This is a genomic window from Pseudomonas sp. GW458-11-26-14-LB4, from assembly GCF_059423925.1.
On sequence record NZ_JBWKYU010000005.1, the window covers coordinates 1 to 230,686 of the forward strand.

A 230,686-nucleotide genomic window follows, 5' to 3' on the forward strand; every position below is an offset into this window, starting at 1 on the left:
ATTAATACCCCTCCCCCACTCAAGGACCCGAGCCCCACAATGAAATTCGACCTCGCCTACTGCCTCAGCCTCGACGACAAACTGTCGATCTATGACGTTCGCGATCTCAATTTCGATGAGACGGTGGCGTTCGATTCTGCGAAGGAACATTTCCAGTGCCCCAACGACGCCTGTCGTGCGGCGTTCGATGCTTCCAACGAGTTGGGCACGTTCAACGCAAAGAACGTGAATTACGTGCGCACGCCGCACTTCAAGAATCTGCCCGGTACGCAGCATGTGGCGGGTTGTCCGTATGTGAGTTTGAAGACGTCGGCGTCGGGGGTTGAGGCGGCCGATGGGGAATCGGATGACGGTCGGGAGGAGCATTTTCCGTCGGAGTTGTTGCTGACGCGTCGTGAGTATGTGCGCAAGCCTGCCGCGCCTGCGGGGGCGGCGGATGTGTTGCGGGATGATCCGGTGCGGGTGGCAACTGCCCCCTCAAAAGAGTCGCCGAGTCGTGAGACGGCGCCGGACAAGACCAGTGTCTTCGCTCACCCCGTGGAGTGTTTTGTGTCGAACTTCGCGGACAAGGATTTGCTCAAGCGCATGCCGTTGAAGATTGGCGAGCATACGGCGCCGTACAGTTCGTTCTTCAAGAAGATCGAGTACTTGATGGACAACAAGGGGCTGATTTACTGGGGCCGGATCAAGAAGATCGAGGACTTTCACAGCGCCAGTTTCCGGATCGATTTCGAGGACAAGGTCTGGTTCAAGAAGCCGGATGACAGCAAGAAGAAGCCTTATCCGGTCAGTGTCTATCTCAACAAGAAGCTGATCGACAACTACCGCAAGCGCAAGGCGTTTCTGGAAGAGATCAAGCACGCGATCGACAGCGACAAGGAGTTGTTCTGCTTCTTCTATGGTGTGACGCCGGAGTTGAAGCAGGTGCCGGGCAAGAAGAACCCCGAAAAGCCTTTCGAGGTCTTCAATGCCAATATCGAGAACCTGGATCACTTCATTATTCGTGAAGCGCCGGGTCTGGCGTGATGGTTAGCCCTGGGGCAGTTGCAGTTGGACGGCGCCGGGGTGTTGCTTGACGACTGAGTACGGCAGGATCGACCAGTCGGGTTCATCGCAACCACGTTGCACTCGCGGGAAGTACGGCCCCAGGTAAATGCCCTTGGCGGTGAAATACCAATCGAAAACGCCCCAGACGTTTTCATCGTTGTAGTCGCAGCTGTCTTCATCACCTTCGGCGGGCTTCTTCATTTCGTCGGGATACAGCGAGGTGAACTGCTTTATAAGCCACCGCGCAAACTCCTCCCTCTGTTCGCCTTCGCTTGTTCCAGTCGAAGTACCTTCACGACCACCCACTGCCAAAACGTCTTCCAGCTTTATCGCTTGCCCAGTATGAGCATTGAGATTGATCGGGGAGTTGCCGACATCCGGATGCGCGCCGCCACAGTCGTAACCGGTGTTGATGTTCAGGCTGACGATATCGGACGACAGAAACGTGGGGGCGACGCTTTGCCATTGCTCGGCATTCTCACCACCTTGCAGCATGCAGGCGTGATAACTGATGACCTCTTTCCAGAGCCGTCCCAACAATTGCTCGTTGATCCGCTGTTGCTCCTGTTTGGGATAACCGGACTCAATACTAAAGAAAGAGATTTTCGACTCCGGCTCCGCCCACCATTGCAGCTCGTAGCCCATGAAGTTGTCTTTCTTCCCCGGTTTGAGCTTGAGCCCCTGTAAGCGCAAATACTCGTAGGGATCGTCTTTCGGCAAAGTGGCAATGAAAGGCAACGTCGTTGCAGTTGGCGCTGGAAGTTTGGCCTCGACCAGTTGTACCGGCAGCTTTTTGCCCTTCGGGTTTTGCCATTCGCCCTGCCAACCGTTGGCGGTGGACTTCAGCTTGAGAGTTGGCAACGGCTTGTCGTCACCGTAATGATTGTTGCCCTCGACCAACGTCAGCGTGCTGTCCTGCAACGCGCCACTGAGGGGCAGATCGCGGTGGTACTTCTCGTAGAAGTAACGACCGGTCACTTCATCCGGCTGCTGGGTATTGAGCTCGACCACAATCGGCGTCTTGCCCAGCGTGCCGGTGAACACACGTCTGCCGTCGTCAGCCTGAGCAGTAGAAAGCAGTGAAAACAGCACGGCGGTGTATGGCGCCAGGCGCAACAGTCCCTTGAGCATGGATCGATCCCTGAGTGAGTCGGAGGTCGCGCCGGGACGTGAGTGCCGGCGCTGGTAAATGCGGGGCGGATTATGGCGGGGGTTGTTTAAGTAATCGAGTTTTGTCGGTTGTACTCTTCCAGCCAGGCTTCGCGCTCGACTGCTGCGATCTCCCGATACACTTGCATGCGGCGCGTCTTGGCCGCTTGAACTTCGCCCTCATCCAGAGCGCAATAACGACGAAGCCAATGAACGGTCATCTCCTCATCCGGGTAGTAGTAACCCTTGGCGCCCTTGCTGTTTCTCGGGGTGTCGTTCATCTGCGCGTCGAACACCATGGCTGCGACTTCATCAGGCGGTAAACAACCTGCCCCTGCGGCCTTGTCCTGGAAGACCCAGGCAATTTCATCGATGTGTTTCTGTGCGCTGCGATGGCTGCGGCGATAGAACTGCTGCGGTCGACACATCCACTGGAATCGCTCAATCAACGGTTCAATATCAATCCACTCGGAGAGCCCGTGATGGGTTGCATGAAGCATGACACCGTTGAACCAGCGATCAGCGAATTGCCCCACAAATGCATTCAGATCGGCCTTTTTCATGTCGGCGAAAACCATGCAATAGCGAGTCTTGATATGCATGGCGAACAGCACATGCTTTCGTTGCACGGTGATCGCATGCACCAGCCACTGTTCGACACCACTGTCCATCTCATCATCTTCGATGGTTGATGACGGCGGGGCGAAATCCACCGGGGTGATCTTTTTGCCTTGGTGGACACGACTGAAGAACTTGCTGGCAGCTTCGGTGCAATTGAAGATCAGCATCCTTGATCTCTGATAAATACTGGGGACGATGGATTATGGGTCTGTCGGTAGACGATTACTTCATCGACATTCCCAACATCACAATAACCAACAATCCAATATAAACCCAAGCATGCACCCGATCCGGTATCCGCCCGATCCACGGCGTGGCCAGTCGAATCCCCAGCAACGATCCGAGCGTCAGCACCGCAAACGCCAGCAGATCCACATACCCGACAAACCATGGCCCGAGGTCTGTCTCGCTAAATCCAGCCATCACCATGTAGGTCAGCGTCCCCGCCAATGCCACGGGCACGCTCAACGGATTGGCCATCGAAGTCGCCTGAGACATGCTCAACCCGCAACGCCGCAATAACGGCACGGTCATGACGCTTCCTCCTACACCGAGGAAGGTTGCGATGGCGCCGATGCCTACACCGCCGCCGGACGTTTCCACCGTTCCCAGTCGCCGTGGGATAACGCCTTCGGATTGCGTAAGAAAGCCGCGTCGCAGCAGGCAATCGATAATCGTCACGCCGAGGTAGGCGATGAAGGCATAACGAATGACTTCGCCGCTGACCCACACTGCTGCGATTGCGCCGACGACCGCGCCCAATCCGATGAATCCGCCCAAGGGCCACAGGTAATCACGGATGAGGTTGCCGGCGCGGCGATGTTTGTCGGTGGCGACCAGGGCGTTGACGATCATCACGCAGGTCGAGGTGGCGACGGCGATGTGCATGGCGGATTGGCTGATGGGGTCGTCGGCGCCGTGGCTCGCGGTGAGCATGCGGTACAGCAGCGGCACGACGACGAATCCGCCGCCGAAGCCGAAGAGCACGGCGGTAACGCCGGTCAGGCAGCCGAAGAGTGCCAGCAGGAGGTAGAACATGGCGCGTCGTCCGTTGTTGAGGAGCGGTCGACGATAGAGCGGCAGCGCTTGGCCTGCTTCAGCAACCGAGCCAATAATGTTTGCGTTTACGCCAATCGCTGGATGCCGCTCGATGCGCAATGTTTCGATCAATCTGCTGGATGACACACCGCGCCCGGTGGTGGCGATCGGTACGGATTATTCCCACGGCTATCTGTTGCCACGTCATACACATCGGCGGGCGCAATTGTTGTACGGCGCGACCGGGGTGATGCAGGTCAGCACGCATGATGGCAACTGGGTGGTGCCGCCGCAGCGAGCGGTGTGGATTCCGCCGGGTGTGGCGCATGAGGTGTTGATGCTGGGGGTCAGCACGCGCAGTTTGTATATCGAGCCGGGGGCGGTGGATCTGGGCGAGCGTTGTCAGGTGATCAGTGTGTCGCCGTTGATACGGCACTTGCTGATGGAGGCCGTGGAGTTGCCGCTGACCTATGACCTGACCGGGCGTGATGGCGTGCTGGTCGACTTGTTGTTGCATGAATTGCTGCGCAGTGCACCACTTCCGTTGCATATCCCTCTGCCGTCTGACGGACGACTGCTCGAGCTGTGTCAGACCTTTCTGCATCAGCCGAATGCCCACCAATCCCCCCAGCAATGGGCCGATCAGCTGCACGTAAGCTTACGTACCTTCAACAGGTTGTTTCGTCAGCAGACTGGCCTGAGCTTCAGTCAATGGCGCCAGCGCGCCTGCGTGGTACTGGCGCTGGCACGGCTGGCGGCGGGTGAAGCGGTGACGCGGATTGCCTTGGATTTCGGCTATGACAGCCCGGCGGCGTTCTCGACGATGTTCCGTCGCATCCTCGGTCAGGCACCGTCCGTCTGGTTAGAGGCGGCGAACTAGGGGAAATCAAAAAATGCGTTTGATCCCGGCCGAAAACAACTGTACAAAAACACAGTACATTTTCCATCAGCACTCTCGAGCCCGGAGCACACCATGGCCTCTTCAGCGATGAACCTCATCCTCGAACGTATCGCCCTTTTCCAGTTCACCCCGACCCATTGCGCCCAGGCCCGAGGGATGTTGGGCTGGAGCATTGAACAGTTGTCGCGGGAGGCCAAGGTTTCAGTAGAGGACATTCAGCGGTTCGAAGCGCAGCAGGAAGTGGCGGATTCGGCGCGGCTGGCGTTGACCTATCGGTTTGAGGCGCAGGGATTGGTGTTCTTTCCGGGGTTTGCGCCGGGGCGATCGACAAGCAATGGTTCGACAGCTGAATCAGTGCGTGGGGATTATGCGATGGCGGAGTGATTCGGTTCGCCTCATCGAGGCGAACCTGCACCGGTGAGTCAGGCTCCTTGCACCACCGCCTCACTCTCCCCTTCAACCGCCAACCACCACGCATTCCCTCTTTGCGGCTGTGCCAGGTTGAAAGCCTCGCCCATTTGTGGCGTGGTGATGGAAACACTGCGCTCCCAGGCCAGCGCAAGAATGCGGTCGAACGGTTCATGCCACGCATGCATCGCCAGGTCGAACGTGCCGTTGTGGATCGGGAACAGCCAGCGCCCCTTGAGATCGATGTGGGCCTGCAGGGTTTCCTCAGGTTGCATGTGCACGTGGGGCCATTCAACGTTATAGGCGCCAGTCTCCATCAGGGTCACGTCGAACGGGCCGTACTGTTCGCCGATGCGTTTGAAGCCATCGAAGTAGCCGCTGTCGCCGCTGAAGAAGATGCGTTTGTCGCCGTCGATGATGACCCACGAAGCCCACAGGGTCTGGTTGCCATCGAACAGGCCGCGCCCGGAAAAGTGCTGCGACGGTGTGGCGATGAAGCGGATGCCGGCGACTTCTGTGCCCTGCCACCAGTCGAACTGGCGGATTTTGCTGGCATCGATGCCCCACTTGATAAGGGTGTCGCCGACACCCAGCGGGGTCAGGAACACGTTGACCTTGTCCGCCAGTTTCAATACCGCTTCATAGTCGAGGTGGTCGTAGTGGTTATGCGACAGGATCACCGCTTTGATCGGCGGCAATTCATCGATGCTGATCGGCGGCTGATGGAAGCGTTTCGGCCCGGCCCATTGCACCGGCGACGCACGCTCGGCGAACACCGGGTCGGTGATCCAGAACTTGTCCTGCAGTTTGAGCAGCAAGGTCGAGTGACCGAGGCGATAGACGCTGTGGTTCGGCGCCGCGATCAGGTCGGCGCGGGTCAGTGGCTGCACTGGAATGGCCGCCGCCGGCCGGGTGTTGCGCGGTTTGTGGAAGATCATGTTCCACATGATCCGCAGCATTTTGCGCAAGCCTTCACGCTGCACCGGCGCGTGGTTGCGGAATACACCTTCGGCCTGACGCGAAGGTTCAGGTGATTGACTGCCCGCAGAAGCAATGGATTTGGCCATGACTGAATGACTCCGGAAACACCGCGCAATTCACGGCTTTCCACGGTGGGACGATAATGGCCAAAGCACGCACGCATCAGCCGGACATCTGTTTTTAGGTTGCACCGATTAACCCAGCATTACACTGAGCGGTGTAGTTTCTAGGTTGCAACAAACCGGATGACAAGTAAACTGCCGAGTGTAATTTCACCCTTTTTCTGCCGAATCGAATTTATGACAGCTCCAACGCGCCTCACCGACCGCAAACGCGAAGCCATCATCCTCGCGGCCATTTCCGAGTTCCGGGCCAACGGTTTCGAAGTCACCAGCATGGACAAGATTGCGGCCACTGCCGGGGTGTCGAAGCGCACGGTGTATAACCATTTTCCGAGCAAGGAAGAGCTGTTCGCCGAAATTCTCAACCAGTTGTGGGCACGGATCAGCACCGAGCAAGCCGTGTCATATCAGCCCGATCTGCCTTTGCGTGAGCAGTTGCGCCAAATGCTGTTGGCCAAACTGCAAATGATGGCGGACGACAATTTCATGAATCTGGCCCGTGTCGCCATCGCGGCCGCGATCCATTCGCCGGAGCGCGCGCAGAACATGGTGGCGCGTATGGGCGAACGTGAGGAAAGCGTGACGGTGTGGATTCGCGCCGCCCAGGCGGACGGTCGGCTGAAACCGGTCGATCCGGAGTTCGCCGCGCATCAAGTGCAGGGATTGCTAAAGACCTTTGCCTTCTGGCCGCAGATCTCCATGGGCCAGCCCTCGCTCGACAGCACAGCGCAAAATGCCGTGGTCGACTCTGCACTGGACATGTTCCTGGCTTGCTATCAGCTCTAGATTGGGCCTGCGCCACGGTAAATGGCTCACAAGGACACTGAATTTTCCCGCTGGAATAAATGACAATGTCTGTCATTGGCCGATGAACGGTCAGTCTGAAGAATTACACTGCAAAGTGTTTCAGAATGAATCTGGCGCAGAACACCATGGAAAACCAACGCGGCAAAGGCTTGTCATTCGCCAGACGCATTTACCTGCCACGCGCCATCGGGCTGGGCATCGGTTTCTTCAGTGTGGGCGCGGCGCTTTATCCGTTGAACATGCCGTCCTGGCTCTGGACCTTGTTGCTGTTTAACGGCTTTCTCTGGCCGCATGTGGCCTATCAATGGTCCACCCGCTCGGCCTTTCCCTATCGCGCCGAACGCCGCAACCTGCTCTATGACTCGGTGTTTGGCGGTTTCTGGACCGCGTGTTTTCAGTTCAATCCGCTGACTACCGTCACCATCCTGTCGATGATGACCATGAACAACGTGGCCGCCGGTGGCGTGCGCCTGTTCTGGCTCGGCGCCCTCGCCCAGGTGATCGGCGTGCTGCTGGGCTGGTCATTGTTCGGCGTCCATTTCACCCTGACGGCCACGCAGACTCAGGTCTGGGCCTGCCTGCCGATGCTGACCCTTTATCCGCTGGCGCTGGGCATGGTCTGTTACCGGTTAGCGATCAAACTCGCCGAGCACAAACGCAGCTTGAGCGCCCTGAGCCGCACCGACAGCCTGACCGGCCTGCTCAACCACGGCGCCTGGAAAGACCTGCTACACCTCAAGTTCCAGCAGTGCCGGCAACACAACTCACAAGCCATTCTGGCGTTGATCGACATCGATCATTTCAAGTCGATCAACGACAGTTACGGACACATCGTCGGCGATGCGGTGCTGCGGCAATTGAGTCACGAGCTGAAATTCGTACTCGACGAAAGCAAGCTGGCCGGGCGTTACGGTGGCGATGAATTCTGCGTGATCCTGCCCAACCTGCCCCTGAGCAAGGCTGAAGCGCTGATGGAGCAACTGCGTCAGGCACTGGATCGATACCGCCATCCCGACGTTTCCGAGCTGCGGGTCAGCCTGAGTATCGGGCTTGCTCGCTATCAAACCTCTTACGCCGATGCCCTTGAGTGGTTCGAAGAGTCCGACAAGGCGTTGTACACGGCCAAGCACATGGGACGTAACACAATCAGCGTAGCGTTGAGCCGAACACCCGCCTGAAAAACTTGTACAAAATTGAGAAAAATCGATTTCTTGTACAAGTTTATAAAGTTTTGTATAAGTTAATCCGCCAGCCGGGATGCTGGCACACTGCTTCCAGCCATTGATATATCTGGCTGGCTGACGCGGAAACAGGGACCCCACCTTCAGTCCTATTTCCAGAGTGCCATGAACATGATTTTCAACCGCCACAAGACTGCCCTCGTCGATCTCCAAAACACCATCAACCAACAAGCCGGCCTGCTGGAGGCGATCAACCGCTCCATGGCAGTGATCGAATTCGACGTCGACGGTGTGGTTCTGCGCGCCAACGACAACTTCCTGAAAACCATGGGTTACACCCGCGAACAGGTGATCGGGCAGCCCCATCGCCATTTCTGTTCTCCAGAGTTTGCCCGTGGCAATCAGTACACCGAGTTGTGGTCGCGATTGAAAAGTGGCCAGTTCCAGTCTGGCACCTTTGAACGCATCGACAGCCAGGGCCGTCCGATCTGGCTCGAGGCCAGCTATAACCCGATCAAGGATGACTCGGGCCGCGTGGTGAAAGTGGTCAAGTACGCCATGGATGTCACTGCCAAAGTGCAGCAGGAAAGCGAAGCCAATGCGAAATTGCAGGCGATCGACCGCGCCATGGCGGTGATCGAATTCGATCTCGACGGCAATATCCTCACCGCCAATCAGAATTTTCTGACGCGCATGGGTTACACCCTCGCCGAACTCAAAGGCAAACATCACCGCTTGTTCTGCCCCGCACAACTGGTCAACAGCAGCGCCTACCAGGATTTCTGGCGCCGGTTGAATCAGGGCGAACTGTTTCAGGGCCAATTCGAGCGCGTCGACAAACGCGGGCAGACCGTGTGGCTTGAAGCCAACTACAACCCGGTCTACGACGCCGCCGGCCGCTTGTGCAAAGTGGTGAAGTTCGCGTCGGACGTGACCGCCCGGGTCGAACAGCACGAGCAGGATGCGCGCAGTGCCAGCGCCGCCTATCACATCTCGGTGGCCACCCGAAAAGTCGCCGAGCAAGGTACGCAAGTGATTCAGCAAGCGGCCAGTGAAATGCGCGAAATTGCCGACGACATCGCCGAGTCTTCAACCTTGATCGCGCAGCTCGGCGAACGCTCCGAGCAAATCACCGCCATCGTCAACACCATCCGCGCGATTGCCGATCAGACCAATCTTTTGGCCCTGAACGCTGCAATCGAAGCCGCCCGAGCCGGCGAGCAGGGTCGCGGTTTTGCCGTGGTGGCCGATGAAGTGCGGCAGCTGGCAGCGCGCACCAGCGGCTCCACTGCGGAAATTTCCAACATGATCAGCCTGATCCAGACCGAAACCCGTCAGGCGATCAAGAGCATGGACGGCACCCGCGGGCGAGCAGCGCAAGGTGTTGAGTTGGCGGATCAGGCCGGCACGGTGATTTTGCAGATCCGTGACGGCGCCAGCGAAGCGGTGGAAGCCGTGAGCATGTTCGCCAATGACCGCGCGCCGGGTTAAACACGATCACGGCAATCGCAACGCCCGCCCCAGTTCATCGAACAGCGTGACCACCGAGCGCAACGCGCGGCAGTCCGGGCGGGTCAGCAGCCACAGCGCGGTGTCGTAACCGTGCAAGGGTTCGCTCAAGGCCTGCAGCCCTTCATTGATGAGAAAGTCCGGCAACGCCGCCACGCCCAGTCCGGCGCGGACCAGTTCGGTCACGGACAGCATGCTGTTGCAGCGATAGCTCGGCGTCACACCGGGCAACTGCTGACGGCGCCAGACGACGGTCGGGTGATCGGGCAGAAAGTCGTCCGGGGCGATCCAGGTCAACGCCGCAAGATCGGCCGCTTCAACATTTTGTAGATAACGCTGACTGGCGCAGACCCGGTAGGAAATCTTCGCCAGCTCCCGTCCGACCAGATGCTCCGGCGGTGTACGTGTCAGGCGCAGGGCGATGTCGGCATCGCGGCGGCTGAGGTTGGCGAAATCGTTGGAAGTGCTCAGCTCGATGGTCAGCGCCGGGTAGTTCGGCATGAACTGCGCCAGCGCCGGCAGCAGCAGACCTTGCAACACCGAGTCGGTACAGGTCAGGCGCACCGTGCCGCTGACTACTTCGCCGCCCTGCTCCACACCAATACGCGCAGCTTCGAGTGCCTGCTCGGCGCGTTCGGCCTGCTCGGCCAGGGTTTGCGCGAGGCTGGTGGGCAGGTAACCGGCGCGGCTTTTTTCGAACAGTTGCTGACCGAGTGACGCTTCCAGTCGGCGCACGGCGCGAAACACCGTCGACACATCAACCCTCAACAGCTGCGCGGCCCGGGCCAGAGAGCCGCCGCGTACTAAAGCGAGGATCAGGGCCAGATCCGGGAAGTCGAGTTGATATTGCGTGGCTGCATTGATCACTTGGGCAAACGCCAATTTAGAGTGCGTGAACGCCAATCTATAGTGAGGTTCATTCCTCAACAAGCACAGCGAGTACTCATGGAATCCAGAGCCCTGCGCATCGCCCTGATCGGTGATTTCGATCCGCAAGTCACCGCCCACCAGGCCATCCCGGTTGCCCTCGGACTGGCGGCGGAACACCTTCGCCATCCGGTCGAATTCGAATGGTTGGCCACCGACCGAATCCTGCCCGAGACGCCGCTGGAACAATTCGACGGTTTCTGGTGTGTCCCGGCCAGCCCCTACAAAAGCGAAGACGGTGCCCTGCGAGCCATCCGTTTTGCCCGCGAGCAACAGCGACCGTTCCTCGGCACCTGCGGAGGTTTTCAGCATGCGGTGCTGGAGTTTTCCCGCCACGTGCTGGGCTGGGCCGACGCCGAACATGGCGAAACCTCGCCTGACTCGAGCCGCGCAGTGCTCACACCGCTGACCTGCTCTCTAGTGGAAGCGGTGGACAGCATTCATCTGGTGCCCGGTTCGTTGATCGCCAGTGCGTACGAAATGTCGGAAATTCGTGAAGGCTATCGCTGCCGCTACGGTGTGAATCCGCAATTCGAACGGGAGTTGCTGACCCATGAACTACACGCCGTAGGTCACGATTCGTCAGGCGACTTGCGCGCCATTGAACTGAAAAACCATGTGTTCTTCGTCGCCACACTGTTCCAACCGGAACGCGCAGCGCTCAAGGGGCAATTGCCGCCGCTGGTGCGGGCATTTGTTGAAGCCTGCTCGGAGCAATGTCGATGAAACCGAACACTGAGTGTTTCGCCGTGATCTTCACTTCGACCCGTACCGAGGGTGACAACGGCTACACCGAAGCGTCCGAGCGCATGATGCAGTTGGTCGCCGAGCAACCGGGGTTTCTCGGCATCGATTCGATCCGGGGGGCAGACGGGGTGGGAATTACGGTTTCGTACTGGGAGAGTGAGGCGGCGATTCTCGCCTGGCGCGAGCATCCGGAGCATCGGGTGATTCAGGCGCGCGGGCGGGCTGAGTGGTATTCGGCGTTTCAGACGCGGGTGTGTCGTGTGGAGCGGGAATATCGGTTCGGCCAGTGAGTATTGAGGTGTACTCACTGGCCCTTTCGCGGGCTTGCCCCGGGCGGCGGTCCGACGAAGAGGCCGGAACAGTCGCTGCAGAACCTCAGCCCTTCACCAGACAACGCACCGCCTCAATCTCCGGCACTTCGCGTTTACTCATGTAAACCCGCAACGGCTCGGTGATGTTGATCCGGTCATCGATGTTCTGATCCAGCAGCAACTGGATCAGTTCGCGCTTGAGGGTCATGGTCTGTTCGGTGGTCGGTGCCCAGACGAATTCGCTGCACGGAATGATGCCGTCATCGGCCACGTCCATGCCGAACGAGTCCTCACTGAAGCGCACGATGTACTGTCCGGTCTTGCGGTTGAGGCCGACGAAGCCCTTGAGGTCGTCGGCGGCCTGGCAGATGAGTTGCGATGTGATGCGCATGGTAAACCTCACAAGAGTAATCGAAGGTTTACACGCAGGGCATTGAGGCGCGCCCTCTGCCGGGGCGGTTGCCGTGGCCAAGCGTACTGCAAACGAACGCACAAAAGTGCGCAAATTTTCGCTTTCAGTACGTTTATGTCGGTCTTGCGATAGCACGTTTTCGTTTGAGTTGCTAAAAGGGACATCTTCGAAAATACCTGCGAAAGGACCTCGACATGCCCGCCACCTTCACCAAAAGCGCACTGCTGCTGAGCCTGATACTCGGCCTCGGCCAGGCCCACGCCGCCAGCCAGCCAAACCCGGTTGCGCTCGCTGCCTCCGAGGGCATTCCGCACCCGGCGGTGATCGCCCACCGTGGCGCGTCCTTCGATGCCCCGGAATCCACCGCCGCCTCCTACAAACTGGCGCGCGACCTGGGTGCCGATTACCTGGAAATGGACTTGCAGCGCAGCAAGGACGGCGTGCTGTTCGCCCTGCACGACGACAATCTGCAGCGCACCACCGACGTCGCCAGCAAATTCCCGGAGCGCAAGGACAGCCCGGCCAATGCCTTCACCATGGCCGAACTGAAAACCCTCGACGCCGGCAGCTGGTACAACGCCAAGTACCCGGATCGCGCGCGCCCGTCCTACGTCGGTCTGAAGATTCTGACCCTCGACGAGATCATCGACATCGCCCAGGCCAACCCAAAGCACAAACCCGGCCTGTACATCGAAACCAAGGAGCCGAAGCTGTTCCCGGGGATCGAGCATGACCTGAAGGAAAAACTCCAGGCCCGCGGCTGGCTGGTTCCGGCCGGCGCCAAACCGGCTAAAAACGTCGCCAGCGTCGGCGAGAGCAACGGCAAGGTGATCCTGCAAACCTTCGAGAAGAGCAGCCTGGAAATGCTGCAAAAGGAAATGCCGCAGGTGCCGAAGATCCTGTTGCTGTGGGTGGGTGAAGGCAGCATCGAGCCGAAGTCCAAAGTGACCTTTGCCGAATCCGGCGAGAAGGACAAGAACGCGTTCTACGGCAAGCAAGAGCCGAAATCCGAAGCCGAGTTCAAGCAGTGGATCGACTACGCCAAGGCCCAGGGTGCAATCGGCACCGGCCCTTCGGCAAAGCTGACCCACGGCGGCGATCAGAGCTATTCGGATCTGGTGCAGCCATGGATGAACAAGTACACCCACGACAAGGGCCTGCTGGTGCACGTCTACACCGTGGATGAGCCAGTGGACTTCGAGAAAGTCATGGCCGCTGGCGTTGACGGCATCTTCACCAACCGCGCCAGCGAACTGCTGAAATTCTACAAACGCCCGGCCGCCGCCAGTGTGGATCAGGTGCTGAAGAACAACGGCTTCTGATCTGTAAATCAGGGCGTCAGTATCGCGAGCAGGCTCGCTCCCTCGGGGAGGTCGGCCTGCCCGCTGCGTTTTAAGGGTGAGTTAAGTTGCAGCGATTAACCTGAACTCACTTAAACGAATCACCCAAAGGAATAACCGATGAAAACCCTGACTGCCCTGTTTACTGCTGCCGCCCTGACCCTCACCGCTGGCCTGGCCCAGGCTGACGTTCGCGTTGACCAGATCCCTGAACTGGTCAAGTCCGGCAAGATCAAGTCGCTGGAATCGATGAACGCAGAAGCGCTGAAACTGCATCCGGGTGCGACCATTACCGACACGGATCTGGATAACCACTTCAATGGTTATGAGTATGAAGTTGAGTTGCGTACTGCTGATGGCAAGGAGTTTGATGTGGACTTCGATGCAACGACTGGCAAGGTGCTGAGCGACAAGCAAGATACTTGATTGACTGATAAGACAAAGCCGCACGACTTTTGGGTTGTGCGGCTTTTTTGTGTCTGGCGTTTGACGAAGCTCTTGCTGCGCCTGTGAGATTTACCCCCTCACCCCAGCCCTCTCCCCCAGGGGGGCGAGGGGGAAAGGGAGCCGATCTTCATGCTGTTCAAACCTGAGTTCGACTGAAGACTCTCAACTCGACGTAGCTCAAGTATTAACTCCGACCGAACCCTTCCGATGTAATGGGAAAGCCAGGGTGAAAGGAAAGGGAGCCGATCTCCATAGGTTTCAAAACCTGAGTTCGACACAAGATTTTCAGGTCGATGTATCTCGAACATTCAACTCGATCGGTCCCCTCTCCCTCCGGGAGAGGGCTAGGGTGAGGGGAAAAGGCTTCACGCGGTCGTACTGACCAACGAACCGGAAGTACCGCTATCCGAATCCTGCAACGCCGCCAACAACGCCGCCGTCGCCGTCTGCAATGAAGCCGACGTCGTCGCAATCTGCGACTGCGCCGCCGCAACATCCGCCGCCTTGGCATCCTGACTTTCCTGCTTCGCCTGAGCCGCTTGCAGCGCCTTTTGCTCTTCCTGCAACTGCTTCTGCAACTCGGCAATCTGCTTGCGCAGTTCTTTCACGGTATCCGATTCTTCGCTGCTGGAACTGCTGTCCCCCGCCGGCGCCGCACCGCCGCCCGCCGCCACTTTGCTGGTATCAGCTTTCACACCGGTGCTGGCCGCCGCAGTGGTCGAGGTGTCGTCACCGGTGTCGGCAATCGAGGTTTTGCTGGTGGGTGTGGTGACGGTCTGATTGATCGAAACAGACGTGATGCTGACCATGGGAAATCTCCAATGCCGGTTATAGATAACCGGGCATCGGCGGCGGTCTGCACGAATTGAGATCGACTGTGTACCGACTCGGTAACCGAACCGGTACACAGTCACTGGCCGGTCAGACGCTCAGGCGAGCGGTGACGTCGTTCAGTTGGCCGGACAGGCCGTGCAGGTTCTGGCTGGCGCTTTCGGTGCGCTGCACGTTGTCGAGGTTGGTGCTGGCGATCGAGGTGATCTCGGTCAGGTTGCGCGAGATGTCTTCGGCGACCGAGGTCTGTTCCTCGGCGGCGGTGGCGATCTGACGGTTCATGTCGCGAATCGCTTCCACCGCGTGGGTGATGCGCTCGAGCATGGCGCCGGCCTGGGTCACTTGCTCGACGCTTTCATCGCTGCGGGTCTGGCCACTGTCGATGGCCTGGGCCGCGTCCACCGCGCCGGTCTGCACGCTGTGGATGATCTGGTTGATCTCGATGATCGACTCCGCCGTACGCTGCGCGAGGTTGCGCACCTCATCGGCGACCACCGCAAAACCACGCCCGGCCTCACCCGCGCGTGCCGCTTCGATGGCGGCGTTGAGCGCCAGCAGGTTGGTCTGCTCGGCGATCCCGCGAATCACTTCCAGCACCTTGCCGATGCGCCCGCTGTCGGCTTCCAGACGACGGATCACGGTGGCGGTGTTGGCGATTTCGCCGCGCATCTGGGTGATGCTGTGAATGGTGCTCTGCATGACCTTCTCGCCCTGCTGCGCGGACTGGTCGGCATCGTCGGCCGCACGTGCAGCGTCAGCCGCATGACGGGCGACTTCCTGGGCGGTGGCGGACATTTCGTTCATCGCCGTGGCCACCTGATCGGTGCGGTTGAACTGCTCGTTGGTGCCGCCGGCCATCAGCGTGGCGATGGCGTTCAACTCGCCGCTGGCACTGTCCAGATCCTTGGCGCTGCGTTGCAGATGATTGAAGGTTTCGGCGAGGAAATCGCGCAACGTGTTGGCCGCTGCGGCCAGGTTACCCAGCTCGTCCTGACGGTCGCTGGACACACGCTCGACCAGACGCCCCTTGCTCAACTGGGTGACGTAGTCGATGAGTTTGCGGATCGGCTCGACCAGGTTGCGGTTGACCAGCCACAGGCTGAGCAGACCGATCAGCAAGCCTGACGCGAGCATCACCAACAGCCCCAGCCACACGGTGCGGTCAGCACTGGCGCTGATCTGCGCCGATTGCTCGGTGCCCTGCTTGCGCAACTCGGCCACCAGTTCGCTCATCTGGTCACTGGCGGCACGGTCGACGCCTTTGACAGCGGCGTCGCCCGCAGTCGGATCAGCACCGGCGGCGACGTAGGCATCACGGCCCTTCTGGTACGCAGCACCAAGCAGACGGTGTTCTTCGCGCAGGCGATCAATGCGGGTTTTCAGCGCAGGCTCGAGGCCTTTCTGGTTGGCCAGCTCACCGAGGATGCCCTGCACATCGCGCTGACGGTCTTCGAACTGGCCCCAGTACTTGGCCAGATCCGCCGGTTGCTTGCCGCGCAGCAGAACGTTTTTCCACTCCTGAACCTGCACCTTGAATTGCAGGTTGGCTTCATCGATCAGTTGCGAGGTGTGCAACGGACCTGCGATCAATTGGCTGTAGTTCTGCACGCCGTTGGACAGGAAATGAAAGCAGGCCAGCGCGATCAACAGCATCGCCAGCAGGCTGCCGCTCAGCAGGGCGAGAATTTGCGCTCTCAGGGATTTTTGCAGCATCACAGGTACTCAGGACAGGGATGAGGCACGCCCGGTAAGACGTGAATTGTTGCCGGACATCCGTGTCGGCGGACCTTGGCTCATGGCGAAGGCGCGCAACCTAACTCATGCGTGATCGGCGTTCCAGCGCCCTTCTTGAGAAAAATCCGACCGCCGGTAACGCATTGATTTGACGTCATTTTGCTGTCACACAAGCGTCATGTGACATTGCGATGATGCCGCTCAGGTGAATCTGCAAATCCCGCGACAGACGCCTCCTCGCAGCGAGCCTTCATGAACCACAGCCTCGATATCAGTCATCGTGATCCTGACCTGTTCGGCCTGCTTTACGGCTTTCGGTTTCGCCCCGGCGAACGCGGGCGCGAGGTGGATTCGGCGACCGCCCTGCGCTGCCTGCAAGACGATAGCGACAGCGATGAATTTCTCTGGCTGCACCTGAACCTGGCCCACGCCGCGTGCGAGCGCTGGATGAAAAGCCATCTGCAATTGCCGGAAGAGTTTTTCGAAGCGCTGCACGAAGGTTCGCGCTCGACCCGCATCGAGCATGTGGATTCGGCGTTGCTGGCGGTGGTCAACGATGTGGTGTTCAACCTCAGCAGCATGGTGTCATCAGACGTGTCGACGCTGTGGGTCTGCGTGCGCAGCAAACTGATCGTCAGTGCGCGCCTGCAACCGCTGCACTCGGTGGACAAGCTGCGTTCTTCGGTGAAGTCCGGCGAGTGCTTTCGTTCGCCGCTGGAACTGCTGGTGCACCTGCTGCGCGATCAGGGCGAAGTGCTGACCCAGATCGTGCGCAAGACCAGCATGAGCGTCGATCAGGTCGAGGACGAATTGCTGTCCTCGCGACTGTCGACCAACCGCGCCGAACTCGGCGCCAACCGGCGGGTGCTGGTGCGCCTGCAACGGCTGCTGGCGCTGGAACCGGGTTCGCTGCTGCGCCTGCTCAACCGGCCGCCGCCGTGGTTGCAGAAGGAAGACGTGAAGGAGTTGCGCAAGTCCACCGAGGAGTTCGCGCTGATCATCAACGACCTGACCGCCCTCGGTGAGCGGATCAAGCTGTTGCAGGAAGAGATCGCCGCCAACCTCAACGAACAGAGCAACCGCACGCTGTTCACCCTGACCGTGGTCACGGTGCTGGCGCTGCCGATCAACATCATTGCCGGTTTCTTCGGCATGAACGTCGGCGGCGTGCCGCTGGCTACCGATCCGGAAGGGTTCTGGATTCTGGTGGCGCTGGTGGCGACGTTCACCGTGATCGCCGGGCGCTGGGCGTTTCGCAAGCGGCGGGATTACTAAGCGCCGATCTCCTGTGGGAGCGAGCTTGCTCGCGAATGCGGACACCCGGATGACATCTCCTTTGCTGACACACCGCAATCGCGAGCAAGCTCGCTCCCACAGTGTTACTGGCTGAATTCGGATCAGTGGATCGGCTAATAGACCGAACACTGATCTGTCGCAGCCTCTCTGTAATATTTAGCAACGATCATGGGCGACACTCCTTCCCCCGCTCAGGATTGTCCTCCCATGGCTACTCCCTCCCTGACCGCCAGCCCGGCCCCCGCTGCCAGTGGCAGGCCGGCCCTCGACAAGAAAACCGGCCCGTTCACCTACGTAGTGTTTTTCGCGGTACTGGCGATGGGGATGCTGTTCACCGCCTACAGCCTGATGCACGACATGCACGAACTCGGCACGGTGGTCACCACCTGGACGCCGTTCCTGCTGCTCGGCGTGGCGTTGTTGATTGCGCTGGGCTTCGAGTTCGTCAACGGTTTCCACGACACCGCCAACGCCGTGGCCACGGTGATCTACACCCACTCGCTGCCGCCTAATGTGGCCGTGGTGTGGTCGGGTTTCTTTAACTTCCTCGGGGTGCTGCTGTCGAGCGGCGCGGTGGCGTTCGGCATCATTGCGTTGCTGCCGGTGGAGCTGATTCTGCAAGTCGGTTCGTCCGCCGGTTTCGCGATGATTTTCGCCCTGCTGATCGCGGCGATCCTGTGGAACCTCGGCACCTGGTGGCTGGGCCTGCCGGCCTCGTCGTCGCACACGCTGATCGGTTCGATCATCGGCGTCGGCGTGGCGAATGCCTTGATGCACGGCCGCGACGGCACCAGCGGTGTGGACTGGGCTCAGGCAACCAAGATCGGTTACGCGCTGCTGCTGTCGCCGCTGGTGGGCTTCGGTTGTGCGGCGCTGTTGCTGCTGGCGCTGCGCGCGTTCGTGAAGAACCGTTCGCTGTACAAGGCGCCGGAAGGCAACACCCCGCCACCGTGGTGGATTCGCGGTCTGCTGATCCTGACCTGCACCGGCGTGTCCTTCGCTCACGGTTCCAACGACGGCCAGAAAGGCATGGGCCTGATCATGTTGATTCTGGTCGGCACCCTGCCGATGGCTTATGCGCTGAACCGCACCATGCCGGAAGAACAGTCGCTGCAATTCGCCGCTGTCGCCCAAGTGACCCAGCAAGCGCTGGTGAAAAGTGCGCCACTGCCGGCACCGGCCGATCCGCGCGCTGTGCTCTCCGACTACGTGCGCAGCAAGGAAGCCACGCCGCAACTGATCCCCGCCCTCGCCTCCCTGACCGGACACATCGGTGAAGAAGTCAAAGGCTACGGCTCGCTGGCGAAAGTCCCGGCCGAGGCCATGGGCAACGTGCGCAACGACATGTACCTGGCCAGCGAAACCATTCGCCTGATGGACAAGAACAAGGTCGGTACCTTCGACGCCGACACCAGCGGCAAGCTGCAACTGTTCAAGCAACAGATCGACAACGCCACGCGGTTCATTCCGCTGTGGGTGAAAATCGCCGTGGCGATTGCCTTGGGGCTGGGCACCATGGTCGGCTGGAAGCGGATCGTGGTCACGGTCGGCGAGAAGATCGGCAAGACCCACCTGACCTACGCCCAGGGCGCTTCGGCTGAAACGGTAGCGATGCTGACCATCGGCGCCGCCGACATGTTCGGTCTGCCGGTGTCGACCACTCATGTGTTGTCCTCGGGCGTGGCCGGGACCATGGTCGCCAACGGTGGCGGCTTGCAGATGAAGACCATCCGCAATCTGCTGATGGCGTGGGTGCTGACCTTGCCGGCGGCGATTCTGCTGTCGGGCAGTCTGTATTGGCTTTTTACTCAGATTTTCTGATCGACCCGAATCCCTGTGAGAGCCGTTGCTCCCACAGGGATTTGCGGCAGGAATCAGAGCGTCGAGCGAATCAAATCCCCCAGCCAATCCATGAACACCCGCACCCGCAACGGCAGATGCCGCTGCCTCGCGTACAGCAGTGAAATGCCCATCGCCGGCGCGGTGTATTGCGGCAGCACGGTGACAATCTCGCCGGTATCCAGATAGGTGTTCATCCCGGTTCGCGGTACCTGGATCAGACCAAACCCGCCAAGGCATGCCGACTCGTAGGCATCGGTGCTGTTGACCGTCACACTGCCCGCCATTGGCACCCTGTGAACCTGCCCATCCTGCTCGTAGACAAACCCATCCGAACGCGAACCCAGCACACCGACGTAATGCACCAACCGATGCTGCGCAAGATCTTCCAGACTCTGCGGCACCCCGTAGCGTTCAAGATACGCGGGGCTGGCGCAGTTGATCATGCTGAAGTCCCCCAGATGCCGCGCCACCACCGACTGATCGGGTTGAGCGCCGATGCGCACCACGCAATCGAAACCTTCGGCGAGCAGGTCGACCCGGCGATCGGTGCTGCTGATTTCCAGCTCCAGATTCGGATGACGCGCCATGAATTCCGGCAGCTTCGGCATGATCAGCCGTCGCGACAGAATGTTCGGCATATCGACCCGGATCCGCCCGGTCAGCGACGCTTCGTCCTGGCGGAACAGGTTCTCGATTTCGTCCATGTGCGACAGCAGATCCTTGCTTCGCTCGTACAGCGCAAGGCCGTCCTGAGTCGCCTGGACCTTGCGCGTCGTGCGTTGCAGCAGCCGCGTGCCGAGCAGGGTTTCAAGCGCCTGTACCTGCTCGGACACCGTTGAACGCGGCAGCCCGAGACTCTCCCCCGCCATCGTGAAACTCGACAATTCGCTGACCCGGACGAAGGTGCGCAGCAGTTCCAGTTTGTTCATGGGCCACCCATTGATTGTTCGTAAAATCCGACCAGTGATTCCGGTTTCAGTCTGTTTATCACCTCACAGCGGATAAATAAACTGTGCCCCATCAACCGTCACTGCCATCGAGGAAGACCCATGAACCGCAAAATCGCATTGATCACCGGTGCCAGCCGTGGCCTCGGCAAGAACGCCGCCCTGCACCTCGCCGCGCAAGGCGTGGACATCATCGGCACCTACAACAGCCGCGCCGATGAAGCCCAGGCGCTGGTGCAGGAACTGGAAACCCTCGGCGCCCAAGCCGTGATGCTGCAACTGGATGTCGGGCGCAGCGAAGGCTTTGCCGATTTCGCCGTGCGGGTCGAGCAGGCGCTGCAACAACTTGAACGTCCGCGCTTCGATTTCCTGATCAACAACGCCGGGATTGGCGTGCATGCCTCCTTCGCCGACACCACGCCGGAGCAGTTCGACCTACTGATGAACGTGCAGTTGAAAGGGCCGTTCTTCCTCACTCAGCAACTGCTGCCGCTGATCAACGATGGCGGGCGGATCATCAACATCTCCAGCGGTCTGGCCCGCTTCACCCTGCCGGGTTACGCGGCTTACGCGGCGATGAAAGGCGCGATGGAAGTGCTGACCCGTTATCAGGCCAAGGAGCTGGGGGCGCGGCAGATCGCCGTGAATATCCTGGCACCGGGCGCCATCGAAACCGACTTCGGCGGCGGCGCGGTGCGCGACAATTCGGCGTTGAATGCGATGGTCGCCAGCAACACCGCGCTGGGCCGTGCCGGGCAGCCGGATGACATTGGCGGTGCGCTGGCGCTGTTGCTGTCGCCGGGGGCGCAGTGGATCAACGGTCAGCGGATTGAAGCGTCGGGCGGGATGTTTCTCTAAACCCTGCAAAAACCCAGGACAAAAAAATCGCAGCCCTCACAGGCTGCGATTTTTTTTCAGTTCTGGCAGACGCTGCGCATCACCAGCCGCTCGCGCACCACGTCATAACCCCAGTGGTAGATGTAGGTGTACGGCAGGAAGAACAGCAGCACGCCGATGTCGAGCAGGAACGCCTGCCACAGACTGACCGACAGCCACCAGGCAATCAGCGGCACGCCCATCACGATCAACCCGCCCTCGAACAGCAGCGCGTGCGCCACTCGCACCCAGGCATTGTGAGCGATGTTCCAGCGCTTGAGCATCCGGTCGAAGAAGCCGTTGAACACCACGTTCCAGCCCAGGGCCAGCAACGCGATTGCGATGGTGACGGCGCCCATTTCGACCAGCGGTTTGCCCATGATCCACGCCAGCAACGGGGTACAGATCAGGATCGCCAGCAGTTCGAAACCGATGGCCTGGAAGATACGCTCAGTGATGGATTTGTTGGCAGTCATGGCCGAAGTCCTCTGTGAAGATGGTTGCCATGATCCAGCACCGAACCGATACTTCATAACCAATAACCATCGATCAAGGCGATAGTTCATGGCATCTCAGGAAGTGTTGCTGGCGTTTGTCCAGGCGGCGACTCAAGGTTCGTTTTCGGCGGCGGCGCGCAAACTCGGGCGCAGTCAGTCGACGGTGAGTGCGGCGGTGGCCAGTCTTGAGATCGATCTGGATCTGGTGCTGTTCGACCGCAGCAGCCGCAAGCCGACGCTGACCCCGGCCGGCCACGTGATGCTACAACGGGCCGAGGCGATTCTGTCCGCCACCAGCCGACTGGAAATGACCGCCCGGCAATTGGCCCAAGGTGTTGAGCCGAAACTCACGGTGGCGATTTCCGACACTTATCAGTCCGACCGTTTCGAAGCCGCATTGGTGGGTTTCGAGCAGCGTTATCCGGATCTGGAACTGGAATGCCTGATCGCCGAGTGCGATGACCTGGTCGAACTGGTGCAGCGCGGTCGGGCGCACCTGGCGTTCGCCGAGATGCAGGACAACTACCCGCCGGATCTGGCGAGCGCGACCGTCGCCGAGCGCACTGAAATCGCCTTGTTTGTGGGTCGTGGGCATCCGTTGGCGACTCAGGAATCCATCGATCAAACGGTCCTTGAGCAGCATCGCGAACTGCGCCTGGCCACCATCGTCAATCCCTATGACAGTCGCGGCAAAGGCCGGGTGTGGTCGGCACCGAGTTACCTGATGCTGCTGGAAATGGCCGAGAAAGGTTTTGGCTGGGCCCCGCTGCCACGCTGGCTGGTGGAGCGTTTCGGCAATGATTTGCTGGTGGAACTGAAGGTGCGCGGCTGGCCGAAACCGGTGTTCGTCGATGCGCTGTGGTCGCGGCTGTACCCGCCGGGGCCGGCGGGGAGCTGGTTGCTGAGCAAGATGCTGGAATAGCTCAGGCCGCCTCGATGGCTAGCGGGCGGCTCACCTGAAAATACGCGTGCAACCCGCGCATCGTCGGCAACTCCAGCGCTTGCGCTGCATAGCACAATCCCACCCGCCGGGTCGGCGCCGGCAGGTGCAGCGCGCGCACGACGATGCGTTCATGCCTGCTGACAAGCGACTGCGGCAACATCGCCACGCCGACACCCGCCGCCACCATGTGCAACGCCTGTTGCAGTGAACCGGCATGCCCCGCCACCGCTTCCGGCGAGCGTCCGTACAGCGCCATCAACCGCTGATGTGAAGGATGCTGTGGGCAGGTGATCCAGTCCTCGATCGGCGCCCAGCCGGCCTGCGCGTTTGCCATCGGATGATCGAGAGGCAGCGCCATCACATAGGACTCTTCCCACAGCGGCAGGAACAGTTCGTCCTCGCAGCACATTTCCTCGACCGCCAATCGACCATCGCCGTGACAGCCCTCTTCCAGGGTCAGCAACAGATTGGGCAACGCCTGATGGGCCATCCGCACGAAGGCTTCGATGTGACTGGCGGCGATGTCGCCTTCGATGCCGAGGGTCAGCGGCGCACGGTTTTCGCGGCCGCGAAACATCCGGCTCAGTGCCTCGGACTCGGCCACCATCCGCCGTGCCTGCGGGTATAGAAGACGCGCTTCGTCGCTGACTTCCACACCACGGGGCTGACGCACGAACAGCGTCGCGCCGAGTTCTTCTTCCAGCTGTTTGATGGTCACCGACAACGTGGGCTGACTGATGAACAGCCGTTGCGCGGCGGCGGTGATGTTGCGTTCCTCGAACACCGCGAGGAAGGCTTTGAGATGGCGGATATCCATAGGAGATTCCGATAGCAGACAGAGGAATAAGGCATTTTTCAGCCTCCAGCGGACTAAATATACTGCGTCACGAATCTGGTTATTTGTTTTTCTTATCTCAGGAGTTCAACCATGAGCAAGCCATTGATCATCATCACCGGCGCCAGCTCGGGCATCGGCGAAGCCACCGCCCGCCGCTTGAGCGCTGCCGGCCATCCGCTGCTGTTGCTGGCCCGGCGCATCGAACGCCTCGAAGCACTGGCCCTGCCGAACACCCTCAGCCGCCGCGTCGACATCACCGACCGCGCCGCGTTGCTGGCCGCTGTGGCCGAGGCGGAAGCGCAGTTCGGCCCTGCCGATGCGCTGATCAACAACGCCGGGGTGATGCTGCTGGGCGAGATGAGCAAACAGGATCCGGCGCAGTGGGACCAGATGCTCGACGTCAACGTGAAGGGCCTGCTCAACGGCGTGCACGCGGTGGTCGCCGGGATGATCGAGCGCAAGCACGGCACGATCATCAACGTCAGCTCGGTGGCCGGACGCAAGACGTTCCCGAACCATGTGGCCTATGTCGGCACCAAGTTTGCGGTGCATGGATTGTCGGAAAACCTGCGTGAAGAGTTGTCGCCGCATAACGTGCGGGTGACCACTATTGCGCCGGGTGCGGTCGAGACCGAGTTGCTGAGCCACACCACGGATGAGGCGATCAAAACCGGGTATCAGGCGTGGAAGCAGGACATGGGCGGCACGGTGTTGAGCGCCGAGGATGTGGCGACAGCGATTGCCTATGCGTATGGGCAGCCGCAGGGGGTTTGTATTCGCGAGATTGTGATGGCTGCGACTCGGCAGCAGGCCTAAAAGCTAAAGGCGAAAGGCAAAATCAAAAGCGCCCTCACCCTAACCCTCTCCCGGAGGGAGAGGGGACTGACCGAGGTGTCTTACGTCATACATCGACTTGAAATATTGAGTCGATTATGGATTCACAGCAAATCTCTCACGTCGGCGCATATCTCCAATATCCCCGGATCGGTCCCCTCTCCCTCCGGGAGAGGGCTAGGGTGAGGGCAAGCGATCCAAAGCCGAAAGCCGCCCCTCGATAAACCGCCGCTCCGGCTCTTGCCGAGTCAATTCCAAGGCTCGCCGGTAAGCCGCCCTAGCCTCCTCAACCCGCCAAAGCTGCCGACAAAACTCCGCCCGCGCCGAATGCGCCAAGTGGTAATCCTGCAATTCTCCACGGTCCAGAATCCCTTCAACCAGGGTCAACCCTGCCAGCGCCCCATCACGTTTGGCCACCGCCACCGCCCGGTTCAACTCGATCACCGGCGACGGCACCGCCCGCAGCAACACGTCATACAGCCCGACGATCTGTTCCCAATCCGTCTCCCCTGCCGTGGGCGCCTCGGCGTGCACCGCCGCAATCGCCGCTTGCAGGCAGTACGGCCCGAAGCGCCCCGTGGTCAGCGCTTTTTCCACCAGATCGCAGCCTTCGGCAATCAGCTCGGCATTCCACAATCGGCGATCCTGATCATCCAGCAGAATCAATTCCCCATCCGGCGAAGAGCGCGCCGACCTCCGCGACTCATGCAACAACATCAACGCCAGCAGGCCCATAACTTCCGGGTCCGGCAATAACTCCAGCAACAACCGCCCAAGGCGGATCGCCTCACGAGTCAAATCCTCGCGGGTCACCTGGGCGCCGCCGGACGCCGAATAACCCTCGTTGAACACCAGATAAATCACCCGCAACACACTGTCGAGACGCTCGGGCAATTCGCTCAGGCTCGGCACTTGATAAGGGATTTTCGCGTCACGAATCTTCGCCTTGGCCCGCACAATGCGCTGGGCAATCGCCGCCGGGGCCGAGAGAAATGCGCGGGCGATTTCTTCAGTGGTGAGGTCGCAGACTTCACGCAGGGTAAGCGGCACTTGCGCGTCCGCCGCCAGCGCCGGGTGGCAGCAGGTGAAGATCAGGCGCAGGCGATCGTCTTCCACGTCTTCGGCGTCCCATTCGGACTGTTCCAGTTCTTCCAGTTGCGCCAGCAATAACGGCTGCGAGGCCTTGAACCGCGCCCGCCGACGCAACACGTCGATCGCCTTGAAGCGCCCGGTGGACACCAGCCAGGTTCGCGGATTGTCCGGCACGCCGTCGCGCTGCCAGCGTTCGACCGCGACGAAGAACGCCTCGTGCAAGGCTTCTTCGGCGAGGTCGAAATCGCCGAGCAGGCGGATCAGGGTCGCGAGGATCCGCCGCGAGTCTTCGCGATAGACCTGCTCGACCCGCGCCCTGACCTCAGACATTCAACTGGCGCACGGGACGCACTTCGACGCTGCCGACCCGGGCCGCCGGAATGTTGCTGGCGACCTGAATCGCTTCGTTGAGGTCCCGTGCGTCGATCAGGTAGAAACCGGCCAACTGCTCCTTGGTCTCGGCGAACGGGCCGTCGGTGATCGACAGCTTGCCGTTGCGCATGCGCACCGTGGTGGCGGTCTGCACCGACTCCAGCGCTTCGGCGGCGACCATCCGGCCGCTGCCCTGGATCGACTCGGCGTAGGCCCAGCACTCGGCATCTTCCGGGCTGTCGGGCGACGAATGCAGCAGGCGCTCATCGCTGTAGACCAGGCATAAATACTTCATGGCGTTCTCCTGAATCGGACGGATCAACTATGGCTGAAGATCAGGGTTTCACATCGAACAGGGTCGCGCCGCTCATCGGGTCGAACGGTGCTGACCAGTGTTCGTGGGCGATCTTCCACGCCCCGCCCACCTGCCGGTAGCACGCGGTGACGCGCATCCAGCAACTCTGGGTTTCGCCCTTTTCATTGGTCCCGCCGCAGTTGGCGACCCAGTGGGCGAAGGCGATGTTGTCGGCGGTCTCGATGGCGATTTCGTGGAATTCGAAAATGTGCGGGCCGGGGCACATTTCCATGCAATCCACCCAGTGCGCGCGGTAGGCCGGTTTGCCCTTGAATTGCAGGGCCTTGATCGCATCGAAGGAGACGATGTCGTCGGCGTACAGGGCCATGACTTTTTCCACGTCCTTGGTCATCACCGCCTCGCGGTAGGTGTCGATCAGGCTTTGAATCTGCGCTTGCGTACTCATGGGGTTTCTCCCTGGTTTTTGTTGTGAAGACACCCTTAGTCGTTCGGCGATTTGCCGGATCGACAGTTGAAACAAAAAAATTCCGGAGAAGACAAAATCGCTAGAATCCGAGGCTCATCTTTGTAGGAAAAAGGAAATTCCCGTGTCAGCCAAACTCGTACCGTACGAGAGCCTTAACGCCTTGCAGCGTCAGCAAGTCGAAGCGATTGAAATCCACGCCGAGCAGATCAAGTTCTCCGGCGATATCCACGGCGCCCTGCATACGCTGCTGTCGAAACCCGGTCCTGGCGTGAAGGGTTTTGCCCTGCTGGCAGAAGATGAGCCAGTGGCGTTCCTGCTGCTCAAGCGCCCGCCGGTTCTGCCGGAATGGGCCGATGAACACAGCGCCACCCTGCATGCATTGCAGGTCGATCACCGCGCACAAGGCAAGGGCTATGGCAAGGCCTGCCTGCTGGCGTTGCCAGAAGTTGCGCGCCAGGCCTGGCCTGAAATCAAAGGACTGGAACTGTCGGTGGACGCCGACAATGACGCCGCGATTGCGCTGTACGCCAAGTACGGCTTCGTCGACAGCGGCGAAGCGTACAAGGGCCGCATCGGTTACGAGCGGCGGATGGGGCTGTTCTTCTAATTGTCGGGGGAGCAACGATGATCGATTCAATCGAAGCGCTGGAAGCCATCTACGGCTTGCCCCACGAACGGGCGGTGCGCAAGCAGATCGGCTTTCTCAACGAGGACTATCAGGCGATGGTCCGGGTCTCGCCGCTGGTGATTGTCAGCTCAGTCGGAGCTGATGGCATCGACGGTTCCCCGCGCGGTGATGCGCCGGGGTTTGTGCGGATCATTGACGAGCGCACCCTGGCCCTGCCGGATCGCCCCGGCAACAACCGCATCGATACCTTGCGCAACGTATTGCACGATCCGCGAGTGTCGCTGCTGTTCATCATTCCGGGGATTGGCGAGACGTTGCGGGTCAACGGTACGGCGACCATCAGCGCTGATCCCGAGTTGCTGGAAAGCTTCGCGGTGAACGGCAAACCGGCGCGTACGGTGTTGCTGGTGACGGTGGAGGCGGCGTTCTTTCATTGCTCGAAAGCGTTCGTGCGTTCGGATGCGTGGAACCCTGAAACCCACTTGCCGCGCTCGGCGCTGCCGACGGCGGGCGCGTTTCACAAGCGTCTGAATGATGGGCAGTTTGATGCCGAGGCTTATGATCGCGAGGCCCCGACGCGGGTGCGGGACACCCTCTACTGACACCGCCCACCCTCGTTCCCACGCTCTGCGTGGGAACGCATACCGGGACGCTCCGCGTTCCTGCCGCACCGCTGATGCAACGCCTGGCACCGTCATGACGCAGAGCGTCGAAGGCTGCATTCCCACGCAGAGCGTGGGAACGATCAGGTCAGGGGTTCTTCTTCAGAGCGTCAGGATCATCTCGTGCCACGCCATCCCGCCGTGGTCGGATTCGGACGGTTTGATGTAGGCAAAACCGAATCCGGCGTACAGCGGGATGTGCCGTTCCTTGCACATCAGGTGAATCGTCGCCTTGCCCTGCTCGCGCATGCGTTCGATGAACTCGCCCAGCAGACGCTTGGCCAGACCCAGGCCCTGATAGTCCGGATGCACCACCACCGACATGATCACCACATTCGGCCCCGCTGGGTCGTGGCCGATCAGTTCCTTGAACGCCTCGTCGGACATCTGCACATCAAACGCTGCACCGGAGTTGATGAACCCTGCCACCTGCCCGTCCACCTCGGCGACGATGAAACCGTCCGGCCAGGTGGCGATGCGCGTGGCGATCTTCTCGCGGGTCGCGGCTTCGTCGCCCTCATAGGCGAGGGTTTCGATGGCGTAGCAGCGGTCCAGGTCGGCGGCGGTGACGTGGCGGATGACGGTGTTCATGGCGGCTCGAAATCAGTGGAAACAAGGTCGCCAAGGATAAAGGAATAAGGTGTTCATATCGATCCGCGCAGGGGGCGTAAAGCCTGCGTATAAGCGCTTTTCTTCGGATTCGGGACGGTCTATTTCTGACGCCTGTCTCTGATCACCCGAGGGGGGAACCGTTTATGAGCAGCGTTGAGATCGGTTTGTTGATGGTGTTGGGCATCAGCTTTTTTGGCTTCATTACCCTGGGCATCGACCTGTTGCGGGCACGACGGATCAAGGGCAAGTAAGACTCGACCGGCAGCGCGAAGCCGATTCGCGCTGCCAGTTGCCGATCAGGTTTTCTTTTCCACCGGGACGCAGATTTCCAGCTTGCCGGTATTGAGCTTCGGGTTGAAATCGGCGCTGTAGCGTTCCAGCTCCGGGGCGTTGAGCCCTTTGTAGTCAGACGCTGGCAGCCAGGTGTTGTAGATGTAATCAATGGTCTGCGGCAGTTGATCCAGCGAACCTTTGTGTTCGAACACCGCGTACTGGCGCGGGAGGATTTCGATCCACGGATACTTCTCCTGCGGGAAGTCATCCAGCTTGCGGATTTCGACCCCGGCCATGTAATCGAAACCGCCGTTGCCGTCGAAATTGCTGCAGACACCGTAGGTCACTTCACCCTTCTGCCCCGGAATATTTCCGATGTGCGGGATCAGTTTTTCCCACAGCGCAGGGATGTCCTGAACGGTCTCTTGAGTGAAGCGATCGCGAAATCCTGCAATCAGCAGGAAGTGTCCATGTTCGAAGCGAGGTTCAGCCACTTCGACGCGTTTTTGCTCATCCATGACTCGACTCCTTGAACGAAAAAAGTGGGTTCGGCTGGGAGTATAGAAGCCAAACCCGATTCGCACATTTACAGCGTATGCAGGGCCTCGGCGGCGCCGGAACCGACGAACTCGTTATAACCGGATACGATCACGTAGACCGCGAAATAGCAGAAGATCGCTGCAGATGCCATGTAGGAATAGCGCAGGAGTTTGTCGCCCAGCAACTTGCCGCCATGGCTCGCGGCGAAGCACAGGCCTGCCGACCACAACAGCCCGGCGCACAGGAAGCCGCCGAGGAACAGCGCCGAGCTCAAAGGACCGCCGCCGCCGGAACGGGCGATCAACGTGCCGCCCACTGCCGCGAACCAAAGGATGGCGCTCGGCGACGACATGGCGAGAAAAATCCCACGGAAGAATTCCTTGCGATGGGAGTTCTGGCCGACCTCGGCGATCGCCGCCAGTTGCGCCTCGTGGTGGATCGCCGAATAGATCATCTTCGCCGCGAAGTAGATCAACAGCGCTGAACCGCCGATCCACAGCACCCAGCGCACGGTTTCGTATTGCAGCAGAACGGTCATTCCGGCCAGTGCCAGCACCGCGTAAATCAGGTCGCCGACGCAGGTGCCGAGGCCCAGCGCGAAGCCTTGAAAATAGCCGCGCTGCATCGCCAGGGTGATCATCGCGATGTTGGCCACGCCGATATCAAGGCACAGTGAAAGGCTCAGCAAGAAGCCGCTGGTAAATTCCATCAACCGGTTTTCCTTGAGAAAAAATTGTTTACAAAGGCTCTGGACAGTATGCCATCGCTGACCTTATCGTCCGCCACAGGTCACCGCAGTGACCAGCGTCGCTCGGACGGTTCCGGGCGCTTACGTTATCCGAGGCAACAATGGCTGAACAAGGTTCGCCGCGCCGCTTTGCGCGCATAGATCGACTCCCCCCTTACGTTTTCAACATCACCGCCGAGCTGAAGATGGCCGCGCGACGTCGTGGCGAAGACATCATCGACTTGAGCATGGGCAACCCCGACGGCGCCACGCCGCCGCACATCGTTGAAAAACTGGTGCAGGTTGCACAACGCGAAGACACCCACGGTTACTCCACGTCCAAGGGCATTCCGCGTCTGCGTCGGGCGATTTCCAACTGGTACAAGGAACGCTACGAGGTCGAGATCGACCCGGAAAGCGAAGCCATCGTCACCATCGGTTCCAAGGAAGGCCTGGCGCACCTGATGCTGGCGACTCTGGATCAGGGCGACACCGTACTGGTGCCGAACCCGAGCTACCCGATTCACATCTACGGTGCCGTGATTGCCGGCGCCCAGGTGCGGTCGGTGCCGCTGGTGCCGGGCGTGGATTTCTTCGCCGAGCTGGAACGGGCGATTCGCGGCTCGATCCCGAAACCGAAGATGATGATCCTCGGCTTCCCGTCGAACCCGACCGCGCAGTGCGTGGAGCTGGATTTCTTCGAGCGGGTGATTGCTCTCGCCAAACAGTACGACGTGCTGGTGGTGCACGACCTGGCTTACGCCGACATCGTCTACGACGGCTGGAAAGCCCCGTCGATCATGCAGGTGCCGGGCGCCAAGGACATTGCGGTGGAGTTCTTCACCCTGTCCAAGAGCTACAACATGGCGGGCTGGCGCATCGGTTTCATGGTCGGCAACCCGGAACTGGTCAGCGCCCTCGCGCGGATCAAGAGCTACCACGATTACGGCACCTTCACCCCGCTGCAGGTGGCCGCGATTGCTGCGCTGGAAGGTGATCAGCAATGCGTGCGCGACATCGCCGAGCAATATCGCCAGCGCCGCAATGTGCTGGTCAAAGGCCTGCATGAACTGGGCTGGATGGTCGAAAACCCGAAAGCCTCGATGTACGTCTGGGCGAAGATTCCCGACGCCTACGCGCACCTCGGTTCGCTGGAGTTCGCCAAGAAGCTGCTGGCCGAGGCCAAGGTCTGCGTCTCGCCGGGTGTCGGTTTTGGTGAGTACGGCGACGACCATGTGCGCTTCGCGCTGATCGAAAACCAGGACCGGATTCGCCAGGCGGTACGCGGGATTCGCGGGATGTTCCGGGCGGATGGCCTGGTGACCAAATCCTGACGTCATGATCGTTCCCACGCTCTGCGTGGGAACGATCAAAGTCATCACCCACAAAAAAACCGCATCGCTGCGGTTTTTTTGTGTCTTGCGTTCGAGGTTAAACGAACAGCGACAACAACAGAATAAAGCCCAGACCCACCACCGACAGGATGGTTTCCATCGCCGTCCAGGTCTTGAAGGTCTCGGCCACGGTCATGTTGAAGTACTGCTTCACCAGCCAGAAACCGGCGTCGTTGACGTGGGACAGGATCAAGGAGCCCGCACCGGTGGCCAGCACCAGCAGCTCACGGTTCACGCCCGGAATCATCCCGACCACCGGCACCACAATGCCCGCGCCCGTGATGGTAGCCACGGTGGCCGAACCGGTCGCGATGCGGATCACCGCTGCCACCAGCCACGCCAGCAGGATCGGCGAGATCTGCGCGCTGACCGCCATGTGGCCAATCACGTCGCCCACACCGCTGGTCACCAGCATCTGCTTGAAGCCACCGCCGGCACCGATGATCAGGATGATTGCGGCAGTTGGCGCCAGGCTCGCGTCGAGCCATTTGAGCATCTGCTGAGAACCGATGCCCTGCTTGTAGCCGAAGGTATACAGCGACAACAGCAATGCCAGCAGCAGCGCCGAGATCGGGTGACCGATCATGTCCATCCAGGTGCGGAAGAAATGACCGTCCGGCAGCGCCACGTCGGCGAAGGTTTTCAGCAGCATCAGGAACACCGGCAGCAGCACGGTGACCAGGGTGATGCTGAAGCTCGGTAGATTGGCCGAATCGTTTTCACGCGCCAGTTGATCGACCAATTCCTGATTCGGATGACCTGGAATGTGTTTGGCGATGAAGGTACCGAAGATCGGGCCGGCGATGATTGCAGTCGGCAGTGCGACGATCAGACCGTACAGAATGGTCTTGCCGATGTCGGCACCGAACACGCCGATGGCCAGCAGCGGGCCCGGGTGCGGCGGCACCAGACCGTGCACGGCGGACAGGCCGGCGAGCAGCGGGATGCCGATCTTGATGATCGACACACCGGTGCGGCGAGCCACGATGAACACCAGCGGAATCAGCAACACGAAGCCGATTTCGAAGAACAGCGGAATGCCCACCAGGAAGGCGGCGAACATCATCGCCCACTGGACCTTGTCCTTGCCGAAGGCGCGGATCAGGGTCTGGGCGATCTGATCGGCACCGCCGGATTCGGCCATCATCTTGCCGAGCATCGTACCCAGCGCGAGGATGATGCCGACGAAACCGAGCACGCCACCGAAGCCGTCCTGGAACGCCTTGATGATGGTGCCGATCGGCATGCCGGAGGTCAGGCCGAGGAACGCGGCGGCGATGGTCAGGGCAATGAAGGGGTGAATCTTGAATTTGGTGATCAGGACGATGAGTCCGATCACCGTAACCACTGCATCGAGCAGCAGGTAGGCGTCATGGGACATGCCAAACATGAGGGGGTGTCTCCTGGTTTGTTGTTGTTATTAAAGCGGGTTAATCAGAAGTCGCATGGACAGCGCTATCTTCGCAATCACACTCATACCGCCTGTTTCAGGCCATGGGCCTGCCACCAGACGTGGGCTTGCGACGCCAGTTCTTCAACGCTGTGGATCGAAGCATTCAGGGCCAGGGTCAACGGCTCGCCCTTGGGCGATTCGAGGGTGGCGAACTGGCTTTCGATCAAAGTGGCTGGCATGAAATGGCCCGGACGGTGGGACACACGTTCGGCGGCCACTTCAGGCGTCAATTCGAGGAACACGAAGCCCAGGCCCGGCAAGGCGCTGCGCAGACGTTCGCGGTAAATGTGTTTGAGGGCCGAGCAGGTCAGCACCGGGCGTTCGCCCAGGGCATCGACGCGACGCAGTTCATCGCACAGGCTGTCGAGCCAGCCGGCACGGTCTTCGTCATTCAGGGGGATCCCCGCGCTCATCTTTTCGATGTTCGCGGCCGGATGGAAAGTATCGCCTTCAATGGCAGTGGCGCCGCTCAATTGGCACAGGGCCTCGCTGACGCACGTCTTGCCGCAACCGGCAACGCCCATGATGACCAGGGCGGTGATGGGATGATTCATGTAACACCTCAGCGCGCAGACAGCGCTACCTTTGCTAGCTATGACTCTAGTGCACAGGCAGAAGTTGCCGACGCCTTCTTGTCGTTTTTTTGGGTTGCAGCAGGTTTTGTCGGTACGCCAAAAAGCGAGGATCAGGCAGGACCTCGCTTACGCATTTGCAGCTGCATAAGGACAGCGCTACCTTAGTGCCTTGATTTTTGTTTGGCAAGCCGCCCGATGACCACCCCTAAAAACGATAAAAACACCCGCACCACCGGCCGTCCCACCCTCAATGAAGTCGCCCGTCTGGCCGGCGTCAGCCCGATTACCGCCTCGCGCGCCCTGCGTGGGGTCAGCACGGTTGCCACCGAACTGGTGGAGAAAGTCCAGAAAGCCGCGCTGGAACTCAACTATGTGGTCAACCCCGCCGCCCGCGCTCTGGCCTCGGCCCAGAGCCATTCGGTGGTGGTTCTGGTGCCTTCGCTGTCCAACCTGTTGTTCATCGACACCCTGGAAGCCATTCATCGGGTACTGACGCCCAAAGGTTTCGAGGTGCTGATCGGCAACTTCCACTATTCCCGCGATGAAGAAGAAAACCTGCTGCGCAACTACATGGCCTATCAGCCACGCGGTTTGCTGCTCACCGGCTTCGACCGCACTGAAAGCTCGCGGCGGATGATCGAGGCCAGCAACATTCCCTGCGTGTACATGATGGAGCTGGACAGCGCGGCCGGGGTGAACTGCGTCGGTTTCTCCCAGCTCAGCGCCGGGGAAACGGCTGCCGAACATTTGCTGTCCCGTGGCCGCAAGCGTCTGGCGTACATCGGCGCGCAGCTCGATCAGCGCACCCTGCTGCGTGGCGAAGGCTTTCGCAAAGCGCTACAGAAGGCCGGTCGCTACGACCCGGATCTGGAAGTGCTGACCCCGCGTTCATCGTCCGTGGGCCTGGGCGGCGAGTTGTTCCTGCAACTGCTGGCGGCGCATCCGGATGTCGATGCGATCTTCTTCGGTAACGACGACCTGGCTCAGGGCGCCCTGCTCGAAGCGCTGCGCAACGGGATCAGGGTCCCCGAGCAAGTGGCGATCCTCGGCTTCAACGACCTGCCGATGTCGGAACACATGGTGCCGCGCCTGAGCAGCATCAACACGCCCCGCGAAGCGATCGGCAAGCGAGCGGCGGAGCAGATGCTGACGCTGATGGCCGGCAATAGCGTGGCGCGGCCGGTCGAAGACATGGGGTTCGAGCTGAAGATTCGCGAGAGCACCTGACCCCGCACGGCAATAACCTGTTGATCGTTCCCACGTCGAAGCGTCGAACCGTCCGCGTGGGAACGATCACCGGCCGAGTATTTCAACAAGCGCCAGCGCCCCCTTCTGCAACGGCTGGCTCTTGAGCCACACCGCGTGCACCGGCAGCACCAGGCCGTTTTCGATATTGCGGAAGTTCAACCGTTTCAGCCGTCCGCTATCGAGCCACGGCTGCACCACCGACAGCGGAAAATTGCCCCAACCCAACCCTGCCTCGACCATCTCCAGTGCCGTTTCCAGGTTATCGGTGCGCCAGTGGGATTCGGCTACCAGCGACCGGGTTTCGCTGATCGGCAAGTCGCGGCTGCCGACGACGATCTGCCGCACATGCACCAGGTCCTCAAGAAACAGATCCTGCCCCTGCAACAACGGGCTGTCCGCCGCCAGCGTGGCGATCATCCGCTCACTGCCGACAAACTGAAAACGCTCCAGCACATTCACGCTCAACCCGGCGAACGCCAGACACACGCTGACCCGGCCACTATGGAGCATCGCCAGCACGTCATCTTGCGGCGCGGTCAGCACTTCGATGTCGAGCAGTGGATGGCGCTCGCTGAGGTCCTTGATCGCCGCCAGCAACCGCCGCCGGTCGATATCCGCCGCCACGCCGATCGACAACTTGCTCTCCAGTCCCAGCGACAACTGCACCGCGTGCACCTGCAATTGCTTGAGCTGATCGGCGATCAACCGCGCATGGGGCACCAGCGACAATGCCATCGCCGTGGGTTGCGGCTCGCGATGGCTGCGATCAAACAGCGAGTAACCGAGTTCCGCCTCCAGATTGCCGATCGCCATGCTCACCGCCGACGGGACTCTGCCCAATGCCCTCGCAGCGGCGGAAAACGAGCCGCGTTCGATCACGGCGAGAAACAGCTCGATGCTTTCACTGTTGAAATTCAATTCGCACACCTATCAATAAAACTGAAAGCTACTGACTTTTTCTGTCATCTATATTGAAGCTATCTTTCGTCGCCTTCGCCAGTCCCATTGGCCACAAGTCGCAAGAAAGAGGCAATTCCCCATGCAAGGCGTCAAACGCAAACTGGTCTATGTGTCGCTCTATGAAGTGATCGGCATGACCTTCTCGGCCCTCGGCCTCGCCCTGTTGTCCGGCACATCGCCCGGCAGCACCGGTCCGCTGGCGGTGATCATCACCACCATCGCCGTGACCTGGAACTTCATCTACACCTCGCTGTTCGAGCGCTGGGAAAGCCGCCAGGTGTCACGCACCCGCACGGTGAAACGGCGCATCGCCCACGCCGTCGGGTTCCAGCTGACGCTGATCGTATTCCTGATTCCGCTGATCGCGTGGTGGATGAACATCAGTCTGGTGCAAGCCTTCTTGCTGGACCTGGCGCTGATCGTGTTCATCCCTTGCTACACCTTCGCGTTCAACTGGCTGTTCGACCGGGTATTCGGCTTGCCAGCGTCTGCGCTGCCCGATCCGGCGCCCGCGACATAAATCGTTAATTGGTAAGCGGATATTGCAAGAAATCGGCGGTTTTACCGCGCCAACCACCGATATAAACAATCCTTGATTTCCGATAGCAGGCTAAGCTTTTCCATCAATAAAAAATGGATCAGCCCATGACTGCACACGCCCCCGCCGCGCAACGCGACGGTATCGACCCGATACGCGCCGCCGAGATTTCCGCCCGCATCGACCGCCTTCCGGCCGTCGCCACGATCTGGCGGCTGGTGGCGCTGTTGTCGATCGGTGGTTTCTTCGAACTCTACGACCTGTTCCAGACCGCCTACATCAGCCCCGGGCTGATCCACGACGGCATCTTCGCCACCGGCAATCAGGGCGTGTTCGGTTTCTCCGATCAGGCTGCGTTTGCCTCGGCGACGTTCCTCGGCCTGTTTCTCGGCGCCAGCCTGCTCAGCCCGATGGCGGATCGTTTCGGGCGACGGGCGATCTTCACCTTCGCGCTGGTCTGGTACACCGTGGCCACGGTGCTGATGGGCGTGCAGAGTTCGGCGCTGGGGATCATCTGCATGCGTTTTCTGGTGGGCATCGGCCTCGGCATCGAGCTGGTGACCATCGACGCCTATCTCTCGGAACTGGTGCCCAAGCGCATGCGTAGTTCGGCGTTTGCCTTCGCATTTTTCGTGCAGTTCCTGTCGGTACCGGCAGTGGCGTTGATGTCCTGGTGGCTGGTGCCGCAGGCGCCGTTCGGGGTGTCCGGCTGGCGTTGGGTGGTGCTGGCGAGCGCGGTGTTTGCGCTGTTCATCTGGTGGCTGCGCAAGCGTCTGCCGGAGTCGCCGCGCTGGCTGGCCCAGCATGGCCGTTTCGATGAGGCGAACCGGATTCTCGACGGCATCGAGGCGCGCTGCGAAAAGGACCACCACCAGCCACTGGATGCACCGGAAGCGGTAGCCGTCGACGTCGAAGGCAAGGGCCGTTTCGCCGATATCTGGCAGCCACCTTACCGGCGTCGCGCGCTGATGCTGATCGTCTTCCACATCTTCCAGGCCATCGGTTTCTTCGGCTTCGGCAACTGGCTGCCGGCGTTGCTCTCCGGTCAGGGTGTCAGCGTCACTCACAGCCTGATGTACGCGTTCATCATCACCCTCGCCTACCCGCTCGGGCCGCTGCTGTTCGTCAAATTCGCCAACCGCTTCGAGAACAAATGGCAGATCGTCGGCTCGGCCCTCGGCGCCATGACCTTCGGCACCTTGTTCGCACTGCAGACCAGCGCCTTCGGCCTGATCTTCTGCGGTGTGATGATCACCTTCTGCAACGCCTGGCTGAGCTTCAGTTACCACTCCTATCAGAGCGAACTGTTCCCCACCAACATCCGCGCCCGGGCGGTGGGGTTCTGCTATTCGTTCAGTCGTTTGTCGACGGTGTTCAGCAGCCTGTTGATCGGTTTGTTCCTCGACCACTTCGGCACACCGGGCGTGTTGGCGTTCATCGTCGCCAGCATGTTGATCGTGATGCTGACCATCGGCTATTTCGGCCCTCGCACCCGTAACCTGGCGCTGGAAAACATCGCCCATCGCTGACGGACAACGGTCATCCTCTGCCGCCCTCCGGCAAGGGATGACCGCTTTGCCGGTTCACAAAAAACCACAAGCCATTGAAATAAAAGAACTTATTAGATAGGCATGGTAATTGCTCCCTAGGGCTGACAGTCATTACCTACAGGTCCTTTCATCATGTTGGTCAGTGCAAAACAACAGCAAATCATTCACCTGCCCAAGCCGCTGAATGACGATGCAACCGCCACGGCCGCGGCCGGCCTGCAAGGCGGTCTGCATGGCGCGATGCTGCAAACCCTGCAAAACCAGGCCCAGGCGCAAACCGCCGAAGCCACCGCCAAAGTGCGGGAATCGGCCACCCAACTGGCGACCCAGCAAGTCAGCGAAGCCACGCGTATCAGCGACAACGTCGACGAAGCGTTCGCCAAGACCCGTGTCGCCCTGCAAACCTCCGATACTTCGCCGAGCAAATCCTCAGGCTCATCGGCCCTGGACGAGTTCAAGGACTACATGAGCAAAACGCCGGAACAGCGTCTGCGCGACAGTATCCTCAAGGAAATGGGTCTGACCGAAGACGACATCAAAGCCATGCCGCCGGAGAAACAACTGGCCATCGGCAAAGAAATCGCCGAGCGACTGCAGGACAAGATGAAGCTGGCCGAAGCCGAGAAGCAGAACAAGCAAGATGCCAACTCGGCGAAGATCAGCGACGAGTCGGCTGACAAGTTCCTCGCTTCGCTCTGAAAAGCGGTGCAATAAAAAAGGATCCCCACGGGGATCCTTTTTTCAGCCGTGAAACCGTCAGTTCAACTGCAACGTCTCGTTGAACTGACTGATCGCATCCACCACATGCCGCGAGCCCTGCTGAATCTCCCGGATCGCATCCCCCGCCTCGTTCGCCAGTTCCACCCCGAGCCCGGTGCGGCTCAGGCTCGACTGCATGCTCGACACTGCGCTTAATGACAACTCGTGGTTCTTGCGCACCACATCGACGATCTCCAGGGTCGCCTGACTGGTCCGTGCCGCGAGGCTGCGCACTTCGTCTGCCACCACCGCAAAACCGCGCCCGTGCTCACCCGCCCGCGCCGCTTCGATGGCCGCGTTGAGCGCCAGCAAGTTGGTCTGGTCGGCAATTCCGCGAATGGTCTGAACGATGGTGCCGATGATGTCCGACTGCTTGCTGACGGCATCGATGCTCAGCGCCGCTTCGTTGAGGTCGCGGGAAATGTCCTGAATGATCTGCACCGTTTGCTGCACGACCTGTGAGCCTTTTTGCGCGCAGGCATCGTTTTGTACCGAAGTGCTGTGGGCCGATTCCGCAGCAGTCTGCAAGGTGGTCATCTGGTGGGTGATGTCACTGGCGAACTTCACCACTTTGTACAGCCGGCCCTTGGCGTCGAACAGCGGGTTGTACGACGCTTCCAGGTAAACGGTCTGCCCGGACTTGTTCTTGCGCTCGAAGCGGTGCGAGTGATATTCGCCGCGATTGAGCGACGCCCAGAACGCCTTGTACTGCGCGGACTCGGCCTCGACCCGGTGACAGAAAAGACTGTGGTGATGGCCGACGATTTCGTTGAGCGAGTACTGCATGGTCTTGAGGAAGTTGTCGTTGGCCGTGATCACATTGCCTTCCGGAGTGAACTCGATCACTGCCATCGACCGGCCGATGGCAGCGAGCATGCTTTCTTCTTCCTTTTCCTTGTTCACGCGCGCCGTTATGTCCGACGCCACTTTGATCACACTGCGGACCTGTTTGTCCGGGCCATACACCGGCATGTAACTGGCTTCGAGCCAGATCTCCCGACCGCTTTTGTTCAAGCGCAGGAAAGTCCCGCTGATGGGTTCGCCACGGGCCAGGTCACGCCACAACTTGGCGTATTCCTCGCTGCGATAAAACTCCTCTTCACAAAAGATCCGGTGATGTTTGCCACGCACTTCATCGGCGCTGTAGCCCATGGTCTTGCAGAAGTTTTCATTGGCATCCAGAACGATGCCCTCGGGGGTGAATTCGATCATTGCCATCGAACGGCTGATCGCCGCCAGCTTGGCGTTGGCTTCGGTCAGGGCACAACTGAAACGTTCGATTTCCTGCAGATCAGCCTTGTGATGTAGGTTGAACATGTCTCGATCACCTTCCGCGCGTTCTTTTGATTTGATGAAAGTTCAGGTCTTTCAGAATCCACCACTACGTTCCACAGAACAGGCACACGCCTTCCTCCACGGGAGGAAGTTGTCAGGTGATAAACGATGATTAATCGGAGAGTCCATGCGACGACGCTCTAATCAAGACATCCTTCTCTTGATAGCCCGCGGGCGGGCCATTCCTAACATGCAGAAGAACTTCCATTTAAAAAACAGCTCCTTGTCGGTCAAGTGTCGGTGCCTTGGATTGCGCACTCTGGCAGCTTTGAGATCGGTAACCGCTAGCGGCCGTAGCGCATTGGATGGCGTTCGACATAGTTAGTTATGAATGAGCATAGACAGCACGAAGCCTTGCGCAAGGCCACTAGTCGGCCAGTACTGAGGGAATTCGGACAGGAAGCGGACGAGAAACGGTTCAGCGCAAAAAAGTTTTGTCTGGTCGAACGCCATCGCGGGCAAGCCACGCTCCCACAGGTACCACGCAGGCTTGAACATCGCGCAGAACCTTGTGGGAGCGGGATTGCCCGCGATGGTATCGGTGCAGCACTACAGAAATATCAGAAACGAACTACAGACTCCCGCTCACCTTGTTTGCCACATCACCCGGCACCCAAGGCTTCCACACTTGCGGCTGATCGCGCAGGAACGCCTCGGCCACCTGCCGTGGTTGCTGGCGTTTCTCGCTCATCCCGGCCAGGGTCTGGTTCAGCAGATCGATCGGCAAATCGACTTTCTCAAAGAACGTCACCAGCTCCGGATACTGCGCCTTGAACGGCGCCGACACGCCAATCGCCAGGCTCGCCGGCATCGAGCGGGTGCCTTTCGGGTTGGGGTTGTTGGCGTCGGCCAGGGTTTTCCAGGCTTCGGCGTCGAACGGCGGCTCTTCCAGCTTCACCAGTTTGAAGCGACCGAGCAGCGGCGTCGGCGACCAGTAGTAGAACAGCACCGGTTTGCCGCGCTTGATCGACGACGCCACCTCGGCATCCAGCGCCGCGCCGGAGCCGGTGCGGAAGTTGACGAAGGTGTCGTTCAGCGCATACGCCTTGAGCTTCTGGCTGTTGACGATTTCCGAGGTCCAGCCGGTCGGGCTGTTGAGGAAGCGCCCACGGCTCGGGTCTTCCGGGTCCTTGAACACATCCTTGTAGCGCGGCAGGTCGGCCACCGATTTCAGCTCCGGTGCCAGCGGTTTGATCCCGCGCTCGGGATCGCCCTTGATCACGTACTCCGGCACCCACCAACCCTCGGTGGCGCCCTTCACCGTGTCACCGAGGCCGAACACTTTGCCCTCGGCGGCAGCCTTGACCCACGCCGGACTGCGCCCGGCCCACTCTTCGCCGATCACTTGAATATCGTTTTTCGCCAGCGCCGCTTCCAGGCTGACGGTGCTGCCCGGCAGCGTGTCCGTCGGGTAGCCGTAGCCTTTTTCGACGATCAGGCGCAGCACTTCGGTGATGAAGCTGCCGCTTTCCCAGGTGATGTCGCCGAAGTGGATCGGCGCGGTTTTTTCCGCTGCCACGACGTGCCCGGCAGTCAGGGTCAGGGCCAGCAGCGAACTGCCGAGCAGGGTTTTGATCGATCTCATGCGGACCTCTTGTTCTGGGAGGAAATCAGGGTTTGGTTGGCGCTATGGCGGTTGCACAGGGCCTGGGAACGGGTCATGTACAGGCTCACCGAACGCTGGGAGATGCCCAGTTCGGCAGCGATTTGCGGGTAGGTCAGGCCGTCGATGCGCGCCAGCAGAAAGGTCGAGCGCACCTTGCCTGGCAGGCGCCGGAGTGTCCGGTCCAGGTGCTTGAGGCTCTGCGACAGGTCGGCGAGTTCTTCGGGAGACGGCGCGTGATCGAGGTCACCTTGTTGCAGTTGGTGCAGATGCCGACGCTCCAGATCGCCCCGCCGCCAGCGCTCATACAGCAGACGTTGGGCGATGGTGGTGAGCAAGGCGCGGGGTTCGCGAATGGCGGTCAGCCCCGGCGCTTCGAGCAGTTGCGCGAAGGTTTCGGCGGCGATGTCTTCGGCCGTGGCCGCATCATTCGATTGCCGACGCAGACGTGTGCACAACCACTGGTAATGGTCGCGAAACAACGTGTTCACATGATTGCGATGGGATGAGTCGGCGCCGGACATGGGGGCTCCTTGGTAAAGGGTCGCTGATGTCCGGTCGTCCGGTGGCGCGATCCTAGCAAGGTGCCTTATGCGTTAAAAATACTTAAAAAGAATTTTTATATTCCATTAGTGAATTACAAGAAGCCGCTAACGCAAGCGGCCATAACCCAGTTCTTCGGCCTCGCGCTGGTAATCCAGCAAGACGAGGTAATCGCTTTCGCTGGCGGGCAATACTTCGGGCAAACCGAGGGTGCGGGCCACATCGGGCAGGTCTTGAAGACTGCGGTTCATGGCCCGGCGCAGATGTTCAATCTGCTGGTCCGTCGTGCTGGCAGCGGTGATGAAGGGCAAGGTTGGGCTGAACGCACTGCGCGCCACCATTCGCAATCCGCTGACCTCTGCGGCGGCGTACTGCGCCAGATACGCAAAGGTCACGCTGTCGATGGCCGCCAGATCGACGTGGTCTTCGCGCAACAAGCGCAGGCTTTCGCGATGACCGCCACTGATGCCGACCGAGGCGAAAAACTGGCCGTCCCGGTGCAACGGCGCCAGACGCTGACGCAACAGATTCATGCCGCTGTTGGAGTCTTCGCTGTTGATCACCCCGCGACTGTCGTAGAACTCCGCCAGATTGCGACGCCGATCATCGGCGCGGGCGAGGATCAGGCTGCAATGGTTGCCGGCGCTGGCGTCCGGCAATTCGTAGCGCGGACGGCCAACAATCCTCACCTGCCCACGCAGCGCGGTCATCAGCGGATAGCCGCAGGTCTGGGTCAGCAACAACTCAGGCGAACGCCAGAGTTCGAGCAACGACTGACCGTCGGCATCAAGCCGCGAACGGCCGAGGTGTTCGAGGATCCGCGCCAGCCACTGCTCGTTCGCCGCGCGGATCGGCTCGGGTGCGATGTACATCAACAGCTCTGCGTAACCTGACGTCATGGTGGCCTCAAATAAACGGATGCTGCGGGCTGTCGATCGGCTTGATGCCGTGCCGGCGCCACAGTTGGCCATAACCTTGCACCAGAAATCCGCCGCTGCGCGCCACCCATTGTTCCCGGCGCATGCGGTAGGCCTCGGGCAAGTCGTACCACGAAAGCTTCGGCAAATCGTGGTGCACCAGATGGAAATTCAGGTTCAGGAACAGCCAGCGCCACGGCCATCCGGCTTCGTTGAGCACCGTGCGCTGCTCCGGTTGCGTGTGCGGCCGGTGTTCATAGTAGGAGCGAACCATCGCGATCGACAGCGCCGGCACGCTGATCAAAAACAGGTAATGCCAGACCGGCAACACACTGTAGCGGGCGATGAAAAACAGCATCAGTACGGTCAGGGCACCGTGGGTCAGCCACATCAGCCAGGCCTGGCGTTCACGGTTTTTCAGGCGTTGCAGTTCTTCGCCGGCCAGCGCCAGCAACGCCAGCGGCGCGCCAAGAATGAAGCGGCCCAATACGGTTTTGTTCAGCCAGTGCAGGCTGCGTTCGAACAGCGAACTGCCCTGCCAGCGTTCGGCGCTCAGATAACGGCTTTCGGGATCGACACCGGGGATCGTCAGGTCTTCGTCGCGATGGTGCTGCAAATGGCTGTCGCGATAGAGCGTGTACGGATACCACACCGCAAACGGCGCATAGCCGAGGATTTTGTTGACGAAGGTCCAGCGCGTCGGATGTCCGTGGAGCAATTCGTGCTGAGCCGACAGCCACAACACCAGCAACGGAATCAGCAGCAGCGTGCTCCACCAGAGGCCAAGCCATTCGCTGCCCAGCACAATCGCAAACCAGCCGCCGTACACGCCGACCAGCAGCAGCCAGGTCGGCCACTCGGTGCGGGCGGTGAAGCGCTGGCGCAGGGTTTCGATTTGCTGACGATGCTGATCGTCAAAGTAATGGGCCATGGCGTTGCTCGGAAGAGGAGTCCATTCCTTCTGTGCAACGACAACGGAAATTCTTGCAGATTATTTTTTCAGGCTGTTTTCTAGGACAAGACAGGAGCCCGTATCCGGGCTCCCGAACGGCGTGATCAATGGCCAAAGATGTCGACTTTCTTCGCCCTTTTCTCGTGGCGTTTTTCGATGGCGGTCTTGGCCGGTTTCTTCTTCGCGGCTTTCTTCGAATCCATACCTTTGGACATGATGCGTACTCCACTCAGAGGGGATGTGAGATCAGGTATACACCTATCCCGGCGGGCACGTTGTTTTATAATCCGCGGCTTTTGCACCGGCAGTCCGATTCATGACCGACATCCGTTACAGCCAGCTCGACGACCTGTCCTGGCCCTTGATGAACAAGTTCTACCGCCAGCATCAATCGTCGATGAAAGCGGTGCGCGAAGCGCGATTGTGGGTGGCGCGGCGGGAGGAAATCGTGGCGGCGCTGTGTCTGCGGCCGGTGTTCGGCGGGCATTGGCTGACCGGGTTGTTCGTCGATCCGGCCTGTCGCGAACAGGGCATTGCCGCGCAGTTGATTGCCGAAGCGGTGAAGGGCGTCGAGGCGCCGGTGTGGCTGTTCTGCCACCCGGACTTGCGCGGTTTCTACGAGCGACGCGCCTTCACCTTCGACCCCGCCCTGCCCCAGGCCATGGCCGAGCGCTTGAGCCGTTATGCGCGGAGCAAACCGATGATTGCCATGGAGCTGGCACCGCGCGCGGACTAGTCAGTCGTCGGCGTCGGGGTCGAGGTCCGGAAACATCACCTCGGTGAAACCGAACTTGCTGAAATCGGTAATGCGCGACGGGTACAGCCGCCCAATCAGGTGATCACACTCATGCTGCACCACCCGCGCATGGAATCCCGAAGCCACACGCACAATCGGCTCGCCCTTCGGATCGACGCCTTCGTAACGAATCTGCTGATAACGATCCACCGCGCCCCGCAGGCCAGGCACCGACAGGCAGCCCTCAAAACCCTCTTCCATCAACGGACTGAGCGGCGTGATCAGCGGGTTGATCAGGATCGTCTGCGGCACCGCTTCGGCGTCCGGGTAACGCTCGCTGTGCTCGAAACCGAAGATCACCAGTTGCAGGTCGACACCGATCTGCGGCGCGGCCAGGCCGACCCCGCCCACGCTTTCCATGGTCTGGAACATGTCGTCGATCAGTTGCCATAGTTCCGGGCTGTCGAGCATTTCGGCGGGCACTGGCGGGGCGATGCGCAGCAGGCGTTCGTCGCCCATCTTCAGGATTTCACGGATCATGATCAGGCTTCGTCAGTGTTCGGCTTGAGCGAGTGATCGCGCCCTAGGCCGGAAACGTGTTGTTTGGGATGTTCATCGAGTTCGCCGGGGACTTTCTCGCCCGAATCCTTGCCCTCGCTGGACATATGTTCGATTACCGCATTCATCTCCGCGCCGAGCAGCAACACGGCGGCGGAAATGTAGAAATACAGCAACAGCACGATGATCGCACCGATGCTGCCATACATGGCGTTGTAGTTGGCGAATGTCTTGACGTAGAACGCGAACCCCAGGGACGCGATGATCCACACCACCACCGCCAGCACCGAACCCGGGGTGATGAAGCGAAACTCCTGTTTGACGTCTGGCATCACGTAGTAGATCAGCGCCACGGCCACCATCATCAGGATCACGATCACCGGCCAGCGGGCGATCGTCCACAAGGTGACGATGACTTCTTCCAGCCCGACCTGCGCGGCGATCCAGCCCATCACCTGCGGACCGAGCACCATCAGCGCAGCGGCGACCAGCAACATGCCGGCGATGCCGACGGTGTAGATGATCGACAGCGGGAAGCGCTTCCACAGGGGCCGTCCTTCGACCACGTCGTAGGCGGCGTTCATCGCACTCATCATCAGGCGCACGCCGGCAGACGCGGTGTACAGGGCGATGACGATACCCACCGAAAGCAGGCCGCCCTTGGATTGCTGCAGTTGATCGATCACCGGATTGACCTGTTCCAGCGCCTGGGGCGGCAACACCAGCTCCGATTGCAGGCGCAGCCAGGAGAAGAAGTCCGGCAGGTGCAGGAAGCCGATCAGGGCAATCAGGAACAGAATGAACGGGAACAGCGAGAACAGCATCTGGTAGGCCAGTGCCGAGGCATAGGTCGACATCTCGTCGTCGACGAATTCAGTGACCGTGCGCACCATCACCCGGTGCAGGGGCAGACCTTTCATGTCCGGAAAAATCATTCGCGTCTCCTTTCGCCGCAAAACAGGTTGAAGTCGTGGCGACTCAGGGGCCGTTTTTCTCTCATCAAAGTAGCTTACTTGGCGACTTTGAAACACTGTGATCCGTGACCGCATATGAACGGGACACGAAAACGGCCATCCTTGGATGGCCGCTTCGTTGTTTCGTTCAAGGCTCTATCAAGCCTTGTCGACGCCTTTCTTGACCGCGTCCTTGGCTTTGCCCACCGCTTGCTGGGCCTCGCCTTTCTTCTCTTGCACTTTGCCTTCGGCCTGCAGTTTGGTGTTGTCGGTGGCTTTGCCGACACCTTGCTTGATGTTGCCGACGGCTTCGTTGGCCATGCCTTTCACTTTATCGCTCGTGCTACCCATGGTGATTCTCCTTGGAACATTAACGGGGAAAGTCAGTACGTAATGATTGACTGGCCCGGTTTGCGCCAAGTTTCATTTATTTTCACGGCTTCATTTCGTCGCGGCGTGCAGGTTGGGCTTTATGTTTGCGAGCGTACCCCCGAGAATGCCCACCATAAGGGCGCCATGCGCCACAGAACCGATCCCGCAGGAATGTTATGAAACTCGATAAAAAGCAGGCCATCGCCCGTCGCAACCAGGAACTGGGCGGTGCCGTGCTCGGCACCAACAACTGCCACTTCGCCGAACTGAACCGCAACCGCAACATCTGGTGGTTCGACTTGCCGGTGTCGCGCCTGGCCATCGGTCAGTACGAGTGGATTCACCTGTTGATGCACACCCCGGCCACCGACGAACTGCTGCACCTGAAAGTGCCAACCGTGTTCCTGCGCGAGAAACTCGAAGGCCTGGTGATCCGCAACGAAGGCAAGCGCAAGGCGGCCCTGAGCCTGGAACTGAGCGCCGACAAGGACTCGTACCTGCAGGACATGCGCCCGGCGGGCACCAATGTGAACTTCGCGCCGTTCCGCCAGTAAGATTTCGGGGGCCCCTCCCCCCTCACCCTAGCCCTCTCCCAGAGGGAGAGGGGACCGACCGAGGTGATTGGACAAGGTACGTCGACCTGAGATATCGAGCCGAACTCGGGTTTTGAACAGCCCCCCGATCGGCTCCCTCTCCCTCGGGAGAGGGCTGGGGTGAGGGGCAGGTTCACCGCATAATCCAGGCCCTGCTCTGCACCAACAAAAAGCCCCGCATCTGCGGGGCTTTTTGTTTTATGCGGCGCTCTTCGCCTTGATCTTCTTCAGCTCTTCGTCGCGCAACTCGCGACGCAGGATTTTGCCGACGTTGGTGGTCGGCAGCGCATCGCGGAATTCAACGGAACGCGGCACCTTGTAGCCGGTGACATTGGCGCGCATGTGCTCCATCACCTGTTCCTTGGTCAGCGTGACACCCGGTTTGGCGACGATGAAGATCTTGATCGCCTCGCCGGATTTCTCGTCCGGAACGCCGATGGCTGCGCACTGCAACACGCCCGGCAGGGCCGCCAGCACGTCTTCCAGTTCGTTCGGATACACGTTGAAACCGGACACCAGAATCATGTCTTTCTTGCGATCGACGATGCGCATGTAGCCGTCCGGCTGGATCAGCGCGATGTCACCGGTTTTCAGCCAGCCTTCGCTGTCGAGCATTTCATCGGTGGCTTCCTGACGCTGCCAGTAACCCTTCATCACTTGCGGGCCCTTGACGCACAGCTCGCCGATTTCGCCCAGCGGCTGCTCGACACCGGCATCGTCGATGACTTTGCACAGGGTCGACGGCACCGGAATGCCGATGGTGCCGATCTGGATGTTCTGGATCGGGTTGACCGTGGCCACCGGGCTGGTTTCGGTCATGCCGTAACCTTCGCAGATCGGGCAACCGGTGACCGCTTTCCAGCGCTCGGCCGCGGCCAGTTGCAGGGCCATGCCGCCGGACAGGGTGACTTTCAGCGCCGAGAAATCCAGCTTGCGGAAACCTTCGTTGTTGCACAGGGCCACGAACAGCGTGTTGAGGCCGACGAAACCGCTGAACTTCCACTTCGACAGCTCCTTGACCATCGCCGGCAGGTCGCGCGGGTTGCTGATCAGGATGTTGTGGTTGCCGATCAGCATCATCGCCATGCAATGAAAGGTGAACGCATAGATGTGGTACAGCGGCAGCGGGGTGATCAGGATCTCGCAACCTTCATTGAGGTTGGAGCCCATCAGCGCCTTGCACTGCAGCATGTTGGCGACGAGGTTGCGATGGGTGAGCATCGCGCCCTTGGCCACGCCGGTGGTGCCGCCGGTGTATTGCAGCACCGCGACGTCGCCGCTGTCCGGGTTGGCTTCGGCGACCGGCTGACCCTGGCCCTTGCTCAGCACGTCGTTGAACTTGACGGCTTTTGGCAGGTGATAGGCCGGAACCATTTTCTTCACGTACTTGATGACGCTGTTGATCAGCAGGCGCTTGATCGGCGGCAGCAGGTCGGCGACTTCGGTGACGATGACGTGCTTGACGCCGGTTTTCGGCACCACGGCTTCGGCCAGGTGCGCCATGTTCGCCAGGCACACCAGCGCCTTGGCACCGGAGTCGTTGAATTGGTGTTCCATTTCCCGCGCGGTATACAGCGGGTTGGTGTTGACCACGATCAGCCCGGCGCGAATGGCACCGAAGACGGCGACCGGGTACTGCAACACATTGGGCAGTTGCACGGCGATTCGATCACCGGGCTGCAAATCGGTATGCTGTTGCAGATAAGCGGCAAACGCACCGGACAACTCGTACAGTTCACCGTAGGTGATGGTCTTGCCCAGGTTGCTGAACGCCGGTTTGTCGGCGAAGCGTTGGCAGGATTGCTTCAACACTGCCTGAATATTCGGGTACTCGTCTGGATTGATGTCGGCAGCAATTCCAGCGGGGTACTTATCCTTCCAAAAGTCTTCGATCATGGAAGCCCACTCCTCAGCAACGCGAATTCAGCACCGCATTTGATGCGATTATTATTGGTGTTTGTTTATTGGTGAGTCTGGCTTTTTACAAGGCCGAGAAGTCACAAAGCGCGCCGAGAGTAGCAGCTTTGCCAAGGGTCGACTAGAGCCAAAAGCGGCCCCTACAGTCATTTTCATGACTCAAGAACTACTGGCAGTCATTTTAGAGCAAAAATCCTATAAGACCTTGAAAGGCCCGGTTTTCGGGGACAACGTCGCGGATAGAAAGCAAAAATCGCAGCCTCCCGCAGCTTGAGGTAGCCGCCAGAGACTGCGATCTTTCGTACTCAACGGGTACGCATCACCGATCAGGCGATATCGCGCAACTCTCTGCGCAGGATTTTCCCGACAGGCGTCATCGGCAACGACTCACGCAGCACGATGTGTTTCGGCACCTTGTACGCCGTGAAATTCTCTTTGCAGTAAGCCTTCAGCTCTTCCAGGCTCACCCCGGTTTCCCGCGCCACCACAAACAGCTTCACCGCCTCACCGGAACGCTCATCCGGCACGCCGATCACTGCGCAGTTGGCGACTTTCGGGTGAGCCATCACCACATCTTCGATTTCGTTCGGGTACACGTTGAAACCCGAGACGATGATCATGTCCTTCTTGCGGTCGACGATGCGCACGAAACCGTCCGGGTCGATTACCGCGATGTCGCCGGACTTGAACCAGCCCTCGGCATCCAGCACTTCGGCGGTGGCTTCGGGTTTCTGCCAATAACCCTTCATGATCTGCGGGCCCTTGATGCACAGCTCGCCGCGCTCGCCCAAAGGCTGCTCGACGCCGTCGTCATTGATGACTTTCAATCGGGTGCCCGGCACCGGCAGGCCGACCGTGCCGATCCGCGACAGCTCGCCGTACGGGTTGGTGCAGGCCACCGGCGAGGTTTCTGTCAGACCGTAGCCTTCGGTGATCCGGCAACCGGTGATCTGCTCCCAGCGCTCGGCGGTGGCCTTGACCAGCGCGGTGCCGCCGGAGTTGGTGAGCTTGAGGGTGGAGAAGTCCAGTGTCTTGAAGTCCGGATGATCCATCAGCGCGACAAACAGCGTGTTCAGCCCCAGCAGCGCCGAGAACTTCCAGTTCTTCAGCTCCTTGATGAAGCCGCCGATGTCACGCGGGTTGGTGATCAGTACGTTGTGATTGCCCGACACCATCATGCACATGCAATTCGCGGTGAACGCATAGATGTGGTACAGCGGCAGCGGCGCGATCATCACCTCCTGCCCTTCGCGCAACAACGGCTGGCCGTCGCTGCCGAACTGACCGAGACAGGCACGCACCTGCTGCATGTTCGCCACCAGATTGCCGTGGGTGAGCATCGCGCCCTTGGCCAGGCCGGTGGTGCCGCCGGTGTATTGCAGAACGGCGATGTCATCCAGGCCGACCTTCAACGGCTTGATGCCCAGGCCCCGGCCCATGCGCAACGCGCTCTTGAAGGAAATCGCCTGGGGCAGCGAATACGCCGGGACCATTTTCTTCACTTTGCTGACCACGGTGTTGACCAGCCAGCCCTTGGCGGTGGGCATCAGGTCGCCCATCTTCGCTTCGATCAGGTACTGAATGTCGGTGTCCGGCAGCACTTCCTGAACCTTCTGACCGAACATGTTCAGGTACACCAGCGCCCGGGCGCCGGAGTCCTTGAACTGGTGACGCATCTCCCGCGCGGTGTACAGCGGGTTGGTGTTGACGACGATCAGCCCGGCACGCAAGGCCCCGAACACGGCAATCGGATAATGCAGGACGTTGGGCATCTGCACCGCAATGCGATCCCCCGGCGCCAGGTCGGTGTGGGCTTGCAGATAACCGGCGAACGCGGCGCTCTGGCGCTCCAGCTCGGCATAGGTCAGGGTCACGCCCATGTTGCTGAACGCCGGGCGATCAGCGAATTTCTTGCAGGAACGCTCGAACACCTCGATCACCGACTTGAATTCACCCGCGTCGATGTCCAGGGGTACGCCCGCCGGGCGTTTGTCATTCCAGAAATCAGGTTGCATTGTTCTTGTCCTCTTTACCTGAGCCGATCCGGGGCCGCTTCGCTGTCATTTCTTTCTGTCCCTGAAAAAGTCGAGAGCAAAAAGCGGGGCTTCACGGACACTAGCAGCTATGGTCAATCAGGCAAATATGGGCAAGGTCGTCATTGATCGTGTGAATCTTCCTGCCGTGGCATGAGCTGATCGGACGCGCTATACAATGCAACCTCTGCACGACGCTTGAGCAAAAACAGGCCGCAAAAGGAATCGCCATGATCCACGACACCTTCTGGCTGGACGCGAGTGACCGCAGCCGCCTCTTCGTCAACCTGTGGCTGCCGAACGCGCCGCTGAAGGCGGTGATGCTGCTGGCCCACGGCATGGCAGAACACAGTGCCCGCTATGCAAGGCTGGCAGAAGCATTCTGTGCTGAAGGCTACGGCGTGTACGCGCCCGACCAGCGCGGCCATGGCAAAACCGCCGATCATGGGACGCTGGGGCATTTCGCCGATGACGATGGCTGGTGCAAGGTGGTCGGTGATCTGGCCAGCCTCAACCAGCACATCGGCCAGCGCCATCCGGGGGTGCCGATCGTGCTGCTCGGGCACAGCATGGGCAGCTACATCGCCCAGGCTTATCTGCTGCATCACAGCGCCAGCCTGCATGGCGCGATTCTCAGTGGCTCGAATTTCCAGCCGGTTGCGCTGTATCGCGCGGCCCGGCAGATCGCCCGGTTCGAAAAGCTGCGCCAGGGCGCCAAGGGTCGCAGCGCACTGATCGAGTGGCTGTCGTTCGGCTCGTTCAACAATAAATTCAAACCGGCGCGCACCGCGTTTGACTGGCTGAGTCGCGACCCGGCCGAGGTCGACAAGTACGCCACCGACCCGCTGTGTGGCTTTCGCTGCACCAATCAACTGTGGATCGACCTGCTCGGCGGGTTGCAGCAAATCAGCAAAGCGTCCAATCTCGCCCAGATCGATCCGGGCCTGCCGCTGCTGGTGATCGGCGGCGAATGTGATCCGGTGAGCGAAGGCAAGCGTCTGACTGATCTGGCCAACGCCTTGCGCGCGGCCGGCAGCCAGAACCTGCAACTCAAGATCTACCCGCAGGCGCGGCACGAATTGTTCAACGAGAGCAACCGCGACGAAGTGACCGCCGATGTGCTGGCCTGGATCGACCAGGCCCTGAGCCATCGCCGGCCGCACCGCAGCGAATAATTTTTTGTGGATTCATTTCATCCGTCACAGGAATTCAGACCCATGACCCAGGTTACCAATATCCCTTACGAAGCCCTCGAAGTGGGCCAGACCGCGAGCTACAGCAAGACTGTCGAGGAACGCGACATTCAGCTGTTCGCCGCGATGTCCGGCGACCACAACCCGGTGCACCTGGACGCCGAGTTCGCCGCCGCCAGCATGTTCAAGGAACGCATCGCCCACGGCATGTTCAGCGGCGCGCTGATCAGTGCCGCAGTAGCCTGCGAGCTGCCTGGGCCGGGCACCATTTATATCGGCCAGCAGATGAGCTTCCAGAAGCCGGTGAAGATCGGCGACACCCTGACCGTACGCCTGGAGATCCTCGAGAAACTGCCGAAGTTCCGCGTGCGCATCGCCACTCGCGTATTCAACCAGCGCGATGAGCTGGTAGTAGATGGCGAGGCCGAAATTCTGGCGCCGCGCAAGCAGCAGACTGTTACCCTGCCGACGTTGCCGGCCATCAGCATCGGCTGATCGTCCTCGGTTAAATCCGGACACAAAAAAACGCCAGACCAGCTGGCGTTTTTTGTGGGCTTCGAACGCTTACGAGCGTGCGCGAGCCTGGTTACGCAGCGCCTTCACCTGATCGTGATTGCGTTGCACACCGTGGTACTGGCGTTCGACCAGATCACGAATGCCGACCAGGTTGTGCTTGTTGATCTTCTCGATCGCTTCACGATAAGCCTTCAGGGCGTGATCTTCACCGCGCTCGGCTTCGTTGAGCACCGCTTCTTCGTCCTTGCCGGTGAACATCGCTTTGACGTCGACCCAGCGACGGTGCAAATCACCGCTGACACTGGTCGAGGTTTCCGGATCGCCACCCATCGAACGCACCGCGGCTTGCAGCTCGGCCGCAGCCGTTGCGCAATCGGCGGAGCGTTTCACGAACAGGGTTTTCAACTCTGGGTGCTTGATGTCTTCAGCGCAGGTCTTGAAGCCTTCCTGACCGTCCTTGCTGGTTTCGATCAGGTCGTTGAGGACGGAGATGGCTTCTTTATTCATGTCAGTCATTTTTCAATTCCTTGCGTGGGTGAAAGATGCAAGGAGTATTGCAGTGGTCATGCCAGCTTTTCGAAAAGAAATTAATCGTTATTTTTCAATAACTTATAAATAAAAGGAAAATCTGTATGCCTGTTATTTGCATGATCTGTCATTTGGCCTGCATGCAGAATGCCTGTATTTTCCGAAGTGTTTTCAAAGCCAGACGATTCCAACGATGAACCCTGAAAAGCTCGAACTGCTGATCACCCGCGAAATGCCCTTCGGCAAATACAAGGGCCGGATCATTGCCGACCTGCCGGGCCCCTACCTGAACTGGTTTGCCCGGGAAGGATTTCCCCATGGCGAACTGGGCGGGCTGTTGGCATTGATGCAGGAAATCGATCACAACGGCCTGTCGGAACTGCTCGAACCGCTGCGCGCCAAACACGGCAAACCTGCCCCACGCCACTAAGGCGTCACCCTGATCCGAGTCGAGTCGACCATGCCCGATAACACCCGCCGCGCCCGAGACGAAGCCTTCTGGCAAACCTTCGCCGACCGTTACGACCGCCACCCCGGCCCCGTGAATCTGGAGAATGGCTACTTCGGGCGCATGTCGCGCACGGTGGTCGAGGAGTACCAGCGCAACATCGAGCTGATCAACAACAGCAACTCGATCTACGTGCGACAGCGTTTCGAGCAGCACGACAGCCTCGACATCCGCGCGCAACTGGCAGAGCTGATCGGCGTCCGCGCGCAAAGCGTGGCGTTCACCCACAACGCCACTGCCGGCCTGCAATCGCTGATCCGCAACTACAACCGTCTGCAGTTTGGCGACCAGGTGCTGATCTGCGATCTGGAGTACGACACGGTCAAGGGCGCCATGCGCTGGCTGGCAAAGCATCGCGGGGTCGAGGTGATCGAGATCGAGCACGCCCACCCCGCCACCTTCGACAGCCTGCTGGCGACTTACCGCGAAGCCTTCATCCGCTATCCGAAGCTCAAGCTGATGGCGCTGACCCACGTCACCCACCGCACCGGGCTGGTGATGCCGGTGCAGGCCATTGCCGCGCTGGCCAAGGAATACGGCGTCGATATCATCCTCGATGGTGCCCATGCCCTTGGTCAGATCGAGTTCGACCTGGAAGCGCTGGGCATCGCCTTCGCCGGGTACAACCTGCACAAGTGGATCGGCTCGCCGCTGACCCTCGGCTTTATCTACATCGCTCCACAGCGCCTGGCCGACATTGATCCGGACATGGGCGAGATGCATTTTTCGGCTGGCGACATCCGTTCGCGCACGCCTTACAGCACGCCGAACATTCCGGCGCTGATGACCTTGCCACTGGTGCTCGAGGAACACCGCGCACTGGGTGGCGCGGCCGCCAAAGGCGCGCGGGTGAATTACCTGCGCAACCTGTGGGTGAGCGCCGTGCGCAATCTGCCGGGCATCGAAGTCACGACCCCGGACGATCCGCGCCTGTACTGCGGCATCACCTCTCTGCGCTTTACCCGTCATGCCGACCAGCAGGCGATGGTCGAACGCCTGCTCAACGACTACAACCTGTTCACCGTGGTGCGCAACGGCGCAGCCTGCGGGCCGTGCATCCGTGTCACGCCGTCGCTGACCACCACGGCGGCGGAGATTCAGTCGCTGATTCAGGCGCTGAACGAACTGCGTTAAACCGTGTACTTGTCGAAGTCCTCGGGCTTGATCTGCGACGACACCGCAAAGGTGTCGATGCCGATCGTGAGGTGGCCGAAGTAACCGTCCTCGTGTGAATCGCGGCTGATCGGCCACACCGTCAGGGTCGACTCTTCACCGCCCATGTTGGCGTAATAGGCATCGTCGGTGTTGCACACCGGCAGCGAGCTGCGCCCGCGATAGGCCTTGGCATTGAGCACGCCACGGGACACCATCTCCGGAAAATAAAGCTGCCCGACCCAGGCCACGTTGCGCTCCTCGAGGTACTCATTGCCGGCAACGATGCGTACCGCCACGTGAATGTGCAGCGCTCGCCCGGCATAGAAACCCGGATAGATCGTGGTGAAGCGCACCCTGCCCTTGTGGTCGCTGAACTGGCCGCCGCGCAGATAGGTGTCGTCGTCCGTTCGCGGGATCGCGCCAATGTCCTCGACGTCGACTTCCAGATCCGGGTTCACCCGACTCCAGCCGGAATACGCGCCGCGTGCGTTGCAGTGCCAGATATCCACCAGCGCACCGCTGACCGGCTCGGCGGTCATGGCATCGACGATGGTCAGGCGCAGCAACAGCGGCAGGCCTTCGGCGCCTTCACTGATGTTGCGGCGCAGCAATTTGGGATTGCGGAAATACGGCCCGGCGACTTGCTCGGGGGCCAGTTGATAAACCGATGGAGCTGAAGGCTGGTTATCCATGACGCGTTCTCTCTTCCTTAAGATGAACGCAGGTTAACGTCACACGCGAAGCCAGGTGCGGTAACTATGTATCTCCAAATAACGTATCTCCAGATAACGAAGTTTTTTACGGGCAAAAAAAAACGGTGCACCGACCAAGCGCACCGTAAAGCCGTAGAACACACAACGAAGTGTCGGGTGAAGCGATCAGTCCAGCAGCGCCAACGCCTCAGCGGTGCATTCCTGAATACGGGCCCAGTCGCCGTTCTTGATCCACTCAGGATCGAGCATCCAGCTACCGCCCACGCACATGACGTTTTTCAGCGCCATGTAGCTCTTGATGTTGGCAGGGCCGACGCCGCCGGTCGGGCAGAATTTCACTTCGCCGAACGGGCCGCCGAGTGCCTTGATCGCTGCCACGCCACCGCTGACTTCCGCCGGGAACAGCTTGAAGCGGCGATAACCCAGGCCATAACCTTCCATGATGCCGGAGGCATTGCTGATGCCCGGCAGCAGCGGGATCGGGCTTTCGACGCTGGCTTCCAGCAGGTCACGGGTGATGCCCGGGGTGACGATGAATTGCGAACCGGCGGCTTCGGCCGCGGCCAGCATGTTGCGGTCGAGGACGGTGCCGGCACCGGTCACCAGTTCCGGGCGCTGTTCGCGCAGGATCTGGATCGCCTTGAGGCCGAACTGCGAACGCAGGGTCACTTCCAGCGCGGTCAGACCACCGGCGGCCAGGGCGTCGGCCAGCGGCAGCACGTCCTGTTCACGGGCGATGGTAATCACCGGCAGGATCCGCGCCTTGGCGCAGAGGCTGTCGATCAGGGCAACTTTGTCCGCCATGGAAACGGTCGGGGATGGGGTTTTCATAGCGGCTGTTCCTTGGCTCATGGGCACCAGTAAATCTCTAACGTAGGTTGCAGAAACGCGCGAACCGGCATGGCGGCGACGTCGTTGGATGCCAGTGCGGCATTCAGGGTGGTCAGTTTCGACTGACCGGAAATCGACAGAATCTTGTGCCTCGCCGACGCCAGCAGTGCGCGGCTCATGGTCAGGCGCTGACGCGGCACGCTTGGCGCGAGCATCGGCCAGCAGCGACGGGTGCCGTCGGCTTGCAGGGCTTCGGCCAGGTTCGGGCTGTCCGGGAACAGCGACGCGGTGTGACCGTCATCGCCCATGCCCAACACCAGCACGTCGATGGGCGGCAACTCGGCGAGCAAACGATCGGCCTGCTCCGCAGCCTGCTCGACGTTGGCCGCCGCGCTGTAGAGGCTGAGGAACTGCGCCTTGGCCGCCGGGCCCTTGAGCAGATACTGCTTGAGCAGACCGGCATTGCTGTCGGCATGTTCGACCGGTACCCAGCGCTCGTCGGCCAGGGTCACGACGACCTTCGACCAGTCCAGTTCCTGCTTGGCCAGGTGCTGGAAAAACGCCACCGGGCTACGGCCGCCGGACACCACCAGCACGGCGTTGCCACGTGCAGCCAGCGCTTCGCTCAATTGCTTGGCGACATTCAGCGCCAGGCCTTCGGCGAGCAGCACCGGGCTCTTGAATTCGCGGGCATTCACGCCCTCGGGCAATTTCACATCAGATATCGCCATACCACGACCTCCCGTCCCGCGTGATCAATGCAATGGAGCTCATCGGCCCCCACGACCCGGCCGCATACGGCTTGGGCGCGTCACCGGATTTTTTCCACCCGGCGATCAGCTGGTCACACCATTTCCACGCGGCTTCGATTTCATCTTTACGGACAAACAGGTTCTGATTGCCGTTCATCACTTCCAGCAACAACCGCTCGTAGGCATCGGGGATCCGAGCGCTGCGCCAGGTGTCGGAAAAATTCAGTTGCAGCGGGCCGCTGCGCAGTTGCATGCCCTTGTCCAGGCCTTGCTCTTTGGTCATCACGCGCAAGGAAATGCCTTCGTCCGGTTGCAGGCGGATGATCAGTTTGTTGCTGATCTGCAGGCGCTGCTCGGGGGCGAAGATGTAGTGCGACGGTTCCTTGAAGTGGATGACGATCTGCGACAGTTTTTGCGGCATGCGCTTGCCGGTACGCAGGTAGAACGGCACGCCGGCCCAGCGCCAGTTGCGGATGTCGGCACGCAGGGCAACGAAGGTTTCGGTATCGCTCTGGGCGTTGGAATTCGGCTCTTCAAGGTAGCCCGGCACGGACTTGCCTTCGCTGTGCCCGGCGATGTACTGGCCGCGCACCACTTGCGTGGTCAGGCCTTCCGGACTGATCGGCGCCAGGGCTTTGAGCACTTTCACTTTTTCATCACGGATGCTGTCGGCGGACAGGTCGGCCGGCGGGTCCATGGCGATCAGGCAGAGCAGTTGCAGCAGGTGGTTCTGGATCATGTCCCGCAGCTGACCGGCCTTGTCGAAGTAACCCCAGCGGCCTTCGATGCCGACCTTCTCGGCCACGGTGATTTCCACGTGGGAGATGTAGTTCTGGTTCCACTGGGTTTCGAACAGGCTGTTGGCGAAACGCAGGGCGATCAGGTTCTGAACGGTTTCTTTGCCCAGGTAGTGGTCGATGCGGTAGGTGCGGTTCTCCGGGAAGAACTGCGCCACGGCGTCGTTGACCTTGCGCGAGGATTCCAGGTCGGAACCGATCGGCTTTTCCAGCACCACGCGGGTGTTTTCCGCCAGACCGACGTTCGCCAGGTTCTCGCAGATCGCGCCGTACACCGCCGCCGGGGTGGCGAAGTAGGCAATCATGCGTTGCGTGCTGCCGGCCAGTTCGGCCAGCGCCACATAATCTTCAGCCTTGAGGAAGTCGACGTGCAGGTAGGTCAGACGCGCCAGAAAGCGCTCGGCCACGGCCTCGTCCAGTTCCTTGCCCACGTAACGGCGCAACTCGGCGGCGATGAACGCCAGGTGCTGCTGCTCGGTGCCCGCCTCACGGGCCAGTGCGATAATGCGCGTGTCCTCGTGCAGCAGGCCGGCGCCATCAAGGTGATAAAGGGCAGGAAACAGCTTGCGCAGGGCCAGATCGCCCAAGGCGCCGAACAAGGCGAAGGTGCACGGTTCAACCGTAATCGAAGGCATGATGTTTGTTCTTTTATCAAGTTAAGCTACAAATACCTTTTTTCAAGGCATCACTCAAGGGAAAATGTAGTAATAACCACAACATTTTCGCAAAATACAGATTCCGAGTGGTGGTCGGTCGGAGCCATCAGTAGGATAGGCCACCGTCACGGGCCACATCAAAGGCCCAATTTGCATAGCCGCGCGCTTATCGGCGCCGGTGAATCTAGGAATTCTTATGGACCGCGTGCGAAATTTACTGGAACAGATCCAGAGTCGCCTTGAAGAGCTGAACAAGGCCGAACGCAAAGTCGCCGAAGTGATCCTGCTCAACCCACAGCAGGCCACCCGCTTCAGCATCGCCGCCCTCGCCCAGGCGGCGTCGGTCAGTGAACCGACGGTCAACCGTTTCTGCCGTTCGTTCGGCGTCAGCGGCTATCCCGAACTCAAGCTGCAACTGGCCCAGAGCCTGGCCAGCGGCGCGGCGTATGTCAGCCGTGCGGTAGAAGCCGACGACAATCCCGAGGCCTACACGCAGAAGATTTTCGGCAGTGCGATCGCGTCTTTGGACAGCGCTTGCCAGGCGCTGGACCCGAACCTGATCAGCCGCGCCGTCGACCTGTTGATCCAGGCCCGGCAGATCCACTTCTTCGGCTTGGGTGCTTCGGCTCCGGTGGCTTTGGATGCGCAGCACAAGTTCTTCCGTTTCAACCTCGCGGTCACCGCCCACGCCGATGTGCTGATGCAGCGGATGATTGCCTCGGTGGCGCACACCGGCGAGCTGTTCGTGATCATTTCCTACACCGGCCGCACCCGCGAACTGGTGGAAGTGGCGCGCATCGCCCGGGAGAACGGCGCTTCGGTGCTGGGCCTGACGGCAGAGAATTCGCCACTGGCCAAGGCCAGTACGCTGAGCCTGAATATTCCGCTGCCGGAAGACACCGACATCTACATGCCGATGACCTCGCGGATCATTCAGTTGACCGTGCTGGATGTACTGGCGACGGGGATGACGCTGCGTCGCGGGGTGGATTTCCAGCCGCATCTGCGCAAGATCAAAGAGAGCTTGAATGCGAGCCGGTATCCGGTGGGTGACGAGTTCAACTGAAGATCAAAAGCCCCTCACCCTTACCCTCTCCCGGAGGGAGAGGGGACTGACCGAAGTGTCTTGCGCTATACATCGACTTGAAAGATTGGGTCGATTATGGATTCAAAGACATTCGTTCAATTCGGTGAATCTCTTGAATATCCCCCAATCGGTCCCCTCTCCCCCTGGGAGAGGGTTAGGGTGAGGGCAGCGGTCGAATTGACACACTCAAGCCCCAGCCCAAGCCTGCAAACTCAAATGCGCCTTCTCCCCCGGCGCCAGATGCAGGCTGTCGGTCCCGCCCGCCGCCGCTTCAACACAGACAAATTCCGAGATCTCATCCCAAGTCACGCCGAGCAACGGCCGCGCGCCCGGATGCCACACCACGGTGTCCGCGCTGTCACCGGTATCGATGCACAATTCGCGCTGCCAGGCGTGATCCTTGAGCTGCAATTCGCCGTCGTGCTGAAACACTCGCTGACAGCCGCCATCAACCCGCAACTCGCCTTCCTGCTGGCAAACCTCACGGTTCAACTGGTCATAACCCTGCGCCCCTTCGAGCCCAGACAGCGCTATCTCACTCACGTCGCCAATACGCCAGTAAGCGTGCAAAGCCTGGCTCAACTGGCACGGCATGTCGTCCTGATGCTCAGTGCTCAGGCGCAATTCCATGCGTTCGCCCAGATGCGCGTGCAGGTCCACCTGCCAGTCGCACAGCTGCAATTGCCAATGCAGGCGCACGCCGTCATCACCGGTGCTGCTGTCGAGCAGTTTCCAGTCCAGAAGTCGCGCCCAGCCATGGGACGGCCACGCGTTTTCGCTCGGGTGACGGCCATACCATGGCCAGCAAACCGGCACGCCGCCGCGAATCGCGCCGACATGCGGCCATTTCGCCGCGCACCATAACCACGGCTTTTGCCCGCGCGGCTGAAAATGCAGCAATTGCGCGCCCTGGCGACTGAACACCGCCTGACACAGCGGATGATCGATCACCAGCACATCGCGCATCTGATAGCGCTCCCAGGCGAACACCGGACGTTCGCGCAAGGATTTGAAGAAGCGTTGCAGCGGATGCTCATGCATGGGCCACGGTTCCAGATTCAACTTTCATGGGCTGCGACACCCCTGTCCAAAAAAAAGCGGACAGCCTTGGCTGTCCGCAAATATGCGCACATAGAGAGGAGCTTATCGCAGACGCGTCAGAACGTAGACTGAATTTTCAGGCCAGCGACCAAAGCGTTATCCACTTCATCCACACCGCCCGGATGAGTGATGTATTGCAGGTTCGGGCGTACGGTCAGCCAGTTGGTCACGTGGAAGCCGTAGTTGATCTCGTAGTTGTATTCGGTTTCACGAATCGGCGAGAACACCGGATTGTCGTAGTCCGAAACACCGTTGGCGACGTTGAGCAGCTCGGCGTTTTTCTTCACGTCATTGTTCACGTGAATACGTGCCGCACCGATACCGACGTCATCTTTCGGACGTGCGTCGAACGGGCCTTTGTACACAAACATCAAGGACTGGTAGTTGTCGATGAAGTTGGTGTCCTTGTCATGGAACGTGGCGTTGGCAGCGATGTTCAGACCACGGCTCTTGTCACCGTTGTGGCTGGTGAGTTGTTGCTGTGCAACGAACCAGTAACCGTGCTTGCTGCTGTGGGTGCGGTAGGCGTCACCGGTGGTTGCCGCGTCGAAACCGTTGACGTCTTCGCGAACGTCGTCGGCATCGGCCGTGCTCTTGTAGTAACCGACACGGTATTCGCCCGGCAGGCCGTTCGGGTTAGGCAACCAGACCAGTTCCACTGGCAACACGGTGCCTTTGGTGCCGCTGCCGCTCAACTTGAAGCCGTTGCCGTGTTCCAGTTGCGACGGGTTCTGGTTGTACGCACCAATCTGCGCGTAGAGCTCGTCGTTGATGTTGTATTTGACGCGAATGGCCGCCTGGCTGACCGGCCAGTTGTACCAGATGTTGGTCGCCCAGTTACCCACTTGCGAACCGCAGAACGCCAGGTTCTGGAACTCGCACGGGAAGGTGTTGAAGTCTTCGCCTTCGCCGAAGTAACCGGCCTTGATGTCGAGTTTGTTGTCGAAGAACTGATGTTTGATCCACAACTGGGTCAGACGCACCATGTGGCCACGACCGTAGACTTCCTGCGAGGAACTCAGGGTGCCGGCACGCGGATCGCCAACGCGGTCGTTGGAAATGTTGTAGCCGTTACGGTTGGTGAACTGGATCTTGGCCTGGGTGTTGTCCCAGCCCCACAGTTTTTGCAGATCCAGCGCCACGCCCAGACCGAACTGGTCGGCGTAACGCGCTGTCTTGTCGTCGTTGAAACCGCCGTGAAGGTTGCCGCCCACTTCACCGACGTAGTCCATCTTGATGTCGATACCCTGCTCGATCAGCTTGGTACGTTCGCCACCCCAGTCCCCGGTCATCCACTCCGAATCGGAGCTGAACGCGTCAGCCGCGTGGACGCTACCGGCCAGCATCATTGCCGCAACTGCTGACAACTGGCCGATTCGCTGAGCGTTGTTGTTCTTCTTCATCCCTACATCCTCGTTTTATTGTTATTAACTGTTCTTCTTATTTAACGCGGTTTACATCTGATGCGGCGCGCGACAGGCCACGCACCGCGTGCTCCCTGCGGAAACGGGCGAGCCCGCTCCCGCATTTGTTGATCAGCGACCCTTGAACTGGGCCACGTTGGCGCTGTGCGACTCGGTTTTCGGCAGGCCCGCAACCCCCAGGCGCTCGCCGGACTTGGCATCGAACAGCAGCACTTTCGACGGATCGAATTGCAGGGTCAGGGTCTCACCCACCTGCGGCGCCACATCCGGCGCCAGACGGCAGCAGACCTTGGTGTCGTTGAGGTTGACGAACACCAGGGTGTCCGGACCGGTCGGCTCGGTGACCTGCACTTCAGCCTTGATGCTCGGCAAGCCATTGCCCTCGCCATTGGCCAGGACAATCTGCTCCGGGCGCAGGCCGAGGATCACTTCGCGGTCTTCGAGTCCGGCGTCCTGCATCGCCATCGGCAATTCGCAACGGGCCTGGCCGCTGTCGAGCAGCGCCACCAGACGGCCGTCCTTGCGTTGCAGACGCAGCGGGATGAAGTTCATCGGCGGCGAACCGATGAAGCTCGCGACGAACAGGTTGGCCGGGTCGTTGTAGATCTCTTTCGGCGTACCGAACTGCTGGATGATCCCGTCCTTCATCACCGCCACTTTGTCGCCCAACGTCATCGCTTCGATCTGGTCGTGGGTCACGTAGACCGTGGTGGTTTTCAGACGCTGGTGCATCAGTTTCATTTCGGTGCGCATCTCGACGCGCAGTTTGGCGTCGAGGTTGGACAGCGGTTCGTCGAACAGATAGATCTTCGGCCGACGCGCCAGGGCACGGCCCATCGCCACGCGCTGTTGCTGGCCGCCGGAGAGCTGACCCGGCTTGCGATTGAGCAGGTGCTCGATCTGCAGCAGCTTGGCCACGCGGGCGACTTCTTCGTCGATCGCCGACTGGCTCATCTTGCGGATCTTCAGACCGAACTCGATGTTCTCGCGCACGCTCATGGTCGGATACAGCGCGTAGGACTGGAACACCATGGCGATGTCGCGATCTTTCGGGCTCATGCCGCTGACATCCTGGTCACCGATCATGATCGCGCCGCCGGTGATGGTTTCCAGGCCGGCGATGCAGTTCATCAGGGTCGACTTGCCGCAGCCCGAGGGCCCGACGAGGATCAGGAACTCACCGTCCTTGATCGACAGTTCGATGTTCTTCAGGGTGTCCGGCAGGCCGGTACCGTAGGTCTTGTTTACATTGCGAAGTTCGAGCGTAGCCATGATTACCCCTTGACTGCGCCGGCCGTCAGCCCGCGCACGAAATACTTGCCTGCGACCACATAGACCAGCAGGGTCGGCAGCCCGGCGATCATCGCCGCCGCCATATCCACGTTGTATTCCTTGGCCCCGGTGCTGGTGTTGACCAGGTTGTTCAGCGCCACCGTGATCGGTTGCGAATCACCGCTGGAGAACACCACGCCGAACAGGAAGTCGTTCCAGATCTGGGTGAACTGCCAGATCAGGCAGACCATGATGATCGGAGTGGACATCGGCAGGATGATCTGGCGGAAGATCGTGAAGAACCCCGCGCCATCGAGACGCGCGGCCTTGATCAGCGCATCCGGAATGCTCACGTAGTAGTTACGGAAGAACAGCGTGGTGAACGCCAGACCGTAGACCACATGGATGAACACCAGGCCGGTAGTGGTGCTCGCCAGGCCCATCTTGCCGAGGGTGAACGACGCCGGCAGCAGCACGGTCTGGAACGGCAGGAAGCAGCCGAACAACAGCAGGCCGAAGAACAGCTGCGAACCGCGGAAGCGCCAGAACGACAGCACATAACCGTTCAACGCACCGATGGCGGTGGAGATGATCACGGCCGGAACGGTGATCTTGATCGAGTTCCAGAAGTAGCCGTCAACGGTGGCCCAGGCTTTCACCCAGCCGATGCCGCTGACCACGGTCGGCCAGCTCAGCAGGTTGCCGGTGGAGATGTCTTCCGGGGTCTTGAAGCTGGTCAGCAGCATGACCACCAGCGGTACCAGATACAGCAGGACCGCAAGGATCAGCACCGCGTAGATCGCGATGCGACTCAGGCTGATGGCCGGTTTGGAGGCGAGACTAGTCATGACGCTTGGTCCTCAGCTCGGAGTACAGGTAAGGCACGATGATCGCGAGGATCGCACCGAGCATCAGGATTGCACTGGCCGAGCCCATGCCCATCTGTCCACGGCTGAAGGTGAACGAGTACATGAACATCGCCGGCAAATCGGAGGAATAACCCGGGCCGCCGGCCGTCATGGCCGCCACCAGGTCGAAGCTCTTGATCGCGATGTGCGCCAGGATCATCACCGCACTGAAGAACACCGGACGCAGGCTTGGCAGCACAACCTTCCAGTAGATGCGCGGCATGCTCGCGCCGTCGATCTGGGCGGCACGAATGATCGATTGATCGACGCCACGCAGACCGGCGAGGAACATCGCCATGATGAAGCCCGAAGCCTGCCAGACCGCCGCGATCACCAGGCAATACACCACGCGATCCGGGTCGATCAGCCAGTCGAGACGGAAGCCTTCCCAGCCCCAGTCCCGCAGCAATTTGTCCAGGCCCATGCCCGGGTTGAGCAGCCATTTCCACGCAGTACCGGTGACGATCATCGAGAGCGCCATCGGGTACAGGTAAATGGTGCGGATAAAGCCTTCGCGACGGATTTTCTGGTCGAGGAAAATCGCCAGTGTCACGCCGATTACGAGGGTGATGCCGATGAACATGCCGCCGAACACGGCCAGGTTCTTGCTCGCCACCCACCAACGGTCGTTGTCGAACAGACGCTCGTATTGCGCCAGGCCTGCCCACTTGTAGTTCGGCAGGAAGGTCGACGTGGTGAACGACAGGACAAACGTCCAGAGGATATAGCCATAGAAGCCCACCAGAACGATGAACATGCTCGGCGCCAGCACCAGTTTCGGTAGCCAGCGCTGCAATGCGTCGAACGGCGAGGCCTTGCTGAACACAGCAACAGAACTCATGGGAAGATCCAATAAAAAAAGAGAAGAGCAGCTACGAGTTGAGAGCTGCAAGACCAGCAGAGCAGCGCTCTTGTCTCGCAGCTTGTAGCTCGCAGCTCGTCGCTACCGCTTACTTGGCAGCCTTGATGGCAGTGCCGAGTTTTTTGGCAGCGTCGGCCGGGTCGGCTTTCGGGTCGTTGATGTAGTTGGTCACGACATCAAAGAACGCGCCCTGAACTGCCAGCGTGGTCGCCATGTTGTGCGCCATGCTCGGTTGCAGGCCGCCGTTCTTGGCGTCTGCCAGGAAGTCCTTGGCAGCGGTCTGGGCGCAGGAGTCGAAACCGTACTTGCCCATGTCGGCGAGCATGTCGTTACGCACCGGGATCGAGCCCTTGTTGATGCTGAAGACTTTCTGGAAGTTTTCACCCAGCACGACTTTGGCGATGTCCTGCTGACCGGCCGCGGTGCCCGCGTCCTTCTGCTTGAACACGGCCAGCGAGTCGATGTTGTAGGTGAACGCCTTGTCGGTGCCCGGGAAGGCTACGCACTCGTAGTCCTTGCCGGCGACTTTCTTGGCGGCGGTCCATTCGGACTTGGCCCAGTCACCCATGATCTGCATGCCGGCCTTGCCGTTGATGACCTTGGCCGCTTCCAGGTTCCAGTCCTGGCCTTTGCCGTCCTGGTCCATGTAGGTCGCGACTTTCTTCAGCTCGGTCAGGGCCTTGACCATTTCCGGGCCGGTCAGGGCAGCGTTGTCCAGGTCGACCAGGGCTTTCTTGTAACCATCAACGCCCATCACCGACAGCACGACCGCTTCGAACACGGTGCTGTCCTGCCATGGCTGGCCGCCGTGAGCCAGCGGGATGAAGCCCGCCGCTTTCAGCTTGTCGCCGGCGGCGTAGAATTCTTCGAGGGTGGTCGGGGCTTTTTCGATACCGGCTTTCTTGAAGACTTCCGGGTTGATCCACAGCCAGTTCACGCGGTGAATGTTCACCGGGACGGCCACGTAATCACCTTCGAACTTCACGGTGTCGGAGACTTTCTTGTCGAGCAGGCTGTCCCACTTCTCGGACTTGGAAACGTCTTTCAGGACGTCAGTGTCGAGCAGACCGGTCGACGCCCATTCCTGGATGTCCGGGCCTTTGATCTGGGCAACGCCTGGCGGGTTGCCGGCTACCGCGCGGCTTTTCAGCACGGTCATGGCAGTCGCACCGCCACCACCGGCGACAGCGCCGTCTTTCCAGGTGAAACCGTCTTTCTCGACTTGTGCCTTGAGCACATCGACGGCAGCTTTTTCGCCACCGGACGTCCACCAATGCACGACTTCCACCGAACCTTTGGATTCGGCAGCGGAAACACTCAGGGGCAGCACAGCGAGCGGGAACAGGGAGGCGACAGAAATGACAGTAGCGAGGCGAGAAATCGCATTCATCTGAGATGTACCTTTCTTGTTGTTATGCATGCAAGTCTGGTGCTTGCGCTGCACACGAGTTTAAACAGAGCGTTTCCCCTCGCAGGTAACGAAGGGACGCGCGAATGTCACCACATGGTTACACAGGAACGCTTCGGGAAAGCTGTGCCAGAGCACTGGCCATGCTCGGCGCCAGCGGCAGACGCGGAATCAGCACGGCCTGCCAGGCGTGGTACAGATCCGGTTTGCCCGCCCAGATATCGGCACTTGGGCGGTTCTGCGGATCGAGTTCGTGGTGCCAGCTGCCGTCGCAGCGGTCGATGAAATACGTTTCGCAAAATTCCCAGAACAGGCGATACCAGGTTTCGTACTGCGCATCGCCGGTGCGTTTGAGCAAGGCACTGGCGGCAGCGCTGGCTTCGGCGTGAGTCCAGTGCAGGCGATGACGCACCACCGCTTTGTTGTTCCAGTCGAGGGTGTAGACGATGCCTGGCGCGCCATCGACGTCCCAGCCATGACGGCAGTTGTTCTCGAACAGCTTTTGCGCGTCAGTGGCCAGCCAGCCGGGCGTGAGCATGCCGGCCTGAACCCGCGCGGCTTCGAGGTGCAGCAACAGCCGCGCCCACTCGAAACCGTGGCCCGGTGTGGTGCCGTAGGGACGGAAACCGTCGGCGGGATTGTCATGGTTGTATTCACGCAGCGGCTGCCAGTCGCGGTCGAAATGCTCGATCACCAGGTAATCGTTGGCGGCAGCGTGACCGTGAATCACCCGCTCGACGATGCGTTGCGCACGCACCAGCCAGCGCGGGTCTTCGGTGACATCGGCCAGCGCAAGGAAGGCTTCGGTGGCGTGCATGTTGCTGTTGGCACCGCGGTAGGCTTCTTCTTCGCGCCAGTCGCGATTGAAGAATTCGCGCATGGCGCCCTCTTCTTCGCTCCAGAAATAGGTGTCGATGATGTCGACGGCGTCATCCAGCAATGCCTGCGCACCGGGGCGTTGCGCGACCACCGCGGAACTGGCCGCCAGCGCGACGAAGGCATGCAGATAAGCGTTCTTGCCGGTGTTGCCGTCACGGTGCTCGGCGACAGCGAACCAGCCGCCGTGCAGCGCATCGCGCAACGGGCCGCGCAGGGCCGCAATGCCGTGATCGACCAGTTCGGCGAATCCCGGCAGACCCTGAATGTGGGCCATGGCGAAGCTGTGGGTCATGCGTGCGGTGTTCATGGTTTCGGCTTGCGCGCCGGCCTGGAGCTGGCCGCGCTCATCGAGATTGCCGAAGCCTTCGGGCAATCGCGAAGCCTTGGCAAATGCCAGCAGGCGCAGGCCTTCGTCGGCGAGCCATTGCTGGTGGGCAGGGGCGTTCAGCCAACTGCTGAAGCCCGGATTGAAGTGATCCATGGGTGGCCTTTTTTGTTGTTATGACTGCGGGCAGTCTAAACAACGGGCCGGGAGGGGCTTGTAACGAAGGGGGCGGGTTTTGTCACCGAGTCGTGACAAAGAGCCAGCCCTCACCCCAGCCCTCTCCCGGAGGGAGAGGGGGCCGACCGAGGGATATTGCAGAGGTACGCCGACCTGAACGATTCGCTTTGAATCCATAATCGATAAGGTCTTTCAGGTCGATGTATGACGCCAGACACCTCGGTCGGTCCCCTCTCCCTCCGGGAGAGGGCTAGGGTGAGGGCAAGCTTTTGACTTAATCCGCCGAACGCGGCAATTGCAGGGTCACGCGCAATCCACCCTCACGCAGATTCTGCAACGTCACCTCACCGCCATGGCTATGGGCAATGTTGCGGGCGATCCCCAAACCGAGACCGTAACCCTGCTGCTGCCCCGCCAACCGGAAGTGCGGCTCGAACACCTGCTCCAACCGCTGCTCCGGCACGCCCGGGCCTTCGTCGTCGACATGCAGTACAAATGCGCTTTCGTCGTCATCGATGTGCAAGTGCGCGTTCTGGCCGTACTTCAACGCGTTGTCGATCAGGTTGCCGATGCAGCGCTTGAGCGCCAACGGCTTGCCCGGATACGCCGCCAGCGCCCGCCCCTGTTGGGTCACGCGGCCATTGCCGTTGGGTGCCAGATACGGCTCCACCAGACAGTCGAGCACATGGTTCAGGTCCACCGGCTCGATGTTTTCGTGGATGTCGGTGTCCTTCACGCATTGCAGCGCGCCTTTGACCAGCAGCTCCAATTCATCCAGATCGCGGCCGAACTTGGTTTGCAGTGTTTCGTCTTCCAGCAGTTCGACCCGCAGTCGCAAGCGGGTGATCGGCGTGCGCAGGTCATGGGAAATCGCGCTGAACAACTGGCTGCGCTCGGTCAGGTAACGGCTGATGCGCTCGCGCATGGTGTTGAAGGCGCGGCCCACTTCGACCACTTCACTGCCGCCGCCCTCGGCCACCGGCTCGACGTCGGCGCCCAGCGACAAATCCCGCGCGGCCCGTGCCAGACGCTTGAGCGGCCGGCTCTGCCAGTGCACCAGCAGGCCGATGAACAACAACAGGAAACCGCTGGTGAAGACGATGAACCACACCTGCTGAGTCGGCAGGCCCTGTTCTTCAAGACTGGTGTAGGGTTCGGGCAGCAGTGAGGCGATGTACAGCCATTCACCCGGCGCCAACTGAATCTGGGTCACCAGCACCGGCGGATTCACCGGTTCCAGCGTCAACGCGTAATGCGCCCACGAACGTGGCAACTCATCGAGTTTCAACCCGGCGTTGAAGATCCGCAGGTCATCAGGGCTGACGAAGGTCACCAGAATGTCGGTGTCCTGGCCCAGCGACTGACGCAGCACTTCATCCACCGCTTTCAACACCGCTGCCTTGCGCGGTGTCACCGGCAGTACTTCCATGCCCAGCGGCTTGTCGTTCAGCGTCACCACAAAACGCGTGCCGCCCATACTGCGCAACTGATCGAGCACCAGCGGCCGATAGGCCACCGGCAACGAGCGGAAGTAACTGACACTGGCGGTCATCGAATGGGCGAGGCTGCGAGCGCTGGTGACCAGGCCTTCGAGCTGGGTCGCGCGCAATTGGGACACCCAGATCACGCTGGACAGGGTCTGGGCGAACAACACCGCGAGCAACGTCAGCAGCAACATCCGGCCGAGCAACGAACGCGGCATCGGCACTTTGCGCGCGGTGGTGCGCAGGAACTCAGTGACCATTGCCGGCAACCACATTGGCTGCCAGCTGGTAGCCGCTGCCACGCACGGTGCGGATCAGCCGTGGCGGTTTTTCGGTGTCGCGCAGACGCTGGCGCAAACGGCTGACGGCCATGTCGACGATGCGATCGAGGGGCATCAGGTCGCGGCCACGGGTGGCGTTGCCGATGGTGTCGCGGTCGAGGATTTGCTGAGGGTGATCGAGGAACAGTTTCAGCAGGGCGAAGTCGGCGCCGGAAAGAATCACTTCCTCGCCGTCGGTGTGGAACAGCCGATGGCTGACCATGTCCAGTCGCCACTCATCGAACGCCAGCACTTCACTGCCGCCGCGTTCCTGACCGAATTGGGCGCGACGCAGCAGGGCCTTGATCCGGGCTTGCAGTTCGCGGGGGCTGAAAGGTTTGCCGAGGTAGTCGTCGGCGCCTAGCTCCAGACCGATGACACGATCGGCTTCGTCGGAACTGGCGGTAAGCATGATGATCGGCACCTGGGCCTGACGCGGATGCTGGCGCACCCAGCGGCACAGGCTGAAGCCGTCTTCATCGGGCAGCATCACATCGAGGATCACCAGATCGCTCGGCGCTTCGTTCAACGCCTGACGAAAACCGGCGCCATCCGCCGTGGCCCGAACCTGAAAGCCCGCGCGGGTCAGGTAGGTTTCCAGCAACTCGCGTATCTCCTGGTCGTCATCGACCAACAAAATCGACTTGTTGACTGAGCTCACTTCGAAGGCATCCTTGTTGTTGGAATTGGGCGGATTATGCCTGATGTGTCGAGGGTTCCCACGCTCGGCGTGGGAATGATCATTTACCGGATTGTTCGAGCGCCACTCCTGCACCGACGAGCCCGGAATACGGCGCCGTCACCAGCCACACCGGAATCCCCTTGAAGTAATCGCTCATGCAGCCCTTGTCGGCGAAGCTGCGGGCGAAACCGCTTTCGAGGAAGAAGTCGGCAAAGCGCGGAATCACGCCACCCACGATGTACACCCCACCACGGCCGCCGGTGGTCAGCACGTTATTGCCGGCCACGCGACCGAGCCAGCAGCAGAATTGCTCCAGTACTTCCAGGGCAATCGGGTCGCCTGCAAGTCCCGCCGCAGTGATGGCCTCCGGCGTATCGAGTTTCGGTTCATGACCATCCACCGCGCAGATCGCCCGGTACACCCGAGGCAAGCCGCCGCCGCTCAACGCGGTTTCCGCGCTGACGTGGCCGATTTCGTTGTGGATGTGCTGCCAGAGCTGGGTTTCACGCAGACTGCTCAGCGGCAGATCGACGTGACCGCCCTCTCCCGGCAACGCGGCAAATCGACCTTCACCGAGATCGAGCAACGTGCCGACGCCCAGACCAGTGCCCGGGCCGATCACCACTGCCGGGCGCAATGGCTCAGGCTCGCCCTCGCAGACCACGCGAAATTCGCCGGGCTGCAAACGGGTCATGCCCAGCGCCATCGCCGAGAAGTCGTTGATCAGCAACAACTGCTCGACCTGCAAGGTCTGGCAGAACGCCTTGCGGCTCAGGCGCCAGTGGTTGTTGGTGAACTTGAATTCATCGCCGCTCACCGGCCCCGCCACCGACAGGCACACCGAACCGATGGCGCCTGGCGCCAGACCGAGCCCGCTCAGGTAGAGGCTGATCGCCTCTTCCGGGCTGGCATGGTCGGCCGTGGCCAGCACCTGAACCGATTCGAGCTGCTGATCTTTCCACAACGCGAACCGCGCGTTGGTGCCTCCGATGTCACCGACCAAAGCCAGTTTCAATTAAGCGTCTCCAGGGCAGAAGTGAAGGCGCTGGCGCCCTGCTCCGCCGAGCTGAAGGCCAAACGCATGAAGCCAAACAGCTCGCGACCGCTGCCGATGTTGTTGCCCAACAGGCCTTTGGCGGGTTCGCGCGCTGCGAATTCGGCGGCGTCCACCTTGAGTTCCAAAGTGCCTTTGACGCCATCGACGCGGATGATATCGCCCTCTTGCACCCGCGCCAAAGCGCCGCCGACATAAGCTTCGGGGCTGACATGAATGGCCGCCGGAATTTTCCCGGATGCGCCGGACATACGTCCGTCAGTCACCAGCGCAACCTTGAAGCCGCGATCCTGCAGCACGCCGAGGAACGGCGTCATCTTGTGCAGCTCCGGCATGCCGTTGGAGCGCGGGCCCTGGAAGCGCATCACCGCGACGAAATCTTTTTCAAGCAAACCGGCCTTGAAGGCGTCCGCCAGATCCTGTTGATCTTGGAACACCATGGCCGGTGCTTCGACAATCTGGTTTTCCAGCGCCACGGCGGACACCTTCATCACGCCACGACCGAGGTTGCCTTCCATCACGCGCAAGCCGCCCTCTGCCGAGAACGCACGGGCCACCGGACGCAGGATGTTTTCGTCGAGGCTGTCGGTCGGGCCTTCGCGCCACACCAACTTGCCGTTATCGAGGAACGGCTCCTTGGTGTACTGGCTCAGGCCGTGGCCGAGCACGGTGTTGACGTCTTCGTGCAGCAGGCCGGCTTCGAGCAGTTCGCGGATCAGGAACGACATGCCGCCCGCTGCCTGGAAGTGGTTGATGTCAGCCTTGCCGTTCGGATAGACGTGGCTCAGGGTCGGCACGACTTCGGAGAGGTCGGCCATGTCCTGCCAGGTCAGTTGAATGCCTGCCGCCATGGCGATGGCCGGCATGTGCAGGGTGTGGTTGGTCGAGCCGCCGGTGGCGTGCAGCGCGACGATCGAGTTGACCAGCGCCTTCTCGTCAACGATTTCGCCGATCGGCATGAAGTTGCCGTTCTGTTTGGTCAGGCGGGTGACCTGATGCGCGGCTTCGCGGGTCAGGGCCTCACGCAGCGGCGTGTTCGGGTTGACGAAGGACGCGCCCGGCAAGTGCAGGCCCATGACTTCCATCAGCAACTGGTTGGTGTTGGCGGTGCCGTAGAAGGTGCAGGTGCCCGGGCTGTGGTAGGACTTCATCTCCGATTCCAGCAGCTCTTCGCGGGTCGCCTTGCCTTCGGCGTACTTCTGCCGCACGTCGGCTTTTTCCTTGTTTGAAATCCCCGAGACCATCGGCCCGCCCGGTACGAAAATCGTCGGCAGGTGACCGAAACGCAAGGAGCCCATCATCAGGCCCGGAACGATCTTGTCGCAGATGCCGAGCATCAGCGCGCCGTCGAACATGTTGTGCGACAGCGCCACCGCCGTCGACATCGCGATCACTTCGCGGCTCGGCAGGCTCAGCTCCATGCCCGGCTCGCCCTGGGTCACTCCATCGCACATGGCCGGCGTACCGCCGGCGAACTGGCCGACCGAGCCGATTTCGCGCAGGGCGTTCTTGATCTGTTCCGGGAAGACTTCGTACGGCTGATGCGCCGAGAGCATGTCGTTATATGACGAAACAATTGCGATGTTCGCCGAGTTCATCATCCGCAGGCTGTGCTTGTCTTCGCTGCCACACCCGGCCACGCCATGGGCGAAGTTGGCGCATTGCAGCTTGCCGCGCATCGGCCCGTCGGTGGCGGCGCCGCGAATCAGTGCAAGGTAAGCCTGACGCGTGGCGCGGCTGCGGGCGATAAGCCGTTCGGTGACCTCAAGAACGCGGGGATGCATGTGTAGAACTCCAGGCTAACGGATGTGGCGACCTGATTGTCTATGCTGATCAAAAGCCCGTTCGCGTGGGATGACGAACGGTTTTCTTGATCATTCGGACCAGTTGATTCAGGTCACTCGTTGTAGATAAAACAAAATATTGCCACTAAAAAGGCTTGTTTTCTATTTTTATGCGAATAATCTTGTAATTCCAACAACAAAACGACGGCGGCGCTGTTCAATGACTCTTCGAATCGCAATCAATGGTTTTGGCCGTATCGGCCGTAATGTCCTGCGCGCACTGTATACCCAAGGCTATCGTCAGGATTTGCAGATCGTCGCCATCAACGATCTGGGCGACAGCGCGATCAATGCGCATCTGCTCAAGTACGACACCGTTCATGGCACATTCGACGCCGAAGTGGCTCATGACAACGAGAGCCTGACCGTCAACGGCGACCGCATTTCGGTCAGCGCCATCCGCAACCCGGCCGACCTGCCATGGGCCGCGGAAAAGATTGATGTGGTATTCGAATGCACCGGTCTGTTCACCGACCGGGCCAAAGCCGCCGCGCATATTACCGCCGGCGCACGCAAAGTGATTATCTCGGCCCCGGCCAAAGGCGCCGATGCCACCGTCGTTTACGGTGTGAACCACGACATTCTGCGCCAGTCGCACCAGATCATTTCCAACGCGTCGTGCACCACCAACTGCCTGGCCCCCGTGGCTCAGGTGCTGCACCGCGAACTGGGCATCGAAAATGGTCTGATGACCACGATTCACGCCTACACCAACGACCAGAACCTGACCGACGTCTACCACACCGACCCGTACCGCGCCCGCTCCGCCACCCAGAACATGATCCCGAGCAAGACCGGCGCTGCCGAAGCCGTGGGCCTGGTGCTGCCGGAACTGGCGGGCAAGCTGACCGGCATGGCCGTGCGTGTGCCGGTGATCAATGTGTCGCTGGTGGACCTGACCGTGCAGCTGAAGCGCGAAGCCTCGGCCGATGAGGTCAATGCACTGATGAAAGCGGCGAGCCAGCATTCGAAGATCCTCGGCTACAACACCCTGCCGCTGGTATCGAGCGACTTCAACCACAACCCGCTGTCGTCGATCTTCGACGCCAACCACACCAAAGCCAGCGGCAAACTGCTGAAAGTACTGGCCTGGTACGACAACGAGTGGGGCTTCTCCAACCGTATGCTCGATAACTGCCTGGCCCTGTGCAACGCGGAATAAAACCGCTGGCGCCGTTTTGAGAGCGGGCAAAAGCTTTACCAACCTTTGACAAATCAACACTTGACCACTCGGGCGGATGATAAGCATTATCATTCGCTCGAAATGGATCAGGTCTTCCCGTGAGTCAATCACACTTCAACCACGTCTTCCTCGCCCAGCGCACCTCGCTGCTGCGGACGCTGGAACGGATGGTCAACAACCACAGCACCGCCGAAGACCTGTTGCAGGAAACTTACCTGCGCGTCACCCGGGCGCTGAGCGAACGGGCCATCGATCACCTTGAACCCTTTGTCTTCCAGACCGCGCGCAACCTGGCACTGGATCATTTGCGTGCGCGCAAGATTCATTCGCGGACCATGGTCGACGACGTGCCGCAGGACGTGGTGCACAGCGTCGCCGCCCCCGCCAGCAGCGCCGAAGACGCCGCCCACGCCGAACAATTGCTGGAGCGCCTGAACGTGAGCCTCGGTGAACTCAGCCCCCGCCAACAGCAAATCTTCATCCTCAGCCGCCTGCACGGGCACAGCTATCAGGAAATCGCCGAAGAACTGAGCGTATCCCTCAGCACGGTGCAGAAAGAACTCAAACTGATCATGACCATCTGCATCGGTGTCGCCGAGCGCCTGAACGGCGACTGATCTGCAAGCCTTGTCGGTATTCGACAGGATCGACTGCACTGATCATCGGGCTTTGTTACCCTTGCCCGACTTTTACGCTTCACTAAAAAAACAGCCGTGCACAGACACTGCCGAGGAAACACCGTGACGGACACCCACCGCTCCCCTTCGCCTTCATCGGCGCAGGACGCCGCCAGCGCAATGGACCAGGCTCTGGACTGGCTCATCGTGCTCGGCAGTCCGGACGAGGAGCAGACCCGGCAATTCCATGCCTGGCTGGCGGCCGATCCGTTGAATGCCGAGGCGTTCGCCAAGGCTCAGGCAATCTGGGACGGCCCGCAGATCGCTCAGTGCGCGCAAAACCTCGCGGCCAAACCGAAGAAAGTTACCGTCCTCACTCGCCTGCGTCCGCACTGGAAACCGCTGGCCACCGCCGCGGTGCTGCTGCTCGGGCTGTTCAGTTTCAGCAACCTGCCGATGCGTCTGCAGGCCGATCACCTGACCGTAGTCGGCGAGCGTCAGCGCCTGCAGCTTGAGGACGGCTCGAAAGTCCTGCTGAACACCAATTCCGCGTTCTCCAGCACGATCAACGATCAGCAGCGAGTCGCGCGGCTGTATCAGGGCGAAGCGTTTTTCGAGATCCCGGCCAGCCGCAGCCAGCCGCTGGAAATCGACGCCGGGCCGGTGAAGGCCAGCGTGCGCGACACCGCGTTCGCCGTGCGTTATCTGGACGGCGTGGCGCAGGTGCGGGTGCAGCGCGGCGATGTCGATCTGCGGGCGACCCGTGACGATGCCCGTGTGCGGCTGTCCGCCGGGGAAAGCATCCGCATCGGCCCGAACGGTTTCGACCGTCCGGCCAAGGTCGACGCCGCCACCGATCTGGCCTGGGTGCAGGGTCGGCTGATCTTCGAGAACTGCCCGCTGAACCAGGTGCTGGCCGAACTGCGCCGCTACTACCCGGGCTTCATCATCAACACCAACGATCAGTTGGCCGACGTCGCCGTCACCGGCAATTACCGTCTCGACCAGCCGCTGGACGTGGTGCGTTCGCTCGCTCATATCACCTCGGCCAAGCTTCGGGAATTCCCGGCGCTGGTGATCTTGAACTAAATGAGAATTATTTTTACTCGATAGTCGAAGCTCGTTCGTCTCGTTATAGCCAATGCAATTGATTCGCATCTCGCGAGATCAATCAGCACCTATAAAGATTCGTGCGACACGGAGCGCTATCGATGTCCTCTCGCCTTACCCGCCAGACTTCTTCCCCTTCCCGCGTGCTGTCGCTGCTGACCGCCGCCATTCTGATGGCCGGCACCGCGCCGCTGATGGCCGCCACCGAACAGCCGACGCGCAACATGGGCGACTACTCGTTCGCCATTGCCCAGCAGCCGCTGGTGTCGGCGCTCAATGCGTTCACCGCGGTCACCGGCTGGCAGGTCGGTTTGCCGGCGGAACTGGGGCAGGACGTGTCGTCGCCGGGCGTGCGCGGTTCGCTGCCACCGGAAAAAGCCCTGGAGCGTCTGTTGGTGGGGACCAACCTGAGCTTCCGCAAACTGAGCAACAACAACGTCGTGCTGGAAAAACGCGCCAGCAGCGGCGCGCTTAACCTCGACCAGGTGACCATCAGCGCCACCCGTCAGGAACAGTCGATCAACAGCGTGCCGGCCACTGTCACCGTGCAGACCCGTCAGGATCTGGACCGCAACAACGTCAACACCATCAAGGATCTGGTGCGCTACGAGCCGGGCGTATCCGTGGGCGGCGCCGGCCAGCGTGGCGGGATCAGCGGCTACAACATTCGCGGCATCGACGGCGACCGCATCCTGACTCAGGTCGACGGCGTCGAAGTGCCGGACGGTTTCTTCAACGGTCCGTACGCCAAGACCCAGCGCAATTACGTCGATCCGGAAATCGTCAAACGCGTCGAGATCCTCCGTGGCCCGGCCTCGGTGCTGTACGGTAGCAACGCCATCGGCGGCGCCGTCAGCTACTACACCCTCGACCCGGACGACATCATCAAGCCCGGCAAAGACGTCGGTGCCCGCCTGAAAACCGGCTACAGCTCCGCCGACGAGAGCTGGCTGAAATCCGCCACCGTCGCCGGTCGCGCCGACCAGTTCGACGGCTTGCTGCACTACAGCCAGCGCGACGGTCATGAAACCGATTCCTACGGCAGCAACAACGGCACCGGTCTTGAGCGCACAGCCGCCAACCCGGAAGACGTGAAAGCCACCAACGTGCTGGCCAAGATCGGCTGGAACTACAACGAAGGTTCGCGCCTGGGCCTGACCTACGAAAAGTACAAGGACGATCGCGACACCGATCAGAAAAGCGCCTACGGCGGCCCTTACTTCAACGGCGCCCCGACGATCCCGAACAGCGTGCTGCCCGGCGGCATGTACCAGTGGCGTACCGGCAACGACACCATTACCCGCGAACGTTTCGGCCTGGAGCACAGCTTCGGGCTCGACAGCCTGCTGGCGGACAACGTGAAGTGGAGCCTCAACCACCAGACCGCCAAGACCGACCAGAGCACCGACGAGTTCTATTACCCGATCACCCGCAAAGTGCTGCGTACCCGCGACACGATCTACGAAGAGAAACAGTGGGTCTTCGACGCGCAACTGGACAAGGCATACGCCATCGGTGACACCGATCACGTGCTGACTTACGGCACCACAATCAAGCAGCAGAAAGTTACCGGCTCGCGCAGCGGCGACGGCAAGTGCCTGGCGGTCGGTCGCGGCTGCACCGCCATCGGCGCCACCAGCGCAGCCGACGTGCTGAAAAAATCCAGTGACTTCCCGGACCCGACCATCAACACCTACAGCCTGTTCGCCCAGGATCAGATCAGCTGGAACAACTGGACCTTCCTGCCAGGCCTGCGCTACGACTACACCCAGCTCAAGCCGCACATCACCCAGGAATTCCTCAACACCGTGGCAGCCGACGGCAACGGCACGGTCAGCGACGAGAAGAAGACCTGGCATAAAGTTTCGCCGAAATTCGGCCTGACCTACGCACTGACCGACAACTACACCTGGTACGGCCAATACGCCGAAGGCTTCCGCACACCGACTGCGAAAGCGCTGTACGGCCGCTTCGAGAACAGCACCACCGGCTACAACGTGGCGCCGAACCCGGATCTGGAACCGGAAAAGAGCAAAAGCTATGAAACCGGTCTGCGCGGCAACTTCGAGCAAGGCTCATTCGACGTGGCGGTGTTCTATAACAAGTACCGCGACTTCATCAACGAAGACGCTGTCACCCCGGGCTACAGCGAGCTGACGTTCCAGTCCAGCAACATCAAGCACGCCACCATCAAGGGTGCCGAAGTCAAAGGTCGCCTGAATCTGGATTCCTTCGGTGCGCCGCAAGGCCTGTACACCCAGGGTTCGATCTCCTACGCCTACGGACGCAACAACGACAACGGCGAGCCGTTGAACAGCGTCAACCCGCTGACCGGCGTGTTCGGCCTCGGTTACGACCAAGATAACTACGGCGGCCTGCTGAGCTGGACCGTGGTCAAGAAGAAGGATCGCGTCGACGACAGCAACTTCAAGTCGCCGGACGGCGTCAGCAGCCAGTTCAAGTCGCCGGGCTTCGGCATTCTCGATCTGGCCGGTTATTACAAGGTCACCGACGACGTCACCGTCAGCGGCGGCATCTACAACCTGACCGACAAGAAATACTGGCTGTGGGATGACGTGCGCGGTTACGACAGCGTCGGCGAAGCTTCGGTGACACAACCGGCCAACCTCGATCGCCTGACCCAGCCGGGTCGCAACTTCGCGATCAACCTGGTCTGGGATATCTGATCCGGATGACCTCACGGCGCGCACGCCTTGCCGCGTCGTGAGGTTTTTTTACTGTCCGGCGCTTGCCCGTACGTCTCGTTATCAAGCGCCTCTTCTTTTCAAGGACATCTCATGAGCACCCCGGAAAAAGCCCTGCGTTCGCAACGCCTGAACCAGATCACCCACGAGCCGCACAGCAAGCTCGATGCACTGGTCAAGGCCCACGCACCGTTCGAGACTCGCGCCAATTTCGCCCGCTTCGTGGTCGCGCAGTACCTGTTCCAGTCGGAGCTGGTGTCGCTGTACAACGATGCCGAACTGACCGCCATCGTCCCTGACCTGCCGGCCCGCTGCCGCGCCGAAGCGGCAAAAGCCGACCTCGCCGACCTGGACACCGAAGTGCCTGCGCCAGTCGCCGGCGCGGTGAAAAACCCGAGCAAGGCCCGCGCCCTGGGTTGGATCTTCGTCTCTGAAGGTTCCAAGCTCGGCGCTGCGTTCCTGATCAAACGTGCGGTGGCGCTGGAGCTGAGCGAAACCTTTGGCGCCCGTCACCTGGGCGAGCCTGAAGGCGGTCGCGCTGAAGGCTGGAAGAGCTTTGTGCGCACCCTCGATTCGCTGCAATTCAGCGCTGAAGAGGAAGCCGAAGTGGAGCAAGGCGCGATTGATGCATTCAACCGCTTCACGGTGCTGCTGGAACAGGCTTACGCCACAGAAGCCGAACCGGCCTGAAGCGACACCGACTGCCCATTGTGGGAGCTAGCCTGCTAGCGATTGCGGCCTGACATTCAATTCAGATATCGACTGATATACCGCCATCGCGAGCAGGCTCGCTCCCACATGGGAACCGAGCAAGTCTGTAGAATCCCCGTTTCGCCTCACGCACTTCGAGCCCATGCCCCAACCCGCCTCCTCCCGACTCGCCCGCCTGCTGTTCGGTCTGCTCGCCTATGTCAGTCTCGGCATCGGCCTGATCGCCATCGTCGTGCCCGGCCTGCCGACCACCGAGTTCATCCTGCTCGCCGCCTGGGCCGCGACCCGCAGTTCGCCGCGCCTGAGTGCCTGGCTGGAAAACCATCGGCTGTTCGGCCCGATCCTGAGCAACTGGCGCAACGGCAAGATCATCGCCCGCAAGGCCAAGGTCAGCGCCACGGTCAGCATGTTGCTGTGCGCCACGCTGATGCTGGTGATGCTCGATCACGGCTGGCCGATTTATCTGGCGATTGCAGGCATGACCCTGGGCAACCTGTGGATCTGGTCACGACCGGAAGCGTTGCCGAAGATTTCCTGATTTTTCCCTTGTTTTCAGGGCTTTTACCCGCGCAAACGTTTAGCCATGACCGTTCGTCGGCATGCCGCTCATGCGCCCTCGCCCCGCGCCGATGAGCATTGAATGGCGCTGAATGGATTTGGCGAATCGGGCACCTCCCTGCCCCGCAGCCAACAGTTCATTCATTCGCGAGAACGCCCCATGTTCGACTCTCTGTCCATTCGCCTGAAAATCGTCCTGCTGTCCGGCCTGTGCCTGCTCGGCGTGGTTGCGCTGATCGTCGGCATCAACATCTACCAGACCAACCAGAACGACGAACTGGTCAGCCAGTCGAGCAGCAAGATGCTCACCGCCAGCGTGCAGGACCTGCTGCAGGCCAAGGCTGCCGAACAGGCCGTGCAAGTGCAGAAAACCTTCGGCGAAAGCCTGCTGGTGATCACCGCACTGGCCGATCAGATCAAGGACATGCGCGTCATGGCCGCCAAGCGTTCGCTGGACGCCGGCGCCTTGCGTGAAGAGTTGAACCTGAGCCTGAAGACTGCGTTCGAGCGCAACAGCAAGGTGCTCGGCATCTGGCTGGCCTTCGAACCGAACGGGCTGGACGGCAAGGACAGCGAGTTCGTCAACGACGCCGCGCGCCAGTCCAACGAAGCCGGGCGCTTCGCCACCTACTGGAGCCGCGCCGCCGGTTCTGCGCTGAACACGATCATGGTCGAAGAAGACATGACCAAGACCACCCTCAGCCTCAGCGGCACGCCCTATAACAGCTGGTACACCTGCCCTCGCGACAACAAGCGCACCTGCCTGCTCGACCCTTACGCCGACACCGTGGGCGGCAAGGAAATGCTCATGACCACCATTTCCGTGCCCCTGCTGGTGGACGGCAAGGCCATCGGCGTGGTCGGTGTCGACATCGCCCTCGACGCCCTGCAAGCGGCGGCCGTGGACTCTCAGCGTGACCTGTTCAACAGCGCCGGGCACATGCTGATCGTCTCCGGCAGCGGCGTGCTCGGTGCTTACAGCGCTGATGCCGGCAAGGTCGGCAAGAGCATCGGCGACACCCTCGGCGCCGAGGGCAAGGACGTGCTGCAACTGCTGAGTGCCGGCACACCGAAGATTCTCGAGCGGGGCGACCTGATCCGCGCCGTGTATCCGGTCAACCCGATTGCCGACTCCAAGGCCTGGGGCGTGGTCATCGACCTGCCGAAACAAGTGCTGCTGGCCGACTCGGTCAAGCTCCAGGCAGTGCTCGACGACGCGCAGCAAACCGGCACGATTACCGCATTGGCGGTGGCCGTGATCGCAGGCCTGATCGGTCTGCTGCTGATCTGGCTCACCGCCTCCGGTGTGACCCGTCCGATCAACAGCGTTGCCGAGATGCTGAAGAACATCGCCAGCGGTGAAGGCGACCTGACCCAGCGCCTGAACTACACCAAGAAAGATGAACTGGGCGAGCTGGTGAACTGGTTCAACCGCTTCCTCGACAAGCTGCAACCGACCATCGCCCAGATCAAACAGAGCATCACCGAAGCCCGTGGCACCGCCGATCAGTCGTCGGAAATCGCCCGCCAGACCAGCGAAGGCATGCAGGTGCAGTTCCGCGAGATCGATCAGGTGGCGACCGCGTCCAACGAAATGAGCGCCACCGCCCACGACGTCGCCAACAGCGCCTCGAATGCGGCCAACGCCGCGAAGGGTGCCGACCAGTCGGCCAAGGACGGGATGTCGATCATCGAGCGCAGCACCCGCGACATCAACCAACTGGCCGATGAAGTCAGCAAAGCCGTGACCGAAGTCGAAGAGCTGGCAGTCAACAGCGAGCAGATCGGTTCGGTGCTGGAAGTGATCCGCAGCATTGCCGAGCAGACCAACCTGCTGGCGCTGAACGCCGCGATCGAAGCGGCCCGTGCCGGTGAAAGCGGTCGTGGTTTTGCGGTGGTGGCAGATGAAGTCCGTAACCTCGCCAAGCGCACCCAGGATTCGGTCGAAGAAATCCGCGTGGTGATCGAGCGCATCCAGACCGGCACCCGTGGCGTGGTCGCGACCATGCATTCGAGCCAGACCCAGGCCCACAACAACGCCGGGCAGATCCGCCAGGCCGTGGACGCCCTCGGCAAGATCAGCGACGCGGTCACCGTGATCAGCGACATGAACCTGCAAATCGCCAGCGCCGCCGAACAGCAAAGCGCCGTGGCCGAAGAGGTCAACCGCAACGTCTCGGCGATCCGCACCGTCACCGAAACCCTGACCGAACAGGCCACCGAATCGGCGGCGATCAGCAGCCAACTCAACGCCCTGGCCAGCCAGCAGATGAAATTGATGGATCAGTTCCGCGTCTGATTTGATCTATGATCAGGCCCTCTTCCGGAGGGCCTTCGATGACTGATCTGCTCACGTCCATTCAAGCCGCGCTCGGCTTGTCCCCCACACCGATTCCGTTCACCGCCGAGGGCGCCCTGCCCTCAGCGTTTGCCGTCACCGACCTTGCCTGCGCGAGCATTGCCGTTGCCGGGCAAGCTGTCGCCGAACTCCTTCAGCAGCAAACCGGCGACTTGCCCACTGTAGAAGTCGACCGCCGCCTCGCCTCGTTCTGGTTCGCCACCTCGCTGCGACCGATCGGCTGGGAAGTGCCGCCGCTGTGGGATCCGGTGGCCGGCGACTACGCAACCCGAGACGGCTGGATCCGCCTGCACACCAACGCCCCGCATCACCGCGCCGCCGCTGAACGCGTGCTCGGTGCCTGTGCCGACCGCGCGGCAATGGCGGCGAAAGTCGCGCAGTGGGCCAGTGCCGATCTGGAGCGAGCGGTGGTCGAGGCCAAGGGCTGTGCGGCTGAAATGCGCAGCTGGGAACAGTGGCAGAAGCATCCCCAAGGGCTGGCGGTGAATGCCGAACCCTTGGTGCATTTCAGTGATGAGAAAGACGTAAGTCATCAACCCTGGCAAGGCTCGGTGGAGCGGCCATTGGCCGGGTTCAAGGTGCTCGATCTGACTCGCGTACTGGCCGGCCCGACCGCCAGCCGCTTTCTTGCAGGGCTGGGCGCCAACGTGCTGCGCATCGACCCGCCGACCTGGAATGAACCCGGCGTGGTGCCGGAAGTGACCCTCGGCAAACGTTGTGCGCGACTGGATCTGCATGAGCCGGCGGATCGCGCAGTGTTTGAAGGTTTGCTCAAGGATGCCGACATTCTGCTGCACGGCTATCGCGCCGACGCCCTTGAACATCTCGGCTTCGGCGTCGAACGCCGCCGGCAACTGGCGCCGGGGCTGATCGATGTCTGCCTCAACGCCTACGGCTGGAGCGGCCCGTGGCAGAACCGTCGGGGCTTCGACAGTCTGGTGCAGATGAGCAGCGGGATTGCCGAGGCCGGACAGCGCTGGAAGCAAGCGGACAAAGCGGCACCGCTGCCGGTACAGGCGCTGGATCATGCGACGGGGTATCTGATGGCGGCGAGTGTGATTCGGTTGCTGACTGAACGGTTACGCAGTGGTCGAGGTGGATCGGCACGGTTGTCGCTGGCGCGGACGGCGAAGTTGTTGGTTGAGCGTGGGGCTGGGACGGACGAAACGTTGCGTCCGGAAAATCCACAGGATCAAAGCTCGCTGGTGGAGCAGACACCGTGGGGGCCGGCGCATCGGCTTCAAGCCCCGCTGAAGATTAGCGGGACGCCTCTGCAGTGGGTTTTGCCGGCAACTGAGTTGGGGTCGCATCGTCCGCAGTGGATTTAAGGTTTGTGCATGGTTTGAGACTGCTGCCCTCACCCCAGCCCTCTCCCGGGGGGAGAGGGAGCCGACCGAGTTGCCTGGCGCCATGCATCGACCTGAGAGATCGAGTCGATTTTGGATTCGATGCAGAACGTTCAAGTCGGTGTACTTCTCAAATATCCCCCAATCGGCTCCCTCTCCCTCCGGGAGAGGGCTGGGGTGAGGGCATGGGTTTCAAGTCGAAAACGAAAAACTCAGTCAAAGCGACTCAAAGACGCCCACAACACCTGCGCCGCATACCCCCGAAACGGCTGCCAGGCCTCTGCCCGAACAGACAACTCCCGCGCCGTCATCCGCTCCCCTTCCAACACCTCCAACGCCCGCAGCAATCCCACATCCCCGGTCGGAAACCCGTCCATATCCCGCAACTGGCGCAGGGCAATGTACTGCGCCGTCCAGTCGCCAATCCCGTGCAGCGCCAGCAACCGCGCCGTCCCGGAGGCAAACAGCAGCGGATCGTCCAATGACGCCTGCGCCACCCCGGACAAGGTCCGCCCGCGGCTTTTCGGCATGCCCAGCGCCGCCAGATCAGCGTTCGCCAAAACCTTTGCCTGAGGAAAGACGTGAGTCAGGCCCGGCACTGAAGAACGCAGAGGCTCGCCATACTGCGCCACCAGTTTCCCCGCCAGCCGAATCGCCGCGACCACCGTAATCTGCTGCCCCAGCACCGCGCGAAACGCCAGTTCCAGACCATCCCACGCCCCCGGCACCCGCAACCCCGGCCGTTCGGCGATCAGCCGCGCCAGCAGCGGATCTACCGCCAGATGCCGCTGCATCGTGGGTAGATCCGCATCCAGATCAAACATCCGTCGCAAACGCGCAACAATCTCGGGAACCGCCGACGGATCCGGGAAATCCAGCTCCACCTCCAGCGCATCACCGTCACCGGGCCGGACCGAAACCGTACCGTGAAACCCGTTCAACCCGATGCTGCGCGAATACACGCCATCGACCACCGTCTCCATTCCCGCCACCGCCCGGGCCGCGAGAAACCCGAGCATCGCCGGCCAGTCGCAGGATCCCTGATAGTCGAGCCGCAATCTCACAGGGACAACACGCCGCTGTACAACCCATACGCCGCGAGCCCGGCCCCGGCGATCACGCAGGTGAAAATCCCCTTCTCGAGCGTGGTGAACAGCGGCTCGCCCTGCTCATGTTTGGCCTTGGCGAACAGAATCACCCCCGGCGCATACAGCAGCGCCGACAGCAGCAGGTATTTCACCCCGCCGGCATACAACAGCCACACCGCGTAACACAGCGCGATGCCGCCGATCAGCAGATCCTTGGTGCGTTCGGCGGAGGCATGTTCATAGGTTTCACCCCGTCCGCTGAGCAACACCGCATAGGCTGCCGACCACAGATACGGCACCAGAATCATCGAGGAGGCGAGGTAAATCAGGCTGGTGTAAGTGCCGGCGGAAAACAGCGTGATCAGGAGGAAAATCTGGATCATCACGTTGGTCAGCCACAACGCATTGACCGGCACATGGTTGGCGTTTTCCTTCTTCAGGAACGCCGGCATCGTGTTGTCCTTGGCGGTGGCGAACAGGATCTCCGCGCACAACAGCGCCCACGACAGCAACGCACCGAGCAACGAAATGGCCAGGCCCACGCTGATCAGCAGTGCGCCCCATGGCCCGACGATGTGTTCCAGTACGGCGGCCAGCGACGGGTTCTGCAAGGTCGCCAGTTCCGGCTGGCTCATGATCCCCAGCGACAACACATTGACCAGCACGAGCAGCGCCAGCACACCGATGAAACCGATCACCGTGGCCCGGCCCACATCCGAGCGCTTCTCCGCCCGTGCCGAGTAAACACTGGCGCCTTCGATACCGATGAACACGAACACGGTGACCAGCATCATGTTGCGCACCTGATCCATCACGCCGCCGAAATTCGGGTTGCTGCGGCCCCAGATGTCGCGGGTAAACACGTCCGCCTTGAAGGCCACGGCGGCGATGACCACGAACATGATCAACGGAATGATCTTGGCCACGGTGGTCAACTGATTGATCAGCGCCGCCTCCTTGATTCCGCGCATCACCAGAAAGTGCACGGCCCACAAAAGCACCGAGGCGCAGCCGATGGCAATCGGCGTGTTGCCCTGGCCGAACACCGGAAAGAAGTAGCCGAGGGTGCTGAACAGCAACACGAAATACCCGACGTTGCCCAGCCAGGCGCTGATCCAGTAACCCCACGCGGACGAAAACCCCATGTAGTCGCCAAACCCGGCCTTGGCGTAGGCATACACGCCGGAGTCCAGTTCCGGTTTGCGGTTGGCCAGGGTCTGGAACACGAAGGCCAGGGTGAGCATGCCGATCGCCGTGATGCCCCAACCGATCAGGATGGCGCCGGCATCGGCCCGGGCCGCCATGTTCTGCGGCAGGGAAAAAATCCCCCCGCCAATCATCGAACCCACCACCAGGGCGATCAATGCGCCAAGGCGCAGCTTTTGCGTCGGTTGCGACATTCCAGCGTCTCCAAGTTCCAGAGCGGCGAATGCCGCGAAACCGTTATGCAACCGGCTTTTAACTAAATGGATAAAGCGTAATGACGTTTATTGAATAACGCCAACTTGCGCCCTTTATATATAGCCATTGGCGCTAACGCCCTAGCACGCTCAGACAGTTTTGTGCGCGAATCCTAATAAATCAATTCTGTACTGAAAACAGCGGTGAAAAATTTGCCAAAACCTGAAAAGGAACTAGCGTGATAATTCGAAAGTAATAGGATCCATTCTTAACCACTTCGGACAAAAGGCCTCTAGGACGGGCTTTCCAGACAATAGCTTTATGCCTCCAGACGTTTCATAAGTCATTCATTAACAATGGAATGTGACCATGCACTGATCTAAGTCAGCTGTTTGAATAGCCAACAGAACTACGCTGTGAACTCTTCTCTCCTGCAATGGAGTCATGCAATGTCTGAAGCTCCCGGAAAACTACGACTAGGTGCACTGGTTGCATTGGTAGTCGGCTCAATGATCGGTGGCGGGATATTCTCTTTGCCACAAAACATGGCGGCCAGTGCCGACGTCGGCGCGGTTCTGATTGGCTGGGCCATCACCGCTGTCGGCATGCTCACCCTCGCTTTCGTCTTTCAAACCCTCGCCAATCGCAAGCCTGACCTGGACGGCGGTGTCTACGCCTACGCCAAGGCCGGTTTCGGCGATTACATGGGTTTCTCCTCGGCCTGGGGTTACTGGATCAGTGCCTGGCTGGGCAACGTCGGTTACTTCGTTCTGCTGTTCAGCACCCTCGGGTATTTCTTTCCGGTTTTTGGGGAAGGCAACACCGTTGCTGCAGTGATCGGCGCCTCTGTCCTGTTGTGGGGCGTGCACTTTCTGGTGCTGCGCGGGATCAAGGAGGCGGCGTTCATCAACCTGGTGACCACCGTCGCCAAGGTCGTGCCGCTGCTGCTGTTCGTATTGATCGCGATCTTCGCCTTCAAACTGGACATCTTCACCGCTGACATCTGGGGCGTGAAAAACCCGGATCTGGGCAGCGTGATGAACCAGGTGCGCAACATGATGCTGGTCACCGTGTGGGTGTTCATCGGCATCGAAGGCGCGAGCATCTTCTCGGCCCGGGCGGAAAAACGTTCGGACGTCGGCAAGGCCACCGTGATCGGTTTCATCACCGTGCTGCTGTTCCTGGTGCTGGTGAACGTGCTGTCGCTGGGCGTCATGACCCAGCCGGAACTGGCCAAACTGCAGAACCCGTCGATGGCCGCCGTGCTGGAACACGTGGTCGGTCACTGGGGCGCGGTGCTGATCAGCGTCGGTCTGATCATCTCGCTGCTGGGGGCGCTGTTGTCGTGGGTGCTGCTGTGCGCGGAGATCATGTTCGCCGCTGCCAAGGACCACACCATGCCGGAGTTCCTGCGCAAGGAGAACGCCAACCACGTGCCGGTCAACGCCCTGTGGCTGACCAACGCGATGGTGCAGCTGTTCCTGATCATCACCCTGTTCTCGGCCAGCACTTACCTGTCGCTGATCTACCTCGCCACTTCGATGATTCTGGTGCCGTACCTGTGGTCGGCGGCCTACGCCCTGCTGCTGGCGGTGCGCGGCGAAAGCTACGAAGGCTTCGCGGCCGAACGGCGCAAGGACCTGATCATCGGCGCCATCGCCCTGATCTATGCGGTGTGGCTGCTCTACGCCGGCGGCGTGAAGTACCTGCTGCTGTCGGCCCTGCTCTATGCCCCCGGCGCGATCCTGTTCGCCAAGGCCAAGCTCGAACTCAAACAACCGGTTTTCACCAACGTCGAGAAGCTGATTTTCGCCGCAGTGGTCGTGGGCGCCCTGGTGGCAGCCTACGGACTGTATGACGGCTTCCTGACTCTGTAATTGCCCAACGTTTTCTCTCTGGAGGATCACTGAAATGACCACGGAAAAAGTTAAGTACGGCGTCCATTCCGAAGCCGGCAAACTGCGCAAAGTCATGGTTTGCTCCCCAGGTCTGGCCCATCAGCGGCTGACCCCGAACAACTGCGATGAACTGCTGTTCGACGACGTGCTGTGGGTCGCTCAGGCCAAGCGCGACCACTTCGACTTCGTGACCAAGATGCGTGAGCGCGGGATCGACGTGCTGGAAATGCACAACCTGCTGACCGACATCGTCGCCAACCCCGAAGCGCTGGACTGGATCCTCGAGCGCAAGGTCACCGCCGATTCGGTGGGCCTGGGCCTGATCAACGAAGTCAAATCCTGGCTGAAAAGCCTGGAGCCGCGACACATCGCCGAATTCCTGATTGGCGGCGTGTCCGCCGACGACTTGCCGGACAGCTTCGGTGGCAAGACCATCCAGATGTTCCGCGACTTCCTCGGCCACTCCAGCTTCATTCTGCCGCCGCTGCCGAACACCCAGTTCACCCGCGACACCACCTGCTGGATTTACGGTGGCGTGACGCTGAACCCGATGTACTGGCCGGCGCGTCGTCAGGAAACCCTGCTGACCACCGCCATCTACAAATTCCATCCGCAGTTCACCAACGCCGAGTTCGAGATCTGGTACGGCGATCCGGACAAGGATCACGGCAGCTCGACCCTCGAAGGCGGCGACGTCATGCCAATCGGCAACGGCGTGGTGCTGATCGGTATGGGCGAGCGCTCGTCGCGTCAGGCCATCGGCCAACTGGCGCTGAACCTGTTCAAGAACAAGGCCGTGGAAAAAGTCATCGTCGCCGGCCTGCCGAAGTCTCGCGCGGCGATGCACCTCGATACCGTGTTCAGCTTCTGCGACCGCGACCTCGTCACGATCTTCCCGGAAGTGGTGAACCAGATCGTCGCCTTCACCCTGCGCCCTGACGAAAGCAAACAGGGCGGCATCGACATCCGTCGCGAAGAAGGCACGTTCCTCGACGTCGTGGCCCAAGCCCTCAATCTGCCGAAACTGCGCGTCGTCGAAACCGGCGGCAACAGCTTCGCCGCCGAACGCGAGCAATGGGATGACGGCAACAACGTGGTGGCCGTGGAGCCGGGCGTGGTCATCGGCTACGACCGCAACACCTACACCAACACTCTGCTGCGCAAGGCCGGGGTCGAGGTCATCACCATCAGCGCCGGCGAACTGGGCCGTGGCCGTGGCGGCGGCCACTGCATGACCTGCCCGATCATCCGCGACCCAATCGACTACTAAACGACCATCTTCCCGGCCGCACCTATCCCGTAGCGGCCGGGCCGATTACCGAATCCAAGGAGAATCATCATGGCGTTCAACATTCACAACCGTAACCTGCTCAGCCTGGAACACCACACCCCACGTGAGCTGCGTTACCTGCTCGACCTGTCCCGCGACCTCAAGCGCGCCAAGTACACCGGTACCGAGCAACAACACCTGAAGGGCAACAACATCGCCCTGATCTTCGAAAAAACCTCGACCCGCACCCGCTGCGCGTTCGAAGTCGCCGCTTATGACCAGGGCGCCAACGTCACCTACATCGACCCGAATTCCTCGCAGATCGGCCACAAGGAAAGCATGAAGGACACAGCCCGCGTGCTGGGTCGCATGTACGACGCCATCGAGTACCGTGGCTTCAAGCAGGAAATCGTCGAAGAACTGGCCAAGTTCGCTGGCGTGCCGGTGTTCAACGGCCTGACCGATGAATATCACCCGACCCAGATGATTGCCGACGTGCTGACCATGCGTGAGCACGCCGACAAGCCGATCCACGAGATCAGCTACGCCTACCTGGGCGACGCGCGCAACAATATGGGCAACTCGCTGCTGCTGATCGGCGCCAAACTCGGCATGGACGTGCGCATCTGCGCGCCGAAAGCCCTGTGGCCGCACGACGATCTGGTCGATCGCTGCAAAAAATACGCAGAGGAAAGCGGCGCCCGCATCACCCTGACCGAAGACCCGAAAGCGGCGGTCAAAGGCGTGGACTTCATCCACACCGACGTCTGGGTATCGATGGGCGAGCCGGTGGAAGCCTGGGCCGAGCGAATCCAGCAACTGCTGCCGTATCAGGTCAACGCTGAGCTGATGAAAGCCACCGGCAACCCGCGCACCAAGTTCATGCACTGCCTGCCGGCGTTTCACAACAGCGATACCAAGGTCGGCAAACAGATCGCCGAACAGTATCCACACCTGAAAAACGGCATCGAAGTGACCGACGACGTGTTCGAGTCGCCTGCCTGCATCGCCTTCGAGCAAGCGGAAAACCGCATGCACACCATCAAGGCGATTCTGGTGTCGACTTTGGCAGACCTGTAACTGGCTGAAGATGATCGTTCCCACGCTCCCGCGTGGGAATGCATCCGGTGACGCTCTGCGTCACAGCGGACGCGGAGCGTCCGTGGCGGCATTCCCACGCGGACGGTTCGACGCCTCGACGTGGGAACGATCAGCGATCAACACGAAAAAAGGACATGCACCATGCGTATCGTCGTAGCTCTGGGCGGTAACGCCCTGCTCCGCCGTGGTGAGCCGATGACCGCTGACAACCAGCGCGCCAACATCCGCATCGCCACCGAGCAAATCGCCAAGATCCATCCCGGCAACCAACTGGTCATCGCCCACGGCAATGGTCCGCAAGTCGGCCTGCTGTCGTTGCAGGCGGCGGCCTACACTTCCGTCACCCCTTACCCGCTGGACGTGCTCGGTGCCGAAACCGAAGGCATGATCGGCTATATCATCGAACAGGAACTGGGCAACCTGCTGGACTTCGAAGTCCCGTTCGCCACCCTGCTCACCCAGGTCGAAGTCGATGCCAACGACCCGGCTTTCAAGAATCCGACCAAACCGATCGGCCCGGTCTACGAGAAGGCCGAAGCAGAAAAACTCGCCGCTGAAAAAGGCTGGGCCATCGCCCCGGACGGCGACAAGTTCCGCCGTGTGGTGGCCAGCCCGCGGCCGAAACGCATCTTTGAAATCCGCCCGATCAAGTGGCTGTTGGACAAGGGCAGCATCGTGATCTGCGCCGGTGGTGGCGGCATCCCGACCATGTATGGCGCTCACGGCAAGCTGCAAGGCATCGAAGCGGTGATCGACAAGGACCTGTGCTCGGCGCTGCTGGCCGAACAGCTGGAGGCGGACTTGCTGGTGATCGCCACCGACGTCAACGCGGCGTACATCGACTTCAAGAAACCCACCGAGAAAGCCATCGCCCAGGCCCACCCGGACGAACTCGAACGCCTGGGCTTCGCCGCCGGCTCCATGGGGCCGAAGGTGCAGGCAGCCTGTGAATTTGCACGCCATACTGGCAAGGTCGCGGTGATCGGTTCGCTCTCGGACATCGAAGCCATCGTCCAGGGCACCGCCGGTACGCGGGTCAGCACGGCAGCGCCGGGCATCACCTACCGATAAAAAGAAACTCCGGGGGCAGACTTCATGTCTGCCCTTCTCCCATGCCTTGAAAGGAGAAACCCATGGCCCAGTTCGAACCCGGTCATTTGCATATTGAGCGGCATGCGTTGACTGACGACGACGTCAATTACAACGTGCACCTCGACTATGAAGTGTTCACCGATCCCCAGAAAGGCAAAGGGATACAGTTCACCCTGCATGGCAGCATGCAGGGCAAAGAGGTCAACGAACCGTTCTTTCTGCCCAAGGAGGAAGCTTATAACTTCGCTCGTAACGTGACGCAGATCGCCGAAAAGTACGGGATCCCCAAGAGCCACAGCCAGATCGGCTCGGTGCACAAGCATTACGACCTGATGTTTGAAGACATCCGCATGAAGTTGAATATGAAATCCGGGGATCCGGTCAATCCCGAGCATTTCGAGTAACCCCCAAAAGCCCCTCACCCTAACCCTCTCCCGGAGGGAGAGGGGACTGATCCGGGGATATTTCAGAGTTACGCCGACCTGAACCTGCTTTACCGAATCCATAATCGACTGGTTCTTTCAGGTCGATGTCAAACCTCAGACACCTCGGTCAGCTCCCTCTCCCTCCGGGCGGTCCGACGCTTCGGGAGGGCTGGGGTGAGGGTGCTTTTGATTTAAGGCATACTTGCCCCCCTCGCACTCCAGAACCCAGAACCGCCCCATGCGTATCCACGTCAGCTTCATCGACCGCGTCGGCATCACCCAGGAAGTCCTGGCTATCCTCGGTGGGCGCAATCTCAATCTGGATGCGGTGGAGATGATCCCGCCCAACGTCTACATCGACGCCCCGACCTTGAGCCCGCAAGTGCTCGAAGAACTGAAAGATGCGCTGTTTCGCGTGCGTGGTGTAGAAGCAGTAACCGTGGTCGACATCCTCCCCGGCCAGCGTCGGCACTTGCAGCTCGACGCGTTGCTCGCGGCAATGACCGACCCGGTACTAGCGCTGGACAGCGCCGGCAAGGTACTGCTGGCCAACCCGGCACTGATCGCCCTGTACGGCCGTGAGCCAGCGGGTGAAAGCGTTTCGGAACTGTTCAACGATCCGGGCCTGCTCGAAACCCTGCTCGAACAAGGCTTCCGCCTGCCGCTGCGAGAAATCACCGTCAACGGCCAGACCCTGTTGCTCGACGCCACGCCGATCACCGACGCCGGCGCGCTGCTGACCCTGTATCAGCCGAACCGCATCGGCGAACAACTCTCGGCGCTGCATCACGATCACGCCGAAGGTTTCGATGCGCTGCTCGGTGAATCGCCGCCAATCCGCACCCTCAAGGCCCGCGCCCAGCGCGTCGCGGCCCTCGATGCGCCGCTGCTGATCCAGGGCGAAACCGGCACCGGCAAAGAACTGGTGGCCCGCGCCTGCCACGCCATCAGCGCCCGGCACAGCGCGCCATTCCTCGCACTGAACTGCGCGGCCCTGCCGGAGAACCTCGCCGAGAGCGAACTGTTCGGCTACGCCCCCGGCGCCTTTACCGGCGCACAACGCGGCGGCAAACCGGGGCTGATGGAACTGGCCAACCAGGGCACGGTGTTCCTCGACGAGATCGGCGAGATGTCGCCGTACTTGCAGGCCAAACTGCTGCGTTTTCTCAATGACGGCAGCTTCCGTCGGGTCGGCGGCGATCGTGAGGTAAAGGTCAACGTGCGGATCCTCAGCGCGACCCACCGCGACCTGGAAAAAATGGTCAGCGAAGGCCTGTTCCGCGAAGACCTGTTCTACCGCCTCAACGTGCTCAACGTTGAAGTGCCGCCGTTGCGCGAACGCGGTCAGGACATTCTGTTGCTGGCGCGCTATTTCATGCAGCAGGCCTGCGCGCAGATCCAGCGCCCGGTCTGCCGCCTCGCACCGGGCACCTACCCGGCGCTGCTCGGCAACCGCTGGCCGGGCAACGTGCGGCAATTGCAGAACGTGATCTTCCGCGCCGCCGCCATCTGCGAAAGCAGCCTGGTGGACATCGGCGACCTCGATATCGCCGGCACCTCCGTGGCACGCCAGACCGACACCGACGTCGACAGCCTCGAAGAAGCCGTCGAAGCCTTCGAGAAATCGCTGCTGGAAAAACTCTACGTCAGCTATCCCTCGACCCGCCAACTGGCCAGCCGCCTGCAAACCTCGCACACCGCAATTGCCCATCGGCTGCGCAAGTACGGGATTCCGGACAAAGCCTGAGACCGCGCCAAAAACGACCTCCATCTGTACTGAAAGCGCTACAGCGGAACGATATCGCTACACCCTACTCCGATCACCGCTGTGCAAGGCTTTGATCCGGTTCAGCTTTTTTCTTCGCCTCACGCTGTAGCGATTTCGCTACAGTCAACGTGATGGCGCCTGTCCACAAATCAATCAAGCCATTGATTTATAAAGATATTTTTACGTTGGCCGCGTTCTTGCTAAGTAACCGCTCATAAAATCAGGGCATTGCCGCCCGAGTATTCCACCGCGTCCACCAGACGAGTCTGGCCCCTAGGAGATTCCATGAGCGAGTTGCGTTTTACTGAAGATCACGAATGGCTGCGCGCCGAAGCCGATGGTTCTGTCACCGTTGGCATCACCGCTTTTGCGCAGAACGCCCTGGGCGACGTGGTGTTCGTGCAACTGCCTGAATTGCAGGCGTACGAGAAAGGCGCCGAAGCCGCCACCGTGGAATCGGTAAAAGCCGCCAGCGGCGTTTACATGCCACTGGACGGTGAAGTCCTGGCCACCAACCCGGCCCTGGAAGACAGCCCTGAGCTGGTCAACGAAGATCCGCTGGGCGAAGGCTGGTTCTTCCGCTTCAAGCCAGCCGACGCTTCCGCCGTCTCCAAGCTGCTGGATCAGGACGCCTACGACCGCCTGATCAAAGCCCAAGCCGAAGCCTGAGGAACCTGACATGACCCAAGTAAATCTCGGCACTGCCAACGAATTCATCGCCCGTCACATCGGCCCGCGCGCCGGTGACGAGCAAGCCATGCTCAACAGCCTCGGCTTCGATTCGCTCGAAGCCCTGAGCGCCAGCGTCATCCCGGAAAGCATCAAGGGCACCAGCGTGCTCGGCCTCGACGACGGCCTGAGCGAAGCCGATGCCCTGGCGATGATCAAAGGCATCGCCGGCAAGAACCAACTGTTCAAGACCTACATCGGCCAGGGCTACTACAACTGCCATACGCCATCGCCGATCCTGCGCAACCTGCTGGAAAACCCGGCCTGGTACACCGCTTACACCCCGTACCAGCCGGAGATTTCCCAGGGCCGTCTCGAAGCGCTGCTGAACTTCCAGACCCTGATCAGCGACCTCACCGGCTTGCCGATCGCCAACGCCTCCCTGCTCGACGAAGCCACCGCCGCTGCCGAAGCCATGACCTTCTGCAAACGCCTGAGCAAGAACAAGGGCAGCCACCAATTCTTCGCCTCGATCCACAGCCACCCGCAAACCCTCGACGTACTGCGCACCCGTGCCGAGCCACTGGGCATCGACGTGGTCGTGGGCGATGAACGCGAACTGACCGACGTGACGCCGTTCTTCGGCGCGCTGCTGCAATACCCGGCCAGCAACGGTGATGTGTTCGACTACCGCGAACTGACCGAACGCTTCCACGCCGCCAACGCACTGGTGGCCGTGGCCGCTGACCTGCTGGCGCTGACCCTGCTGACCCCGCCGGGCGAGTTCGGCGCGGACGTGGCGATCGGCAGCGCCCAGCGTTTCGGCGTTCCGCTGGGCTTCGGTGGCCCGCACGCGGCTTATTTCTCCACCAAAGATGCGTTCAAGCGCGACATGCCGGGCCGTCTGGTCGGTGTTTCGGTTGACCGCTTCGGCAAACCGGCCCTGCGTCTGGCGATGCAGACCCGCGAGCAACACATCCGCCGCGAGAAAGCCACGTCGAACATCTGCACCGCGCAAGTGCTGCTGGCCAACATTGCCAGCATGTACGCCGTGTATCACGGCCCGAAAGGCCTGACCCAGATCGCCAACCGCGTGCATCACCTGACCGCGATCCTGGCCAAGGGCCTGAGCGCACTGGGCGTGACCGTCGAGCAAGCCAGCTTCTTCGACACCCTGACCCTGGCCACCGGTGCGCAAACTGCCGCGCTGCACGACAAGGCTCGCGCCCAACAGATCAACCTGCGGGTGATCGATGCCCAGCGCCTGGGCCTGTCGGTCGACGAAACCACCACCCAGGCCGACATCGAAACCCTGTGGGGCCTGTTCGCCGACGGCAAGACCCTGCCGGATTTCGCTGCGCTGGCCGCTGCCGCGCAAAGCACGATTCCAGCCGCGCTGGTGCGTCAGTCGCCAATCCTCAGCCACCCGGTGTTCAATCGTTATCACTCGGAAACCGAGCTGATGCGCTACCTGCGCAAACTGGCGGACAAGGACCTGGCACTGGACCGCACCATGATCCCGCTGGGTTCGTGCACCATGAAACTCAACGCTGCCAGCGAAATGATCCCGGTGACCTGGGCCGAATTCGGCGCCCTGCACCCGTTCGCCCCGGCCGAGCAAAGCGCCGGTTACCAGCAACTGACCGACGAGCTGGAAGCGATGCTTTGTGCCGCCACCGGTTACGACTCGATCTCGCTGCAACCGAACGCCGGTTCCCAAGGTGAGTACGCAGGTCTCCTGGCGATCCGCGCCTATCACCAGAGCCGTGGCGAAGACCGTCGCGACATCTGCCTGATCCCGTCGTCCGCCCACGGCACCAACCCGGCGACCGCCAACATGGCCGGTATGCGCGTGGTCGTGACCGCGTGCGACGCCCGTGGCAACGTGGACATCGAAGACCTGCGCGCCAAGGCCATCGAGCACCGCGAACACCTCGCGGCGCTGATGATCACCTACCCGTCGACCCACGGCGTGTTCGAAGAAGGCATCCGCGAAATCTGCGGCATCATTCATGACAACGGCGGCCAGGTGTACATCGACGGCGCCAACATGAACGCGATGGTCGGCCTCTGCGCACCGGGCAAGTTCGGCGGCGACGTGTCGCACCTGAACCTGCACAAGACTTTCTGCATTCCGCATGGCGGTGGCGGCCCGGGCGTCGGCCCGATCGGCGTCAAGTCGCACCTGACCCCGTTCCTGCCGGGCCACGGCCACATGGAACGCAAGGAAGGCGCGGTCTGTGCAGCACCGTTCGGCAGCGCGAGCATTCTGCCGATCACCTGGATGTACATTCGCATGATGGGTGGCGCAGGTCTCAAACGCGCTTCGCAACTGGCGATCCTCAATGCCAACTACATTTCCCGTCGCCTGGAAGAGCACTACCCGGTGCTGTACACCGGCAGCAACGGTCTGGTGGCGCACGAGTGCATTCTGGATCTGCGTCCGTTGAAAGACAGCAGCGGCATCAGCGTCGATGACGTCGCCAAGCGTCTGATCGACTTCGGCTTCCACGCCCCGACCATGTCGTTCCCGGTGGCCGGCACGCTGATGATCGAGCCGACCGAAAGCGAATCCAAGGAAGAACTGGATCGCTTCTGCGACGCCATGATCCGCATCCGCGAAGAAATCCGCGCAGTGGAAAACGGCACCCTGGACAAGGACGACAACCCGCTGAAGAACGCTCCGCACACCGCAGCGGAACTGGTTGGCGAGTGGACTCACCCGTACAGCCGCGAACAGGCGGTGTACCCGGTGGCGTCGTTGATCGAAGGCAAATACTGGCCGCCGGTCGGTCGCGTCGACAACGTGTTCGGCGACCGCAACCTGGTCTGCGCCTGCCCGTCGATCGAAAGCTACGCTTGACCTGTAAAGGGGCGGGTTAGCCCGCCCCTTTCATGCGTGCCTGATGTGCCTATAACAAGAAACCGGAGAACAACCATGTCGTTAAGCGTGTTCGACCTGTTCAAGATTGGCATCGGCCCCTCCAGCTCCCACACCGTCGGCCCGATGCGCGCAGCTGCGCGCTTCGTCGAAGGCCTGCGTCGGGAAAACCTGTTGTCGGCCACCACCAGCGTCAGGGTCGAGTTGTACGGATCCCTCGGCGCCACTGGCAAGGGTCACGGCAGCGACAAGGCCGTGCTGCTGGGCCTGGAAGGTGAACACCCGGACACCGTGGATACCGAAACCGTCGCCGCCCGTCTCGCGGAGATTCGTGGCAACGGGCGTTTGAACCTGCTCGGTGAACACAGCATTGCGTTCAACGAGAAAGAACACCTGGCAATGATCCGCAAGCCGTTGGCCTATCACCCCAACGGCATGATCTTCCGCGCCTTCGATGCGGCGGGATTGCAGATCCGCAGCCGCGAGTACTACTCGGTCGGCGGTGGGTTTGTGGTCGACGAAGACGCGGCCGGCGCCGACCGGATCGTCGAAGACGCCACCCCGCTGACCTTCCCGTTCAAAAGTGCCAAGGACTTGCTCGGTCACTGCGCCACCTACGGGCTGTCGATCAGCCAGGTGATGCTGACCAACGAAAGCGCCTGGCGCCCGGAAGCGGAAACCCGCGCCGGCCTGCTGAAAATCTGGCAAGTGATGCAGGACTGCGTGGCCGCCGGCTGTCGCAACGAAGGCATCCTGCCGGGTGGGCTCAAGGTCAAGCGGCGGGCGGCGGCGTTGCACCGGCAACTGTGCAAGAACCCGGAATCGTCGCTGCGCGATCCGCTGTCGGTGCTGGACTGGGTCAACCTCTACGCCCTCGCCGTCAACGAAGAAAACGCCAACGGCGGGCGCGTGGTCACGGCACCAACCAATGGCGCAGCGGGGATCATCCCTGCGGTGCTGCATTACTACATGCGCTTCATTCCCGGTGCGAACGATGACGGCGTGGTGCGCTTCCTGCTCACCGCCGCGGCCATCGGCATTCTGTACAAGGAAAACGCCTCGATCTCCGGTGCCGAAGTCGGTTGTCAGGGCGAGGTCGGCGTGGCCTGTTCGATGGCGGCCGGCGCGTTGTGCGAAGTCCTTGGCGGCAGCGTGCAACAAGTCGAAAACGCCGCTGAAATCGGCATGGAACACAACCTCGGCCTGACCTGTGACCCGATTGGCGGGCTGGTGCAGGTGCCGTGCATCGAGCGCAACGCCATGGGTTCGGTCAAGGCGATCAACGCCGTGCGCATGGCCATGCGCGGAGACGGGCAGCACTTCGTCTCCCTCGACAAGGTCATCCGCACCATGCGCCAGACCGGCGCCGACATGAAAAGCAAATACAAGGAGACCGCCCGTGGCGGTCTGGCGGTCAACATTATCGAGTGCTGATCGCGCCATAAACTCGCTCTCCCTTTGGGAGAGAACACAAAACTGGCCCCCTCTCCCTCCGGGAGAGGGTTGGTGTGAATCAAGGAGTCACGCATGTCCACCGAACAACTGTCGAAAACCCCGCTGCACGCTCTGCACATCGAACTCGGCGCCCGCATGGTGCCGTTCGCCGGCTACGACATGCCGGTGCAATACCCGCTGGGCGTGATGAAAGAACACCAGCACACCCGTGAGCAGGCCGGGCTGTTCGATGTCTCGCACATGGGCCAGATCCGCCTGACCGGCGCCAATGCCGCCAAAGCCCTGGAAACCCTGGTGCCGGTGGACATCATCGACCTGCCGGTGGGCATGCAGCGCTACGCGATGTTCACCAACGAAACCGGCGGCATCCTCGATGACCTGATGGTCGCCAACCTCGGCAATGACGAGCTGTTCCTGGTGGTCAACGCCGCGTGCAAGGACCAGGACCTGGCCCATCTGCAGAAACACATCGGCGACCAGTGCAAGATCGAGCAACTGTTCGAAGAACGCGCCCTGCTCGCCCTGCAAGGCCCGGCTGCCGTGACCGTGCTGGCGCGCCTGGCGCCGGAAGTGGCGAAAATGACTTTCATGCAATTCACCCGCGTGAAGCTGCTGGGCGTTGACTGCTTTGTCAGCCGTTCGGGCTACACCGGTGAAGACGGTTTCGAAATCTCGGTTCCGGCAGCCGACGCAGAAAAACTCGCCCGCGCCCTGCTGGCCGAACCGGAAGTCGCCGCCATCGGCCTCGGCGCCCGTGACTCGCTGCGCCTGGAAGCCGGCCTGTGCCTGTACGGCCACGACATGAACACCGAGACCACCCCGATCGAAGCCAGCCTGCTGTGGGCAATCTCCAAGCCTCGGCGTGCCGATGGTGCACGTGCCGGTGGTTTCCCGGGTGCAGAACAGGTCTTCGCTCAACAGCACAACGGCGTTCAGCGCAAACGCGTCGGCCTGCTGCCGCAAGAGCGTACGCCGGTCCGTGAAGGTGCAGAGATCGTCAACGACGCTGGCGAAATCGTCGGCAGCGTGTGCAGCGGCGGTTTCGGCCCGACCCTGGGCGGTCCGTTGGCCATGGGTTACCTGGACAGCGCCTACGTCGCACTCGACACGCCAGTTTGGGCGATTGTTCGTGGGAAAAAGGTGCCATTGCTTGTAAGCAAAATGCCATTTGTTCCACAACGCTACTATCGCGGTTGATTGACTGTTTCTATAAGTAACGCGATTGCGTTATGCGTGCACTAATGTGTAACGCGATCGCCATAAAACAGTGCACTCCGTTTACATTCGATTCGAATATGAACTTGGCTTATAACGTTCGAAAACAATTGAACAAGCCAATCGAATAAGCCGGACTAGTGGACCGACTAAGTGCCAGCAAGCGCAGGAAAACCGGGGCCTTCGCGGGGCTTGTTTTTTCTCCCGTAGTTGGCGTAGAGTTTGTCCACTGTGTTTGCATGGGTCAGCTTGGAATCGTGACCTGGGCAGTAGCCTACAAGTTAGCTACATCCCGTTCGACGTCTTCTTACTCTCCTGCAACCAGCCCCAGTACTCTTTCATGAGAAGGAGACTGTCATCAATTTATGCGTCAAAGGAAATAAGAAATGTCCACACGTCAGAGCGGTACCGTCAAGTGGTTTAACGACGAGAAAGGTTTTGGTTTTATCACTCCAGAAAGCGGTCCGGATCTGTTCGTGCATTTCCGCGCCATTCAGGGCAACGGCTTCAAGAGCCTGAAAGAAGGCCAGAAAGTGACCTTCGTTGCAGTGCAAGGCCAGAAAGGCATGCAAGCTGACGAAGTCATCGCAGAAGCCTGATTTCTGTTACGAAAAAGCCCCTGATATTGATATCAGGGGCTTTTTTGTGGGCGCAAATCCGTAAAATGGCGCTTCACTTCCCGTCCAGAGGCTGCCATGTCGAAACACCTGCTCACTCCCCAGGGCGATTTCCCCGCCGTCGGCCTCGGCCGTCGTCTGGCAGCGATGTTCTATGACTTTCTGCTGTGCACCGCCCTGCTGATCGTGACCGGTGGCGTCTACAAGATGATCCAGGCCGTGATCATCGGTGAGGAGCGTCTGCGGGTTCTGACCGACGCCGGGCAGCTGGATGGCGATCCGCTGTACTCCACGGTGCTGCTGCTGGTGTTGTTCGGCTTCTTCGCCAAGTTCTGGACTCACGCCGGGCAGACCCTGGGCATGCAGGTCTGGGGCATCCGCGTGCAGAACGCCGATGGCACGGCGATCAGCCTGTGGCAGGCGTTACTGCGGTTCATGGTGTCGATTGCGTCGTGGCTGTGTCTGGGCCTGGGTTTCTTCTGGTCGCTGTTCGATAAACAGAAACGCGCCTGGCATGACATCTACTCCGACACGCAGCTCGTGCGAATCCCGAAGAAAACCAAATAATCCTCCAGATGCAAAAACGCCCCGATCCAATCGGGGCGTTTTTGTTTGCGTCGCAAGGTCAGGCGTTGCCGGCCAGTTTCATGCGCGCGGCCTGAGTGAAATCGAGCATGCGCTTGAGCGGGCGGATCGCCTGAGGAATGAGAGCCGGGTCGACGAAGATCTCGTTCGAGCCCTCCTTCAGGCACTTGAGCGTGCGTTCAAGGGTGTTCATGGCCATCCACGGGCAATGTGCGCAACTGCGACACGCCGCGCCGTTACCGGCGGTTGGCGCTTCGATGAAGACCTTGTCCGGGCACAGCTGCTGCATCTTGTAGAAGATGCCGCGATCGGTGGCGACGATCAGGGTCTTGTTCGGCAGCGATTGCGCGGCGGCAATCAACTGACTGGTGGAGCCGACGGCGTCCGCCAGTTCGATCACCGAGGTCGGCGACTCCGGATGCACCAGAATGGCAGCGTCCGGGTACAGCGCTTTCATGTCTTCCAACTGCTTGGACTTGAACTCTTCGTGGACGATGCAGGCACCGTCCCAGAGCAGCATGTCGGCGCCGGTTTTACGCTGGATGTAGGTGCCCAGATGCTTGTCCGGGCCCCAGATAATGGTTTCGCCGTTGTCCATCAGGCTCTCGACGATTTCCAGTGCGCAACTGGAGGTCACTACCCAGTCGGCGCGGGCTTTGACCGCGGCCGAGGTGTTGGCATACACCACCACGGTGCGCTCCGGATGCTGATCGCAGAACGCCGAGAACTCGTCCACCGGACAACCCAGATCCAGCGAGCAGGTCGCTTCCAGGGTCGGCATCAGCACGCGCTTTTCAGGATTGAGAATCTTCGCGGTCTCGCCCATGAATTTCACGCCGGCGACCACCACGGTCTTGGCCGGATGGGCGTTGCCGAAGCGGGCCATTTCCAGGGAATCGGACACGCAACCGCCGGTTTCTTCGGCGAGTGCCTGGATGATCGGATCGCAATAAAAGTGGGCAACCAGCACCGCGTCCTGAGCCTTGAGCTCGGCGGCGATGGCGGAACGGTAATAAGCCTCTTCCTCGGCCGTCAGCGGCTTGGGCTGCTTGGCGTCGAGGTGGGCTTGTACCAGAAGGCGTTCGGAAATCTGCGTCATGTTCGCAAGACCTGCAGGCGCATTCGCGCGAAAGTCGAGTATACACCCGGCTCCGGACCGCTTGAGGGTACCGCCGGGAGAGTGAGTATTATCAGGCACGGACAGCATTGAAGCTGCGCAAGGCTACAGAATATCCCGTTGATACAAAAGATGATTCTGACCTGCGTCACGGCGGGAAGAAACGAAGGGAGGGATGCCCGAATCGCAGGCAAAAAAAAACCCGGAAATCCTCACTTTCGTGGGCCTTCCGGATTTTCTAAACCGCCAAATATGGTGGGTCGTGTGGGATTCGAACCTACGACCAATTGGTTAAAAGCCAACTGCTCTACCAACTGAGCTAACGACCCGCTGTGTGGTGGCGCGTATAATACTGATTTTTAAGGACTATTCAACACCTAATTTGAAAAAAATCAAAAATAAGGTGTCGGGTCGCTGATTCCGGCCGCCGCGAAGCCTTCTGCACGCAGTCGGCAGCTGTCGCATTTACCGCAAGCGCGGCCGTCATCGTCGGCCTGATAGCAGGAAACAGTCAGCCCGTAATCAACGCCAAGCTTCACGCCCGCCTGGACGATCTGCGCCTTGCTCAGGTTCTGCAGCGGTGCCTGGATGCGGAAACCATTGCCTTCGACGCCAGCCTTGGTTGCCAGATTGGCCATGCGCTCGAACGACTCGATGAACTCCGGACGGCAATCCGGGTAACCGGAGTAGTCCACCGCGTTGACGCCGATAAAGATGTCACGGGCGCCGAGCACTTCAGCCCAGCCCAGAGCCAGCGACAGGAAAACCGTGTTGCGCGCCGGCACGTAAGTCACCGGGATGCCTTCGCCCAGCTCTTCCGGGATATCGATGCTGGTGTCGGTCAGGGCCGAACCGCCCATACCGTTCAGGTTCAGGCCGATCACCTTGTGCTCGACCACACCCAGATCGCGGGCAACGCGAGCAGCGGCATTCAGTTCAGCGTGAGAACGCTGACCGTAATCGAAACTCATGGTGTAACAGGCGTAGCCTTCAGCGCGGGCCATGGCCACGACAGTGGCGGAATCCAGACCACCCGACAGCAGGATTACCGCACGTTTCTGGCTAGTGTTCAGTTGTTCAGTCATCTCAGCGCCCCGGCTCATCATTCCATAGATATTTATGCAGCTGCAGTTGCAGGCGCACTGGCAGGTTATCCGCCACCACCCAGTCCGCCAGATCCCGAGCGTTCAGGTCGTGGTGACTTGGAGAAAACAGCACTTCACCCGCACGTCGCTCAAGACCGTACTGGATCAGCTTCGATACCGCCCAGTCGTAGTCCTCCCTCGAGCAGATGACAAACTTCACCTGATCGTTGGGCGTCAGCAGTTCGATGTTCTCGTAACGGTTGCGATGGGCTTCTTTGGAGTCAGGCGTCTTCAGGTCGACCACCCGACTGACTCGCGGATCGACCGCCGAAATATCGAGGGCACCGCTGGTTTCCAGCGAGACTTCGTAGCCGGCATCGCACAACTGCTTGAGCAAAGGGATGGCATTGGGTTGTGCCAGCGGCTCACCGCCAGTGACGCAGACGTAGCGCGGGCGAAAGCCGGCCACTTGCTCGAGGATGTCGTCGAGGGTACGGATCGTGCCGCCGCTGAACGCGTAGGCGCTGTCACAGTATTGGCAACGCAATGGGCAACCGGTCAGGCGCACAAAAACTGTGGGCAGCCCGGCAGTCCGCGTTTCCCCCTGCAACGAGTAGAAAACTTCGGTGATTCTCAATGTGTCTTGCATAGTCGCCACGGGCGTAACAGCTAAACAGGCTGTCCGCCTCCGTCAGGCACTTCAGGCAACCCCGCCAACGCGTAGATCACCAGAAGCGTGTTTCATAAAAGGGCGTGAATTCTAACGAAAAAACCCGCGACAAGCGCGGGTTTCTTCCAAACGGGTCAAAGCTGTTACATGCGTTGCAGATCGCGCTGGGCCAATTGAGCGGCGGAGGTACCCGGATACTGGGCCACCACCTGCTGCAGAATGCCTTTGACCTTGTCGGTATGACCGAGGCGGCGTTCTACGTCAGCCAGCTTGTACAGCGAATCCGGCACTTTGGCGTGCTTGGGATACAGCTGCGAAACCTTGGCGAAAGCCTGACCTGCACCTTGCAGATCGCCTTTGGCCAGGTTCACTTCACCCAACCAGTACTGGGCGTTGCCCGCGTATTGGCTGTTCGGGTATTTACGCAGGAAAGCGGCAAACGCCTGGCTGGCCTTGTCGAAATCCTTGGCCTTGATCAGGTCGAAAGCTGCATCGTAATACAGCTTTTCCTTGGCCGGATCAGCCGGTTCGCCACCCGCAGCAGGTGCCTGGGCGGCAGCAGCGGCCCCGGCTCCAGCGGCGGCACCGGCAGCAGCACTTGCATCGCCACCGGCAGAAGAATTCTCGGGAGTCGCGGCAGGTGCAACGCCGGATCCTATGCGCCGATCAAGATCCTGGTATCGCTCCAGGGATTCCTGCTTCATGCGCGAAACTTGGTTCTGCAGCTCTTCGATCACGCCTTGCTGGCGCGATATCTGATCCTGCATTTGTTGCAGTTGGTTGAACAGCATGCCGTTTGCCGAGGCAGGGGCCGAAGCCGCTCCCCCGGCATAGGCGCCGTTCGTACCGTAACCTGCAGGCGGATAACTGCTCCCGCTATTGTTATAACCGGAGTTGTCATCGACCACAGGAACCGCAGCCCATGCCGCAAGCGGCGCGAGGCTGAGAGCCAGAACAGTTACAGCACGACGGCACGTTCGCATATCGAATTACTTACGCAGTTCGACGCGACGGTTTTGAGCCCAGGACTGCTCGTCGTTGCCGGTAGCAACTGGACGCTCTTCGCCGTAGGAAACCAGTTCCAGCTGAGCTGGGGAAACACCTTGCAGTACCAGGTAGCGCTGAACGGCTTTCGCACGACGCTCGCCCAGTGCCATGTTGTACTCACGAGTACCACGTTCGTCGGTGTTGCCTTCCAGAACAACGCGAGCGCCGTTTGCTTTCAGGTCTTTGGCGTGAACGTCCAGAGCGCGCATGGCTTCTGGCTTCAGGTCCGAGCTGTCGTATTCGAAGTAGAAGGTGGTGATTGCGCGCAGAGCAGCTTCTTCGCTCAGGGAACCGTCAACTGCACCAGTGTTTGCGCCGTAACCAGCGTTTGGATCAACAGCGCCTTCACCGGCGTTGTCGCCGCCTTTGGACGAGCAACCTACAGCTACAGCCATGGCCAGAGCCAGCGCAGCAAATTTACCAAACTTCAGCATTTCCATCGTGAAACTCCTAATGAACCCCAGTGTGTTAAGTAAAACGTAAAGCGCCGCGTCAGTTCAGGTAAGGGGACCAGGACGGTTCTCTGACTTCGCCTTGAGCGGTAGGAAGCGGGAGCCTCACGCGTCCATTAATGGACACGAGCATCAAGACTCCCCGGCCCTGCTGGCGGGTGGCGTAGATTACCATGGTGCCGTTGGGCGCAACAGTAGGCGACTCGTCCAGAGTGCTATCAGTGAGGATTTTTACACTTCCGCGCTGCAAATCCTGGGCCGCCACTTTGAAATTGGTGAAACCGTCCTGACGATGGATCATCACCAGGGTCTTTTCATCCGCCGAAAGCTTGGGGTTGGCGTTGTAGTTGCCCACGAACGTCACACGCTCGGCACCACCGCCACCGGCACTGGTCTTGTAGATCTGCGGCTTGCCACCACGGTCGGAGGTGAAGTAGATGGTCGAACCATCCTTGCCCCAGTACGGTTCGGTGTTGATGCCAGGACCTGCGGTCACACGGGTGATCTGACGCGAACCGAGGTTCATCACGTAGATGTCCGGGTTACCATCTTTCGACAGCACGAACGCCAGGCGATTGCCGTCCGGCGACCAGGCTGGCGCGCCATTCAGGCCTTCGAAGTTGGTGATCTGCTCGCGGCGACCGGTGTCGATGTTCTGCATGAAGATGCGCGGACGCTTCTGCTCGAACGACACGTAGGCGATACGCTTGCCGTCCGGTGCAAAACGCGGCGACAGGATCGGCTCGCGCGATTGCAGCAGGGTCACGGCGCGGGCGCCGTCATAGTCCGAGCGCTGCAGGGTGTAACGGGTGTTCTTCTCGGAGAAACGCTCGGCTGTGACGTACAGCAGGCGAGTCGAGAATGCACCTTTAATACCGGTCAGCTTTTCGAACGACTGATCGGAGATGAAGTGCGCCATGTCACGCAGTTGTTCGGTGGTACCGGACACACTGCCGTCAGCCACTTTCTGCTCGGTGGCGACGTTGAACAGAGCCCACTGCACCTGCAGACGGCCACCGGCCGGCGCGATGCTGCCGACCATCATGTATTGCGCGCCCACCGCCTTCCAGTCACGGAAGATGATTTCGCTCGGCTGGCTTGGCTGGCTGATCATGTTTTGCTTTGGAATCGGCGAGTAATAGCCCGAGTTGCGCAAATCGTTACCAATGATTTCAGCCATGTCATCCGGCAGGACGGCACCGCCCTGAAAACCGAACGGTACGACGGCGATCGGCGTTGCCCGATCGCTGCCGCTGGTGACCAGAATGTTCTTTTCATCCGCCATCGCGATCCCTGCCATGCAGCAGATCACGACCAGCATTCCTCGAAGAAGGTTTCTCACAAGGCTAGATCCTCAGGTGTGAATGTCATCTTGAATGAACGATACGGAGCGAAATCGCTCGGCTTCATTCCCTGCATTTCCGTCAAACGTCCAATATTCTTGACCGCTGCCACTGCCGACGCATCGAACGGACCGTCGCCACTGGACTTGGCCACGCTGACCGAAGTCACCGTACCGTCCGGCAACATGCCGATCTGCAGCACAACCGTCATGCCTTTGCGTGCCGAAGGTGGACGTGCCCAGCCTTCCGCTGCCCGCGCACGAATCAGGTCATCGAAACTGCCCGCGACTTCATCGCCCTGCTCATCGGCCAAGGCCTGCTGGCGCTGCGGCGTGTCGGAAAGCAAATCTGCCAGGGCCTGAGCCTTTTTGTCTTCGGCGGATTTACGTGCCGCGTCCTGCGCTTTCTTCTTCGCAGCATCGGCAGCAGCTTTCTTCTTCGCGTCTTCGGCGACTTTCTTCTTCGCCTCTTCAGCTTCAGCTTTCTTCTTGGCGTCTTCGGCGGCTTTCTTCTTCGCGTCTTCGACGATCTTCTTCTTGGCTTCTTCAGCGGCCGCTTTCTTGGCCTCTTCTTCAGCAGCCTTCTTGGCTTCTTCTTCGGCTTTCTTCTTGGCTATATCAGCCAATTGTTTCTCTTCTGCCTTCTTGGCTTCGGCGGCTTTCTTCGCGTCGTCGGCTTTCTTGGCTTCATCAGCCTTCTTCGCCTCGTCCGCTTTCTTCGCCTCATCGGCCTTCTTGGCTTCCTCGGCCTTTTGAGCCGCTTCTTCTTTCTTTTGTTCCGCAGCCTTCACCGCTTCCTGCTCGACCTTTTTCTGCTCCATCTGCTCGACTTCGGTCTGGCGTGCGGCGGATTTCTTCGCCTCACCCGCAATCTTCTGATTGGTCTGGGTGGTTGCCTGACTTTTCGATTTCAGCTGGTACAGGGTCGCTTGGACAATCGGCTTGGCCGGCGGCAGCTCCGGAGTCAGGGCGAAACTGACGAATAGCATGCCGAACACCAGCACGTGCAAGCCAATCGCCCAGACACTAGGCCAGAAGTAGCTTTCCGAGGCGGACGGCTCTCGCTGTTGCTGCATCAGGGCGCCTCGGTGATCAAGCCAACGTTACCGACCCCGGCTTTCTGCAACCCGCCCATGGCGCCCATGACGGAGCCATAATCGACGGACTTGTCGCCACGGATGAAGACCTGGGTACGCTTGCCGCCTTCAGTGCCGGCGCGAATGATCTTGGTCACCGCGTCGGTCATCTGTGGCAGGGTCATGGCCCGGTCCTGCTGCTTCTCGGTGTCGACTTCGCTGCCAAGGTTCCAGTAGTAGGTCTTGTCCGACTTGATCGAAATGGTCAGCACCTGGGTGTTGTTGTCCTGCGGCAAGGCTTCGCTGGAAACCTTGGGCAGATCCACTTTCACGCCCTGATTGAGCATCGGCGCAGTCACCATGAAGATGACCAGCAGCACCAGCATCACGTCGATGTAAGGCACTACGTTCATCTCGGCGACCGGCTTGCGCTTGTGTCGGGCTCGAGTGATTAAAGCCATCGGGAAATACCTGCTTATTCTTCGCTGGTGTGCACTTTGCGGTGCAGGATCGCCTGGAATTCATCGGCGAAGGTGTAGTAGCGGCTCAGCAAGGTTTCGCTGCGGGCAGAGAAACGGTTGTAAGCGATAACGGCCGGGATCGCGGCGAACAGACCGATCGCGGTGGCGATCAGGGCTTCGGCGATGCCGGGTGCGACGGTGGCCAGAGTGGCCTGCTGGGCGCTGGCCAGACCACGGAAGGAGTTCATGATCCCCCAGACGGTACCGAACAGACCGATGTACGGGCTGACGGAACCGACGGTGGCGAGGAACGGCAGGCTCTGCTCGAGCTTTTCTTCTTCACGGGAGATGGCGACGCGCATGGCACGGGCCACACCTTCCATTACCGCTTCAGGGTCGACACCTGGCTGCTGACGCAGACGGGAGAACTCCTTGAAGCCGGCACGGAAGATCTGCTCGACACCCGAATCCGGATCCGGGTTGCTGCCGGCCTGACGGTAGAGTTTGGACAGGTCGATACCCGACCAGAAGCGCTCTTCGAAGCTCTCCAGGGCACGTCGACCGGCGCGCAGCAGGTTGCTGCGCTGAAAGATCATGATCCATGAGGTCACCGATGCGGCTACCAGGGTCAACATTACCAACTGCACCACGATGCTGGCATTGCTGACCAGGCTCCACATGGAGGAATGGTCGACGACGTTAGCTTCCACGCTTTATCTCCTGCTTTGAGTGTGTACCCGTGCCGACCGCGTCGGCAAAGGCCGCACGCAGGTCTTCGGGAAGGGCCCGGGGTTTCAAACTGTTAGTGCGCACACAGGCCACCAGAAACTGCCCTTCGCAGAGCAGCACATAATCCGTTGCCCGCCTGACCTGCTGTCGAAAGCGCAGGCTGGCACGGTTCAATTCGATTACATCAGCGCTTACCAGAAGCTCGTCGTCCAGTCGCGCCGGCGCGTGATAACGCGCTTCGCTGGAATGCACGACGAACAACAGGTCCTCCCCTGCCAGCGCCGACTGGGCAAAGCCCAGCTCCCGGAGCCGCTCGGTTCGAGCCCGTTCCATAAACTTGAGGTAATTAACGTAATACACGATGCCGCCCGCATCGGTGTCCTCGTAATAAACGCGACAACGATGTGCGAACGGCTCAAGCCCGTTTTGCGCGCGCATACTCTAGTGCTTACTCCTCGGGTTGCCAATCCGGCCAGGCAACTGTTTTTCATTGTTCGAAGGCTTTACCGCAAAAGTACCGTCCTGAGACAGTACAAACGCTGAATAAATCGACAATAAATGTGTATTAATCGTCCACGGCATCGAGAAACTCGTCTACCACGGGCATCTCGCCCATTCGTGTCGGAATGTTTAAACCAAAATGCAGGTACGCGTGACGAGTAACCACCCTGCCCCGCGGCGTCCGCATGATGTAACCCTGCTGAATCAGATATGGCTCCAGCACGTCTTCAATGGTGTGGCGTTCTTCGCTGATCGCTGCCGCCAGACTGTCGATGCCCACCGGACCACCGTCGAATTTCTCGATCATGGTCAACAGCAGACGCCGGTCCTGATGATCGAAACCGTGCTCGTCGACATCCAGCAGATTAAGCGCCAGATCCGCGACAGCCTTGGTGATGTGGCCCTTCGCGCGGACTTCGGCGAAATCCCGCACCCGGCGCAACAGTCGGTTGGCGATCCGCGGCGTACCACGGGCGCGGCGGGCAATCTCGAACGACCCTTCCGGATCCAGCGGCAGGCCGAGGATGCTCGCCGAACGGCTGACAATCGTTGCCAGGTCTGCGGTGCTGTAGAACTCGAGACGCTGGACAATACCGAAACGGTCACGCAACGGGTTGGTCAGCATGCCCGCCCGCGTCGTCGCGCCAACCAGGGTGAACGGCGGCAGATCGAGCTTGATCGACCGCGCCGCCGGCCCTTCACCGATCATGATGTCGAGCTGGAAATCTTCCATCGCCGGGTACAGCACTTCTTCGACGATCGGCGAGAGGCGATGGATTTCATCGATGAACAGCACGTCGTGCGGCTCAAGGTTGGTCAACAGCGCCGCCAGATCCCCCGGACGTTCCAGCACCGGGCCGGACGTGCTCTTGATCGACACGCCCATTTCCTGGGCGATGATGTTCGCCAGCGTGGTTTTACCCAGCCCCGGCGGACCGAAGATCAGGGTGTGGTCGAGGGATTCGCTACGGCCACGGGCGGCCTGGATAAACAGTTCCATCTGCTCGCGAACGGTCGGCTGGCCGATGTATTCGGCCAGGCTGACGGGACGTATCGCCCGATCCTGGACTTCTTCGCGCTCACGCGGACTGTGCGTGGCGGCGATCAGACGATCAGCTTCAATCACTTAAATCATTCCCTTCAGGGCGCGTCGAATCATGTCTTCGCTGCTCAGGCCTTTCTCTTTGATCGCGGAAATCGCCTTGCTCGCTTCCTGTGGCTTGTAGCCCAGGGAAATCAGCGCGCTGACCGCATCGTTCTCGGCGGTATTGACCGGCGCCAGGCCGTCCGGCTGGTTCGGCACCAATGCGAACATGGCCGGCGAGGTTTCCCAGGCCTTGAAGCGATCCTTGAGTTCGACCAGCAGACGCTCGGCAGTTTTCTTGCCCACGCCCGGCACCTTGGTCAACGCCGAGGTGTCCTGGGACTGCACGCAGCGGATCAGTTCGTCGACTTCCAGACTCGACATCAAGGCCAGGGCCAGTTTCGGCCCCACACCATTGAGACGGATCAACTCGCGAAAAAAGTCTCGCTCACGCTTGCCGGCAAAACCATAGAGTAACTGCGCGTCTTCGCGTACGACCAAATGGGTGTGCAAGGTCAGCGGTTCACCGACCGACGGCAGACGATAAAGGGTGGTCATGGGCACTTCCAGCTCATACCCGAGGCCGTTTACATCCAGAATCAGGTGCGGCGGCTGTTTCTCAGCCAGAGTGCCGCGCAAGCGTCCAATCACGTTTCAGATCCTTGAGCGTTGGCCAGCCGTGGGCTGGCGACCGACAGAACATGGATTGACGGCCGACGACCCAGGCGCGAAATCCACATTCCGTGAAATTGACTGCTGATGCTATCAGAGACGCAGGCGCCCGCCACGACTGCGTGCTGTCCCCAGGCCGTGTGGCAACAGACTGGAGCGGGTGTGGGCGTGACAAATGGCAATCGCCAGGGCATCCGATGCGTCGATTTGCGGTTTGCTGGTCAGCTTGAGCATGTGCATGACCATCATCTGCACCTGCTCTTTATTGGCAGCGCCAGTTCCCACCACAGCCTGCTTGACCTGGGTGGCCGTGTACTCGGCGATTTCCAGGCTTTCTTCGGCGCCGGCAACGATAGCGGCCCCACGGGCCTGCCCGAGTTTCAGCGCCGAATCGGCGTTTTTCGCCATGAACACCTTTTCGATGCCCATGGTGACCGGGCCGTAGGTCTGGATGATTTCCCGCACGCCGCGATAGACGATCTGCAACCGCTCATGCAGCTCGCCGGCACCGGTGCGGATACAACCCGAGGCGACATAGATGCAGCCGCCGCGTCCGGTATCGCGAACAATGCCGTAACCGGTAATGCGCGAACCGGGGTCGATACCAAGAATTAAAGTCATAAGCCTGCTGGTTCGAAAAAACACAAAAACAAATGTGGGAGATTCCGGGTTTGAGGGAAAGCCTCAGACCCGGAATCTCCCACATTGAATCGTAGTCGCTCTCAACCGAGCTGAGCGGCCACGTCTTCCGGAATGTCCGCGTTGGAGTAGACGTTCTGCACGTCGTCCAGGTCTTCCAGCATGTCGATCAGCTTGAGCACCTTCTCCGCGCCCTCCAGATCCAGTTCGGCGCTGGTGGTCGGCTGCATGACGATTTCCGCGTCATCACCCTTGAAGCCGGCGGCTTCCAAGGCATTGCGTACCGCGTAGAAACTGGTGAACGAGGTGAACACGTCGATCGAGCCGTCTTCGTGGCTGACCACGTCGTCGGCATCGGCTTCCAGCGCCGCTTCCGTCAGTGCGTCTTCGTCGACGCCCGGGGCAAAGCTGATCTGACCCTTGCGTTCGAACAGATAGGCTACCGAACCGTCGGTACCAAGGTTGCCGCCACACTTGCTGAACGCGTGGCGAACAGCTGCTGCGGTGCGGTTGCGGTTGTCGGTCATGCACTCGACCATCACCGCCACGCCACCCGGGCCGTAACCTTCGTAGGTCAGCTCTTCAACGTTGTCGGCTTCGGTCGCGCCGGCGCCACGGGCCACGGCACGGTCGATGATGTCGCGGCTCATGTTGGCGCCCAGTGCCTTGTCCAGTGCCAGACGCAGACGCGGGTTGGAGCCCGGATCACCGCCGCCCTGACGGGCCGCCACGGTCAGCTCGCGGATCCACTTGGTGAAGATCTTGCCTCTCTTGGCATCCTGGCGTTCTTTGCGGTGCTTGATGTTCGCCCACTTGGAATGACCTGCCATAACTCGCTCCGAATTCTCTTGAACAATGCCCGCCATGCAAGTGCATCGGCCAGCAAAAAAATCTTGTTTTCAATCACTGCAGAAAGAAAAAAGGCGCATCCGAAGATGCGCCTTCAGGCCCGTCTTACTCGGCCTTTGGCGTTTCGCGCAAACGAATGTGCAATTCGCGCAATGCCTTCGCATCCACGACACCCGGCGCCTGCGTCATCACGTCGGCAGCACTCTGGGTTTTCGGGAAGGCGATCACTTCACGGATCGACTGGGCGCCGGTCATCAGCATCACCAGACGGTCCAGACCGAAGGCCAGACCACCGTGCGGCGGCGCGCCGTATTTCAGGGCGTCGAGCAGGAAGCCGAACTTCTCTTCCTGTTCCGCTTCGTTGATGCCCAGCAGACGGAACACCGCCTGTTGCATCTCTTTACGGTGGATACGGATCGAACCGCCGCCCAGCTCGGTGCCGTTCAGCACCATGTCGTAGGCACGGGACAGAGCGCCGGCCGGGTTGGCTTCCAGCTCTTCCGGCGAGCACTTCGGCGCGGTGAACGGGTGGTGCAGCGCCGAGAAGCTGCCGTCGTCGTTCTCTTCGAACATCGGGAAGTCGACGACCCACATCGGCGCCCATTCGCAGGTCAGCAGCTTCAGGTCGTGACCGAGCTTGATACGCAGCGCGCCCAGGGCTTCGCTGACGATCTTGGCCTTGTCGGCGCCGAAGAACACGATGTCACCGTCGACTGCGCCAACGCGATCGAGGATCACGTTCAGGTTGGCTTCCGGGATGTTTTTCACGATCGGCGATTGCAGACCGTCAACACCGGCAGCGCGCTCGTTGACCTTGATGTATGCCAGGCCCTTGGCACCGTAGATGCCGACGAACTTGGTGTAGTCGTCGATCTGCTTGCGCGGCATGCTCGCCCCGCCTGGTACGCGCAGTGCGGCGATACGGCATTTCGGATCGTTGGCAGGGCCGCTGAAGACCTTGAAATCAACTTCTTTCAGCTGATCGGCCACGTCGACCAGTTCCAGCGGGTTACGCAGGTCCGGTTTGTCGGAACCGTAACGGCGCATGGCTTCTTCGAAGGTCATGTGCGGGAATTCACCGAATTCCAGATCCAGCACTTCCTTGAACAGGTTACGGATCATGCCTTCGGTCAGGCCCATGATGTCTTTTTCGTCGAGGAAGCTGGTCTCGATGTCGATCTGAGTGAACTCAGGCTGACGGTCGGCACGCAGGTCTTCGTCGCGGAAGCACTTGGCGATCTGGTAATAGCGGTCGAAGCCGGCAACCATCAGCAGTTGCTTGAACAGCTGTGGCGATTGCGGCAGCGCGAAGAACGAACCGGCGTGGGTACGGCTCGGCACGAGGTAGTCGCGCGCGCCTTCCGGAGTGGCACGGGTCAGGATCGGCGTTTCGACATCGAGGAAGCCGTTCTCGTCCAGGTAGCGACGGATGCTGGTGGTCATGCGCGAACGCAGACGCAGCTTCTCGGCCATTTCCGGACGACGCAGGTCCAGGAAGCGATAGCGCAGACGGGTTTCTTCGCCGACGTCGGAGAACTCGTTCAGCGGGAACGGCGGGGTTTCCGACTCGTTCAGCACTTCGAGCTCGTAGCCCAGCACTTCGATCATGCCCGACGCCATGTTGGCGTTGGTGGCACCGGCCGGACGCAGACGCACCTTGCCGGTGATCTTCACGACGTATTCGCTGCGCACGCGATCGGCGGCGGCGAAGCTCTCGGCGCGATCCGGATCGAACACTACCTGGGCCAGACCGTCACGATCACGGATATCGAGGAAAATCACCCCGCCGTGGTCGCGACGACGGTGAACCCATCCGCAAAGGGTAATTTCCTGGCCTTCCAGGCTTTCGTTCAGTTGGCCGCAATAATGGCTGCGCATCATGGTAGTGGTTCGCTTCTCGTAATTCGAAATTCGGTGGAGATCCCGCTGCACTCAAGCACTGTGCAACTAGTGGAAACTCGCGCGTGTCGTTCGACCTGGGTTTGAACCCTAGTCAGATTTGTCGCCACCGGCCAGATTCTTCTTCGCGCCGGTCTTGAAATCGGTTTCGTACCAGCCGCTGCCGCTGAGGCGAAAGCCCGGCATCGACAGCTGCTTCTTGAGTTCCGGCGCCTGGCAGGCAGGACAATCGACCAGTGGTGCGTCGCTGATCTTTTGAATGGCTTCCAACTGATGACCACAGGAAGCACATTGGTAATCGTACATCGGCATGGGGTTGTCTCGGCAATCAGATTGCCAGCACGCGCAGGGCTGTGCGGCGAAAGAGCGGGATTATATCCATTAAATGCGGCCTGTGCAGCCGGAAGACTGCACAGGCCGTCTCGTCAGTGACATCCCGCGCCGTGCATCCCCGGAGAATCCCGTAGACCATGCACCACACACACCACCCGTATCAGACCGCTGAAGTTTTTCACCCCGCCATGGCGCAGGTGAACTTCACGATCGACACGGGACAACAGCGTGCCGACCGAACAGCAATTGTCCTCGGCCATCCGGCCCAGGATGTTCCAGTAAACCTGCTCCAGCCGCATGCAGGTCGCGAACCCGTTCAAGCGTACCGATCGGGACAACGGCCGGATCAGCTCCATGTCGAACCCGCCGAGAAACGGCTCCTCGAACTTGTCCTGCTGTAAAACGACAGCAATGTCGCCTCGCCTGTCTCCACCTTCCATATTGCTGACACTCCTTTGTCATTTCTGCGCCTGTGATCAAGGCGAAATCCTGAGATCTCATTAAAAGCGCAGGTGCAAAGGCAGATCCAGATGACTTTTTGACCATCCACGTAGGATAAGCCAACGCGATACGGAGGATCATGGAGCGGTGGGGTGTCTTCCTTGTTTCCTACCGTCGCGAGTGAAATTTCCGGGGGAACAAGAGAACAGCGCACGAACCATGGATGTCCATGCGCTTCCCTTCATCAAGCCTCGAGCAGTGCGCGCAACATCCACGCGGTTTTCTCGTGAACCTGCATGCGCTGGGTCAGCAGGTCGGCGGTTGGCTCATCGCTGACTTTATCCAGCAAAGGGAAAATCCCCCGCGCCGTGCGGGTGACTGCTTCCTGACCTTCGACCAGTTGTTTGATCATGTCCTCGGCACTCGGCACGCCCACCTCTTCTTTAATGGAGGAAAGACGTGCATAAGTCGCATAGGCGCCCGGCGCTGGGAAACCCAGCGCCCGGATGCGTTCGGCGATCGAGTCGACCGCCAGTGCCAGTTCGTTGTATTGCTCCTCGAACATCAGATGCAGGGTCCGGAACATCGGCCCGGTGACGTTCCAGTGGAAGTTGTGAGTCTTCAGATACAGCACGTATGTGTCGGACAGCAGGCGCGAGAGCCCTTCGACGATGGATTTGCGGTCTTCTTCACTGATACCGATATCGATTGCCATGCTTACCCCCTAACGGCGATTGAAATTCATCCAGCAGGTGTCGGTTCACTGTAGCAAGGCCACCCCCACCCCGCAGCCCCCGTATCGACCCGATAGAGGCGACAAATCGCCCCACGCGTTGCCGCTGGCCGGCGTGATTTGAGTAGCCGCAGGCTTTGCTGTTAAATAGGCAGTGTGTCGCTACGCCCCGTTTTCCGGGCCTGCGCATAGGCTGATGCCGTGCACGTGTCCAACGCCTCTTATTGTTCCGAAGCGAACCGTGCGCCTTCAGCTCTTCCTTGTGAGCCGTCATAACGTGAGTCAATAAAAATGTTGAAAATCGTCCACCTGCTAATGGGCGCAGCAGCCTTGCTGCTGTCCTTCATACCCAGCCTGAAGTCCGAAGCGGTACCTTACCTGCAACAACCCGATGCACTTTACCTGGCCTTTTTCGGCCTGCTGAACCTGATCCTTGCACCAGTTATCCCTTACTGGAACAAAGGTCCGCGCCAGCATCTGCAAAATCTGGTCAGCGCCCTGCTGGTCCTGACCGTTGTCCTGCAAACACTGACCCTGATCGCGCCGATGCCTGTCATCGCCGGCCAGCCAGCCGTGCTGTTCAGCCTGGTGATCGCACTGGTCGCCGTGGTTCTGCACCTGGCCGTCAGCTTCTACAAATCCTCCCCGGCCGCCGCCGCGCAAAGCTACGACATGAGCAACCGCGATACCGGCACCGTCAAGTGGTTCAATACCTCCAAGGGCTTCGGCTTTATCTCCCGGGATTCCGGCGATGATATTTTCGTGCACTTTCGCGCCATCCGTGGCGAAGGCCACCGCGTTCTGGTCGAAGGCCAGCGCGTGGAGTTCTCGGTGATGAACCGTGACAAGGGCCTGCAGGCCGAGGACGTGATCGCCGCCCTGCCGCGTCGCTGATCCAAGTCTCCCGCAATAAAAAAACCGCGAACAGCCAGGCTGTTCGCGGTTTTTTAATGAATGCGTTTTTAACGGGAGCACGCCCGCGCACTTCTCAATAGTGTGGCGGCGGTGCGTCTTCTTCGAAAGAACCGAACTGGCCCACCATCTCTTCCTGGCGCTTGAGTACCGCTGCCATCTGCAATTGCAGACGCTCGACCACTCGCTGCTGCTCCACCAGCACATCGTTCAATGCCTGAATGGTGTCGTCCTGAAACGCCAGGCGACTTTCCAGCTCGGTAACACGTTGTTCGAGGCTCATCACTCAGCCCTCCAGAAAGGTGAAATCTTCGTCCAGCACCAGACGCAGGCGCTCGCGGATCGCGGCCACTTGCTCGGCACTGTAAGGCCTGGCGGGATGTTTGCCCCAGACCGGTGCCGGCCAGGCGGCGTCGTCCCGTTTACGCACGATCACATGCATATGCAGCTGGCTGACCACATTACCCAGGGTCGCCACATTCATCTTGTCGGCGTCGAAGGAGTCCTTGAGTACCTCGGCCAGGGTGGTGGTTTCCTGCCACAGGCGCTGCTGGTCGGCGACATCCAACTGAAACAACTCGCTGATATCGTCGCGGCGAGGCACCAGGATGAACCACGGGTAGTTGGCGTCGTTGGACAACAGCAGTCGACAAAGCGGGAAATCGCCGATGGTCAGCGTGTCCTGTTGAAGTCGTGGATCTAAAGCAAACACTGCGCGCACTCCCGGCGAAATAACCTGTTTTCAGCTTAGCGCCCCGCTGTGAATGCGCTGCGCCAAGCGACTGGACGGCAGCATACCTGCGATTGGAGTGACCTTCACGGCGAACAGCGTTGCCACAAGAATTCCTCCACGCCCCGGGATGTGACATTTATGCCTCGCGTGCACCAGAACGGAACCGGGAATGCGAATAAACCGAGCAAAATGACCGGCGCACACCTAAGCGTTTACGTTCATCCAGCGACCCAACTGTATGAATTCAGTACAGCCTTTGAATTTTTTTGCACCAAAACCGCACAGTGCGTCTACGCTCAGTGCGTCGGGCATCCGCCGAATACTCACCGACGGGGTGAACCGGTAACGTTTTTGGTTGTCGCGCTGCGACTTTCAGGGAGCAACACCATGCGAAGGATGGCGTCAAGCCAGTTTGAAAGGCCCTCGAAGCCCCCGGTTTTATGAGGTTTTTACAGCGTCAGACGCGCACCTTGAAAAAAACCGGAGCAATTCAGCGGTTTGTGCACGCTTGTTGCATTCATACCCATATGGACTATAAGCGCACCACAAGAAGTGGATGCCTTGAGCCCCATAAAAACAGTGGCAGGGTTGCCCGATGGAGATTCAAGCGTTTTGCCAAGGGACTCTTTTTTACCGATGCTCAAGCCCTGTAAAACAGCGCTGAAGTTGTCAGTCCCATTGCATTTGGACTGTAAATTTGCGACATCTACCAAGCCGTTTGCGACACGCTCGTAAAGAAGCTGAAAGGTTGGATTCGCAAGTATCGCCAACATGGTCGGCGTGATATAAGTTTGCGCCGACACAAAAAGAAAGAGCCGCCCAGATAATAAAACAGGTGGGACGGCAGTACTCTTCTAAAACCAAAGGAGCAAATCACGATGCGCGTGATGAAGTGGAGCATGATCGCACTGGCAGTTGCAGCAGCAGCCAGTACTCAGATGGCTACGGCCGCACCGTTCGTAAGTGACCAGGCTGAAGCCAAAGGCTTTGTTGAAGACGCGAAAGCTGATTTGCTGATTCGCAACTATTACTTCAACCGTGACAACAAAGACCGTGCCGCGGACGTGAAAGACTGGACCCAAGGTATCTGGGGCAACTTCAGTTCCGGTTACACCCAAGGCACTGTTGGTGTCGGCGTTGATGCATTCGGTTACCTGGCCATTAAACTGGACGGCGGTGATGGCACCAGCGGTTCGGGCAACATGAGCCGTAGCGACACCCGCAACGCCAATGGTAGCCGCGACGTAAACGACAGCCAGGGTAAAGCCGGCGCTGCTGTTAAATTCCGCGTCTCCAAAACCGAGCTGAAATTCGGCGAAATGAGCCCGAGCACCTCTCCAGTGTTCGCTATTGGCGGTTCCCGTATCCTTCCTCAAGTGGCAACCGGCTTCCAACTGCAGAGCAGCGAAGTCAAAGACCTTGATCTCGAAGCCGGTCACTTCTACTCGGCTTCCAGCCAGGACAAAAACGATAGCCGCGGCGATCTGTATGCAACCTACGCGAATGGTGGCAGTGGTGTTGCAGCCAAGTCGATCGACTATTTCGGTGGCAAGTACGGCATCACCGAAAATCTTTCCGCATCGTTGTATGGCTCCAAGCTGGAAGACATTTGGAACCAGTACTACGCCAACGTGAACCTCACCACCCCGTTCGGTGGTGACACGTCGCTGAACACCGACTTTAACATCTACCGCACCACCGATACCGGTAAAGCGAACGCGGGCGACATCAGCAACACAACGTTCTCGCTGGCTACTGCTCTCTCGTTCCTGAAAGCACACACCATCACCCTGGCCTTCCAAAAGGTTAACGGCGATACCCCGTTCGACTACATCGGTGTGGGCAAGAACAACCGCGGCGGCGACTCGATTTTCCTCGCAAACTCCATCCAGTACTCCGACTTCAACGCTCCTAACGAGAAATCTGCCCAGATCCGTTATGACTTGAAAATGGCCGAGTACGGCGTTCCAGGTCTGAGCTTCATGACCCGTTACGTGAAAGGCTGGGACATAGACGGTACCAAAACTCCAGCAAACAGCACTTACGCCGGTATGTACGGTGAAGACGGCAAGCACAACGAAACCAACTTCGAAGCCAAGTACGTTGTTCAGTCTGGCCCGGCCAAAGACCTGTCCTTCCGTCTTCGTCAAGCCTGGCACTTCGCTAACGCCGACGAAGGTGAAGGCGACGTGAAAGAGTTCCGTCTGATCGTCGACTACCCGCTGTCGCTTTTGTAATCGCACCGAGTTAGTTGCGGTAACAAAACAAAAAGGCCCATCTTCGGATGGGCCTTTTTTATTGCCTGTCACTTGTAATAGATGCCTGACCGATAAGTCAGGCAATTAATTAGCAACCTATCATTACACTGCCGATTCCTGAACCACGCGAATCACTCGTTGCGGAAAAGGAATATCAATGCCTGCAGTTTTTAAACGATCACGGGACTGTTCGTTAAACATGAACATCACATCCCAGTAATCCGCCGTTTTAACCCACACACGCAAAGAAACAGTGATCGAACTGTCACCCAGTGTCGAAATAACGGCCTGAGGTGCCGGATCCTGCAGAACACGATCATCCTTGGCCAGATCCAGCAGCACCTGACGAGCCTTTTGCAGATCGGCTTCGTAATCCACACCTACGTCGAACACCACCTTGCGGGTTGGCTGACGGTTGGTATTGGTGATGATGCCGTTCGACAGGTTGCCGTTCGGGACGATGATGGTCTTGTTGTCACCGGTGCGCAGCACGGTGTGGAAGATCTGGATGCTGTCGACAGTACCCGCCACACCCTGGGCTTCGATCCAGTCACCGATGCGGAACGGACGGAACAGCAGAATCAGCACGCCGCCGGCGAAGTTCGCCAGGCTGCCCTGCAACGCCAGACCGATGGCTAGGCCGGCCGCACCGATCGCCGCGACGAACGAGGTGGTCTCGACGCCGATCATCGATGCCACGCTGACAATCAGCAGTACCTTGAGAATGATGTTGGCCAGGCTGCTGATGAAACCTTGCAGGGCCAGGTCGGCATTGCGCAGGGCCAGCAGGCCGCCGAGCTTTTGCGTGACCTTGTTGATCAGCCACCAGCCGATGGCCAGGGTAATCACCGCCAGCAACACACGGCTGCCGTATTCCATGATCATCGGAATCCACGCCTGGGACGCCTTGACCAGGTTGTCCACCTCAGCATTCAAATCCATCTTTTATCTCCTGATTGCCGGCTTCCCGGGCTGTAAAAAAACAGCGGCAGAAAGACCGGGCCGTAAAGGGCTCAATCGTTTCTGCCGTTGCTTGGGCCTCGGACGCTTTAAACGCCGAGAGGTTCCCGACCGAAAAGCTTAGTCGCGGAAGTTGTTGAACTGCAGTGGCATGCCGAATTCCTTGGCACGCAGGGCCGCGATGGCTTCCTGCAGGTCGTCACGCTTCTTGCCGGTCACACGCACCTGCTCGCCCTGAATGGCGGCCTGTACCTTGAGCTTGGCTTCCTTGATGTGGCCGACGATCTTCTTCGCCAGTTCCTTGTCGATGCCTTCCTTGAGGACGGCGTCCTGCTTCATCAGCTTGCCCGAGGCGAAGGAATCTTTGACTTCAAGGCACTGCACGTCGATCTTGCGCTTGACCAGGGCCAGCTTGAGGATCTCGATCATCGCTTCCAGCTGGAAATCGGCTTCAGCGGTCAGGTGGACGGTCAGGTCCTTTTCCTTGAATTCAAAGCTGCCCTTGCCTTTCAGGTCATAACGACGATCGAGTTCCTTCACGGCGTTCTCGACCGCGTTGGTGAGTTCGTGTTTGTCCAGTTCGGATACCACGTCGAACGACGGCATGTAATCTCTCCAATAAAAAGGCGCGCTCGTACGGGACGCGGCGCGCTTGGCTTGCGGTTAAAATCGGGCTCATTATAACGGGTCTTTTCCCACCGACACGGCGAGCCTTGCATGCCTGTACCTTACCGAGTGAAAAACTGATGTCCACCCCCTGGCATGTCCTCGGCGCCGGAAGTCTGGGCACGCTCTGGGCCACACGTCTGGCCCGGGCCGGATTGCCGGTCCGGCTGATCCTGCGCGACCTCGACCGCCTGCACGACTATGCAACGGCGGGCGGCCTGACCCTCGTCGAACAGGGCGTGGCCAGCCATTACGCGATCCCCGGCGAAACCCCGGACAGTCCCGGCCCCATCCGTCGCCTGCTGGTGGCCTGCAAAGCCTACGACGCCGAAGCGGCCGTGGCCGGGCTTGCCCATCGCCTGGCACCGGACGCCGAACTGATTCTTTTGCAGAACGGCCTCGGCAGCCAGGAAGCAGTCGCCGCGCGAGTCCCGCAGGCCCGCTGCATCAGCGCCTCCAGCACCGAAGGCGCGTTTCGCGACGGCGACTGGCGCGTGGTATTCGCCGGCCACGGCTACACCTGGCTCGGCGACGCCGGTCATCCTGTCGCGCCGATCTGGCTGGACGATCTTGAGGCGGCAAAAATCCCCCATGAATGGAGCGCCGACATCCTCACCCGCCTGTGGCGCAAACTGGCGCTCAACTGTGCGATCAATCCGCTGACGGTGCTGCACGACTCCCGCAACGGCGGCTTGCAGCAACATCACTGCGAAGTCGCCACGCTGTGCGGCGAACTGACCGAGCTGCTCGAACGCTGCGGGCAACCGGCGGCGGCGGACAACCTGCAACAGGAAGTGGAGCGGGTGATCCAGGCCACGGCGGCGAATTTCTCGTCCATGTATCAGGACGTGGCCAGCAAACGCCGCACCGAGATCAGCTATTTGCTTGGGCATGCCTGCAAGGTTGCAGAGCGTCATCAGTTGAACCTGCCGCATCTCAAGCAGTTGCAGCAGCGCCTGACTGCCCATCTGCACAGTCTCGGATTGCCCGTCGACTGAGCAGCGGCTACGCTGGCCACTTGTTCCTTTGCTGCGATAAACCTGATGCCATTGCGCCAGCGTCTTGAAAACCTGCCGGTCGGCCAGAAACTGCTGGCCGCCCTGCTGGTGCTGTTGACCACCGTATTGCTGGTCGCCAACCTGACCTTTATCAGCGCCGCCTATTACATTTCCCAGGAAAGCATGGCGCCCCAGGCGTTGCAGACCATCGGCCGGCTGGTGTCCAACCCGAGTCTGGTGGCCGAAGCCTTGCAGTCGCCGCAAAGCGCCGAGCGCCTGCTCAAGGAGCTCGACAGCTATTCCCCGCTGCGTGCCGCCGCTTTATATGACGGCAAAGGCGAACGTCTGGCGCAACTGCAACACGGCGACAAACTCAAACTGCCGGAACGCTACCGGCACATCGAAGCCTGGCAACTGACCGAGTTTCGCAGCAACCAACTCATCACCCTGCCCCGCCCCGGCACTGCACCGGGCCACCTGCTGTTGGTGGCCAGCAGCGAACTGCCAGTCGCGTTCTACACCGGCACGCTCACGGCCAGTCTGGGGATCCTGATTTTCAGTGTGCTGCTGTGGCTGGTCATCGCCCGGCAGATCAAGCGTCTGATCACCCGGCCGATCCATCAGCTGGAAGAACTGTCCCGCCAGGTGACCCGCGAGGAGAACTACGCCCTGCGCGCCTCCCGGGGCAACCATGACGAAATCGGCAGCCTCGCCGAAGCATTTAACACCATGCTTTCGCGCATCGAGGCCCGGGAGCAGCAACTCAAGCGCGCCCGCGACGACTCGCAAGCCGCCTACGATCAGGCCCAGGGGCTGGCCGAAGAAACCCGCCACACCAACCGCAAGCTGGAACTGGAAGTCCAGGTGCGCAGCAAGATCGAGAAGAAACTCACCGGGTTCCAGAACTACCTCAACAGCATCATCGACTCCATGCCCTCGGCGCTGATCGCCCTCGACGAACAGCTCTACGTGACGCAGTGGAACCAGGAGGCCAGCGCCCTTTCCGGTACACGGCTCGACGAAGCGCTGAACCAGCCGATCTTCCTCGCCTTCGAGCCGCTCAAGCCGTTTCTGCCGCAACTCAAGCAGACCGTCGAACAACACACGGTGGCGAAAATCGAGCGGGTGACGTGGTTCAAGGACGACGAGCCCAAGCACTACGCCCTCACCTTCTACCCATTGATGGGCGGCGCCGGGCGCGGCGTGGTGATCCGGATCGACGACATTACCCAGCGCCTGTCGCTGGAAGAAATGATGGTGCAGTCGGAGAAAATGCTGTCCGTGGGTGGCCTTGCCGCCGGCATGGCTCACGAGATCAACAACCCGCTGGGGGCGATCCTGCACAACGTGCAGAACATCCGCCGACGCCTGTCACCAGACCTGCCGAAGAACCTCGAACAGGCCGAACAACTGGGCATCGAACTCGATACCGTGAACCGTTATCTGCAAGGTCGGGAAGTCCCGCAACTGCTTGACGGCATCCAGCAGGCCGGCGCCCGGGCGGCGAAGATCGTCACCCACATGCTCAGTTTCAGTCGCCGCAGCAACCGCCAGATGGCACCGTGCGACCTGCCGGCGCTGATCGATCAAGCGGTGGAAATCGCCGGTAACGACTTTGACCTGGCCATCGGCTTCGACTTCAAGGGTCAGGCGATCATTCGCCAGTTCGACCCGGCGCTGGGCCCGGTGCCCGGCACCGCCAACGAACTCGAACAGGTGCTGCTCAACCTGTTGAAGAACGCCGCGCAGGCGATCCACCAGCGCGAAGATGACAGCGAGCCGGGGCGAATCACCTTGCGCACCCGGCTCAATCCGCCCTGGGCCGAGATTCAGGTCGAGGACAACGGCATCGGCATGAGCGAGAACGTGCGCAAGCGCACCTTCGAGCCATTCTTCACCACCAAGGAAATCGGCCAGGGTACGGGCCTCGGCCTGTCGGTGTCGTACTTCATCATCACCAACAACCACAAAGGGCAGATGGAAGTGCAGTCGGCGCCGGGGCAAGGCACCTGCTTCACCCTGCGCCTGCCACTGGCGCAACCGGCGCCCATCGCCGCCGAAACCAGTCAACTACCGAGGTAAACCATGGGCTTTCGCTTGTCGAAGATCTACACCCGCACCGGCGACAAGGGCGAAACCGGACTCGGCGACGGCCGCCGGGTGCCCAAGGATCACCCGCGCATCGAGGCCATTGGCGAGGTCGATACGCTGAACAGTCAGGTCGGCGTGCTGCTGGCCGGATTGATCGCCGAGCGCGAAACCTGCCCCGGGCTGAATGAGCTGATCGATGTGTTGGCGCCCTGCCAGCACCGGTTGTTCGATCTCGGTGGCGAGCTGGCGATGCCGGAATATCAGGCGTTGAACGCAGCAGAAATCGAACGGCTGGAAGCCGCGATCGATCTGTGGAACGAGGAATTGGGGCCGCTGGAGAACTTCATTCTGCCGGGCGGCTCGATACTGATTGCCCAGGCCCATGTCTGTCGCAGCCTGGCGCGCAGTGCCGAGCGGCGTTGCCAGCATTTGAATGCGATAGAGCCGTTGGCCGGGGTTGGCGTGGCGTACATCAATCGCTTGTCTGATCTGTTGTTTGTGGCGGCCAGGCTGATCGCCCGGCGCCAGGGTGTTGCCGAGATTCTGTGGCAACCGGCGGCGAAACTTTCAGATCAGTAGCGACTGTCAGGACGCCTTCGTCGGAACGCCGCCCGGAGCAAGCCCGCTCCCACAGTTGATCGAGTTCTTCCTGTTGGAATGCACTCAACTGTGGGAGCGGGCTTGCTCGCGAAGGGGACGTCAGCCTCAATACAAAATCAGGCCTGTGGCCAGAACGCCCGAATCCCCGCCACACCCTGAGCCCCGGCATTCCACGCTTTCTCGCGCTCCGCCGGGCCGACTCCGCCCAACAGAAACACCGGTTTGCTGAAGCCTTCGATCAGCGTCGAAGCCTGCTCCCAGCCCAACGGCTGTGCATCCGGGTGAGTCAGGGTCGGCTGCACCGGCGACAGGGTGACGAAATCCACGCCCATCTGCTCGGCCAGCGCCAGTTCTTCAGCGTTGTGGCAGGACGCCGCCAACCAGCGCTCCGCCGGCAGCGGACGCCCCGCGGCCGCGTACTTGCGCAACTGCGCCGAAGTGATGTGCCAGCCCGCGGCCGGGAAATCGCCCAGCCACTCGAACGGGCCCTTGATCATCAACTGCGCCTTGCCGGCGCACAATCCGACCGCGTCTACCGCAAGGTCGCGGTATTTCGGGTCATAACCATTGGGCGCACGCAGCTGGATCAGCTTGATGCCACCGGCGATTGCCTTCTGGATGCCGCGCAGCAAGGCCGGGGTTTCCAGGTCTTCCGGGGTGATCAGGTATTCGGCGGGCAGACGCGCGGCCGCGACGATCGGCTGGTTGGCCGCCGGGAATTCGTAATCCGTCAGCTCCTTGGCCGAAACCCAGGCCAATGGCTGGCCTTCGGCACCATGGGGTTCGCCGGTAAAGCTCGAGACTTCCCAGACATCCAGCAACACCTGTTTGTCCGGGTAATCGTGGCGCACCTTGATCAGCGGCCGCGCGGCGCCGACGACAATGCCCAACTCTTCGTGCAGCTCGCGGGCCAATGCTGTTTGCACCGACTCATCGGCTTCGACCTTGCCACCGGGAAATTCCCAGAGGCCGCCCTGATGCTGGGTATCGGCACGCCGGGCGATCAGAATCTTGCCGCTGCCGTCACGAATGACGGCGGCGGCGACGTGTACACGTTTCACGACTGCAATTCCTCCAGTCCTGCCTTTTGCCAGGCCTTGAAGGCCGGCCACTGGTAGACGGTTTCAACATAGGCTTCATCATCGGCCGACAACTTCACCTGATAGGTGCGCAGGCGCACGGCAATCGGTGCGAAGAACGCATCGGCCAGCGACACCCGACCAAACAGGTAAGGCCCAGGCTCGGTCGCGACGGCGCGGCATTCGGCCCACAGCGCGAGCATGCGCTCGACATCGACCTTCACTTCCGGCGGCACCGGGTTGAGCGGCGCGTCGTGGCTCAGGTTGAACGGCATGTGGTTGCGCATGGCGAAGAAGCCGCTGTGCATCTGCGCGCAGGCGGATCGCGCCTGGGCTCGGGCGAAGATATCGGTCGGCCAGAGTTGTTCGGAAGGAAACTGCTCGGCCAGGTATTCGGCAATCGCCAGAGAATCGGCGACGGTGCCACGGGCGGTTTTCAGCAGCGGCACCTTGGCGGTCGGCGAGTGCGCCAGCAGCCGCTCGCGGGTGTCGGGCTTGCCGAGTTTGACCAGTTCTTCGGTGTAGGGCGCGCCGGTCAGTTCAAGCGCCAGTGCCGCGCGCAGGGACCAGGAGGAAAGCAGTTTGTCGCCGATGATCAGGTGAAGGCTCATGTTCGGGTCCTTTCATGGGACAGAAGAAAAGGAGGTCCGCAGACCTCCCTCTTCGGCAGGGATCAGGTGCGGTATTCGGCGTTGATCTTCACGTACTCGTGGGACAGATCGGTGGTCCAGATGGTTTCGCTGCAATCGCCGCGACCCAATTCGATACGGATGGTGATTTCTTCCTGCTGCATCACCGCCGAGCCCTGGGCTTCGGTGTAGGTCGCGGCGCGGGCGCCACGGCTGGCGATGCACACGTCACCGAGAAACACGTCGATCTTGCTCACGTCCAGATCCGGCACGCCGGCACGGCCGACGGCGGCGAGGATGCGGCCCCAGTTCGGGTCGGAGGCGAACAGTGCAGTCTTGATCAGCGGCGAGTGGGCCACGGTGTAGCCGACGTCCAGGCATTCCTGGTGATTGCCGCCGCCGTTGACTTCAACGGTCACGAACTTGGTCGCGCCTTCGCCGTCACGCACGATGGCCTGGGCCACGTCCATGCACACCTCGAACACGGCCTGTTTCAGCTTGGCGAACAGCTCGCCTTCGGCACGGGTGATTTCCGGCAGCGCAGCCTTGCCGGTGGCGATCAGCATGCAGCAGTCGTTGGTCGAGGTGTCGCCGTCGATGGTGATGCGGTTGAACGACTTGTTGGCACCGTCCAGCATCAGGTTTTGCAACACGTCGCGGGAGACTTTGGCGTCGGTGGCGATGTAACCGAGCATGGTCGCCATGTTCGGACGGATCATGCCCGCGCCTTTGCTGATGCCGGTGACGGTGATGGTCACGCCGTCATGCTGGAACTGGCGGCTGGCGCCTTTTGGCAGCGTGTCGGTGGTCATGATGCCGGTGGCGGCCGCTTCCCAGTTGTTTTCCGACAGATCGTCCAGCGCGGCCTGCAAGGCGCCTTCGATCTTCTCGACCGGCAGCGGCTCGCCGATCACGCCGGTGGAGTAAGGCAGGATCTGGCTGGCATCGACGCTGGTCAGTTCAGCCAGTTTGGCGGTGGTGCGCTCGGCAGCAGCCAGGCCTGGCTCGCCGGTGCCGGCGTTGGCATTACCGGTGTTGGTCAACAGGTAGCGCACCGGGTTCTGCACGCGTTTCTTGGCCAGGATCACCGGCGCTGCACAGAAAGCGTTCAACGTGAACACGCCCGCCACGGTGGAGCCTTCGGCGCAACGCATCACGACGACATCCTTGCGCCCCGGGCGCTTGATGCCGGCCGAAGCGATACCGAGTTCAAAACCGGCAACCGGGTGCAACGTTGGCAAAGGACCAAGACCAACAGCCATGAATGCGCTCCTTACTCAATGATGTCAGCACCGCCAAGCGTAGTGACGGTGGTGTAAATGGCAAAACGCCGCGACGGCTGGTGCCGGTCGCGGCGCGGGTATTTCAGCAATTGAAACGGGTTTTACTGGATCTGCCCGTGGCAATGCTTGAATTTCTTGCCCGAACCGCAGTAGCACAGTTCGTTGCGGCCCAGCTTCTGCTCGTTGCGCACCGGGGCGGTGGCGAGGGCCACATCGACCTCTTCACCGACCAGTTCCGGTTGCGCTTCCAGGCCAGGAGCCTCGGCGTGTTCGAACTGCATGCGGGCGGCCAGTGCTTCGGCTTCCTGACGCAGGCGTTGTTCTTCTTCGGCCGGATCTTCGCGGCGAACCTGAACGTGCGACAGCACACGGATCGAGTCGCGCTTGATCGAATCCAGCAGCTCGGAGAACAGCGTGAAGGACTCGCGCTTGTATTCCTGCTTCGGGTTCTTCTGCGCATAACCACGCAGGTGGATGCCGTGACGCAGGTGATCCATGGTCGACAGGTGGTCTTTCCACAGGTCGTCCAGAACGCGCAGCACGATCTGCTTCTCGAACGAACGCAGGGCTTCGGCGCCCGCCTGGTCTTCTTTTTCGTTGTACGCGGCGATCAGCTCGTTCATCAGCTTCTCGCGCAGGGTTTCTTCGTACAGGTGATCGTCTTCGTCGAGCCATTGCTGGATCGGCAGCTTCACGCCGAAATCGCTGGCGATCGACGCTTCCAGACCGGCCACGTCCCACTGCTCTGGCAGCGATTGCGGCGGAATGTGCGCGCTGACGGTGGCGTTCAGGACGTCCTGACGGAAATCAGCGATGGTTTCGCCGATGTTGTCCGCGGCCAGCAACGTGTTACGCATGTGATAGATCACTTTACGCTGTTCGTTGTTGACGTCGTCGAACTCGAGCAGTTGCTTGCGGATGTCGAAGTTGCGGCCTTCAACCTTGCGCTGCGCCTTCTCGATGGCGTTGGTCACCATACGGTGCTCGATGGCCTCGCCAGGCTGCATCCCCAGGGCTTTCATGAAGTTCTTCACCCGGTCAGAGGCGAAGATGCGCATCAGGCTGTCTTCCAGCGACAGGTAGAAGCGGCTGGAACCGGCATCGCCCTGACGGCCGGCACGGCCACGCAGCTGGTTATCGATACGACGGGATTCGTGACGCTCGGACGCGATCACCTGCAGACCGCCGGACTCCAGCACTTGCTGGTGACGCTTCTGCCAGTCGGCCTTGATCTGGGCGATCTGCTCAGGGGTCGGGTTTTCCAGCGACGCGACTTCAACTTCCCAGTTGCCGCCCAAAAGGATGTCGGTACCACGACCGGCCATGTTGGTAGCGATGGTCAGGGCGCCCGGACGACCGGCCTGCGCGATGATTTCAGCTTCTTTTTCGTGGAACTTGGCGTTCAGAACCTTGTGTTCGATGCCTTCCTTCACGAGCAATGCGGACATGTGCTCGGAGGTTTCGATGGTCGCAGTACCCACCAGTACCGGACGACCGGCAGCCATGCTTTCCTTGATGTCGTTGACGATCGCCGCATATTTCTCTTCGGCGGTCAGGAACACCAGGTCGTTGTAGTCCTTACGGGCCAACGGTTTGTTCGGCGGAATGACCATAACGTCCAGACCATAGATCTGGTGGAATTCGAATGCTTCGGTATCAGCGGTACCGGTCATGCCGGACAGCTTGGTGTATAGACGGAAGTAGTTCTGGAACGTGGTCGATGCCAGAGTCTGGCTTTCGGCCTGGATATTCAGGTTTTCCTTGGCTTCGATGGCCTGGTGCAAGCCTTCGGACAGACGACGACCCGGCATGGTGCGACCGGTGTGCTCGTCGACCAGCACGACCTGGCCGTCTTGCACGATGTATTCGACATTGCGGTTGAACAGCTTGTGCGCACGCAGGCCGGCGTAAACGTGAGTCAGCAGACCCAGATTATGCGCCGAGTACAGGCTCTCGCCTTCAGCCAGCAGGCCAACACTGGCGAGTTGCTCTTCGATGAACTGGTGACCGGCTTCGTTGAGTTCGACCTGACGGGTCTTCTCGTCGACGGTGAAATGGCCTTCCTGGGTGACTTCGCCTTCGACTTCTTCGACGTGCAGCTTGAGTTTCGGGATCAGCTTGTTGATCTCGATGTACAGCTTGGAGCTGTCCTCGGCCTGACCGGAAATGATCAGCGGGGTACGCGCTTCGTCAATGAGGATGGAGTCGACTTCGTCGATCACGGCAAAGTTGAGTTCGCGCTGGAATTTCTCTTCCATGCTGAACGCCATGTTGTCGCGCAGGTAGTCGAACCCGAATTCGTTGTTGGTGCCGTAGGTGATGTCGGCGGCGTAGGCGGCGCGCTTCTCTTCCGGCGGCTGGAACGGCGTCACGATGCCGACGCTCAGACCGAGGAATTCATACAGCGGACGCATCCAGTTGGCGTCGCGGCGGGCCAGGTAATCGTTCACGGTCACAACGTGCACGCCCTTGCCGGACAGCGCGTTGAGGTAAACGCCCAGAGTACCCACCAGCGTCTTGCCCTCACCGGTGCGCATTTCGGCGATCTTGCCTTCGTGCAGGGTCATGCCACCGATCAGCTGGACGTCAAAGTGGCGCATGCCCATGACACGCTTGCCGGCTTCACGGGCGACCGCGAAGGCTTCGGGCAACAGCTTGTCGAGGGTCTCCCCCTTGGCAATGCGGTCCTTGAACTCTGCGGTCTTGGCGCGCAGTTGATCGTCCGAGAGGGCGACCATCTTCTCTTCGAAGGCATTGACGAGCTGCACCGTCTTGAGCATGCGTTTGATTTCACGCTCGTTCTTGCTTCCAAAAAGTTTCTTTAACAAAGGCGCAAACATATCGGCAGGATCTTCCACACTAAAGGGATGGAGGGCGGCCCCGTGAGTCGCCCGTGCAGCCCTCATGGCCGCATGCGAACGAGCATTCTACCCGGAAACGGTGGTGAGGAAAGTGGGGATATTCCACGATGCTGGCACTGCGCTTTGACGGGGCTCACTTAAAATAGGGGCGTTTTGCTCAACTTCAAGCCGTACAGCGAAGAAGTTAGTCGTTGATTTAATGGGCAAAGCAGGGACAAAAGCAATGGGCGAGTGAAATGGCTGCCATCTGCTACCATGGCGCCTCTGTCACTTCAGGTCCTAGATCATGGCATTTCGCCCTCTCACAGCCAGAGCGCCCGCCGTTCTGCTACGCGAAGCCAGACCGCTGAAAGCCATCCTCGGTCATGCCCAGCGCCTGGCCCATCTGCAACGTCTGCTCGAAAGCCAGCTGCAACCTGCCGCCCGTGAACACTGCCACGTAGCCAAGTGGCGCGAAGGCGAACTGTTGCTGATCGTCACCGACGGCCATTGGGCCACGCGCCTGCGCTATCAACAGAAGCGCCTGCAACGGCAACTGCAGATGTTCGACGAGTTCGCCAATCTGACGCGAATCAAGTTCGCCGTACGGCCACCGACCATCCAGCGCGAAGCGAGCGGGCCGACGATCGACCTGTCAACGGATGCGGCGGCGACCATCCAGGCCACCGCCGACGGGATCAGCGATCCGAATCTGCGAGCGGCACTGGAACGACTGGCCGCCCACGCCAAACCCAAAACCTGAGCCTTGTTGATCAGCGGCGTTTGCTGCCGCCGAGCAATGAACCCATCAGACCGCGCACCAACTGTTTACCCAGCGAATTCGCTGCTTGGCGCATCGCCGACTTGAGCGCCTGTCCCGCCGCCGTGCCGAGGAATTCTCCGGCCTTGTCCGCCAGACTCGGCTCTTCAGCGGCCGGTTTGCCCGGCGCCGCTTCAGCCTCGGGTGCCAGCCCCTTGCGCCCCATCAGGATTTCATAGGCCGACTCGCGATCGATCGGCTTGTCATAACGGCCCTTGAACGGCGAACCGGCAATCAGCACCGTGCGCTCGGTCTCGGTCAACGGCCCGATCCGCGATTGCGGCGGCGCTACCAGCACTCGCTGGACCATTTCCGGCGTGCCCTTCTCCTGCAAGGTGCCGACCAGAGCCTCGCCAATCCCGAGTTCGGTGAGCACCGACAAGGTGTCGAACGCCGGATTCGGCCGGAAGCCGTCCGCCACCGCCCGCAGGGATTTCTGTTCCTTGGCGGTGAACGCGCGCAGGCCGTGCTGGATCCGCAGTCCCAGTTGCGCCAGCACATCGTCCGGCAGATCGCCCGGCGACTGAGTGACGAAATACACACCCACACCTTTGGAACGGATCAGCCGCACCACTTGCTCCAAGCGTTCCTGCAACGCCTTGGGCGTGTCGCCGAAAAGCAAATGCGCCTCATCGAAAAACAGCGCCAGCAGCGGTTTGTCGGCATCGCCGCGCTCCGGCAGTTGCTCGAACAGCTCGGCCAGCAGCCACAAAAGGAAGGTCGCGTAGACCTTCGGCGCCTCATGCACCAGACGACTGGCGTCCAGCAAATGAATGCGTCCGCGACCATCGGCGGTCGGTTGCAGAATGTCTTCCAGTTGCAGCGCCGGTTCGCCGAACAACGCCTCGGCGCCCTGCTGCTCCAGCGTGGCCAGACGCCGCAACAGCGCCTGGCTGGAGCCGGTGGTGAACAGCGCGGCTTCTTCGCCCAACAGCTGCGGATTGTCCTTGAGGTGATTGAGCAGCGCCTTCAGGTCCTTGAGATCCAGCAGCAACAGGCCTTCGCGATCCGCCACCTTGAAAGCGGCGTACAGCGCCGACTGCTGGCTGTCGGTCAGTTCCAGTAAGGCGCCGATCAGCAGCGGGCCCATTTCACTCAACGTAGTGCGCAACGGATGACCGGACTGACCGTGAATGTCCCACAAGGTCACGGGATACGCCTGAGGCGTGTGCTTGAGCCACGGCATGCCGGCGATGCGCTCGGCAATCTTGCCCTGAGGGTTGCCGGCAGCACCGAGGCCGCACAGGTCGCCCTTGACGTCGGCGGCGAACACCGCGACCCCGGCGTCGCTGAACGCCTCGGCCAGACGCTGCAGGGTGACGGTTTTGCCGGTACCGGTTGCGCCGGCCACCAGTCCGTGACGGTTGGCCAGGCGCATGGCCTGGGCGATCGGTTGCCCGGCGAGGTCAGCGCCGATTACAAGTTGCGAAGATTCAGGCATTTGGTCACCCAATGGTTAATCTTTGATCGAGCATGGCCGATAGCTAAAGGTGACAGATGCGACTGACATCCGCATCGGAGATTTCCCTAAGGAGAAGCGGAAATACCTGCTTGTACCCATCAAGCCCACCTGGCGAGTATCTATAGAAGCACGCCCTGAATAATAAGACCTTAGCGGAACCCCAAGCCATGAACAAAAATCTGCGTTTCAGCCATAAAATCCTGCTTGCCGCCGCCCTCATCGTCATTGCCGCCTTCGCCTCGTTCACGCTGTACAACGACTGGTTGCAACGCAATGCGATCCGCGAGGACCTGGACAATTACCTCAACGAGATGGGCGAGGTCACAGCCGACAATATCCAGACCTGGCTCAGCGGGCGCATCCTGCTGATCGAGAACGCGGCCCAGAACATCGCCATCAACCCCGATCCTGCCGCCGTCGCCAGCCTGCTGGAACAGAAAGCCCTGACGTCGACCTTCATGGCGTCTTACCTCGGCGATGCTACCGGGCACTTCACCATCCGCCCGGATGCGAAGATGCCGGACGGTTTCGATCCACGTGTTCGTCCTTGGTATAAAGGTGCGGAAAGCAGCAGCACCTCGACCCTGACCGAACCGTACATCGACGCCGCCACCGGCCAGACCATCATTTCCATCGCCACCGCCGCGAAAAAGGCCGGTCAGAGCGTGGGCGTGGTGGGCGGCGACCTGAGCCTGCAAACCCTGATCAACACCCTCAGCGCCCGGGACTTCTCCGGCATGGGCTACGCGTTCCTGGTCAGCGCCGACGGCAAGATCCTGGTGCACCCGGACAAGGCCCTGGTGATGAAGTCACTGAAGGAAGCCTATCCGCAGGACACCCCGCGCATCAGCAGTGACTTCAGTGAAGTCACCGTCGACGGCAAGACCCGCATCGTCAACTTCACCCCGATCAAGGGCCTGCCGTCGGTGAACTGGTACATCGGTCTGTCGGTGGACAAAGACAAAGCCTTCTCGATGCTCAGCGAATTCCGCGCTTCGGCCGTGATCGCGACCGTGATTGCGGTGGCGATCATCATTGCCCTGCTCGGCATGCTGATCCGTATCCTGATCCAGCCGCTGCACGTGATGACTCGTGCCATGGAAGACATCGCCGACGGCGAAGGCGACCTGACCAAACGTCTGACCATTCAGAATCAGGACGAATTCGGCGTGCTCGGCACCGCGTTCAACCGTTTCGTCGAGCGTATTCACGGCTCGATTCGCGAAGTGTCATCGGCCACCGGCCAGGTCAACGAAGTCGCCCTGCGGGTGGTCGCGGCCTCGAACTCGTCGATGTACAACTCCGACCAGCAAGCCTCGCGCACCAACAGCGTGGCTGCGGCGATCAACCAGCTCGGCGCCGCCGCCCAGGAAATCGCCCGCAATGCCGCCCAGGCCTCGACCCAGGCCAGCGACGCCCGCGGCCTGGCTGAAGACGGCCAGCAAGTGGTGGAGCGCAGCATCAAGGCCATGAATCAGCTTTCGAGCATGCTCAGCGCATCGAGCAGCAATATCGAATCGCTGAACAGCAAGACCGTGAACATCGGCCAGATCCTGGAGGTGATCACCAGCATTTCCCAGCAGACCAACCTGCTGGCGCTCAACGCGGCCATCGAAGCGGCACGTGCCGGTGAAGCCGGTCGCGGCTTTGCGGTGGTGGCGGACGAGGTGCGCAACCTCGCCCACCGCACCCAGGAATCGGCGCAACAGGTACAAACCATGATCGAGGAGCTGCAAGTCGGCGCCCGCGAATCCGTGAGTACCATGAGCGACAGCCAGCGCCACAGCCAGGACAGCGTGGACATCGCCAACCTCGCCGGCGAACGCCTGAACAGCGTGACCCAGCGCATTGGTGAAATCGACGGGATGAACCAGTCGGTGGCCACCGCGACCGAGGAACAGACGGCTGTGGTCGAGTCGATCAACGTGGATATCACCGAGATCAATACGCTGAACCAGGAAGGTGTCGAAAACCTGCAGGCGACGTTGCGGGCTTGCTCGGATCTGGAGCAGCAGGCTTCGCGATTGAAGCAACTGGTTGGCAGCTTCCGCATTTAAAGCCGCTCTGCCGGTCGTCTTCGTCGTTCACAACTGTCCGACGAAGACGACCGACAATCCCTCCGAAACCGGCCTTGCACCCCACCGCGAAACCCCGACCGAACATCTATTCTTGATAAAGGTCAACCAAGGGAGATCAACGCGGAGGGACGTTCACCGTGCATATCGCCGACATCACCATGTTCTACGCCCCGGCCAGCGGTGGCGTGCGCACCTATCTGGATGCCAAGCACCGCCGGCTGGGAGTCAAGCCCGGCATCCGCCACAGCCTGCTGATTCCCGGCGCGCACTTGGGCGAACGCGATGGCGTCTACACGGTTCCCGCCCCCGCCCTGCCCTTCGGCAAGGGCTATCGCTTTCCCCTGCGCCTGGCTCCTTGGCGAAACGTCCTGCAGGATCTGCAGCCTGATCTGATCGAAGTTGGTGATCCGTACCTCACCGCATGGGCTGCGCTCGATGCGCGTCGACAACTCGATGTGCCAGTGATCGGCTTCTATCACTCGGATCTGCCGCTGCTGGTGGGCAACCGCATGGGCCACTGGGTCACGCCGAATGTCGACGCGTATGTGCGCAAGTTGTACGGCAATTTTGACCGGGTGCTGGCACCCAGCCAGGTGATGGCCGACAAGCTCAGCGGGTTGGGCGTGCGCAACGTCTTCGTGCAACCGCTGGGCGTTGATCTGCACACCTTCCACCCGGATGCCCGCGACGCCGGGTTGCGCAGCGAACTGGGGATCGCCGAGGACACGCGCCTGCTGATCTTCGCCGGTCGCGGTTCCAAGGAGAAAAACCTGCCGGTGCTGCTCGATTGCATGAAACGCCTGGGCCCCCGTTATCACCTGTTGCTGGTCGGCTCGTCGATGCCGGCTTCCGTCCCGGACAATGTCAGCGTGATCGACCGGTTCTGCCCGGCCGCGCAGGTCGCACGGCTGATGGCCAGTGCCGACGCGCTGATCCACGCCGGCGATCAGGAAACCTTCGGTCTGGTGATTCTGGAGGCCATGGCCTGCGGCATTCCGGTGGTGGCGGTGGCGGCCGGAGCGTTCGAAGAAATCGTCAGCGAATCCTGCGGCCTGCTCTGCGCGCCGAACAGTGCGCAAGCCATGGCCAATGCCGTGCGCGAACTGTTCAGTCGCGGGACTGGCGTACTCGGCCAGCAGGCACGCCAACATGTCGAACGGCATTACGCCTGGGACACGGTGGTCGACAGCCTGCTGAGCCATTACCACGCGGTACTCGGCGATTCGGTTCCTCGGGTGGCCAATGGCTGAATTTCACGAGCGCCCGGCGGTAATGCTGGTGCTGCATGACGTGGCGCCCTCCACGTGGGCCGATTATCGAGCGTTCGTCGAAGCCGTTGACCGGTTGGGCAACGTCCCGATGACGTGGCTGGTGGTTCCGGATTTCCATCGACGCGATGCACTTGAAGCCCATCCAGCGTTCTGTCGAAGGCTCGACGAGCGCGTCGCACGCGGCGATGAACTGGCCCTGCACGGCCATTTTCATGAAGACACCGAGCCCGGCCCGCGCACGGCGCGCGACTGGTTCATGCGCCGGGTCTACACCCATGAAGGCGAGTTCTACCAGTTGTCCCGGGAAGCCGCCCTCGCCCGCCTGCGCCCGGGCATCGATCTGTTTCGGCGCCACGACTGGCCGCTGCACGGTTTCGTCGCCCCGGCCTGGCTGATGAGCGACGGCACGCGCCAGGCATTGCGCGAATTGCCGCTGCGCTACACCAGCGATCCGCAGCATCTTTATCACTTGCCGGATTTCACCGCGGTCGAGGCCCCGGGACTGGTCTGGAGCGCACGCAGCGCCTGGCGTCGCGGCATGTCGAAGGTCATCAGCGAACAGCGAGAGCAGCGCTGGCGCCAGGCGCCAGTGATTCGTCTAGGCTTGCACCCGGTGGACATGCGCCACCGCTTTTCCCGGGATTACTGGTGGCGCACCCTTGAACGACTGCTCGCGGACGGACGTGTGCCCATGACCAAAATCGACTGGCTGACGCGCCAGCGCACTCAAGCCGAGCGTGCCGCTTGAGTCGCGGCATTCTGTTGCTGATCGGCCTGCTGGTGGCCGTGGCGGTGCCCGTCCTGCTCGGGGGCGGCGAGACCTGGGGGCGCCTGCAGGCGTTTCCGCTGCGCTGGCTGTTGATCATGTTCGCCATGGTTCTGCTGTGCTGGGGCATCAACACCTTGCGCCTGCGGCTGTTGCTCGGCGATCAGCGTGACCGGGTCACACCCCTCAAAAGCCTCGGGGTGGTGATGGCCGCCGAATTTGCCTGGTGCGCCACACCCGGCGGCAGCGGAGGACCGTTGACGATCATGGCGCTGCTGGCGCGCAGCGGCGTGCGTCCGGCCCGGGGCAGCGCCGTGTTTGCGATGGATCAGTTGAGCGATCTGCTGTTCTTTCTCTGCGCCCTGAGCGGAATTCTGATCTACGCGCTGTTCCAGCATCTCAGCGACCGTATGGAATGGCTGCTGATCGTCAGTGCCCTGTCGTTGACCGGCGGCCTGTTCAGTTGCGTGCTGGTCGCGCGTTATCACCGTCGCTTGATTCGCCTGAGCGGGCGCCTGCTGGCCGGGATGAACGTCGAACCGCGTACCCGACGGCGCTGGGCACGGCAGTTGCTGCACTTTCTTGCCGCTTTCACCGATGCGCTGAAATTACCGTGGCAGACATTGATCAAGGTGTTCGTCCTGACCTGCGTGCACTGGTCGCTGCGTTACAGCGTGCTGTATCTGGCGTTGCGCGGGCTGGGGACGGATGTGCAGTGGGCCTGGACGTTTCTGATCCAGATGCTTTCGCTGGGTGCGGGGCAATTCAGCCTGTTGCCGGGCGGTGCCGGTGCAGCGGAATTGACCTCGGCGGCGCTGTTGGCGCCGATGGTCGGCAAATCGACCGCGGCGGCGGCGATCCTGATCTGGCGGGTGGTGACGTATTACTTCTATCTGCTGGTCGGTGGCCCGGTGTTTCTATTGATGCTGGGCCGGCCGTTGCTGAAAAAACTGCTGAGCGTCAGACAGGCTTCCTGAGGTCATCCTCTTCGTCCTTGAGTTGTTCCCACAGTTCGGCAGCGCCAGGAAACTCCGTGCCATCCTCCGGGCTCAGGTCATCCGGGTCATAGCGGCTGAGGCAGCCCTCGCCGAGGGTGGCGGGCGCCTTGGAAGTGGCTTTGTCCAGTGGATCGCTCATCGGTAATGTCCTCAAGGTCCGTGGATCGTTCCCACGCTCTGCGTGGGAACGCAGCCCGGGACGCCCTGCGTCCCAAAGCAGACGCGGAGCGTCTGAAGAGGCATTCCCACGCAGAGCGTGGGAACGATCCTGAATCAGAACACCACGGTCTTGTTGCCGTGCACCAGCACGCGGTCTTCCAAGTGATAACGCAGACCACGGGCCAGCACCATCTTCTCGACGTCACGGCCGAAACGCACCATGTCTTCGATGCTGTCGCTGTGGCTGACACGCACCACGTCCTGCTCGATGATCGGTCCGGCGTCCAGCTCTTCGGTCACGTAGTGGCAGGTCGCACCGATCAGCTTCACGCCGCGCATCGAAGCCTGGTGGTACGGCTTGGCACCGACGAACGACGGCAGGAAGCTGTGGTGAATGTTGATGACCTTATGCGCGTATTCGCGGCACATGTCCGGCGGCAGGATCTGCATGTAGCGCGCCAGCACCACCACTTCGGCATCGTGCTGCTTGACCAGGCGAGACACTTCGTCGAAGGCCGGTTGCTTGTCCTGCGGATTGACCGGCACGTGGTAATAAGGAATGCCGTGCCACTCGACCATGCTGCGCAGGTCGTCGTGGTTGGAAATCACGCAGGAAATCTCGCAATCCAGTTCGTCGCTGTGCCAGCGGTGCAGCAGGTCAGCCAGGCAGTGGGATTCGCGGCTGGCCATCAGCACCACGCGTTTTTTCTGCTCGGTGTCGGTGATGCGCCAGTCCATCGAGAACTCTTCGGCGATCGGTGCAAACTTCTCGCGCAACACCTCGATACCGAAAGGCAGGGAATCGGCACGGATTTCGTGACGCATGAAGAACCAGCCGACCTGGTTATCCGAGTGGTGGCTCGCTTCGGTGATCCAGCCATTGTGGGCCGCCAGAAAGTTACTGACTTTGGCAACGATGCCAACGCGGTCCGGGCAAGAAATCACCAGCCGAAAAGTGCGCATGAGGGGGAAACTCCAGAACTTCGCAAAGGCGGCCATTCTAGCGACTGCGCGGAAAAACTGCAGTATTGATGACCCTCGAAGCCTCACGGCAGGCCGCCGCAGCTTTTTTGACGCCCTCAAACGCCAGAATGATGGCGCAGTAATAGCCATGCATGAACAGGCTTGTGTGAATATCTGTGAAGACTCCATCACATTATTTAACTGAACATTCAATTCACGGCTTTTCAACGTAACTAATTCAAATAAAAACCCCGGTTAAATGTTTACTTGATGAAACAGCCTGACTATTATTGCCGCACTGTCCCCTGCCATTGCGCACTCCCACATAAGGTAGTAATCATGTCCTTGATCAACGAATATCGCGCCACCGAAGAAGCTATCAAAGAGCTGCAAGCCCGTTTGAAGAACCTGTCGCAAGACGACAAACTGCAAGCCGAGCTGGAATTCGAAGGCAAACTGCGCACACTGATGGGCGAATATTCCAAATCCCTGCGCGACATCATCGCGCTGCTGGATCCAGAGTCCAAAACCAAAGCACCACGTGGCGGCGCAGCCAAAACTACCGGCACCAAGCGTGCTCGCAAAGTTAAACAATACAAAAACCCGCACAACGGCGAAGTCATCGAAACCAAAGGTGGCAACCACAAAACTCTGAAAGAGTGGAAAGCCAAGTGGGGCGGTGACGTGGTTGAAGGCTGGGCTACCCTGCTGGGCTAAGCCGCAACCCTTGTCGCAGAGCGCTTCTGTGACACAAAAAAACGCCAGCGAATGCTGGCGTTTTTTTATGCACGGCATTCAAGATGCCGGACATGTTCGATTTCAAAGATCCAAACGTTTGCGCAATGCCTGGACATAGTTCTGCCATTCAACCAACACCTCGGCCTGCATCGGCGCAGCACTAAGCAGCCATTGCTCCATGGCCTCGGCAAAAGATTGCAAGGTATTAGGGGCGCCCCACTCCGGCGCGGACAAGCGTTGCCGGCAAAAGATTTTCCAGCGTTCTTGCTCTTCGAAATTCAACGTATCGGGAAAGTTACGTGCTCGATATCGAAACAACAATTCAGGCAAACGTTCATCATCGAACGGCCATTGCTCTCGCGCCAATTGAGCAGGATCGGTCGTCCTCACTTGCTCACATAAACGACGATCGCGATCACCGATAAATCCGTCGTACAACTGTTGTTCGGGATCTTCACTCGAGGTGAAATCTTCGCTGGCATAAATCGCCGAGACTTTATCTTTCCAAACTTGTTGTGCGTCACTTAGTCGCAATGCACGCGCCTGATACAACGCCATGTCCAGACCCAGACGCTGCTGATCTTCAGCCCTCAGGACCGACAACGGCGCCACCACCGGGCACTTGTTGATGTGAATCAGCTTGAGCGGCACCGGCAACTCGCCTTCGGCCAGATCGTCACGCCGGGTATACAGGCGCTGGCGCAATGTTTCGGCATCCAGGTCGAGCAGGCCCTGCGGGTCCAGGTGCAGATCACAGACAATCAGCGCATTCTTGTTGCGCGGATGCCAGGCCAGTGGCAGCACCACGCCGACATAACTGCGCGCAGCGGAGAAACGACCGGAGATGTGCACCATCGGCTGCAACAGACGAATCTGGTCCATGACCTTCTGTTTGCTGCGCAACTGGAACAGCCAGTCATACAACTTCGGCTGCTTCTCGCGGATCAACCGGGCCAGGGCAATGGTGGCGCGTACGTCCGACAGGGCTTCGTGGGCATTGCCATGATCGATGTTGTTGGCGGCGGTCAGGCGTTCGAGCTTGAGCGTCACCTTGCCTTCGTCATCGGTCGGCCAGACCAGCCCGTCCGGGCGCAACGCATAGGCGGCTCGTACTACATCGATCAGGTCCCAGCGACTGTTGCCGCCCTGCCATTCACGGGCATAGGGATCGAAAAAGTTGCGGTACAGGCTGTAGCGGGTCATCTCGTCGTCGAAGCGCAGGGTGTTGTACCCAGCGCCGCAGGTGCCGGGAGCCGCGAGCTGAGCGTGAACCCGGGTCATGAAGTCGGCTTCGCTCAAACCTTGCTCGGCGAGACGACTCGGAGTGATGCCGGTGATTGCGCACGCCGCCGGGTGCGGCAGGATGTCTTCGCTGGGCTGGCAGTAGAGATTGACCGGCGCGTCGATTTCGTTGAGTTCGTGGTCGGTGCGGATCCCGGCCACCTGCAACGGGCGGTCGCATCGGGGATTGATGCCGGTGGTTTCGTAGTCGTACCAGAAAATGGAAGTCACGGGCGGTTCCTGAACTGAAGATCGGCAAAGTCTAGGCGTTCGACTGCGGTCGCGGCCAGCGCCGCATCATTCAGTCACCTTTGGTTGAAAGATGTGTATGACATAGTTATGTCGTTCCCCCCCGAGAGACTGCTAGCATCGGACGCACTTGCATCCCGATCCGGCAACATCAGGTAGCCCATGCTCGAGACCACAGCACCGCCAAGGAAAGCACCGCTGGCCCCGCCACTGGACACGCGGCACCAGGTCGAAACGCCGGAAGGCATCGACCTGCCGCTGCGCCCCGCCGGCCTGATGGTGCGTGCCGTGGCGTTCACCCTCGATCTGGGTTTGCGCGGGCTGATCCTGGGTCTGCTGCTCATGGTGCTGGCGTTGCTCGGCAAACTAGGCATCGGCCTCGGCTCACTGCTGCTGTTCGTGGTGAGCTGGTGGTACATGGTGTTGTTCGAGGTGCTGCGTCAGGGCCGCTCGCCGGGCAAGCAATGGATGGGCCTGCGGGTGGTGCACGACGACGGCACGCCGGTCGGCTGGTCGGCCTCGCTGCTGCGCAACCTGCTGCGTTTTGTCGACCTGATGCCGTTCGGCTATTTCCTCGGTGCGATCAGTTGCCTGCAACACCCGACCTTCAAACGCCTCGGCGACATCGCTGCCGGCACGCTGGTGATCTATAGCGAACGCCCGCTCAAGCGCCCGCAATTGCCCGATGCCGAACCCCGCCGCTCGCCGGTCCCGCTGACCCTGACTGAACAACGCGCCCTGCTCGCTTTCGCTGAGCGCCAAGGTGAACTGTCGACGGCGCGGGTCAACGAACTTGCTGCATTACTCGCCCAGCCACTGCACATCAGTGCGCCGAAAGCCGTCGGTGAACTCAACGGCATCGCGCGCGGCCTGCTGGGTCCGTCATGAAGCAAAGCCTTTTCGAAACTCGCCACAAGGCCGAATGGGAGCGTTTCACCCTCGCCCTCGAACGTCTGGAACGAGGCAAGGACACTTCGCAAGTCGCGGATTTTCCCAAGGCCTATCGCCGTCTCTGCCAGCATCTGGCGCTGGCGCAGGAACGTGGCTACAGCAGTTTTCTGGTCGACTCCTTGCAACAGCAAGTGCTGCGCGGCCATCAACAGCTTTACCGTCATCGCAGCCAGCTCGGCGCTAACGTGCTGGGTTTCATCCTCGCCGGCTTTCCACGGTTGGTGCGCGCCGAATGGCGCTTCGTGCTGGCCGCCGCCCTGTTGTTCTTCGGCAGCCTGGCCGGTTTCGGTTTGCTGGTTTTCCTGTTTCCGGAGCTGGTCTATAACCTGATCCCCGCCGATCAGGTGCGCGAAATGCAAAGCATGTACGACCCCGCCGCCGGCCATCTCGGGCGTTCGGCCGAACGCGCGGCGAGCGAAGACTGGGTGATGTTCGGCTACTACATCATGCACAACATCGGCATCGCCTTTCAGACCTTTGCCAGCGGTTTGCTGCTGGGGGTGGGCAGTGCGTTTTTCCTGTTCTACAACGGGCTGATCATCGGCGCGGTAGCCGGGCATCTCAGTGAGATCGGCTTTGGCCAGACCTTCTGGTCGTTCGTGATCGGGCACGGTGCGTTCGAACTCAGCGCCATCGCTTTGGCCGGTGCGGCGGGATTGAAACTGGGTTGGGCATTGATCGCGCCGGGACGCCTGACACGAATCGAAGCCCTGCAGATTGCGGCGCGCCAGAGCATCCTGCTGATCTGTGGCGTGATGCTGTTTCTGTTGATCGCTGCGTTTATCGAAGCCTACTGGTCGTCGCGCACCGGGGTTACGCCGCAGACCAAATACCTGGTCGGCGCCGGGCTCTGGCTCTGTGTGGCGTTCTATCTGCTGTTCGCCGGAAGGACCCGCCATGCGCCTGAGTGATGCGACCGTGGCGATCCGTCCGCGCACCACCTGGGAAGCCATGGACCTGGGCGTGCTCATGAGCCAGCAACATCGGCGCCTGCTGATGACCAGTTGGGCCATCGTCACACTGCCGCTTTTCGCGGTGCTCAGCCTGTTGTTTTGGGATTCGCCGTCACTCGCCGTGTTCATCTTCTGGTGGCTGAAACCGGCCTACGAACGCTTGCCGCTGTACATCCTGTCCAAGGCGCTGTTCGGCGAAACGCCCACCTTGAAGCAGACCTTGCGCCAATGGCCGCGCCTGCTCAAGCCGCAACTCATCGCCAGCCTGACCTGGCGCCGCTTCAGCCTGAGCCGCAGCTTCCTGCTGCCCGTGCTGCAACTCGAAGGCCTCGACGGCTCGGCCCGCCAGCAGCGTTTGCAGGTGTTGCTGCAACGCAATGCCGGCGCCGCGCAGTGGCTGACGATCATCGGCGTGCATCTGGAAACGGCGCTGTGGATCGGCCTGATGGTGTTGTTCTACCTGCTGCTGCCGCAACAGGTCGAAACCGATTGGGACTGGCAAAGCCTGATCTTCGCGGCCGACTACGAATGGCGCTGGCTGGAGCATCTGACCAATGCGTTCTATGCGCTTATCCTGGTGATCTGGGAGCCGGTGTATGTCGCCTGCGGGTTCAGCCTGTATCTGAACCGCCGCACCGTCCTCGAAGCCTGGGACATCGAACTGGTGTTTCGCCGTTTGCGCCAGCGTTTGAACAGCAGCGCAATCGGCTTGCTACTGGTGGCGTGTCTGCTGTTGCCGGGGTTGCCCTCAGCCTGGGCTGCCGACCCCGCCACTGCTCCGGATGCACCGCGTCTCTTGAACCAGCCGCTGACCAGCGAGGCGTCCCGCAACAGCATCAAGGCCTTGCTCGAACAGCCGCCGTTCAAGAACAAGGAAACCGTCACCCGTTATCGCTTCGGCGAAGATCCCGCTGCTGCCGAAAAACCCAAGGAAGGCGAAGCTCCGCCATGGCTGAAGACCCTGCTCGACTGGCTGGACGGCCGACACCTCGACGGCCTGGCCAAGGCGATTGAAGTCGTGCTGTGGGGCGCGGTGATCGCCGGAATTGGTTGGCTGGTCTGGCGTTATCGGGATTTTCTGCAAGCGTTCGTCGGCCGCCGCCCGCGCTTGCCCGAACAGACCAAAAGGCCCTTGCCACAACAAGCCTTCGGTCTGGATCTGCAAAAGGAAAGCCTGCCCGATGACATCGCCAGCCACGCGGAGCAACTCTGGCAAACCGAACCGCGTGCGGCACTGGGTCTGCTGTACCGGGCACTGCTCAGTCATCTATTGCACGACTTCAACCTGACCCTCAAACCCGCCGACACCGAAAACGAAGTGCTGGCCCGGATCGAACAATTGCAGCGACCGGACCTGCTCACTTATAGCCGTCATCTCACCGGCCACTGGCAGAACATGGCCTACGGGCACCGCGTACCGGCGGCGCATCTGCAACAGGAATTGTGTGATGGCTGGCGCACCCTGTTCGGCCACGGAGTTGCCCGTTGAGCCGGCGCACGCTCTGGCTTTTGGGTGGCGCGCTGATCGTCGCCCTGCTCGGTGCGCTGGGCATTTATCTGTACCTCAAAGCCACGCCTTACCAGGCCGAGGTCGATCACGGCCCGTCCCCCGCCGCACAAGCCAATCCCTATCTGGCGGCGGAGATGTTTCTGCGTGAACGCGGAATCGACGTCAGTCATGCCGAAAGCCTCGCCGTGTTGCCCGACATCGACCCGCGCCAGCACACGCTGCTGATGTTCAACGACCGCTCGAAAATGACCCCGCGCCAGGTCGATCAGGTTCTGAACTGGGCCCGGGCCGGCGGAAGGCTGGTGTTCGTCGCCGAATCGATCTGGGATGAGAAGACCGGACAGAGCAACGACCTGCTGCTCGACCGCGTGCAACTGCATCAATCCTTCACCAAGGATCTCAAGGGCACGCCACCGGATGCCGCCGAAGATCCTTACCCCAACCTGACCAAGCTCTATCTGGAAGACGAAGACGCGCCCGCCTATGCCGGGTTCGACACCGCGTTCCACCTCGACGACCCGAAAAACCTCGCCCAGGCCTGGGCCAACAGCGCGAAAGCCACGCACATGATGCAACTGGCTTTCGGCCTCGGCACGATCACCGTGGTCACCGATGCCGACCTGTGGAAAACCCCGGCGATTGCACAGCACGACAATGCCTGGCTGCTCTGGTACCTCAGCGCCGACACCGCCGTGACCTTGTTGTACAACACCGAACACGACGGTCTGTTGACCCTGCTCTGGCGCTATTTCCCGCAAGCCATCGTCGCCCTGTTGGCGCTGATCGGCCTGTGGCTGTGGCATGTCGGCGTGCGTCACGGACCGTTGCAAGCGCCGGCTCCGAGTGGTCGCCGGCAGTTGATGGAACACCTGCGCGCCAGTGCCGATTTCATCCTGCGTCACAACGGTCAACAGACCTTGCTGCAAGCGTTGCAGCAGGACGTCCTGCGCCGCGCCCGCCATCGTCATCCCGGTTTCGACCAACTGAACGTCGCCGAACAATGGCTGGTGCTGTCGCGCCTGACCCGCCAGCCGACCCGTGCCATCAGCCAGGCCCTGAGCCCGGCACCGAAGCGGCGTATGTCCAGCGCCGAATTCTGCCGTCAGGTCGCTCACCTGCAAGCCTTGAGGAACACGCTATGACCGAACACATCGAACCCGGCTCGCCCGGCCACGCGGCCCAGCAACGCCAGCGCGCGAGCCAGTTGGCGCAAGCGGTGCGCGGTGAATTGCAGAAGGCGCTGATCGGCCAGAACCCGGTGATCGACGACGTGCTGACCGCGCTGATCGCCGGCGGTCACGTGCTGCTCGAAGGCGTTCCCGGCCTCGGCAAAACCCTGTTGGTACGCGCCCTCGCTAAGTGCTTCGGCGGCGAGTTTGCACGTATCCAGTTCACCCCGGATCTGATGCCCAGCGACGTCACCGGCCACGCGGTCTACGACTTGCAGACCGAGCAGTTCAAACTGCGCAAAGGCCCGTTGTTCACCAACCTGCTGCTGGCCGACGAGATCAACCGCGCCCCGGCCAAGACGCAAGCCGCCCTGCTCGAAGCGATGCAGGAACGTCAGGTCACCCTCGAAGGCCGGGCCCTGCCGATCGCCCAGCCGTTCATGGTGCTCGCCACGCAGAACCCGATCGAACAGGAAGGCACTTACCCGCTGCCGGAAGCCGAACTCGATCGCTTCATGCTCAAGGTGCGCATGGATTATCCCGACGCCGATCAGGAGCTGGACATGGTGCGTCAGGTCAGCCGCTCGACCCGCGCCGATATGCTCGACGTGCAACCGCTGCGCACCGTGTTGCAGGCCAAGGATGTGCAAGCCCTGCAACGCATCGCCAGCGATCTGCCGCTGGACGAGCAGGTACTCGATTACGCCGTGCGCCTCGCCCGCAGCACCCGCACCTGGCCGGGGCTGACCCTCGGCGCCGGGCCACGTGCCTCCATTGCACTGGTGCGCTGCGCCCGCGCCCGAGCCCTGTTGCGCGGCGGTGAATTCGTGATTCCCGACGACATCAAGGGCTGCGCACTGGCGGTGTTGCGCCATCGCGTACGCCTTGCGCCGGAGCTGGACATCGAAGGGCTGCAAGTCGATCAAGTCCTTCAGCAACTGCTCGACCAAGTACCGGCGCCGCGCCTGTGAAACCCTCGCGCCTGCTGTTGATCTGGCTGGCGACCCTGCTGGTCATCGGCATTGTGCTGGGCGCGTTGCAGGCGCTGGACGTCGAGGTGCCATCGAGCCTGCTGTCGATCAACTGGGGATTGTTGCTGGCGCTGTTTGCGCTGAGCCTGCTGGACGCGCTGCGCCTCAAGCGCCTGCCCTCGCCCCGCGTGCAACGACAGATGCCCGGCAGCCTGGCCCTCGGTCGCTGGAGCGAAATCCGGCTGGAAGTCGAACACGACCTCGACCCACCACTGGCCATTCAACTCTTCGACCACGTACCCGACGGCCTCAGCCATGAAAACCTGCCGCTCTCCACCGAGCTGCAACCCGGCCAGCGTAGCCTGATCGGCTATCGCCTGCGCCCGCTCAAGCGCGGCTACTTCACTTTCGAAACCTGCGAACTCAACTTGCCGAGCCCCTTCGGCCTGTGGTCCGGCAAACGCCTGCTGAACATCACCGACCACACCCGCGTCTACCCCGACTTCGCCCGACTCTACGGCGGCCAATTGCTGGCGGTCGACAACTGGCTCAGCCAGCTCGGCGTACGCCAGCGCCAAGGCCGTGGCCAAGGGATGGAATTCCATCAACTGCGAGAATTTCGCGAAGGCGACAGCCTGCGCCAGATCGACTGGAAAGCCACCGCCCGCCACCGCACACCGATTGCCCGGGAATACGAAGACGAACGGGATCAACAGATCATTTTTATGCTCGACTGCGGGCGACAGATGCGCAGTCAGGACGGCGAGCTGTCGCATTTCGATCATGCGTTGAATGCGTGTCTGCTGTTGAGTTATGTGGCGCTGCGGCAGGGGGATGCGGTGGGCTTGTCCACCTTCGCCAGCGATCAGCCTCGGTTTATTGCACCGGTCAAAGGTACGGGGCAGCTCAAGGTGTTGCTCAACGGTGTTTATGATCTGGATAGCACGCGACGTTCGGCGGATTATCCGGCGGCGGTGGATCAGTTGTTGGCCAGGCAGAAGCGTCGGGCGCTGGTGGTGTTGGTGACTAATGTGCGGGATGAGGTTGATGAAGAGCTGCTGACTGCCATGACACAACTGGGCAGGCAACACCGCGTACTCATCGCCAGCCTGTACGAAGAAAGGCTCGAAGACGTGCGGCTGACTCCGGTTCAATCGCTGACGGAAGCGCTGGCCTATTGTGCAACGGTGGATTACTTGAACGGCACGGCAAGACTCCATGAGCAGTTGAGGATTCATGGAGTACCGATCATCAATGCCCGGCCCACCGAACTGGGCGCCGAGTTGGTGGCCCGATATCTGGCCTGGAAAAAAGGCGAGGCCTTGTGACTTCCGGATCAACGGTCCACAACAGGCACAGTCACCCCCTTGCTAACCGAAGTACCGCCGGGGTTTTCCAGGGTGACCCGAAGAGAAACCTGCTCAGAGGTTGAAGTCGGCGACCAGGAGTGCGAGTACTTGCCCTGATTGTCGGTGCTTGATTCCTGGCTTGGCTGTCCATTTCTGGAAACGAAGACTTTCCTGTTCGCCATAGGCTGGCGGGACCGCGTTGCCACAATCAGCGCGGTCATTGTGGTGTACGTGTTAACGAGCACCGGACTGATCGAAGCTGTCACAGACTCGATATCTGCATGGTCAGGAGAATCAAGCGGATCAAGAACCTCATAATTCAAAGTCCCGGATCCGCCAGATGTCTCCTGGACATAGGCAGCCAACTGATGCAAACCAATTTGCGCAGGCATCTCTTGCATCATTGCCAGTCCATTTTCATTGGTCATGGAGGTGCGCGACTGCGAAGTCGGGAAACGCCAAACCACCGGTACGCCTGGTGCAACTCCCCCGTGTCGCTCATAGCGCACTCGGGCCTGTGCTGTCATGGTCTCACCCAGCCAAAATCTGGTTTTGTCACTGGCCAGCTCTGCAACGACCAACTCATCCGGCGGGGCTGACAGTATCAGCGACTTCACATTGTTACCGGCCAGACCGCTTCGAACCGAAGCGATCAATCGCGTTTCACCGGGCACCCTCCAGAACTCGATCGTTGCCTTGCCTTGAGCATCAGTGAATGTCGAAGGCAATATTTGTTCACCCTGCCGCCAGCCCACCTCGATCCCTGACAGCGCCTTCTTGCTAAGAGCCGAAACCACGAAAACATGCGCCGACACTTTTTGCCCGGGATTTCCGCTCGACACATCAACGACCAAATCTTCAATCTGGCACGGTTCGTTCATTGAATAACGAAAGTCGACTGAAGCCGAATCAGCGCCACCGGCAACAGAAGCGGTGACGATACCTGGACCCGCGACTTCGGGAACAAAGCTGATCTGCGCAACCCCCCGATAGTTGGTGGAAGTCACCCGAGACTCCTGCTCCGACAACTCCCACCGGATCGGTAAACCTCTCATGGCCTTTCCGGTCAACACATGGGTTACGGTGACTTCAGCGTTCACTGTTGCTCCCCAATCAACGACCTCAAGAACACTACTGGTCGAGGTAATCCGGGCGACAAGGGCTCGACTTCCCAAAGACAGGGGCTGAACAGGAGAACGTTCCAGCAAGCGAAAGGCAGCCAACTGCAAAGACACACTGGCGTCCTTCACATCTGCATCCTTGAGCTCAAAATCCAGCCCCCGCTCATCCAGCGTGTGGAATTCACCCAACACCCGATTGAATTCGAGCCCGACCTCACTCCGGCCGGGATTAACCAGACCCAGCGCTAACTTTTGATCAAGCAAGGGGCTGCCATCCCTCGCAAAAAGCCGGAAACCGAAGGCCTCACCGCGTCTCGGAAACAACGCGTTGGCTGCCCACACATACCGCTGTGAAGCGCTCACGGAAACATCCGGATCCAGATCCAGATCCAGATCCAGATCCAGCCAGGGATCCGTTGCCAGGGCAGTGAGCTGCGTCCGGGTTTCCGCCGTTGACCCATCGTAAGGATTCGAAGCAACAGCAGTGATGAAGCTTATACCGGCCTGACTCGGCAGTGCATCGTGCCGCGCCCAGCCATCGGCATCTGTCCGTAAGGAAACCGGCCCGGCACTCCCGGTCTGCACCGCGATTTCTGCCCCCTTGACCGGCTGATCATTGAACGCCGAGCCCAAGCGAAACTCGACCCTGGCACGCTCGCCCTTGCTCATGACGGGATCAATGGCAGGACCGCGCGTGGCCAGAATCTTGAGTTTGTGATGGCCCAACTTCAATTGAGTCTGCGCCGTCAGCGACTCTCCATCGATCATGATGGTAGCGGTCTGAGTCATCTCGACATCGGCTGTGCTGTTGGTGAAATCCAGTTGCCTGCGCGCACCACCCGCCGTCATGACGACATCCTCAGTCAGTGGTGGGTTGACCTCCATTCCCGGTGCCAAGGGTGTGATGGCCATTTTCACAGGCAGCCCATGCAGTGCGCTGATCCCATATGGCATATACATCGACTGGTGAGACGTCCACAGGCAGGGATACAACCTGTCGTTACCCGGTTCAGCTGAAACATGATCAAGCATCGCCCGGACCTCACTGGCGAGATCGGCGGCCAGCAGCCGCAAGGGAAACTCGCACTTTTCCGGCAAATGGGAACTGCTGAACGCCAATGTCGAGAACCCGCTGAGATCGGTGCCCGAGGTGATGTGCCACTCAAGGCCGAAAATAGTCATGACCCGAGGAACATCGACTTGCGGGTCCAGCTGAAACCCCGGTAAAGGGGGCGTATTTGCATTCCAGTGCAGTGCAATCGACTTGCCGATAAAGTTGCTGTTCGCAACGGGATCAATCCGCAGCTTGTGCACTCTGCCACGCCGACAGACCACACCCTGAATCAGTCGATCAATCGGTTTCCCGTCCAAAGAGAAGTTGACCTGCTCTTTCCATGCGCTGGTGGGCAAAGCTTTGACGGCGAATGAATGTTCATCCACTGGCGCGTCTTCGTGGCGCTGTACCCGCGCGACGATATTCTGGTCACCGGCATTGGCGGGCAAGTAATCCACGCTTGCCCAGCCATCCACGCCCGTGAGGGATGTGACTGTACCCTTCGGTGTTTCAAACTCGACTTTTACGTTACTGACAGGCTGTCTGTCGCCCTTTTGCACATTCACCATGCAGGTGACGATTTCGCTTTCGTCCACCATCGGCAACTTGTTCGGCCCCCAGGTCTTGCCGATCTCGACTCTGTTGTAAGCCAGCGACAGGGCATTGCCTGGCGATAAATGCTGCAACCTGGAACAACCGAGAACCCAATCAAACAGGCCGTCGCGCTTGTCCTCGAAGGTCGTTGTCCAGAGGACTGTACCGTCAACTACAGGCGCAGGAGCCCCGAAGTTCGGTTGAGCGGTTGCTCCGACGTCCTCTTGTGAATCACCATTTGCCCAGATCAGGAAAAAGTTGGCGGCAATCAGAGGATGCTCCGCAGTAATATCCAGATTGACAGGGAATGACTCACCGCGTTCCGGATAGCGGGTCTTCTCCCCCCAGACGGCCGCTGCCCCACCATCGAACCGAGCCTGTAAGGTTTTGAACGGATCGATAGCAAACGCCCGAACTTCGAAGATATGCGTCGCTTCGCCATCGTCGGACAAAGGGCTGGCAACCGAGGCGATAACCCTGCTCACCCCCTCCTCGGTTGGCGTGCACAGATAGGTCGCTCGACCTTGAGCATCGGTGGGTGCCCGGTGCAAAACCTTCCCGGCCTTATCCTCTGCCCGCCAGACCACCTCACTCGCTACCGGTGCCTGGGTATAGAAGGATCTGACCTGAACCTGCAGCTCCACCGATTGGTTGTACTCGATGACCGGGTACGTCTCGGCCTGTTTGAGTACGAACAGCTCCAAGAGGTGATGCCCCCAGGAAACCAATAGCGGATACGCTGGCGCCGAGTATTTGCTGTAAATCTTCGCCTCCAGCTCATAAGGTTCTTTGCCTGACGGCTGCGGACAATCCAGCAGCCAGTCCAGACTGATGAGCTGAGATGTTCCCAACTCGGGCTCGGCGGTAATGGCCTCCAGCGGGTTATCTTCAATCCACAGGCTGGCCTCGAGATTTTTCCAGACACTCTGCGGATCAACCTTAAACAAAACCCTGTGATGTTGATCCCCGGTAGCCCCCAGGCAGATCGGCACAACGTTGCCCGCGTCGAAACGTTTGCCATCAATGAGAACAACGGCCCCCCCCCAACTTCGGAAGATTCAGCTTTATCTCTATCCCGGTCAGACGAATTTCCACAGAGCTGGGTTCGCCCACACCCCTTGCCGGGCTGCTCAAATTAATCTCCAGCTCATCACCCGCTTGTAAATCCAGGCTGTCCGGCAAATCCTTGCGCATCTCGGTCAGATCAATCGCCAAAGGATCGACATCCTGCAACCCTGTCTTCACCGGCAATTCGATTTCGAACTTTTCGTCACTCCCCCTCTTGTTTACAACCACTAGCCCGGGCGATGACAAATAGGTGGTGTCGTAAAGAAGACGCAGGCCATAACGGACCTCCGCCTGCTGTCCGATCGGCACGATCATCCTTTGCCGAACCGCCGCGCGGTGGGTTAGCGCCATGTACGATACGTTACCGTCGTTCCGGATTTCGACGCCCCCCGGATTGGCCACATCGTCCCAGTGGTCATAGCCCTCAGTCATGTCGCCGTTCATCACGAAATTGTGATCCGTGTCGATGTCGATTTCGTTCATGATTGAGTCCTCTTGGCCTCGACCTTGCGCTCAGCTTCGTTCACCAGTTCCTGCACTTTTCTGGAAAAAGCCAGATCCCCGACCTTGGCGGTGTAAAACACCTTGATCAGGATATCGGTCAGCGATGACAGCATCGGCTTTTGGTTCAAATGCCAGGGAAATACGATCCGCCAGCGCGAAACGACACCGGTGTTTTCGAACGGCAGGGTCATGCCTTCGTCAGCTCTGAGTGATACCACACCGGTATCATCCAGCCCGGTGGACAGGGAAACCTGCTGCCCACTGCTCAGGTTGATCAGCACATCGACAGGCGCAACGCCTCCACCGGAGTGCAGATATTCCAAAGACTCGATCGACGGTTTTGTAGCGATATAGCTGCCGACCTGTATCAGTTTCACCACCACATTTTCGAAGGGCCCGGTGAGCACCGGCAGACTGACTTCGACACGAGAAATCTGGCGGCAGTAATGATCGTGGTAGTCGCGATCGAACAGTAGCTGGATCAGCTCGAAATCCAGTGCGCCCGTTGCCAGCAAGTGGTCCAGCGCATCAGTCCAGTTGTCAAAACCCTTTGGCCGGGTCGCCGGATCATTGAACAATCGTTGTAGTGAAACGGTCTTGACGATCTCCTGGCGTCGCTCATTGCGTTGCAGATATTCCGACCGCATTCGCAACAAACCGGCCTGCAATGTCGCGCCAGCCGTCAAGCCGCGCCGCTGGTCGCTCCAGACATCGGTGTTCAGTTGATAGGCATCGAACTCACAGGTTTCCGCCCGCAAGGCTGTCTGGGCACTCCGGCACAGAGCAACAGCGGCGTCATACGCCTGAAAGTGCAAGGTCTGCAGTTGCCCCATCAACCACTGGTAAAGCTCCAGATTGGTCGCCCGGGTCTGCAGGAACTCGAACAGTCTGAGCGCCTGGCTATTCGCGGCAAGGGTGTGTTCCAGATTGATCCTTGCTGCATTGATGGCCCGTTCCTGACCTGCAATCTGGGCACTGATCGCATTCTTTTCAGTATTGGCCTGTTTACGCAGCAACCACCAATCCTCTCGGCGACGACGATAGCTTTCGGAGGTGGCCGTCTTGTCGGCACTGGCGCGCTGCACGTCTGCGGCCATCCGAAAACCAAATCCCACGGCACTGACCAGATAAGCCGGCTCATGATTGCCATTGGACAATCCAAAGATTTTGGGGAACGCATGGATTACCGCTGCCCCCATCTCAAAGCCAGTGGCCAGAGAAGCGAGGCCCGAAGCGGCTTCAACATGCTCCATGACTTTGAACTCATCGGGAGAAATGTGCTTGTCGTACAGATCGGCGTAGTGCAGCTCTCGCTCTTCGGCCATGGTTCTGCTGTGCTGCAACGCCGTAAGGCCCTCGACCTCACGTGCTATGGATTCTTCCTGTGCCCGACGAGCGAATTCGCCAAGCTCAGTCAAATGGCGTTGCTGCAACGTCTCCTGCTGGACACGATCCTGCTGCTCAAGCAGACGCTGTACTTCGTTCCCCAGCTCCTGCAGGTACTGCACCATCTGCAACGCTGCATTGAACAGTACGTCCCAGCGATAGACCGCAACTCGCAACTGTCCACCCATCGGTCGCACCGGTCCCGCCTTACCGGCTGCCAGGCGATTCAACAACTCACTTGGATCCATGGCGGTAAAAAGAGGGATGGATGCAAGCTTGCCGTCGATTGTCCGACCATGGCGAATGTTGTCGATACGCTGATCAGGCAGGTCAAAGAACGTCAGCAAACGCGGGCTGACCGGTATATTGAAAGAACGCGTGCCGTACACACCCAAATACTGAGTACGCGCAGCCCTGACCGGTAAATCCTCTGTTCGCAGCTGCAATGTCGTTTCAAACTCCGCGAGGGCCGGTCGGGTCTGCATCTCTCCCACAAGTTCACCAAGTTCCTTTGCAACCCAGCGATTGACGCTACGGGTATCCGGCCTGGCTCCCATCAGCGATCGGGCCCGGACATACTGCAGCTTGGCGGCCGTCAGGCTGTCCCGCGTCATCTGGCGATAGAGCCAGTCACCCCAGGCGATGAGGTTGTTCACATACTCGAGGAAAATCACGACCTTGTAATGCCAGGGCGATGAATAGGCGATGGCATCCGGATCCCCCGGTGCGAAGACTTCATAGCAATAGCAGATGTCGGGCTTTTCCACGTCCAGAGGCCGGCAATGCCAGTATTGCGGCCTTGCCGGGGTATCACCCTGCGCCGGTTTAGCGGGCGACTGCGGCTCGAATATGAAATGCAGCCAGCGCTGGGCCGCCTCAAAACGGTTCTCGTCACGCAGCCGGACGGCAATCAGATGTGGCAGGTGAAAAAACAGCTCCCAGAAAAACAGACCATTGGCACCATCGAACGGACCGTTCGGCTCGACCTGGCTTTCGGGCAAAGGCGGCTCCTTCGGAAACTGCGTCGCCCAGTCCAGCAACACGCCGATCGATACACTGGAGCGCAACACCAGTTCGTGACCGATCAACGTATTGAGCCGGACGTATTTCAACTTCAGAACGTTTGCCGGTTGGTTGAAGGCCAGAAACTGGGCGCCCTGCGCATCGGTGTCATGGATGTACGGTAGAGGTCCATGATCACCGAGCGTGGCGGGGACTGTCAGGACGAGGGTTCGCTCACCGTAGTCTGCGGCGCCTGTCAGTTTCACGGTGAGCGTGCTGCTGTTGAACCCTGTTCGCTTGATCTCCTGCCATTTCGTTGCCCATCCACCGGAACTCGAGTAACTGGCAGTAACTGGGTCCGGGTCACCACCAGTGGTGAATTCGACTTTCAGCGTGAACTCAACGTTCGTGCCACCGCCACGTGAGACATGGGCACAATGCCCCTGAACCCAGAGCGAGTGCTCAGTAGCGCTGTTACGCACGATATAAGCCTTGATCCCCAGGTACTCGGCCAGCGTGCCGGGCTTGGTGATCTCACTGTCAACGGCCGGAAACAGCTTCGGCTGCATCTTTTGCTGAAGCGTACGGCGCTCGACAAACAGGTGATTGGCCAGGTAATCCATGACCGCCGTTTCGTCCTTCACTTTGCGAAACAGCGAGTCACGGGTTTCATAGATAGCGACAGACACCACAGACGACGTACCGACTTTGGGCTCGGCATTGGTCACATGTACCGCCAGCCTGCCCTTGGGATACGAGGTATCGATCTCGTCGCGCAAAATTACCGCGACCAGCCGGCAACCCTTCGAAACGTCCTTGTCCGTCTGCAGCAGATGCAAGCGAATGGGTGGCGACCAGCTGTCGTCCAGCGCGATGAACGCCACCATGACTTCCAGCTCATGGAGGCTTTGCAGTTGACCCGCGTTATCGAAAACACCCGGGCGCCATTGGACCCAGACCATGCACGCCCGGCCTTCCCAAAAGACCATCCGACAATCCAGCACAGTGTCATCGGTGGGAATGTCGGCAGATTTCCATTCTCGCCAGTCAGTCGGGTTGACCGATGGCGAGTCGAAGGCGAGTTTGATGTTCGCTTCACGCCAGAACCAGCCAAAAGGTGCAACACGTTGCCTGCCCACCAGGTAATAATGCGTCTCCAGCGGATTGGCCCCATCCAGATAACCGGTCTTGACGTTCAGATTGCACGTTTCTTCAAAGCTGCGCAGGTAGCGCTGAGCGCCCTTGAGCACCGAATCGTCAGTGATCGAGGTCTGATTCACATAACTCTCAAGAGCCCTGAACAAACCGGTTTTGCGGATGCGCACATAAGGCGTGATGTAATCCTCAGGTGTGCACAACAGCAGCATGCTTGCCGACCACGACCCGTAACTGCTGGCGAGATCCCACTCTTGCAGAAGGTCAGGATCGAACTCCCGCCCGTCGTACCCCGGTTCAAATTTCTGCAACACCGCAAAAAGGTAGGACTGCAAACAGCTCCTGGCCTCCGCCACCCACGAGGTTTCAATTTCGTCGCTGTCCAGCGGATCGGTGCGCAGCCATTCCCAGAGGTCATCCGCCGATTGGGTATTCATCGGAAAGGGATGACTGGCCTTGTCATGTTTTGCGTGAAGACAGAAATCAATCAACGCATTGCGACGCAGGGCTGACAGCTCACCTGAAGTTTTGTTGAGCATCACCATCTCCTGTCACTGTTTGCGTTGCTTGCGGGGCGCCGGTACTCGCCGGCGATGAAGAAGGTTTTCGACAAACCACACTTCCCGGAATTTAACGGACGTCGAGTTTTGGGCTGTCGCTGTAACCTTGACGTTGACCCGCTCGGTACCGGTGAATGTCACCTCGGTACGCCCCTGTTGATCAGTGACAGTCTCGATCTCACCCTGAGGCAGCGGATCGAGTTTCCAGGTCACCGAGGCGCCTGCGATGGGGTTGTCGTAGTCGTCCAGGACAATGGCGCGGTAGGTCACCGGCGTTCCGATCAGCACGGTGCTGTCGGGCACGGGGAAAGGGTTTTGGGCTCTCAAATGGAGTGTGGCCATATCCGGCCCGATTTCGATCCTCGGTGCGGCCGTCTCCTCACCCAGATCCAGCCTGAAAACGGGAGTGACGCTGCCCATCCGGCTGTCCGGGAAAAACTTCACCGTCGCCGTGCCGTTGACGTCGGTGGTGATCATTGAAGTTTCAAACCGGCCCAGCGTGGTGGCGCAATGAACATTGACGTTCAATCGCGCCTGGCCTTCGCGGTTCTTTACCGTTACGGTAAATTCGGCAAATTCGTCCGGTTTGTTAGCGATCAACCTGACGGGGTCGGGCACCGTCGTCCAGTGCACGATCACGTCCAGCCCCACGGCCATGACGTCGTCAGCGTAATTCGGTTCGGTCGTGGTCGTCAGGCTGGCTCTGACAAGGTCTGCGACGTACTCATAGTCGGCATATTCGCTGTCCGGTGGCAGCTTCCCGAGCTCGAGGAGTGTCCTGGCACTCTGACCGGTCTTTTGGGCAAACAAGCGAATGCGTGTCAGCACATCGAGCTGTTGCAGGGTCACGACCAGGCCTTTCGACGGATTCACATGGGCAGCGCAGATGCGCACCTCATCCACGCTCCAGTTGAACAGCTCGGCGAGCCACTTCGCGGCTCGCTCCTGGACCAGCTCAAGCCCGTGATTGCTCAGGTTGGCCGGCAGCGCGTTAACGCGGCGCAGATAGTCAACCAGCCTCGTTTCCGGCTGATCACTCATGCCCAGGGCACGTTTGTAGACTGTCAGGTAATACAACGCTGAAAGGTCGAATGCGTCGACCGAGTGCAGACCGAACCATTCGCGATACCCGGTCGCGATGAAGTGAGTGAGAAATTCACCGCTGAGTTCCAGCCTCGCGACCACGGCGCTGCGTCTCGAGAACTCGGCCAACACCTGCAGAACAGGATCGCTCGACGGGTCTTCCCGCCGCAGCACAGTAGCGCTGTCCTTGGAGGCTTCCGGCAATCCGAGCACCTGAGCCAATACGAAATGCACATTTGCGCCGGACCAGCCAAGCACCTGCAGAACCAGATCCGGCTTCAGACCGCTATAAGCAGCCAACCCCTCCTGAACCATACTGTTCTGACTGGCGCGGCAACGCAGCACCACCGCCAGAATCAGCGCCACCAGACCTGTATCGAGGCTCCCCGTCTCCAACAACACGGCCCGCTCCGTCATTTCCCGGGCGTGGGCTTCGTAGGTCTGATCCGCTGACTCAACAAAATCACGAATCAGTCCCTGTTCGTCAACCAACGCCCTCAACGCCCGCAGCCACTGGCGATTGTTCGACAAGGGCTCGATACCGGCCATTTTCAGTACATCTTCCGTCACCCGAGCCACCGGGACCTGCCGACGCCATTGATCAAACAACGAGAGTTGTCTTTCATCGGGCCGGCTCGGTGGCCAGGCTGTTGCTTGTTGCACCACCCAGTGCACCGGCAACTGCGCGGTCCGGGCCCATTGCACGCCATCCATCAAGGCATGCATCACACTCAGTACGTCCGGCTTACCCGCTGATTGTTGGTTGTTGATCTGCGGCACGCCGGCCAGTGCGTTCACCCAGACCTGACCTCCCGTCAGATTCAACAACAGGACCGCCTCGATCGGAGTAATCCCCAGTAACCGGGGCAGCCTGACCATGCGATAAAAACCGGACACGATCGGCAAGCTGCACTTGAGTTCAGCCAGGCCGTGAGCGGCGGCAATCAGGTTGGCGAGGTAAAAATAGGTTTCCAGATCAATACCCAGGCCTGCGCACAATTGCTTGACCGTAATCAGGTCGGCAGCGGTCACGGGAATCACCGGGAAGGATCGGTCATCAAGTACCAAAGGACGAGAACCGGTGGCACCACTGTTGAAAACTCGATCGTATTGGGCACGCTCCGTGCCGCGCCCGAAAACGCAAAGCGGCCCGATAAAGGCGGCGAAGTCTTCTGCGGTGCATCCAAAGACCTCCCGCAGTGCCTGGAACAGCCCGATAGCTCGCAGAGTATTGCTTGTGATCCAGTAGCGAGAGGGGGTCGGCGGGGGCACTTCAGCGAGCATTGCCGCAACGATCAGTCGATCGGTTTCGTCACTGGCCAACCGCAACCAGTCAGTCAGTCGCAATATACGATTGGCACGATCAACCCGCTCGGAATGGTCGGGCTCGTCGGGCTCGTCGGGCCTCCCCATATTCTCGAAACGATTGAGAAGGCCCGAGTCCGTTTTGACAATGGTAATGGACGGGGTCTTTGCCTCATGAACAAAGACAGACCCATGGTCCTTGCCTGTAACAGGGCCCGTGACGACACCCGGCGCATTTTCGGACAGGAAGGGAGTGAAACCTTCAATCGAAAGCAATGCCTCAAGCGCCGGCGTATCCAGCTTCGTTCTTTCATTGAAAACGTGGACGAGCCTCAGATTACCAATCGAAATTCCCTTGAGACCGAGGTATTTCTGGTAGAACTCGTCGCCCCCGTCTGGAAAATGACTCGCCTCGGTCAGGATTGTCCGCTGTGATGGACTCAACCGTGAAGCTTGAACGAGGGCGTCATCCGACTTGTCGCTCCACGGTGCCGAACGAAGAAAGCACGGATACTGCAAATCGCACAGACGCACCACGCTGCCCACCGATTCGCCATGTCCCTTCAGTACATGATCGAGCGTAACCCAAGGCCAGTGAAAGGGCAGTTCCCGAGGAAAGGCCTTCTGGTTCAACGCCTCATCGAGGTTTTGAATGGGCCCCTGCGTGGCGGTGATGAAGTGCTCCATGATGTGGCTGATCACTTCCACCGACGGCACTGCACCATGGACGGCCTTGACATCGATCAGCAGTTTTTCGAGATCCGTACGCCGGCCAACCAGCGGAAGGTCCTTGCCATCGGTTTCCCCCAGCCGATGCAATGCCCAATGCAACAGGGCTGTCAGATACGCCGCAGGCGAGTGAATGGCTTCGATCGCATCAGGCGGGCATAACGCGTCGAAGTTCGGCTTGAACAACAAGGCGTAAGTCGGACCGTTATTGAGCCCCGAACGCGCAACAGCTCTGGCATCTCTGGCAGTCAACTGGTGTTCGATGAACTGCCGCAATACCACGGTCGACAGCACATTGAGGCGCTGCTGGAACTCCCCGGCCTGCTGCCGGTTCAGGCCAAAATCGTGCATCAACCCGTCGACGCCTTTCTGCGCCAGTACGGCAACCGATCCCCCCGCCTTGAAAAAACGTGTCAGAGCCGTCGTGGACGAGCGCTTGGGTTTACCGACCGCTTGAGTGAACATCTTCTGAGCGATCTGAGCGGGAGAGCGGTACATGTGGATGCTCCTGGGTCTGAAACGAGTTCCAGTAAAGGAACGGCGCCTTTCGCATGGTGCCTGCAAAGGATTTGGCGTCATCGAGCGGGTGGCGTCTACTGTCAGAACTGACAGTAGACTTGACCTTTGGTCGGATTAAGCCTGACTTGGCGGTTCGTCAGGCGGCGCGACATCGAATCGCTTGCTGTCCGCTGGCATGGAATGTTTTCCACCCACGACCTGTACGGCACAGGCCCATTGCGGGCCAGCAGGCAGATTTCGCTCCGATATTCCGGCCCAACGTCCGCCGTTGGTCACAAGAGACTTGGCATGTTTATCCTCGGAGTCATACCAGGCGACCACATCAACCTTCGGACCCGCCAGAGCACCGCCTGCGAATCTGGGCGTTGCTCCCTCCCACTTGCCCTCCGACGGTTCGTTGAATGAGGGTGGGGGCGCAAGGCGCTGCAGGGGTCTTGCCTCGGACCAACCGGAGTGGAACTCCCCCTTGCGCTGCTCGGTGACGAGTGAAAGGTCGGTGCCGGTCCCTGGGATTTCGATCCGGCAAAACCATGTCCCGTTTTCCTGGACCTTGGCCTGCCCCAGCTCCGCACCACCCGGCAAAGCAACCACGACGGTATCTCTTGCGTATCCGAACCCGCAGATCACCGCAGTACGTCCGACAGCCTCACCACTACCTGGCGTTTCAATGTATGCCTTGTCGGGAACGATCGTGACCTGCACATCCTCGCTAAGTGGCGACTCCTGATCCTTGAAATACTGCCTGGCTTTCAGTACGCATGGCCCCACTGGCCGTGTGAAATTCTGTTTGAAATATCCATCGCCAAAATGCGGATAAATACGAAAGGGAACGCCGTCGAGATACACATCGACCTCAGTCCGGACGAATCCTTTCCCTGCTCTGGCATAACCTTCGACCGTGAATGTACGGGGGACCGATGTTCTTGTTGTTGGAAAGTCGATCCTTGGCGCATACAAAACCACTTTGAAAGCGACCGAAGTGCTGGGCAGCGATTGCAAGTCACCCAGCACCTGTATGGCGAAAACGGTTTGGGTCAGGTAGTCGAGTTCCGTGAGCTGTACCGACCAGGCATTCCCTGTTGCGAGCGTCTCTCCCAACCGGTCGAGGGTCACGAAATCGAAAACGCTAATCGTGAAGCCGTCGATCCCGCCGGTGCCGTGCAATACCGGCAAATGATCCGTTTGCCCACCGGGTGGTGGGGTGATCACCGGTACGCTCACCGCTATATCGAAGGACATGGACACCGGATTAGAGGTTTGCCCGCCGAAAGTCTGCGTGACCGTGACCGTGTGCCTGCCGGGGCGAAACGCCGTGGGGCGCTGTAAGTCCCATTGCCCGTTCTTGTCCGTATCCGTAACCGGATAGGGGGTAGTATCGTCGCTGAACTTGATCGTCAGCACCGCTCCCGGCCAGCATTGGCCAGCAACCGTTGCAAACAAGCCGTTCGGGGTCACTTTTTCGATAACGGCAGGGGGGGCGGAGATGACCACCGAAACAGGCGGTTGAACCCTTTCCGATTGCAGCGTTGTGAACCACTGAATGGCCGTAACCTGATACGTACCAGGAGCCCAGCGTGCTGTTGCCGTGCTGGTCCAGGTCGTATCTTCGGGAACGTCGACGATCGGCACGATCGCGGAGCTGGCGCCCTCCAGTCGGACCTCGATTCTGGAGGCCGGTTGACCGGACCAGTTCCTGCCCGTACCGGAAAACGTAGGAATGCCGTCCGGGCTGACGCGCACACTCAATGTTGGACGAGGAACAGGCACCACGACCGTGGTGCCCTCCGATATCCAGTCCGAATAGATCGGCTGCCCTACACCGTCGGGCACACTTTGTCGGCCACCGATCAGCGAAGTACCCGGCAACCAATCGGGAAAGAACACCGACCAGGGAGACGTTGTCACGGTAAAGGAGTGGAGAGGCGTCCCGTTGTTCACGACGTGGAGATAGAACGTCGCACTGATATGTCCGACACCTCCGAGGGTCACCTTGCCTTGGGCATCGATCTGTACCGTCAGTTTGCTCGGTTGCGGGGGTTTTATTTTAAATGGCCGATAATCGCTTCGATCGGAAGGCACTCCCAAAGTCTGCTGGGCAGTAAGGCGGACTTCGCCGGGAGCGATACTGGCCGGGATAACGACCGGTACACTCCAGTCATTCCCTGCTACCGATTGAAGAGAGCCAACCACCGCATCATTCAGATCGAGATGGATCCTCATGATGGCCCCGACCTCGCCCCCCGTGCCGCTGACGGTGAATGAACGGTTCTGTTCTGATTGGGCGGCGGGTTGGGTAATGACAGGCAATCTAGGCAAAACGAAAACAGGCACCTTGTCGGACCATGTCGTTTCCCCGGCATAGTCCTGGCTTACATGAAAAGTGAACCGCCCGATGGGGAGCGGTGTGGTCAGCCGTATGCTCCACTGTCCGCCTTGGGCCGTTCCAGATCCATAGAGAATCACCCCACTATCAGCCTCGTAGACCTTGATTGTCGCTCCCGAATGGCCCTTGCCATTGATCACCGGTTGACGCTCTCGCAGCGAGTCACCGGATTTTGGAGAGTCAATGGTGACAGCAGCCACCACCAGATTCACAGTGACACGGTTGGACTCGTCTGAAACAGAATTCCGGATAGTCTGTTTGGCGTAGAAAGTCAGCGTCTTAAGGCCGGGGGGAAAGGCGACAGAGGCAGTCCACCCTCCATCGGTCGCAATAACCGCAGTAGCGAGTTGAGCACCGCCATTGGCATTATGCAGGGTGATAGTTCCAGCGTTAGGAATGCCTCGCGTGCCGGTAACCGTGAATGGAGTCGTTGCCACATTCCCTGAGGGGCTTGTAATGACGGGCGTGGCGGGCTTGAAGGTGAGGACGATGTCCACATCCATTTCTACGTCACTGGCACCAGATCTGTCATAAATGTATTTGAAGTAAACAGTGGCGCTCCCGCTCGGTGAATTAATCCACCCGGTAGCTTCCAGCGTATTCCACTGGCCGTTTTGGTTACCTATATCATTCCAGGTGAAATCCCATGTGTTCTGACTGCTGGCTCTGACATATAAGTTGCCCTTTGTCCCTCCATTAGCCTTGGCGTTATAACGTGATGTTCTGCACTTGAATTGACTACCGTCCGCAGTAAATTCACTGAAAAATTCCAAACTGCACCAATAGGCAGTGCCTGCAACGGTTTTGTACGCTCTGATCTCTTGTCGTTCCTCCAAAACTTCATCTGACTGGATGAATGATGGCAACGTCGAAATGCTCGTGTCTGGAACATCATTTTCAATGGTGCCTTCTTCATGATCTTCCATAACCTGCTCCTCGACGGGATGTATAGGACACGAGCTGACCGTTCTCATTAATGCCAATTCGGTTATGGCCGACACCTGTAAAATCTGACAGTCCCGACAAACGGTAACTCTTCCCACAGCCCGGTTCGGCAGCGTCCTGCAAGTCGTAACAACGGGCTACGACGGCTTGTGCCATTGCCTACAAATCACTCAGAATCCGCCGGCTTGTGCGCCTTGGCGTTGCCCCGTAACTTGATCCGTGTCGCTGCCAATCAGCGGCCGGGTTTAGTCGCTCGGGCAGGTATTACGAAAGGTGTATAAGCGTCATCAAGTCGGGTACTCCCTATCCCCGCACTCGATGGTGGCTGTACGCAGGGCGCCCTCGGGCGCGCCGGTTTTTCGTAATTCCTCCCGGTCGACTAACCTGCGTTCAGCCGCCACCCCTCGTTTAGTCGCGAGGTGGTGGCAGGCCCACTAGAGGATTTACGTTTATGTTCAAAGCAACTCCAAATCCACCACTGGACACCGACCCAACAGAACCGTCCGATCAACCCGATCCGGTCTCCCCCTACGCCTCCGTCGATTCAAAGAAACTCCACGACGCCGCTCACCGGGCTCTGGATTTCTACCTCAATCCCTCGCCCGAAAAACCGCGCAATTCCGTGGATCGCGGCATGCAGATGTTCAAGGTCGATCCCGAGATCAACCCCGAAGCCATCGCCATCCAGACCTACGAAACCTTTTCGTCAGTCAGCATCCTGCTGCTCGACCTGGCCGACAGCCTGGACGACAAGCCGCGGCATCTGGCGATGGCGATCTATCAGTTGAGTGAGTTGGGGTTGTTGCTGGTGGAGAAGACGCTGGATAACGAGCGGGCGATTGCGATAACCGCATAAGAAAAAAGGCCACAACCTTCGTCAGGTTGTGGCCCTTTTTTGTTTTCAGGCCGAGGCCGGCAACGGCTGAAAACTGAAATACTGCTTCAACGCCTCGACCAGTTGCCCATACTCGGGCGGTGTCCGGTACAGGCTGAAGCCGGCGTCGTAGTGTCGGGGGGTCGCGTCTTCGTGGCACCACAGACAGCACGCCGTCAGGTCGATGACCTGCTGACAACCCTCGCCCAAAGGGATTTTCAGGCGCAGGTTGAATTCGGCACCGATCATCATCGGCAACTGGCTGATGAGCATCAAACCGTCTTCGGACACATTGCCCAGAAAGCCGATAGGTTTATCGGTGACGCTGTTGAACACTCGCAGAAAATATGGCAACTGATGCCGTTCGATTCGACGGTCGGTAAACATACGCAATTCGCCATGCAAGGCCCCTGACGGAGCCGCACTCTCGCTTCGGAACGGGCCTGTGCGTCAGACCCGCTCTCCCCGCTCCCGGTGTGGCGCTCGCCACGTGCATCTCATGCCAGTCGCAGGTGTTGCGCCGGTACAGAATTCGATCTGCACCGGTTTCATTCGACTATAGCTCACCCTATACAAGCAGCCAGCTTTTGTATGACAACCGCCATCAGAACCGGGTTGGACGGACCACGGCGGCAGCGCTGCGAGTCGGGTAGTGACCCAGGCTCTGCAGGGTTTCCAGACGCGCGCGGGCGCGGTAGGCGTATTCGCTGTTGGGGTACGAGGCGATGATGAACTGATAGGTCTGCGCCGCATCGACGAACATTTTCTGCCGCTCGAGGCACTGGCCGCGCATCATCGACACTTCCGGCCACACGTAAGGGCGGGCACGGCTGGCGCGTTCGACCTTGGACAGTTCGAGCATCACTTGCTCGCAGTTGCCCCGGTCGTAGGCGCTGTAGGCGTTGTTCAAATGATGGTTCATCGACCAACGGGTGCAGCCCGTGACGGCGAGGACGCTGAGGGCAAGGGCGGCAATGGGCACGAATCGCATGGGGGGTTCTCCTGTCTTGTGCTCTGTATCGACCCCTGGTCGGAAATCTTCAGGCGCGTTTGTCCCAAAGTTGCCGTGTTCAATAAAGAAACTATTAAGTAGTGCAAACGAACAATGACTACACCCCAAGAGCATAGTAGCCTTCGCTGGCGCTTGAACCTGAGGAGTCTTTGCATGTCCGTCCGTCGTACCAAAATCGTCGCTACCCTTGGCCCGGCCAGTAACTCGCCGGAAGTTCTCGAACAGCTGATTCTGGCTGGCCTGGACGTCGCCCGTCTGAACTTCTCCCACGGCACCCCCGACGAGCACAAGGCTCGCGCGAAGCTGGTGCGTGACCTCGCTGCCAAGCACGGCCGCTTCGTCGCCTTGCTGGGTGACCTGCAAGGCCCGAAAATCCGAATCGCCAAATTCGCCAACAAGCGCATCGAGCTGAAGATCGGTGACCAGTTCACCTTCTCCACCAGCCATCCGCTGACCGAAGGCAACCAGCAGGTGGTCGGCATCGACTACCCGGACCTGGTCAAGGACTGCGGCGTGGGCGACGAGCTGCTGCTCGACGACGGCCGCGTGGTCATGCGCGTTGAAACCGCCACCGCGACCGAGCTGAACTGCGTCGTGACCATCGGCGGCCCGCTGTCCGACCACAAAGGCATCAACCGTCGCGGTGGCGGCCTGACCGCTCCGGCCCTGACTGAAAAAGACAAGGCCGACATCAAGCTCGCCGCTGAAATGGAAGTCGACTACCTCGCCGTGTCCTTCCCGCGTGACGCCGCCGACATGAACTACGCCCGTCAACTGCGCGACGAAGCCGGCGGCACCGCCTGGCTGGTGGCGAAGATCGAACGCGCCGAAGCCGTGGCCGACGACGAAACCCTCGACGGCCTGATCAAGGCTTCCGACGCCGTGATGGTTGCCCGTGGTGACCTGGGTGTGGAAATCGGCGACGCCGAGCTGGTGGGCATCCAGAAGAAAATCATTCTGCACGCACGCCGCCACAACAAAGCGGTGATCGTGGCGACCCAGATGATGGAGTCGATGATCCAGAACCCGATGCCGACCCGCGCCGAAGTGTCCGACGTGGCCAACGCCGTGCTCGACTACACCGACGCCGTGATGCTGTCTGCCGAATCCGCTGCCGGCGCTTATCCGCTGGAAGCCGTGCAGGCGATGGCGCGCATCTGCGTCGGCGCTGAAAAGCACCCGACCAGCAAGACCTCCAGCCACCGCATCGGCAAGGAATTCGAGCGCTGCGACGAGAGCATCGCGCTGGCGACCATGTACACCGCCAACCACTTCCCGGGCGTCAAGGCGATCATCGCGCTGACCGAAAGCGGCTACACCCCGCTGATCATGTCGCGTATCCGTTCGTCGGTGCCGATCTACTGCTTCACCCCGCACCGCGAAGCCCAGGCCCGCGCTGCGATGTTCCGTGGCGTGTACACCGTACCGTTCGACCCGGCTTCGCTGGCCCCGAACGAAGTCAGCCAGAAAGCCATCGACGAGCTGGTCAAGCGCGGCGTGGTCGAGAAAGGCGACTGGGTCATCCTGACCAAGGGCGACAGCTACCACACCACCGGCGGCACCAACGGCATGAAGATCCTGCACGTGGGCGACCCGCAGGTCTGAGTGACCGGTTGCTGAAAACGAAAAGCCCCGCCATGTGAATGGCGGGGCTTTTTCATTTCAGATTGATCGTTCCCACGCTCCGTGTGGGAATGCCTCAATGGACGCTCCGCGTCCGCTTCGGCATGGGACGCGGAGCGTCCCGGGCTGCATTCCCACGCAGAGCGTGGGAACGATCGGTGCACGGAGTGCGGCGGCGGTCGGCGGTCGGCGGTCGGCGGATATCTCAATGGCGTTTGATGAACCCGGTCAACGCCGCCAACGCCTCCGGCGAGCGCAGCCGCTGGGTGAACAACGCGCCCTCCTCCTCGATCACCTTGCGAATCAACTCGCGATCCGGCGCGCGCATCAGTTGCTTGCTGATCCGCACCGCTTCAGCCGGCAACTCGTCAAACCGCAGCGCCATCTCCCGCGCCTTGGCCAACGCGGCTTCGCCACTGCCCAGCGCCTCGGTTGCGATCCCCCATTGCGCCGCCTGCTCACCGGTAAAACCTTCACCCAGCAACAACAGCTCCGATGCTTTGGCCTGCCCGAGCAAACGCGGCAGGATCAGGCTGGAACCGAACTCCGGGCACAACCCGAGATTGACGAACGGCATGCGCAACCGCGCATCCCGCGCCACGTACACCAGATCGCAATGTAGCAACAGCGTCGTGCCAATCCCCACCGCCGCCCCGGCCACGGCGGCGATCACCGGTTTGCGGCACTCCAGTAGTTCGAGCATGAAGTGAAACACCGGGCTGTCGAGGTCGCTCGGCGGTTGCTGGATGAAGTCGGCGATGTCGTTGCCGGCGGTGAAACACTCAGCGCTGCCGGTGATCAGCACGGCGTTGATTTCGGGGTCGTGATTCGCCTGTTTGAGCGCATCGGCCAACTGGCTGTACATGGCGCGGGTCAGGGCGTTTTTCTTGTCGGGACGGTTGAGGCGCAGGGTCAGCAAACCGCGTTCGCGGTGCAGCAGGATGGCTTCGGGCATGGCAGGTCTCGCGTCTGAGAATTCAGCGCTCAACCACGGCTCAGGAAGACATCGGCCAGCAGTTGATTGCGCGGCAGTCCGGCCAGGAACAGACGCTTGGCGAACGCGTCGACGCTGGCAGTCGAGCCGCAGACTAAGGCCAGGGTTTGTCGGGAGACAAGGCGCAGTTGCGCCAAAGCGCCCGGCAACTCGGCCGCCGTCCACCCTTCGACGCTGAGGTTTTCCCGCTGCGCAGCCAGTGCTTCAAGGGGTTTGGCCAGGTAATGCCCGTCGGCATCATGGGCCAGATGAATGACGCGGATGGCGCCCCGATGATCGTGACGCAAGGCTTCGCGCAACACACCGAACAACGGGCCGAGCCCGGTGCCGGCGGCGAGCAGCCACAGCGGCCGGTCATGCCAGTCCGGGTCGTAATGCAACGCACCGCCGCGCAGTTCGCCGAGGCGGATCGGGTCGCCGATCTGTAGGCGGCGCGCGGCATCGCTGAATTCGCCGGGCTGGCGGCAATCGAGGTGGAACTCGAGAAAGCGGTCTTCTTCCGGCAGGCTCGCCAGCGAATAAGGCCGCGCAATGTGGCCGGCCCATAGCACCAGATGCTGGCCGGCGCTGTAGCGCAACGGCCGCTGGGGTGTCAGGCGCAATCGCAGCACGCTGTCGCCGAGCCAGTCCAGCGCTTCGACCGTGGCCGAGCGACCATCGGTGACGGGGTCGAAAGTATGCACCTGCAAGTCTTCGATCACCTGGCACTGACAGGCCAGCCGCCAGCCCTGATCACGCTGCTCGGCGCTCAAGGCATCGGGGCGACTGCCGGCGGGCAAGCCCTGCACGCATTGCACCAGACACGCATGGCAACTGCCGGCGCGACAGCTGTAAGGCACCGCCACACCGTTCTGAAGGAGGGCATCGAGCAGGTTGCTGCCCGCTGCCACCGACCACTGTCGTTCACCGACCCGCAGTTCAGGCATCGACGTTCTCCCACGCGGCTGCGCAACGGTTGCGCCCGTCACGCTTGGCCCGGTACAGCGCCTGATCGGCACGCTGCAAGGCATCGTCCAGATCATCGCCCAGTTCCAGCAGGGTCATGCCGGCGGACAGGCTCAGGTTTTTCACGTTCAGGCCCACCAGTTCGACGTCGGTGAAGGCGATGCGCAGCCGTTCGCAACAGGCGGTCAGGCGCTCGGCGTTGCAATCGGGCAGCAGCACCACGAATTCTTCACCACCATAACGCGCCAGCACATCGCCGTCGCGCAGACAGGCCCCGGCCACCCCGGCGAAGGCTTGCAGCACCTGATCGCCGGCGGCATGGCCGTGAATATCGTTGATGCGTTTGAAGTGGTCGAGGTCGATCAGCGCCAGGCCATGCACCACGTCGGCCTCCATCGCATTCAGCTCGCGGGTGGCCAGGCGCAGGAAATGCCGGCGATTGAACAGCCCGGTCAATTCGTCGGTGGCCACCAGGTCTTCGAGCTGGCGCATCATCCCGCGCAGGGTGTCCTGATGCGCCTGCAAGGCGAACCGCCGCTGGCGCATGCGTTGGCGCGACGTCTGGACGAAACGCGCGTAAATCACCAGCCACGCCAGCACGATCAGCAGAATGCACGCCTGCAACGCGGACAGCGCCGGATCGTGAAGACGCATGTGATAACCGTCCCACAGCGTGATGGCGCAGAAGCTGAAGAACACCAGCATCGCGCAGCGCACGAACGCCCGTTGTGAAAGATGGAACAGGCCGAACAGCAGGATCAGCACATAAAAGACCAGAAACTCGCCCCGAGCCTCCTCCAGATGTGCAATCAGCCACGTCTGCCAGCCGAGGCCAAGCAGCACTTGTGCTTCCGTCAGGCTCGGGTCGGAAAAACGCAGGTTGCAGCCAGAAAAGAATAGGGCAAACAGGGTCGCCTGACTGATTACCACCAGTGCGCTGCCGACGGCGACGCCGGCCAGTGAGTCATTGTAATGACCAGTGAAATACGCCAGCCACAGCAGCAGCAAAGCCAATCCATAGGTGGCTGCAGCGAGGGCGAAGCGTTTGAGCAAAAGACGTTGAATGGCGTTATGGGTCAATCGTTGACTCACCGTGCGATAAGAGGCTGACCGAGTGTCCTACTCTACAGACCGGCTGCCACTTTAGTGGCCCAGTCGATAAATGACCATTGATTTTCGGGCCGGGTATTTGGCGTCAAAAACCTGCAGCCATGCGACCAACGAATGACTCCCGGCAGATGTGCCCGCCACCGAGGCGCGGTATACTGCCGCGCCTTTTTAGCGTCGCGCCAGCAGCCCCGGCGTGCCTTGAAAGGTGTCTGCGACCGACCGATGCACCCAAGCCGCAGGCACCTTATTGAATGTTCCCGTCTTTTAGAGGAGCGCGACTCATGACCGTGATCAAGCAAGACGACCTGATTCAGAGCGTTGCCGACGCCCTGCAGTTCATTTCCTACTACCACCCCGTGGACTTCATCCAGGCGATGCACGAAGCCTACCTGCGCGAAGAATCGCCAGCGGCCCGTGACTCGATGGCGCAGATCCTGATCAACTCGCGCATGTGCGCCACCGGCCACCGGCCGATCTGCCAGGACACCGGCATCGTGACCGTGTTCGTGCGTGTGGGCATGGACGTACGTTGGGATGGCGCGACCATGAGCCTGGACGACATGATCAACGAAGGCGTGCGCCGCGCCTACAACCTGCCGGAAAACGTCCTGCGTGCTTCGATCCTGGCCGACCCGGCCGGTGCGCGTAAGAACACCAAGGACAACACCCCGGCAGTCATCCACTACTCCATCGTTCCGGGTAACACCGTGGAAGTGGACGTGGCGGCCAAGGGCGGCGGTTCCGAGAACAAGTCGAAAATGGCCATGCTCAACCCGTCCGACTCGATCGTCGACTGGGTACTCAAGACCGTTCCGACCATGGGCGCCGGCTGGTGCCCGCCGGGCATGCTGGGCATCGGCATCGGCGGCACCGCCGAGAAAGCCGCTGTGATGGCAAAAGAAGTGTTGATGGAATCCATCGACATTCACGAGCTCAAAGCCCGTGGCCCACAGAACCGCATCGAAGAAATGCGTCTGGAGCTGTTCGAGAAGGTCAACCAGCTGGGCATCGGCGCCCAGGGCCTCGGTGGCCTGACCACCGTGCTCGACGTGAAGATCATGGATTACCCGACCCACGCCGCCTCTTTGCCGGTGTGCATGATCCCGAACTGCGCCGCCACCCGTCACGCGCACTTCGTGCTCGACGGTTCCGGCCCTGCTTCGCTGGAAGCGCCACCGCTGGACGCCTACCCGGAAATCGTCTGGGAAGCCGGCCCGTCGGCCCGTCGCGTCAACCTCGACACCCTGACCCCGGAAGACGTGCAGAGCTGGAAGCCGGGCGAAACCGTCCTGCTCAACGGCAAGATGCTCACCGGTCGCGACGCCGCGCACAAGCGCATGGTCGAGATGCTGAACAAGGGCGAAACCCTGCCGGTGGACCTCAAAGGTCGCTTCATCTACTACGTCGGCCCGGTTGATCCGGTCGGTGACGAAGTGGTTGGCCCGGCTGGCCCGACCACCGCCACGCGGATGGACAAGTTCACCCGTCAGATCCTCGAGCAGACCGGCCTGTTGGGCATGATCGGCAAGTCCGAGCGTGGCCCGACCGCCATCGACGCGATCAAGGACAACAAGGCCGTGTACCTGATGGCCGTCGGCGGTGCCGCTTACCTGGTGGCGCAAGCGATCAAGAAGTCCAAGGTCCTGGCGTTCGCCGAGCTGGGCATGGAAGCGATCTACGAGTTCGAGGTCAAGGACATGCCGGTCACCGTCGCGGTGGACAGCAAAGGTGAATCGGTACACATCACCGGTCCTGCGATCTGGCAACAGAAGATCAGCGAAAGCCTGGCGGTTGAAGTGCAGTAAGCGCTTCATCCGTCAGTGAAAAGGCCGGGCGGTCAGCAATGACCGCCCGGCCTTTTTTTTCGCCTGCCATAAAGTGCAGACAAAGACACCTGTCAGATCTGACAGGTGTCGAAGGAAAAATGCTCTGTTAGCGTGCAATCTCGGCATTCACTGGTTGCGTTGCTATGGTTCCTGATGCAGATGCGCTCGTCACCCCGCCCTCCATTGCCAAAACTGCGTCCATTGCCACCAATGGACGCAGTTGGGGGGAGATCGGTGCGACCGGGCAACGGTCTTACTCACTGACGTTGCCGATCATCGCTGCGCGCTCGCTCAATCCTGACCTGCAACTGGTCTATGACGGCAACGCGGGTAACGGCAAGTGCGGCCTCGGCTGGGACTTGCCGCTGCCAGTCATCTCCCGCAAGACCAGCAAGGGCGTACCGAAATACGCACCCGACGACGTCATGCAGGCGGACGGCACCGATCTGCGACCCGAACTGACAACCCGCGGCAAGATCAAGGCAACCCGGCGCACCCGTGGCAAGGGCAAGAACGCCCGCAAGTTTTCCGTGGTGCGCTACATCCCTCGCCTGGAAAGTACGTTCGACCGCTACGAACGCTGGACCTCTGCCGACGGCAATACCTTCTGGATCGTGTTCCGCGCTGACGGCTCGCAAGATTGCTATGGCAATAACCCGGGCTCACGCATCTACGACCCGGCAGACCCAGGCAATATCGCCACGTGGTTGCTGGTGGAAACCCGGAACGCGGTGGGAGAAAACATCTTTTACGAATACAAGGCCGATGACAAAGTCGCCGACACTCGTTTTGATTACCAGGCCCAGCGTTATCTGCGTCAGGTCTGTTATTGCAACAAGACCGCCAGCACTGATCTGTATTGCCTTGGTAATGAGCAGCCAGAACTGTTGGACTGGCTGTTCCGGCTGGTCGTCGACTACGGCGAACGCGTCGCTGGCTATGACGACATCCCACCGTACACGGCTGCCAACGAAAACGCCTGGACAGTACGCTCCGACCCATTTCGCATGCATCGATTCGGCTTCGAGGTCGGCACACGGCGCCTGTGTCGGCAGTTTCTGCTCTTCAACCACACCGGCCCCGCTCCTGCCCTGGTCAATCGCCTGTTGCTGGAATACGAAACCACGCCGCAGCAATACAGCCAGCTGAAAGCCGCGCATCACATGAGTTATGACGCCGCCGGCCAGGTCAAACACACGCCTCCTATCGAGTATTTCAATCAGGCTCTTGTGCTCAACACACTGCCCCAGGCCTTCCTTGCACTTGATCGCATGCCCGGCCTCGACAACCGCCAGCCCTATCATTGTGTCGATCTCTATGGTGAAGGTTTGCCCGGTTTCCTTTGCCAGTACAACAACGCCTGGTACTACCGCGAACCCTTGCGCGGCACACCCGGGACGGACGAGATCAACTACGACCCATGGTCTTTGCTGCCATTGATCCCCAATGCCGACAGCAGTAAATCAGTGCTGCAGATCCTCACCGATCTTACCGGCAACGGACGTCTGGACTGGGTGGTCGCGCAGCTCGGTGGCAGCGGTTATTACACGCTCAACCCGGATCGAAACTGGTCATTGTTCAAACCTTTCAGCCAGTTCCCTGTGGAATTTTTCCATTATTCAGCGCGAATGGGCGACTTTAGCGGTGACGGGCTGGACTCGATGGCCCTCATCGGCCCGAACAGCGTGCGGGTGTATGCGAACCTGAGGGAAAAGGGCTTCGCTCCCGGCCAGGATGTACCCCATGCCCCGGACAGATTGCCGCTGTTCAGCGATGACAAAAGCGCACTGGTGACCTTCAGCAACATGGGCGCCAGTGGAATGGAGCTATGCCGGATTCGCCACGATGAAATCCGTTGCTGGATCAGCCTCGGCCATGGTCGGTTCGCAGAAGGTTTCAAGTTGAGCGACTTGCCGTTCAACTATGGCGAGTTCGATGCCGACCGGGTGCGTATCGCCGATCTGGACGGCTCCGGTGCCCCGGCCTTCATTTACCTGTCTTCGGATTATTTCGAAATCTGGCTCAACCAGGGCGGCAATGGCCTGGCCGCGACGCCGGTACGCGTCCCATGGCCCAGAGGCGTGCGCTATGACAACCTCTGCCAGGTGACCTTCGCCGATCTGCAAGGCATTGGCTGCGCCAGCCTGCTGCTGACCGTGCCACACATGAAACCGCGGCACTGGGTGTATCACTTTGTCAGTGAGCGGCCGTACCTGCTTACCGGCTGCAATAACAACATGGGCTACAGCGCCACCCTGAGTTATCGCAGCAGCGCACAGTTCTGGCTGGATGAAAAACGCCAGGAGCTGATCGCACTCAGGCGCCCGGTCTGCCATCTGCCGTTCCCGCAGATGGTGCTCGAATGGTTGCGTCAGGATGATGAAGTTACCGGTAATTACCTGATGCAGTTCCACGAGTATTTCGAGGGTCACTACGACGGGCTCGAGCGCGAATTCCGCGGCTTCGGCCGGGTCTGTCAGATCGACAGCGAACTGGAATCGGGCAAGGCCGAGAGCGGCCATACGGCGCCGATGCGGATGACGCACTGGTTTCATACCGGCAAAAGTATCGATCTGGTTTTGAACAATATTGGCGACCTCGACGATGAGATACAGCCACTGTGCCCCACTGTCATTTCAGCCTACGACACAAAACTTCGCAAAGAGCGCATTCGCAAGCGCCGCAAGGCCGACGACCCCGAAATTGCCTACGCCCTGGCGGGTCGCCTGCTTCGCACCGAAGTCTGCCAGGCAGACGACCCTGCCCCTGCGCGCCTGTTCTCTCTGAACGAGTCCCGCTATCGGGTGCGGGTCGTCAACGAAAGCCCATCCAGCCTGCTGGTGCTGGAACTGGAAAGCCGCAGCCAACAATACGAACGTTTCATGGACGACCCTAACTGTCAGCACGTGGTCAATCTGGCGTGGAACGAATACGGCCAACTGACTCACAGCCTGACGGTTGCCTGCGCACGCCGTCGAACCGAAACAGACGAACCGCCCTTCGATCAAGAGGATCAGCGGCGCGCCTGGGTGGACAGTCACGATGAGCAACAGCGGCACTTCTATCTGGCGGAAACCCTTGCCGAGCACACGCACCTGATCACTGACGGCCACTGGCTGCTCAATCTGCCCTTGCGCAAGCGCGGCAATGCGCTGATGTTGCCCAAGGGGGCATTGCCGGGTGGATTGACTGCGGACGCAATCAGTTTCGAAAACGTCGTCCTACACAAAGACAGTGCGCAATGGACAGCGGCCCGCGAGCTGACCTCGCTCTCGCAACAAACCTATCTGGAGGCGGCCGGCGAGATTCTGTATCCGCCATTGGCGGGGCCAACCGAGCAGGCGGTGTTCGACAAAAAAGCACTTGCGGCCTACGACGACGTCCCGATTGTCATTCGGGACGAGTTGGCAAAAATCGGCTATGCCCCGATGAAGCTGTTCTTCCCGGAAGACCCGGCACAGGATCTGCTGCAAAACCTGTGGTCGGCACGGAGCGGCTTCTTTACTTACGACAATGCCAACGGTTTTTATCACGTCACCGATGTGCAACCGACCGCCAGCCATGGCGCAACCCACATCACCCGGGACGCAGACCATCTGCTGACCATTGCCATAAGACCGCCGGACGGCTGCGTCACGACAGTGACCTACGACATGCACACACTGCTGCCGTGGAGTGTCACCGACCCCAACGAGAATATTCACGAAGTGCTGTACGAAGCGGGGGGGCATCCCATCGCGCACAGTTCTCATGGAACCGAAGGGGGCGTGCGCGCCGGTTTCGAACCTCTGTCCGTTTATCCACCTCAGTCTGATCTGAGCGTCGAGTTTGCCCTCGCCAATCCGAAAACCGTGCTGGCGTCCGCTGCCGGCGTGGTGCGCACCGATCTGTTCAGCTGGATGCCATTGCTACCGGTCAAAACGGCGCGGCTCAAAAGAAAGCAATGGATCGCCAACGGCCTGATCCTGCCCGACGGGCACATACGCGCATCGGCCCTGCGCGGGTTGACCAGGCTGAAAAAACGCACTGCCAGCGAACAGACCCTGCTCAATATCATCCAGACCGCCCTCAGGCAGCCGGTTCACAGCCTCAACCTGGTTGCCGACCGCTACCACACCGACCCGTTGCAACAGATTCAGATGACCCTTCGCTACGTCGACGGATTCGGCCGGGAACTGCAAAACAAACAGCTAGTGCCGCCGGGCGATGCCTTTGTGGCCACGTCCGATAACGGCCTCGAGACCGGCGCCGACGGCAAGCCGATTGAAATGCCCGCCGCGCGTCGCTGGCGGGTCATGGGACGCATCGAATACAACCACAAGGGCGAGCCGATTCGGACCTATCGCCCTTATTTCCTCAACACCCATCGCTGCATCAATGACAGCGCCATGCGTGAGCACGGCTATCACGACCAAATGTTCTACGACGCGTTGGGGCGTCCGGTCCGGACACTCAATGCCTTGGGCGATCTGGCGTTCGAGCTTCTGCATCCGTGGTTCAAACTCAGTTACGACTTCAACGATACCCACGAACCAGCGCCCGCCGGGCCGGCGAAGAAAACCACGCCGGCAAAACCTGCAAAACGGGTCAAGTCATGAACACCGGCGTGCACCATCTCACACCGAAGATGTCGGTAATCGGCCCCCGTGGCGAGGCTGTCAGGCACGTTGACTATCTGCGCACGGTGGCCGGCGGAGAGGTGCGAGCGCTCATCAACCGACTGCAATATGACGTGGCCGGCCACCTGGTTGCACAGCGAGATCCGCGCCTGTCCACACCCAATACAACAACGGTGCACAGACTCGATGGCATGGCGGTCAGAACCCACAACGTCGACGGCGGAGAACACACTGTCCTGCCGGGCCTCGGCAGCGAGCTACTGCAAAGCTGGGATGCAAACGACAATCACCGGGAGATGGGCTACGACCCGCAACTGCGGCTGCGGAGCGTCACGGAAAACGGGGTAACCGGCATCGAAAACTTCAACTACGACGACGCCCTGGCCGACCCGACGCACAACCTGCGCGGTCAGATGACGGCGCTAAGCGATCCATCGGGCACGTTACAAATCAACAGTTTCGCCATGAGCGGCCCGTCACTGGAAGAAACCCGCACCTTCAAGGACGGCAAGATCTGCACCAGCCGCCAGCGCTTCAGCGCCGTCGGTGCGCGGCTGCAAATCACCGACGCCGGCGGGCATGTACAGCAATCGACCTACGACATCGCCGGGCAGCTTATTCAAGTGCAGCTGCAACTCAGAGGACAAAACCTCCAGAATATTTTGAACGGCGCGACTTACAACGCTGCCGGCCAGATCACCGAGCAACGGCTCGGCAACGGCGTGACCAGCCACTGGCACTACCGGCAGGCCGACGGATGCCTGCTTCGCCAATATGCGCAAAAGGCATCAGAACCGGCGGTTCAGGATTTCGAGTATGAGTACGACGCAGCAGGAAACGTCATCCGGATTGTCGCTCCCACCTACAAAACGACGTTTTTCCGCAACCAGCGGGTCGACGGTGAACGTGCATTTGTCTATGACTCGATGTACCGGCTGAAGCACGCCACTGGTTACAGCGACGCCCCGCCCGCAGACAACCCCGGGCGGCCGCAACCCACCGATCCCAATGACCGACTCAACTACGTCGAGTCTTTCGAATACGACGATGGCAACAACCTGAAGAAATTGACCCACGTTCGCGACGGCAACACCTACACCCGCGAGATGTTCATTGACCCTGCGAGCAATCGCGGTGTGCGCTGGAAAACGGGGGACCCGGTCCCTGATTTCGGCGCTCTGTTCGACCCTGCCGGCAATCTCAGGCATCTGCAGGCCGACCAGCCGCTCGACTGGAACAGCCGCAACCAACTGCAATCGCTGACCCTCGTCGAACATGGCAGCGGGCCATCGGATCAGGAGCTGTACCAATACAGCCAGGGCACCAGGGTCTACAAACGTCACGAAACCCACACCGGCAAAGTCAGCCACGTGGATGAAGTGCATTACGTGGGAAGTCTGGAAATCCGCATCAAAAGCAGCGGTGAGGAATTGCACCGGATCACTGTCGCAACCGGTATCGGTGAGGTGACTTGCCTGCACTGGGTAGCCGGAAAGCCGCCGGGCATCGATGTTGATCAGGTGCGTTATTCCCATTCCGACCACCTGGGATCGAGCGTGACGGAGATTGATCAACGGGCGCAGATAATCAGCCGCGAAAGCTACTACGCCTTCGGCGGCACCGCGTCGATGGCGGCCCGCTCGCAGATCGAAGCGGACTACAAGTTCATCCGCTACTCAGGCGAGGAAGCGGACGCCACCGGGCTTTATTACTACGGCGCGCGGTATTACGCGCCGTGGTTGTGTCGCTGGGTCAGCAGCGACCCGGCCGGGGATGAGGACGGGCTGAACCGGTACGCATTTGTCGGGAACAACCCGATGACATACGTCGACACTAACGGGCAGACCAGGACACCTGCAGAGCTGAAAAGGCAGGCTGACTACTCGATGAACTTCCTGAGTGCAGCCAACAGACAAATGGACGTTCTCGAGCGACAGATTGACAACCTTTCGAGTCGGAGTCGGTTCCGTACCGTCACCACTGCAAAATTTGTCGTACAAGTCTCGAAGGTTCTTGCCAGTTGGTTCTCCACAAACGATCTCTTCAGTGCGGTGGAAACATTAGCCGGAGGAGATCCTTATTCATCAATGGTGGGTGAACTCAAGGGGCTGACCGTCGGCAACTTCACCGCTGATCGTTCCGCTGAACTGGTCGATATGGCCCTTTCAAACTTTCAGGACGTTTCCAACCCTCTGATACCCCGCAAAGCCGATATATCGGCTGAATCAATCTCGCAACAGGCGAGGGGTGTGGAAAGTGGCCCCCTCGATGCTTTCATGCACATCAGATCTTTTGAGCCAAAGGACGCCATCGAAGCCTCGGTCAATGCCATCTCCGCCACCGGGGGATCACAACTCTACGGCGTCGGAGAATTAATAGAACTCGCGAAAGTGGCAGAACAGGGAAGCAGGGCCGAAGAAGGCATGTTTTCACAAGAGATCGACGCGCATCTGAATGCGCTCGACGCATTGCGTGAGAAAGTTGTCAGAGTATCCAATGCAGGCCAAATAGCCTTCAGCGAGCTTGGGGTCAACGAGTTCTACAACTCGGATGTCGATCATCTACTCGATCTGGCGCAAGGGAGAGTCGGCACTCAACAAGCCAGATCAGTCAGACTCGATAATCTGCACGCACTCACTGAAAAAGCCTTGTACGTTGTCGATGACAGAAAGCAAATGCTCAAGACCTATGGCAGGCGGAACGCGCACAAACAGAAGAACAACTAACAACCGACAGGTGATCAAACCGGGCACGCAAAGGTGAAAATCTGGTCAAGTGGCAATGATGGACACCCAGGGTCATCAGGGGAAAATCACTGACATGCTCCGCGGTCTGGCAAACACGCTTCGACACCACCGGGCCAGACAGAGGGCAGCCCGTGAACACACGGATTTTATAGTGTGATAACACTGCCAGCACCCGGCGACATGCTATCGTGCCCGCCCGTCCTGCCATCCGTTTGCCCCAGCATGCTGCCGACTTCCCGTACCCTGCGTCTGTCGTTGTATACCCTGCTGATCATCGCCGGTGCCGCCCTTGCTGCAACGCTTGCGATCCGCCACGCCGAGCGCCAGGCGCTGGAAGAAGACGCGGCCCGGGCCAATCAGCAACTGGCGCTGTACGCCAACTCGCTGCACACCCTGATCGACCGCTACCGCGCCCTGCCCGCCGTGCTGGCGCTGGACCCGCAATTGCGTGCGGCGCTGGCCGGCCCGGTCGACGCCGAACAGCAAGCGGCGCTCAACCTGAAACTGGAAAAGATCAACGGCGCGGCGCAGTCCTCGACGCTGGAACTGCTCGACCACACGGGCCTCGCGGTGGCGGCCAGCAACTGGCGTCTGCCTAGCAGTTACGTCGGTCACAACTATGGCTTTCGCCCCTATTTCAGTCAGACCCGCACCCAGGGCACCGGGCGTTTCTACGCGGTCGGCGTAACCAGCGGGATTCCCGGTTACTTCCTGTCCAGCGCGGTGCTCGGCGACAACGGCGAGTTCCTCGGGGCGATGGTGGTCAAGCTCGAATTCCCCGAACTCGAACGCGAATGGAGCCAGGGCAGTGACACCCTGCTGGTCAGCGATGCGCGCGGCATCATCTTCATCGCCAACCAGCCCGGCTGGCGCTATCGCCTGCTGCACCCGCTGAGCCCGGCCGATTACCGCGAGATCAAGGCCACCCGCCAATACGACAAACAGTCGCTGGTACCGCTGACGCATCTGGCGCTGCGCAGCTTCGATGACAACAGTGATCTGCGCCGCGTCGAAGGCCCGCAAGGCACGGCGGATTACCTGTGGGAATCGCTGCCGTTGAGCGCCGAAGGCTGGACCCTGCATCTGCTGCGCCGCCCGCAAATATCTTTCGAGGATCAGCGCAATGCCGGGCTCGCCGCCGCCGGAGTATGGCTGGCGCTGGTGTTCCTGCTGCTGTTCCTCAATCAGCGCTGGCGCCTGGCGAAGATGCGCCAGCGTAGCCGCGAAGAGCTTGAGCAACTGGTCGAGGAACGCACCCGGGATTTGCGCACCGCCCAGGACGGTCTGGTGCAGTCGGCAAAACTGGCGGCACTGGGGCAGATGTCCGCCGCGCTGGCCCACGAAATCAATCAGCCGTTGACCGCCCAGCGCATGCAACTGGCGACCCTGCGTCTGCTGCTAGATCATGGCCGGGTCGATGACGCCTACAAGGCGCTCAAACCGGTGGATGACATGCTCACGCGCATGGCCGCCCTCACCGGCCACCTGAAAACCTTCGCCCGCAAGAGCCCCAGCGGTTTGCGCGAACGGCTGGATCTGGCGACGGTGGTCGATCAGGCCCTGCAATTGCTCGATACGCGTCTGCGCGATGAACAGGTCAGTCTGGTGCTGCACCTGACCCGTCCGGCCTGGGTGCGTGGCGATGCGATCCGTCTGGAGCAGGTGCTGATCAACCTGCTGCGCAATGCCCTCGATGCCATGCAGGGCAAACCCTGCAAGCGTCTGGAAATCCGCCTGGAAGCCGACGAGCAACTGTGGCGCCTGAGCGTCATCGACAACGGCGGCGGCATCGCCGAAGAACATCTGGGTCAGGTGTTCGATCCGTTCTTCACCACCAAACCGGTGGGTGACGGGCTGGGTCTGGGGCTGGCGGTATCCTTCGCCATCGTCCATGAATCCGGCGGGCGCCTGTGCGTCGAAAATGGTGACAATGGCGCAGTGTTCAGCCTGACCTTGCCGATCGATCTGGAGGCGCATATCTGATGCTCAACTCGGTGATGGTGGTCGATGACGAAAGCAGTATTCGCAGTGCCGTCGAACAGTGGCTGAGCCTGTCCGGGTTCGAGGTGCAGCTGTTCAGCCGCGCCGAGGAATGCCTGGCGGCGCTGCCCGCGCATTTTGCCGGGGTGATTGTCAGCGACGTGCGCATGCCCGGCCTCAGCGGTCTTGAACTGCTGGCCGAAGTGCAGCGTCGGGATGCCGACCTGCCGGTGATTCTGCTGACCGGCCACGGCGATGTGCCGATGGCGGTCGAAGCCATGCGCGACGGCGCCTACGATTTTCTGGAAAAACCCTTCAGCCCCGAGACCCTGCTCGGCAGCCTGCGCCGGGCGCTGGACAAGCGTCGCTTGGTGCTGGAAAACCGCGCCCTGCACGAACAGGCCGACAACCGCGCCAGACTCGATGCGACGTTGCTCGGTGTGTCCCGTGGCTTGCAGACCTTGCGCCGGCAGGTGCTGGACCTCGCAACATTGCCGGTCAACGTGCTGATCCGTGGCGAGACCGGCAGCGGCAAGGAACTGGTCGCCCGTTGCCTGCACGACTTCGGCCCGCGCGCCGACAAGCCGTTCGTTGCGCTGAACTGCGCGGCGATCCCCGAGCAGTTGTTCGAAGCCGAGTTGTTCGGGCATGAGAGCGGCGCGTTCACCGGGGCCTCCGGCAAGCGCATCGGCAAGCTGGAATACGCCGACGGCGGCACGCTGTTTCTCGATGAAATCGAAAGCATGCCCTTGGCTCAGCAGGTGAAACTGCTGCGGGTGTTGCAAGAGCAGAAGCTGGAGCGGCTGGGGTCGAACCAGAGCATTCGGGTGGACCTGCGGATTGTCGCGGCGACCAAACCCGATTTGCTGGATGAAGCGCGGGCCGGGCGTTTTCGTGAAGACCTGGCGTATCGCCTGAACGTCGCCGAGTTGCGATTGCCGCCGCTGCGGGATCGTCGGGAGGACATTCCGCTCTTGTTCGAATCCTTCGCCCAGAGCGCCGCCCAGCGCTTGGGCCGCACGTTCCCGCCGCTCAGTGGCGCGCAGTTGAGCCATCTGCTGAGTCATGACTGGCCGGGTAATGTGCGGGAGCTGGCGAACGTCGCCGAGCGGCAGGTGCTGGGGCTGGATGAACCGGTGCAGGGGATTGATCCGGGGCAGTCGCTGGCGGCGCAGCAGGAAGCGTTTGAGGCGCAGTGTTTGCGGGCTGCTTTGACCCGGCACAAGGGGGATGTGAAAGCCGTGCTTGAAGAACTGCAACTGCCGCGTCGTACGTTTAATGAAAAGATGCAGCGGCATGGTTTGACCCGGGAGATGTTCGTACCCGACTGATCGTTTGATGATTGATCGTTCCCACGCTCCGCGTGGGAATGCCTCAATGGACGCTCTGCGTCCGCTTTGGGACGCAGAGCGTCCCCGGCTGCATTCCCACGCAGAGCGTGGGAACGATCACGCTGAATGAGCGGAAATCCGCTCATTCATTCCGGATCATCGGCAAAATCCCGCTCAACCCATCTCCCCAGCCCCTCTAAACCGGCCCTCCCCTCGTTGGCACAGCTCCTGCTATAGCCCTCGCAGGCTGCGTTTCAACGCGCTCCACAAAAACAATTAAACGAAGGATCCTTCAATGGATAACTCCAACGCCCTGCCTCTTGGGTCGGCTGCCGTGCCGGCCAAAGAACGAACCACCGCCAGTCGCATCAAGTCGATCTTCAGCGGTTCCGTCGGCAACATGGTCGAGTGGTACGACTGGTACGTCTATGCCGCCTTCTCGCTGTACTTCGCCAAAGCCTTCTTCCCCAAAGGCGACACCACCGCCCAACTGCTCAACACCGCCGCGATCTTCGCCGTGGGCTTCCTGATGCGCCCGATCGGTGGCTGGCTGATGGGCCTGTACGCCGACAAGGTCGGACGCAAAAAAGCCCTGATGGCCTCGGTTTACCTGATGTGCTTCGGCTCGCTGATCATCGCCCTGAGCCCGGGTTATGAAACCATCGGTGTCGGCGCGCCGATCCTGCTGGTGTTCGCCCGCCTGCTGCAAGGCCTGTCGGTCGGTGGCGAATACGGCACCTCGGCGACTTATCTGTCGGAGATGGCGACCAAGGATCGTCGCGGCTTCTTCTCCAGTTTCCAGTACGTGACCCTGATTTCCGGCCAGCTCATCGCGCTGGGCGTGCTTATCGTGCTGCAACAGTTCCTGACCACCGAAGAGCTGTACGCGTGGGGCTGGCGTATCCCGTTCGCCATCGGCGCGCTGTGCGCAATCGTGGCGCTGTACCTGCGTCGTGGCATGGAAGAAACCGAGTCGTTCACCAAGAAAGAGAAGTCCAAGGAAAGCGCGATGCGCACCTTGCTTCGTCATCCGAAGGAACTGCTGACCGTGGTCGGCCTGACCATGGGCGGTACGCTGGCGTTCTACACCTACACCACCTACATGCAGAAATACCTGGTGAACACCGTCGGCATGAGCATCTCCGACTCCACCACCATTTCTGCCGCCACGCTGTTCCTGTTCATGTGCCTGCAACCGATCATCGGCGGCCTGTCCGATAAAATCGGTCGTCGTCCGATCCTGATCGCCTTCGGCGTGCTCGGTACGATCTTCACCGTGCCGATCCTGATGACCCTGCACACCATCCAGACTTGGTGGGGCGCGTTCTTCCTGATCATGGCGGCGCTGATCATCGTCAGCGGCTACACCTCGATCAACGCCGTGGTGAAGGCCGAGCTGTTCCCGACCGAAATCCGCGCCCTGGGCGTCGGCCTGCCGTACGCACTGACCGTGTCGATCTTCGGTGGCACCGCCGAATACATCGCACTGTGGTTCAAGAGCATCGGCATGGAAACCGGTTACTACTGGTACGTGACCGCGTGCATCGCGGTGTCCCTGCTGGTGTACATCACCATGAAAGACACGCAGAAACACTCGCGTATCGTCACTGACTGATCGCAAAAAAACGCGCGAAGGTGCAAGAACTTCGCGCGTTTTCTTTTCTGTCCGATTTCCCGATCAGGACAATTCGGCAACCCCCTGTTTGCTGCCATAACGCTTCTGCGCATACGACGCCCCGACGATCATCACCAGCAGAATCCCCGCCAGCACCGCCGACGAACCGATGGTGCCGAAATCCAGTCCGCCCTTCTCATGGGACTTGGTCATCAAGTCGCCCAATGTCGCGCCAAACGGCCGGGTCAGCACGAACGCCACCCAGAACAGCGCCACCGACGAAATCTTCGTGAAGTACTTGAGCAGCACGACCACGCCAATCGCCGAGCCGATCAACAGCGCGCCACCGGCAAAGCCCAGGCCGGAGTCGTCCGCCAGGTAATCGCCGAGCGCGGTGCCCAGGGTGTTGGAGAACAGAATCGCCATCCAGTAGAACATCTCGCCGCGAAAGCTCTGCACCTTGGTGACGTTGAGCGAGTCGCCGCTCAGGCGCCAAGCCGCGAAGATCGCCAGCAGGATCGCGATCAGGATCATGGAACCGGTGGCGTAACCCAGTTCCAGCGTGCGGTCCATGAAGTCGGACATGGTGGTGCCGGCGGTGCTGGTCGACAGGATCACGATCCAGTACAGCAACGGCTTGTAAGTCTTGGACATCAACTGCGCGACCAGCGTCAGGACAAACACGCTGATCAGGATCAGCGAGCTGATGGCGTAGCCGACGTTAAGGGTCATCGACAACAAATCCCCCGCGGTTTCCCCCAGGGTCGTCGCGCAGATTTTCATGACCCAGAAGGCCAGGGTGATTTGAGGCAGTTTATTCATCGCAGGCAACGCTCCAGTGTGTGACGGCCGGTTTTTGGCTTTATGGCCGTGGGCAGACTGGCGTTGCGCGGGTGAAAAACCGGTCGGGAATCCATGAAAATTCTGTCACACACGCAAAAAACGGCGATTAATCACCGGTTAATGCCCCTGCCGCATCCTGCACCTACCTGATCGATTAACTGCGCGACGCTCGCTCCGACGACGAAAGCGAATTGAATGTGTCGCCCTTAATATCAATTTAATCGATTGTTTCTAGCATTATTTTGCGCTTTTTAATCAATTTAGTTGGCGTAGCATGAACCCCATGCGAAACACATCGCCAACGAATTTCGAATCTGGAGAACGACCATGAAAACCAAACTGATCCTCGCCCTGACCCTGTCCGTACTGGCCGCCAACACTTTTGCCGCCGACGGTTCGGACAAAACCAAATCCGCCGACTTCATTTCCGGCGCCAGCGCTGCCATCGAAACCAGCCACACCGGCGCCTACGCTGCCGATGGTTTCGATAAAACCAACGTTGGCAAAGCCGTTGCTGCCGATGGTTTCGATAAAACCGGCACTGCCAACGCCATCGCTGCAGACGGTTTCGATAAAACAGGCACCGCAAACGCCATCGCCGCCGACGGCTTTGATAAAACCGGTACCGCCGCTGCCATCAACTGATTGCCAGAATGCAGACACCAAAGCCCGGCCATTGCCGGGCTTGTTCATTTCCAAAGGTCGGTATTTGATCTTCGCGGATCGGACTTGCACTATTGGTCGCTTATAGAAGCCTTCAGGATCACCCCGCCATGCCCGATGACATCCATTTCTACGAACCGGCCAACGGCCACGGCCTGCCCCACGATCCGTTCAACGCCATCGTCGGCCCGCGTCCCATCGGCTGGATTTCTTCGCAGGATGCCGAGGGCCGGCTGAACCTGGCGCCCTACAGCTTTTTCAACGCGTTCAACTACATTCCGCCGATCATCGGGTTCTCCAGCGTCGGTCGCAAAGACAGCCTGAACAACATCGAGCAGACCGGCGAATTCGTCTGGAACCTCGCCACCCGACCGCTGGCCGAGCAGATGAACCAGAGCTGCGCGATGGTCGGGCCGGAGGTCAACGAGTTCGAACTCGCAGGGCTGACGCCGGTGGCGTCGAAGGTGATTGCCGTGCCGCGCGTGGCCGAAAGCCCGGTGTCCTTCGAGTGCAAGGTCACCCAGATCATTCAGTTGCAACGCGCCGACGGCGAGACCGTGCCGAGCTGGCTGGTGCTCGGCGAAGTGGTCGCCGTGCATATCGCCAAGTGGCTGTTGAAGGACGGGATCTACGACACGGCCGCCGCCGAACCGATACTGCGGGGCGGCGGGCCGGCGGACTATTTCCAGCTGGGGCCGGAGGCGTTGTTCAAGATGTGGCGCCCGGGGGCAACGAAGTAAGCGCTTACCAGATCAGCTCGGCGTCGTCGGTAACGCCCTTGAGCTTGTCCAGCTCATTGATCGCGGCTTCATCGGCCGCGATGGCGCCGGGGAAAACCTGATCGTTCAGCAATTTGTGAAAGCGCGGTGCACCGCCGTCGACCAGGGCCTTGACGGCGATCGCCGCGTGATAACCCTTGTTGCCGCCCAACTCGACGGGGACTACAGCGGAAACCGCTTCGAAGTGTTCGAACTCTTTACGTGCCATATCGCAGGTCCTGGCTCAATCGGATAAGCCCGACATTAAACATTCAACCGGCGAGTTTGTGTATCGGCGCAGTGCATTGCCCTACGGCCTGTGCGGCCGAGACTTCCTTGAAGGTGTGGAAATCCAGGCTGTTGACCACCAGGTCCTGCACCAGCTCGGCAAAGATTTCCATCGACGGGCTGCTGAAATACGCGGTCATCGATTGCTGGTTGTTCCAGAAACCGGAGACCAGCCACAACTCCGGATCACACTGCGAATGCTGCAAGGCGAAGCTCAGGCAACCGGGGGCGGCACGGGACGGTTCGATCAGGGCGCTCAGGCGCATGCCGAGTTCCGCCGAGCGTCCGGCGCGCGCTCGAACGAAGGCCATATGACTGACGGGAATCTGCTTGGACATGTTCAACCCTCCCAGGGAGTCGCGTGGCAGCCGGGGACGGGCTGCGACAGGATTCAAGGTTAAGGGCCGCCTCCCGTTCGCCGTTAGTCGATTCCTGCCGTCGCGTTGCACAATCCTGCGAGACTGTCGTGCAGACCTGTAACAAGTCGTGAATTGCTGTCACCGTCCTGTCACACCGGTTTCGGGCAACTCTGACGATCTGCGTCCTGCTATGGCTGGACGAGTCAACAAACCCATGCAGGATCAGGCAAGCATTTCGCAGGATGTGTCTACCGCTTGCGCTTGCACAAACTTATGCTCTGCTCCCATTCCATCCCTTGCCGAGGAGGCTGTGCATGACGTCGTTCGATCGTTTTCAGGCGCCGCCCGATGCCGACATGGAAAAGCAGCGCGCGGAACTGGCGGCCATCATTCGCCGCAACACATCCGAAGATGGCAGTTATGCCACTGCCGTCGGCTCGCTGTTCATGTCGCGCCACACCCAGTCCCATGACTTCGCCCCGGTGCTCGCGCAACCGGCGCTGTGCATCATGGCCCAGGGTCGCAAAGAGGTACGGCTGGCGGACGAATTCTTCAATTACGACCCGCTTAATTACCTGGTGGTATCGGTCTCGATGCCGTTGAGTGGTCGGGTGGTGAATGTCTCGCCCGAAGAGCCGATCCTCGCCGTGCGCCTGGACATTGATCCTGCGGAAATCACCGCGCTGATCGCCGATGCCGGCCCGATGGGCGTGCCGACCCGTCCGACCGGACGCGGTTTGTATGTGGAGAAGATCGACAGCGCCATGCTCGATGCGGTGCTGCGTCTGGCCCGCCTGCTCGACGCGCCGAAAGACATCGCCATGCTCGCGCCGCTGATCCGCCGGGAGATTCTCTATCGCCTGCTGCGCAGTCCGCAGGGCCATCGGCTGTACGAAATCGCCATCGCCAACAGCCAGAGCCACCGCATCAGCCAGGCGATCAAATGGCTCAACGGCAACTTCGAACAGCCGCTGCGCATCGATGATCTGGCGAAGGAAGTGAACCTCAGCGTCTCGACCCTGCATCACCGTTTCAAGGCGATGACGGCGATGAGTCCGTTGCAGTATCAGAAGCAGCTGCGCCTGCAGGAGGCGCGGCGTTTGATGCTGGCTGAAGGGCTGGAAGCGTCGGCGGCGGGGTATCGGGTGGGGTATGAAAGTCCGTCGCAGTTCAGTCGCGAGTACAGCCGGTTGTTTGGCGCGCCGCCGTTGCGGGATCTGGCGCGCCTGCGATTGAGTGTCTGATCAGGCGCCGAGCACCCGACACGCCTCACTCGGCAACGTCACCGACACCGGATGCCCGATCCCCAGACCGAAGCCCTGACACGGCGTACTCAGCGCCGTAAACGTCACGCCGGAACACTCCACCGTAGTCTCGATGGTCGCGCCGATGTCGCGCACAAACGTCACCTTGCCCAGCAGGCGATTGCCCGCCGTGGCCTGGGGCGCCGACAGTTGCAGGTCTTCGGGACGAATCAGCATCTTCACTTTCTGCCCGACTACGATGCTGCTGCAGATCGGCACTTGCAGGGCATCGCCGCCCGGCAGCACGACCTTGCCATCGCCCAGTGCGGTGGCCGGGAAGATATTGCCGGAGCCGATAAAGTCCGCGACGAATTCGTTGGCCGGGTGCCGGTAGATTTCAATCGGCGTACCCACCTGCTGCACCCGATGCTCGCCCAACACCACCACGATATCGGCCATGGTCATGGCTTCACGTTGATCGTGGGTAACCATGATGGTGGTGATGTTCAAGCGTTGCTGCAGCTGACGGATTTCCACCTGCATCGACTCGCGCAACTTGGCGTCCAGCGCCGACAGCGGTTCGTCGAGCAGAAGGATTTTCGGGTGCGAAGCAATCGCCCGGGCAATCGCCACTCGCTGACGCTGGCCACCGGACAGTTTCGCCACCGGACGATCAATCATCGGTTGCAACTGGATCAGCTCCAGCAACTCCACCACCCGCGCCTGTTGATCAGCCTTGCTCACACCGCGCAGTTTCAGCGGATAGGCGATGTTCTCGCCCACGGTCATGTGCGGGAACAGCGCCAGCGACTGAAACACCATGCCGAAGTTGCGCAGATGCGCCGGGGTGTGGCCGATGTCCTCGCCGTCCAGGCGGATCTCGCCGCCGGTGAGGGTTTCCAGCCCGGCGATCATGCGCAGCAACGTGGTCTTGCCGCAGCCCGACGGGCCGAGGAAGCACACCAGTTTGCCCTCGGGCAAATGCAGGTTGACGTCTTTTACCGCGCAGGCCGAGCCGTAGTGTTTCTCGACGTTTTCCAGAATCAGACCAGACATAAATCACCTCAAGAAATCAGAACGAAACGCCGCCCTCACCGACCAGCTTCTCCAGCGCCCAGATCAGGACGAAGTCGATCAGCACGATCAGCACGGCAAACGAGAACACGGTTGGGTCGAGCGAAGACACGGTGCGGCTGTACATCCAGATCGGCACGGTCATGACGTCGATGGTGTAGAGGAAATAGGTCACGGTGAATTCGTTGAACGAGACGATGAACGCCAGCAGCATCCCCGCCAGAATCCCCGATTTCATCAACGGCACCACCACATCGACGATGGCCCGCAACGGCGAAGCGCCGAGCATCTGCGCCGCCTCTTCGACTTCGCTGCCGATGGAAAGCATGGCCGCCGTGCAGTTCTTCACCACGAACGGCAGCGCCAGAATCACGTGAGCAATCACCAGCCGCGAGGTGGTCATGTGGAACGGCAGGCTGTCGAACACCAGCAGCAACGCCAGCCCCAGCACCACCATCGGGAACACCAGCGGCAGCGACATCAGCTGCAGCGCCACACCCTTGCCACGGAACTCGCAACGGGTCAGCGCGTAGGCCGCCGGCACCGCGATCAGCGTGGCGAAAATCATCGTCAGGCACGCCACCAGCAAACTGGTGCCCATGGCCTGGCCGAGGCTCAGCACATCGCTGGCATCGGGCGAAACGAAGGTGTGCCACGCCGCTTTGTACCACTGCAGGCTGTAGCTGCTCGGCGGGAAGTCAAGGTTAGACGCGCCGCTGAACGACATCACGATCATGGTCAGGATCGGCAACACGGCCAGGAACAAAATGATCCCGGAAAGAATGCCGGCGAACTTGCCGGTGTCGCCCGGCAACAGCGACTGACGCTTCTTGATCAGGGCACTCATTGCGAAGCCTCCAGCAGACGGCGACGGCGGCCGGTGATGTATTCGGACAAGGTCATGATGGCGAGCGTGGTGACGATCAGCACCACACCGGCGGCGGATGCGGCGGGCCAGTTCATCAGCGGGGCGATCTGGTCATGCACCATCACTGCGAGCATCGGCACGCGCCGACCGCCGAGCAGCAACGGCACCACGAAGCTGCTGGCGTTGTAGGCGAACACCAGGGTCGCGCCGGTGATGATCCCCGGCAGACTCATCGGCAACACCACCTGACGGAACACTTGAAAGCGGCTGGCACCGAGTGTCGCGGCGGCTTCTTCATAGCTGCGAGCAACACCGCGCATGGCGCTGGCAATCGGCAGCACGGCCAGCGGGAAAGCGGTCTGCACCAGGCCCATCAACACGCCGTTCTGGTTGTACAGCAACATGATCGGGCGCTTGATCAGACCCAGGCCCATCAGGGTCTGGTTGAGCATGCCGCCGGGGCCGAGGATCACCAGCCAGCCATAGCTTTGCAGCAGCAGGTTGACCAGCAGCGGCAACAGCACCGCCGCCAGAAAAATCCGTCGCACGAACGGTGAGGTCAGGCGCGACATGGTGTACGCCACCGGGATCGCCAGCACCACGGCGATCACCGCGCTGATCAGCGCCAGACGCAAGGTCAGCAGCAACGATTTGAGGTAGTAGGGTTCGAGCAACTGCGCGTAACTGGCCAGGCTGAAACCGGACCACTCCGCGCCCTTGGTGCCGACGCTCATGCGCAGCACCAGCAGGCTGGCGGCAATCAGCACGCCGAGAAACAGCATCGACGGCGTGAGAAAAAACCACGCCCGCGCGGTCGGCGAAACACCGCGCGCCGGGCGCGCGTCACCCGCGCCGACCGGTTGGGTCAGGGATTGATGTTCCATAGCAATGATCTCGTCAATGGAAAAACAACTGACAGACACTGCCTTCAAATCCACCGAGAAACCTGTAAGAGCGAGCTTGCTCGCGATAGCAATCTGTCAGTGACATCACTGTCGACAGGTAGGCCGTCATCGCTGGCAAGCCAGCTCCCACAGGGGTTTGCGGTGTTCTGAAGGTTTGTGTTTGCGTCAGGAAGAAAAGATTTCCGTGTAGCGACGAATCCACTGGTCATGCACGGTCGCCAGGAAGGCGTTGTCGTGCATGATCGCCTTCTCCGCGATCTGCTCCGGCGTGAGGATGAACGGGCTCTTGCGCGCTTCGGCGGAGATGATCGCCTTGGCGTTGACCGGACCGTTGAAGATGTCTTCGGCCATCTTGCCCTGCACCAGCGGGTCGAGGGAGTGGTCGATGAAGGCGTAGGCCAGGTCGGTGTCGCCCGGACGGTTCTTCGGCATTACCGAAAGCATCAGGTCGGTGTAGAAACCTTCCTTCATGCCGAACGTGGCGCCGAGGCCATAGTTCGGGTCGCGGATCTGCTTGGGGAAAAACGCCGGGGCATACAGGCCGCCCATGTCCAGGGAACCGGTGCGGAACAGCTCGGCGATCTGGTTCGGGTTTTCGCCCAGGGTCACCACGCGGTCTTTCAGCTCGGCGAGTTTCTTGAAGCCCGGCTCGATGTTGTGCTCGTCACCCCCGGCCAGTTTGGCGGCGATGATGATCAGGTCCATGGCCTCGGTCCAGTTCGGCGGCGGCAGGAAAATGCTTGGTGCCAAATCGGCGTCCCACAGCGCGGCGTAACTGTCCGGCGCTTCCTTCTGGGTGCGGGTGCTGTAGACCAGACTGTTGCACCACAGCAGGTAACCGATGCCGTGACCGTTGGCCCCGGTGCGGTATTTTTCCGGGACGTCGACCAGGTTGGGAATACGGTTGAGATCGGGTTTTTCCAGCAGTCCGGCAGCCGCCAGACCTTCGGCGCCGACGCCAGCCAGGGTGATGATGTCGTACTGCGGGCGGTCACCACCGGCCTTGAGCTTGGCGACCATTTCCGAGGTGCTGCCGGTACGGTCGGCAATCACTTTGGCGCCGGTCTTGGCTTCGAACGTTGCAGCGATGTTGCGCAGTGCAGCGAGGCCCGTGTCATCGGACCAGGTCAGCAGGCGCAGGGTCTTGCCGGCAAAGCGGGTGTCGCTGGCACTGGCCCGGATGAAGGGCATGCTCATGGCCGCCGCGGCCACCGAGGCCACGCCGACGGTTTTGATGAATTGACGCCTGTTCAGATCGTGCTCGCCCATTTAGGACTCCCATTTTTTTTGTAAGTATGAGACTGATCGCAACCCTTGCATCTGCCTGACCGACATGGCTCAAGCGCCCGGTTTCAAAGGGCTTGAGCGTGGTCTGCGGGTTCATCCTGAGGTCGTGCAAAACACCTGACTATCGATAAAAACTCATTGGAGCCATGACGCCGGCGCATGCCTCGTTGCGAGGCATGCGCTGACCTTTTTCGGGCATTCAGAGCGCGCGAATCACGTGCTTGATTTCCTGAAATGCCGCCAGGCCCCATGGCCCCAATTCGCGGCCGATGCTGCTCTGTTTGTAGCCGCCCCACGCGGTCTGCGGGAAGATCACCTGCGGCGCGTTGAGCCACACCAGCCCCGCCTGCAGGGCGTTGGCGACCCGATCCGCGGTCTCGGCATTGCGCGTGACGACACTGGCGACCAGCCCGAACTGACTGTCGTTGGCCAGGGCAATCGCCTCCGCTTCCGAAGCGAAACTGCGCACGCAGATCACCGGGCCGAAAATCTCTTCACACCACAGCGCACTGTCGAGGGGCACTTCGGTGAAGATCGTCGGCTGCAAGAAATATCCGCGCGGCAGATCGGCCGGACGATTACCGCCACAGATCAGCTTGGCCCCGGCGCTGAGGCCACGGTCGATGTGACCGAGCACACGCTGGTACTGCGCCTGATTGACCAGCGCGCCCATCTCGACTTCAGGATCGAACGGATCGGCCACCCGGATTTTTTCCGCGCGGGCCTTCAGACGAATCAGGAATTCATCGGCGATTTCATCGGCAACCAGCACCCGGCTGGTGGCCGAGCACATCTGCCCGGCGTTGAAGAAACCGCCACCGCAGGCCAGTTCCACCGCCAGATCAAGGTCGGCATCTTCCAGAATCAGCAGCGAGGATTTGCCGCCCAGTTCCAGGCTCACGCCCTTCACGGTTTCAGCGGCGCGCTGCATCACCTGCACACCCACGGCGTTACTGCCGGTGAAGGAAATCTTGGCGATGCGCGGGTCCGCCGACAGCGGCGCGCCGACTGCCAGACCGGTGCCGCACACCAGGTTGAACACGCCTTTTGGCAGACCGGATTCGGCAATGATGGTCGCCAGTTCCAGCTCCGGCAGCGGTGTGACTTCCGACGGTTTGAGCACCACGCAGCAACCGGCGGCGAGAGCTGGCGCGAGTTTCCATGCGGTGGTGACCATCGGGAAATTCCACGGCACGATAAGCCCGACCACGCCGCACGGCTCGCGGCGCAGACGTGCGCTGAAGTCATCGCTGGGCAGCGGCACATTGCTGTTCTGTTTCGCATCGAGGCCTTCGGCGAGTTCGGCGTAGTACTCGAAGGTGGCGATCACGTCGTCGACATCGATGCCCGCTTCGAACTGCGGTTTGCCGTTGTTGCTCGACTGCAACTTCATCAGATGTTCGCGACCGTTGCGCACGCCATTGGCGATGCTGCGCAGTATCGCGGCGCGCTCGGCACCGGTGGTTTTCGACCAGCCCTTGAAGGCTTCGGTCGCCGCCGCTACAGCCTGGTTGACGGCGCTTTCGTCACCGCCATTGACCGTGGTCAGCAGCGCTTCGGTGGCCGGGTTGATGACGCGCAGGTGTTCGCGGCCGGCGGACCATTGGCCGTTGATGTACAGGCCGTCGAGTGTGGTCGGGAAATTGATCATTGGGCCACCGCCTTCATCCATTGGGTCTGGTCGATTTCGATCAGGGTCGGGCCCTGACGATCGGTGGCGACGCGCAGTGCACCGCGCAGGTGTTCGGCCGAGCTGATCGCTTCTGCTGCGCAACCCAGTGCCTTGGCCACACCGATGAAATCCGGGGTATAGATATCCACGCCCACCGGCTCGATGGCGCGGTTGACCATGTATTTCTTGATCTCTTCGTAACCCTGGTTATTCCACAGCAGGATGATCACCGGGGTGCGCGCTTCGACGGCGCTGGCCAGTTCCGGCAGGGTGAATTGCAGACCGCCGTCGCCGATCAGACACACCACCGGCGGACGTGCGCCGTGTTCGAGGTTGCCACCGAGCCACGCGCCGATCGCTGCCGGCAAGGCGTAACCGAGGGTGCCGTAACCGGTGGACGAGTTGAACCAGCGGCGCGGACGCTCCGGGTTGAACGTGAGGTTGCCGGTGTACACCGGTTGCGTGGAGTCACCGACGAACACTGCGTTCGGCAATTCGTGCAGCACGGTTTCGAGGAAACGGGTCTGGGCCAGCGTCGGGGCATCCCAGGTCGCGGCCAGGTCTTCACGCAGACGCGCGGCGCGTACCTGACCCCAATCGTTGCGGCGCTCGGCCAGCGGTTTGTGCGACAGCGCGCTCAGCAATGCTTGCACAGCGTTGCGCGAGTCGGCCACCAGCGCCACGTGAGGCGGGTAATTGCGCACGGTCTGGTCTGGATCGATATCGACGCGCAGCAACTTGCCGGAGATTTCGAAACCACCGGCGAAGGTGACGTCGTAGTCGGTTTCCGCCAGTTCGGTGCCGATCGCCAGCACCACGTCGGCATCGGCCACCAGAGCGCGAGTCGCCACCAGGCTCTGGGTCGATCCGATCAGCAGAGGATGGCTGGACGGCAGCATGCCTTTGGCATTGATGGTCAGGGCCACCGGTGCGTCGAGCAACTCAGCCAGTTCGGTGAGTTCGGCCGCTGCGTCGATGGCGCCGCCCCCGGCGAGGATCAGCGGACGCTGAGCGCCGGCCAGCAGTTCAGTCATGCGGCTCACGGCGGCCGGCGCAGCACCGGCGCGGTCGATGTTGACCGGCACGCTGGTCAGCAGTTCGTCGGCTTCTTCGACCAGCACGTCCAGCGGAATTTCGATGTGCACCGGACGCGGACGCCCGGCCTGGAACAGCGCAAACGCACGGGCCAATACGCCCGGCAATTCGGACGCCGACATCAGGGTGTGGGAGAACGCCGCCACGCCACCGACCAGTGCGCTCTGGTTCGGCAGTTCATGCAGCTTGCCGCGACCGCCGCCCAGTTGGCTGCGCGACTGCACGCTGGAGATCACCAGCATCGGGATCGAATCGGCGTACGCCTGGCCCATGGCGGTGGTGATGTTGGTCATGCCTGGACCTGTGATGATGAAGCACACACCCGGTTTGCCGCTGGTGCGGGCATAACCGTCGGCCATGAAGCCGGCGCCCTGCTCGTGGCGCGGGGTGACGTGGTTGATGCTCGAACGGGCCAGCCCGCGATACAGCTCCACGGTATGCACCCCGGGAATGCCGAACACCTGCTCGACCCCATAATCTTCGAGTAACTTGACCAGTACTTCGCCACACGTCGCCATGTCTTTGCCCTTCTTGTTCGTTGAGGCACCGGGCTTTAAAGGAACCGGTGATTGGCCTCATTGAAACGGGCGACCCGTAGCCGCAACAATCGATAAAAGCTCATACTAGCCATGTCCTCACGTCATACCTTGGATCCACATGAAACGACTGCCTCCCCTGCCCGCCCTGCACACGTTTCTGATTACCGCGCAGTGCTGCAACTTCACCCGGGCCGCCGAGCAGTTGCACATCACCCAAGGCGCGGTGAGCCGGCAGATCGCGGGGCTTGAGGAACATCTGGGTTATGAGCTGTTCATTCGCCTGGCCCGAGGCCTGGAGCTGACGGCCGAAGGTCGCGAATGGCTGCCACGGGTGCAGCAGGTGTTCAGCCTGATCGGCGACTCGGTGGAGCAGATCGGCGCCAAACGCGAAACCCTGCAACTCAAGGCCCCGAGCTGCGTGATGCGCTGGTTGTTGCCACGGCTGTTGCAATGGCAGCGCGAGCGCCCGGACGTGCCGGTGAAACTCACGGCGTCGTTGCAGCACGGGGTGGACTTTCATCGCGAGCAGTTCGACGCGGCGGTGATCTACGGCACCGCGCCCCACGACTCACCCGCGACCCTGCATCTGTTCGATGAGCAACTGACGCCGGTCTGCTCGCCGACACTGCTCAACGGTGGGCCGGCCCTGCACACACCGGCAGACCTGCAACAGCACCTGCTGCTGCATCCGACTCACACGGATGACGACTGGACACTCTGGCTTGAAGCCGCCGAACTGCATTTGAGCAACATCGCCAGCGGTCAGCATTTCGAGACGCTGGATCAGGCGATGTCGATGGCGTCCCACGGGACGGGGGTGGCGATCGGCGACTGGTCACTGATCGGCGACGACCTGAACGCCGGGCGACTGGTGATGCCGTTCGATCTGAAGGTGAAGACGGGACTGGGCTATTACATCGTGGCGCCGGCGTCGGAGCCGTCGGCGAAGTTACAGGAGTTGATGGGGTGGTTGGTTGAGCAGGCTCATACGCGGTGACGCCTTGCCCTCACCCTAACCCTCTCCCAGGGGGAGAGGGAACTGACCGAGGTGTCTTACGTAATACATCGACCTGAAAAATCTGGGCGATTATGGATTCAATACATCCCGTTCAAGTCGGCGTAATTTTCAAGCATCCCACGATCGGCTCCCTCTCCCTCCGGGAGAGGGTTGGGGTGAGGGGCTTTTCAGTACTTAATAACCGACAGTAAACCGCTGACGCGAATGCTTCGGCGTTTCCACTTCGTCGATCAACGCAATCGCATAGTCGGCAAAGCTGATCGAGCTCTGACCTTCAGCACTCACCAGCAAGTCATCCTTGCCGACCCGGAACTTGCCGGTGCGCTCGCCTTCGACAAACAGCGCCGACGGCGACAGGAACGTCCAGTCCAGCTCCTTCTCCTGACGCAAGGCCTCGAGAAACGCCGCGCCAGCGCTGGCCTCAGCCTTGTACTCGGCCGGGAAACCGGCGCTGTCGATCACGCGGGTGCCGTCCGGGAGCAACAGCGAGCCGGCACCGCCGACCACCAGCAGACGTTTCACCCCGGCCTGTTTCACCGGGCCAATCAGCGCGCTGGCCGGCACCGTGGCGAAATGCGCGGCGCTGATCACTACATCGTGACCGGCGACGGCGTCTTGCAGCGCGGCTGCATTCAGCACGTCGACATTCTTGCTGACCACACCGGCGCGGGCGCCGATCTTCGAGGTATCCCGGGCGATGGCGGTGACGCTGTGGCCGCGACGCAGGGCTTCTTCCAGCAGTTGGCTGCCGGCACGGCCGGTGGCACCAATGATTGCGATCTTGCTCATGACATTCTCCAGTTGGCTTGAGAGTGCTGCGTTTTTCAGAATCGGGTTACCACTGCATTTCGCCCTTGGCGACTTTGGCGCTCAGCTCCAGCGAGCTTTCTTCGCCCAGTGTCGGGTAGCGTTTTTTCATCGCGGCGATCAGCGCGGCAGAGTCCTTGGCTTTCGCGGTTTCTGCATCGAACGCCTTGATGTAATCAGCGGTGAATTTCACGGCCGCCAGCGAACGGGCGCTGTCACCCAGGTAGTGACCGGGCACCACGGTTTTCGGTTTCAGGGTTTCGATCGAGTGCAGGGTTTCCAGCCATTCGGCGTGGGATTGCGCAGTCTGGGTGTCGGCCATCCACACGTGGATGTTCTCGGCGACAACCACACCGCCGACCACTGCTTTCAACGAAGGAATCCACACGAAGCTGCGATCAGGCTGCTTGCCTTCCAGACCGACCACCTGCAATTTCTGCCCTTCAAGCATCAGGCTGTCGCCCTTGAGCACGCCCGGTACGATGGTTTTGGCCGGCACGTCGGCGCCCATTTTCGGCCCCCAGAAGGCGAGTTTGCCGTCGACGGTTTGCTTGATGTGATCAACGGTCGGTTGCGAGGCCAGCACCTTGGCGTCCGGGAAGGCTTTGGTCAGGGTGTCGAGACCGAAGTAGTAATCCGGGTCACCATGGCTAATGTAGATGGTGGTCAATTGCTTGCCGCTGGCGCGGATCTTTTCCACCACTTGTTCGGCCTGGGATTTGCCGAACTGCGCGTCCACCAGAATCGCGTCCTTCTCGCCGCTGACCAGTACCGAAGTCACCGGGAAGATCGCGTTGGTGCCCGGGTTGTAGACGTCGAGGGTCAGGTTCGCGGCCGCTGCGTGGGCAGCAAAGCCGAGGGTGGCGGTGGCCAGTAAAACGCGCTTGAGGGTGGTGAAGCCGATCATGGGTTGCTCCGCTGTTCGAATGCCGTGCTTGGCGATGGGGACAGAGCTTAGTTGCCAGACTCGTTACAAAAAATGCGATGCTTGAACATAGTTTGTTTCTGAAAGCGGGCAAATCATGGATCGTCTCCAAGCAATGCGGGTGTTTGTCACGGTAGTGGATCTGGGCAGCCAGTCGGCGGCGGCCGATCACCTGGACCTGTCGCGGCCGGTGGTGTCGCGCTATCTGGCGGAACTGGAAGACTGGGTCGGCGCGCGCCTGATGCACCGCACCACGCGCAAGTTGAGCCTGACCGCCGCCGGCAACGAAATCCTGCCGCGCTGCCGGCAGATGCTGGAGCTGTCCGGCGACATGCAGGCCGCCGTCAGCGAACCTGCCGATGCGCCACGGGGTTTGCTGCGGATCAGCGTCAGTACCTCGTTCGGCCAGGCGCAACTGGCCGATGCCATGGCGGCGTTCGTCAAAGCGTATCCGGGGGTGAACATCGACCTGCAAATGCTCGATCGCACCGTGAACCTGGTGGACGAGCGCATCGACCTGGCGATCCGCACCAGCAACGATCTCGATCCCAACCTGATCGCCCGGCGACTGACGGTCTGCCGTTCGGTGGTCTGCGCGGCGCCCGCCTATCTGCAGGAACATCCGCAGCCACAACGGGTCGAGGATCTGAGCCGGCACAACTGCCTGACCCATTCCTATTTCGGCAAGAGCCTGTGGCACTTCGAGGAAGATGGCGAACCGGTTTCGGTGCCGGTGCAGGGCAACATCAGCGCCAACGAGGCCAGCACCCTCCTGCGCGCGACTCTGGCCGGCGCCGGCGTGGCGATGCTGCCGACCTATCAGGCCGGGGTGCATGTGCACAGCGGTGAACTGGTTCGCCTGCTGCCCCACGCCGAGCCTCGGCAGATGAACATCTACGCCGTCTATGCCTCGCGCAAGCACATGCCGGCGGCGCTGCGCTGCATGCTGGATTTTCTGGTGCAGCGCTTTCCCGAAAACCCGCAATGGGATATCGGGCTGTAATCCCGTTCGCAGAGCCGCTGGCAACTCCACGGCGCTGACCTATGCTGAAAGTAGTACCCAAGGGTATTCGTTCAGAGGTCAACGCCATGAACACCAGAACAAGAAGATACCTCGCGATTTTCATCACCTGCGCGGCCACGCTGGCGCTGTACGGCACCGCGGCGTGGCGCGTGGAGCAGTTGCGGCAACTGCCCCGTGAGTACGCGAGCTGCAACTTCGAGCGCTGCATCCCTCACAACGCCACCCTCAACGCCCTGCGCTGATACACAGTTCAGGCGTCGTCGTTCTGCTCGGCCTTCAAGCGGTCGCGGAACGCCTTTGGCGAGATCCCCACCCGGCGCCGGAACAGGCGCGTGAAGTTGGTCGGATCGGAAAACCCCAACACCTCGGACATCTCGTAAATGGTCATGCTGGTGTAAGTCAGCAGGCGCTTGGCTTCCAGCAACTGACGCTCGTGCATGATCTGCAGCGCCGGCTGCCCCGCCAGTTCACGGCAGGTGCCGTTGAGGTGCGAGACGGAAATCCCCAGCCGATGGGCCAGGTCTTCGACCTTGACGTGCTGGCGGTAGGTTTCTTCGACCAGTTGAATGAACCCGTTGAGGTATTCGCGCTGACGCTGCGGACGTTGCGTGGCGTTGTGACGGTGAATCGCCTGACGGCTGACCCAGACCATGATCACACTGACCAGCGAATGCATGAGCATTTCCCGCGCCGGTTGATGGCCGTTGTACTCGGCCTGCAACGCGGCGAACAGACTGTTGAGGTACTCCGCGTCCTTGCCCGCCGGATAACTTTCGGCCTGGGCCAGGGCCTGCACCGCGCTGCCCAGTTGCGCCTGCAAATGGTTGATCAACGGTGTGGCGAGGGTGACGACAAATCCTTCGACGTCCTCGGAAAAACGGAATCCATGCACCGATAACGGCGGCAGGATCTGGATCGCGGCTTCGTTCAGTTGCGTGCGTTGGCCTTCGATTTCAAGCTCTGCCTGACCTTTGAATACGAAGAGCAACTGGCACAAATCGGCGTGGCGGTGGGGTTTGATTTCCCATTGGTGTTCGCGGCTGCGTTTGGAAATGGTTTCACAGTGCAGCAAGTCAGGGGTCGGCCAGTCCAGGCTTTCACCGTAGAGCTTGAACACCGGAATCGAAGGCAGGTCAGGCTTGTTCATCACTTCAATCCAGGCCTCGAGGTTTGCGGGCGATAATCGCACCGATTGGCAGAATGTACAGGTATCGGCTCAGTTTTCACCTTCAATTGACAGACCCGCAAGGGAAAAATGCAAGCACTCGAATCCTGAAAATCATTCACCGGCATTTGTCGCGTGAAGCTTGCGAGTCATAAAAACAATGAAAACGCTGAAAACCCAAGTCGCCATCATCGGCGCCGGTCCGTCCGGATTATTGCTCGGCCAACTGCTGCACAACGCCGGCATCGACACCCTGATTCTGGAGCGCCAGACACCTGACTATGTGCTCGGCCGAATCCGCGCCGGCGTGCTTGAACAAGGCATGGTAGAGCTGTTGCGCGAGGCTGGCGTGGGTCAGCGAATGGACGCCGAAGGTCTGGTGCACGGTGGTTTCGAACTGGCCCTCGACGGGCGCCGGATCCACATCGACCTGCAAGCCCTGACCGGTGGAAAAACCGTGATGGTCTACGGCCAGACCGAAGTCACTCGCGACCTGATGGCCGCTCGTCGGGAGACCGGTGGGCAGACAATTTACGAAGCCAGCCATGTCGTTCCCTGTGGCATGAAAAGCGACGAAGCCTATGTGACCTTCGAAAAGGACGGCGAAACCTGGCGCGTCGATTGCGACTACATCGCCGGTTGCGACGGTTTCCACGGCGTGGCCCGGCAGTCGATTCCCGAGGATTGCCTGAAAGTCTTCGAACGGGCTTATCCGTTTGGCTGGCTGGGCATTCTCGCCGACACGCCACCGATTCACGATGAACTGGTTTACGCCCGCCACGAACGCGGCTTCGCCCTGTGCAGCATGCGGTCGGCGACTCGCACCCGCTATTACCTGCAAGTGCCCGCTGAGGAAAACGTCGACGACTGGTCGGATCAGCGTTTCTGGGATGAGCTGCGCAATCGTCTGCCGGAGGATCTGGCGCAGAAACTGGTGACCGGTCCGTCGATTGAAAAGAGCATCGCGCCGCTGCGCAGTTTTGTGGTCGAGCCGATGCAATACGGGCGGATGTTTCTGGTCGGGGATGCGGCGCACATCGTTCCGCCGACCGGTGCCAAGGGCTTGAATCTGGCGGCCAGCGATGTCAGCACGCTGTTCAGGATTTTGCTGAAGGTTTACCGCGAAGGTCGCACTGACTTGCTGGAGAAATACTCGGAGATCTGCCTGCGCCGGGTGTGGAAAGCCGAGCGGTTTTCCTGGTGGATGACTTCGATGCTGCACCGCTTCGACGAGCATGATGATTTCAGCCAGCGGATCTGCGCTTCGGAACTGGACTACTTTGTCAGCTCGGAGGCCGGTCAAAAAACCATTGCAGAAAATTACGTCGGGCTTCCTTATGAGGCTATCGAATAGCCTGCTACCGACTTACACTGGCGAGCACTCACCCGCTCGCCGTGGCACTGCGGGTCAATCACTGCCCGCAGGTTCGCCCGTGACCAATCTCAACCATCCCGAAACGCCCAAACCGGCCATTCGCAGCGTGCTGGTCGCGCTGATGATGGCGATCTTTCTCGGTGCGCTGGACCAGACCATCGTCGCCGTTTCCATGCCGGCCATCTCCGCCCAGTTCAAGGACGTCAGCCTGCTGGCCTGGGTGATTTCCGGCTACATGGTGGCGATGACCGTCGCGGTGCCGATCTACGGCAAGCTCGGTGACCTGTACGGGCGGCGCAAACTGATGCTGTTCGGCATGGGCCTGTTCACCCTCGCCTCGCTGTTCTGCGGCATGGCCCAGAGCATGGAGCAACTGGTGCTGGCGCGGATTTTCCAGGGCATCGGTGCCGGCGGGATGATTTCGGTGAGCCAGGCGATCATCGGCGATATCGTGCCGCCTCGCGAACGAGGCCGCTATCAGGGTTATTTCTCCAGCATGTATGCGGTGGCCAGCGTCGCCGGTCCGGTGCTCGGCGGTTACATGACCGAGTACCTGTCATGGCGCTGGGTGTTCCTGATCAACCTGCCGCTGGGTCTTGGCGCGTACTGGGTGGCGCGACGCAACCTGATCGGCCTGCCGATTCCCCAGCGCAAACCGGTCATCGATTACCTCGGCACGCTGCTGATGATCATCGGCCTGACCGCGCTGTTACTGGCGATCACTCAGGTCGGCCAGGGCCATGCTTGGCGCAGCAGCGAAGTGCTCGGGCTGTTCGCTTGTGCGGTGGCGGTGCTTGCGGTGTTCGTCTGGCATGAGCGGCGCGCCCGGGAGCCGTTGCTGCCGATGCACCTATTCACCAACCGCAGCGCCCTGCTGTGCTGGTGCACGATTTTCTTTTGCAGCTTCCAGGCGATTTCCCTGATCGTGCTGATGCCGCTGCGCTTTCAGAGCGTGACCGGCGCCGGGGCCGACAGCGCTGCGCTGCACTTGCTGCCGCTGGCGATGGGTTTGCCGATCGGCGCGTATTTCGCCGGACGTCGCACCTCGATCACCGGGCGCTACAAACCGCAGATTCTGACCGGTGCGCTGCTGATGCCGATCTCGATCCTTGGCATGGCCTTCAGCCCGCCTGATGCGACGCTGCTCAGCAGCCTGTTCATGCTGCTCAGCGGGATCGCCGGTGGCATGCAGTTCCCGACGTCGCTGGTCGGTACGCAGAATTCGGTCGAGCAAAAGGACATTGGCGTCGCCACCAGTACCACCAACCTGTTCCGCTCTTTGGGCGGCGCGGTGGGTGTGGCGTTGATGTCGGCACTGTTGCTGGCATTGTTGCAGGACTCCAGTTTCGCCCACCTGACCGGCAGCTCGCTGATGAGTGAAGGGCATTCCGGCAACGTGCTGCTCGATGGCCTGAACGCGGCGCCCGGCGATGCGCAGAATGCCTTGCGCGCTGAGCTGCTGGTGACGTTCCGGCATTTGCTGATGGTCAGTGCGGCGGTGTCGCTGCTCGGGCTGGCGGCGGCGATTGCGATGCCCAACCGGTTGCTGCAGGGCCGTGAGCACGGCGCCCGCTGATTGATGCCGATGGCTCCCACGCGCCGCGTGGGAGCTTTCAGCAATCAAGCACTGTAATAACCGACCGCCACCAGCATGTTCCCGACCTTCTTCAGGTAGGCATGCTTGTTCTCGACCTTGCCGGTCACCGGATTTTTCCAGCGGTATTCATACTCGCCCTCATCCTGTTTGCCGATCAACGACAGAATCGGCTCGCCCACCGGTTTGCCTTCCGGGTCGTCGACCTTGGCGAAATCGGTGTTGATCAGCCGCAGGTTGGTGCCGTGGGCGACGTAGCGGTGGTTGTTGAGATTGACCACGAACACATACAGGTCGTCCTGCAGGTAACCGCCCTTGAGCGAGTTGATCGCGGACAGCGTGCCCTTCTCGTCCTTGGTCAAATCGCTGGCCGCTTTGTCGAGCAACGCTTTTGCCTGCTCCGCCGACGCCCGCGGCAAGTAATAACCCACCGCCAGAATCCGCTGACCGATGCGTTGATAGTAAACGTGCTTGCGCTCGACCTTGCCGTCGGACCAGTTCTGCCAGCGGTATTCGGCCTGCTGGATGCCGTTGCCTTCCGGCACTTTCAAGGCGTCCTTGAAGGACTTCTGCAAGTCCGGCCCGAGGACTTCGCTGACGTCGCGACCGATCAATGCCGACGACGGCCCGCCGCTGGCGAGCATCACGCCCTTGGTGTCGACCACGAACACGTAACGGTCCTTGTCGACGAATTCGCCCTGGCGGCTGAACGCCGCGAACGCCTTGTCGCCGTTGTCGTGGTAATAGGCCAGAGCCTTTTCCAGCAAGGCGATGGCGGCCTTGCTGTCGTCTTTTTCCGTGGTGGCCGCATTGGCCTGACCGAAACTCAACAGCAGCACCGCGCCGAGCCAGGCCAGCTTGTGCACAAACCCCATGACGCATCCCTCGTTCTTGTTGGTGTTTCAAGAGCGTAGACGGCCTGAAGGCATGTATGGATATTCAGAAAGCTTCTGAATGTTGCTGTGGCGGGGGCGTTCGCGCCCTCGCCACACAAGAGGCTTACGGACGGGCGTTGAGTTGCTGTTGCAGGTTCTGGATCTGCGCTTGCAGGGTGTTGATGTTGCGGGTCATCTGCGCTCGGAACGCATCGAACTCGGCGGTGTTGGTGCCTCCCTGCGCAGCGGCCGGACGGTTGTCCTGCTCGCTCTTGAGGATGACGATTTCCTGCTCCAGACGATCGATCGCCGGGTTCGACCCACCTTGTTTTTTCAAAGCCGTAATGTCGGCACCGAGGCTCTTGAACTGCGCATCGAATCCCTTCACCTGTGCATCAAAGCTCTTGAGCTGAGCATCGAGCTTGCTGGTGTCGGCCGAGGTGCTTTTCAGCGTGGCCAGTTCGGCGCTCAGGGCTTTGACCTGGGCCTGCAACTGAGTGTTGGCGTTCTGTTGTTCAGTGGTCTGGGCGGTCATCTGCGCCAGCCGCTTGTCCAGATCCGTCGCCTGCCCGGCCACGCCCTGCTGCTGTTTGCTCTGATCCTGAAGCGCACTTTGCAGCTGTTTGATCTGCAGCTTCAACGCTTCGCTGTCGGTGGTGACGTTGGTCTGGCTGGCCACGACCTTGCCGGAAATGTCCTGCAGGCGCCCCGCCGCTTCCTCACTGATGCGCGCGAAACTTTCCTGGGTCGCCACCAGTTGCTGCTCCATCAGCGAGATCTGCTGGAAGCTCCACCAGGCAAGACCAATGAAGGCGAAGAACAATGCGCCGACCAGTGCCCACAACGGCCCGGTGCTGGCGGCCTTGACCTTGACCACCGGCGGCGTGCGCGAATGCACGGTGGTGCGGGCGGTGACCGGAAAATCGTCGTCATCGAGGGTGTCGGCGCGCAGGCTCGGTACATCGTCGAAATCGTCGTGGGCATCGTTACGCATGGACATTGAGGCAACCTTTGTGAAACGCGGTGATGGCAGAGTGGGGCGAAGTATAAACCCCGCGGCCGCTGGGGTTGACCCTCAAGCCGTGGCGCGGTTCAGTGCCGGCCGGCAGATTCGTATCAACGAATGTCCTGGGCCTTCCACCAGCCACAGAACTCATCGAGGGCCGTCCACAGACTGACTTTCGGATCGTAGTCCAGATAATGCCGGGCGCGACTGATGTCGAGGGTGAAATTTTTGTTCATCACCTGCATGCCCAGGCGCGACAGGGTCGGCTCGGGACGCCCGGGCCAGAGCTTGCACACCCCTTCGTTGAGCGCCGCCACGCTGTAGGCCAGACCGTAGGAACGGTACTTGGTGACCTGTGGGACTTCCATCTTGCGCATCACGTAATTGACCACATCCCACAGCGGCACCGGAGCGCCGTTGCTGATGTTGTAGGCTTTGCCCAACGCGGAGGCGTCGGCCAGCAGGCTGCTGAGCAACGCTTCGTTGAGGTTGTGTACGCTGGTGAAATCGACCTTGTTCAGACCGTTGCCGATGATCGCCAGACGGCCCTTGCGCTGCATGTTCAGCAAGCGCGGAAAGATGCTCATGTCGCCGGCGCCGGTGACGAAACGCGGGCGCAGGGCGAGGGTTTCGAGGCCGAATTCCTGGGCGCCGAAGACCTTTTGCTCGGCCAGGTATTTGGTCGCGGCGTAGTGATGCTTGAAGCGCTTGGGCACTTGCTCTTCGGTCAGGCCGAGATGGTCGCGACCGTCAAAGTAGATCGAGGGCGACGACAGATGCACCAGCCGCCGGACCCGTTGCTTCAGGCAGGCCTCGACCACGTTTTCGGTGACTTGCACGTTGCCCTGATGGAAGTCCTGATAACGGCCCCACAAACCGACCGCGCCGGCGCAATGCACCACGGCTTCGACATCGCTGCACAGCGCACGCACCAGATCCGGATCGCTCAAATCGCCTTGAACGAACTCGGCACCGCGACGCACCAGATGCTCGACACCCTCGGCCCGGCGACCGTTGACCCGCACGTCCAGGCCCTGCTCCAGGGCGAAACGCGCAAAGCGTCCGCCAATGAAGCCGCTTGCGCCGGTGACCAGAATTTTCATGTAGAGCTCCAACAAAACCAGCTGCAAGCTTCGAGCTTCGAGCTTCGAGCTTCGAGCTGCAAGGTAAATACAGTACGCAAGCGCTTTACTTGGCGCTTGCAGCTTGACGCTCGTAGCTGCTTTCAGGCCACCAGCCATTGCGCCGACGAGCGCACCAATTGCTCGGTCAACAGCCCGAGCAACTGACCGCCATTGCGCCAATGATGCCAGTACAAGGGCACGTCGATCGGTTTATCTGGCAACAGTTCGCGCAGTACGCCGCGCTCCAGCTGCTCGCGCACCTGCAATTCCGGCACCAGTCCCCAGCCAAGCCCGGCTTCGGTCAGGCGGATGAAACCTTCGGACGACGGGCACAGGTGATGTTCGAAACCGCCATCGACGCCGAGGGAGGCGAGGTAACGATGCTGGAGAAAATCGTCCGGGCCAAACACCAGCGCCGGGGTGCGCGGCAATTGTTCGGCCCGCACGCCGTCGGGAAAATGCCGCTCGATGAACGCCGGACTGGCCAGCGCCCGATAGCGCATCGCTCCGAGCAGCACGCTGCGCGCGCCTGCCACCGGACGCTCACTGGCGCACAGGCAACCGGCCACTTCACCGGCGCGCATGCGCTTGAGGCCGACGGTCTGGTCTTCGACGATCAGATCGAGCAATAGATGTTGTTCGGCGCAGAAGTCGCCCACCGCCTCGGCCCACCAGGTGGCTAGGCTGTCGGCATTCAGGGCGATGCGCAGGCGCTCCGGCAGGCCTTCTTCGTCCAGCGCCGGCACCAGCGTCTGCAAATCCCGTTCGAGCAGGCGCACCTGCTGCACATGGTTGAGCAGGCGCCGGCCAATTTCGGTTGGCGACGGCGGTGTCCCGCGTACCAGCACCGGTTGGCCGACCCGAGCTTCCAGCAGTTTGATCCTTTGGGAAATCGCCGATTGCGAAAGGCCCAACACCTGCGCCGCGCGTTCGAATCCGGCCTGCTCGACTACGACGGCCAGAGCGGAAAGCAATTTGTAGTCGAACATCAGTTTTCCTAATGAGCGATCAGCACTATTGGTTTTTCTTATACCGCGTCAACCGGGAGAATAGCCAGCATGCACTCTTTATCAAGGACCACCATCATGGCTGGCGAAACCTCATTGACCACCCTGCTGCGCAGCATGAGCCCGCAGCTCAATGCCGGCGAATACGTGTTCTGCACCTTGCGCGACGGCCAGTTGCCGAGCGGTCTGGAAATCGTCGGCAGTTTCCGCGAGCAGGAAGGCCTGACGGTAATTCTCGAACGTTCCCACGCCGAGCGCGCCGGTTTCAGCTTCGACTACGTCGCAGCCTGGATCACGTTGAACGTGCATTCGGCGCTGGAAGCCGTCGGCCTGACCGCCGCATTCGCCACCGCACTGGGTAAGGCCGGCATCAGCTGCAACGTGATCGCCGGTTATTACCACGACCATTTGTTCGTCGGTCAGGACGACGCCGAACGCGCCATGCAAGTGCTGCGCGATCTCGCAGCCAACGCGGAGTAACCGTCATGTGGCAAAGCTATACCAACGGTTTGCTGGTGGCGTTCGGGCTGATCATGGCGATCGGTACGCAGAACGCCTTTGTCCTGGCGCAGAGCCTGCGACGTGAACATCACCTGCCGGTCGCCGCGCTGTGCGTCGCCTGTGATGCGTTGCTGGTGGCGGCAGGTGTGTTCGGTCTGGCCACGGTGCTGGCGCAAAACCCGACCTTACTGGCGGTCGCCCGCTGGGGCGGCGCGGTGTTCCTGATCTGGTACGGCAGCCAGGCGTTGCGCAGGGCGTTTTCGAAACAGAGCCTGCAACAGGGTGAAAACCAGACTGTACGTTCGCTGCGGGCGGTGATGCTCAGCGCACTGGCGGTGACGCTGCTCAACCCACACGTCTATCTCGACACCGTTTTGCTGATCGGTTCTCTCGGTGCGCAACAGTCGGTGCCTGGCGCTTATGTCGTCGGCGCGGCGAGTGCTTCGCTGCTGTGGTTCTTCACCCTGGCGTTCGGCGCGGCATGGCTCGCACCGTGGCTGGCACGGCCGAGTACGTGGCGGATTCTGGATCTGCTGGTGGCGGTGATGATGTTCACGGTGGCGGGGCAATTGATATTGGCTTCCTGAATTATTCCAAAAGGCTCTGGAACCTCTATCCCACACAGTTGTTGCGTGGTTAAGCCGCACCCCCGGTGCTATGATCCGAACCCTGCGCCGCAAAGAGTAAAAACTCGCCGGTGCATTTCTGGCCGCCCGTGATCGGCCTTGCGCTCACCGCAACAGACCTGATTAGGAGAATCATCATGGCTTTCGAATTGCCGCCGCTGCCTTACGCACACGATGCCCTGCAGCCGCACATTTCCAAGGAAACCCTGGAATTCCACCACGACAAGCACCACAACACCTATGTCGTGAACCTGAACAACCTGGTGCCAGGCACCGAGTTCGAAGGCAAGACCCTGGAAGAAATCGTCAAGACTTCCTCGGGCGGCATCTTCAACAACGCCGCTCAGGTCTGGAACCACACCTTCTACTGGAACTGCCTGGCGCCAAACGCCGGCGGTCAACCAACCGGCGCACTGGCTGAAGCCATCAACGCGGCTTTCGGTTCGTTCGACAAGTTCAAGGAAGAGTTCAGCAAAACCTCGATCGGCACCTTCGGTTCCGGCTGGGGCTGGCTGGTGAAAAAGGCTGACGGTTCCCTGGCCCTGGCCAGCACCATCGGCGCCGGCAACCCGCTGACCAGCGGCGACACCCCGCTGCTGACCTGCGACGTGTGGGAACACGCTTACTACATCGACTACCGTAACCTGCGTCCTAAGTACGTCGAGGCGTTCTGGAACCTGGTCAACTGGAAGTTCGTGGCCGAGCAGTTCGAAGGCAAGACCTTCACCGCTTAAGCTGCACGCCAGACAAAAAACCCGGCTATTGCCGGGTTTTTTTCTGCCCGCAGAAATCATCACGGGTGCGTCGCATCACCAACAGGGCCTTTTCCCACACGTAAAGCAGCCCTTCTCGCCTTGCCCCCAAGCCACGGCGAACTACCATCAAAAGAGGAAAAATTGTCCGACGCCCCTCAAGTTGGAGGCCAAAACTACCGACACAGTACAAATAGGGCAAATACTCCAGACCGCAGCATTTCGGCCAAGGCCACGGACAAATTTTCCGCGGCTCGATTGTCCCTTTGACTGCCAACACGGGATTGCCAATACTCATGGCAACTTGACGCTACCCGCACGGAACAAGGAATAACCCTTTGAAGCTGGAACTCAAGAACAGCTTGTCGGTGAAGTTGCTCCGGGTCGTGCTCCTGTCGGCATTGATCGTCGGCGTGGTCTTGAGCTGCGCGCAGATCGTTTTCGATGCCTATAAAACACGCCAGGCCGTCGCCGGCGATGCCGAACGCATCCTCGACATGTTCCGCGATCCCTCAACCCAGGCGGTCTACAGCCTGGACCGGGAGATGGGCATGCAGGTGATCGAAGGCCTGTTCCAGGACGACGCCGTGCGCCAGGCCTCCATTGGCCATCCCAACGAAGCGATGCTCGCGCAGAAATCCCGTGAGCTGCAGCATTCCAACAGTCGCTGGCTGACCGACCTGATCCTCGGCCAGGAACGCACGTTCACCACCCAACTGGTGGGACGCGGGCCCTACAGCGAGTATTACGGCGATCTGAGCATCACCCTCGACACGGCCACCTACGGTCAGGGTTTCATCGTCAGCTCGGTGATCATCTTCATTTCCGGCGTGTTGCGCGCCTTGGCCATGGGGCTGGTGCTGTATCTGGTCTATCACTGGCTGCTGACCAAACCGCTGTCGCGGATCATCGAACACCTCACCGAGATCAACCCGGACCGCCCCAGCGAACACAAGATTCCGCAGCTCAAGGGGCACGAGAAAAACGAACTGGGGATCTGGATCAACACCGCCAACCAGTTGCTCGAATCCATCGAACGCAATACCCACCTGCGCCACGAAGCGGAAAACAGCCTGCTGCGCATGGCCCAGTACGATTTCCTCACCGGCCTGCCGAACCGCCAGCAATTGCAGCAGCAACTGGACAAGATCCTGGTGGATGCCGGCAAGCTGCAGCGCCGGGTTGCGGTGTTGTGTGTCGGACTGGATGACTTCAAAGGCATCAACGAACAATTCAGCTACCAGACCGGCGACCAATTGCTGCTGGCACTCGCCGACCGCCTGCGCGCCCACAGCGGTCGCCTCGGCGCCCTCGCCCGTCTTGGCGGCGACCAGTTCGCGCTGGTGCAGGCCGATATCGAGCAACCCTACGAAGCGGCGGAACTGGCGCAAAGCATTCTTGATGACCTGGAAGCACCTTTCGCCCTCGATCATCAGGAAATCCGTCTGCGCGCGACCATCGGCATCACCCTGTTCCCGGAGGACGGCGACAGCACCGAGAAGCTGTTGCAGAAAGCCGAGCAGACCATGACCCTGGCCAAGACCCGCTCGCGCAACCGTTATCAGTTTTATATCGCCAGCGTCGACAGCGAAATGCGCCGCCGTCGCGAACTGGAAAAAGACCTGCGCGACGCCTTGCTGCGCGATCAGTTCTACCTCGTCTATCAGCCGCAGATCAGCTACCGCGATCATCGCGTGGTCGGCGTCGAGGCATTGATCCGCTGGCAGCATCCGGAACACGGTCTGGTGCCGCCGGACCTGTTCATCCCGCTGGCCGAGCAGAACGGCACCATCATCGCCATCGGCGAATGGGTGCTGGATCAGGCCTGCAAGCAACTGCGCGACTGGCACGATCAGGGCTTCGTCGATCTGCGCATGGCGGTCAACCTGTCCACCGTGCAACTGCACCACGCCGAGCTGCCGCGGGTGGTCAACAACCTGTTGCAGATGTACCGCCTGCCACCGCGGAGCCTGGAGCTGGAAGTCACCGAAACCGGCCTGATGGAAGACATCAGCACCGCCGCCCAGCACCTGCTGAGCCTGCGCCGCTCCGGCGCCTTGATCGCCATCGACGACTTCGGCACCGGCTACTCCTCGCTGAGTTATCTCAAGAGTCTGCCGCTGGACAAGATCAAGATCGACAAGAGCTTCGTCCAGGACCTGCTGGACGACGACGATGACGCGACCATCGTTCGCGCCATCATTCAACTGGGCAAGAGCCTGGGCATGCAGGTGATCGCCGAGGGCGTGGAAACCGCCGAACAGGAAACCTACATCATCTCCGAAGGCTGCCATGAAGGTCAGGGCTACCACTACAGCAAACCGCTACCGGCGCGCGAGCTGAGCATTTATCTCAAGCAGGCCCAGCGCAGCAACGCGGCCATCCTCTGAAATCTCCCTGCGAAGCCCGGCAAACCCCTTGATCCGCCGGGCGTGCTCTACGCTATTGATCCAGCGCAACCCCCGCGCAAATAAGAAATATTTCCAGCTACAACCCTTTACACATAATGCGAAAGATTTGCATTATGTCGCAGCTTTTGCGCACCCCCGCGCCTGTCCACTCAATTACCGAAGCAGGATGTTCGCCATGATTCGTATGCCTCTGGCTACCGCCAGTCTGCTGGCCATCGCTATTTCCCTCGCCGGTTGCGGCGAAGGTAAAGACAAAGACAAGGCCGCCGCTCCTGCGCCGACCCCGGCTGCCAGCACCGCTGCACCGGCTGCGCCTGCTGCCGCCGGTAAAGTCGACGAGGCCGCCGGCAAAGCCGTTGTCTCGCACTACGCCGACATGGTCTTCGCCGTTTACAGCGATGCCGAATCCACCGCGAAAACCCTGCAAACCGCCATCGACGCGTTCCTCGCCAAGCCGAACGCCGACACCCTGAAAGCCGCCAAGGCTGCCTGGGTCGCCGCCCGCGTTCCTTACCTGCAGAGCGAAGTGTTCCGCTTCGGCAACACCATCATCGACGACTGGGAAGGTCAGGTGAACGCCTGGCCTCTGGACGAAGGCCTGATCGACTACGTCGACAAGTCCTACGAACACGCACTGGGCAACCCGGGCGCCACCGCCAACATCATCGCCAACACCGAAGTACAGGTCGGCGAAGACAAGGTCGACGTCAAGGACATCACCCCGGAAAAACTCGCCAGCCTGAACGAGCTGGGCGGTTCCGAAGCCAACGTTGCCACCGGCTACCACGCCATCGAATTCCTGCTCTGGGGCCAGGACCTGAACGGCACCGGCCCTGGCGCCGGCAACCGTCCTGCGTCGGACTACCTGGAAGGCGCCGGCGCCACCGGCGGTCACAACGATCGTCGTCGTGCCTACCTGAAAGCCGTGACCCAGTTGCTGGTCAGCGACCTGGAAGAAATGGTCGGCAACTGGAAGCCGAACGTGGCCGACAACTACCGCGCCACCCTGGAAGCCGAACCGGCTGAAAGCGGCCTGCGCAAAATGCTGTTCGGCATGGGCAGTCTGTCCCTGGGCGAACTGGCCGGCGAGCGCATGAAAGTGTCCCTGGAAGCGAACTCCCCGGAAGACGAACAGGATTGCTTCAGCGACAACACCCACAACTCGCACTTCTACGATGCCAAGGGCATTCGTAACGTGTACCTGGGCGAGTACACCCGTGTCGACGGCACCAAAATGACCGGCGCCAGCCTGTCGTCGCTGGTGGCCAAAGTCGACCCGGCTGCCGACACCGCGCTGAAAGCCGATCTGGCCGCCACCGAAGCCAAGATCCAGGTCATGGTCGATCACGCCAACAAGGGTGAGCACTACGACCAGTTGATCGCGGCCGGCAACACCGCCGGCAACCAGATCGTGCGCGACGCCATCGCTTCGCTGGTCAAGCAGACCGGTTCGATCGAAGCCGCTGCCGGCAAGCTGGGCATCAGCGACCTGAACCCGGACAACGCCGATCACGAGTTCTGATCACAGCGTCCGCGTTAATAAAGGCGACCTTCGGGTCGCCTTTTTCGTTCTGGCTGACCTGACGCGCATCAAGCAAACGATAATTCCTCTTATTCAAACCCCCTCGCCCTGTTAGACTTTGCGCCTTTAAATTCGCCCCTCTTGCAGGAAGTCTGATGCCCTCGCTGCCTCTTCGCTTGTCCGCACTGTTTCTGGCCCTGGGCCTGAGTGCCTGCGATGACGCCCCGCGCTTCACCAAGGCCGAGCCGGGTGAGGCCCGTTCCGGCGGCGCGGCGACCGTGCGCAAGAGCGATCAGAACGCGTTTTCCCTGCCGTCGGCCAACCTGCCGCCTTCGCGGCGGGTGGACTTCAGCGTCGGCAACAGCTTCTTTCGCAGCCCGTGGGTGATCGCGCCATCGACCACCACGGCCCGCGATGGCCTCGGCCCGCTGTTCAACACCAACGCCTGCCAGAACTGCCATATCAAGGACGGCCGCGGCCATCCGCCGACGCCGGATGCGGCCAACGCGGTGTCGATGCTGGTACGCCTGTCGATTCCCGATGCGCCGGCCTATGCCAAGGTCATCGAGCAAGTGGGCGTGGTGCCGGAGCCAGTCTATGGCGGCCAGTTCCAGGACATGGCGGTCCCCGGCGTCGCGCCGGAAGGCAAGGTGCGGGTCGATTACACGCCGGTGCCGGTCCGCTTCAAGGACGGCACCGAGGTCGAGCTGCGTAAACCGGTCCTGCAGATCACCCAGCTCGGCTACGGCCCGATGCACCCGGACACACGTTTCTCGGCCCGCGTTGCACCGCCGATGATCGGCCTGGGCCTGCTCGAAGCGATCCCGGAAGAAGCGATCCTCGCCAACGCCGCCGCGCAGGCCAAAGAGAACAACGGCATCAACGGCCGGCCAAACCGGGTCTGGGACGATGAGCAGCAAAAGACCGTCATGGGGCGATTTGGCTGGAAAGCCGGCCAGCCGAACCTCAATCAACAAAATGTTCACGCGTTTTCTGGTGATATGGGCCTCACCACCAGCCTGAGACCGTTTGATGACTGCACCGACGCGCAAACCGCCTGCAAACAGGCACCGAACGGCAATGGCCCGGACGGCGAACCGGAAGTCAGCGACAACATCCTGCGCCTGGTGCTGTTCTACAGCCGCAACCTTGCCGTTCCCGCCCGCCGTGGGGTCAACGATGCGCAAGTGCTGGCCGGCAAGAATCTGTTCTTCCAGGCGGGTTGCCAGTCCTGTCACACACCGAAATACACCACCGCCGCCAACGCGGCCGAACCTGAACTGGCCAATCAAGTGATTCGCCCGTACAGCGATCTGCTGCTGCACGACATGGGCGAAGGCCTGGCGGACAACCGCACCGAATTCCAGGCCTCCGGCCGCGACTGGCGCACCCCGCCGCTGTGGGGTATCGGCCTGACGCAGGCGGTCAGCGGCCACACCCAGTTTCTGCATGACGGCCGCGCCCGCAACCTGCTCGAAGCCGTGCTCTGGCACGGCGGCGAAGCGAAGGCGGCGCAGCAACAGGTTTTGTCTTTCAACGCCGAGCAGCGTGCCGCGCTGCTGGCGTTCTTGAACTCACTTTAAACACTTAAAAGAATCGGGAGCCCGACATGTTCCGTCCCAAGCTGTTGTTCACCAGCCTTGCCGCACTGGCCCTCGGCGCGTGCTCGCCGCAGGATCCGCAAGCCGTCACCTCGGCGGCCATCGCCAAATCGGTGATCCTGCCGACCTACACCCGCTGGGTCGAAGCCGACAAGCAACTGGCCGTCAGCGCCCTCGCTTACTGCCAGGGCAAAGAGTCACTGGACACCGCCCGTGCCGACTTCCTGCACGCGCAGAAAGCCTGGGCCGAGTTGCAACCGCTGTTGATCGGCCCGCTGGCCGAAGGCAACCGTTCGTGGCAGGTGCAGTTCTGGCCGGACAAGAAAAACCTGGTCGGCCGTCAGGTCGAGCAACTGGTCACCGCGCAGCCGCAGATCGATGCCGCCGCACTGGCCAAGTCCAGCGTCGTGGTTCAAGGCCTGTCCGCTTACGAGTACATCCTGTTCGACGCCAAACCTGACGTCGCCAACGACGCGCAGAAAGCCAAGTACTGCCCACTGCTGGTGGCCATCGGCGAGCGTCAGAAACAACTGGCCGAAGAGATTCTCAGCAGCTGGAACAACACCGACGGCATGCTCGCGCAGATGAGCAAGTTCCCGAACCAGCGCTACGCCGACTCCCACGAAGCGATCGCCGATCTGCTGCGGGTACAGGTCACCGCCCTCGACACCCTGAAGAAAAAACTCGGCACGCCGATGGGCCGTCAGAGCAAGGGCGTGCCTCAGCCGTTCCAGGCCGATGCATGGCGCAGCCAGTCGTCGATGGAGTCGCTGGAAGCCAGCCTCGCAGCGGCCAAAACCGTCTGGGAAGGCGTCGACAACAAAGGCCTGCGCGGCCTGCTGCCGGCTGAGCAAAAGCCGCTGGCGGACAAGATCGATGCAGCTTACGCGGCGTCGCTCAAACTGTTCGGCAGCACTCAGCGCTCGCTGACCGAAATGCTCAACGATGACGCCGGTCGCCAGCAGCTCAACGACATCTACGACAGCCTCAACGTCGTCCACCGCCTGCACGAAGGCGAGCTGGCCAAGGCGCTGGGCATCCAACTGGGCTTCAACGCCAACGACGGTGACTGATGAGGGCACGTGCCATGCTGCGACGCCAGGCTCTGACTTTAGGTAGTTTGCTGCTGGGAGCAGTGACACTGGGCGGCTGGACGCTGTTCAAACGCAAGGACCAAAGCCCGCTGCTGTTGTCGGCGCGGGACGACACCGACGGCAAGCATTACGCCGTCGGTTATCGGCTGGACGGCACCCAGGTGTTTGCCACCGAAGTCGGCCAGCGCTGCCACGACATCATCAATCACCCGACGCTGCCGATCGCGCTGTTCGTTGCCCGCCGGCCGGGCACCGAGAGCTACCTGATCGATCTGCGCAACGGTGCATTGCTGCAAACCGTGACGTCGCAGCCGAACCGGCATTTCTACGGCCACGCGGTGATCCACCACAGCGGCGACTACCTGTACGCCACCGAAAACGACACCACCGATCCGGGCCGTGGACTGCTCGGGGTGTACAAGTTCGAAGGCGAACGGCTGGTGCACAGCGGCGAGCTTTCCACCCACGGTCTCGGCCCGCATCAGGTGTCGTGGATGCCCGACGGTGAAACCCTGGTGGTGGCCAATGGCGGGATCCGCACCGAGGCCGAAAGCCGGGTCGACATGAACCTCGACGCCATGGAACCAAGCCTGGTGCTGATGCAGCGCGATGGCACCCTGCTGAGCAAGGAAACCCTCGCCCAGCAGATGAACAGCGTGCGCCACCTGGGGATCGCCAGCGACGGCACCATCGTTGCCGGCCAGCAATTCATGGGGCCTTCCCACGAGCGCTCGGAGCTGCTGGCGATCAAGCGACCGGGCCAGCCTTTCGTGGCGTTCCCGGTGCCGGAGCATCAGTTGCAGTCGATGGGTCATTACACCGCCAGCGTCGCCGTGCACAGCGACCTGCGTCTGGTGGCACTGACCGCACCGCGCGGCAACCGCTTCTTCATCTGGGACCTGGACAGCGGCGAAGTGCGCCTCGACGCACCGTTGCCCGACTGCGCCGGCGTCGGTGCGGTGAAGGACGGGTTTGTCGTGACCTCCGGTCAGGGACGTTGCCGCTACTACGATTGCCGTCAGGACGATCTGCTGGCCAAACCGCTGGATTTGCCCGCAGGGCTCTGGGACAACCATCTTCATCTGAGGGCCTGAAATTCGCCGCCGACCGTCCGGTCGGCGGCACCGCCTTTCTCCACCTTCTTCCCTTACACCCGCTAAAAACTGGCAGTTGGAATCCCTGCCGGACTCGGGGTAATGTGCCCGCCTGTCTCGCCTGATTTTCTCCAAGGAACTGGAAATATGCTGCGTCGCCGCATGCTGATCATGTTGGGTGTTGTACTGCTGATCGTTCTGCTTCTCGCCGGTTACAAGGCCTTCTCGATCTATACGATGATCCAGGGCTTTTCCAAACCGAAGCCGCCGATCAGCGTCGCCGTGGCCACCGCCGTCGAGCGCCCGTGGCAGATGCGTCTGCCCACCGTCGGCACGCTGAAAGCGCTGCAAGGCGTCGACCTGAGCCTGGAGAACGCCGGCACCGTCACCGAGCTGAAGTTCGAATCGGGGCAGAAGGTCAAGGCCGGCCAGCCGTTGCTACAACTGGACAGCGCCGTCGAAGCCGCCTTCCTCGAAACCGCCAAGGCCGATCTCGGCCTCGCGCAGCTGGATTACGGTCGCGGCAGTCAACTCGTCGGCAGCAGCGCCATCTCCAAAGGCGAATTCGACCGGCTCTCGGCGCAGTTGCAAAAGAACAAGGCCACGGTCAATCAGCTCAATGCGGCGCTGGCGAAAAAACGCATCGTCGCGCCCTTCAGCGGCACCATCGGCATCCGCCTCGTCGACATCGGCGACTACCTCGCCAGCGGCACCAAGATCGCCACCCTGCAGGACCTGAGCAGCCTCTACGCCGATTTCTACGTGCCCGAACAATCGGTGCCGAAACTGGCTATCGGTCAACCGGTACAGATCACGGTCGCGGCGTATCCCGGCCAGCATTTCACCGGCGCCATCAGCGCCATCAACCCGATCGTCGAAAGCACCACTCGCAACATTCTGGTGCGCGCCACCCTGGCCAACCCCGATGGCAAGTTGCTGCCGGGCATGTTCACCAGCGTCGAAGTGCTGCTGCCGGATCCGCAGAAACACATCGTGGTCCCGGAAAGTGCGATCACCTACACCCTGTACGGCAACTCGACGTACGTGGTCACCCAGAAGAAAGCCGAAGATGGCACCGTCGAAAAAGACGACAAGGGCCAACCGGTACTGATCGCCGAGCGTCGGTTCGTCGAGACCGGCGAACGCCGCGATGGTCAGGTGATGATCAACAAGGGCGTGCAGAGCGGCGAACAGGTGGTGACGGCCGGCCAGATCAAACTGGACAACGGCGCCCACATTGCCATCAGCGACGACAAGACCCTCGGCGAGCAGAACAGTCCGCCCCGCGCCGACTGATCAAGGAAACCCCATGGCTTTTACCGATCCGTTCATCCGCCGCCCGGTGCTCGCCACCGTGGTCAGCCTGCTGATTGTGCTGCTGGGCTTTCAGGCCTGGAGCAAGCTGCCGCTGCGCCAGTACCCGCAAATGGAAAACGCCCTGATCACGGTGACCACCGCGTACCCCGGGGCCAACGCCGAAACCATCCAGGGCTACATCACCCAGCCGATGCAACAGAGCCTGGCCAGCGCCGAGGGCATCGACTACATGACTTCGGTCAGTCGCCAGAACTTCTCGGTGATTTCGATCTACGCGCGCATCGGCTCCAACAGCGACCGCTTGTTCACCGAACTGCTGGCCAAGGCCAACGAGGTGAAGAACAAGTTGCCTCAGGACGCCGAAGATCCGGTGCTGAGCAAGGAAGCCGCCGACGCCTCGGCGCTGATGTACATCAGCTTCTTCAGCAAGGAGCTGAACAACCCGCAGATCACCGACTACCTCTCACGGGTGATCCAGCCGAAACTGGCGACCCTGCCGGGCATGGCCGAGGCAGAGATTCTCGGCAACCAGGTGTTCGCCATGCGCCTGTGGATCGACCCGGTGAAACTCGCCGGCTTCGGCCTCAGCGCCAGCGACGTGACCAACGCGGTGCGCCAGTACAACTTTCTCTCCGCCGCTGGCGAAGTGAAAGGCGAGTACGTGGTCACCAGCATCAACGCCAACACCGAACTGAAGTCCGCCGAAGCCTTCGGCAAGATCCCGCTCAAGGTCAGCGGTGACAGCCGGGTGCTGCTCAGCGATGTGGCACGGGTCGAAATGGGCGCGGAAAACTACAACTCGATCAGTTCGTTCGGCGGCACGCCTTCGGTGTATATCGGGATCAAGGCCACACCCGGGGCCAACCCGCTGGAAGTGATCAAGGAAGTGCGCAAGATCATGCCGGAGCTGGAAGCCCAGCTGCCGCCCAACCTCAAGAGCGAGATCGCCTACGACGCCACGCTGTTCATCCAGGCCTCCATCGACGAAGTGGTGAAAACCCTGTTCGAGGCGGTGCTGATCGTGATCGTGGTGGTGTTCCTGTTCCTCGGTGCCCTGCGTTCAGTGGTCATTCCGGTGGTGACCATTCCGCTGTCGATGATCGGCGTGATGTTCTTCATGCAGATGATGGGCTACTCGATCAACCTGCTGACCCTGCTGGCGATGGTGCTGGCCATCGGGCTGGTGGTGGACGACGCGATTGTGGTGGTGGAAAACATCCACCGACACATCGAGGAAGGCAAGACACCGCTGGACGCCGCGCTCGAGGGCGCACGGGAAATCGCCATGCCGGTGGTGTCGATGACCATCACCTTGGCGGCGGTGTATGCACCGATCGGTTTTCTCACCGGACTGACGGGGGCACTGTTCAAGGAGTTTGCGTTGACCCTGGCCGGGGCGGTGGTGATTTCCGGCGTCGTCGCCCTGACCCTGTCGCCGATGATGTGCGCCATGCTGCTGCGCCATGACGAAAATCCCACGGGCCTGGCCCACCGCCTCGACCGGATTTTCGACAGCCTCAAGCGTCGCTATCAAAGCATGCTGCACGGCACGCTCAATACCCGGCCGGTGGTGCTGGTGTTCGCGGTGATCGTGCTGTGCCTGATTCCGGTGCTGCTCAAGTTCACCAAATCGGAACTGGCACCGGACGAGGATCAGGGCATCATCTTCATGATGGCCAACGCGCCGCAACCGACCAACCTCGATTACCTGAACACCTACACCGACGAGTTCATCAAGATCTTCAAGGAGTTTCCGGAGTACTACTCCTCGTTCCAGATCAACGGCTACAACGGGGTGCAGAGCGGCATCGGCGGTTTCCTGCTCAAACCGTGGAACGAGCGCAGCCGCACGCAAATGGAAATCCTCCCCGAGGTACAAGGCAGACTCGAGGGCATTCCGGGCCTGCAGATCTTCGGCTTCAACCTGCCGTCCCTGCCTGGCACCGGTGAAGGCCTGCCGTTCGAGTTCGTGATCAACACCGCCAACGACTACGAGCTGTTGCTGCAAGTGGCCGACCGGATCAAGAAGCGCGCCATGGAATCGGGCAAGTTCGCCTTCGTCGACCTCGACCTGGCTTTCGACAAACCCGAAGTGGTGGTCGACATCGACCGCGCCAAGGCTGCGCAGATGGGCGTGTCGATGCAGGATCTGGGCGGCACCCTCGCGACCTTGCTCGGCGAAGCCGAGATCAACCGGTTCACCATCGAAGGCCGCAGCTACAAGGTCATCGCCCAGGTCGAACGGGCCTACCGCGACAACCCGGACTGGCTGAACAATTACTACGTGAAAAACACCCAGGGCGAACTGCTGCCGCTGTCGACCCTGATCACCGTGACCGACCGCGCACGACCGCGACAGCTCAACCAGTTCCAGCAACTCAACGCGGCCAAGCTGTCCGGGTTCCCGCTGGTGAGCATGGGCGAAGCCATCGACAGCGTGTTGCAGATAGCCCGGGAAGAAGCCCCGGCCGGTTTTGCCTTCGATTACGGCGGCGCCTCCCGCCAGTTCGTCCAGGAAGGCAGCGCTCTGTGGGTGACGTTCGCCTTGGCGCTGGCGATCATTTTCCTGGTGCTGGCGGCGCAGTTCGAGAGCTTCCGCGATCCACTAGTGATTCTGGTGACCGTGCCGTTGTCGATCTGCGGAGCGCTGATTCCGCTGTTCCTCGGCTGGTCGAGCATGAACATCTACACCCAGGTCGGGCTGGTGACGCTGATCGGGCTGATCAGCAAGCACGGGATCCTGATCGTCGAGTTCGCCAACCAGTTACGCAAGGAGAAGGGCCTGACACCCCGCGAGGCAGTGGAGGAAGCGGCAGCGATTCGCCTGCGCCCGGTGTTGATGACCACGGCGGCGATGGTCTTCGGCATGGTGCCGCTGATCGTGGCCACCGGCGCCGGTGCGGTCAGCCGTTTCGACATCGGGACGGTGATTGCCACCGGGATGTCGATCGGGACGTTGTTCACGCTGTTTGTCCTGCCGTGCGTTTACACCGTGCTGGCGAAACCCGATCCCACGGCATGACGCAGTAAAAAAAGCCATGACGCAATAAAAAAGGCCTCGCATCAGCGAGGCCTTTGGCTCTTCTAGAAAGAGATTTCAATCGATTCAACTCTGCGGCCTCATTCCTTGAGAGAGTCCGAACATGAACAGCAACAGATCATGGTCCGGCTGAGTGGCCACGGCGGCCTTCGCCACCCGTGGCATCGGGCAATGCGGATCGCTCGCCGAGGCACCGATCACCTGCATGCGTGGCTGTTCCCAGGCCGCCACCGCCAATGATGCAACTGCCAAGGCTCCTACCAGAAACAAACCTCGTGCAATTTCTAGTTTCATCGCTATAAACCTTTGATAGCGCTGCCAAACGCCGTCTCATAAAAGTAGACGAGTTTTTTCCAGTCCGTTGCGCTGAACGACGAGTGGCGACGCAATTGCTTCATGTCATGGGCGGCTGCGCGATAAGTGGTCAATCGCTGACGGCACTTTTCCAGATCGATCAGGGCGACTTCGACCTTGACCGACTCACCTTCGCCCGTCACCCGCACAAATACGTGCTTGATGTAGATGCAGCTGTGCTGCCAACGGCCCTTGTGCATGCGCGCGAGATTTTCGGCGAGATCCTTGAGCACGCGCTCATAGACAGCTTCGCCGTATTGCTCGCGTCCGCCGGCGGCTTCCCATTGCTCAAACTCCTGAAAGTCATCGAGCGACTTCGTCACCAACAGTGCACGCCATTTAAATTCGGGATCGGGCTGGGCACCGCAGAACACGATTTCAGGGACTCTGACGCCGAGCCGGGTCACGCCCGTCAGCGCATCGAGCTCGCGCAACACGGTCGGCCGTCCGAACGGGTGCAGCCAGCTGCGATAGATATGTCCGGTCTGGCGTTTGGCATACAGCAGCTGGCCGTCACGTCCCATGATCCGTTGCACACCACTTTCGCCACCCCGGCGTACATTGGGTTCCTCGACCCATTCGCCACGCTGGTTCCAGTAGTAGTCGAAGCGATCCTCGGGAGCGACTTCCGCTTCTGCTGCAAATTGCACTGCCATCCTGTTACCTCTTGCGTAATACGTAGACTCGCCACATGGCATAGAGCGGAATAAAGTCCAGTTGTTCCTGGATCCGGAACCCCGCGTCTTCAAATTCCTTTTCAACTGTAGCGGCCGGTAACACAAACCGGTTCTGGTAACCTTCCTGCCCACGCGTGCGCTCGGCGCGCTTGCGTTTCCAGGACTTGAAATTGCCGTCGACCCACAGCGAAATGATCACGCTGTCGCGAGTGACGCGCTCGAATTCGCGCAGAATCGCCCGGCGGTGCTCGGCTTCGCCGATGTGATGCAGCAGTCGCATGCAAAAAATGCTGTCGACGGCGTTATCGGGCAAGGCAATGTCGAACGCAGATGTGTGCAAGGGTTGTACCCGTTTCACCACATCCGCCGGTTGTGCCTGCATGGCGGTCTTGATCATCGACTCGGAATTGTCCGCACCGATGATCACCCGGTTGGGTTTTTCCGCGAGCATCGGCCAGAAACGCCCCGCACCGCACGGCAGGTCGAGTACCAGCCCCGGCTCACCGACCAGGGTCAGCGCCTTGCGGGCCATCTGCTGATCCCGCCAGTTGGACAAACGACGTCCCAGACCGTCCTGGTGCTTGCGCAGGTATTTCTGCGCATGTTTATCGTCGTACTTTTCGGAAAAATCGAGCTTGATCGGGCCGGCCATCACCAGGACTCCTGAATTACTGATGACGCCACCTTAAGCAGCGGCGTGTCAGCGTCAGGTCATCCCTTTGTGAAAAAAACGTCATGTAAATCGGCAATCTATTTCAAGGTTATACAGGAATTAGACAGGTTGGCGGGAGTACCCTCGTCGACCGGCTGATCTTCAGCGCTTGCCCAGATCGACCTCGAAACGGCAGCCATTGGGCTCCATCGTGCTCAACGTGACGCTCCAGCCCTGGTTCTCGCAGATGCGTTGAACCAGTGAAAGACCCAACCCCAGCCCTTCGCCGCGTTTTTCGTTTCCGCGTACAAAAGGCTGGAACATCGCCTCGCGTTTTTCCTCGGGAATGCCTACGCCCGAATCCTCGACCACGAAACCGTTCTCGTTGAGCGTCAGGCGAATGAACCCCTGCTCGGTGTAGTGCAAGGCATTGCGCAGCAAGTTGCCCATCACCGCATTGAGCAGCGTCGCGTTATAACAGGTGTCGGGCGGATTGCCCGGCTCGAAAATCAGCTGCAAGCCCTTGGATTCGATGGGTTCTCGCCACAGGCAAAGCAAACTGTCGGCCACTTGCGAGAGGTTATGCTGGGGCGCCGCGCCTGCGTCTTCACGCTGGGCGCGAGCGAGCATCAGGAAGGTCTGCACCAGCTCACGCATCTCTTCACTGGCCCGCGCAATGCGCTGAACCTGGGCCTTGCCGCGCTGATCGATGCCCGGATTTTCCAGCAGCAGTTCACAGGAGCTGGCCAATACCATCAGCGGTGTACGCAATTCGTGGCTGACGTCGCTGGTGAACAGGCGCTCCCGCGTCAGCGCCTGACGCAGGCGCCCAAGCGTGGCATCGAACGCCACTGCCAGTTCGCCCACCTCGTCAGCCGCATAGTCCGGCGCCAGTGGAGGTGCCAGCCCGAGCAACTGGTCGCGATGGCGCACCTGGCGGGCAAGACGCACCACCGGGGCCATCACTTTGCGCGCCAGCACCCAGCCAAGGAACACCGCCAGCGCCAGACTGAGCACGAAGCCCACCAGCACCACGGCGAACAGCACGCGCTCGCGTTCTTCAAAATCGCTTTGATCCTGCAGCAGCACGTAGCGGCGACCGTCGACCACCTCGACCATCGCGTGGTACGACAGCTGCTCGCGAAAGACTTCATGGAACCCCGAATCCAGGTGTCGCAGGTCCTTGGGCAGCTCGAAGTCGCCCGGCCCGCCGCTGAAGTAGAACAGTTGATCCGGCTCCGGCCGATGGCTCCAGTCCGAGACGTTGTCCATCAGCAGCAGGCGTTGCAGATCCCCGCCCAACCCGGCGGAAATCAGTTTTTCCTCGACCAGGTGCACGGTCGCGACGATGCCCATGGCAAACGCCCCGGCCACCAGCGCACTCATCAGCGCAAAGGCGATGATGATCCGCTGGGCAAGGCTTTGCTTAAACTCCATCGCGGCCCTCGGCCAGGCGGTAACCCACGCCGTGCACGGTGTGCAGCAGTGGCTTGGCGAATGGTTTGTCGATCACCTGGCGCAATTGGTGGACATGGCTGCGCAGGCTGTCGCTGTCCGGACAGTCATCGCCCCACAGCGCTTCTTCGAGAATTTCCCGACGCAAAACATGCGGGCTCTTTTGCATCAGCACCGCCAGCAGTTTGAGGCCGACCGGATTGAGCTTGAGCAGTTTGCCTTCGCGGGTCACTTCTAGGGTATCGAGGTCGTAGCTCAGATCGCCGACCTGCAGGGCCCGACGACCGCCGCCCTGGGTGCGACGCATCACCGCTTCGACCCGCGCCGCCAGTTCCGACAGCGCGAACGGCTTGACCAGATAATCGTCGGCTCCGGACTTGAAGCCCTGCAAGCGGTCATCGAGCTGATCGCGAGCGGTGAGCATGATTACCGGCGTATCGCGACGGGCGTCTTCGCGCAGGCGCTTGCACAGGGTGTAGCCGTCGATGCCTGGCAGCATGATGTCGAGCACGATCAGGTCGTAATGCTCGGTGGCGGCCAGATGCAGGCCCGACAGACCGTCCTGGGCGCAATCGACGGTATAGCCTTTGAGCCCCAGGTAATCGGCCAGATTGGCCAGGATATCGCGGTTGTCTTCGACCAATAGAATTCGCATGGGCACCTCCTACGTACACAGTAGCGGCCGTCTTGGCCCGCGCAGCTTACGGCCAAGTGTGGCTCACGGCTAGGCACCGAGTGGGTTGATTTGACTTAATTGCACGGATCGCCGGACTTGACGAGTTTTTCACGAGCGACCGACAAATCGCCGACAGAACCGGGCGCAGACTCACACGGTTGTGCTTCTTTGAAGACCTTACCGATGAAGGAATTGCCATGGTTTCGATCTCTGCCCGCCCTGCTTCAAGGCCTTTGAATGTATGGCTTTGCCTGGGCATTCCCGCCGTCGCGGCGGTCATTCTGGTGTTGCTGGAGCTGACCGACCTGGACATGGATCTGGCCCGGCTGTTTTACGATCCGGTCGCGGGCGACTTCATCGGCCGCCACAGTTACTTTCTCGAAGACATCCTCCACGACCGCGCCAAACAAGTGGTGATCGCCTTTTCGGTGTTATCCATCCTCGGGTTCATCGGTGCTTTTTTCATCGAACGGCTCAAACCATTCAAGCGTGAACTGGGTTGCCTGGTGTTGTCGCTGGGTCTGGCCACCTCGTTTGTCACGCCGGTGAAAGCCGTGACGGCGGTGCAATGCCCATGGAGCCTCGAACAGTTCGGTGGCCACGAAACCTACAGCAAACTGCTGGATCATCGCCCGCCGACCGACAAGCCCGGTCGTTGCTGGCCGGGTGGTCATGCGGCCACCGGTTTCACCTTGTTTGCGCTGTTCTTCGTGCTGCGTGACCGCCGCCCGCGGCTGGCCCGTCAGGCATTCATCTTTGCCTTTGCGCTGGGTTCGGTGTTTTCGATCAGCCGGATGATGCAGGGTGCGCACTTCTTCTCCCACAACGTGTGGACGGCGATCTTCTGCTGGCTGATCTGTCTGGGTTCGTATTACTGGATTCTGTATCGCCCGGCAGCCAAGAACCAGGCCACGACGTTGGCACAACCCGCCAACGCCTGACCCCTGAAACGCGGGCAAGAAAAAACCCCGTCTGCTTTCGCAGACGGGGTTTTTCGTTACAGGGTGAGGCTGGCTTACATCATGCCGCCCATGCCACCCATGCCGCCCATGTCTGGCATACCGCCGCCAGCTGCACCTTCTTTCTTCGGTGCGTCAGCAACAGCAGCTTCGGTGGTCAGGATCAGACCGCCGATGGAGGCTGCAGCTTGCAGAGCCGAACGGGTGACCTTGGTTGGGTCCAGGATGCCCATTTCGATCATGTCGCCGTATTCGCCGGTAGCAGCGTTGTAGCCGAAGCTGCCTTCGCCGTTCTTGACCTTGTCGACAACCACGCTTGGCTCGTCGCCGGAGTTGGCAACGATCTGGCGCAGCGGCGCTTCAACAGCGCGGCGCAGTACAGCGATACCGACGTTCTGGTCAGCGTTGTCGCCTTTCAGTTCGGTCAGGGCTTCCAGAGCGCGGATCAGCGCAACGCCACCGCCAGGTACCACGCCTTCTTCAACGGCTGCGCGGGTTGCGTGCAGGGCGTCTTCAACGCGGGCTTTCTTCTCTTTCATTTCAACTTCGGAACCGGCGCCAACCTTGATCACTGCAACGCCGCCGGACAGCTTGGCCAGACGCTCTTGCAGTTTTTCACGGTCGTAGTCCGAGGAAGTCTCGGCAACCTGGGCACGGATCTGAGCGATACGGGCTTCGATGTCGCCTTGAACGCCAGCACCGTCAACGATGATGGTGTTTTCCTTGGACAGGGTCACGCGCTTGGCGCTACCCAGGTGTTCCAGGGTGGTGCTTTCCAGGCTCAGGCCGATCTCTTCGGAGATAACGGTACCGCCGGTCAGAACAGCGATGTCCTGCAGCATGGCCTTGCGACGGTCGCCGAAGCCTGGAGCCTTGACGGCTGCGACTTTAACGATGCCACGCATGTTGTTCACGACCAGAGTCGCCAGGGCTTCGCCTTCAACGTCTTCGGCAACGATCAGCAGTGGACGGCCGGCTTTGGCAACGGCTTCCAGCACTGGCAGCATTTCGCGGATGTTCGAGATCTTCTTGTCGACCAGCAGGATCAGCGCGCCTTCCAGCTCGGCAACCATGGTGTCCGGCTTGTTGACGAAGTACGGGGACAGGTAGCCACGGTCGAACTGCATGCCTTCTACAACCGACAGTTCGTTTTCCAGGCCCGAGCCTTCTTCAACGGTGATCACGCCTTCTTTACCGACTTTTTCCATGGCTTCGGCAATGATGTCGCCGATGGAGTTGTCGGAGTTGGCGGAGATGGTGCCTACCTGAGCGATAGCCTTGGTGTCGGCGCATGGCTTGGACAGGGCTTTCAGTTCTTTGACGATCGCGATGGTCGCTTTGTCGATACCGCGCTTCAGGTCCATCGGGTTCATGCCGGCAGCGACGGCTTTCAGGCCTTCGTTGACGATCGACTGAGCCAGAACGGTAGCGGTGGTAGTACCGTCACCAGCGTCATCGTTGGCACGGGAGGCAACGTCTTTGACCAGCTGCGCGCCCATGTTTTCGAAACGGTCTTCGAGTTCGATTTCCTTGGCGACGGAAACGCCGTCCTTGGTGATGGTCGGAGCGCCGAAGCTCTTCTCGAGAATCACGTTACGGCCTTTCGGGCCCAGGGTCGCTTTTACCGCGTCAGCCAGGACGTTTACGCCAACCAGCATTTTCTTGCGGGCGGAATCGCCGAATTTAACTTCTTTAGCAGCCATGATCGATATTCCTTAAATACTTTGTAGTAGCGGGAAAATGAACGGGGGTAATCAGCCTTCGATAACGGCGAGGATTTCGTTCTCGCTCATTACCAGCAGGTCTTCGCCGTCGACTTTCACAGTGTTGCTGCCGGAGTACGGACCGAACACAACCTTGTCGCCTACCTTCACGGACAGTGCGCGCACTTCACCGCTTTCCAGTGCCTTGCCCGGGCCTACAGCCAGAATCTCACCGTGGTTGGCTTTTTCAGCAGCCGAACCTGGCAGGACGATACCGCCAGCGGTTTTCTTTTCTTCTTCGCTGCGACGGATGACGACGCGGTCATGCAGAGGACGAAGCTTCATTGTCGATCTCTCCTAATTGTGGTTTTCATCGGCCGGTGTAGTCCCGGCGGGTTTAACGAATCCGGCCTGCGCCGGTTGCGGCTCGTCGAGCGAACCGCGGAAGTCTGTCCGACTCAAAATGTCGGAAACCTTTCGGTGACCGATACATAAGGGCGCATAAGCTTATTACAAGGGCGGGGGCTAAAAAATTTTCACGCACATTGCATGAATTCGCCCCACAAACGAACACGGCACCCGAAGGTGCCGTGTCGACGTAGAAGTTACTTGGTGTCGCGGTGTTCGAATTCGCCTTCGATCACATCACCTTCGCGGCCAAGAGGCTGGCGCGGTGCAGGACCGCCGCGAGGTTGCAGGTCATCGGCGAACGCTCGCTGGCGCATGGCCTGTTCTTCGGCACGCTGGCGCATCTTGTTGGCGACCAGTCGACGACTGAACGGCAACAGCAGCACCAGACCGACCACGTCGCTGATAAAGCCCGGCAGGATCAACAGACCACCGGCCAGGGCCAGCATCAGGCCTTCCAGCATGGTTTGCGCAGGCAGTTCGCCGCGGTTCAGGCTTTCACGGGCACGCAGTGCGGTGGCCAGCCCGGCGACGCGCAGCACAAACACGCCGAACATCGAGCCGAGAATGATCAGCAGCAGGGCC

General features: G+C 60.5%; 205 protein-coding genes, 1 tRNA gene and 6 pseudogenes (1 of these 212 cut by a window edge). 96 read left to right on the top strand and 116 right to left on the bottom strand.

Features of this window, described 5'->3' with window-relative positions; all coding sequences use genetic code 11:
• Positions 1 to 39 precede the first annotated feature (39 nt).
• On the top strand, positions 40 to 1,026 hold the full coding sequence (locus AC07XZ_RS08210) for a hypothetical protein (protein WP_102687302.1): 987 nt from the start codon (positions 40 to 42) through the stop codon (positions 1,024 to 1,026).
• A 3-nt stretch (positions 1,027 to 1,029) separates the two neighbouring features.
• Here the strand turns inward: AC07XZ_RS08210 and AC07XZ_RS08215 are convergent, their stop codons facing one another.
• The 3 genes from AC07XZ_RS08215 to AC07XZ_RS08225 form a co-directional block, all read right to left on the bottom strand.
• Positions 1,030 to 2,178: a hypothetical protein gene (locus AC07XZ_RS08215; protein WP_102687301.1), complete on the bottom strand. Its 1,149-nt coding sequence runs from the start codon at positions 2,176 to 2,178 to the stop codon at positions 1,030 to 1,032.
• 86 nt (positions 2,179 to 2,264) lie between these two features.
• Complete coding sequence (locus AC07XZ_RS08220; protein WP_102687300.1) at positions 2,265 to 2,984, bottom strand: DUF6933 domain-containing protein; 720 nt, start codon at positions 2,982 to 2,984, stop codon at positions 2,265 to 2,267.
• 55 nt (positions 2,985 to 3,039) lie between these two features.
• The gene (locus AC07XZ_RS08225; protein ID WP_102687299.1) at positions 3,040 to 3,855 is read right to left on the bottom strand and encodes a sulfite exporter TauE/SafE family protein; all 816 of its coding nucleotides are present in this window, start codon (positions 3,853 to 3,855) and stop codon (positions 3,040 to 3,042) included.
• 112 nt (positions 3,856 to 3,967) lie between these two features.
• Between AC07XZ_RS08225 and AC07XZ_RS08230 the strand changes: the two genes are divergently transcribed.
• Positions 3,968 to 4,735, top strand: a complete 768-nt coding sequence (locus tag AC07XZ_RS08230) for an AraC family transcriptional regulator (RefSeq protein WP_102687298.1) — start codon at positions 3,968 to 3,970, stop codon at positions 4,733 to 4,735.
• 93 nt (positions 4,736 to 4,828) lie between these two features.
• Positions 4,829 to 5,140, top strand: a complete 312-nt coding sequence (locus tag AC07XZ_RS08235; RefSeq protein WP_085745142.1) for a Cas5 family CRISPR-associated protein — start codon at positions 4,829 to 4,831, stop codon at positions 5,138 to 5,140.
• A 38-nt stretch (positions 5,141 to 5,178) separates the two neighbouring features.
• Here AC07XZ_RS08235 and AC07XZ_RS08240 read toward each other — a convergent pair whose 3' ends face one another.
• Positions 5,179 to 6,231, bottom strand: a complete 1,053-nt coding sequence (locus tag AC07XZ_RS08240) for an MBL fold metallo-hydrolase (RefSeq protein ID WP_102687297.1) — start codon at positions 6,229 to 6,231, stop codon at positions 5,179 to 5,181.
• Between the two features lie 213 nt (positions 6,232 to 6,444).
• Here AC07XZ_RS08240 and AC07XZ_RS08245 point away from each other — a divergent pair, with 213 nt between their 5' ends.
• From AC07XZ_RS08245 to AC07XZ_RS08260, 4 genes and pseudogenes are all read left to right on the top strand, one after another.
• Entirely contained in the window at positions 6,445 to 7,053 is a 609-nt protein-coding gene (locus AC07XZ_RS08245) for a TetR/AcrR family transcriptional regulator (protein ID WP_085745144.1), read from the top strand.
• 146 nt (positions 7,054 to 7,199) lie between these two features.
• Positions 7,200 to 8,252, top strand: a complete 1,053-nt coding sequence (locus AC07XZ_RS08250) for a diguanylate cyclase (protein WP_102687306.1) — start codon at positions 7,200 to 7,202, stop codon at positions 8,250 to 8,252.
• A gap of 264 nt (positions 8,253 to 8,516) precedes the next feature.
• Positions 8,517 to 9,200: pseudogene (locus tag AC07XZ_RS08255) on the top strand (PAS domain-containing protein); the annotation flags it as partial.
• A 108-nt stretch (positions 9,201 to 9,308) separates the two neighbouring features.
• Positions 9,309 to 9,746: pseudogene (locus AC07XZ_RS08260) on the top strand (methyl-accepting chemotaxis protein); the annotation flags it as partial.
• 6 nt (positions 9,747 to 9,752) lie between these two features.
• Here the strand turns inward: AC07XZ_RS08260 and AC07XZ_RS08265 are convergent.
• Positions 9,753 to 10,667, bottom strand: coding sequence for a LysR family transcriptional regulator (locus AC07XZ_RS08265; RefSeq protein ID WP_173892836.1), 915 nt, complete (start codon positions 10,665 to 10,667; stop codon positions 9,753 to 9,755).
• A gap of 42 nt (positions 10,668 to 10,709) precedes the next feature.
• Between AC07XZ_RS08265 and AC07XZ_RS08270 the strand changes: the two genes are divergently transcribed.
• Together AC07XZ_RS08270 and AC07XZ_RS08275 are read left to right on the top strand one after the other, a co-directional pair.
• Positions 10,710 to 11,417 carry a CTP synthase C-terminal region-related (seleno)protein gene (locus tag AC07XZ_RS08270; RefSeq protein ID WP_102687295.1) on the top strand — a complete coding sequence of 236 codons (708 nt, stop codon included), beginning with the start codon at positions 10,710 to 10,712 and terminating at the stop codon, positions 11,415 to 11,417.
• A complete protein-coding gene (locus AC07XZ_RS08275; protein WP_007951084.1) occupies positions 11,414 to 11,728 on the top strand; it encodes an antibiotic biosynthesis monooxygenase family protein in 315 nt (104 codons plus the stop codon). The genes AC07XZ_RS08270 and AC07XZ_RS08275 overlap by 4 nt, the downstream gene beginning before the upstream one ends.
• A gap of 85 nt (positions 11,729 to 11,813) precedes the next feature.
• Here the strand turns inward: AC07XZ_RS08275 and AC07XZ_RS08280 are convergent, their stop codons facing one another.
• A complete protein-coding gene (locus tag AC07XZ_RS08280; protein ID WP_085745148.1) occupies positions 11,814 to 12,140 on the bottom strand; it encodes a DUF2025 family protein in 327 nt (108 codons plus the stop codon).
• 215 nt (positions 12,141 to 12,355) lie between these two features.
• On the opposite strand from AC07XZ_RS08280, the gene AC07XZ_RS08285 reads away from it, so the two are divergent.
• A complete protein-coding gene (locus tag AC07XZ_RS08285) occupies positions 12,356 to 13,483 on the top strand; it encodes a glycerophosphodiester phosphodiesterase (protein WP_102687294.1) in 1,128 nt (375 codons plus the stop codon).
• A gap of 138 nt (positions 13,484 to 13,621) precedes the next feature.
• Positions 13,622 to 13,927 (top strand): PepSY domain-containing protein, encoded by a 306-nt coding sequence (locus tag AC07XZ_RS08290; RefSeq protein WP_102687293.1) that lies wholly within the window; start codon positions 13,622 to 13,624, stop codon positions 13,925 to 13,927.
• A 386-nt stretch (positions 13,928 to 14,313) separates the two neighbouring features.
• On the opposite strand, the gene AC07XZ_RS08295 is transcribed toward AC07XZ_RS08290, so the two are convergent.
• From AC07XZ_RS08295 to AC07XZ_RS08305, 3 genes and pseudogenes are all read right to left on the bottom strand, one after another.
• On the bottom strand, positions 14,314 to 14,757 hold the full coding sequence (locus AC07XZ_RS08295) for a hypothetical protein (RefSeq protein WP_102687292.1): 444 nt from the start codon (positions 14,755 to 14,757) through the stop codon (positions 14,314 to 14,316).
• 112 nt (positions 14,758 to 14,869) lie between these two features.
• The gene (locus tag AC07XZ_RS08300) at positions 14,870 to 15,637 is read right to left on the bottom strand and encodes a methyl-accepting chemotaxis protein (protein ID WP_371924007.1); all 768 of its coding nucleotides are present in this window, start codon (positions 15,635 to 15,637) and stop codon (positions 14,870 to 14,872) included.
• A 165-nt stretch (positions 15,638 to 15,802) separates the two neighbouring features.
• Positions 15,803 to 16,492: pseudogene (locus tag AC07XZ_RS08305) on the bottom strand (methyl-accepting chemotaxis protein); the annotation flags it as partial.
• A gap of 273 nt (positions 16,493 to 16,765) precedes the next feature.
• On the opposite strand from AC07XZ_RS08305, the gene AC07XZ_RS08310 reads away from it, so the two are divergent.
• Together AC07XZ_RS08310 and AC07XZ_RS08315 are read left to right on the top strand one after the other, a co-directional pair.
• A complete protein-coding gene (locus AC07XZ_RS08310; protein WP_064598851.1) occupies positions 16,766 to 17,788 on the top strand; it encodes a transporter in 1,023 nt (340 codons plus the stop codon).
• 228 nt (positions 17,789 to 18,016) lie between these two features.
• Positions 18,017 to 19,630: an inorganic phosphate transporter gene (locus AC07XZ_RS08315; RefSeq protein ID WP_102687290.1), complete on the top strand. Its 1,614-nt coding sequence runs from the start codon at positions 18,017 to 18,019 to the stop codon at positions 19,628 to 19,630.
• A 53-nt stretch (positions 19,631 to 19,683) separates the two neighbouring features.
• Here the strand turns inward: AC07XZ_RS08315 and AC07XZ_RS08320 are convergent, their stop codons facing one another.
• Positions 19,684 to 20,580, bottom strand: a complete 897-nt coding sequence (locus AC07XZ_RS08320; protein WP_102687289.1) for a LysR family transcriptional regulator — start codon at positions 20,578 to 20,580, stop codon at positions 19,684 to 19,686.
• Positions 20,581 to 20,700: 120 nt separating this feature from the next.
• Between AC07XZ_RS08320 and AC07XZ_RS08325 the strand changes: the two genes are divergently transcribed.
• The gene (locus AC07XZ_RS08325; RefSeq protein ID WP_102687288.1) at positions 20,701 to 21,456 is read left to right on the top strand and encodes an SDR family NAD(P)-dependent oxidoreductase; all 756 of its coding nucleotides are present in this window, start codon (positions 20,701 to 20,703) and stop codon (positions 21,454 to 21,456) included.
• A 56-nt stretch (positions 21,457 to 21,512) separates the two neighbouring features.
• On the opposite strand, the gene AC07XZ_RS08330 is transcribed toward AC07XZ_RS08325, so the two are convergent.
• Positions 21,513 to 21,950, bottom strand: a complete 438-nt coding sequence (locus AC07XZ_RS08330; protein ID WP_085745155.1) for a multidrug/biocide efflux PACE transporter — start codon at positions 21,948 to 21,950, stop codon at positions 21,513 to 21,515.
• 88 nt (positions 21,951 to 22,038) lie between these two features.
• Here AC07XZ_RS08330 and AC07XZ_RS08335 point away from each other — a divergent pair, with 88 nt between their 5' ends.
• Positions 22,039 to 22,893, top strand: a complete 855-nt coding sequence (locus tag AC07XZ_RS08335) for a LysR family transcriptional regulator (RefSeq protein WP_085745156.1) — start codon at positions 22,039 to 22,041, stop codon at positions 22,891 to 22,893.
• Between the two features lies 1 nt (position 22,894).
• On the opposite strand, the gene AC07XZ_RS08340 is transcribed toward AC07XZ_RS08335, so the two are convergent.
• A complete protein-coding gene (locus AC07XZ_RS08340) occupies positions 22,895 to 23,731 on the bottom strand; it encodes a LysR family transcriptional regulator (RefSeq protein WP_102687287.1) in 837 nt (278 codons plus the stop codon).
• Positions 23,732 to 23,842: 111 nt separating this feature from the next.
• Here AC07XZ_RS08340 and AC07XZ_RS08345 point away from each other — a divergent pair, with 111 nt between their 5' ends.
• Positions 23,843 to 24,568, top strand: a complete 726-nt coding sequence (locus tag AC07XZ_RS08345) for an SDR family oxidoreductase (protein ID WP_011335572.1) — start codon at positions 23,843 to 23,845, stop codon at positions 24,566 to 24,568.
• 195 nt (positions 24,569 to 24,763) lie between these two features.
• Here AC07XZ_RS08345 and AC07XZ_RS08350 read toward each other — a convergent pair whose 3' ends face one another.
• The 3 genes from AC07XZ_RS08350 to AC07XZ_RS08360 are packed head-to-tail and all read right to left on the bottom strand — an operon-like array spanning position 24,764 to position 26,811.
• Positions 24,764 to 26,008 carry an RNA polymerase sigma factor gene (locus tag AC07XZ_RS08350; protein WP_102687286.1) on the bottom strand — a complete coding sequence of 415 codons (1,245 nt, stop codon included), beginning with the start codon at positions 26,006 to 26,008 and terminating at the stop codon, positions 24,764 to 24,766.
• Complete coding sequence (locus AC07XZ_RS08355; RefSeq protein ID WP_102687285.1) at positions 26,001 to 26,345, bottom strand: YciI family protein; 345 nt, start codon at positions 26,343 to 26,345, stop codon at positions 26,001 to 26,003. The genes AC07XZ_RS08350 and AC07XZ_RS08355 overlap by 8 nt, the downstream gene beginning before the upstream one ends.
• A 40-nt stretch (positions 26,346 to 26,385) precedes the next feature.
• On the bottom strand, positions 26,386 to 26,811 hold the full coding sequence (locus AC07XZ_RS08360; protein WP_085606525.1) for a YybH family protein: 426 nt from the start codon (positions 26,809 to 26,811) through the stop codon (positions 26,386 to 26,388).
• 142 nt (positions 26,812 to 26,953) lie between these two features.
• Between AC07XZ_RS08360 and AC07XZ_RS08365 the strand changes: the two genes are divergently transcribed.
• Together AC07XZ_RS08365 and AC07XZ_RS08370 are read left to right on the top strand one after the other, a co-directional pair.
• Positions 26,954 to 27,439 carry a GNAT family N-acetyltransferase gene (locus AC07XZ_RS08365; RefSeq protein ID WP_085745160.1) on the top strand — a complete coding sequence of 162 codons (486 nt, stop codon included), beginning with the start codon at positions 26,954 to 26,956 and terminating at the stop codon, positions 27,437 to 27,439.
• Between the two features lie 17 nt (positions 27,440 to 27,456).
• Positions 27,457 to 28,062 (top strand): pyridoxamine 5'-phosphate oxidase family protein, encoded by a 606-nt coding sequence (locus AC07XZ_RS08370; RefSeq protein ID WP_102687284.1) that lies wholly within the window; start codon positions 27,457 to 27,459, stop codon positions 28,060 to 28,062.
• Positions 28,063 to 28,224: 162 nt separating this feature from the next.
• Here AC07XZ_RS08370 and AC07XZ_RS08375 read toward each other — a convergent pair whose 3' ends face one another.
• The 3 genes from AC07XZ_RS08375 to AC07XZ_RS08385 all read right to left on the bottom strand — a co-directional run bounded on the left by AC07XZ_RS08375 (position 28,225) and on the right by AC07XZ_RS08385 (position 30,256).
• On the bottom strand, positions 28,225 to 28,713 hold the full coding sequence (locus AC07XZ_RS08375; RefSeq protein WP_007951113.1) for a GNAT family N-acetyltransferase: 489 nt from the start codon (positions 28,711 to 28,713) through the stop codon (positions 28,225 to 28,227).
• Positions 28,714 to 29,030: 317 nt separating this feature from the next.
• A complete protein-coding gene (locus AC07XZ_RS08380; RefSeq protein WP_102687283.1) occupies positions 29,031 to 29,525 on the bottom strand; it encodes a GyrI-like domain-containing protein in 495 nt (164 codons plus the stop codon).
• A gap of 68 nt (positions 29,526 to 29,593) precedes the next feature.
• Entirely contained in the window at positions 29,594 to 30,256 is a 663-nt protein-coding gene (locus AC07XZ_RS08385) for a LysE family translocator (RefSeq protein ID WP_102687282.1), read from the bottom strand.
• 140 nt (positions 30,257 to 30,396) lie between these two features.
• Between AC07XZ_RS08385 and alaC the strand changes: the two genes are divergently transcribed.
• Complete coding sequence (alaC, locus tag AC07XZ_RS08390; RefSeq protein WP_102687281.1) at positions 30,397 to 31,608, top strand: alanine transaminase; 1,212 nt, start codon at positions 30,397 to 30,399, stop codon at positions 31,606 to 31,608.
• Positions 31,609 to 31,705: 97 nt separating this feature from the next.
• Here the strand turns inward: alaC and AC07XZ_RS08395 are convergent, their stop codons facing one another.
• The gene (locus AC07XZ_RS08395; RefSeq protein WP_064598879.1) at positions 31,706 to 33,058 is read right to left on the bottom strand and encodes a GntP family permease; all 1,353 of its coding nucleotides are present in this window, start codon (positions 33,056 to 33,058) and stop codon (positions 31,706 to 31,708) included.
• Positions 33,059 to 33,141: 83 nt separating this feature from the next.
• Positions 33,142 to 33,675, bottom strand: a complete 534-nt coding sequence (locus AC07XZ_RS08400) for a gluconokinase (RefSeq protein ID WP_007951121.1) — start codon at positions 33,673 to 33,675, stop codon at positions 33,142 to 33,144.
• 216 nt (positions 33,676 to 33,891) lie between these two features.
• Here AC07XZ_RS08400 and gntR point away from each other — a divergent pair, with 216 nt between their 5' ends.
• Positions 33,892 to 34,923, top strand: coding sequence for an HTH-type transcriptional regulator GntR (gntR, locus tag AC07XZ_RS08405; RefSeq protein WP_102687280.1), 1,032 nt, complete (start codon positions 33,892 to 33,894; stop codon positions 34,921 to 34,923).
• A 66-nt stretch (positions 34,924 to 34,989) separates the two neighbouring features.
• Here the strand turns inward: gntR and AC07XZ_RS08410 are convergent, their stop codons facing one another.
• Complete coding sequence (locus AC07XZ_RS08410) at positions 34,990 to 35,862, bottom strand: LysR family transcriptional regulator (RefSeq protein ID WP_102687279.1); 873 nt, start codon at positions 35,860 to 35,862, stop codon at positions 34,990 to 34,992.
• A gap of 121 nt (positions 35,863 to 35,983) precedes the next feature.
• Here AC07XZ_RS08410 and AC07XZ_RS08415 point away from each other — a divergent pair, with 121 nt between their 5' ends.
• The 3 genes from AC07XZ_RS08415 to AC07XZ_RS08425 all read left to right on the top strand — a co-directional run bounded on the left by AC07XZ_RS08415 (position 35,984) and on the right by AC07XZ_RS08425 (position 38,691).
• Positions 35,984 to 36,424, top strand: a complete 441-nt coding sequence (locus tag AC07XZ_RS08415) for a PACE efflux transporter (protein WP_102687278.1) — start codon at positions 35,984 to 35,986, stop codon at positions 36,422 to 36,424.
• 125 nt (positions 36,425 to 36,549) lie between these two features.
• Positions 36,550 to 37,971, top strand: a complete 1,422-nt coding sequence (locus tag AC07XZ_RS08420; protein ID WP_085745167.1) for an MFS transporter — start codon at positions 36,550 to 36,552, stop codon at positions 37,969 to 37,971.
• A 153-nt stretch (positions 37,972 to 38,124) separates the two neighbouring features.
• Positions 38,125 to 38,691, top strand: coding sequence for a hypothetical protein (locus AC07XZ_RS08425; protein ID WP_085745168.1), 567 nt, complete (start codon positions 38,125 to 38,127; stop codon positions 38,689 to 38,691).
• A 57-nt stretch (positions 38,692 to 38,748) separates the two neighbouring features.
• Here the strand turns inward: AC07XZ_RS08425 and AC07XZ_RS08430 are convergent, their stop codons facing one another.
• The 6 genes and pseudogenes from AC07XZ_RS08430 to AC07XZ_RS08455 form a co-directional block, all read right to left on the bottom strand.
• Positions 38,749 to 39,288 carry a methyl-accepting chemotaxis protein gene (locus AC07XZ_RS08430; RefSeq protein ID WP_371320920.1) on the bottom strand — a complete coding sequence of 180 codons (540 nt, stop codon included), beginning with the start codon at positions 39,286 to 39,288 and terminating at the stop codon, positions 38,749 to 38,751.
• 9 nt (positions 39,289 to 39,297) lie between these two features.
• Positions 39,298 to 40,068 (bottom strand): annotated as a pseudogene (locus AC07XZ_RS08435) (PAS domain-containing protein); the annotation flags it as partial.
• A 589-nt stretch (positions 40,069 to 40,657) separates the two neighbouring features.
• Complete coding sequence (locus AC07XZ_RS08440; RefSeq protein WP_085745170.1) at positions 40,658 to 41,671, bottom strand: ABC transporter substrate-binding protein; 1,014 nt, start codon at positions 41,669 to 41,671, stop codon at positions 40,658 to 40,660.
• Positions 41,668 to 42,213: a sigma-70 family RNA polymerase sigma factor gene (locus AC07XZ_RS08445; RefSeq protein WP_085745171.1), complete on the bottom strand. Its 546-nt coding sequence runs from the start codon at positions 42,211 to 42,213 to the stop codon at positions 41,668 to 41,670. Before AC07XZ_RS08445 ends, AC07XZ_RS08440 begins: the two co-directional genes overlap by 4 nt.
• A gap of 126 nt (positions 42,214 to 42,339) precedes the next feature.
• On the bottom strand, positions 42,340 to 43,131 hold the full coding sequence (locus AC07XZ_RS08450; RefSeq protein ID WP_102687276.1) for a phosphate/phosphite/phosphonate ABC transporter substrate-binding protein: 792 nt from the start codon (positions 43,129 to 43,131) through the stop codon (positions 42,340 to 42,342).
• 7 nt (positions 43,132 to 43,138) lie between these two features.
• Positions 43,139 to 44,080 carry a fatty acid desaturase gene (locus AC07XZ_RS08455; protein ID WP_102687275.1) on the bottom strand — a complete coding sequence of 314 codons (942 nt, stop codon included), beginning with the start codon at positions 44,078 to 44,080 and terminating at the stop codon, positions 43,139 to 43,141.
• Between the two features lie 337 nt (positions 44,081 to 44,417).
• Between AC07XZ_RS08455 and AC07XZ_RS08460 the strand changes: the two genes are divergently transcribed.
• Positions 44,418 to 44,837 carry a GNAT family N-acetyltransferase gene (locus tag AC07XZ_RS08460; protein WP_102687274.1) on the top strand — a complete coding sequence of 140 codons (420 nt, stop codon included), beginning with the start codon at positions 44,418 to 44,420 and terminating at the stop codon, positions 44,835 to 44,837.
• Here the strand turns inward: AC07XZ_RS08460 and def are convergent, their stop codons facing one another.
• From def to AC07XZ_RS08475, 3 genes are all read right to left on the bottom strand, one after another.
• On the bottom strand, positions 44,838 to 45,377 hold the full coding sequence (gene def / locus AC07XZ_RS08465) for a peptide deformylase (RefSeq protein WP_085745175.1): 540 nt from the start codon (positions 45,375 to 45,377) through the stop codon (positions 44,838 to 44,840). It abuts the gene before it with no gap.
• A gap of 2 nt (positions 45,378 to 45,379) precedes the next feature.
• A complete protein-coding gene (locus AC07XZ_RS08470) occupies positions 45,380 to 46,330 on the bottom strand; it encodes a YihY/virulence factor BrkB family protein (RefSeq protein ID WP_039766115.1) in 951 nt (316 codons plus the stop codon).
• A gap of 177 nt (positions 46,331 to 46,507) precedes the next feature.
• Positions 46,508 to 46,699, bottom strand: coding sequence for a CsbD family protein (locus AC07XZ_RS08475; RefSeq protein WP_102687273.1), 192 nt, complete (start codon positions 46,697 to 46,699; stop codon positions 46,508 to 46,510).
• A 197-nt stretch (positions 46,700 to 46,896) separates the two neighbouring features.
• On the opposite strand from AC07XZ_RS08475, the gene AC07XZ_RS08480 reads away from it, so the two are divergent.
• Entirely contained in the window at positions 46,897 to 47,274 is a 378-nt protein-coding gene (locus AC07XZ_RS08480) for a hypothetical protein (protein ID WP_007951149.1), read from the top strand.
• A 237-nt stretch (positions 47,275 to 47,511) separates the two neighbouring features.
• Here AC07XZ_RS08480 and fadD1 read toward each other — a convergent pair whose 3' ends face one another.
• Complete coding sequence (gene fadD1, locus AC07XZ_RS08485; RefSeq protein WP_064598913.1) at positions 47,512 to 49,209, bottom strand: long-chain-fatty-acid--CoA ligase FadD1; 1,698 nt, start codon at positions 49,207 to 49,209, stop codon at positions 47,512 to 47,514.
• Between the two features lie 347 nt (positions 49,210 to 49,556).
• The gene (fadD2, locus tag AC07XZ_RS08490; RefSeq protein ID WP_085745177.1) at positions 49,557 to 51,245 is read right to left on the bottom strand and encodes a long-chain-fatty-acid--CoA ligase FadD2; all 1,689 of its coding nucleotides are present in this window, start codon (positions 51,243 to 51,245) and stop codon (positions 49,557 to 49,559) included.
• A 248-nt stretch (positions 51,246 to 51,493) separates the two neighbouring features.
• On the opposite strand from fadD2, the gene AC07XZ_RS08495 reads away from it, so the two are divergent.
• Entirely contained in the window at positions 51,494 to 52,438 is a 945-nt protein-coding gene (locus tag AC07XZ_RS08495; RefSeq protein WP_102687272.1) for an alpha/beta hydrolase, read from the top strand.
• A 42-nt stretch (positions 52,439 to 52,480) separates the two neighbouring features.
• On the top strand, positions 52,481 to 52,951 hold the full coding sequence (locus AC07XZ_RS08500) for a MaoC family dehydratase (RefSeq protein ID WP_003227420.1): 471 nt from the start codon (positions 52,481 to 52,483) through the stop codon (positions 52,949 to 52,951).
• A gap of 69 nt (positions 52,952 to 53,020) precedes the next feature.
• On the opposite strand, the gene AC07XZ_RS08505 is transcribed toward AC07XZ_RS08500, so the two are convergent.
• Positions 53,021 to 53,488, bottom strand: a complete 468-nt coding sequence (locus AC07XZ_RS08505; protein ID WP_007951153.1) for a PA2169 family four-helix-bundle protein — start codon at positions 53,486 to 53,488, stop codon at positions 53,021 to 53,023.
• Positions 53,489 to 53,693: 205 nt separating this feature from the next.
• Between AC07XZ_RS08505 and AC07XZ_RS08510 the strand changes: the two genes are divergently transcribed.
• Both AC07XZ_RS08510 and AC07XZ_RS08515 read left to right on the top strand, forming a co-directional pair.
• Positions 53,694 to 53,930 (top strand): DUF3820 family protein, encoded by a 237-nt coding sequence (locus AC07XZ_RS08510; RefSeq protein WP_003213031.1) that lies wholly within the window; start codon positions 53,694 to 53,696, stop codon positions 53,928 to 53,930.
• A 30-nt stretch (positions 53,931 to 53,960) separates the two neighbouring features.
• The gene (locus AC07XZ_RS08515) at positions 53,961 to 55,142 is read left to right on the top strand and encodes an aminotransferase class V-fold PLP-dependent enzyme (RefSeq protein WP_102687271.1); all 1,182 of its coding nucleotides are present in this window, start codon (positions 53,961 to 53,963) and stop codon (positions 55,140 to 55,142) included.
• Here AC07XZ_RS08515 and AC07XZ_RS08520 read toward each other — a convergent pair.
• The 4 genes from AC07XZ_RS08520 to zwf all read right to left on the bottom strand — a co-directional run bounded on the left by AC07XZ_RS08520 (position 55,139) and on the right by zwf (position 58,891).
• Positions 55,139 to 55,855: an intradiol ring-cleavage dioxygenase gene (locus AC07XZ_RS08520; RefSeq protein WP_085745180.1), complete on the bottom strand. Its 717-nt coding sequence runs from the start codon at positions 55,853 to 55,855 to the stop codon at positions 55,139 to 55,141. The genes AC07XZ_RS08515 and AC07XZ_RS08520 overlap by 4 nt on opposite strands.
• A 186-nt stretch (positions 55,856 to 56,041) precedes the next feature.
• Positions 56,042 to 56,707, bottom strand: a complete 666-nt coding sequence (locus AC07XZ_RS08525; RefSeq protein WP_064383724.1) for a bifunctional 4-hydroxy-2-oxoglutarate aldolase/2-dehydro-3-deoxy-phosphogluconate aldolase — start codon at positions 56,705 to 56,707, stop codon at positions 56,042 to 56,044.
• Positions 56,708 to 56,724: 17 nt separating this feature from the next.
• On the bottom strand, positions 56,725 to 57,438 hold the full coding sequence (pgl, locus tag AC07XZ_RS08530; RefSeq protein ID WP_085606568.1) for a 6-phosphogluconolactonase: 714 nt from the start codon (positions 57,436 to 57,438) through the stop codon (positions 56,725 to 56,727).
• Positions 57,425 to 58,891: a glucose-6-phosphate dehydrogenase gene (gene zwf, locus AC07XZ_RS08535; protein ID WP_011335604.1), complete on the bottom strand. Its 1,467-nt coding sequence runs from the start codon at positions 58,889 to 58,891 to the stop codon at positions 57,425 to 57,427. Before zwf ends, pgl begins: the two co-directional genes overlap by 14 nt.
• A gap of 226 nt (positions 58,892 to 59,117) precedes the next feature.
• On the opposite strand from zwf, the gene AC07XZ_RS08540 reads away from it, so the two are divergent.
• A complete protein-coding gene (locus AC07XZ_RS08540; protein ID WP_169842436.1) occupies positions 59,118 to 59,978 on the top strand; it encodes a MurR/RpiR family transcriptional regulator in 861 nt (286 codons plus the stop codon).
• Positions 59,979 to 60,185: 207 nt separating this feature from the next.
• On the opposite strand, the gene AC07XZ_RS08545 is transcribed toward AC07XZ_RS08540, so the two are convergent.
• From AC07XZ_RS08545 to edd, 11 genes are all read right to left on the bottom strand, one after another.
• Positions 60,186 to 61,040 carry a D-hexose-6-phosphate mutarotase gene (locus tag AC07XZ_RS08545; protein WP_102687270.1) on the bottom strand — a complete coding sequence of 285 codons (855 nt, stop codon included), beginning with the start codon at positions 61,038 to 61,040 and terminating at the stop codon, positions 60,186 to 60,188.
• Positions 61,041 to 61,156: 116 nt separating this feature from the next.
• Entirely contained in the window at positions 61,157 to 62,503 is a 1,347-nt protein-coding gene (locus AC07XZ_RS08550; RefSeq protein ID WP_085745182.1) for a carbohydrate porin, read from the bottom strand.
• A 132-nt stretch (positions 62,504 to 62,635) separates the two neighbouring features.
• On the bottom strand, positions 62,636 to 63,796 hold the full coding sequence (locus tag AC07XZ_RS08555; protein WP_102687269.1) for an ABC transporter ATP-binding protein: 1,161 nt from the start codon (positions 63,794 to 63,796) through the stop codon (positions 62,636 to 62,638).
• Positions 63,797 to 63,798: 2 nt separating this feature from the next.
• A complete protein-coding gene (locus tag AC07XZ_RS08560) occupies positions 63,799 to 64,644 on the bottom strand; it encodes a carbohydrate ABC transporter permease (RefSeq protein WP_007951164.1) in 846 nt (281 codons plus the stop codon).
• Positions 64,637 to 65,545, bottom strand: coding sequence for a carbohydrate ABC transporter permease (locus tag AC07XZ_RS08565; RefSeq protein WP_007951166.1), 909 nt, complete (start codon positions 65,543 to 65,545; stop codon positions 64,637 to 64,639). The genes AC07XZ_RS08560 and AC07XZ_RS08565 overlap by 8 nt, the downstream gene beginning before the upstream one ends.
• A 109-nt stretch (positions 65,546 to 65,654) precedes the next feature.
• A complete protein-coding gene (locus AC07XZ_RS08570; RefSeq protein WP_007951167.1) occupies positions 65,655 to 66,956 on the bottom strand; it encodes an ABC transporter substrate-binding protein in 1,302 nt (433 codons plus the stop codon).
• Positions 66,957 to 67,074: 118 nt separating this feature from the next.
• The gene (locus AC07XZ_RS08575; RefSeq protein ID WP_102687268.1) at positions 67,075 to 68,334 is read right to left on the bottom strand and encodes a D-mannose isomerase; all 1,260 of its coding nucleotides are present in this window, start codon (positions 68,332 to 68,334) and stop codon (positions 67,075 to 67,077) included.
• A 295-nt stretch (positions 68,335 to 68,629) separates the two neighbouring features.
• Entirely contained in the window at positions 68,630 to 70,057 is a 1,428-nt protein-coding gene (locus tag AC07XZ_RS08580; protein WP_162803872.1) for an ATP-binding protein, read from the bottom strand.
• Between the two features lie 31 nt (positions 70,058 to 70,088).
• Positions 70,089 to 70,820, bottom strand: a complete 732-nt coding sequence (locus tag AC07XZ_RS08585; protein ID WP_007951171.1) for a response regulator — start codon at positions 70,818 to 70,820, stop codon at positions 70,089 to 70,091.
• A gap of 79 nt (positions 70,821 to 70,899) precedes the next feature.
• Complete coding sequence (locus AC07XZ_RS08590; protein WP_102687267.1) at positions 70,900 to 71,856, bottom strand: glucokinase; 957 nt, start codon at positions 71,854 to 71,856, stop codon at positions 70,900 to 70,902.
• Complete coding sequence (edd, locus tag AC07XZ_RS08595; RefSeq protein ID WP_085745187.1) at positions 71,853 to 73,679, bottom strand: phosphogluconate dehydratase; 1,827 nt, start codon at positions 73,677 to 73,679, stop codon at positions 71,853 to 71,855. The genes AC07XZ_RS08590 and edd overlap by 4 nt, the downstream gene beginning before the upstream one ends.
• 220 nt (positions 73,680 to 73,899) lie before the next feature.
• Here edd and gap point away from each other — a divergent pair, with 220 nt between their 5' ends.
• The 9 genes and pseudogenes from gap to AC07XZ_RS08640 all read left to right on the top strand — a co-directional run bounded on the left by gap (position 73,900) and on the right by AC07XZ_RS08640 (position 84,310).
• Positions 73,900 to 74,901 (top strand): type I glyceraldehyde-3-phosphate dehydrogenase, encoded by a 1,002-nt coding sequence (gene gap / locus AC07XZ_RS08600; RefSeq protein ID WP_102687266.1) that lies wholly within the window; start codon positions 73,900 to 73,902, stop codon positions 74,899 to 74,901.
• A 119-nt stretch (positions 74,902 to 75,020) separates the two neighbouring features.
• Positions 75,021 to 75,539, top strand: a complete 519-nt coding sequence (locus AC07XZ_RS08605) for an RNA polymerase sigma factor (RefSeq protein ID WP_007951175.1) — start codon at positions 75,021 to 75,023, stop codon at positions 75,537 to 75,539.
• Positions 75,540 to 75,662: 123 nt separating this feature from the next.
• The gene (locus AC07XZ_RS08610; protein ID WP_102687265.1) at positions 75,663 to 76,628 is read left to right on the top strand and encodes a FecR family protein; all 966 of its coding nucleotides are present in this window, start codon (positions 75,663 to 75,665) and stop codon (positions 76,626 to 76,628) included.
• A 122-nt stretch (positions 76,629 to 76,750) separates the two neighbouring features.
• Entirely contained in the window at positions 76,751 to 79,336 is a 2,586-nt protein-coding gene (locus tag AC07XZ_RS08615) for a TonB-dependent receptor (protein ID WP_102687264.1), read from the top strand.
• Positions 79,337 to 79,447: 111 nt separating this feature from the next.
• A complete protein-coding gene (locus AC07XZ_RS08620) occupies positions 79,448 to 80,044 on the top strand; it encodes a biliverdin-producing heme oxygenase (protein WP_085709644.1) in 597 nt (198 codons plus the stop codon).
• Between the two features lie 163 nt (positions 80,045 to 80,207).
• Complete coding sequence (locus AC07XZ_RS08625) at positions 80,208 to 80,603, top strand: YbaN family protein (RefSeq protein WP_102687263.1); 396 nt, start codon at positions 80,208 to 80,210, stop codon at positions 80,601 to 80,603.
• A gap of 453 nt (positions 80,604 to 81,056) precedes the next feature.
• Positions 81,057 to 82,064 (top strand): annotated as a pseudogene (locus AC07XZ_RS08630) (methyl-accepting chemotaxis protein); the annotation flags it as partial.
• A gap of 102 nt (positions 82,065 to 82,166) precedes the next feature.
• On the top strand, positions 82,167 to 82,922 hold the full coding sequence (locus tag AC07XZ_RS08635; RefSeq protein ID WP_371320921.1) for a methyl-accepting chemotaxis protein: 756 nt from the start codon (positions 82,167 to 82,169) through the stop codon (positions 82,920 to 82,922).
• 38 nt (positions 82,923 to 82,960) lie between these two features.
• The gene (locus AC07XZ_RS08640) at positions 82,961 to 84,310 is read left to right on the top strand and encodes a CoA transferase (RefSeq protein ID WP_102687262.1); all 1,350 of its coding nucleotides are present in this window, start codon (positions 82,961 to 82,963) and stop codon (positions 84,308 to 84,310) included.
• Between the two features lie 230 nt (positions 84,311 to 84,540).
• Here the strand turns inward: AC07XZ_RS08640 and AC07XZ_RS08645 are convergent, their stop codons facing one another.
• A complete protein-coding gene (locus AC07XZ_RS08645; protein WP_102687261.1) occupies positions 84,541 to 85,392 on the bottom strand; it encodes a DNA-3-methyladenine glycosylase family protein in 852 nt (283 codons plus the stop codon).
• A complete protein-coding gene (gene arcD, locus AC07XZ_RS08650) occupies positions 85,389 to 86,816 on the bottom strand; it encodes an arginine-ornithine antiporter (protein WP_007951183.1) in 1,428 nt (475 codons plus the stop codon). Before arcD (AC07XZ_RS08650) ends, AC07XZ_RS08645 begins: the two co-directional genes overlap by 4 nt.
• 450 nt (positions 86,817 to 87,266) lie before the next feature.
• Between arcD (AC07XZ_RS08650) and arcD (AC07XZ_RS08655) the strand changes: the two genes are divergently transcribed.
• From arcD (AC07XZ_RS08655) to AC07XZ_RS08710, 12 genes are all read left to right on the top strand, one after another.
• On the top strand, positions 87,267 to 88,694 hold the full coding sequence (arcD, locus tag AC07XZ_RS08655; protein ID WP_102687260.1) for an arginine-ornithine antiporter: 1,428 nt from the start codon (positions 87,267 to 87,269) through the stop codon (positions 88,692 to 88,694).
• Positions 88,695 to 88,728: 34 nt separating this feature from the next.
• Positions 88,729 to 89,985: an arginine deiminase gene (gene arcA / locus AC07XZ_RS08660; protein WP_102687259.1), complete on the top strand. Its 1,257-nt coding sequence runs from the start codon at positions 88,729 to 88,731 to the stop codon at positions 89,983 to 89,985.
• A gap of 69 nt (positions 89,986 to 90,054) precedes the next feature.
• Positions 90,055 to 91,065, top strand: coding sequence for an ornithine carbamoyltransferase (locus tag AC07XZ_RS08665; RefSeq protein ID WP_011335626.1), 1,011 nt, complete (start codon positions 90,055 to 90,057; stop codon positions 91,063 to 91,065).
• 162 nt (positions 91,066 to 91,227) lie between these two features.
• On the top strand, positions 91,228 to 92,157 hold the full coding sequence (gene arcC, locus AC07XZ_RS08670) for a carbamate kinase (protein ID WP_007951187.1): 930 nt from the start codon (positions 91,228 to 91,230) through the stop codon (positions 92,155 to 92,157).
• A 62-nt stretch (positions 92,158 to 92,219) separates the two neighbouring features.
• Entirely contained in the window at positions 92,220 to 92,582 is a 363-nt protein-coding gene (locus tag AC07XZ_RS08675) for a DUF5064 family protein (RefSeq protein ID WP_011335628.1), read from the top strand.
• A 259-nt stretch (positions 92,583 to 92,841) separates the two neighbouring features.
• Complete coding sequence (gene gcsR / locus AC07XZ_RS08680; protein ID WP_085745196.1) at positions 92,842 to 94,350, top strand: transcriptional regulator GcsR; 1,509 nt, start codon at positions 92,842 to 92,844, stop codon at positions 94,348 to 94,350.
• Positions 94,351 to 94,656: 306 nt separating this feature from the next.
• The gene (gene gcvH / locus AC07XZ_RS08685; protein WP_102687258.1) at positions 94,657 to 95,040 is read left to right on the top strand and encodes a glycine cleavage system protein GcvH; all 384 of its coding nucleotides are present in this window, start codon (positions 94,657 to 94,659) and stop codon (positions 95,038 to 95,040) included.
• A gap of 10 nt (positions 95,041 to 95,050) precedes the next feature.
• Positions 95,051 to 97,903, top strand: coding sequence for an aminomethyl-transferring glycine dehydrogenase (gene gcvP / locus AC07XZ_RS08690; protein WP_102687257.1), 2,853 nt, complete (start codon positions 95,051 to 95,053; stop codon positions 97,901 to 97,903).
• A gap of 75 nt (positions 97,904 to 97,978) precedes the next feature.
• The gene (locus AC07XZ_RS08695) at positions 97,979 to 99,355 is read left to right on the top strand and encodes an L-serine ammonia-lyase (RefSeq protein WP_007951192.1); all 1,377 of its coding nucleotides are present in this window, start codon (positions 97,979 to 97,981) and stop codon (positions 99,353 to 99,355) included.
• A 93-nt stretch (positions 99,356 to 99,448) separates the two neighbouring features.
• A complete protein-coding gene (gene gcvT / locus AC07XZ_RS08700; RefSeq protein WP_102687256.1) occupies positions 99,449 to 100,573 on the top strand; it encodes a glycine cleavage system aminomethyltransferase GcvT in 1,125 nt (374 codons plus the stop codon).
• Positions 100,574 to 100,977: 404 nt separating this feature from the next.
• Positions 100,978 to 101,190 (top strand): cold-shock protein, encoded by a 213-nt coding sequence (locus AC07XZ_RS08705; protein WP_007951194.1) that lies wholly within the window; start codon positions 100,978 to 100,980, stop codon positions 101,188 to 101,190.
• A gap of 96 nt (positions 101,191 to 101,286) precedes the next feature.
• The gene (locus AC07XZ_RS08710; protein WP_102687255.1) at positions 101,287 to 101,775 is read left to right on the top strand and encodes an RDD family protein; all 489 of its coding nucleotides are present in this window, start codon (positions 101,287 to 101,289) and stop codon (positions 101,773 to 101,775) included.
• A 58-nt stretch (positions 101,776 to 101,833) separates the two neighbouring features.
• Here AC07XZ_RS08710 and nadA read toward each other — a convergent pair whose 3' ends face one another.
• From nadA to AC07XZ_RS08805, 19 genes are all read right to left on the bottom strand, one after another.
• Entirely contained in the window at positions 101,834 to 102,892 is a 1,059-nt protein-coding gene (gene nadA, locus AC07XZ_RS08715) for a quinolinate synthase NadA (protein WP_085689392.1), read from the bottom strand.
• Positions 102,893 to 103,163: 271 nt separating this feature from the next.
• Positions 103,164 to 103,239, bottom strand: a tRNA-Lys gene (locus AC07XZ_RS08720).
• 63 nt (positions 103,240 to 103,302) lie between these two features.
• Positions 103,303 to 103,995, bottom strand: coding sequence for a 7-cyano-7-deazaguanine synthase QueC (gene queC / locus AC07XZ_RS08725; RefSeq protein ID WP_102687254.1), 693 nt, complete (start codon positions 103,993 to 103,995; stop codon positions 103,303 to 103,305).
• A 1-nt stretch (position 103,996) separates the two neighbouring features.
• On the bottom strand, positions 103,997 to 104,644 hold the full coding sequence (gene queE / locus AC07XZ_RS08730; protein ID WP_007951198.1) for a 7-carboxy-7-deazaguanine synthase QueE: 648 nt from the start codon (positions 104,642 to 104,644) through the stop codon (positions 103,997 to 103,999).
• A 164-nt stretch (positions 104,645 to 104,808) separates the two neighbouring features.
• Positions 104,809 to 105,648, bottom strand: a complete 840-nt coding sequence (gene ybgF, locus AC07XZ_RS08735; RefSeq protein ID WP_007951199.1) for a tol-pal system protein YbgF — start codon at positions 105,646 to 105,648, stop codon at positions 104,809 to 104,811.
• 6 nt (positions 105,649 to 105,654) lie between these two features.
• Positions 105,655 to 106,152, bottom strand: a complete 498-nt coding sequence (pal, locus tag AC07XZ_RS08740) for a peptidoglycan-associated lipoprotein Pal (protein ID WP_003178634.1) — start codon at positions 106,150 to 106,152, stop codon at positions 105,655 to 105,657.
• Between the two features lie 52 nt (positions 106,153 to 106,204).
• Positions 106,205 to 107,485, bottom strand: coding sequence for a Tol-Pal system beta propeller repeat protein TolB (gene tolB / locus AC07XZ_RS08745; protein WP_162831782.1), 1,281 nt, complete (start codon positions 107,483 to 107,485; stop codon positions 106,205 to 106,207).
• Between the two features lie 17 nt (positions 107,486 to 107,502).
• Positions 107,503 to 108,582, bottom strand: a complete 1,080-nt coding sequence (gene tolA, locus AC07XZ_RS08750; protein ID WP_011335641.1) for a cell envelope integrity protein TolA — start codon at positions 108,580 to 108,582, stop codon at positions 107,503 to 107,505.
• A complete protein-coding gene (gene tolR / locus AC07XZ_RS08755; protein WP_162130475.1) occupies positions 108,582 to 109,034 on the bottom strand; it encodes a protein TolR in 453 nt (150 codons plus the stop codon). Before tolR ends, tolA begins: the two co-directional genes overlap by 1 nt.
• Before the next feature lie 23 nt (positions 109,035 to 109,057).
• Positions 109,058 to 109,753, bottom strand: a complete 696-nt coding sequence (tolQ, locus tag AC07XZ_RS08760; RefSeq protein ID WP_007912733.1) for a protein TolQ — start codon at positions 109,751 to 109,753, stop codon at positions 109,058 to 109,060.
• Positions 109,743 to 110,210, bottom strand: a complete 468-nt coding sequence (ybgC, locus tag AC07XZ_RS08765) for a tol-pal system-associated acyl-CoA thioesterase (protein WP_102687253.1) — start codon at positions 110,208 to 110,210, stop codon at positions 109,743 to 109,745. The genes tolQ and ybgC overlap by 11 nt, the downstream gene beginning before the upstream one ends.
• 127 nt (positions 110,211 to 110,337) lie before the next feature.
• Entirely contained in the window at positions 110,338 to 111,399 is a 1,062-nt protein-coding gene (ruvB, locus tag AC07XZ_RS08770) for a Holliday junction branch migration DNA helicase RuvB (RefSeq protein ID WP_085745203.1), read from the bottom strand.
• On the bottom strand, positions 111,400 to 112,008 hold the full coding sequence (ruvA, locus tag AC07XZ_RS08775) for a Holliday junction branch migration protein RuvA (protein WP_102687252.1): 609 nt from the start codon (positions 112,006 to 112,008) through the stop codon (positions 111,400 to 111,402). It abuts the gene before it with no gap.
• A 114-nt stretch (positions 112,009 to 112,122) separates the two neighbouring features.
• Positions 112,123 to 112,650: a crossover junction endodeoxyribonuclease RuvC gene (gene ruvC, locus AC07XZ_RS08780; protein ID WP_007951206.1), complete on the bottom strand. Its 528-nt coding sequence runs from the start codon at positions 112,648 to 112,650 to the stop codon at positions 112,123 to 112,125.
• Positions 112,651 to 112,751: 101 nt separating this feature from the next.
• A complete protein-coding gene (locus tag AC07XZ_RS08785) occupies positions 112,752 to 113,498 on the bottom strand; it encodes a YebC/PmpR family DNA-binding transcriptional regulator (RefSeq protein WP_003227527.1) in 747 nt (248 codons plus the stop codon).
• 124 nt (positions 113,499 to 113,622) lie between these two features.
• Complete coding sequence (gene aspS / locus AC07XZ_RS08790) at positions 113,623 to 115,398, bottom strand: aspartate--tRNA ligase (RefSeq protein WP_007951209.1); 1,776 nt, start codon at positions 115,396 to 115,398, stop codon at positions 113,623 to 113,625.
• Positions 115,399 to 115,506: 108 nt separating this feature from the next.
• Positions 115,507 to 115,728 carry an FmdB family zinc ribbon protein gene (locus tag AC07XZ_RS08795; RefSeq protein ID WP_007951210.1) on the bottom strand — a complete coding sequence of 74 codons (222 nt, stop codon included), beginning with the start codon at positions 115,726 to 115,728 and terminating at the stop codon, positions 115,507 to 115,509.
• Positions 115,729 to 115,841: 113 nt separating this feature from the next.
• A complete protein-coding gene (locus AC07XZ_RS08800) occupies positions 115,842 to 116,189 on the bottom strand; it encodes a ribbon-helix-helix domain-containing protein (protein ID WP_085745205.1) in 348 nt (115 codons plus the stop codon).
• 245 nt (positions 116,190 to 116,434) lie between these two features.
• Positions 116,435 to 116,905 carry a Dps family protein gene (locus AC07XZ_RS08805; RefSeq protein WP_039766007.1) on the bottom strand — a complete coding sequence of 157 codons (471 nt, stop codon included), beginning with the start codon at positions 116,903 to 116,905 and terminating at the stop codon, positions 116,435 to 116,437.
• Positions 116,906 to 117,214: 309 nt separating this feature from the next.
• On the opposite strand from AC07XZ_RS08805, the gene AC07XZ_RS08810 reads away from it, so the two are divergent.
• Positions 117,215 to 117,817, top strand: coding sequence for a cold-shock protein (locus AC07XZ_RS08810; protein ID WP_007951213.1), 603 nt, complete (start codon positions 117,215 to 117,217; stop codon positions 117,815 to 117,817).
• 94 nt (positions 117,818 to 117,911) lie between these two features.
• Here the strand turns inward: AC07XZ_RS08810 and AC07XZ_RS08815 are convergent, their stop codons facing one another.
• The 3 genes from AC07XZ_RS08815 to AC07XZ_RS08825 all read right to left on the bottom strand — a co-directional run bounded on the left by AC07XZ_RS08815 (position 117,912) and on the right by AC07XZ_RS08825 (position 119,371).
• Positions 117,912 to 118,118 carry a SlyX family protein gene (locus AC07XZ_RS08815; RefSeq protein ID WP_007951214.1) on the bottom strand — a complete coding sequence of 69 codons (207 nt, stop codon included), beginning with the start codon at positions 118,116 to 118,118 and terminating at the stop codon, positions 117,912 to 117,914.
• A gap of 3 nt (positions 118,119 to 118,121) precedes the next feature.
• The gene (locus AC07XZ_RS08820; RefSeq protein WP_085745206.1) at positions 118,122 to 118,547 is read right to left on the bottom strand and encodes an HIT family protein; all 426 of its coding nucleotides are present in this window, start codon (positions 118,545 to 118,547) and stop codon (positions 118,122 to 118,124) included.
• Between the two features lie 470 nt (positions 118,548 to 119,017).
• A complete protein-coding gene (locus AC07XZ_RS08825; protein ID WP_134020340.1) occupies positions 119,018 to 119,371 on the bottom strand; it encodes a hypothetical protein in 354 nt (117 codons plus the stop codon).
• 75 nt (positions 119,372 to 119,446) lie between these two features.
• Here AC07XZ_RS08825 and AC07XZ_RS08830 point away from each other — a divergent pair, with 75 nt between their 5' ends.
• Positions 119,447 to 120,805, top strand: coding sequence for an OprD family porin (locus AC07XZ_RS08830; RefSeq protein WP_102687251.1), 1,359 nt, complete (start codon positions 119,447 to 119,449; stop codon positions 120,803 to 120,805).
• A 123-nt stretch (positions 120,806 to 120,928) separates the two neighbouring features.
• Here the strand turns inward: AC07XZ_RS08830 and AC07XZ_RS08835 are convergent, their stop codons facing one another.
• Both AC07XZ_RS08835 and AC07XZ_RS08840 read right to left on the bottom strand, forming a co-directional pair.
• The gene (locus tag AC07XZ_RS08835) at positions 120,929 to 121,768 is read right to left on the bottom strand and encodes a mechanosensitive ion channel family protein (RefSeq protein ID WP_007951217.1); all 840 of its coding nucleotides are present in this window, start codon (positions 121,766 to 121,768) and stop codon (positions 120,929 to 120,931) included.
• A 138-nt stretch (positions 121,769 to 121,906) separates the two neighbouring features.
• The gene (locus tag AC07XZ_RS08840) at positions 121,907 to 122,392 is read right to left on the bottom strand and encodes a YajQ family cyclic di-GMP-binding protein (protein WP_007951218.1); all 486 of its coding nucleotides are present in this window, start codon (positions 122,390 to 122,392) and stop codon (positions 121,907 to 121,909) included.
• A 140-nt stretch (positions 122,393 to 122,532) separates the two neighbouring features.
• On the opposite strand from AC07XZ_RS08840, the gene AC07XZ_RS08845 reads away from it, so the two are divergent.
• Genes AC07XZ_RS08845 through AC07XZ_RS08855 form a run of 3 tightly spaced genes read left to right on the top strand, consistent with a single transcriptional unit; the run spans position 122,533 to position 126,120 of the window.
• Entirely contained in the window at positions 122,533 to 123,450 is a 918-nt protein-coding gene (locus AC07XZ_RS08845) for a putative 2-dehydropantoate 2-reductase (protein WP_102687250.1), read from the top strand.
• A 45-nt stretch (positions 123,451 to 123,495) separates the two neighbouring features.
• Entirely contained in the window at positions 123,496 to 125,532 is a 2,037-nt protein-coding gene (locus tag AC07XZ_RS08850) for a sensor histidine kinase (RefSeq protein WP_102687249.1), read from the top strand.
• Between the two features lie 3 nt (positions 125,533 to 125,535).
• The gene (locus AC07XZ_RS08855) at positions 125,536 to 126,120 is read left to right on the top strand and encodes a cob(I)yrinic acid a,c-diamide adenosyltransferase (RefSeq protein WP_102687248.1); all 585 of its coding nucleotides are present in this window, start codon (positions 125,536 to 125,538) and stop codon (positions 126,118 to 126,120) included.
• A 137-nt stretch (positions 126,121 to 126,257) separates the two neighbouring features.
• Here AC07XZ_RS08855 and AC07XZ_RS08860 read toward each other — a convergent pair whose 3' ends face one another.
• The 4 genes from AC07XZ_RS08860 to secA all read right to left on the bottom strand — a co-directional run bounded on the left by AC07XZ_RS08860 (position 126,258) and on the right by secA (position 131,972).
• Positions 126,258 to 127,202: a Nudix family hydrolase gene (locus AC07XZ_RS08860; protein WP_085745211.1), complete on the bottom strand. Its 945-nt coding sequence runs from the start codon at positions 127,200 to 127,202 to the stop codon at positions 126,258 to 126,260.
• Complete coding sequence (locus AC07XZ_RS08865; protein WP_102687247.1) at positions 127,199 to 127,831, bottom strand: glutathione S-transferase family protein; 633 nt, start codon at positions 127,829 to 127,831, stop codon at positions 127,199 to 127,201. The genes AC07XZ_RS08860 and AC07XZ_RS08865 overlap by 4 nt, the downstream gene beginning before the upstream one ends.
• 62 nt (positions 127,832 to 127,893) lie before the next feature.
• Positions 127,894 to 129,111, bottom strand: coding sequence for a bifunctional glutamate N-acetyltransferase/amino-acid acetyltransferase ArgJ (argJ, locus tag AC07XZ_RS08870; protein WP_102687246.1), 1,218 nt, complete (start codon positions 129,109 to 129,111; stop codon positions 127,894 to 127,896).
• A gap of 122 nt (positions 129,112 to 129,233) precedes the next feature.
• The gene (secA, locus tag AC07XZ_RS08875) at positions 129,234 to 131,972 is read right to left on the bottom strand and encodes a preprotein translocase subunit SecA (protein WP_085745213.1); all 2,739 of its coding nucleotides are present in this window, start codon (positions 131,970 to 131,972) and stop codon (positions 129,234 to 129,236) included.
• 307 nt (positions 131,973 to 132,279) lie between these two features.
• Here secA and AC07XZ_RS08880 point away from each other — a divergent pair, with 307 nt between their 5' ends.
• Entirely contained in the window at positions 132,280 to 132,735 is a 456-nt protein-coding gene (locus AC07XZ_RS08880; protein WP_007951226.1) for a DUF721 domain-containing protein, read from the top strand.
• Between the two features lie 10 nt (positions 132,736 to 132,745).
• Here the strand turns inward: AC07XZ_RS08880 and AC07XZ_RS08885 are convergent, their stop codons facing one another.
• Positions 132,746 to 134,233 carry a helicase HerA-like domain-containing protein gene (locus AC07XZ_RS08885; protein ID WP_102687303.1) on the bottom strand — a complete coding sequence of 496 codons (1,488 nt, stop codon included), beginning with the start codon at positions 134,231 to 134,233 and terminating at the stop codon, positions 132,746 to 132,748.
• Between the two features lie 188 nt (positions 134,234 to 134,421).
• On the opposite strand from AC07XZ_RS08885, the pseudogene AC07XZ_RS08890 reads away from it, so the two are divergent.
• The 5 genes and pseudogenes from AC07XZ_RS08890 to gpgF all read left to right on the top strand — a co-directional run.
• Positions 134,422 to 135,453: pseudogene (locus tag AC07XZ_RS08890) on the top strand (HAMP domain-containing protein); the annotation flags it as partial.
• A gap of 93 nt (positions 135,454 to 135,546) precedes the next feature.
• The gene (locus AC07XZ_RS08895) at positions 135,547 to 136,311 is read left to right on the top strand and encodes a methyl-accepting chemotaxis protein (RefSeq protein ID WP_371855245.1); all 765 of its coding nucleotides are present in this window, start codon (positions 135,547 to 135,549) and stop codon (positions 136,309 to 136,311) included.
• 158 nt (positions 136,312 to 136,469) lie between these two features.
• The gene (gene gpgS / locus AC07XZ_RS08900) at positions 136,470 to 137,582 is read left to right on the top strand and encodes an N-acetylglucosaminyl phosphatidylglycerol synthase (protein WP_085745215.1); all 1,113 of its coding nucleotides are present in this window, start codon (positions 136,470 to 136,472) and stop codon (positions 137,580 to 137,582) included.
• Positions 137,575 to 138,351 carry an N-acetylglucosaminyl phosphatidylglycerol deacetylase gene (gene gpgD, locus AC07XZ_RS08905; protein WP_085745216.1) on the top strand — a complete coding sequence of 259 codons (777 nt, stop codon included), beginning with the start codon at positions 137,575 to 137,577 and terminating at the stop codon, positions 138,349 to 138,351. Before gpgS ends, gpgD begins: the two co-directional genes overlap by 8 nt.
• Positions 138,348 to 139,346, top strand: a complete 999-nt coding sequence (gene gpgF, locus AC07XZ_RS08910) for a glucosaminyl phosphatidylglycerol flippase (RefSeq protein WP_085745217.1) — start codon at positions 138,348 to 138,350, stop codon at positions 139,344 to 139,346. The genes gpgD and gpgF overlap by 4 nt, the downstream gene beginning before the upstream one ends.
• Here gpgF and AC07XZ_RS08915 read toward each other — a convergent pair.
• Entirely contained in the window at positions 139,330 to 139,506 is a 177-nt protein-coding gene (locus AC07XZ_RS08915) for a hypothetical protein (protein ID WP_164872161.1), read from the bottom strand. The genes gpgF and AC07XZ_RS08915 overlap by 17 nt on opposite strands.
• Before the next feature lie 134 nt (positions 139,507 to 139,640).
• A complete protein-coding gene (gene purU, locus AC07XZ_RS08920) occupies positions 139,641 to 140,489 on the bottom strand; it encodes a formyltetrahydrofolate deformylase (protein ID WP_011335666.1) in 849 nt (282 codons plus the stop codon).
• 339 nt (positions 140,490 to 140,828) lie between these two features.
• Between purU and mvaT the strand changes: the two genes are divergently transcribed.
• On the top strand, positions 140,829 to 141,206 hold the full coding sequence (gene mvaT, locus AC07XZ_RS08925) for a histone-like nucleoid-structuring protein MvaT (protein WP_007951234.1): 378 nt from the start codon (positions 140,829 to 140,831) through the stop codon (positions 141,204 to 141,206).
• Between the two features lie 102 nt (positions 141,207 to 141,308).
• On the opposite strand, the gene sbcB is transcribed toward mvaT, so the two are convergent.
• The gene (sbcB, locus tag AC07XZ_RS08930) at positions 141,309 to 142,739 is read right to left on the bottom strand and encodes an exodeoxyribonuclease I (RefSeq protein ID WP_102687244.1); all 1,431 of its coding nucleotides are present in this window, start codon (positions 142,737 to 142,739) and stop codon (positions 141,309 to 141,311) included.
• Positions 142,740 to 142,919: 180 nt separating this feature from the next.
• Here sbcB and AC07XZ_RS08935 point away from each other — a divergent pair, with 180 nt between their 5' ends.
• Genes AC07XZ_RS08935 through AC07XZ_RS08960 form a run of 6 tightly spaced genes read left to right on the top strand, consistent with a single transcriptional unit; the run spans position 142,920 to position 149,639 of the window.
• Positions 142,920 to 143,645: an RDD family protein gene (locus tag AC07XZ_RS08935; protein ID WP_102687243.1), complete on the top strand. Its 726-nt coding sequence runs from the start codon at positions 142,920 to 142,922 to the stop codon at positions 143,643 to 143,645.
• Positions 143,642 to 144,619 (top strand): stage II sporulation protein M, encoded by a 978-nt coding sequence (locus AC07XZ_RS08940; protein ID WP_102687242.1) that lies wholly within the window; start codon positions 143,642 to 143,644, stop codon positions 144,617 to 144,619. The genes AC07XZ_RS08935 and AC07XZ_RS08940 overlap by 4 nt, the downstream gene beginning before the upstream one ends.
• Positions 144,606 to 146,150 (top strand): DUF4129 domain-containing protein, encoded by a 1,545-nt coding sequence (locus tag AC07XZ_RS08945; RefSeq protein ID WP_102687241.1) that lies wholly within the window; start codon positions 144,606 to 144,608, stop codon positions 146,148 to 146,150. Before AC07XZ_RS08940 ends, AC07XZ_RS08945 begins: the two co-directional genes overlap by 14 nt.
• Positions 146,147 to 147,313 carry a DUF4350 domain-containing protein gene (locus AC07XZ_RS08950; protein ID WP_102687240.1) on the top strand — a complete coding sequence of 389 codons (1,167 nt, stop codon included), beginning with the start codon at positions 146,147 to 146,149 and terminating at the stop codon, positions 147,311 to 147,313. Before AC07XZ_RS08945 ends, AC07XZ_RS08950 begins: the two co-directional genes overlap by 4 nt.
• Positions 147,310 to 148,311, top strand: a complete 1,002-nt coding sequence (locus AC07XZ_RS08955) for an AAA family ATPase (protein WP_102687239.1) — start codon at positions 147,310 to 147,312, stop codon at positions 148,309 to 148,311. Before AC07XZ_RS08950 ends, AC07XZ_RS08955 begins: the two co-directional genes overlap by 4 nt.
• Entirely contained in the window at positions 148,308 to 149,639 is a 1,332-nt protein-coding gene (locus AC07XZ_RS08960) for a DUF58 domain-containing protein (protein WP_102687238.1), read from the top strand. The genes AC07XZ_RS08955 and AC07XZ_RS08960 overlap by 4 nt, the downstream gene beginning before the upstream one ends.
• A gap of 8 nt (positions 149,640 to 149,647) precedes the next feature.
• Here the strand turns inward: AC07XZ_RS08960 and AC07XZ_RS08965 are convergent, their stop codons facing one another.
• The 5 genes from AC07XZ_RS08965 to AC07XZ_RS08985 form a co-directional block, all read right to left on the bottom strand.
• Positions 149,648 to 153,421, bottom strand: coding sequence for an alpha-2-macroglobulin family protein (locus tag AC07XZ_RS08965; RefSeq protein ID WP_102719542.1), 3,774 nt, complete (start codon positions 153,419 to 153,421; stop codon positions 149,648 to 149,650).
• A gap of 28 nt (positions 153,422 to 153,449) precedes the next feature.
• Positions 153,450 to 153,980 (bottom strand): hypothetical protein, encoded by a 531-nt coding sequence (locus tag AC07XZ_RS08970; protein ID WP_494990439.1) that lies wholly within the window; start codon positions 153,978 to 153,980, stop codon positions 153,450 to 153,452.
• Entirely contained in the window at positions 153,977 to 158,083 is a 4,107-nt protein-coding gene (locus tag AC07XZ_RS08975; protein ID WP_102687234.1) for a Tc toxin subunit A-related protein, read from the bottom strand. Before AC07XZ_RS08975 ends, AC07XZ_RS08970 begins: the two co-directional genes overlap by 4 nt.
• A gap of 12 nt (positions 158,084 to 158,095) precedes the next feature.
• Positions 158,096 to 161,719, bottom strand: a complete 3,624-nt coding sequence (locus tag AC07XZ_RS08980) for a Tc toxin subunit A (RefSeq protein ID WP_158247727.1) — start codon at positions 161,717 to 161,719, stop codon at positions 158,096 to 158,098.
• Positions 161,720 to 161,854: 135 nt separating this feature from the next.
• Positions 161,855 to 165,049, bottom strand: coding sequence for a hypothetical protein (locus AC07XZ_RS08985; protein WP_102687232.1), 3,195 nt, complete (start codon positions 165,047 to 165,049; stop codon positions 161,855 to 161,857).
• A gap of 470 nt (positions 165,050 to 165,519) precedes the next feature.
• Here AC07XZ_RS08985 and AC07XZ_RS08990 point away from each other — a divergent pair, with 470 nt between their 5' ends.
• Complete coding sequence (locus AC07XZ_RS08990) at positions 165,520 to 165,924, top strand: DUF6124 family protein (RefSeq protein WP_085745230.1); 405 nt, start codon at positions 165,520 to 165,522, stop codon at positions 165,922 to 165,924.
• Positions 165,925 to 165,969: 45 nt separating this feature from the next.
• On the opposite strand, the gene AC07XZ_RS08995 is transcribed toward AC07XZ_RS08990, so the two are convergent.
• Entirely contained in the window at positions 165,970 to 166,329 is a 360-nt protein-coding gene (locus AC07XZ_RS08995) for a PilZ domain-containing protein (protein WP_007951248.1), read from the bottom strand.
• Between the two features lie 217 nt (positions 166,330 to 166,546).
• The gene (locus AC07XZ_RS09000; RefSeq protein WP_007951249.1) at positions 166,547 to 166,933 is read right to left on the bottom strand and encodes a tetratricopeptide repeat protein; all 387 of its coding nucleotides are present in this window, start codon (positions 166,931 to 166,933) and stop codon (positions 166,547 to 166,549) included.
• 174 nt (positions 166,934 to 167,107) lie between these two features.
• Here AC07XZ_RS09000 and pyk point away from each other — a divergent pair, with 174 nt between their 5' ends.
• A complete protein-coding gene (pyk, locus tag AC07XZ_RS09005; protein ID WP_007951250.1) occupies positions 167,108 to 168,559 on the top strand; it encodes a pyruvate kinase in 1,452 nt (483 codons plus the stop codon).
• 223 nt (positions 168,560 to 168,782) lie between these two features.
• Here the strand turns inward: pyk and AC07XZ_RS09010 are convergent, their stop codons facing one another.
• From AC07XZ_RS09010 to AC07XZ_RS09020, 3 genes are read right to left on the bottom strand one after another with little or no spacing between them, the layout of a single operon-like run.
• Positions 168,783 to 169,532 carry an enoyl-CoA hydratase-related protein gene (locus tag AC07XZ_RS09010; protein ID WP_102687231.1) on the bottom strand — a complete coding sequence of 250 codons (750 nt, stop codon included), beginning with the start codon at positions 169,530 to 169,532 and terminating at the stop codon, positions 168,783 to 168,785.
• A gap of 29 nt (positions 169,533 to 169,561) precedes the next feature.
• Positions 169,562 to 170,497 (bottom strand): iron-sulfur-binding ferredoxin reductase, encoded by a 936-nt coding sequence (locus tag AC07XZ_RS09015; RefSeq protein WP_102687230.1) that lies wholly within the window; start codon positions 170,495 to 170,497, stop codon positions 169,562 to 169,564.
• Complete coding sequence (locus AC07XZ_RS09020; RefSeq protein ID WP_085745233.1) at positions 170,490 to 171,596, bottom strand: GGDEF domain-containing protein; 1,107 nt, start codon at positions 171,594 to 171,596, stop codon at positions 170,490 to 170,492. The genes AC07XZ_RS09015 and AC07XZ_RS09020 overlap by 8 nt, the downstream gene beginning before the upstream one ends.
• Before the next feature lie 311 nt (positions 171,597 to 171,907).
• On the opposite strand from AC07XZ_RS09020, the gene AC07XZ_RS09025 reads away from it, so the two are divergent.
• The 6 genes from AC07XZ_RS09025 (at position 171,908) to AC07XZ_RS09050 (ending at position 185,744) form a co-directional block, all read left to right on the top strand.
• Positions 171,908 to 173,431: a fumarate hydratase gene (locus tag AC07XZ_RS09025; protein ID WP_007960181.1), complete on the top strand. Its 1,524-nt coding sequence runs from the start codon at positions 171,908 to 171,910 to the stop codon at positions 173,429 to 173,431.
• 164 nt (positions 173,432 to 173,595) lie between these two features.
• Positions 173,596 to 178,050 (top strand): SpvB/TcaC N-terminal domain-containing protein, encoded by a 4,455-nt coding sequence (locus tag AC07XZ_RS09030; protein ID WP_102687229.1) that lies wholly within the window; start codon positions 173,596 to 173,598, stop codon positions 178,048 to 178,050.
• Positions 178,047 to 180,797 (top strand): RHS repeat-associated core domain-containing protein, encoded by a 2,751-nt coding sequence (locus AC07XZ_RS09035; protein WP_102687228.1) that lies wholly within the window; start codon positions 178,047 to 178,049, stop codon positions 180,795 to 180,797. Before AC07XZ_RS09030 ends, AC07XZ_RS09035 begins: the two co-directional genes overlap by 4 nt.
• Positions 180,798 to 181,040: 243 nt before the next feature.
• Positions 181,041 to 182,801 carry a sensor histidine kinase gene (locus AC07XZ_RS09040; protein ID WP_102687227.1) on the top strand — a complete coding sequence of 587 codons (1,761 nt, stop codon included), beginning with the start codon at positions 181,041 to 181,043 and terminating at the stop codon, positions 182,799 to 182,801.
• Positions 182,801 to 184,129 (top strand): sigma-54-dependent transcriptional regulator, encoded by a 1,329-nt coding sequence (locus AC07XZ_RS09045; RefSeq protein ID WP_085745238.1) that lies wholly within the window; start codon positions 182,801 to 182,803, stop codon positions 184,127 to 184,129. Before AC07XZ_RS09040 ends, AC07XZ_RS09045 begins: the two co-directional genes overlap by 1 nt.
• Positions 184,130 to 184,424: 295 nt before the next feature.
• Complete coding sequence (locus AC07XZ_RS09050) at positions 184,425 to 185,744, top strand: MFS transporter (RefSeq protein ID WP_011335686.1); 1,320 nt, start codon at positions 184,425 to 184,427, stop codon at positions 185,742 to 185,744.
• A gap of 63 nt (positions 185,745 to 185,807) precedes the next feature.
• On the opposite strand, the gene AC07XZ_RS09055 is transcribed toward AC07XZ_RS09050, so the two are convergent.
• On the bottom strand, positions 185,808 to 186,566 hold the full coding sequence (locus tag AC07XZ_RS09055) for a COG4705 family protein (RefSeq protein WP_085745240.1): 759 nt from the start codon (positions 186,564 to 186,566) through the stop codon (positions 185,808 to 185,810).
• 348 nt (positions 186,567 to 186,914) lie between these two features.
• On the opposite strand from AC07XZ_RS09055, the gene AC07XZ_RS09060 reads away from it, so the two are divergent.
• Entirely contained in the window at positions 186,915 to 187,232 is a 318-nt protein-coding gene (locus tag AC07XZ_RS09060; RefSeq protein WP_102687226.1) for a hypothetical protein, read from the top strand.
• A 128-nt stretch (positions 187,233 to 187,360) separates the two neighbouring features.
• Positions 187,361 to 187,990: a flavin reductase family protein gene (locus AC07XZ_RS09065; protein ID WP_011335689.1), complete on the top strand. Its 630-nt coding sequence runs from the start codon at positions 187,361 to 187,363 to the stop codon at positions 187,988 to 187,990.
• Between the two features lie 4 nt (positions 187,991 to 187,994).
• Here AC07XZ_RS09065 and AC07XZ_RS09070 read toward each other — a convergent pair whose 3' ends face one another.
• The gene (locus AC07XZ_RS09070) at positions 187,995 to 188,237 is read right to left on the bottom strand and encodes a hypothetical protein (protein ID WP_007960172.1); all 243 of its coding nucleotides are present in this window, start codon (positions 188,235 to 188,237) and stop codon (positions 187,995 to 187,997) included.
• A gap of 43 nt (positions 188,238 to 188,280) precedes the next feature.
• Positions 188,281 to 188,634 carry a putative quinol monooxygenase gene (locus AC07XZ_RS09075; RefSeq protein ID WP_102687225.1) on the bottom strand — a complete coding sequence of 118 codons (354 nt, stop codon included), beginning with the start codon at positions 188,632 to 188,634 and terminating at the stop codon, positions 188,281 to 188,283.
• 335 nt (positions 188,635 to 188,969) lie between these two features.
• Between AC07XZ_RS09075 and AC07XZ_RS09080 the strand changes: the two genes are divergently transcribed.
• A complete protein-coding gene (locus AC07XZ_RS09080; RefSeq protein WP_039765922.1) occupies positions 188,970 to 189,899 on the top strand; it encodes an AraC family transcriptional regulator in 930 nt (309 codons plus the stop codon).
• Here AC07XZ_RS09080 and AC07XZ_RS09085 read toward each other — a convergent pair whose 3' ends face one another.
• The 6 genes from AC07XZ_RS09085 to AC07XZ_RS09110 form a co-directional block, all read right to left on the bottom strand.
• Positions 189,900 to 190,955, bottom strand: coding sequence for an ABC transporter ATP-binding protein (locus tag AC07XZ_RS09085; protein WP_007960168.1), 1,056 nt, complete (start codon positions 190,953 to 190,955; stop codon positions 189,900 to 189,902).
• Between the two features lie 16 nt (positions 190,956 to 190,971).
• Positions 190,972 to 191,820 carry an ABC transporter permease gene (locus AC07XZ_RS09090; RefSeq protein WP_064599073.1) on the bottom strand — a complete coding sequence of 283 codons (849 nt, stop codon included), beginning with the start codon at positions 191,818 to 191,820 and terminating at the stop codon, positions 190,972 to 190,974.
• On the bottom strand, positions 191,817 to 192,725 hold the full coding sequence (locus tag AC07XZ_RS09095; protein WP_085606686.1) for an ABC transporter permease: 909 nt from the start codon (positions 192,723 to 192,725) through the stop codon (positions 191,817 to 191,819). Before AC07XZ_RS09095 ends, AC07XZ_RS09090 begins: the two co-directional genes overlap by 4 nt.
• A gap of 186 nt (positions 192,726 to 192,911) precedes the next feature.
• Positions 192,912 to 194,015, bottom strand: a complete 1,104-nt coding sequence (locus tag AC07XZ_RS09100; RefSeq protein WP_085606688.1) for an ABC transporter substrate-binding protein — start codon at positions 194,013 to 194,015, stop codon at positions 192,912 to 192,914.
• A gap of 217 nt (positions 194,016 to 194,232) precedes the next feature.
• On the bottom strand, positions 194,233 to 195,684 hold the full coding sequence (locus AC07XZ_RS09105; RefSeq protein ID WP_102687224.1) for an aldehyde dehydrogenase family protein: 1,452 nt from the start codon (positions 195,682 to 195,684) through the stop codon (positions 194,233 to 194,235).
• Positions 195,681 to 197,318, bottom strand: coding sequence for a 5-guanidino-2-oxopentanoate decarboxylase (locus tag AC07XZ_RS09110; RefSeq protein ID WP_085745246.1), 1,638 nt, complete (start codon positions 197,316 to 197,318; stop codon positions 195,681 to 195,683). Before AC07XZ_RS09110 ends, AC07XZ_RS09105 begins: the two co-directional genes overlap by 4 nt.
• Before the next feature lie 139 nt (positions 197,319 to 197,457).
• On the opposite strand from AC07XZ_RS09110, the gene AC07XZ_RS09115 reads away from it, so the two are divergent.
• Positions 197,458 to 198,336, top strand: coding sequence for a LysR substrate-binding domain-containing protein (locus AC07XZ_RS09115; protein WP_074688417.1), 879 nt, complete (start codon positions 197,458 to 197,460; stop codon positions 198,334 to 198,336).
• A 195-nt stretch (positions 198,337 to 198,531) separates the two neighbouring features.
• Here AC07XZ_RS09115 and AC07XZ_RS09120 read toward each other — a convergent pair whose 3' ends face one another.
• Together AC07XZ_RS09120 and AC07XZ_RS09125 are read right to left on the bottom strand one after the other, a co-directional pair.
• Positions 198,532 to 199,146 carry an NAD(P)-dependent oxidoreductase gene (locus AC07XZ_RS09120; protein ID WP_102687223.1) on the bottom strand — a complete coding sequence of 205 codons (615 nt, stop codon included), beginning with the start codon at positions 199,144 to 199,146 and terminating at the stop codon, positions 198,532 to 198,534.
• Between the two features lie 46 nt (positions 199,147 to 199,192).
• Positions 199,193 to 200,071, bottom strand: a complete 879-nt coding sequence (locus AC07XZ_RS09125) for an MBL fold metallo-hydrolase (protein ID WP_102687222.1) — start codon at positions 200,069 to 200,071, stop codon at positions 199,193 to 199,195.
• A 115-nt stretch (positions 200,072 to 200,186) separates the two neighbouring features.
• Here AC07XZ_RS09125 and AC07XZ_RS09130 point away from each other — a divergent pair, with 115 nt between their 5' ends.
• Both AC07XZ_RS09130 and AC07XZ_RS09135 read left to right on the top strand, forming a co-directional pair.
• Positions 200,187 to 201,092: a LysR family transcriptional regulator gene (locus AC07XZ_RS09130; protein ID WP_205350829.1), complete on the top strand. Its 906-nt coding sequence runs from the start codon at positions 200,187 to 200,189 to the stop codon at positions 201,090 to 201,092.
• Between the two features lie 86 nt (positions 201,093 to 201,178).
• A complete protein-coding gene (locus tag AC07XZ_RS09135; protein ID WP_007953274.1) occupies positions 201,179 to 201,355 on the top strand; it encodes a hypothetical protein in 177 nt (58 codons plus the stop codon).
• Between the two features lie 8 nt (positions 201,356 to 201,363).
• Here AC07XZ_RS09135 and AC07XZ_RS09140 read toward each other — a convergent pair whose 3' ends face one another.
• A complete protein-coding gene (locus AC07XZ_RS09140; protein WP_007953272.1) occupies positions 201,364 to 202,260 on the bottom strand; it encodes a helix-turn-helix domain-containing protein in 897 nt (298 codons plus the stop codon).
• Between the two features lie 178 nt (positions 202,261 to 202,438).
• On the opposite strand from AC07XZ_RS09140, the gene pobA reads away from it, so the two are divergent.
• On the top strand, positions 202,439 to 203,632 hold the full coding sequence (gene pobA / locus AC07XZ_RS09145; RefSeq protein ID WP_102687221.1) for a 4-hydroxybenzoate 3-monooxygenase: 1,194 nt from the start codon (positions 202,439 to 202,441) through the stop codon (positions 203,630 to 203,632).
• Positions 203,633 to 203,711: 79 nt separating this feature from the next.
• A complete protein-coding gene (locus tag AC07XZ_RS09150; RefSeq protein WP_102687220.1) occupies positions 203,712 to 205,229 on the top strand; it encodes an MDR family MFS transporter in 1,518 nt (505 codons plus the stop codon).
• Between the two features lie 44 nt (positions 205,230 to 205,273).
• Here the strand turns inward: AC07XZ_RS09150 and AC07XZ_RS09155 are convergent, their stop codons facing one another.
• From AC07XZ_RS09155 to AC07XZ_RS09170, 4 genes are all read right to left on the bottom strand, one after another.
• Complete coding sequence (locus tag AC07XZ_RS09155; protein ID WP_102687219.1) at positions 205,274 to 206,122, bottom strand: cache domain-containing protein; 849 nt, start codon at positions 206,120 to 206,122, stop codon at positions 205,274 to 205,276.
• 124 nt (positions 206,123 to 206,246) lie between these two features.
• A complete protein-coding gene (locus tag AC07XZ_RS09160) occupies positions 206,247 to 207,122 on the bottom strand; it encodes an ATPase (RefSeq protein WP_102687218.1) in 876 nt (291 codons plus the stop codon).
• 116 nt (positions 207,123 to 207,238) lie between these two features.
• Positions 207,239 to 208,231 (bottom strand): NAD-dependent epimerase/dehydratase family protein, encoded by a 993-nt coding sequence (locus AC07XZ_RS09165; RefSeq protein ID WP_085684455.1) that lies wholly within the window; start codon positions 208,229 to 208,231, stop codon positions 207,239 to 207,241.
• A gap of 122 nt (positions 208,232 to 208,353) precedes the next feature.
• Positions 208,354 to 209,241, bottom strand: a complete 888-nt coding sequence (locus AC07XZ_RS09170) for a LysR family transcriptional regulator ArgP (RefSeq protein ID WP_102687217.1) — start codon at positions 209,239 to 209,241, stop codon at positions 208,354 to 208,356.
• A gap of 96 nt (positions 209,242 to 209,337) precedes the next feature.
• On the opposite strand from AC07XZ_RS09170, the gene AC07XZ_RS09175 reads away from it, so the two are divergent.
• The 10 genes from AC07XZ_RS09175 (at position 209,338) to AC07XZ_RS09220 (ending at position 223,199) form a co-directional block, all read left to right on the top strand.
• Entirely contained in the window at positions 209,338 to 209,739 is a 402-nt protein-coding gene (locus tag AC07XZ_RS09175) for an ACT domain-containing protein (protein WP_102687216.1), read from the top strand.
• Positions 209,740 to 209,744: 5 nt separating this feature from the next.
• A complete protein-coding gene (locus AC07XZ_RS09180) occupies positions 209,745 to 210,347 on the top strand; it encodes a LysE/ArgO family amino acid transporter (RefSeq protein ID WP_007953256.1) in 603 nt (200 codons plus the stop codon).
• Between the two features lie 176 nt (positions 210,348 to 210,523).
• On the top strand, positions 210,524 to 211,120 hold the full coding sequence (locus AC07XZ_RS09185) for a superoxide dismutase (protein WP_003227660.1): 597 nt from the start codon (positions 210,524 to 210,526) through the stop codon (positions 211,118 to 211,120).
• A 356-nt stretch (positions 211,121 to 211,476) separates the two neighbouring features.
• Entirely contained in the window at positions 211,477 to 213,528 is a 2,052-nt protein-coding gene (locus AC07XZ_RS09190; protein WP_011335711.1) for a putative bifunctional diguanylate cyclase/phosphodiesterase, read from the top strand.
• Positions 213,529 to 213,724: 196 nt separating this feature from the next.
• Positions 213,725 to 215,071, top strand: a complete 1,347-nt coding sequence (locus tag AC07XZ_RS09195; RefSeq protein ID WP_085745257.1) for an imelysin family protein — start codon at positions 213,725 to 213,727, stop codon at positions 215,069 to 215,071.
• 155 nt (positions 215,072 to 215,226) lie between these two features.
• Entirely contained in the window at positions 215,227 to 216,654 is a 1,428-nt protein-coding gene (locus tag AC07XZ_RS09200; RefSeq protein ID WP_085745258.1) for a di-heme oxidoreductase family protein, read from the top strand.
• Positions 216,655 to 216,680: 26 nt separating this feature from the next.
• Complete coding sequence (locus tag AC07XZ_RS09205; RefSeq protein WP_007953243.1) at positions 216,681 to 217,745, top strand: imelysin family protein; 1,065 nt, start codon at positions 216,681 to 216,683, stop codon at positions 217,743 to 217,745.
• 14 nt (positions 217,746 to 217,759) lie between these two features.
• Positions 217,760 to 218,860: a DUF1513 domain-containing protein gene (locus AC07XZ_RS09210; protein WP_102687215.1), complete on the top strand. Its 1,101-nt coding sequence runs from the start codon at positions 217,760 to 217,762 to the stop codon at positions 218,858 to 218,860.
• Between the two features lie 147 nt (positions 218,861 to 219,007).
• Complete coding sequence (locus AC07XZ_RS09215; protein WP_085610855.1) at positions 219,008 to 220,156, top strand: efflux RND transporter periplasmic adaptor subunit; 1,149 nt, start codon at positions 219,008 to 219,010, stop codon at positions 220,154 to 220,156.
• A gap of 13 nt (positions 220,157 to 220,169) precedes the next feature.
• Positions 220,170 to 223,199, top strand: coding sequence for a multidrug efflux RND transporter permease subunit (locus tag AC07XZ_RS09220; RefSeq protein ID WP_102687214.1), 3,030 nt, complete (start codon positions 220,170 to 220,172; stop codon positions 223,197 to 223,199).
• An 84-nt stretch (positions 223,200 to 223,283) separates the two neighbouring features.
• Here AC07XZ_RS09220 and AC07XZ_RS09225 read toward each other — a convergent pair whose 3' ends face one another.
• The 5 genes from AC07XZ_RS09225 to colR all read right to left on the bottom strand — a co-directional run bounded on the left by AC07XZ_RS09225 (position 223,284) and on the right by colR (position 227,010).
• Entirely contained in the window at positions 223,284 to 223,511 is a 228-nt protein-coding gene (locus AC07XZ_RS09225; protein ID WP_011335717.1) for a hypothetical protein, read from the bottom strand.
• A 2-nt stretch (positions 223,512 to 223,513) separates the two neighbouring features.
• A complete protein-coding gene (locus AC07XZ_RS09230) occupies positions 223,514 to 224,227 on the bottom strand; it encodes a lipopolysaccharide kinase InaA family protein (protein WP_102687213.1) in 714 nt (237 codons plus the stop codon).
• 4 nt (positions 224,228 to 224,231) lie between these two features.
• Entirely contained in the window at positions 224,232 to 224,900 is a 669-nt protein-coding gene (locus AC07XZ_RS09235; protein ID WP_085745263.1) for a class I SAM-dependent methyltransferase, read from the bottom strand.
• A 162-nt stretch (positions 224,901 to 225,062) separates the two neighbouring features.
• Positions 225,063 to 226,337, bottom strand: a complete 1,275-nt coding sequence (locus AC07XZ_RS09240; RefSeq protein ID WP_085745264.1) for a sensor histidine kinase — start codon at positions 226,335 to 226,337, stop codon at positions 225,063 to 225,065.
• Positions 226,327 to 227,010 carry a two-component system response regulator ColR gene (colR, locus tag AC07XZ_RS09245; protein WP_007953224.1) on the bottom strand — a complete coding sequence of 228 codons (684 nt, stop codon included), beginning with the start codon at positions 227,008 to 227,010 and terminating at the stop codon, positions 226,327 to 226,329. Before colR ends, AC07XZ_RS09240 begins: the two co-directional genes overlap by 11 nt.
• 218 nt (positions 227,011 to 227,228) lie before the next feature.
• Between colR and AC07XZ_RS09250 the strand changes: the two genes are divergently transcribed.
• Positions 227,229 to 227,972 (top strand): phosphatase PAP2 family protein, encoded by a 744-nt coding sequence (locus tag AC07XZ_RS09250; protein ID WP_102687212.1) that lies wholly within the window; start codon positions 227,229 to 227,231, stop codon positions 227,970 to 227,972.
• A gap of 74 nt (positions 227,973 to 228,046) precedes the next feature.
• On the opposite strand, the gene groL is transcribed toward AC07XZ_RS09250, so the two are convergent.
• The 3 genes from groL to AC07XZ_RS09265 all read right to left on the bottom strand — a co-directional run.
• Positions 228,047 to 229,693: a chaperonin GroEL gene (groL, locus tag AC07XZ_RS09255; protein WP_007953220.1), complete on the bottom strand. Its 1,647-nt coding sequence runs from the start codon at positions 229,691 to 229,693 to the stop codon at positions 228,047 to 228,049.
• Positions 229,694 to 229,744: 51 nt separating this feature from the next.
• Positions 229,745 to 230,038, bottom strand: coding sequence for a co-chaperone GroES (locus AC07XZ_RS09260; RefSeq protein WP_011335724.1), 294 nt, complete (start codon positions 230,036 to 230,038; stop codon positions 229,745 to 229,747).
• Between the two features lie 260 nt (positions 230,039 to 230,298).
• Positions 230,299 to 230,686: the 3' portion of an FxsA family protein gene (locus AC07XZ_RS09265; protein ID WP_007953217.1), read on the bottom strand. It continues 89 nt past the right edge of the window; the window shows 388 of its 477 coding nt (coding positions 90–477); its start codon lies off the right edge, out of view; its stop codon occupies positions 230,299 to 230,301.

Coding starts and splice junctions, on each gene's coding strand:
- AC07XZ_RS08665 (WP_011335626.1), top strand. CDS start 90,055: ATGGCGTTCAACATTCACAACCGTAACCTGCTCAGCCTGGAACACCAC.
- AC07XZ_RS09060 (WP_102687226.1), top strand. CDS start 186,915: ATGAAAACCAAACTGATCCTCGCCCTGACCCTGTCCGTACTGGCCGCC.
- AC07XZ_RS08865 (WP_102687247.1), bottom strand. CDS start 127,831: ATGAGCCTTCACCTGATCATCGGCGACAAACTGCTTTCCTCCTGGTCC.
- AC07XZ_RS08620 (WP_085709644.1), top strand. CDS start 79,448: ATGAGCACCCCGGAAAAAGCCCTGCGTTCGCAACGCCTGAACCAGATC.
- AC07XZ_RS08235 (WP_085745142.1), top strand. CDS start 4,829: ATGGCCTCTTCAGCGATGAACCTCATCCTCGAACGTATCGCCCTTTTC.
- aspS (WP_007951209.1), bottom strand. CDS start 115,398: ATGATGCGCAGCCATTATTGCGGCCAACTGAACGAAAGCCTGGAAGGC.
- AC07XZ_RS09170 (WP_102687217.1), bottom strand. CDS start 209,241: ATGTTCGACTACAAATTGCTTTCCGCTCTGGCCGTCGTAGTCGAGCAG.
- AC07XZ_RS09210 (WP_102687215.1), top strand. CDS start 217,760: ATGCTGCGACGCCAGGCTCTGACTTTAGGTAGTTTGCTGCTGGGAGCA.
- AC07XZ_RS08370 (WP_102687284.1), top strand. CDS start 27,457: ATGATCGATTCAATCGAAGCGCTGGAAGCCATCTACGGCTTGCCCCAC.
- AC07XZ_RS09085 (WP_007960168.1), bottom strand. CDS start 190,955: ATGTCTGGTCTGATTCTGGAAAACGTCGAGAAACACTACGGCTCGGCC.
- AC07XZ_RS08705 (WP_007951194.1), top strand. CDS start 100,978: ATGTCCACACGTCAGAGCGGTACCGTCAAGTGGTTTAACGACGAGAAA.
- AC07XZ_RS08425 (WP_085745168.1), top strand. CDS start 38,125: ATGTTGGTCAGTGCAAAACAACAGCAAATCATTCACCTGCCCAAGCCG.
- AC07XZ_RS08970 (WP_494990439.1), bottom strand. CDS start 153,980: ATGAACGAAATCGACATCGACACGGATCACAATTTCGTGATGAACGGC.
- colR (WP_007953224.1), bottom strand. CDS start 227,010: ATGCGAATTCTATTGGTCGAAGACAACCGCGATATCCTGGCCAATCTG.
- AC07XZ_RS08895 (WP_371855245.1), top strand. CDS start 135,547: ATGTACAACTCCGACCAGCAAGCCTCGCGCACCAACAGCGTGGCTGCG.
- AC07XZ_RS08885 (WP_102687303.1), bottom strand. CDS start 134,233: ATGCCTGAATCTTCGCAACTTGTAATCGGCGCTGACCTCGCCGGGCAA.
- AC07XZ_RS08855 (WP_102687248.1), top strand. CDS start 125,536: ATGGGCTTTCGCTTGTCGAAGATCTACACCCGCACCGGCGACAAGGGC.
- def (WP_085745175.1), bottom strand. CDS start 45,377: ATGATCCGTGAAATCCTGAAGATGGGCGACGAACGCCTGCTGCGCATC.
- AC07XZ_RS08210 (WP_102687302.1), top strand. CDS start 40: ATGAAATTCGACCTCGCCTACTGCCTCAGCCTCGACGACAAACTGTCG.
- AC07XZ_RS08640 (WP_102687262.1), top strand. CDS start 82,961: ATGACTGATCTGCTCACGTCCATTCAAGCCGCGCTCGGCTTGTCCCCC.
- AC07XZ_RS08510 (WP_003213031.1), top strand. CDS start 53,694: ATGAACCCTGAAAAGCTCGAACTGCTGATCACCCGCGAAATGCCCTTC.
- AC07XZ_RS08480 (WP_007951149.1), top strand. CDS start 46,897: ATGAAACTCGATAAAAAGCAGGCCATCGCCCGTCGCAACCAGGAACTG.
- AC07XZ_RS08400 (WP_007951121.1), bottom strand. CDS start 33,675: ATGAATCATCCCATCACCGCCCTGGTCATCATGGGCGTTGCCGGTTGC.
- AC07XZ_RS08545 (WP_102687270.1), bottom strand. CDS start 61,040: ATGCATGAGCATCCGCTGCAACGCTTCTTCAAATCCTTGCGCGAACGT.
- AC07XZ_RS08815 (WP_007951214.1), bottom strand. CDS start 118,118: ATGAGCCTCGAACAACGTGTTACCGAGCTGGAAAGTCGCCTGGCGTTT.
- AC07XZ_RS09220 (WP_102687214.1), top strand. CDS start 220,170: ATGGCTTTTACCGATCCGTTCATCCGCCGCCCGGTGCTCGCCACCGTG.
- AC07XZ_RS09035 (WP_102687228.1), top strand. CDS start 178,047: ATGAACACCGGCGTGCACCATCTCACACCGAAGATGTCGGTAATCGGC.
- AC07XZ_RS08915 (WP_164872161.1), bottom strand. CDS start 139,506: ATGAGCGATCCACTGGACAAAGCCACTTCCAAGGCGCCCGCCACCCTC.
- AC07XZ_RS08980 (WP_158247727.1), bottom strand. CDS start 161,719: ATGTACCGCTCTCCCGCTCAGATCGCTCAGAAGATGTTCACTCAAGCG.
- AC07XZ_RS08525 (WP_064383724.1), bottom strand. CDS start 56,707: ATGAAAACCCCATCCCCGACCGTTTCCATGGCGGACAAAGTTGCCCTG.
- AC07XZ_RS08345 (WP_011335572.1), top strand. CDS start 23,843: ATGAGCAAGCCATTGATCATCATCACCGGCGCCAGCTCGGGCATCGGC.
- AC07XZ_RS08940 (WP_102687242.1), top strand. CDS start 143,642: ATGAAGCAAAGCCTTTTCGAAACTCGCCACAAGGCCGAATGGGAGCGT.
- AC07XZ_RS08430 (WP_371320920.1), bottom strand. CDS start 39,288: ATGACCACCTTGCAGACTGCTGCGGAATCGGCCCACAGCACTTCGGTA.
- AC07XZ_RS09000 (WP_007951249.1), bottom strand. CDS start 166,933: ATGCGATTCGTGCCCATTGCCGCCCTTGCCCTCAGCGTCCTCGCCGTC.
- AC07XZ_RS09225 (WP_011335717.1), bottom strand. CDS start 223,511: ATGAAACTAGAAATTGCACGAGGTTTGTTTCTGGTAGGAGCCTTGGCA.
- AC07XZ_RS08355 (WP_102687285.1), bottom strand. CDS start 26,345: ATGAAGTATTTATGCCTGGTCTACAGCGATGAGCGCCTGCTGCATTCG.
- edd (WP_085745187.1), bottom strand. CDS start 73,679: ATGCATCCCCGCGTTCTTGAGGTCACCGAACGGCTTATCGCCCGCAGC.
- pgl (WP_085606568.1), bottom strand. CDS start 57,438: ATGGCGATATCTGATGTGAAATTGCCCGAGGGCGTGAATGCCCGCGAA.
- AC07XZ_RS09065 (WP_011335689.1), top strand. CDS start 187,361: ATGCCCGATGACATCCATTTCTACGAACCGGCCAACGGCCACGGCCTG.
- queC (WP_102687254.1), bottom strand. CDS start 103,995: ATGACTGAACAACTGAACACTAGCCAGAAACGTGCGGTAATCCTGCTG.
- AC07XZ_RS08840 (WP_007951218.1), bottom strand. CDS start 122,392: ATGCCGTCGTTCGACGTGGTATCCGAACTGGACAAACACGAACTCACC.
- AC07XZ_RS08565 (WP_007951166.1), bottom strand. CDS start 65,545: ATGAGTTCTGTTGCTGTGTTCAGCAAGGCCTCGCCGTTCGACGCATTG.
- AC07XZ_RS08515 (WP_102687271.1), top strand. CDS start 53,961: ATGCCCGATAACACCCGCCGCGCCCGAGACGAAGCCTTCTGGCAAACC.
- fadD2 (WP_085745177.1), bottom strand. CDS start 51,245: ATGCAACCTGATTTCTGGAATGACAAACGCCCGGCGGGCGTACCCCTG.
- gap (WP_102687266.1), top strand. CDS start 73,900: ATGACTCTTCGAATCGCAATCAATGGTTTTGGCCGTATCGGCCGTAAT.
- AC07XZ_RS09050 (WP_011335686.1), top strand. CDS start 184,425: ATGGATAACTCCAACGCCCTGCCTCTTGGGTCGGCTGCCGTGCCGGCC.
- AC07XZ_RS08710 (WP_102687255.1), top strand. CDS start 101,287: ATGTCGAAACACCTGCTCACTCCCCAGGGCGATTTCCCCGCCGTCGGC.
- AC07XZ_RS08795 (WP_007951210.1), bottom strand. CDS start 115,728: ATGCCGATGTACGATTACCAATGTGCTTCCTGTGGTCATCAGTTGGAA.
- AC07XZ_RS08560 (WP_007951164.1), bottom strand. CDS start 64,644: ATGACTAGTCTCGCCTCCAAACCGGCCATCAGCCTGAGTCGCATCGCG.
- AC07XZ_RS08570 (WP_007951167.1), bottom strand. CDS start 66,956: ATGAATGCGATTTCTCGCCTCGCTACTGTCATTTCTGTCGCCTCCCTG.
- AC07XZ_RS09195 (WP_085745257.1), top strand. CDS start 213,725: ATGATTCGTATGCCTCTGGCTACCGCCAGTCTGCTGGCCATCGCTATT.
- pal (WP_003178634.1), bottom strand. CDS start 106,152: ATGGAAATGCTGAAGTTTGGTAAATTTGCTGCGCTGGCTCTGGCCATG.
- AC07XZ_RS08785 (WP_003227527.1), bottom strand. CDS start 113,498: ATGGCAGGTCATTCCAAGTGGGCGAACATCAAGCACCGCAAAGAACGC.
- AC07XZ_RS09090 (WP_064599073.1), bottom strand. CDS start 191,820: ATGAGTGCCCTGATCAAGAAGCGTCAGTCGCTGTTGCCGGGCGACACC.
- AC07XZ_RS08495 (WP_102687272.1), top strand. CDS start 51,494: ATGATCCACGACACCTTCTGGCTGGACGCGAGTGACCGCAGCCGCCTC.
- AC07XZ_RS08935 (WP_102687243.1), top strand. CDS start 142,920: ATGCTCGAGACCACAGCACCGCCAAGGAAAGCACCGCTGGCCCCGCCA.
- AC07XZ_RS08625 (WP_102687263.1), top strand. CDS start 80,208: ATGCCCCAACCCGCCTCCTCCCGACTCGCCCGCCTGCTGTTCGGTCTG.
- AC07XZ_RS08330 (WP_085745155.1), bottom strand. CDS start 21,950: ATGACTGCCAACAAATCCATCACTGAGCGTATCTTCCAGGCCATCGGT.
- AC07XZ_RS08470 (WP_039766115.1), bottom strand. CDS start 46,330: ATGATTTTTCCGGACATGAAAGGTCTGCCCCTGCACCGGGTGATGGTG.
- AC07XZ_RS08270 (WP_102687295.1), top strand. CDS start 10,710: ATGGAATCCAGAGCCCTGCGCATCGCCCTGATCGGTGATTTCGATCCG.
- AC07XZ_RS08635 (WP_371320921.1), top strand. CDS start 82,167: ATGCAGGTGCAGTTCCGCGAGATCGATCAGGTGGCGACCGCGTCCAAC.
- AC07XZ_RS08290 (WP_102687293.1), top strand. CDS start 13,622: ATGAAAACCCTGACTGCCCTGTTTACTGCTGCCGCCCTGACCCTCACC.
- ybgC (WP_102687253.1), bottom strand. CDS start 110,210: ATGCGCGCGCAAAACGGGCTTGAGCCGTTCGCACATCGTTGTCGCGTT.
- AC07XZ_RS09155 (WP_102687219.1), bottom strand. CDS start 206,122: ATGGGGTTTGTGCACAAGCTGGCCTGGCTCGGCGCGGTGCTGCTGTTG.
- AC07XZ_RS08500 (WP_003227420.1), top strand. CDS start 52,481: ATGACCCAGGTTACCAATATCCCTTACGAAGCCCTCGAAGTGGGCCAG.
- AC07XZ_RS08415 (WP_102687278.1), top strand. CDS start 35,984: ATGCAAGGCGTCAAACGCAAACTGGTCTATGTGTCGCTCTATGAAGTG.
- AC07XZ_RS08695 (WP_007951192.1), top strand. CDS start 97,979: ATGTCGTTAAGCGTGTTCGACCTGTTCAAGATTGGCATCGGCCCCTCC.
- AC07XZ_RS09200 (WP_085745258.1), top strand. CDS start 215,227: ATGCCCTCGCTGCCTCTTCGCTTGTCCGCACTGTTTCTGGCCCTGGGC.
- AC07XZ_RS08955 (WP_102687239.1), top strand. CDS start 147,310: ATGACCGAACACATCGAACCCGGCTCGCCCGGCCACGCGGCCCAGCAA.
- AC07XZ_RS08215 (WP_102687301.1), bottom strand. CDS start 2,178: ATGCTCAAGGGACTGTTGCGCCTGGCGCCATACACCGCCGTGCTGTTT.
- pobA (WP_102687221.1), top strand. CDS start 202,439: ATGAAAACGCTGAAAACCCAAGTCGCCATCATCGGCGCCGGTCCGTCC.
- AC07XZ_RS09095 (WP_085606686.1), bottom strand. CDS start 192,725: ATGGAACATCAATCCCTGACCCAACCGGTCGGCGCGGGTGACGCGCGC.
- AC07XZ_RS08445 (WP_085745171.1), bottom strand. CDS start 42,213: ATGTCCGGCGCCGACTCATCCCATCGCAATCATGTGAACACGTTGTTT.
- alaC (WP_102687281.1), top strand. CDS start 30,397: ATGGCTGAACAAGGTTCGCCGCGCCGCTTTGCGCGCATAGATCGACTC.
- tolA (WP_011335641.1), bottom strand. CDS start 108,582: ATGCAGCAACAGCGAGAGCCGTCCGCCTCGGAAAGCTACTTCTGGCCT.
- AC07XZ_RS08315 (WP_102687290.1), top strand. CDS start 18,017: ATGGCTACTCCCTCCCTGACCGCCAGCCCGGCCCCCGCTGCCAGTGGC.
- AC07XZ_RS09175 (WP_102687216.1), top strand. CDS start 209,338: ATGGCTGGCGAAACCTCATTGACCACCCTGCTGCGCAGCATGAGCCCG.
- AC07XZ_RS09030 (WP_102687229.1), top strand. CDS start 173,596: ATGGTTCCTGATGCAGATGCGCTCGTCACCCCGCCCTCCATTGCCAAA.
- AC07XZ_RS09215 (WP_085610855.1), top strand. CDS start 219,008: ATGCTGCGTCGCCGCATGCTGATCATGTTGGGTGTTGTACTGCTGATC.
- AC07XZ_RS08250 (WP_102687306.1), top strand. CDS start 7,200: ATGGAAAACCAACGCGGCAAAGGCTTGTCATTCGCCAGACGCATTTAC.
- AC07XZ_RS08440 (WP_085745170.1), bottom strand. CDS start 41,671: ATGAGATCGATCAAAACCCTGCTCGGCAGTTCGCTGCTGGCCCTGACC.
- AC07XZ_RS09015 (WP_102687230.1), bottom strand. CDS start 170,497: ATGCCTGAACTGCGGGTCGGTGAACGACAGTGGTCGGTGGCAGCGGGC.
- gpgD (WP_085745216.1), top strand. CDS start 137,575: ATGGCTGAATTTCACGAGCGCCCGGCGGTAATGCTGGTGCTGCATGAC.
- AC07XZ_RS08550 (WP_085745182.1), bottom strand. CDS start 62,503: ATGAAGAAGAACAACAACGCTCAGCGAATCGGCCAGTTGTCAGCAGTT.
- zwf (WP_011335604.1), bottom strand. CDS start 58,891: ATGCCTTCGATTACGGTTGAACCGTGCACCTTCGCCTTGTTCGGCGCC.
- gcsR (WP_085745196.1), top strand. CDS start 92,842: ATGCGTATCCACGTCAGCTTCATCGACCGCGTCGGCATCACCCAGGAA.
- fadD1 (WP_064598913.1), bottom strand. CDS start 49,209: ATGATCGAAGACTTTTGGAAGGATAAGTACCCCGCTGGAATTGCTGCC.
- AC07XZ_RS09230 (WP_102687213.1), bottom strand. CDS start 224,227: ATGGCAGTGCAATTTGCAGCAGAAGCGGAAGTCGCTCCCGAGGATCGC.
- AC07XZ_RS09240 (WP_085745264.1), bottom strand. CDS start 226,337: ATGGAGTTTAAGCAAAGCCTTGCCCAGCGGATCATCATCGCCTTTGCG.
- nadA (WP_085689392.1), bottom strand. CDS start 102,892: ATGACGCAGATTTCCGAACGCCTTCTGGTACAAGCCCACCTCGACGCC.
- AC07XZ_RS09075 (WP_102687225.1), bottom strand. CDS start 188,634: ATGTCCAAGCAGATTCCCGTCAGTCATATGGCCTTCGTTCGAGCGCGC.
- AC07XZ_RS08220 (WP_102687300.1), bottom strand. CDS start 2,984: ATGCTGATCTTCAATTGCACCGAAGCTGCCAGCAAGTTCTTCAGTCGT.
- AC07XZ_RS09140 (WP_007953272.1), bottom strand. CDS start 202,260: ATGAACAAGCCTGACCTGCCTTCGATTCCGGTGTTCAAGCTCTACGGT.
- AC07XZ_RS08985 (WP_102687232.1), bottom strand. CDS start 165,049: ATGGAAGATCATGAAGAAGGCACCATTGAAAATGATGTTCCAGACACG.
- tolB (WP_162831782.1), bottom strand. CDS start 107,485: ATGCTGGTCGTGATCTGCTGCATGGCAGGGATCGCGATGGCGGATGAA.
- AC07XZ_RS08880 (WP_007951226.1), top strand. CDS start 132,280: ATGGCATTTCGCCCTCTCACAGCCAGAGCGCCCGCCGTTCTGCTACGC.
- mvaT (WP_007951234.1), top strand. CDS start 140,829: ATGTCCTTGATCAACGAATATCGCGCCACCGAAGAAGCTATCAAAGAG.
- AC07XZ_RS08945 (WP_102687241.1), top strand. CDS start 144,606: ATGCGCCTGAGTGATGCGACCGTGGCGATCCGTCCGCGCACCACCTGG.
- AC07XZ_RS08310 (WP_064598851.1), top strand. CDS start 16,766: ATGAACCACAGCCTCGATATCAGTCATCGTGATCCTGACCTGTTCGGC.
- AC07XZ_RS08800 (WP_085745205.1), bottom strand. CDS start 116,189: ATGGAAGGTGGAGACAGGCGAGGCGACATTGCTGTCGTTTTACAGCAG.
- AC07XZ_RS08450 (WP_102687276.1), bottom strand. CDS start 43,131: ATGACGTCAGGTTACGCAGAGCTGTTGATGTACATCGCACCCGAGCCG.
- AC07XZ_RS08990 (WP_085745230.1), top strand. CDS start 165,520: ATGTTCAAAGCAACTCCAAATCCACCACTGGACACCGACCCAACAGAA.
- AC07XZ_RS09130 (WP_205350829.1), top strand. CDS start 200,187: ATGGATCGTCTCCAAGCAATGCGGGTGTTTGTCACGGTAGTGGATCTG.
- AC07XZ_RS08580 (WP_162803872.1), bottom strand. CDS start 70,057: ATGCCGCGTTCGTTGCTCGGCCGGATGTTGCTGCTGACGTTGCTCGCG.
- AC07XZ_RS08385 (WP_102687282.1), bottom strand. CDS start 30,256: ATGGAATTTACCAGCGGCTTCTTGCTGAGCCTTTCACTGTGCCTTGAT.
- ruvC (WP_007951206.1), bottom strand. CDS start 112,650: ATGACTTTAATTCTTGGTATCGACCCCGGTTCGCGCATTACCGGTTAC.
- AC07XZ_RS09100 (WP_085606688.1), bottom strand. CDS start 194,015: ATGGGCGAGCACGATCTGAACAGGCGTCAATTCATCAAAACCGTCGGC.
- AC07XZ_RS09025 (WP_007960181.1), top strand. CDS start 171,908: ATGACCGTGATCAAGCAAGACGACCTGATTCAGAGCGTTGCCGACGCC.
- AC07XZ_RS08575 (WP_102687268.1), bottom strand. CDS start 68,334: ATGGATCACTTCAATCCGGGCTTCAGCAGTTGGCTGAACGCCCCTGCC.
- AC07XZ_RS08830 (WP_102687251.1), top strand. CDS start 119,447: ATGCGCGTGATGAAGTGGAGCATGATCGCACTGGCAGTTGCAGCAGCA.
- AC07XZ_RS09250 (WP_102687212.1), top strand. CDS start 227,229: ATGGTTTCGATCTCTGCCCGCCCTGCTTCAAGGCCTTTGAATGTATGG.
- AC07XZ_RS08835 (WP_007951217.1), bottom strand. CDS start 121,768: ATGGATTTGAATGCTGAGGTGGACAACCTGGTCAAGGCGTCCCAGGCG.
- AC07XZ_RS08460 (WP_102687274.1), top strand. CDS start 44,418: ATGACCGACATCCGTTACAGCCAGCTCGACGACCTGTCCTGGCCCTTG.
- AC07XZ_RS08340 (WP_102687287.1), bottom strand. CDS start 23,731: ATGGATATCCGCCATCTCAAAGCCTTCCTCGCGGTGTTCGAGGAACGC.
- AC07XZ_RS08810 (WP_007951213.1), top strand. CDS start 117,215: ATGTTGAAAATCGTCCACCTGCTAATGGGCGCAGCAGCCTTGCTGCTG.
- queE (WP_007951198.1), bottom strand. CDS start 104,644: ATGCAAGACACATTGAGAATCACCGAAGTTTTCTACTCGTTGCAGGGG.
- secA (WP_085745213.1), bottom strand. CDS start 131,972: ATGTTTGCGCCTTTGTTAAAGAAACTTTTTGGAAGCAAGAACGAGCGT.
- AC07XZ_RS08335 (WP_085745156.1), top strand. CDS start 22,039: ATGGCATCTCAGGAAGTGTTGCTGGCGTTTGTCCAGGCGGCGACTCAA.
- AC07XZ_RS09180 (WP_007953256.1), top strand. CDS start 209,745: ATGTGGCAAAGCTATACCAACGGTTTGCTGGTGGCGTTCGGGCTGATC.
- AC07XZ_RS08475 (WP_102687273.1), bottom strand. CDS start 46,699: ATGGGTAGCACGAGCGATAAAGTGAAAGGCATGGCCAACGAAGCCGTC.
- AC07XZ_RS08245 (WP_085745144.1), top strand. CDS start 6,445: ATGACAGCTCCAACGCGCCTCACCGACCGCAAACGCGAAGCCATCATC.
- AC07XZ_RS08845 (WP_102687250.1), top strand. CDS start 122,533: ATGTCCACCCCCTGGCATGTCCTCGGCGCCGGAAGTCTGGGCACGCTC.
- AC07XZ_RS09165 (WP_085684455.1), bottom strand. CDS start 208,231: ATGAAAATTCTGGTCACCGGCGCAAGCGGCTTCATTGGCGGACGCTTT.
- AC07XZ_RS08280 (WP_085745148.1), bottom strand. CDS start 12,140: ATGCGCATCACATCGCAACTCATCTGCCAGGCCGCCGACGACCTCAAG.
- AC07XZ_RS08805 (WP_039766007.1), bottom strand. CDS start 116,905: ATGGCAATCGATATCGGTATCAGTGAAGAAGACCGCAAATCCATCGTC.
- gntR (WP_102687280.1), top strand. CDS start 33,892: ATGACCACCCCTAAAAACGATAAAAACACCCGCACCACCGGCCGTCCC.
- groL (WP_007953220.1), bottom strand. CDS start 229,693: ATGGCTGCTAAAGAAGTTAAATTCGGCGATTCCGCCCGCAAGAAAATG.
- AC07XZ_RS09135 (WP_007953274.1), top strand. CDS start 201,179: ATGAACACCAGAACAAGAAGATACCTCGCGATTTTCATCACCTGCGCG.
- AC07XZ_RS08275 (WP_007951084.1), top strand. CDS start 11,414: ATGAAACCGAACACTGAGTGTTTCGCCGTGATCTTCACTTCGACCCGT.
- AC07XZ_RS09185 (WP_003227660.1), top strand. CDS start 210,524: ATGGCTTTCGAATTGCCGCCGCTGCCTTACGCACACGATGCCCTGCAG.
- AC07XZ_RS09040 (WP_102687227.1), top strand. CDS start 181,041: ATGCTGCCGACTTCCCGTACCCTGCGTCTGTCGTTGTATACCCTGCTG.
- AC07XZ_RS09115 (WP_074688417.1), top strand. CDS start 197,458: ATGAAACGACTGCCTCCCCTGCCCGCCCTGCACACGTTTCTGATTACC.
- AC07XZ_RS09160 (WP_102687218.1), bottom strand. CDS start 207,122: ATGTCCATGCGTAACGATGCCCACGACGATTTCGACGATGTACCGAGC.
- AC07XZ_RS08520 (WP_085745180.1), bottom strand. CDS start 55,855: ATGGATAACCAGCCTTCAGCTCCATCGGTTTATCAACTGGCCCCCGAG.
- gcvT (WP_102687256.1), top strand. CDS start 99,449: ATGTCCACCGAACAACTGTCGAAAACCCCGCTGCACGCTCTGCACATC.
- arcA (WP_102687259.1), top strand. CDS start 88,729: ATGACCACGGAAAAAGTTAAGTACGGCGTCCATTCCGAAGCCGGCAAA.
- AC07XZ_RS08325 (WP_102687288.1), top strand. CDS start 20,701: ATGAACCGCAAAATCGCATTGATCACCGGTGCCAGCCGTGGCCTCGGC.
- AC07XZ_RS09205 (WP_007953243.1), top strand. CDS start 216,681: ATGTTCCGTCCCAAGCTGTTGTTCACCAGCCTTGCCGCACTGGCCCTC.
- AC07XZ_RS08505 (WP_007951153.1), bottom strand. CDS start 53,488: ATGACTGACATGAATAAAGAAGCCATCTCCGTCCTCAACGACCTGATC.
- AC07XZ_RS09260 (WP_011335724.1), bottom strand. CDS start 230,038: ATGAAGCTTCGTCCTCTGCATGACCGCGTCGTCATCCGTCGCAGCGAA.
- AC07XZ_RS09105 (WP_102687224.1), bottom strand. CDS start 195,684: ATGATCAATTTCCCGACCACACTCGACGGCCTGTACATCAACGGCCAA.
- AC07XZ_RS09055 (WP_085745240.1), bottom strand. CDS start 186,566: ATGAATAAACTGCCTCAAATCACCCTGGCCTTCTGGGTCATGAAAATC.
- gcvP (WP_102687257.1), top strand. CDS start 95,051: ATGACCCAAGTAAATCTCGGCACTGCCAACGAATTCATCGCCCGTCAC.
- AC07XZ_RS08420 (WP_085745167.1), top strand. CDS start 36,550: ATGACTGCACACGCCCCCGCCGCGCAACGCGACGGTATCGACCCGATA.
- AC07XZ_RS09120 (WP_102687223.1), bottom strand. CDS start 199,146: ATGAGCAAGATCGCAATCATTGGTGCCACCGGCCGTGCCGGCAGCCAA.
- arcD (WP_007951183.1), bottom strand. CDS start 86,816: ATGTCGCAACCGACGCAAAAGCTGCGCCTTGGCGCATTGATCGCCCTG.
- AC07XZ_RS08300 (WP_371924007.1), bottom strand. CDS start 15,637: ATGGCCGGCGGCACCAACGAGCAGTTCAACCGCACCGATCAGGTGGCC.
- arcC (WP_007951187.1), top strand. CDS start 91,228: ATGCGTATCGTCGTAGCTCTGGGCGGTAACGCCCTGCTCCGCCGTGGT.
- AC07XZ_RS08455 (WP_102687275.1), bottom strand. CDS start 44,080: ATGGCCCATTACTTTGACGATCAGCATCGTCAGCAAATCGAAACCCTG.
- AC07XZ_RS08395 (WP_064598879.1), bottom strand. CDS start 33,058: ATGTTTGGCATGTCCCATGACGCCTACCTGCTGCTCGATGCAGTGGTT.
- AC07XZ_RS08240 (WP_102687297.1), bottom strand. CDS start 6,231: ATGGCCAAATCCATTGCTTCTGCGGGCAGTCAATCACCTGAACCTTCG.
- AC07XZ_RS08285 (WP_102687294.1), top strand. CDS start 12,356: ATGCCCGCCACCTTCACCAAAAGCGCACTGCTGCTGAGCCTGATACTC.
- AC07XZ_RS08675 (WP_011335628.1), top strand. CDS start 92,220: ATGGCCCAGTTCGAACCCGGTCATTTGCATATTGAGCGGCATGCGTTG.
- AC07XZ_RS08360 (WP_085606525.1), bottom strand. CDS start 26,811: ATGAGTACGCAAGCGCAGATTCAAAGCCTGATCGACACCTACCGCGAG.
- purU (WP_011335666.1), bottom strand. CDS start 140,489: ATGCGCACTTTTCGGCTGGTGATTTCTTGCCCGGACCGCGTTGGCATC.
- AC07XZ_RS09010 (WP_102687231.1), bottom strand. CDS start 169,532: ATGCCCGAAGCCATCCTGCTGCACCGCGAACGCGGTTTGCTGACCCTG.
- AC07XZ_RS08375 (WP_007951113.1), bottom strand. CDS start 28,713: ATGAACACCGTCATCCGCCACGTCACCGCCGCCGACCTGGACCGCTGC.
- AC07XZ_RS08225 (WP_102687299.1), bottom strand. CDS start 3,855: ATGTTCTACCTCCTGCTGGCACTCTTCGGCTGCCTGACCGGCGTTACC.
- AC07XZ_RS09235 (WP_085745263.1), bottom strand. CDS start 224,900: ATGGCCGGCCCGATCAAGCTCGATTTTTCCGAAAAGTACGACGATAAA.
- pyk (WP_007951250.1), top strand. CDS start 167,108: ATGTCCGTCCGTCGTACCAAAATCGTCGCTACCCTTGGCCCGGCCAGT.
- AC07XZ_RS09080 (WP_039765922.1), top strand. CDS start 188,970: ATGACGTCGTTCGATCGTTTTCAGGCGCCGCCCGATGCCGACATGGAA.
- gcvH (WP_102687258.1), top strand. CDS start 94,657: ATGAGCGAGTTGCGTTTTACTGAAGATCACGAATGGCTGCGCGCCGAA.
- AC07XZ_RS09110 (WP_085745246.1), bottom strand. CDS start 197,318: ATGGCGACGTGTGGCGAAGTACTGGTCAAGTTACTCGAAGATTATGGG.
- argJ (WP_102687246.1), bottom strand. CDS start 129,111: ATGGCTGTTGGTCTTGGTCCTTTGCCAACGTTGCACCCGGTTGCCGGT.
- AC07XZ_RS09070 (WP_007960172.1), bottom strand. CDS start 188,237: ATGGCACGTAAAGAGTTCGAACACTTCGAAGCGGTTTCCGCTGTAGTC.
- AC07XZ_RS08380 (WP_102687283.1), bottom strand. CDS start 29,525: ATGGATGAGCAAAAACGCGTCGAAGTGGCTGAACCTCGCTTCGAACAT.
- AC07XZ_RS08850 (WP_102687249.1), top strand. CDS start 123,496: ATGCCATTGCGCCAGCGTCTTGAAAACCTGCCGGTCGGCCAGAAACTG.
- AC07XZ_RS08350 (WP_102687286.1), bottom strand. CDS start 26,008: ATGTCTGAGGTCAGGGCGCGGGTCGAGCAGGTCTATCGCGAAGACTCG.
- ybgF (WP_007951199.1), bottom strand. CDS start 105,648: ATGCGAACGTGCCGTCGTGCTGTAACTGTTCTGGCTCTCAGCCTCGCG.
- AC07XZ_RS08320 (WP_102687289.1), bottom strand. CDS start 20,580: ATGAACAAACTGGAACTGCTGCGCACCTTCGTCCGGGTCAGCGAATTG.
- AC07XZ_RS09125 (WP_102687222.1), bottom strand. CDS start 200,071: ATGATCGGCTTCACCACCCTCAAGCGCGTTTTACTGGCCACCGCCACC.
- AC07XZ_RS09045 (WP_085745238.1), top strand. CDS start 182,801: ATGCTCAACTCGGTGATGGTGGTCGATGACGAAAGCAGTATTCGCAGT.
- AC07XZ_RS08555 (WP_102687269.1), bottom strand. CDS start 63,796: ATGGCTACGCTCGAACTTCGCAATGTAAACAAGACCTACGGTACCGGC.
- AC07XZ_RS08230 (WP_102687298.1), top strand. CDS start 3,968: ATGCGCAATGTTTCGATCAATCTGCTGGATGACACACCGCGCCCGGTG.
- AC07XZ_RS08995 (WP_007951248.1), bottom strand. CDS start 166,329: ATGTTTACCGACCGTCGAATCGAACGGCATCAGTTGCCATATTTTCTG.
- arcD (WP_102687260.1), top strand. CDS start 87,267: ATGTCTGAAGCTCCCGGAAAACTACGACTAGGTGCACTGGTTGCATTG.
- AC07XZ_RS08975 (WP_102687234.1), bottom strand. CDS start 158,083: ATGCTCAACAAAACTTCAGGTGAGCTGTCAGCCCTGCGTCGCAATGCG.
- AC07XZ_RS08615 (WP_102687264.1), top strand. CDS start 76,751: ATGTCCTCTCGCCTTACCCGCCAGACTTCTTCCCCTTCCCGCGTGCTG.
- AC07XZ_RS08295 (WP_102687292.1), bottom strand. CDS start 14,757: ATGGTCAGCATCACGTCTGTTTCGATCAATCAGACCGTCACCACACCC.